General features: G+C 53.9%; 189 protein-coding genes (1 of these 189 running past the window's edge). 95 read left to right on the top strand and 94 right to left on the bottom strand.

Features of this window, described 5'->3' with window-relative positions:
- The 5 genes from AC6I7T_RS28285 to AC6I7T_RS28305 all read left to right on the top strand — a co-directional run.
- Positions 1–474, top strand: partial view of a lysozyme family protein gene (locus AC6I7T_RS28285; protein ID WP_497791174.1) — the 3' portion only. The gene continues 18 nt to the left of window position 1, outside the view; 474 of the gene's 492 nt are visible here — the last part of the coding sequence; its start codon lies off the left edge, out of view; the stop codon is at positions 472–474.
- Positions 475–759: 285 nt separating this feature from the next.
- Positions 760–3117: a tetratricopeptide repeat protein gene (locus AC6I7T_RS28290; RefSeq protein ID WP_497791175.1), complete on the top strand. Its 2358-nt coding sequence runs from the start codon at positions 760–762 to the stop codon at positions 3115–3117.
- Complete coding sequence (locus tag AC6I7T_RS28295; protein WP_497791176.1) at positions 3114–5240, top strand: tetratricopeptide repeat protein; 2127 nt, start codon at positions 3114–3116, stop codon at positions 5238–5240. The genes AC6I7T_RS28290 and AC6I7T_RS28295 overlap by 4 nt, the downstream gene beginning before the upstream one ends.
- A complete protein-coding gene (locus AC6I7T_RS28300; protein ID WP_497791177.1) occupies positions 5237–7366 on the top strand; it encodes a tetratricopeptide repeat protein in 2130 nt (709 codons plus the stop codon). The genes AC6I7T_RS28295 and AC6I7T_RS28300 overlap by 4 nt, the downstream gene beginning before the upstream one ends.
- The gene (locus AC6I7T_RS28305; RefSeq protein ID WP_497791178.1) at positions 7363–9528 is read left to right on the top strand and encodes a tetratricopeptide repeat protein; all 2166 of its coding nucleotides are present in this window, start codon (positions 7363–7365) and stop codon (positions 9526–9528) included. Before AC6I7T_RS28300 ends, AC6I7T_RS28305 begins: the two co-directional genes overlap by 4 nt.
- Before the next feature lie 190 nt (positions 9529–9718).
- Here the strand turns inward: AC6I7T_RS28305 and AC6I7T_RS28310 are convergent, their stop codons facing one another.
- Positions 9719–10036 carry a hypothetical protein gene (locus AC6I7T_RS28310; RefSeq protein ID WP_497791179.1) on the bottom strand — a complete coding sequence of 106 codons (318 nt, stop codon included), beginning with the start codon at positions 10034–10036 and terminating at the stop codon, positions 9719–9721.
- Between the two features lie 215 nt (positions 10037–10251).
- On the bottom strand, positions 10252–10539 hold the full coding sequence (locus tag AC6I7T_RS28315; protein ID WP_497791180.1) for a helix-turn-helix domain-containing protein: 288 nt from the start codon (positions 10537–10539) through the stop codon (positions 10252–10254).
- 174 nt (positions 10540–10713) lie between these two features.
- On the opposite strand from AC6I7T_RS28315, the gene AC6I7T_RS28320 reads away from it, so the two are divergent.
- From AC6I7T_RS28320 to AC6I7T_RS28350, 7 genes are all read left to right on the top strand, one after another.
- On the top strand, positions 10714–10950 hold the full coding sequence (locus tag AC6I7T_RS28320; RefSeq protein ID WP_497791182.1) for a hypothetical protein: 237 nt from the start codon (positions 10714–10716) through the stop codon (positions 10948–10950).
- Positions 10943–11233, top strand: a complete 291-nt coding sequence (locus tag AC6I7T_RS28325; RefSeq protein ID WP_497791183.1) for a hypothetical protein — start codon at positions 10943–10945, stop codon at positions 11231–11233. Before AC6I7T_RS28320 ends, AC6I7T_RS28325 begins: the two co-directional genes overlap by 8 nt.
- Positions 11230–11436 (top strand): hypothetical protein, encoded by a 207-nt coding sequence (locus AC6I7T_RS28330; RefSeq protein WP_497791184.1) that lies wholly within the window; start codon positions 11230–11232, stop codon positions 11434–11436. Before AC6I7T_RS28325 ends, AC6I7T_RS28330 begins: the two co-directional genes overlap by 4 nt.
- A complete protein-coding gene (locus AC6I7T_RS28335) occupies positions 11433–12095 on the top strand; it encodes a hypothetical protein (RefSeq protein WP_497791185.1) in 663 nt (220 codons plus the stop codon). The genes AC6I7T_RS28330 and AC6I7T_RS28335 overlap by 4 nt, the downstream gene beginning before the upstream one ends.
- A complete protein-coding gene (locus AC6I7T_RS28340) occupies positions 12082–13047 on the top strand; it encodes a KTSC domain-containing protein (protein ID WP_497791186.1) in 966 nt (321 codons plus the stop codon). The genes AC6I7T_RS28335 and AC6I7T_RS28340 overlap by 14 nt, the downstream gene beginning before the upstream one ends.
- Positions 13048–13237: 190 nt before the next feature.
- Complete coding sequence (locus tag AC6I7T_RS28345; protein WP_497791187.1) at positions 13238–13597, top strand: PadR family transcriptional regulator; 360 nt, start codon at positions 13238–13240, stop codon at positions 13595–13597.
- Between the two features lie 12 nt (positions 13598–13609).
- A complete protein-coding gene (locus AC6I7T_RS28350; RefSeq protein ID WP_497791188.1) occupies positions 13610–16276 on the top strand; it encodes an ABC transporter permease in 2667 nt (888 codons plus the stop codon).
- Between the two features lie 911 nt (positions 16277–17187).
- Here the strand turns inward: AC6I7T_RS28350 and dtd are convergent.
- Complete coding sequence (dtd, locus tag AC6I7T_RS28355; protein WP_497791189.1) at positions 17188–17634, bottom strand: D-aminoacyl-tRNA deacylase; 447 nt, start codon at positions 17632–17634, stop codon at positions 17188–17190.
- 160 nt (positions 17635–17794) lie between these two features.
- Entirely contained in the window at positions 17795–18967 is a 1173-nt protein-coding gene (locus AC6I7T_RS28360) for an AAA family ATPase (RefSeq protein ID WP_497791190.1), read from the bottom strand.
- A gap of 152 nt (positions 18968–19119) precedes the next feature.
- On the opposite strand from AC6I7T_RS28360, the gene AC6I7T_RS28365 reads away from it, so the two are divergent.
- The 4 genes from AC6I7T_RS28365 to AC6I7T_RS28380 all read left to right on the top strand — a co-directional run bounded on the left by AC6I7T_RS28365 (position 19120) and on the right by AC6I7T_RS28380 (position 24108).
- Positions 19120–19449 carry a PadR family transcriptional regulator gene (locus AC6I7T_RS28365; RefSeq protein ID WP_497791191.1) on the top strand — a complete coding sequence of 110 codons (330 nt, stop codon included), beginning with the start codon at positions 19120–19122 and terminating at the stop codon, positions 19447–19449.
- Position 19450: 1 nt separating this feature from the next.
- Positions 19451–22120 carry an ADOP family duplicated permease gene (locus AC6I7T_RS28370; RefSeq protein ID WP_497791192.1) on the top strand — a complete coding sequence of 890 codons (2670 nt, stop codon included), beginning with the start codon at positions 19451–19453 and terminating at the stop codon, positions 22118–22120.
- A gap of 479 nt (positions 22121–22599) precedes the next feature.
- Positions 22600–23310, top strand: coding sequence for a hypothetical protein (locus AC6I7T_RS28375; protein ID WP_497791193.1), 711 nt, complete (start codon positions 22600–22602; stop codon positions 23308–23310).
- Positions 23311–23784: 474 nt separating this feature from the next.
- Positions 23785–24108: a hypothetical protein gene (locus AC6I7T_RS28380; protein WP_497791194.1), complete on the top strand. Its 324-nt coding sequence runs from the start codon at positions 23785–23787 to the stop codon at positions 24106–24108.
- A 46-nt stretch (positions 24109–24154) separates the two neighbouring features.
- Here the strand turns inward: AC6I7T_RS28380 and AC6I7T_RS28385 are convergent, their stop codons facing one another.
- The 11 genes from AC6I7T_RS28385 to AC6I7T_RS28435 all read right to left on the bottom strand — a co-directional run bounded on the left by AC6I7T_RS28385 (position 24155) and on the right by AC6I7T_RS28435 (position 38281).
- Positions 24155–25291: an alpha/beta fold hydrolase gene (locus AC6I7T_RS28385; RefSeq protein WP_497794652.1), complete on the bottom strand. Its 1137-nt coding sequence runs from the start codon at positions 25289–25291 to the stop codon at positions 24155–24157.
- 193 nt (positions 25292–25484) lie between these two features.
- A complete protein-coding gene (locus AC6I7T_RS28390; RefSeq protein ID WP_497791195.1) occupies positions 25485–26093 on the bottom strand; it encodes a hypothetical protein in 609 nt (202 codons plus the stop codon).
- 139 nt (positions 26094–26232) lie between these two features.
- Entirely contained in the window at positions 26233–26415 is a 183-nt protein-coding gene (locus AC6I7T_RS28395) for a hypothetical protein (protein ID WP_497791196.1), read from the bottom strand.
- A gap of 157 nt (positions 26416–26572) precedes the next feature.
- Positions 26573–27616 carry an SDR family oxidoreductase gene (locus AC6I7T_RS28400; protein ID WP_497791197.1) on the bottom strand — a complete coding sequence of 348 codons (1044 nt, stop codon included), beginning with the start codon at positions 27614–27616 and terminating at the stop codon, positions 26573–26575.
- Positions 27617–27762: 146 nt separating this feature from the next.
- On the bottom strand, positions 27763–28539 hold the full coding sequence (locus AC6I7T_RS28405) for a hypothetical protein (protein ID WP_497791198.1): 777 nt from the start codon (positions 28537–28539) through the stop codon (positions 27763–27765).
- Between the two features lie 102 nt (positions 28540–28641).
- Positions 28642–31035 carry an ABC transporter permease gene (locus AC6I7T_RS28410; protein WP_497791199.1) on the bottom strand — a complete coding sequence of 798 codons (2394 nt, stop codon included), beginning with the start codon at positions 31033–31035 and terminating at the stop codon, positions 28642–28644.
- Entirely contained in the window at positions 30930–31268 is a 339-nt protein-coding gene (locus AC6I7T_RS28415) for a permease prefix domain 1-containing protein (RefSeq protein ID WP_497791200.1), read from the bottom strand. Before AC6I7T_RS28415 ends, AC6I7T_RS28410 begins: the two co-directional genes overlap by 106 nt.
- A gap of 244 nt (positions 31269–31512) precedes the next feature.
- Positions 31513–32514, bottom strand: a complete 1002-nt coding sequence (locus AC6I7T_RS28420) for an amidohydrolase family protein (protein ID WP_497791201.1) — start codon at positions 32512–32514, stop codon at positions 31513–31515.
- A gap of 745 nt (positions 32515–33259) precedes the next feature.
- Positions 33260–35392, bottom strand: a complete 2133-nt coding sequence (locus AC6I7T_RS28425; RefSeq protein ID WP_497791202.1) for a TlpA family protein disulfide reductase — start codon at positions 35390–35392, stop codon at positions 33260–33262.
- Positions 35393–35486: 94 nt separating this feature from the next.
- A complete protein-coding gene (locus AC6I7T_RS28430; protein ID WP_497791203.1) occupies positions 35487–36863 on the bottom strand; it encodes a PP2C family protein-serine/threonine phosphatase in 1377 nt (458 codons plus the stop codon).
- 188 nt (positions 36864–37051) lie between these two features.
- On the bottom strand, positions 37052–38281 hold the full coding sequence (locus AC6I7T_RS28435; protein ID WP_497791205.1) for a serine hydrolase domain-containing protein: 1230 nt from the start codon (positions 38279–38281) through the stop codon (positions 37052–37054).
- Positions 38282–38337: 56 nt separating this feature from the next.
- On the opposite strand from AC6I7T_RS28435, the gene AC6I7T_RS28440 reads away from it, so the two are divergent.
- On the top strand, positions 38338–38964 hold the full coding sequence (locus AC6I7T_RS28440; RefSeq protein ID WP_497791206.1) for a TetR/AcrR family transcriptional regulator: 627 nt from the start codon (positions 38338–38340) through the stop codon (positions 38962–38964).
- A 34-nt stretch (positions 38965–38998) separates the two neighbouring features.
- On the opposite strand, the gene AC6I7T_RS28445 is transcribed toward AC6I7T_RS28440, so the two are convergent.
- Together AC6I7T_RS28445 and AC6I7T_RS28450 are read right to left on the bottom strand one after the other, a co-directional pair.
- Entirely contained in the window at positions 38999–39568 is a 570-nt protein-coding gene (locus tag AC6I7T_RS28445) for a hypothetical protein (protein WP_497791207.1), read from the bottom strand.
- A gap of 381 nt (positions 39569–39949) precedes the next feature.
- Positions 39950–40480 carry a hypothetical protein gene (locus AC6I7T_RS28450; protein ID WP_497791208.1) on the bottom strand — a complete coding sequence of 177 codons (531 nt, stop codon included), beginning with the start codon at positions 40478–40480 and terminating at the stop codon, positions 39950–39952.
- A 783-nt stretch (positions 40481–41263) separates the two neighbouring features.
- On the opposite strand from AC6I7T_RS28450, the gene AC6I7T_RS28455 reads away from it, so the two are divergent.
- Together AC6I7T_RS28455 and AC6I7T_RS28460 are read left to right on the top strand one after the other, a co-directional pair.
- Positions 41264–42877 (top strand): FAD-dependent monooxygenase, encoded by a 1614-nt coding sequence (locus AC6I7T_RS28455; protein WP_497791209.1) that lies wholly within the window; start codon positions 41264–41266, stop codon positions 42875–42877.
- Between the two features lie 130 nt (positions 42878–43007).
- Entirely contained in the window at positions 43008–43697 is a 690-nt protein-coding gene (locus AC6I7T_RS28460) for a hypothetical protein (RefSeq protein WP_497791210.1), read from the top strand.
- 333 nt (positions 43698–44030) lie between these two features.
- On the opposite strand, the gene AC6I7T_RS28465 is transcribed toward AC6I7T_RS28460, so the two are convergent.
- The 5 genes from AC6I7T_RS28465 to AC6I7T_RS28485 form a co-directional block, all read right to left on the bottom strand.
- Positions 44031–44831: a trypsin-like serine peptidase gene (locus AC6I7T_RS28465; RefSeq protein WP_497791211.1), complete on the bottom strand. Its 801-nt coding sequence runs from the start codon at positions 44829–44831 to the stop codon at positions 44031–44033.
- Between the two features lie 343 nt (positions 44832–45174).
- Positions 45175–46440 carry a DUF1028 domain-containing protein gene (locus AC6I7T_RS28470; protein ID WP_497791212.1) on the bottom strand — a complete coding sequence of 422 codons (1266 nt, stop codon included), beginning with the start codon at positions 46438–46440 and terminating at the stop codon, positions 45175–45177.
- Positions 46441–46819: 379 nt separating this feature from the next.
- The gene (locus AC6I7T_RS28475; RefSeq protein WP_497791214.1) at positions 46820–47500 is read right to left on the bottom strand and encodes a hypothetical protein; all 681 of its coding nucleotides are present in this window, start codon (positions 47498–47500) and stop codon (positions 46820–46822) included.
- A complete protein-coding gene (locus AC6I7T_RS28480) occupies positions 47501–48394 on the bottom strand; it encodes an ABC transporter ATP-binding protein (protein WP_497791215.1) in 894 nt (297 codons plus the stop codon). It abuts the gene before it with no gap.
- Complete coding sequence (locus AC6I7T_RS28485) at positions 48391–48795, bottom strand: GntR family transcriptional regulator (protein ID WP_497791216.1); 405 nt, start codon at positions 48793–48795, stop codon at positions 48391–48393. The genes AC6I7T_RS28480 and AC6I7T_RS28485 overlap by 4 nt, the downstream gene beginning before the upstream one ends.
- Positions 48796–49242: 447 nt before the next feature.
- On the opposite strand from AC6I7T_RS28485, the gene AC6I7T_RS28490 reads away from it, so the two are divergent.
- On the top strand, positions 49243–50925 hold the full coding sequence (locus tag AC6I7T_RS28490) for a methyl-accepting chemotaxis protein (protein ID WP_497791217.1): 1683 nt from the start codon (positions 49243–49245) through the stop codon (positions 50923–50925).
- A 141-nt stretch (positions 50926–51066) separates the two neighbouring features.
- Here the strand turns inward: AC6I7T_RS28490 and AC6I7T_RS28495 are convergent, their stop codons facing one another.
- Both AC6I7T_RS28495 and AC6I7T_RS28500 read right to left on the bottom strand, forming a co-directional pair.
- Positions 51067–52776 carry a hypothetical protein gene (locus tag AC6I7T_RS28495; protein ID WP_497791218.1) on the bottom strand — a complete coding sequence of 570 codons (1710 nt, stop codon included), beginning with the start codon at positions 52774–52776 and terminating at the stop codon, positions 51067–51069.
- A 1027-nt stretch (positions 52777–53803) separates the two neighbouring features.
- On the bottom strand, positions 53804–55150 hold the full coding sequence (locus AC6I7T_RS28500) for an alpha/beta fold hydrolase (protein ID WP_497791219.1): 1347 nt from the start codon (positions 55148–55150) through the stop codon (positions 53804–53806).
- Between the two features lie 489 nt (positions 55151–55639).
- Between AC6I7T_RS28500 and AC6I7T_RS28505 the strand changes: the two genes are divergently transcribed.
- Positions 55640–57172, top strand: coding sequence for an ankyrin repeat domain-containing protein (locus AC6I7T_RS28505; RefSeq protein ID WP_497791220.1), 1533 nt, complete (start codon positions 55640–55642; stop codon positions 57170–57172).
- 124 nt (positions 57173–57296) lie between these two features.
- Here AC6I7T_RS28505 and AC6I7T_RS28510 read toward each other — a convergent pair whose 3' ends face one another.
- Both AC6I7T_RS28510 and AC6I7T_RS28515 read right to left on the bottom strand, forming a co-directional pair.
- On the bottom strand, positions 57297–57614 hold the full coding sequence (locus tag AC6I7T_RS28510) for an FG-GAP repeat protein (RefSeq protein ID WP_497791221.1): 318 nt from the start codon (positions 57612–57614) through the stop codon (positions 57297–57299).
- 11 nt (positions 57615–57625) lie between these two features.
- Positions 57626–58021 (bottom strand): nuclear transport factor 2 family protein, encoded by a 396-nt coding sequence (locus AC6I7T_RS28515; protein ID WP_497791222.1) that lies wholly within the window; start codon positions 58019–58021, stop codon positions 57626–57628.
- Between the two features lie 425 nt (positions 58022–58446).
- On the opposite strand from AC6I7T_RS28515, the gene AC6I7T_RS28520 reads away from it, so the two are divergent.
- The 4 genes from AC6I7T_RS28520 (at position 58447) to AC6I7T_RS28535 (ending at position 64505) form a co-directional block, all read left to right on the top strand.
- Positions 58447–59385, top strand: a complete 939-nt coding sequence (locus tag AC6I7T_RS28520; protein WP_497791223.1) for an aldo/keto reductase — start codon at positions 58447–58449, stop codon at positions 59383–59385.
- 41 nt (positions 59386–59426) lie between these two features.
- A complete protein-coding gene (locus tag AC6I7T_RS28525) occupies positions 59427–61190 on the top strand; it encodes an MOSC domain-containing protein (protein ID WP_497791224.1) in 1764 nt (587 codons plus the stop codon).
- Between the two features lie 210 nt (positions 61191–61400).
- On the top strand, positions 61401–61766 hold the full coding sequence (locus AC6I7T_RS28530; protein WP_497791225.1) for a PadR family transcriptional regulator: 366 nt from the start codon (positions 61401–61403) through the stop codon (positions 61764–61766).
- A gap of 9 nt (positions 61767–61775) precedes the next feature.
- Positions 61776–64505, top strand: coding sequence for an ABC transporter permease (locus AC6I7T_RS28535; protein ID WP_497791226.1), 2730 nt, complete (start codon positions 61776–61778; stop codon positions 64503–64505).
- 108 nt (positions 64506–64613) lie between these two features.
- On the opposite strand, the gene AC6I7T_RS28540 is transcribed toward AC6I7T_RS28535, so the two are convergent.
- From AC6I7T_RS28540 to AC6I7T_RS28550, 3 genes are all read right to left on the bottom strand, one after another.
- Positions 64614–65264: a hypothetical protein gene (locus AC6I7T_RS28540; protein WP_497791227.1), complete on the bottom strand. Its 651-nt coding sequence runs from the start codon at positions 65262–65264 to the stop codon at positions 64614–64616.
- Positions 65265–65378: 114 nt separating this feature from the next.
- Positions 65379–65726 carry a hypothetical protein gene (locus AC6I7T_RS28545; protein WP_497791228.1) on the bottom strand — a complete coding sequence of 116 codons (348 nt, stop codon included), beginning with the start codon at positions 65724–65726 and terminating at the stop codon, positions 65379–65381.
- A 538-nt stretch (positions 65727–66264) separates the two neighbouring features.
- A complete protein-coding gene (locus tag AC6I7T_RS28550; protein ID WP_497791229.1) occupies positions 66265–66507 on the bottom strand; it encodes a DUF1016 N-terminal domain-containing protein in 243 nt (80 codons plus the stop codon).
- Between the two features lie 545 nt (positions 66508–67052).
- Here AC6I7T_RS28550 and AC6I7T_RS28555 point away from each other — a divergent pair.
- Both AC6I7T_RS28555 and AC6I7T_RS28560 read left to right on the top strand, forming a co-directional pair.
- Positions 67053–67355 carry a hypothetical protein gene (locus AC6I7T_RS28555; protein WP_497791230.1) on the top strand — a complete coding sequence of 101 codons (303 nt, stop codon included), beginning with the start codon at positions 67053–67055 and terminating at the stop codon, positions 67353–67355.
- 2 nt (positions 67356–67357) lie between these two features.
- Entirely contained in the window at positions 67358–68284 is a 927-nt protein-coding gene (locus AC6I7T_RS28560) for a TIGR03435 family protein (protein ID WP_497791231.1), read from the top strand.
- Positions 68285–68349: 65 nt separating this feature from the next.
- Here AC6I7T_RS28560 and AC6I7T_RS28565 read toward each other — a convergent pair whose 3' ends face one another.
- Positions 68350–68703 (bottom strand): hypothetical protein, encoded by a 354-nt coding sequence (locus tag AC6I7T_RS28565; protein ID WP_497791232.1) that lies wholly within the window; start codon positions 68701–68703, stop codon positions 68350–68352.
- A 40-nt stretch (positions 68704–68743) separates the two neighbouring features.
- Entirely contained in the window at positions 68744–69202 is a 459-nt protein-coding gene (locus AC6I7T_RS28570; protein WP_497794653.1) for a sacsin N-terminal ATP-binding-like domain-containing protein, read from the bottom strand.
- Between the two features lie 68 nt (positions 69203–69270).
- Between AC6I7T_RS28570 and AC6I7T_RS28575 the strand changes: the two genes are divergently transcribed.
- The 3 genes from AC6I7T_RS28575 (at position 69271) to AC6I7T_RS28585 (ending at position 74259) form a co-directional block, all read left to right on the top strand.
- Positions 69271–69450, top strand: a complete 180-nt coding sequence (locus tag AC6I7T_RS28575) for a hypothetical protein (RefSeq protein ID WP_497791233.1) — start codon at positions 69271–69273, stop codon at positions 69448–69450.
- Positions 69451–70141: 691 nt separating this feature from the next.
- A complete protein-coding gene (locus AC6I7T_RS28580) occupies positions 70142–70825 on the top strand; it encodes a cupin domain-containing protein (RefSeq protein WP_497791234.1) in 684 nt (227 codons plus the stop codon).
- Positions 70826–71109: 284 nt separating this feature from the next.
- Complete coding sequence (locus AC6I7T_RS28585; RefSeq protein ID WP_497791235.1) at positions 71110–74259, top strand: glycoside hydrolase family 3 C-terminal domain-containing protein; 3150 nt, start codon at positions 71110–71112, stop codon at positions 74257–74259.
- Between the two features lie 321 nt (positions 74260–74580).
- Here AC6I7T_RS28585 and AC6I7T_RS28590 read toward each other — a convergent pair whose 3' ends face one another.
- Positions 74581–75876, bottom strand: a complete 1296-nt coding sequence (locus AC6I7T_RS28590; RefSeq protein ID WP_497791236.1) for a S41 family peptidase — start codon at positions 75874–75876, stop codon at positions 74581–74583.
- A gap of 303 nt (positions 75877–76179) precedes the next feature.
- On the opposite strand from AC6I7T_RS28590, the gene AC6I7T_RS28595 reads away from it, so the two are divergent.
- On the top strand, positions 76180–77319 hold the full coding sequence (locus tag AC6I7T_RS28595) for an IS481 family transposase (protein WP_497791237.1): 1140 nt from the start codon (positions 76180–76182) through the stop codon (positions 77317–77319).
- Positions 77320–77658: 339 nt separating this feature from the next.
- On the opposite strand, the gene AC6I7T_RS28600 is transcribed toward AC6I7T_RS28595, so the two are convergent.
- The 4 genes from AC6I7T_RS28600 to AC6I7T_RS28615 all read right to left on the bottom strand — a co-directional run bounded on the left by AC6I7T_RS28600 (position 77659) and on the right by AC6I7T_RS28615 (position 83109).
- Positions 77659–78432, bottom strand: a complete 774-nt coding sequence (locus AC6I7T_RS28600) for a HEAT repeat domain-containing protein (protein ID WP_497791238.1) — start codon at positions 78430–78432, stop codon at positions 77659–77661.
- Between the two features lie 148 nt (positions 78433–78580).
- On the bottom strand, positions 78581–79009 hold the full coding sequence (locus AC6I7T_RS28605) for a hypothetical protein (RefSeq protein WP_497791239.1): 429 nt from the start codon (positions 79007–79009) through the stop codon (positions 78581–78583).
- A 554-nt stretch (positions 79010–79563) separates the two neighbouring features.
- On the bottom strand, positions 79564–81390 hold the full coding sequence (locus AC6I7T_RS28610; RefSeq protein ID WP_497791240.1) for a M61 family metallopeptidase: 1827 nt from the start codon (positions 81388–81390) through the stop codon (positions 79564–79566).
- Positions 81391–81735: 345 nt separating this feature from the next.
- Positions 81736–83109, bottom strand: a complete 1374-nt coding sequence (locus AC6I7T_RS28615) for a hypothetical protein (protein ID WP_497791242.1) — start codon at positions 83107–83109, stop codon at positions 81736–81738.
- 215 nt (positions 83110–83324) lie between these two features.
- Between AC6I7T_RS28615 and greB the strand changes: the two genes are divergently transcribed.
- Complete coding sequence (greB, locus tag AC6I7T_RS28620; protein WP_497791243.1) at positions 83325–83927, top strand: transcription elongation factor GreB; 603 nt, start codon at positions 83325–83327, stop codon at positions 83925–83927.
- A 588-nt stretch (positions 83928–84515) separates the two neighbouring features.
- Here the strand turns inward: greB and AC6I7T_RS28625 are convergent.
- The 5 genes from AC6I7T_RS28625 to AC6I7T_RS28645 all read right to left on the bottom strand — a co-directional run bounded on the left by AC6I7T_RS28625 (position 84516) and on the right by AC6I7T_RS28645 (position 87838).
- Positions 84516–84917, bottom strand: coding sequence for a hypothetical protein (locus AC6I7T_RS28625; RefSeq protein ID WP_497791245.1), 402 nt, complete (start codon positions 84915–84917; stop codon positions 84516–84518).
- A gap of 101 nt (positions 84918–85018) precedes the next feature.
- A complete protein-coding gene (locus tag AC6I7T_RS28630) occupies positions 85019–85435 on the bottom strand; it encodes a nuclear transport factor 2 family protein (protein WP_497791246.1) in 417 nt (138 codons plus the stop codon).
- A 186-nt stretch (positions 85436–85621) separates the two neighbouring features.
- A complete protein-coding gene (locus tag AC6I7T_RS28635) occupies positions 85622–86242 on the bottom strand; it encodes an NADPH-dependent F420 reductase (RefSeq protein WP_497791247.1) in 621 nt (206 codons plus the stop codon).
- 70 nt (positions 86243–86312) lie between these two features.
- A complete protein-coding gene (locus AC6I7T_RS28640) occupies positions 86313–87047 on the bottom strand; it encodes an SDR family NAD(P)-dependent oxidoreductase (RefSeq protein ID WP_497791248.1) in 735 nt (244 codons plus the stop codon).
- 59 nt (positions 87048–87106) lie between these two features.
- Complete coding sequence (locus tag AC6I7T_RS28645; RefSeq protein WP_497791249.1) at positions 87107–87838, bottom strand: SDR family NAD(P)-dependent oxidoreductase; 732 nt, start codon at positions 87836–87838, stop codon at positions 87107–87109.
- Between the two features lie 326 nt (positions 87839–88164).
- Between AC6I7T_RS28645 and AC6I7T_RS28650 the strand changes: the two genes are divergently transcribed.
- Both AC6I7T_RS28650 and AC6I7T_RS28655 read left to right on the top strand, forming a co-directional pair.
- A complete protein-coding gene (locus tag AC6I7T_RS28650; RefSeq protein ID WP_497791250.1) occupies positions 88165–89145 on the top strand; it encodes an AraC family transcriptional regulator in 981 nt (326 codons plus the stop codon).
- A 325-nt stretch (positions 89146–89470) separates the two neighbouring features.
- Positions 89471–90118 carry a dihydrofolate reductase family protein gene (locus tag AC6I7T_RS28655; protein ID WP_497791252.1) on the top strand — a complete coding sequence of 216 codons (648 nt, stop codon included), beginning with the start codon at positions 89471–89473 and terminating at the stop codon, positions 90116–90118.
- Between the two features lie 259 nt (positions 90119–90377).
- Here the strand turns inward: AC6I7T_RS28655 and AC6I7T_RS28660 are convergent, their stop codons facing one another.
- Positions 90378–94133, bottom strand: coding sequence for a hypothetical protein (locus AC6I7T_RS28660; protein ID WP_497791253.1), 3756 nt, complete (start codon positions 94131–94133; stop codon positions 90378–90380).
- A gap of 197 nt (positions 94134–94330) precedes the next feature.
- On the opposite strand from AC6I7T_RS28660, the gene AC6I7T_RS28665 reads away from it, so the two are divergent.
- From AC6I7T_RS28665 to AC6I7T_RS28675, 3 genes are all read left to right on the top strand, one after another.
- Positions 94331–94864, top strand: a complete 534-nt coding sequence (locus AC6I7T_RS28665; protein WP_497791254.1) for a GNAT family N-acetyltransferase — start codon at positions 94331–94333, stop codon at positions 94862–94864.
- Positions 94865–95343: 479 nt separating this feature from the next.
- Positions 95344–96531 (top strand): MFS transporter, encoded by a 1188-nt coding sequence (locus AC6I7T_RS28670; protein WP_497791255.1) that lies wholly within the window; start codon positions 95344–95346, stop codon positions 96529–96531.
- Between the two features lie 76 nt (positions 96532–96607).
- Positions 96608–97519 carry an alpha/beta fold hydrolase gene (locus AC6I7T_RS28675; RefSeq protein WP_497791256.1) on the top strand — a complete coding sequence of 304 codons (912 nt, stop codon included), beginning with the start codon at positions 96608–96610 and terminating at the stop codon, positions 97517–97519.
- Between the two features lie 257 nt (positions 97520–97776).
- Here AC6I7T_RS28675 and AC6I7T_RS28680 read toward each other — a convergent pair whose 3' ends face one another.
- The 5 genes from AC6I7T_RS28680 to AC6I7T_RS28700 all read right to left on the bottom strand — a co-directional run bounded on the left by AC6I7T_RS28680 (position 97777) and on the right by AC6I7T_RS28700 (position 101310).
- Positions 97777–98556 carry a hypothetical protein gene (locus AC6I7T_RS28680; RefSeq protein ID WP_497791257.1) on the bottom strand — a complete coding sequence of 260 codons (780 nt, stop codon included), beginning with the start codon at positions 98554–98556 and terminating at the stop codon, positions 97777–97779.
- Positions 98557–98628: 72 nt separating this feature from the next.
- Positions 98629–99030, bottom strand: coding sequence for a nuclear transport factor 2 family protein (locus AC6I7T_RS28685; RefSeq protein ID WP_497791258.1), 402 nt, complete (start codon positions 99028–99030; stop codon positions 98629–98631).
- Positions 99031–99160: 130 nt separating this feature from the next.
- Positions 99161–99907: an alpha/beta fold hydrolase gene (locus tag AC6I7T_RS28690; protein WP_497791259.1), complete on the bottom strand. Its 747-nt coding sequence runs from the start codon at positions 99905–99907 to the stop codon at positions 99161–99163.
- Between the two features lie 47 nt (positions 99908–99954).
- Positions 99955–101088, bottom strand: coding sequence for an alkene reductase (locus tag AC6I7T_RS28695; RefSeq protein WP_497791260.1), 1134 nt, complete (start codon positions 101086–101088; stop codon positions 99955–99957).
- A 45-nt stretch (positions 101089–101133) separates the two neighbouring features.
- Positions 101134–101310, bottom strand: coding sequence for a hypothetical protein (locus AC6I7T_RS28700; RefSeq protein ID WP_497791261.1), 177 nt, complete (start codon positions 101308–101310; stop codon positions 101134–101136).
- 671 nt (positions 101311–101981) lie between these two features.
- Between AC6I7T_RS28700 and bla the strand changes: the two genes are divergently transcribed.
- The 3 genes from bla to AC6I7T_RS28715 all read left to right on the top strand — a co-directional run bounded on the left by bla (position 101982) and on the right by AC6I7T_RS28715 (position 105226).
- On the top strand, positions 101982–103040 hold the full coding sequence (gene bla / locus AC6I7T_RS28705; RefSeq protein WP_497791262.1) for a class A beta-lactamase: 1059 nt from the start codon (positions 101982–101984) through the stop codon (positions 103038–103040).
- Positions 102961–103239 carry a hypothetical protein gene (locus AC6I7T_RS28710; RefSeq protein ID WP_497791263.1) on the top strand — a complete coding sequence of 93 codons (279 nt, stop codon included), beginning with the start codon at positions 102961–102963 and terminating at the stop codon, positions 103237–103239. The genes bla and AC6I7T_RS28710 overlap by 80 nt, the downstream gene beginning before the upstream one ends.
- A 310-nt stretch (positions 103240–103549) precedes the next feature.
- On the top strand, positions 103550–105226 hold the full coding sequence (locus tag AC6I7T_RS28715) for a S41 family peptidase (protein ID WP_497791264.1): 1677 nt from the start codon (positions 103550–103552) through the stop codon (positions 105224–105226).
- A 334-nt stretch (positions 105227–105560) separates the two neighbouring features.
- On the opposite strand, the gene AC6I7T_RS28720 is transcribed toward AC6I7T_RS28715, so the two are convergent.
- On the bottom strand, positions 105561–106955 hold the full coding sequence (locus AC6I7T_RS28720; RefSeq protein WP_497791265.1) for a pyridoxal phosphate-dependent decarboxylase family protein: 1395 nt from the start codon (positions 106953–106955) through the stop codon (positions 105561–105563).
- A gap of 420 nt (positions 106956–107375) precedes the next feature.
- Here AC6I7T_RS28720 and AC6I7T_RS28725 point away from each other — a divergent pair, with 420 nt between their 5' ends.
- The gene (locus tag AC6I7T_RS28725; RefSeq protein WP_497791266.1) at positions 107376–108326 is read left to right on the top strand and encodes a ThuA domain-containing protein; all 951 of its coding nucleotides are present in this window, start codon (positions 107376–107378) and stop codon (positions 108324–108326) included.
- Positions 108327–108428: 102 nt separating this feature from the next.
- Here the strand turns inward: AC6I7T_RS28725 and AC6I7T_RS28730 are convergent, their stop codons facing one another.
- Positions 108429–110375 (bottom strand): winged helix-turn-helix domain-containing protein, encoded by a 1947-nt coding sequence (locus tag AC6I7T_RS28730; protein WP_497791267.1) that lies wholly within the window; start codon positions 110373–110375, stop codon positions 108429–108431.
- A gap of 278 nt (positions 110376–110653) precedes the next feature.
- Between AC6I7T_RS28730 and AC6I7T_RS28735 the strand changes: the two genes are divergently transcribed.
- From AC6I7T_RS28735 to AC6I7T_RS28745, 3 genes are all read left to right on the top strand, one after another.
- Positions 110654–113329 (top strand): LGFP repeat-containing protein, encoded by a 2676-nt coding sequence (locus tag AC6I7T_RS28735; protein WP_497791268.1) that lies wholly within the window; start codon positions 110654–110656, stop codon positions 113327–113329.
- Positions 113330–113836: 507 nt separating this feature from the next.
- Entirely contained in the window at positions 113837–114145 is a 309-nt protein-coding gene (locus AC6I7T_RS28740) for a hypothetical protein (RefSeq protein ID WP_497791269.1), read from the top strand.
- Between the two features lie 485 nt (positions 114146–114630).
- Positions 114631–116325 carry a serine hydrolase gene (locus AC6I7T_RS28745; protein ID WP_497791270.1) on the top strand — a complete coding sequence of 565 codons (1695 nt, stop codon included), beginning with the start codon at positions 114631–114633 and terminating at the stop codon, positions 116323–116325.
- Positions 116326–116590: 265 nt separating this feature from the next.
- Here the strand turns inward: AC6I7T_RS28745 and AC6I7T_RS28750 are convergent, their stop codons facing one another.
- From AC6I7T_RS28750 to AC6I7T_RS28765, 4 genes are all read right to left on the bottom strand, one after another.
- The gene (locus tag AC6I7T_RS28750) at positions 116591–117007 is read right to left on the bottom strand and encodes a response regulator transcription factor (RefSeq protein ID WP_497791272.1); all 417 of its coding nucleotides are present in this window, start codon (positions 117005–117007) and stop codon (positions 116591–116593) included.
- Positions 117008–117040: 33 nt separating this feature from the next.
- A complete protein-coding gene (locus AC6I7T_RS28755) occupies positions 117041–117655 on the bottom strand; it encodes a class I SAM-dependent methyltransferase (RefSeq protein WP_497791274.1) in 615 nt (204 codons plus the stop codon).
- A 642-nt stretch (positions 117656–118297) separates the two neighbouring features.
- Positions 118298–119182, bottom strand: coding sequence for an NmrA family NAD(P)-binding protein (locus AC6I7T_RS28760; RefSeq protein ID WP_497791275.1), 885 nt, complete (start codon positions 119180–119182; stop codon positions 118298–118300).
- Positions 119183–119258: 76 nt separating this feature from the next.
- Positions 119259–120230 carry a zinc-binding dehydrogenase gene (locus AC6I7T_RS28765; protein ID WP_497791276.1) on the bottom strand — a complete coding sequence of 324 codons (972 nt, stop codon included), beginning with the start codon at positions 120228–120230 and terminating at the stop codon, positions 119259–119261.
- Between the two features lie 144 nt (positions 120231–120374).
- Between AC6I7T_RS28765 and AC6I7T_RS28770 the strand changes: the two genes are divergently transcribed.
- A complete protein-coding gene (locus tag AC6I7T_RS28770) occupies positions 120375–121079 on the top strand; it encodes an AraC family transcriptional regulator (protein WP_497791277.1) in 705 nt (234 codons plus the stop codon).
- A 159-nt stretch (positions 121080–121238) separates the two neighbouring features.
- Here the strand turns inward: AC6I7T_RS28770 and AC6I7T_RS28775 are convergent, their stop codons facing one another.
- A complete protein-coding gene (locus AC6I7T_RS28775; RefSeq protein WP_497791278.1) occupies positions 121239–122897 on the bottom strand; it encodes a HAMP domain-containing methyl-accepting chemotaxis protein in 1659 nt (552 codons plus the stop codon).
- 787 nt (positions 122898–123684) lie between these two features.
- On the opposite strand from AC6I7T_RS28775, the gene AC6I7T_RS28780 reads away from it, so the two are divergent.
- Positions 123685–124701 carry an alpha/beta fold hydrolase gene (locus AC6I7T_RS28780; RefSeq protein ID WP_497791279.1) on the top strand — a complete coding sequence of 339 codons (1017 nt, stop codon included), beginning with the start codon at positions 123685–123687 and terminating at the stop codon, positions 124699–124701.
- A 272-nt stretch (positions 124702–124973) separates the two neighbouring features.
- Complete coding sequence (locus AC6I7T_RS28785) at positions 124974–125546, top strand: hypothetical protein (protein WP_497791280.1); 573 nt, start codon at positions 124974–124976, stop codon at positions 125544–125546.
- Positions 125547–125838: 292 nt separating this feature from the next.
- Here AC6I7T_RS28785 and AC6I7T_RS28790 read toward each other — a convergent pair whose 3' ends face one another.
- A complete protein-coding gene (locus tag AC6I7T_RS28790; RefSeq protein ID WP_497791281.1) occupies positions 125839–127101 on the bottom strand; it encodes a hypothetical protein in 1263 nt (420 codons plus the stop codon).
- A gap of 89 nt (positions 127102–127190) precedes the next feature.
- A complete protein-coding gene (locus AC6I7T_RS28795) occupies positions 127191–129290 on the bottom strand; it encodes a tetratricopeptide repeat protein (protein ID WP_497791282.1) in 2100 nt (699 codons plus the stop codon).
- A 245-nt stretch (positions 129291–129535) separates the two neighbouring features.
- On the opposite strand from AC6I7T_RS28795, the gene AC6I7T_RS28800 reads away from it, so the two are divergent.
- The 5 genes from AC6I7T_RS28800 (at position 129536) to AC6I7T_RS28820 (ending at position 134987) form a co-directional block, all read left to right on the top strand.
- Positions 129536–130222: a hypothetical protein gene (locus AC6I7T_RS28800; RefSeq protein ID WP_497791283.1), complete on the top strand. Its 687-nt coding sequence runs from the start codon at positions 129536–129538 to the stop codon at positions 130220–130222.
- Between the two features lie 78 nt (positions 130223–130300).
- Complete coding sequence (locus tag AC6I7T_RS28805) at positions 130301–131485, top strand: PQQ-binding-like beta-propeller repeat protein (RefSeq protein ID WP_497791284.1); 1185 nt, start codon at positions 130301–130303, stop codon at positions 131483–131485.
- Between the two features lie 111 nt (positions 131486–131596).
- Positions 131597–132178 carry a sigma-70 family RNA polymerase sigma factor gene (locus AC6I7T_RS28810; protein ID WP_497791285.1) on the top strand — a complete coding sequence of 194 codons (582 nt, stop codon included), beginning with the start codon at positions 131597–131599 and terminating at the stop codon, positions 132176–132178.
- Entirely contained in the window at positions 132133–134826 is a 2694-nt protein-coding gene (locus AC6I7T_RS28815) for a serine/threonine-protein kinase (protein WP_497791286.1), read from the top strand. The genes AC6I7T_RS28810 and AC6I7T_RS28815 overlap by 46 nt, the downstream gene beginning before the upstream one ends.
- A complete protein-coding gene (locus tag AC6I7T_RS28820; protein ID WP_497791287.1) occupies positions 134823–134987 on the top strand; it encodes a hypothetical protein in 165 nt (54 codons plus the stop codon). Before AC6I7T_RS28815 ends, AC6I7T_RS28820 begins: the two co-directional genes overlap by 4 nt.
- Before the next feature lie 193 nt (positions 134988–135180).
- Here the strand turns inward: AC6I7T_RS28820 and AC6I7T_RS28825 are convergent, their stop codons facing one another.
- Positions 135181–135567 carry a hypothetical protein gene (locus AC6I7T_RS28825; protein WP_497791288.1) on the bottom strand — a complete coding sequence of 129 codons (387 nt, stop codon included), beginning with the start codon at positions 135565–135567 and terminating at the stop codon, positions 135181–135183.
- A gap of 194 nt (positions 135568–135761) precedes the next feature.
- Here AC6I7T_RS28825 and AC6I7T_RS28830 point away from each other — a divergent pair, with 194 nt between their 5' ends.
- Together AC6I7T_RS28830 and AC6I7T_RS28835 are read left to right on the top strand one after the other, a co-directional pair.
- Complete coding sequence (locus AC6I7T_RS28830) at positions 135762–136190, top strand: hypothetical protein (protein WP_497791289.1); 429 nt, start codon at positions 135762–135764, stop codon at positions 136188–136190.
- A 141-nt stretch (positions 136191–136331) separates the two neighbouring features.
- Positions 136332–136895, top strand: coding sequence for a GNAT family N-acetyltransferase (locus AC6I7T_RS28835; RefSeq protein WP_497791290.1), 564 nt, complete (start codon positions 136332–136334; stop codon positions 136893–136895).
- A gap of 190 nt (positions 136896–137085) precedes the next feature.
- Here the strand turns inward: AC6I7T_RS28835 and AC6I7T_RS28840 are convergent, their stop codons facing one another.
- From AC6I7T_RS28840 to AC6I7T_RS28855, 4 genes are all read right to left on the bottom strand, one after another.
- The gene (locus AC6I7T_RS28840; protein WP_497791291.1) at positions 137086–137349 is read right to left on the bottom strand and encodes a dihydrofolate reductase family protein; all 264 of its coding nucleotides are present in this window, start codon (positions 137347–137349) and stop codon (positions 137086–137088) included.
- A complete protein-coding gene (locus AC6I7T_RS28845) occupies positions 137346–137732 on the bottom strand; it encodes a dihydrofolate reductase family protein (RefSeq protein ID WP_497791292.1) in 387 nt (128 codons plus the stop codon). The genes AC6I7T_RS28840 and AC6I7T_RS28845 overlap by 4 nt, the downstream gene beginning before the upstream one ends.
- A 57-nt stretch (positions 137733–137789) precedes the next feature.
- Positions 137790–138191: a YciI family protein gene (locus AC6I7T_RS28850; protein ID WP_497791293.1), complete on the bottom strand. Its 402-nt coding sequence runs from the start codon at positions 138189–138191 to the stop codon at positions 137790–137792.
- Positions 138192–138716: 525 nt separating this feature from the next.
- Positions 138717–139280 carry a TetR/AcrR family transcriptional regulator gene (locus tag AC6I7T_RS28855; protein WP_497790283.1) on the bottom strand — a complete coding sequence of 188 codons (564 nt, stop codon included), beginning with the start codon at positions 139278–139280 and terminating at the stop codon, positions 138717–138719.
- A gap of 108 nt (positions 139281–139388) precedes the next feature.
- Between AC6I7T_RS28855 and AC6I7T_RS28860 the strand changes: the two genes are divergently transcribed.
- Complete coding sequence (locus AC6I7T_RS28860) at positions 139389–140798, top strand: amidase (RefSeq protein ID WP_497791294.1); 1410 nt, start codon at positions 139389–139391, stop codon at positions 140796–140798.
- A 445-nt stretch (positions 140799–141243) separates the two neighbouring features.
- Here the strand turns inward: AC6I7T_RS28860 and AC6I7T_RS28865 are convergent, their stop codons facing one another.
- The 3 genes from AC6I7T_RS28865 to AC6I7T_RS28875 all read right to left on the bottom strand — a co-directional run bounded on the left by AC6I7T_RS28865 (position 141244) and on the right by AC6I7T_RS28875 (position 143985).
- A complete protein-coding gene (locus AC6I7T_RS28865) occupies positions 141244–142356 on the bottom strand; it encodes a hypothetical protein (RefSeq protein ID WP_497791295.1) in 1113 nt (370 codons plus the stop codon).
- A gap of 125 nt (positions 142357–142481) precedes the next feature.
- Positions 142482–142622, bottom strand: coding sequence for a hypothetical protein (locus tag AC6I7T_RS28870; RefSeq protein ID WP_497791296.1), 141 nt, complete (start codon positions 142620–142622; stop codon positions 142482–142484).
- Positions 142623–142800: 178 nt separating this feature from the next.
- Positions 142801–143985, bottom strand: a complete 1185-nt coding sequence (locus AC6I7T_RS28875) for a hypothetical protein (protein ID WP_497791297.1) — start codon at positions 143983–143985, stop codon at positions 142801–142803.
- Between the two features lie 794 nt (positions 143986–144779).
- Here AC6I7T_RS28875 and AC6I7T_RS28880 point away from each other — a divergent pair.
- Positions 144780–145091, top strand: coding sequence for a hypothetical protein (locus AC6I7T_RS28880; protein WP_497791298.1), 312 nt, complete (start codon positions 144780–144782; stop codon positions 145089–145091).
- Between the two features lie 647 nt (positions 145092–145738).
- On the opposite strand, the gene AC6I7T_RS28885 is transcribed toward AC6I7T_RS28880, so the two are convergent.
- From AC6I7T_RS28885 to AC6I7T_RS28910, 6 genes are all read right to left on the bottom strand, one after another.
- Positions 145739–147376 (bottom strand): ABC-F family ATP-binding cassette domain-containing protein, encoded by a 1638-nt coding sequence (locus AC6I7T_RS28885; protein WP_497791299.1) that lies wholly within the window; start codon positions 147374–147376, stop codon positions 145739–145741.
- A gap of 181 nt (positions 147377–147557) precedes the next feature.
- Positions 147558–150230, bottom strand: coding sequence for an ABC transporter permease (locus AC6I7T_RS28890; RefSeq protein ID WP_497791300.1), 2673 nt, complete (start codon positions 150228–150230; stop codon positions 147558–147560).
- Positions 150231–150240: 10 nt separating this feature from the next.
- The gene (locus AC6I7T_RS28895) at positions 150241–150573 is read right to left on the bottom strand and encodes a PadR family transcriptional regulator (protein WP_497791301.1); all 333 of its coding nucleotides are present in this window, start codon (positions 150571–150573) and stop codon (positions 150241–150243) included.
- Between the two features lie 507 nt (positions 150574–151080).
- Positions 151081–153564, bottom strand: coding sequence for an ABC transporter permease (locus AC6I7T_RS28900; RefSeq protein WP_497791302.1), 2484 nt, complete (start codon positions 153562–153564; stop codon positions 151081–151083).
- 190 nt (positions 153565–153754) lie between these two features.
- The gene (locus AC6I7T_RS28905; RefSeq protein ID WP_497791303.1) at positions 153755–154279 is read right to left on the bottom strand and encodes a DinB family protein; all 525 of its coding nucleotides are present in this window, start codon (positions 154277–154279) and stop codon (positions 153755–153757) included.
- 170 nt (positions 154280–154449) lie between these two features.
- Positions 154450–154893, bottom strand: coding sequence for a hypothetical protein (locus tag AC6I7T_RS28910; RefSeq protein ID WP_497791304.1), 444 nt, complete (start codon positions 154891–154893; stop codon positions 154450–154452).
- A gap of 466 nt (positions 154894–155359) precedes the next feature.
- On the opposite strand from AC6I7T_RS28910, the gene AC6I7T_RS28915 reads away from it, so the two are divergent.
- From AC6I7T_RS28915 to AC6I7T_RS28935, 5 genes are all read left to right on the top strand, one after another.
- Positions 155360–156376: a sensor histidine kinase gene (locus AC6I7T_RS28915; RefSeq protein ID WP_497791305.1), complete on the top strand. Its 1017-nt coding sequence runs from the start codon at positions 155360–155362 to the stop codon at positions 156374–156376.
- Complete coding sequence (locus tag AC6I7T_RS28920; RefSeq protein ID WP_497791306.1) at positions 156348–157106, top strand: LytR/AlgR family response regulator transcription factor; 759 nt, start codon at positions 156348–156350, stop codon at positions 157104–157106. The genes AC6I7T_RS28915 and AC6I7T_RS28920 overlap by 29 nt, the downstream gene beginning before the upstream one ends.
- Positions 157107–157278: 172 nt before the next feature.
- Positions 157279–157518, top strand: coding sequence for a hypothetical protein (locus AC6I7T_RS28925; protein WP_497791308.1), 240 nt, complete (start codon positions 157279–157281; stop codon positions 157516–157518).
- A 315-nt stretch (positions 157519–157833) separates the two neighbouring features.
- Entirely contained in the window at positions 157834–158178 is a 345-nt protein-coding gene (locus AC6I7T_RS28930; protein ID WP_497794654.1) for an ArsR/SmtB family transcription factor, read from the top strand.
- Positions 158162–158668 carry an SRPBCC family protein gene (locus AC6I7T_RS28935; protein WP_497791309.1) on the top strand — a complete coding sequence of 169 codons (507 nt, stop codon included), beginning with the start codon at positions 158162–158164 and terminating at the stop codon, positions 158666–158668. Before AC6I7T_RS28930 ends, AC6I7T_RS28935 begins: the two co-directional genes overlap by 17 nt.
- A 312-nt stretch (positions 158669–158980) precedes the next feature.
- Here the strand turns inward: AC6I7T_RS28935 and AC6I7T_RS28940 are convergent, their stop codons facing one another.
- Together AC6I7T_RS28940 and AC6I7T_RS28945 are read right to left on the bottom strand one after the other, a co-directional pair.
- Positions 158981–159244, bottom strand: coding sequence for a hypothetical protein (locus tag AC6I7T_RS28940; RefSeq protein WP_497791310.1), 264 nt, complete (start codon positions 159242–159244; stop codon positions 158981–158983).
- Positions 159245–159471: 227 nt separating this feature from the next.
- The gene (locus AC6I7T_RS28945; RefSeq protein WP_497791311.1) at positions 159472–160767 is read right to left on the bottom strand and encodes an epoxide hydrolase family protein; all 1296 of its coding nucleotides are present in this window, start codon (positions 160765–160767) and stop codon (positions 159472–159474) included.
- A gap of 214 nt (positions 160768–160981) precedes the next feature.
- Here AC6I7T_RS28945 and AC6I7T_RS28950 point away from each other — a divergent pair, with 214 nt between their 5' ends.
- Together AC6I7T_RS28950 and AC6I7T_RS28955 are read left to right on the top strand one after the other, a co-directional pair.
- Complete coding sequence (locus AC6I7T_RS28950; RefSeq protein WP_497791312.1) at positions 160982–162394, top strand: alpha/beta fold hydrolase; 1413 nt, start codon at positions 160982–160984, stop codon at positions 162392–162394.
- Between the two features lie 224 nt (positions 162395–162618).
- On the top strand, positions 162619–162765 hold the full coding sequence (locus AC6I7T_RS28955) for a hypothetical protein (protein WP_497791313.1): 147 nt from the start codon (positions 162619–162621) through the stop codon (positions 162763–162765).
- Positions 162766–163288: 523 nt separating this feature from the next.
- Here the strand turns inward: AC6I7T_RS28955 and AC6I7T_RS28960 are convergent.
- Both AC6I7T_RS28960 and AC6I7T_RS28965 read right to left on the bottom strand, forming a co-directional pair.
- A complete protein-coding gene (locus AC6I7T_RS28960; protein ID WP_497791314.1) occupies positions 163289–164137 on the bottom strand; it encodes a hypothetical protein in 849 nt (282 codons plus the stop codon).
- 104 nt (positions 164138–164241) lie between these two features.
- Complete coding sequence (locus AC6I7T_RS28965) at positions 164242–164862, bottom strand: class I SAM-dependent methyltransferase (RefSeq protein ID WP_497791315.1); 621 nt, start codon at positions 164860–164862, stop codon at positions 164242–164244.
- A gap of 252 nt (positions 164863–165114) precedes the next feature.
- On the opposite strand from AC6I7T_RS28965, the gene AC6I7T_RS28970 reads away from it, so the two are divergent.
- The 3 genes from AC6I7T_RS28970 (at position 165115) to AC6I7T_RS28980 (ending at position 168189) form a co-directional block, all read left to right on the top strand.
- Entirely contained in the window at positions 165115–165786 is a 672-nt protein-coding gene (locus AC6I7T_RS28970; RefSeq protein WP_497791316.1) for a TetR/AcrR family transcriptional regulator, read from the top strand.
- Positions 165787–166146: 360 nt separating this feature from the next.
- Positions 166147–167181 (top strand): IS110 family RNA-guided transposase, encoded by a 1035-nt coding sequence (locus tag AC6I7T_RS28975; protein WP_497791317.1) that lies wholly within the window; start codon positions 166147–166149, stop codon positions 167179–167181.
- A 333-nt stretch (positions 167182–167514) separates the two neighbouring features.
- On the top strand, positions 167515–168189 hold the full coding sequence (locus AC6I7T_RS28980; RefSeq protein WP_497791318.1) for an alpha/beta hydrolase: 675 nt from the start codon (positions 167515–167517) through the stop codon (positions 168187–168189).
- A gap of 174 nt (positions 168190–168363) precedes the next feature.
- Here the strand turns inward: AC6I7T_RS28980 and AC6I7T_RS28985 are convergent, their stop codons facing one another.
- On the bottom strand, positions 168364–169059 hold the full coding sequence (locus tag AC6I7T_RS28985) for a hypothetical protein (RefSeq protein ID WP_497791319.1): 696 nt from the start codon (positions 169057–169059) through the stop codon (positions 168364–168366).
- 391 nt (positions 169060–169450) lie between these two features.
- Between AC6I7T_RS28985 and AC6I7T_RS28990 the strand changes: the two genes are divergently transcribed.
- The 6 genes from AC6I7T_RS28990 (at position 169451) to AC6I7T_RS29015 (ending at position 178032) form a co-directional block, all read left to right on the top strand.
- On the top strand, positions 169451–169627 hold the full coding sequence (locus AC6I7T_RS28990) for a hypothetical protein (RefSeq protein ID WP_497791320.1): 177 nt from the start codon (positions 169451–169453) through the stop codon (positions 169625–169627).
- A complete protein-coding gene (locus AC6I7T_RS28995) occupies positions 169624–172275 on the top strand; it encodes an ABC transporter permease (RefSeq protein ID WP_497791321.1) in 2652 nt (883 codons plus the stop codon). The genes AC6I7T_RS28990 and AC6I7T_RS28995 overlap by 4 nt, the downstream gene beginning before the upstream one ends.
- Before the next feature lie 561 nt (positions 172276–172836).
- Positions 172837–173547 carry a DUF4386 domain-containing protein gene (locus AC6I7T_RS29000; RefSeq protein WP_497791322.1) on the top strand — a complete coding sequence of 237 codons (711 nt, stop codon included), beginning with the start codon at positions 172837–172839 and terminating at the stop codon, positions 173545–173547.
- 124 nt (positions 173548–173671) lie between these two features.
- The gene (locus AC6I7T_RS29005) at positions 173672–174691 is read left to right on the top strand and encodes a hypothetical protein (protein ID WP_497791323.1); all 1020 of its coding nucleotides are present in this window, start codon (positions 173672–173674) and stop codon (positions 174689–174691) included.
- 271 nt (positions 174692–174962) lie between these two features.
- The gene (locus AC6I7T_RS29010) at positions 174963–176909 is read left to right on the top strand and encodes a right-handed parallel beta-helix repeat-containing protein (protein ID WP_497791324.1); all 1947 of its coding nucleotides are present in this window, start codon (positions 174963–174965) and stop codon (positions 176907–176909) included.
- Positions 176910–176958: 49 nt separating this feature from the next.
- On the top strand, positions 176959–178032 hold the full coding sequence (locus tag AC6I7T_RS29015) for an alpha/beta hydrolase (RefSeq protein ID WP_497791325.1): 1074 nt from the start codon (positions 176959–176961) through the stop codon (positions 178030–178032).
- Positions 178033–178238: 206 nt separating this feature from the next.
- Here the strand turns inward: AC6I7T_RS29015 and AC6I7T_RS29020 are convergent, their stop codons facing one another.
- Positions 178239–179135, bottom strand: coding sequence for a PhzF family phenazine biosynthesis protein (locus tag AC6I7T_RS29020; RefSeq protein WP_497791326.1), 897 nt, complete (start codon positions 179133–179135; stop codon positions 178239–178241).
- A 367-nt stretch (positions 179136–179502) separates the two neighbouring features.
- Positions 179503–180300, bottom strand: a complete 798-nt coding sequence (locus AC6I7T_RS29025) for a Crp/Fnr family transcriptional regulator (protein WP_497791327.1) — start codon at positions 180298–180300, stop codon at positions 179503–179505.
- 129 nt (positions 180301–180429) lie between these two features.
- On the opposite strand from AC6I7T_RS29025, the gene AC6I7T_RS29030 reads away from it, so the two are divergent.
- Together AC6I7T_RS29030 and AC6I7T_RS29035 are read left to right on the top strand one after the other, a co-directional pair.
- Positions 180430–180999, top strand: coding sequence for a TetR/AcrR family transcriptional regulator (locus AC6I7T_RS29030; RefSeq protein ID WP_497791328.1), 570 nt, complete (start codon positions 180430–180432; stop codon positions 180997–180999).
- A 69-nt stretch (positions 181000–181068) separates the two neighbouring features.
- Positions 181069–181653 carry a hypothetical protein gene (locus AC6I7T_RS29035; RefSeq protein ID WP_497791329.1) on the top strand — a complete coding sequence of 195 codons (585 nt, stop codon included), beginning with the start codon at positions 181069–181071 and terminating at the stop codon, positions 181651–181653.
- Positions 181654–182231: 578 nt separating this feature from the next.
- Here the strand turns inward: AC6I7T_RS29035 and AC6I7T_RS29040 are convergent.
- Complete coding sequence (locus AC6I7T_RS29040; protein WP_497791330.1) at positions 182232–183338, bottom strand: sensor histidine kinase; 1107 nt, start codon at positions 183336–183338, stop codon at positions 182232–182234.
- 113 nt (positions 183339–183451) lie between these two features.
- Complete coding sequence (locus tag AC6I7T_RS29045; protein ID WP_497791331.1) at positions 183452–184969, bottom strand: ATPase domain-containing protein; 1518 nt, start codon at positions 184967–184969, stop codon at positions 183452–183454.
- 262 nt (positions 184970–185231) lie between these two features.
- Between AC6I7T_RS29045 and AC6I7T_RS29050 the strand changes: the two genes are divergently transcribed.
- A complete protein-coding gene (locus AC6I7T_RS29050) occupies positions 185232–185414 on the top strand; it encodes a hypothetical protein (RefSeq protein ID WP_497791333.1) in 183 nt (60 codons plus the stop codon).
- 515 nt (positions 185415–185929) lie between these two features.
- Here the strand turns inward: AC6I7T_RS29050 and AC6I7T_RS29055 are convergent.
- Both AC6I7T_RS29055 and AC6I7T_RS29060 read right to left on the bottom strand, forming a co-directional pair.
- Positions 185930–187225 carry a glycoside hydrolase family 28 protein gene (locus tag AC6I7T_RS29055; RefSeq protein ID WP_497791334.1) on the bottom strand — a complete coding sequence of 432 codons (1296 nt, stop codon included), beginning with the start codon at positions 187223–187225 and terminating at the stop codon, positions 185930–185932.
- A gap of 534 nt (positions 187226–187759) precedes the next feature.
- Complete coding sequence (locus tag AC6I7T_RS29060) at positions 187760–188206, bottom strand: MarR family winged helix-turn-helix transcriptional regulator (RefSeq protein WP_497791335.1); 447 nt, start codon at positions 188204–188206, stop codon at positions 187760–187762.
- Between the two features lie 289 nt (positions 188207–188495).
- Between AC6I7T_RS29060 and AC6I7T_RS29065 the strand changes: the two genes are divergently transcribed.
- The 4 genes from AC6I7T_RS29065 to AC6I7T_RS29080 all read left to right on the top strand — a co-directional run bounded on the left by AC6I7T_RS29065 (position 188496) and on the right by AC6I7T_RS29080 (position 194982).
- Positions 188496–189725 (top strand): efflux RND transporter periplasmic adaptor subunit, encoded by a 1230-nt coding sequence (locus AC6I7T_RS29065; RefSeq protein WP_497791336.1) that lies wholly within the window; start codon positions 188496–188498, stop codon positions 189723–189725.
- Positions 189718–192882 (top strand): efflux RND transporter permease subunit, encoded by a 3165-nt coding sequence (locus AC6I7T_RS29070; protein ID WP_497791337.1) that lies wholly within the window; start codon positions 189718–189720, stop codon positions 192880–192882. The genes AC6I7T_RS29065 and AC6I7T_RS29070 overlap by 8 nt, the downstream gene beginning before the upstream one ends.
- Complete coding sequence (locus AC6I7T_RS29075) at positions 192879–194318, top strand: efflux transporter outer membrane subunit (protein WP_497791338.1); 1440 nt, start codon at positions 192879–192881, stop codon at positions 194316–194318. The genes AC6I7T_RS29070 and AC6I7T_RS29075 overlap by 4 nt, the downstream gene beginning before the upstream one ends.
- 211 nt (positions 194319–194529) lie before the next feature.
- The gene (locus AC6I7T_RS29080) at positions 194530–194982 is read left to right on the top strand and encodes a hypothetical protein (RefSeq protein WP_497791339.1); all 453 of its coding nucleotides are present in this window, start codon (positions 194530–194532) and stop codon (positions 194980–194982) included.
- 416 nt (positions 194983–195398) lie between these two features.
- On the opposite strand, the gene AC6I7T_RS29085 is transcribed toward AC6I7T_RS29080, so the two are convergent.
- Together AC6I7T_RS29085 and AC6I7T_RS29090 are read right to left on the bottom strand one after the other, a co-directional pair.
- Complete coding sequence (locus AC6I7T_RS29085) at positions 195399–196316, bottom strand: NADP-dependent oxidoreductase (protein ID WP_497791340.1); 918 nt, start codon at positions 196314–196316, stop codon at positions 195399–195401.
- An 80-nt stretch (positions 196317–196396) separates the two neighbouring features.
- Positions 196397–196723, bottom strand: coding sequence for a winged helix-turn-helix transcriptional regulator (locus AC6I7T_RS29090; protein WP_497791341.1), 327 nt, complete (start codon positions 196721–196723; stop codon positions 196397–196399).
- Positions 196724–196819: 96 nt separating this feature from the next.
- On the opposite strand from AC6I7T_RS29090, the gene AC6I7T_RS29095 reads away from it, so the two are divergent.
- Together AC6I7T_RS29095 and AC6I7T_RS29100 are read left to right on the top strand one after the other, a co-directional pair.
- The gene (locus AC6I7T_RS29095; protein WP_497791342.1) at positions 196820–197014 is read left to right on the top strand and encodes a hypothetical protein; all 195 of its coding nucleotides are present in this window, start codon (positions 196820–196822) and stop codon (positions 197012–197014) included.
- Positions 197011–197814 carry an SDR family oxidoreductase gene (locus AC6I7T_RS29100; protein WP_497791343.1) on the top strand — a complete coding sequence of 268 codons (804 nt, stop codon included), beginning with the start codon at positions 197011–197013 and terminating at the stop codon, positions 197812–197814. The genes AC6I7T_RS29095 and AC6I7T_RS29100 overlap by 4 nt, the downstream gene beginning before the upstream one ends.
- A gap of 63 nt (positions 197815–197877) precedes the next feature.
- Here AC6I7T_RS29100 and AC6I7T_RS29105 read toward each other — a convergent pair whose 3' ends face one another.
- Positions 197878–198552, bottom strand: coding sequence for a Rossmann-fold NAD(P)-binding domain-containing protein (locus tag AC6I7T_RS29105; protein WP_497791344.1), 675 nt, complete (start codon positions 198550–198552; stop codon positions 197878–197880).
- A gap of 207 nt (positions 198553–198759) precedes the next feature.
- On the opposite strand from AC6I7T_RS29105, the gene AC6I7T_RS29110 reads away from it, so the two are divergent.
- Together AC6I7T_RS29110 and AC6I7T_RS29115 are read left to right on the top strand one after the other, a co-directional pair.
- Positions 198760–199119 carry a PadR family transcriptional regulator gene (locus AC6I7T_RS29110; protein ID WP_497791345.1) on the top strand — a complete coding sequence of 120 codons (360 nt, stop codon included), beginning with the start codon at positions 198760–198762 and terminating at the stop codon, positions 199117–199119.
- Position 199120: 1 nt separating this feature from the next.
- Positions 199121–201772 carry an ABC transporter permease gene (locus tag AC6I7T_RS29115; protein ID WP_497791346.1) on the top strand — a complete coding sequence of 884 codons (2652 nt, stop codon included), beginning with the start codon at positions 199121–199123 and terminating at the stop codon, positions 201770–201772.
- Between the two features lie 160 nt (positions 201773–201932).
- On the opposite strand, the gene AC6I7T_RS29120 is transcribed toward AC6I7T_RS29115, so the two are convergent.
- From AC6I7T_RS29120 to AC6I7T_RS29135, 4 genes are all read right to left on the bottom strand, one after another.
- The gene (locus AC6I7T_RS29120) at positions 201933–203195 is read right to left on the bottom strand and encodes a hypothetical protein (RefSeq protein WP_497791347.1); all 1263 of its coding nucleotides are present in this window, start codon (positions 203193–203195) and stop codon (positions 201933–201935) included.
- A gap of 191 nt (positions 203196–203386) precedes the next feature.
- On the bottom strand, positions 203387–204196 hold the full coding sequence (locus AC6I7T_RS29125; protein ID WP_497791348.1) for a hypothetical protein: 810 nt from the start codon (positions 204194–204196) through the stop codon (positions 203387–203389).
- Between the two features lie 389 nt (positions 204197–204585).
- Positions 204586–205374 (bottom strand): hypothetical protein, encoded by a 789-nt coding sequence (locus AC6I7T_RS29130; RefSeq protein WP_497791349.1) that lies wholly within the window; start codon positions 205372–205374, stop codon positions 204586–204588.
- Complete coding sequence (locus tag AC6I7T_RS29135) at positions 205317–205715, bottom strand: PadR family transcriptional regulator (protein WP_497791350.1); 399 nt, start codon at positions 205713–205715, stop codon at positions 205317–205319. Before AC6I7T_RS29135 ends, AC6I7T_RS29130 begins: the two co-directional genes overlap by 58 nt.
- Before the next feature lie 174 nt (positions 205716–205889).
- On the opposite strand from AC6I7T_RS29135, the gene AC6I7T_RS29140 reads away from it, so the two are divergent.
- A complete protein-coding gene (locus AC6I7T_RS29140; protein WP_497791351.1) occupies positions 205890–206792 on the top strand; it encodes an RluA family pseudouridine synthase in 903 nt (300 codons plus the stop codon).
- Positions 206793–206810: 18 nt separating this feature from the next.
- On the opposite strand, the gene AC6I7T_RS29145 is transcribed toward AC6I7T_RS29140, so the two are convergent.
- A complete protein-coding gene (locus AC6I7T_RS29145; protein WP_497791352.1) occupies positions 206811–207683 on the bottom strand; it encodes a TetR/AcrR family transcriptional regulator in 873 nt (290 codons plus the stop codon).
- Between AC6I7T_RS29145 and AC6I7T_RS29150 the strand changes: the two genes are divergently transcribed.
- Together AC6I7T_RS29150 and AC6I7T_RS29155 are read left to right on the top strand one after the other, a co-directional pair.
- A complete protein-coding gene (locus AC6I7T_RS29150; protein ID WP_497791353.1) occupies positions 207640–208542 on the top strand; it encodes a hypothetical protein in 903 nt (300 codons plus the stop codon). The two genes, AC6I7T_RS29145 and AC6I7T_RS29150, sit on opposite strands and share 44 nt — an antisense overlap.
- A 411-nt stretch (positions 208543–208953) precedes the next feature.
- Positions 208954–209238 (top strand): hypothetical protein, encoded by a 285-nt coding sequence (locus AC6I7T_RS29155; RefSeq protein WP_497791354.1) that lies wholly within the window; start codon positions 208954–208956, stop codon positions 209236–209238.
- Positions 209239–209294: 56 nt separating this feature from the next.
- On the opposite strand, the gene AC6I7T_RS29160 is transcribed toward AC6I7T_RS29155, so the two are convergent.
- The gene (locus tag AC6I7T_RS29160; protein ID WP_497791355.1) at positions 209295–210566 is read right to left on the bottom strand and encodes a hypothetical protein; all 1272 of its coding nucleotides are present in this window, start codon (positions 210564–210566) and stop codon (positions 209295–209297) included.
- 247 nt (positions 210567–210813) lie between these two features.
- Here AC6I7T_RS29160 and AC6I7T_RS29165 point away from each other — a divergent pair, with 247 nt between their 5' ends.
- The 4 genes from AC6I7T_RS29165 to AC6I7T_RS29180 all read left to right on the top strand — a co-directional run bounded on the left by AC6I7T_RS29165 (position 210814) and on the right by AC6I7T_RS29180 (position 216684).
- Positions 210814–212823, top strand: a complete 2010-nt coding sequence (locus AC6I7T_RS29165) for a PP2C family protein-serine/threonine phosphatase (RefSeq protein ID WP_497791356.1) — start codon at positions 210814–210816, stop codon at positions 212821–212823.
- 204 nt (positions 212824–213027) lie between these two features.
- Entirely contained in the window at positions 213028–213864 is an 837-nt protein-coding gene (locus AC6I7T_RS29170; RefSeq protein ID WP_497791357.1) for a TIGR03435 family protein, read from the top strand.
- 488 nt (positions 213865–214352) lie between these two features.
- Complete coding sequence (locus AC6I7T_RS29175; RefSeq protein WP_497791358.1) at positions 214353–215612, top strand: hypothetical protein; 1260 nt, start codon at positions 214353–214355, stop codon at positions 215610–215612.
- A gap of 7 nt (positions 215613–215619) precedes the next feature.
- The gene (locus AC6I7T_RS29180) at positions 215620–216684 is read left to right on the top strand and encodes an alginate lyase family protein (protein ID WP_497791360.1); all 1065 of its coding nucleotides are present in this window, start codon (positions 215620–215622) and stop codon (positions 216682–216684) included.
- Positions 216685–217192: 508 nt separating this feature from the next.
- Here the strand turns inward: AC6I7T_RS29180 and AC6I7T_RS29185 are convergent.
- A complete protein-coding gene (locus AC6I7T_RS29185) occupies positions 217193–217948 on the bottom strand; it encodes an SDR family NAD(P)-dependent oxidoreductase (RefSeq protein WP_497791361.1) in 756 nt (251 codons plus the stop codon).
- A gap of 420 nt (positions 217949–218368) precedes the next feature.
- Between AC6I7T_RS29185 and AC6I7T_RS29190 the strand changes: the two genes are divergently transcribed.
- The 5 genes from AC6I7T_RS29190 (at position 218369) to AC6I7T_RS29210 (ending at position 227090) form a co-directional block, all read left to right on the top strand.
- Positions 218369–218749 carry a PadR family transcriptional regulator gene (locus AC6I7T_RS29190; RefSeq protein WP_497791363.1) on the top strand — a complete coding sequence of 127 codons (381 nt, stop codon included), beginning with the start codon at positions 218369–218371 and terminating at the stop codon, positions 218747–218749.
- Between the two features lie 2 nt (positions 218750–218751).
- Positions 218752–221370, top strand: a complete 2619-nt coding sequence (locus AC6I7T_RS29195) for an ABC transporter permease (protein WP_497791364.1) — start codon at positions 218752–218754, stop codon at positions 221368–221370.
- Between the two features lie 475 nt (positions 221371–221845).
- Positions 221846–222265, top strand: coding sequence for a BlaI/MecI/CopY family transcriptional regulator (locus tag AC6I7T_RS29200; protein ID WP_497791365.1), 420 nt, complete (start codon positions 221846–221848; stop codon positions 222263–222265).
- Entirely contained in the window at positions 222262–224424 is a 2163-nt protein-coding gene (locus tag AC6I7T_RS29205; protein ID WP_497791366.1) for a DUF4097 family beta strand repeat-containing protein, read from the top strand. Before AC6I7T_RS29200 ends, AC6I7T_RS29205 begins: the two co-directional genes overlap by 4 nt.
- Positions 224425–224522: 98 nt before the next feature.
- Positions 224523–227090, top strand: a complete 2568-nt coding sequence (locus AC6I7T_RS29210; RefSeq protein WP_497791367.1) for an ABC transporter permease — start codon at positions 224523–224525, stop codon at positions 227088–227090.
- 447 nt (positions 227091–227537) lie between these two features.
- Here the strand turns inward: AC6I7T_RS29210 and AC6I7T_RS29215 are convergent, their stop codons facing one another.
- The 3 genes from AC6I7T_RS29215 to AC6I7T_RS29225 all read right to left on the bottom strand — a co-directional run bounded on the left by AC6I7T_RS29215 (position 227538) and on the right by AC6I7T_RS29225 (position 230541).
- Positions 227538–228449, bottom strand: a complete 912-nt coding sequence (locus AC6I7T_RS29215; protein WP_497791368.1) for an NADP-dependent oxidoreductase — start codon at positions 228447–228449, stop codon at positions 227538–227540.
- Between the two features lie 28 nt (positions 228450–228477).
- Positions 228478–229350, bottom strand: a complete 873-nt coding sequence (locus tag AC6I7T_RS29220; protein WP_497791369.1) for an SDR family oxidoreductase — start codon at positions 229348–229350, stop codon at positions 228478–228480.
- A gap of 270 nt (positions 229351–229620) precedes the next feature.
- On the bottom strand, positions 229621–230541 hold the full coding sequence (locus tag AC6I7T_RS29225) for a LysR family transcriptional regulator (RefSeq protein WP_497791371.1): 921 nt from the start codon (positions 230539–230541) through the stop codon (positions 229621–229623).
- Between the last annotated feature and the right edge of the window lie 145 nt (positions 230542–230686).

Genomic DNA, 230686 nt, shown 5'->3' on the forward strand with positions numbered 1-230686 from the left:
GAAGATTTGAAGAGTTCTATACGTCGGAATGAGGGGGATCGTCTGGACGTCTATGCTGATAGTCTCGGAATCTGGACTACAGGTAACGGCTTCAATATGCAGAGGGCCGATGCCAAGACAGTCTGCGCTTCCTGTGGCATTCAGTACGACAGAGCAATGGCTTTGAAGGGAACCGGAAAGCCAGCTATCACAGAAGATCAGCGTAATTTGTTGCTTGAGCACTGCATTGCGGAAGTCATCCCTCAAGTTCGGAGAATTTTTGCCGGATTCGATGAGCTTTCAGGTGACAGGCAACTCGCATTGCTCGATATAGCTTGGGCTGGGGTTGGAACGCTGGCAAACTTCCATCGGATGTTGGAAGCGATTACTCGCCAAGATTGGGATACTGCTGCAGCCGAACTCCTGAACTCCAAGCTTGCTAAACAGTGGGGCAAGAGGGCATTACGCGATGCCGCGTTGTTGCGGGGGAAGTAAACATATTGTGCGGCCGCGCCCTATTAGGAATTTCTTATTTTTCTGGATCCATTCAGGAGGTGAACCTGCAGTGCGCTCATTCTGAATAAATATTGACCGCGATTTTTAGGTCCTGAAGGTGGCTTTTTGTCAGGGATGCCAGAAGACCGATGCAATTGCAAGAAGAATTGTTGATTTGACTTCAAAGGCTTTTATCTTTCAATCAGATGCTGGGAGCAGAATGACGTTGAATAAGTTTGCAACAGAGCAGGATTGCAAAGCCCGCTCAGGGGAAACGAGTTCTCTATGAGCAATAGGAATCATCAGACTTTGGTCCAGCTTCTGAATCAAGCTCTACAGCATCATCAGGCCGGACGATTGGGAGAGGCCGCAGCCGGATACCAGCAGATTCTGAATCAGAATCCAAAGCACAGTGATGCTTTGCATCTGATGGGAGTTGTGGCGCAGCAGATGGACAAACTCGATATGGCTATCGAGTTGATGAAGGCTGCCATTGCTGTCAACCCGTCTGTGGCTCATTATCACCATAATCTGGGAAATACTTATCTGAAGAACAAGCAAGCGGCAGAGGCTGTGCAATGTTATCGTCAAGCGATTCTGCTGAAGTCTGACTACTTTGAGGCGCATTTTGGGATGGGGAATGCACTCGCCGAGTTGAATCAATTTGAAGTGGCTGCTCAGGCTTATCAAACGTCGGTAAAGCTGCAACCGCGATTCGCAGAAGGTTATTACAATCTTGGACGGATGTTGAGCCAATTGAAGAAACTGGATGCGGCTATTGCTTGCTATCGTGCTGCTGTTGAGCTCGATAATAAACATCCAGAGTATTTCTTTAACTTGGGCTCTCTTTTGCTCAAGACTGAGAACTATGCTGAGGCAATTGACTGTTTCCAATCTGTGCTCGCTATGCAGGCTAATGATACTGAGGCTCTCTGTAACCTCGGAGCAGCTTATTACATCCTGAAAGACTACGTAGAGGGTGAAAAGGCTCTTCGTCGTGCGGTTGCCATCAAGCCCGATTATGCGATGGCGCATCTTCAGCTTGGTGCGCTTCTCTCTATCACGGAGAAGTCGGAAGAAGCTCAAACTTCCTATGAGACGGCGATACAACTGGACCCTTCTCTGGCTGAGGCATTCTGGGGATTGGGGAATCTATACCTTCAGAAGCAGAATCACGGAGAGGCAGAGAAGAACTTTCGCGAAGCTCTCAAACGAAAGTCTGAAGAAGTCGGCTATCATCGAAGCTTGGCTCAATCATTACTTGAGCAGAATAAGAGTGATGAGGCAATCGAATCATGCGAAAGTGCACTTGCGATAGATCCTAGATATCTCAATGCCTATTACACCTTGGGGCAAGCCCGAATTAAGGCGGAAGATTATTCTGGAGCGGAGATTACCTTTCACAAAGCTCTGGAAATCGATCCTGGATCGAGAGAGGCTTGGTTCAATCTGGGGGGCCTATACCAATCGCAGTTCAGATTTCCCGAGGCTATTGATTCCTATCGGAAAGCACTTGACCCGGATAACTCTTCGGCGGAAAGTGTTTTTACTCTGCCCATCTATTTGCCGACGATCTACAACTTAGGAATCTGCCTGCTTGGCAATGACCAAGTAGACAAAGCCATTCACTGTTATCAAGAAGCTCTAGATCACCATCCTGACGACGTCATGCTCCATAACAATCTAGCCGTTGTTCTGCTTAAGGCAGGCAGACTGGTCGAGGGTTGGGACGAGATGGAGTGGCGCTGGAAAAATCCAAAGTTTCCGACAAAACTGCGGGACTTCGGTTGTCCGATGTGGCATGGGGAGCCTCTAGACGGGAAAAAGATATTTCTCCACATGGAGCAGGGGTACGGCGACATTCTGCAGATGGTTCGCTATATCCCTCTTGTGGCAGAACGTGGCGGGAGAATTATTCTTGAGTCTCCACCCTCGTTAAGGAACCTGCTTTGTTGGATTCCAGAGATCGAGCGAATCATCATTACAAAAGGGAATTTGCCGGAGTTCGACTATCACTGCCCGCTGATGAGTCTGCCGAGAGCTTTTAAAACCTCTCTCGATACAATTCCAGCCGAAGTGCCCTACCTCAGCATTCCAAAGGACGAGGTAGATGCTCGAAAGCAGAAGTGGCCCGGAGAAGGGCTCCGAGTGGGACTTGTATGGAGTGGGAACCCGGAACACTATGCAGATGCATATCGCTCCATGCATCTGCGGCAGATGATTCCGTTGGGCCAAGTGCCCGGGGTGACGCTTTATTCTTTGCAGGTAGGTTCTGCTGTAGAGCAGATCGAGGAGGTCGCATCCTCTTTTCAGATCCTCGATGTTTGTTCCGGATATACAGACTTTGCCGATACTGCTGCGTTCATCTCTGGACTCGATCTCGTGATTACTGTAGATACCTCGGTGGCGCATTTATCCGGTGCTCTTGGTATCCCTGTCTGGATACTGCTTGCTTATGAACATGTCGATTGGCGTTGGCTTCTAGACAGGGAAGATAGTCCATGGTATCCGAGTGCACGGCTCTTCCGTCAGGAGAGGCCGAATGACTGGACTGGACTGATTACGAGAGTTCAATCTGAACTGAACAAACTTGCAATGGCATTTGGCGAGATCCGGAATTCTGCAATGGTGGCTTCTGCATGAGTACGAGTCCACTGAGTACGGCCGAGCTCCTGAACAAAGCTTTACAGCATCATCAAGCTGGGAGGTTAGGAGAGGCGGCGGCGGGATATCAACAAATTCTCACCCGGGATCCGCAGCATGGCGATGCGCTGCATCTATTGGGCGTAGTAGCGCAGCAAATGGACAAGCTCGATATGGCGATCGAGCTGATGAAGGCTGCCGTTGCGGTTAGCCCTTCTGTGGCTCACTATCACCACAACCTGGGAAATACCTATCTGAAAAACAAGCAGGCTGCTGAAGCAGCGAACTGCTACCGGCAGGCGCTTCTACTGAGGCCCGATTATTTTGAAGCGCACTTTGGCATGGGGAATGCATTAGCTGAATTAGGTGAATTCCAGATTGCTGCCGAGGCTTATCAAGCATCGGTAAAGATGCAGCCTCGGTTCGCAGAAGGCTATTACAATCTGGGCCGAATGCTGAGCAAGCTGGAAAAGTTCGATGCGGCTGTTGCCTGTTATCGTGCGGCGATTCAACTCGACGGCAATCAGCCTGCATATTTCTTTAACCTGGGCAATGCACTCAGAAGAAAAGAAGATTTCCTCGCCTCAATAGAGGCCTATCAAAGTTCACTTCTGCTTGAAGCCTTCGATCCCGAATGCAATAACAATCTTGGCCAGTCTCTCGATGTTGTAGGAAAAAAACGGGAAGCCGAGGAGGCATACCGGCGTGCGCTTACTCAAAAGCAGGATTATCTCGAGTGCTGGAAAAACTTAGGAAAATTACTTTCCGGAGAGAAGCGCTTTTCTGAGGCGGCAGAATGCTATCAACATGTTATCTCCCTTCAGCCTGACGATGCCGTCGCATATTTCTATCTGGGGATTGCTCAGCTGGAATTAAAGCATTCTTCTGATGCTGAGCAGTCATTCCGTTCGGCACTTGCTCTGGACGCAGATTTGCCTGAAGCTTATTTCAATTTAGGAAACATTCTTAGGGAAAGTTTTCGGCTTCCGGAGGCAATTCAATGCTACCGGAAGGCACAAGTAACGGAAAACGCTACATATCGTTCGCAGGCGACGATGAATCTTGCGCTCTCTCTTAATGAGAGCGGTTTGATTGACGAATCTCTCCAGACGTATCAAGAATCCTTCAAGGTCGATCCAGAGAATGCAATCATGCATTGCAACCATGCCTACACGCTTCTTATGGCTGGCAAATGGGAAGCTGGATGGTTGGAGCATGAATGGCGCTGGAAGCTAGAGGGCAATGCAAAACCTCGCAGTTTTGACCGACCTCTTTGGAGAGGCGAAGATCTCCGTGGCCAGAGAATTCTTATTCATGCAGAACAGGGCTTCGGCGATTCCATCCAATTCCTTCGTTATGTGCCTCTGATTGTGGAGCGCGGTGGGCGAGTGATTTTGAATGTTCAGCCCAATCTGCGCCGCCTGTTCGAAGGATATCCTGGCGTAGACCAAATTACCTCGCTAGGGGAATCGCTTCCGGAGTTTGATTACCATTGCCCATTTATGAGTTTGCCTCTGGCTTTTCATACTACCGTTGAAACAGTGCCATCGGCTCCCTCGTATTTATCTGTCCCTGCCAGCCAAGTGGCTGCAGCAAAGGACAGCTGGCCAGGTGCGGGGCTACGTGTTGGATTGGTATGGAGTGGACATCCTAAGCATGTCATGGATGCTCAGCGCTCGATGCATTTGCGGGAGCTTGTTCCTCTCTCTGATGTGTCGGGGGCTGCCTTTTATTCTCTTCAGGTAGGGAAGGCCGTTGATCAGATCAAAGAGGTGGAAGAATCTTTCTCTGTAGCCGTTGTCTGTTCCGGGTATTCCGATTTTGCCGATACGGCGGCATTTGTATCGGGTTTGGATCTGGTGATCGCAGTAGATACTGCAGTTGCACATCTGGCAGGTGCATTGGGAGTCCCCGTTTGGATTCTGATTGCACACAATAGAACCGATTGGCGCTGGCTGCGGGATCGATCCGATACACCTTGGTATCCTAGCGCACGCATCTTTCGGCAACCTCGGCCTGGCGACTGGTCCGGCCTTATATCGCTTGTTAAGTCTGAACTCCAGCGACTTGTATTGGAACCTAGTGCACTAGAAACAGGAAACATGGTGGTGACCGCACAGTGACTCAAGGAAATGCCAGGAAACAACAGCAGCTATTGAACGAATCCTTACAGCATCATCAGGCTGGGAGGTTAGGAGAAGCTGCAGCTGGATATCAAAGGATTTTGCAGGAAAATCCTCGACACTGTGATGCTCTCCATCTTCTGGGTGTTGTAGCTCAACAATTGGATAAGCTCGATATGGCAATCGAGCTTATGAAGGCTGCTGTTTCTATTAATCCGGGCATAGCTCACTATCACCATAATCTGGGGAATACTTACTCTAAAAACCATCAGATGATGGAGGCGGTGAACTGCTATCGCCAGGCGATTCTGCTTAAGCCCGATTACTTTGAAGCGCATCTTGGTATGGGGAATGCTCTTGCGGCACTAGACCAGGCGGAAGCGGCTGCGCAAGCCTATCAGCTGGCTATCAATTTGCAGCCACGGTTTGCGGAAGCGCATTATAATCTCGGTCGCATGTTATGCATGCTCCATAAGTTTGACGATGCGGTTGCTTCTTATCGTAAAGCCATTCAGCTTGATGCCCGTCATCCGGAGTACTTCTTCGATCTTGGGAATCTTCTGGTTGAACAGAAGGATTATTCCGGTGCGATGCATGCTTATCGAAGCTCGCTGGAGCTTAGTCCTAAAGATGCTGAGTGTAGTTACAGATTAGGACTGTTATTGTCTGTTTCTGGTAAGCACGAAGGAGCAGAGGCGTCATATCGATATGCTCTTGCCCAAAAGCCCGACTATTGTGACTGTTGGAGAACCTTGGGCACACTGTTCTCTGAGCAGAAGCGTTTTACGGAGGCTTTGGCGTGCTATCGTCGCACTGTTGAGCTGAATGCTCAGGATGCAACCGTTCATTTCCTCCTGGGGAAGGTTCAGCTACAACTGAATCAGCGTGCCGAGGCAGAACAGTCATTTCGACGATCGCTCGAGCTTAAGCCAGATGTTCCCGAAGTAAATCTGAGTCTGGGAAACCTCCTTCAGGACGATTTCAGACTTCGTGAAGCGATTAGCTGCTATCGTGAGGCACAGCTTTCTAAAGATCCGGGCATCCTTGGGCAGGCGTTAGGAAATCTCGCTCTCTGTTTCAATGAGATTGGAAAGCTTAGCGAATCGCTTGAGGCTTACCAAGAGTTATTCAAACTTTATCCCGACAATGCCATTACGCGCTGTAATCACTCCTACACTCTTCTTATGGCCGGCAAATGGAAAGAAGGATGGTTGGAACATGAGTGGCGCTGGAAGCTAGAGGGCAATGCAAAGCCACGCAGCTTTGATTGTCCACTATGGCGAGGAGAGCCACTCGAAGGCAAGAAGATTCTTCTTTACGCCGAGCAGGGATTGGGCGATACGATTCAATTTGTCCGATATGTTTCAATGGTTGCCCAACGCGGTGGACGTGTGATTCTCGATGTGCAGCCGCGGTTACATAGATTGTTCCAGAATTTTCCTGGTGTGGAGCAGATCGTTTCGACGGGTGACCCGCTGCCATCGTTCGACTATCATTGCCCCCTGATGAGCCTTCCCTGGGTTTTTGAGACAACAATAGATACAATTCCTGCGGCTGCGCAGTATCTTTCTCTGCCTCTGGAGGAAGTAGAGGCGGCAAGGGCAGCGCTTCCGGCCTCCGGTTTGCGTATCGGTGTTGTGTGGAGTGGTAGTCCTACTCATGTCATGAACTCATACCGCTCCATTCCTCTGAAAGAGCTAATTCCTTTAAGCGATGTATCGGGAACAACTTTCTATTCTTTGCAAATGGGACCGTCACTTGACCAGATTGGCGAGGTTGCATCATCCTTTCCTTTGATCGACGCTTGCTCGCAGCATAAAGATCTCACCGATACAGCAGCATTTGTAGCTGGATTGGATCTGGTAATTTCGATAGATACGTCTATCGCGCATCTGGCGGGCGCGTTGGGGATTCCCGTTTGGATTCTGCTTGCACACAACAGAATCGATTGGCGCTGGTTACGGGATCGGTCCGATACTCCCTGGTATCCCAGTGCACGCCTTTTCCGTCAACCTCAGCCTGGGGATTGGCCCGGCCTTGTGGCCATGATTAAGACGGAGCTGGAAAAATTGGTTGTGGAATATTCTATGAAAGACAAAAAGAATATGGCGGTGACAGCTCTGTGAGCAGTAAAGAGGATACAAGGCTACAGCGGTTGTTAAATCAATCTTTGCAGCATCATCAGGCGGGTCGGCTAGATGAAGCTGCCGCAGGCTATCAGGAGATTCTGCAACAGAATCCACGGCATAGTGATGCACTTCATCTGCTTGGTGTAGTTGCCCAACAGATGGAGAAGCTCGATATGGCTATTGAGCTTATGAAAGCTGCAGTTGCTGCCAATCCTTCCGTGCCGCACTATCACCACAATCTTGGAAATACCTACTTGAAGAACAGGCAAGGGATGGAGGCCGCGAATTGCTATCGCCAAGCCGTTCTTCTGAAGTCCGATTACTTTGAAGCACATTTCGGAATGGGAAATGCTCTTGCAGAGTTGAACCAGCCCGAGATAGCCGCGCAGGCCTACGGGATGGCGCTAAAGCTGCAACCAGGCTTTGCAGAAGCGCATTACAACCTGGGGCGAATGCTTAGCAAGCTCGAGCAGACAGATGCGGCGATTACTTGCTACCGTAATGCCATTCAACTGGACAAGAACAGGCCAGAGTATTACTTCAATCTTGGAAATGCCTGCCAGAAAAAGCAGGACTACCCTGGTGCTATTGAGGCGTTCAAAAGTTGCCTGGCAATACACCCTGAAGATGCAGAATGTCTATTCTGTCTGGGATCCTCTCTGGCTGCCAACAAGCAGGCTGTAGAAGCGGCAGATGCCTATCGCGGAGCCTTGTCTCTTAAGCCGAATTATCCTGAATGTCATAACTACCTGGGTGAGCTTCTTGCTGAAGAGGGAAAGTATGAAGAAGCCTCCTGTTGTTATGAAAGAGCTATCGCCGATAAGCCAGGATATGAACTTGCTCACTTTAATCTTGGGCTTGCTCGTTTAAAGCTTAAGGATTTATCCGCTGCCGAAGTCTCTTTTCGTGCAGCTGTAGATCTCGATCCTGGCTTGGTTGAAGCTCACTACAATCTGGGCAACGTTCTGCGTGAAAACTTCAGACAATCTGATGCAATTGTTTGCTACAAGCGAGTTATCGAATTGACGGCAGATTTCAGTACAGCGAATGAACCGGATAGATCGACGCTGAAGACTGCCAGATTCAGAGCTTTGTGTAATCTTGCCTTGGCCTTGAATGAATTGGGAGAAGCCGATAAGGCAATCGAGACATATCGCGAGTCTCTCAAGCTTGAACCTGAAGATGCGCGAACTCATTGCAATCTAGCCTATGCATTGTTGGCCGATGGACGCCTTCACGAGGGCTTCTTAGAGCAGGAATGGCGCTGGAAGCTTCCGATTAACAGGCCTCGCAGCTTCGATTGTCCACTTTGGAAAGGCGAGCCGCTTGATGGCCGGACAATCTTGATTCACGCCGAGCAAGGGCTGGGAGATACGATTCAATTCGTTCGCTATCTGCCATTGGTTGCTGCACGGGGTGGCCGCGTTGTTCTCGATGTTCAGCGCAGCCTTGCCAAGGTACTCAAGGACCTTCCAGGTGTTGATCTAGTGATTCCTAGCGGAGATCCTTTGCCGGAATTTTCCTGTCACTGCCCCCTGATGAGCTTGCCTATGATCTTTGGAACGCCGATGGAGACGATCTTCTCTGTGCCTTCGTACCTGTCCGTTCCGTCTGCCGTGATAGAAGAGGCAAAAGAGAAGTGGCAAAACGAGGGATTGAGGGTCGGTTTAGCATGGAGCGGAAATCCGGGCAATCCTACCGATATCTATCGATCGGCACGTCTGAAGCATCTTATGCCACTCGGAACCATCCCTGGAGTTTCCTACTATTCTCTACAGGTGGGAGAAAGCGTTAAGGAAATTGCCGGAGTTTCTCCCGATTTTCAAGTCGTTGACGTCTGCTCGAAATACACTGACTTTTATGATACGGCGGCATTCATTGCCGGGTTGGACCTTGTTATTACAGTCGATACCGCGGTTGCGCACCTAGCGGGAGCTCTGGGGATTCCTGTCTGGATCATGATTGCCAATTGCCGGAGTGACTGGCGCTGGTTCCGCAACCGGGAGGATACTCCCTGGTATCCCAGTGCACGTATCTTCCGTCAGCCACAGGCAGGAGATTGGCCGGGACTTGTCGAACTTATGAAGTCGGAGCTTGCCAAACTTGCCGCAGATCGTTGCCGACAGGAAGATTTGAAAGCTGTTTGCGCAGATCAATAAAGCTGATAGCAGGCCGTAGTGTGACCTCGTCTAAAGAACAGCTTGTCTGGCGTTCATTGATAGAGTGTGGCCATTCTTTCCATCTATTTTGCCGTCGATAGGCAAAATAGGAGACTGATTTGTTTCTGCTAGAATGGCCGCACTGATGTGGGTTCCTGGTCGCCGGAGTTACACGCAAACGGGTAACTTGCTACTTCTTGGCTGGGGATTTTTCCGGTACGGCAAAGGACTTTCCATCCTGGGAAAGAGCTGCATCCGGTCCGAGCTGATGGGCTTTCCTTGCGGCCTCCACGGTATCGTTCAATTCTTTTTGCAGGGCTGGATATTGATCCTGCAGCTTCTGTAGCTGCGACTGTGCCAGCTGAAATTGAAGTTGCAGATTCTGTATCTTCAAGTTGGCCGATTCAATCTTCGCGGCTTCTGCATCCGATAGAGCCACAGTATTAGGCTGTTGTGCGAAAGCCATGCTGGCTCCCAGAAACGCGATTGCGACGAGTAGTTGCTTCATAGCAGTTTCCTTTCGTTCCATTCGAATGAAATGCCTTTTCTCCGGTGAGGAATCATCAGATCCCACGATTCACGGTCATCCAGGGTTCGACGGTTTTCGAAACCTGGATAGACTGAAGTGGAGTTTTCTTGCAGGTTCCCAAGCTGTTGCGGAGAGCATAGATCGAATCGGAAAGGTCTGGTTGTGCCGTCCTCGTCGCCGTCTTTGCTGCTCCGTTACTCCCCCTTCTTACGCGCCTTCTCCGGCGCTGTCTGCTTGATCCGATAGACAATCTCCAGTCCCAGCTTGGCCAGCAGTGTTTTGCTCGGCTGCTGTTTGCCGTTCAGGATTGCGTAGATTGTCTGGTGCGGAACTCCCAGCCTTTCGGCAAAAGATTTGGGCGTGTCTCCGCTCATCTGGATCTTGAGCCTTACCCAGAGACTCACTTGACCCGGTTCGACGATTCCACTCACATCATTGCTCATGCCTGCGAACGTAAGCGAAATTCTTTCCCGAGTCAACATTTCTTCTTGAGTATGCAATAAAAACGTTGACACGTGCAGTAAAAATACTGCATAGTGCGAATAGAAGTAATCAGACCGGCAGGGAAATGCATCGATCGAGAGCGTGCGCGTTTCAGCCTGAAACAACTGCGGGTTTAGGGCCTTGTTACTTCAAAGATGGAAGGTGGGGGAACGATGAGCAGCCGATATCAGGTCGTTGAAAAAAGTTCGAAACAGGATGGGCAGGGAAATCTGCAATGCGAGTTGTGGTTGAGAGACGGCACCGGAGGCTACAGCCTTTTGCGACTGGAGCGGGAATCCTTCGAAGCGTTTCGTCTCGGTGATCAGGTTGAGCTTGCTCTACAGGTTGTTTGCTCCTCTCAGAGCAGCGTGATGGAAGCTGAGATACAACGCGGAGGCGAGCATGCTTGATTTGGAAAAGTGGACACGGGACAGGCACAGGACCGGGACCTTAGCTGATGTGGCACGACGGATGTATCAAGCCAATCTCACTTTACTGGATGCTTCTACCCGTCTGCGGAACTGCTTTGCACTGGAAGCCTTGATGGCAAATGAAGGTATTCAGACGAAAGCGTCAGAGAGTCTCGGATGCCATCGGAATCAACTGCGCCAGATGGTGAAGAGTCTCGGTGTGAGTACGCAGCAAATCCGCTTGATAGCGAAGGCGCTGAAGATTTTGAGGGAGAAGGCATGAAGAGCTCGATTCAGATTGTTCCTCTTCGGAAGGCGCAGCTCTGTCTGAATCCGGAATGTGAGGCAATTTCGAATATTGAATATGTCGATGCCTGTCCGGCATGTGGATGCCGCGGGCTGGTGGGAATTGAGCGTTTCGTCAATGCTTATCCCATTCCGAATTGGCCATGGTTGAAGGCGGAGAAGGAGGCCGTAAGCCAATGAGCTTCAACGAAGAAATGGATGCATTTAGCTATGAAGAGGACACGCACACCTATCGCAATGGGCAGGGCATTGTGCGTCCTTCGGTTACTCAAATTCTGAAGGATGCCGGCGTGTTTGATTACAGCCATATTGATCCGCAGATCCTTGAGCGCAAACGCAGAATCGGCAGCAATATTCATCGTTGGACTGCCAAATACGATCGTGAAGGTTTACTGGACCAATCCAAACTGGCAGAGGATGAGATTCGATATTTTCAGGGGTGGCTGCGATTTCGCAAGGAATCCAAATTCCTACTTGACGATATCGCACAGCCAACGCTGAGTAACATCATGGGAATCGAACTGGGCGGACGCCCTGACCGGACCGGTTATCTCGGATCAATGCAGTATGTCCTCGATATCAAGACGTGCACGGCGCGTCACCCCGGCTGGGCGTTGCAACTCGCTCTCTACGAGATGCTGCTTACACGGATTCCTCGCTGCGGGAGGATGGGGCGAATGGCCGTGCAACTCTTTCCCGATGGTAAGTACGAAATCTTCTGCATGGAAACACCAAGCGACGCGGGAGCCGCTATTTCGGCTCTGATGCTGTCAGCCTGGAAACAGAACAACGGTATTAAGAGCGTTGGCGCAAGCGAGGGAAGATATGCAGCAAATTGAACTGGAAGTAGTCGAGAGTTCGCGCATAGCAGCTATGGGGTACAGCGAAGCGGATGGAGTTCTGGCGATACGCTTTCCTCCAACGAGGAAGGCTCCTGCAGGTAAGATCTATCACTATCAATCGGTAAGTCGCGAGAAGTGGAACGAGTTCAGGAGCGCCGAGTCGTTGGGAATCTATTTTGCGAAGCATATTCTGAACAATCCACAACATCCTTTTCACTGTGTCGACGATGGATCGGCAGAGATCCCTGTCCAGGAGAAAGCTGCTCTCCCTGCGGATGCAACAACATTAAGAACAAGAGCAATCGAAATCTCTCAGCAGGTAAAGGCTTTGGTGATCCACTCTGCGCCTGAGTTTGCAGAAGCAGGGAATAGGCTCAAACGGATTGTTCTCGAGAAGAAGCAGGCGCAGCAGCGCGTGAATCAAATCAAGGTTCCTGCCTATCAGGCTTATAAGGCAGCCTTGCAGCTTGAGAAAGATGTTATGAATCCCTATGCCGAAGCTGAGCAATGGATCAAGAATGGCATGGCTCATTACCTGACAGAAGAAGAGTGTGCGCGGCGTAAGCGGGAGGCGGTTCTTACTCTTGAAGCACGTCAGCTTGCGGAAGAAGAAGCGCATCAGCAGGCCATAGAACTGGCCGAATTGGATGCTTTAGCACTTGAGTCGGCAGGAGAAAAAGAGCTTGCAGCTCAAGTGCGGCAAAATCCTGCTTCTGTTGCTCCGGCGCGCGTCCTTTCTGTCGTACTGCAGAAGGATGTCCCAAAAGTAGAAGGCGTTAGTAGCCGGAAGAATTGGAGCTTTCGGATTGTAGACGAGTCGTTGTTGCCGAGAGAGTATCTGATGCCGAATGAGTCGGCGATTCGTCAGGTGGTTCGGGCGCTCAAGGATAAAGCTAACATCCCGGGAGTTGAGGTCTACAGCGAGGATTCGGTTGCTGTGAGGGCATAACGGGAATTGGGAGGTGCTATATTTGCCATAATCAGATTTCCATTCTTCCGGCCCGTTTCGGCTGGAAGAATGGAGAGAAGTCGCGCACTCCTCCAATTGCCAACAATGTAGTACTCCATATGTGCATTGAGATAAATATTGACGATTCCGTTAAGGCATGTTTACTCTAGGTATTGAGGAAACAGGTCTCATGCAAACCAGCGACAGTTCTTCCCGCGATCTCTTCCCCGGCGCGCTTGAGCTGATGATCCTTGAGTCACTACGTCGCCAACCGGCTCATGGTTACGCCTTGGTTCAGCATATCCAGCAGCGTTCGAATCAATTGCTCCAGATCGAAGAAGGATCGCTTTATCCCGCGCTTCAACGTCTGCTCAAGGAAAAACTGGTGAAGGCAGAATGGACGATCTCTCCAACGACCAATCGCCGGGTGCGGGTATATGAGATCACACGCGGAGGCCTGCGTCACCTTGAACGGGAGATCTCTCGTTTTGATCGCATGCTGCAAGGCATTGCGCTAGTACTTGGCCCAACGAGAATTGCAACGGAGTAGGAGGTCTTCCCCATGAACTGGTTCCGGCAAGTTTTTCGCAGGCGTAGTATCTACGACGATTTGGCCGAAGAGATGAGCGAGCACCTTGAAGAGCGGATCGAGCAGATCATGCGTGTCGAAGGTATTTCTCGTAGCGATGCTACGCTGGCCGCACGCAAGGCCTTTGGCAATCGATCCCTGATAGAGCAACGTAGCCGGGAAGTCTGGCAATGGCCTTCGGTGGAATCGGTCTGGTCCGATCTTCGTTTCGCTCTACGCCAGATACGGAGAGCTCCATTCTTCGCCTTCACGGTTGTTCTTTTGCTTGGCCTGGGCATCGGTTCCGTCACTGCGGTCTTTTCTCTTATCGATGCGGTTTTGCTCCGGCCTGTGCCCTATCCCAATCCTGCCTCTCTTGTGCTTCCTTGGAACACTCCGCCTGCCGGTGTTGGCATCGGATACGCGGAGAGTCCCTGGAACCCGATCCAATTTCATGCGATGGAGCAGGATATAAAGACCTATCGCTTTATAGGCGCTTTCCAGGGAAGTAACTTCAATCTTACTGGCTTCGGCGATCCTGTAATGCTGGAAGGTGCGCGTGTATCGTGGGGATTCTTTCCTGCCTTCGATGTGCGGCCTGCTCTGGGACGCTTCTTCACACACGAGGAAGACTCTCCTGGTCACGAACGTGAAGTAATTCTGAGCGATACGCTCTGGCGTAGCCGGTTTCATGCCGATCCATCGATTCTCAATAACATTATTCACATGGACGGAGCTCCGTTTACTGTCGTCGGCATCATGCCACCCGGCTTTGGCTTTCCTCGATCCAATGAGATGCCTGGCGGCTTCACCTTTCCGGCAGAGACACAGCTCTGGGTACCGCTGGCATTGCCCGCTGTTACGCCGATGTTCACTCCTTCCGAACTTGCCGTAATCGGACGTCTGCAACCGGGCCTGTCTATTGCTCAGGCACAGGCCGCGATGAATCTTTTTGCTCAACGCATGGATCGTCAGATGCCGGCAGCGAAGGGATGGTCCGAATCCCGTGTTGTGTCGCTGCAAACGCAGGTTGCCGGTGATTCTCGCAAGCCTCTGGTCATGATGCTGAGTGCTGTTGTTCTCGTCCTCTGCATTGTCTGCTTTAATGTGGCAGGTCTTTTATTGACGCGTGCTTTCGGTCGTCAACGTGAGTTTACAATTCGAGCCGCACTCGGAGCGGGTCGCACACGTGTTCTACGACAGCTTCTTACCGAAAGTTTGCTGCTCGCATTCGCCGGGTGTGCTGCGGCAATTGGAGTGGCTATAACCGGTGTTCAATTAGTCAAAATCTTCGGCCCCAAGAGTCTTCCTCGACTGCACGAAGCCGGAGCCGATCTGCGCGTATTTGGTTTTGCGCTGGCGGTCACAGTTATAACCGGAATCTTTTTCGGATTGGCTCCTGCAATTGGAGCGGCGCGCACCAACTTGGTGGAGTCGCTTAAAGACGGAGGGCAGAAGGCGGGAACGGCTACAAATCATCAGAGGCTTCGTAGCGCACTTGTTGTTGGACAGATTTCGCTGGCTCTTATACTGGTGATTGCTTCGGGGCTTCTCGTTCGCACGTTTTATCGATTGATGGCATCGGATTCTGGATTCCGCCCGGAGCACGTGCTGACCTTCGAACTATCGCTACCGAGCACTCAGTATCCCGATCGCGAAGCTATTGCTCGTTTCTACCAGCAGGCATTGCCACGCCTGCGCGCAATTGCCGGAGTTGAGTCGGCCGGAATTACGGAAGCGATTCCAATGGGCGGAGCTACGGAATCCGGGGTTATGCGTATTGTTGGCCGTCCGCTTCGCAGAGAGGATCGCCCTCCCATCGTCAACTACACCGTTATCTCCCCCGGCTTATTCTCTGCACTGGGTACGCCTATTCTTAGAGGCCGCGATTTACTCGATTCGGACATACTTTCCGCACAACCTGTGACGGTTATCAATCGAGCTCTGGCGCGTCAGTACTGGCCTAAGGAAGATCCCATCGGCAAGCAGGTTCTTGTGCCTTCGCAACGTGTTCCGGCCACGATTGTCGGCATCGTTTCCGATTTCAAGCATTCGTCGTTACGCGAAGTTCCCGGGCCGGAGATGTTCGAGCCTTACACCCAAAATGTTTGGCCCTCGTTGGCCTTGATGCAGGTTGTCCTTCGTACCAAAGCCGATCCTGAGACCGTGATTGAAGCAGCGCGTCAGGCCATCCATCAGATCAATCCTGAACTTCCGCTGGTGAAGGTCTCGACGCTGGCTGAGCTTACAAGCAATGCCTTGGCGGGTGAACGTTTTTCTATGGTGCTGGTGGGCTTCTTTGGACTCCTGGCTATGTTTCTGGCTGCGGTCGGAATTTACGGCGTCATTTCATATTCTGTGGCTCAGCGTAACCGCGAGATAGGTATCCGGGTTGCACTTGGGGCTCAACGTGTACATGTCTTTGGCATGATTATTCGCCAAGGACTCAAGCTCTCGGGACTCGGCATCCTTATCGGGATGGTGGTGTCACTTGGATCGGGAAGGGTCCTAACTAGCTTTCTCTACGGGGTAAGCGCTACCGATCCGCTTACTTTTATCTCTGTCTCCATCTTCCTTGCACTTATTGCCGTCGGAGCCAGTTTCTTTCCTGCTCGCCGCGCCACTACTGTCAATCCTCTAGAGGCTCTTCGTATCGACTAAGGTGCTTTTGCTATCGTCGGCACCAAATTCCTGACTCGGGATTATTCATGAATAGAAGGGATGGATAGCCTTCGGTACAGAAAACCACGGGACTCCATATTCTAGAGCAAAACCAGCGTTACTATGTCCTATCCAAATTCCGCGATGTGCAGGTTTTCTCGACGGAAAACCTGCGTAGGGAGTTGTGGCTCGGGATACACCTACGCTGGTTTTGCTCTAGCTGCTGGATTCGGCCTCTCTGTTGTGCTGGCGGCGTCGGCTACAGCGCGACGACGTGCATTTCTGCGTTCAAGGCTGGTTATGCTGGAGATTCCTTAATATTGAATGATTATTTAGGCATGAATGGAAGACAGGGAATAGGCCCAAGGGGCCGCCACAAAACGTGAGCCCAGTCCGTTAGGGCTGGGTTGATAGAAGAAAACATATCTGAGCGCCAGCGGCGCGGTACCTGATCTCGATTAGTGAGTGTCGCGCCTCCGGCGCTCGGAAATCTATTTGTATCTTTACCCAGCCCTTACGGACTGGGCTAATGTTTAATCATCGGCCTTCCAGGCCGATCCTAGAGTTTCTACATTTCTTGCGAAAGCGATCAACAAAAATAGCAAATAAAGCTGTATTTCGGCCGTCGAGCCATTAGTCAGGCTTTGTGTCTGGGCATGACTTTAGTCGTGCCGATAACAGAGTCCTTAAGTTGTTTTGGGCTTTAGCCCCTGTGCTTTTTTTCTTCGCCAAATACGTATAGCAATAGGGGTATTTCTCCGCTGAATCAACCAGTCCTGCTTTTAATGGGTTTAGATCAATATATTCTCGAACTCGCTGCTAGCTTTCCTCTTCTTTAATTCTTTCCTCAGAAAAGCCAAGTTGCCATATTTCTCCGCTATATCTCATGGCTGAAACCTTGATAACAGGCTCTAGAACATCTTTGAGCTATCCAGCAGTATGGTCACCGGGCCTTGGTTTACGAGTGACACTGACATCATTGCTTGGAACTGGCCGGTTTCGCAGTGTACCTGCTGCTGAATCCGGGCGACAAGATACTCGTAAAGTTCCCGGGCTTGCTCGGGGCGGGCGGCGTGGTCGAAGGATGGTCGCTTACCGCGACGAGCATCGCCATAGAGTGTGAATTGTGAAACAGCGAGCACCGCGCCACCGATATCCGCTACGCTCCGGTTCATCTTGCCGTCGCTGTCCTCGAAGATGCGCAACCCTACGATCTTGTCTGCGAGGTAGTCGGCATCCTTCTCGGAGTCGGTTGCGGAAACGCCAATCAGCACCAGCAGCCCTTGGCCGATCTCGCCAACGACTTTCTCTTCTACCGTTACGGAAGCTCTCGATACTCGTTGTAGTACGGCACGCATCCCTTTCAGAGTAACATTCCGGACCTGATTAACCAGCGATCCGTAGACCTCAAGGCGAGATGGATCAGCCCTCGGCAGCTGGACCTCTGCGGACTGGTCCGCTCATGGACATCGAAGATCCGAAGCTTGTAGTCTCAACCATCGGGAGGCTCTGTTTGCTTTACCGTGTGGGCCAGACCCATTTAGGTGTATTGAACAGCGTTGCACCCTGAAGCGTAGTTTCTCCGAAATCTTTTTGAAGGTGAAGGTGGGTGCAAATAGATGCAGCGACCAATATCTCGATTAGGGGTTGAGCATGCGAGACCACTATGATTTGTGTGGACGCCGCTGCGGCTAGAATCAGTCGTGCAAGCGCAGGCAGCAGATCCGGGTGCAAGCTGGTCTCTGGTTCATTCAGCACCATGAGTTCCGGCGGGCGCGGGGTAAGAAGTGCGGCACTCCAAAGCAGATAACGCAAGGTTCCATCTGATAACTCGGCTGCAGAGAGTGGGCGCAACAGACCATGTTGCTGAAGTTGCAGTTCGAAGCGCCCATCGTGGTCCTCCACATAGAGTGTGCTGCCAGGAAAAGCGTCCTGCACCGCCGTAGCGAGTGCTCCATCTGAGCGAATCTCCGTGATGGTTTGCAGCGCGGCTGCAAGATTGCTCCCATCGTGATGAAGGACAGGAGTGAAAGTGCCAATCTGAGCGCTTCGCGCAGGGGACTCGGAATCGGTACGGAACTGATCGTAAAATCGCCATCCACGGACAGCCTCCCGGACGGCAATCATCTCGGGAGCCCTTTGTGGGTCCGCGACACTGGCTAGCATGCTGTCCGTATCAGCGAGATGCTGTGTCAGCATGACAGGCTCTTCATCCCGTGTGGTCGAGAGCCATACAAAGTTATTCCTCCTATCGACCAGGGCCGATGCCTTGCGGTAAACAGGACCGTGCCAAATGCATTCGCGCTTTACACGCGGGTCTAGTGAGAACATTGTTGGCGGCGGTGGCGGTAGTGGGTAGCCCAGATCGATGCTATATCCATAATTGTCAGCGCCGAAGCCGAGTTTGAGGCTGGCAACATTTCTCTTTGCCAGGCCCTCGACCGCATATGTCCCTTGGCGCACACCTCGCGCAATGGTCTCAGGCCCTGCCCAGAAGGTGGAAGTTAAACCGCCTTCCCTTGCAAGAGAAGCCACAACCGCATTCTGGGCAACCTCAGCCAACAGGCGCAGTGACCGGTACACGCTGGATTTTCCGCTTCCGTTCGCACCGGTAATGACGCTCAATTGACCGAGTGGAAGTACCAGCTCCCGAAGTGAACGATATCCTTGGACGGCGACAGTGCGAATCACGAGATACAGAGTAACTTATGCGGCGTGAGGATTTGTACTGAAAAGGGGCGTGTTAGATCTGCGGGAGTGCCTCAGCAATATCCGATTCCTGGCGCAGAGCGAAATATCTCATTGACAGTCATACTCAGATGTCTATATAAAGACATCTGAATATGGCTAGGACCGACGCTCTACAAGGTTCACTCGATTTGCTTGTTCTCAAGATACTGTCGCGGCGCCCACGGCTTCACGGGTATGCCATCATGGCTGCCATTGCCGATACCTCCGGCGAAGTGCTGCGCGCAGAGGAGGGCTCGCTCTATCCAGCGCTGCATCGTATGGAGGAAGCGGGCTGGATTCGTGCCGAGTGGATCAAGAAGGATACCGGTCGCCGTGCTCGTATCTACGAACTGACCGCCGCAGGCAAAAAGCAACTCGGCGTGGAAGAGTCGCGCTGGCAGTCAGTTAGCGTGGCAATCAATCGAGTTCTCCGGGAGGCATGACATGTCCCTATGGTCGCGCATCTTGAATGCCGTGCAAGGCGAACGCTTGAACCGCGAGATCGATGAAGAGTTGCAGGCACACATTGAAGAAGCCATCGCCTCAGGACGCGATCCCAAGGAAGTGCGCCGTGCCTTCGGCTCCATGCTGCATACCCGCGAGGCGAGTCACAGCATTCGTGTTGCCGGATGGCTTGAGTCGCTGCTCTCCGATGTGAATTTCGGCTGGCGACAGCTCTGCCGCAACAAGGTGGCGTCCATTGCTGCTGTGCTTTCCCTCGCTCTCGGCATCGGCTCCTGTGTCGCCGCCTTCCGTCTTATTGATGCGCTGTTCTGGCGTCCGCTGCCCATCTCCGATTCCAGCAAGCTCTATGTCCTCTCCCGCAAGATGATCGGCTTATACGGCAAGCCTATCGAGGACGGCCACTGGGCCACCCCGGAGTTCAACCTCATGCAAGATGCCGTTAAGGATCAGGCCGACCTTATCGCCATCAGCGACGCCGACCGCACGGACATCACCTGGGCTACTCACGGCTCCAGCGACGATGACATTGAGAAAGCCCACGTCGCTTATGTGTCAGGCAATATGTTCCCGCTCTTCGGCCTTGAGCCCGCGCTCGGACGACTGCTCACCCCCGCCGATGACCGTAGCTCTAACGCCAGTCCGTATGCCGTCCTCTCCTGGGATTATTGGAATCATCGCTTCGGCCGTGATCCCCAGGTACTCGGACACTTGCTCCGCATTGGCAACGAGACCTATGAAATCATCGGCGTCGGTCCTCACGATTTCACCGGAACCGAAAAGGGAACTGTTACTGATATCTTTCTGCCTCTTAACAGCAACAGCTTAGCAACCCAGGAAAGATTCGACTGGCATCGAACCTTCCTGATGTTGAAGCCCGGCGTCAATCCTGCTACCGCCCTCGATCCTCTCCAACAGCATCTCTCTGCCGTCAACCGAGCCTTCGGGAACGCCTGTTCCACATGCTTCCGCGGCGCGACCAAGGAATCCATCGACCGCTATCTCAATCAGACACTTGTCTTCAAGCCCGGCGGCGCCGGTATCTCCGACCTTCAGAAAGAGTATCGTCGTTTCCTCAGCGCTCTCGGCCTCATGGTCGCGCTCGTCATGCTCATAGCCTGCGTCAACGTTGCTAACATGATGACCGCCCAGGCCGCCGCACGCGCTCAGGAGATGGCTCTCCGCATCTCAATCGGTGCCGGACGCCGACGCCTCGTCCAGCTCATTCTTTGCCAAAGCGCGCTGCTTGCTCTTCTGGCTTCCGCCCTTGGCGCATTCTTTGCGGCGTGGTCAGCGCCCTTTGTGCTCAGCCTCGTGAATCCGTCCGACAACCCCGCGCGCCTCGCTCTTCCTGCCGACTGGCGGGTGCTCCTCTTCGGCTTCGGGCTCATTCTCCTGGTTGTTCTGTTGCTTGGCTTGCTTCCTGCTTTGCGTGCCTCTGCCGTCCGCCCGGTTGCTGCCCTCAAAGGTGGGGAAGATCCGCACTCTCCACGCCGTCTCATGCGCGGAGCCATAGCTCTTCAGGTCGCCTTCTGTTTCCTCGTCCTCTTTCTGTCCTCGCTCTTCGTCACATCCTTTCAGCGTCTGCAGAACCGCCCGCTTGGATTCTCAACCGACCGTCTGCTTCTACTTGAAAGCGTAGCGGGCAAAGGACAGCTGCCTGTTGTCTGGAATCAAACTGCCGAGGCGCTCCGTGCTCTCCCCGGCGTCAACTCGGTCGCCATTTCGGGCTGGCCTCTTCTTGGACGCATCAAGATCAACAGTGACATCTCCATCAACAACGCGCCTCCCAGCCCTACTCCTGCCTTCTTCCTGAACGTTTCTCCAGGTTGGTTCTCGACGATGAAGATCCCTCTGATTTCCGGTCGCGACTTGCGCCCTGCAGATACCTCGCCGGGAGCTGCCATCGTCAACGAAACTTTCGCCAAGACCTTCTTTCCCGGCCAGGACCCCATCGGCCGCACCTTTGAACGCGGAGTCAATCAAGCTCCAAACAAGATTGTCGGCGTTACTCCCGACGTTCCGGACCATGACCTGCGCGAGCCCAATCGCGCCGTCTTCTACGTTCCCTTCGACGAGATCGACGAGCAATCCGCTCCAAAGGCTGTTAGCTTCGCCACCTTCATTATTCATACCGACGACGAGAACCCGCTCGCCCTCGCCAACTCGCTCCGGCAGTTCATTGTGCAACGTCACAACGGCCTTCGCGTTTCGAACATCACCACGCAGTCCGATCTGGTCCGGGACCAGACCATTCGCGAACGCCTGATCGCTATGCTCGCCGCCTTCTTTGCCGTTGTTGCGCTGTTCCTCGCCGGAGTCGGCCTCTACGCTGTCCTCAACTACTCTGTTCTACAGCGGCGCCGCGAGATAGGTCTCCGCATGGCGATTGGCTCGACTCGTGTCGGCATCGTGCGCATTGTGACTCTCGATGTCCTGCTGATGATCGCGCTCGGAGGCTGTGCGGGTGTTGGACTAGGATTCGGCGCAGCGCGTTATGTTCAGTCGCTGTTCTACCAGGTCAAAGCAACCGACGCAGATATGATCGCTCTGCCGACGTTTGCCATTCTGCTCGCCGCGCTTGTTACCACTCTCCCTGCCGTACTTCGCGCACTGCGCACAGATCCGACCGAGATTTTGCGCGCGGAATGAGCGGGTTGTCTCCTGCTTATTATGGAATTGCAGGGAGTGACTGATTATGGTCGTGCACCGGGAGTGCGGTCGCGATCAGCTCATTCTCTCAAGTCGAATTGGCCCGAGAAACGAGCTGCACTAACTCCAGCTCTCTTTGTGCCTACACATCTTTCGCTTCACTAAAGCGGAATTAGGGTAGATGTATCCGCAAGCCACAGAGGATCGCGCAGCTTTTCCGTCGAGAAAAGTTGCTCTTAGCTCTTGCAGGATCGGACACAGTAACCCTGATTCCGATCTCGAACGGCTTATTCCAGAGAAGAGGTTCCTTTAGTCATCTTGTCTAAAGAAAAAATAGATGTAGATTAAGAGCAAATTACCGTTACGATGATGGAGTTCGTTTCATGAAGTTATTTGCCATCTTTCTGTTGTGTCTAACAATCACCTGTCAGGCGTTCGCAAAAGACCACAGCAGTGAATATCAAGAAGGAACGGTTTCTATGTCCGCCCGGTCGGGGCACGAGATCTATACCTTCACATACAGCGATGGCAAGGTCGGGGATGTTGCCACCCGGGAAAAGTTCAGTGCTGATGCGTTGAAAATGATGAATCTGGTGGATGGCGCTCCTCCAGTCAAGGTAATGTACCGAGTCGGGCACAAGCTTGGTGTTGGCGAGTATGTGGCTATATTGGCACCCGGCGGATCCAAGAAAGAGGGTATTTACTTCCTGATGGGTCACAAAGAAGTTACCCCGGAAGTGGTGAAGCGGGCGGCAGATGGGGCTCTCGACCTTCGTTCTATGATGAGAGATCCGGACTCGTTTGTTCTTAACTCGGTGTATCTGCGGGAATCGACCAACAAATATAGCCAGAAACACAATGATGACCCTGCTGAGTTTTGCTATTTCTATAAGGCGCGTAATGGCTGGGGCGTTTACGGTAACCCCGGTGAAGCTCTGCTAAACGCAAAGGGACAGATTGAAATTCTGGTGCATAGTGGATTGGACAATGATACCGGTGTCTATGAAAGTATGATGACCTGTACTCCCGGACGCAGGATTGCAGACATAACGACGGAAGTAAAAGCATTACTCAATCCACCCACCCCGCCGCCACCAACATTGACCCCTGAGCAGGAAGCAGAACAAGCGCAACAGCGAGCAGATTGTCTCAAACTGGCACTGAAGAACCCTAGCATAACGTGCAAGTAGGGGATTGCGCGATCGTAACAGGAAAAAGAGGTAAATGGATGTTTGCTCCTATAATATATCTGTTTGGAATACATACTTGCGAGCTGATTGTGTCTTGGTGACCGATCAGCCCCCAAAAAATCAAGACTGATATCGGGAACAGGCTACACACTCTCGATATATTCTGGTGTCGAGATTTGTGAAGCAAAGAATGCCGTAGCCTTGCTACTTCGTGGCCCGAAGTAGTTGAGCAGGTGTGGATGAAATAGGAATGAAATGACAGGAGTCTCTAAAAGATTAATATCTCAGGACGGTTTTGATCGCTGGAAACTCGGCTGGGAGCGAACCTGGGCATATCGTCTGTTTAAGGGATACCACACCCAGATGAATTCCCTTTACTGGGCGCATGCTCTGGCATTAAGGTTTGTTTTTGCGGCGACACGTAGAAGAAAATGTGAGGATCCCGCGACCTCACTGTAGTCGCCCATCCCTTCTGTGTTCGAGGAGTCCCCGACAGGCGATCTGACTCTCGCCCAACAGTTCATTCAGTCTGATGGTCTTCAACTGAAGGCAGACCATTCGTCATCGCTAGATGCAGATTTGAAGGCGGAATTGATCAAGGGCGACAAAGAGATAATAGATTTAGATAAAGAACTGCGACTAATTGAGATGCAACAAGTCAGGATCGTGAAGCATAACGCTGCACACCCGAAGGAATTAATTGCAGATTTGACGACATTAATGACCTTGATGCTTGAACACAGAAAGAACTTTGTTGGAATCACTAATGATTTTAGGGAGAAGGCTTCCCGATTTTAGTACAGCGGGAGAATAGGAATCTGCCAGAACATATTCCACGCGTCTACTATGGCAAAACATCGATAAACGAACGCAATTCTCTCAGAGTGTCTGCTTGTTTTGCGATGAAAAGATAGTGATATGCGTGTGGCCAGAGAAGAACACGGGCCGACGGCACAGCTTTTTGAATTGCCGCTGCTCGTGTCTGGCAATCTTCAGAATTGTACGAGTCGAATTTCTCGCGAAGAGCAGGTTCTTTATCAATAGTGGGACCATAATCGACAGGGCAAGCGAAAATTGCGAGTACCGGCACGTGGATGTTCGTGAATTTTTCCCATTTGGAATCTGTCGCGCTGATGGAGGGATGCGGATGGGGTTTACCAACACTGCCATCCAGATTAGCCTCAAAGCTCTGCCGTAACTCTGCTTCAGGCGGATTTCCTCCTACCATATTCTGTGCGTACCAAGCTCCAAGCGCTGCAAAACTGGCCATATCGGCGGCAGATGGCCCCCCTTGATTCGGTGGCACCTGCGCTATCAGGTCCATGTGTTCCTTTTGTTTCCGCAAATCTCTTTCGAGTAAAGGAAGATCTGTTTTCAGCAATTCATCGATAAGCTTCCTATCGCCTTGTGAGGCGCTGAATTGTTCGAGCTTATGCTGTAGTTCCGGCAGATCAAAGGTCAGCTCTCCCACCGAAGGAGCGTAGAATGCGTAACTATACGCAGCATCAAAATAAACGGCTCCGGCAATCCTCGCAGGAAATTTCGTAGCGATCCAACTTACTTCTTGTCCCGCAAAGGAGTGGCCTATGAGCACTGGGTTGATAATCCTTAGCGCATCGATAACCGCAAGAATATCCTGCCCCTGGCGAGCTACCGAATAGCCGGTGGTAGGGGAGCTCGAAGCGCCAAAGCCCCTTCGAGTGATCCCATAAACGTGGTAATCACGGGCTAACTTAGGCGCGAAGTCGTCATAAATGTGTGCAGTGTTTCCTGAGCCAGCAAGTAAGATAACTGGCCGACCGCTTCCGCCCCAATCGAGTACTTGCAGCTGAACATCTTGATCTACCGTCACCATCTCCATGCGATGCGGTGATGGATCGAAAAATCCCTGAGATCCTTTATTGGGGAAAGACATCGACGTTTGTGCAAAAGCACAAATGGTGTGGCAATAGGCAAGGCAAACAATCCCTACCCCTATCATTAGGCGCACGCTATATCTCCTTTAGCAGCCTCGCCGGACAGTTTTCTCGAAGAGAAACTTCTCGGGTTGTTATTTTTTCAACGAGTGCATTTGCCACCCTACTCGTATTAGAACAAAATAGGACCGTCTCCATGCCACCAAAGATCATTTTCTGAGATTCCGTAAATGTGTTTACCCATCTGAAGTGCGATTACTAGGAAATCCACCCTCCACATCTCTTTACCACCTTCCAGCTTTGGCCGTCCTTCCTAATGAGTAGAGTATCTCCGTTGCCGCAAAGACGCCCACATACGAAGCTGTAGCTTACCGCCGCCTGCCGGTGGTCCTTGTCGAAAACGATCTCAGACAGGGTGAAGAGGCCATGATCAAATGCGCTTCTGATCGATTGATCCAGTTGCTCATTTGTAATCTTCTGCCGGCCATCGATGGCTTTCTTGAGGAGGTTTTGTGGATCATTCTCCTCAATTGTCCGGTGTTGGAGTTCAGGATCAACCAAGAGGATCTTTGTATTGGCTGCGAGTGATGGACTCATTCTGTGAATAACCGGTTGTGATTGCTTCTCAACTCTCGCGACCAGCCCTCTTGAGCACGAAGTGTCAGTCCGCCCAAGCGGCTCCGTAATGTTCGATAAATTTAAAACGCTGGTTGATCCTTTTAGATAAGTCGCCAACACAACACGGTAGATCGAGATCTGTTCGTTCGTAAGTGGATCATCACTGACTCTTGGTTTTGGTGCATTCTCCTGCGCAGCAGCTCCGCATGAAATCACGAGCAAAAGAGCAATTATGAATCTCTGGAACATGTCATTCCCTTCAGAGGACGTTAATTACTGAGACACCGTGTCCTGAGCGTATGTTCCCGGATCCGTATGCGGGTTTACTGTTGGGCCTCTCGGTTTCTATGTGTCCAATCGTACCGGAGCATGCAGCATCAACTTAAACTTAATCTCCATTAGCAACAGGTCCCACGCCGGGACCTAAGCCTTCGAGTCCGAGCGCTGGAGGCGCGATACTCACCACTCTAGCTCTGTAATCGGCGTCGAGAGGTTCGAGTCCAGGTACCGCGCCGCTGGCGCTCGGATATGTGGTTGCCGTTACCCCAGCCCTGACGGACTGGGCTGACATTTGGTACCGGCCCCTTGGGCCTATTCCGCAGGCTGACATATCAGAGCTGATCCCATCTTTGACGAGCAACTTAACGATTGGGCGTAAATCGTCGGGGGCATCACGGTTTCTACGTGCTCATCCTTGGAGCAATCGTACCGGAGCGTACCGCATCGACTTAATCGTCATTAGCAACGGGTCCCACGGCGGGGCTTAAGTCTGTCAGTCCGAGCGCTGTTGCAAGTTGCGCTGCAAGTTCGCGGCGTGAGGGGTCTTTATGGATCTGGCAGTATCGGGCCCAGGCGAGGAAACGCTCTTCGGCCTTTAGCGGAGGGTTCGCTACGGCCTCTTTCATTCTGGTGTCGAACAGTAGCGGAAAATTGGGGACACTGCCGTCAACATCTGTAAAGCCATATTCGCGGGCCAGATCGGAGGCGAAGTGGATCATTCCTGCCTTTGCCCGAGCTTTTGGATCTGCTGCGAGCGCAACAACTGCGCGTCCTACGAGGAGCGGAGTCTCCGATTCTGCGAAGTAGGGATCTTTCGCGATCGCATCCCGCCAGTTATCCTCGGTGACTCCAAAATGCTCAAGTACTGCTTCCGAGCGCAGGAATCCGGGAGAGAGCGATAACGCAGTGATTCCGGTGCGGACTAACTCCATGGCCATTGCATAGGCGAAACGCGCGAGGGACGCCTTTACGAGGTCGTAAAGAACTTGTCCTCGATATCCCGCGAAGTGTCCGTCAATCACTTCGACAATCAGACCCCGGTTGGCCTCGATCATCAGCGGAACCGCATGCCGCGATGTAATCAAGTGGCTGATCAGTGTCTGGTCGAGATATGCCCGCACATTCGTAAGATCGAGCTCCCAAAAGCGTTGCGACCAGTCAACCATCGAGTCGGCGCCCCAGATGCTGTTAACCAGCACGTCAAGCCGCCCGGCCTCGTTGCGAATTCGAGTGGCGAGCTTCCCGACTTCGTCTTCATGCGTGTGATCTACCTGGACTGCAACTGCCCGTCCTCCGGCTTCCGTGATCAGTGCGGCGGTCTCATCGATGGTTTCCGGACGCGCCATCCCTTTTGCATTCCCAGCCGCACTGCGGCCCGTGCAGTAGACCAGCGCTCCAGCTGCGGCCAAAGCTCGTGCGATACCGCGTCCGGCGCCTCGCGTTGCGCCTGCCACCAATGCAACCTGACCCTGAAGAGGCAAATCATTTGTCATGTGTGTCTCCCTCGAATTTCGTGTGCACAAAGCTTGTCAACGCCTGTTTACGGACTCCTTCGCGGCGTGCTCCAAACTGCCGCAAAAGAGATTCATTGGGAGTATCTCCTCTATAGGAAGCCAAGTAAAGCAATGCCCACGGAATACTATTCCCGATGCGTGCGCTGTGTGGTCCGCAGCCAGGTGCAGACGGCGGCGACTGGTGCCAGCACATAGATACAAACGATGGAAATTCCGTGCGAGATACTGCCATAGTGATTAAGTCCGGCACTACCGTAGAAGACAAAAATCATGAAACAGGCAAGGGAAATCAGGAGAGCCTGGTTGACTCTGTTATGCGGGGAGAAATAACGGATGGCCTGGGGAACTACCTTTATTACAAAGTGAGCTGCGGCGAAGCAGAAAGGGATGCCCAGAACGATAATGAGCCACCAAGGTGAGATCTTGAGCCCATGTTCTACTGTCGCCATGTCGGCGTGAGTAGCGAACGTTCTCGTTGGGACATAAGATAGGAGGTTTCCGACGTTCATAATGCAGAGCAGGAAGAAGAACAGCGCGAGTATGGTTCGCCGTGCTGTCTTGGCTCTCTCGTAACCGTAGAGTGAGATAAGGTAGGAGACGCCATTTCCAAACAGAACACCGGCGACTGCTATCAGTGAAGCGACAGCTCCCCGGCCAGCGGCAAAGATCGGATCGTAGTCCACATTCTCGTCAATGTCGGCCTGAGTGAGGATGTTGCTCCAGTCCAGAGGGCCGTAGTTCAGCGCGAAGGGGTTGGTTTTATAGCCGAAAGCCCATGCGGTGAAGGAATGCGCGTACTCGTGGACAAAGTAGCCCAGCGCGTGTGCCAGCCATAGCAGGAAAAGAAATAAGCCATAGGAAGCAAGATTTCGGAACAACAATCGAGGTCCGGAAGTCGGCATGCCTCATTATGCCGTATAGATCTGGCGACGTTGGATAGATTTTCGCGGTTTACCATTCCTAGAACATTGCCCGCTTTTGTTTACAGCTAAGCGAGAGACGCTCTATTCGGTTCGAAGCGCATTCATCGGGTTTAGTCGCGAAGCCCTCCATGCTGGAGCGATGCAGGCAAAGATTGCAACGGTAAGCAGAGTGACGGCCACAAAACCAAATACCGCAGGGTCGAGCGGTTTGACTCCGTGAAGGAATGAGCCGATTACCCGCGTTACGGAGGCACTTGCAATCATGCCAAGCAGGAGCCCGAAGACGGCAGGCCGCAAACCATCCAATAACATCAGCCACAGAACTTGCTCCCGTTGTGCGCCGAGGGCGATGCGGATTCCAAGTTCGGTTGTTCGCTGGGTCATGAGGTACGACAAAACGCCATACAATCCGACCGACGCCAGCAGCAGCGACAAGACGGCAAAGGCCAGGACCAGTGTTGCCATCAGGCGCAGGTCTCCCAAAAATTCTCCCACTACCTGATTCATGGTCAGCACATGCGAAACCGGCAGTTCGGGATCGAGTGCAGCTATTTGCTTTTGAATGGGAAGAGCAAACTGCAGCGGATCGCCGCTGGTGCGCACAACCAGTGTTCCACCCGACGTGCCGTCCAGTTGCTGAAAATACATGGTCGGAGCGGGTGGTGCGTTTACCTGATGCAGTGTATCGGCTACAACCCCGATAATCTCGTACTCTGCCTGGCTCCATAACTCGACTTTCAGGTGTTTGCCTAGCGGGTCTTCATGCGGAAATTCCTTTTCTGCAAAGGCGTGATTAATCATCACCTTGTTTCCACGGTGCTCTGTATCGGAATCGTCTCTGGTGAAAAAGCGTCCGCTCAACAGTGGAATCTGTAGCGTGCGAAAGTATCCCGGATCTGCCCTGCGCACGAGCGCGAAGCTCAGATCCTCACCTGCTCTGCGCGGATGTTCGGTGATGGCATAGATATCGCCTTCCACTTCGCCTGTGCCCGGTACGGTCTGGCCGAGTCCCACTGCTTGTACGCCGGGCAGGAGGGCCAACCGGTCGAGCAGATTCTCGTGGAATGCGACTGTTTTCGATGGCGTATCGTATTTCTGTTTGGACAAGCCGTAGGACATGGTAATCACGTTGTCCGTCGCGCAACGTAGATTTGTCGAGCGCAGTTGCAGGAAGTTCTTCAGCAATAGTCCGGAAGCCACCAGCAGCACTACAGTTGCCGCAACCTCAACCGTTAAGAGTCCTTTCCGCAGCGCACTACTTGAAAGACTTCCACCCACGGTCCGCGACGAAGCTTGTAAGGCTGCAAGCACGGGCTTGCCCGTCGAGGAGATTGCAGGTAAAAGCCCCGCTAACAAGGCGGTCAAGAAGGCGAGTCCACAGGCAAAAAACAAAACGAGGCCGTCGATATGAATGTTGCTGGCGCGGGGCAGATCTTTCCACGTGCTGATTATCCACTGGGTAGCAGCGATTGATAATGCTACCCCGACCATCCCTCCGGTCAGGCAGATCAGTATGCTTTCCATTAGCTGCCCACGGATTAATGTCAAACGCTGCGCTCCCAGCGCTCCGCGAATTGCAACTTCCTTCTGTCGTGCTGCTCCGCGTGCAACCAGCAGATTCGCAACATTCAAGCAGCCAATTAGCAACATGCAAGCTACCGCGCTGACGAGCAGGAGTAGCGGCTTCTTTACGTCGCTAGCCAGATCGTCAGTCAGCGTGCGCGATATGGCTCCTTCACTCACCGCCCGGTTCGGGAACTCAGCATGGAGTCGCGACTGCACGGCACTGACTTGAGCGACCGCATCCGTCAGGCTTACTCCCGGCCTTAGTCGCGCGATAACTCTAGACTGGTGATACGCATGATTGTGGAGATACGCTGGCGGTGTGACCGATTGATAGGGTACCCACAACTCCACGCGGACATCCGGATAGGCATACGATCGAGGCAGCACACCGATGACCGTATAAGATTTTGCGTCCAAATGGATCTGGCGGCCGAGAATCGACGGATTGCCTCCGAAGCGGCGTTGAAATAAGTTCCAGGTCAGCAGAACCACATCGGAGCCGGGGCGGTCTTCCGCGTCTGTGAACGTGCGGCCCAGCGCGGGTTGCACTCCCAGGAGAGGAAAGAAGTTCGATGTGCTGGCGCCTGCCCCTACTGACTCAGGCATTTCGGCATTTTCTCCGCTCAGGTTAAAGTTCCATGGAGTCCATGCGGCCATGTCGGCAAAGCCGTGTGTCTCTGCTCGCCAGTCAAGGTAGTCTCCCGGCGCAACCACCGCATATTGAATAGGGAACTGGTTCAGCCGATATCGCTCGTAGACCATCACCAGGTGGTCCGGGTCGCGGAAGGGAAGCTGCTTCATCATTACCGATCGGACAATGGTGAACAGCGAAGTCGAAGCGCCGATACAGAGCGCCATAACGCCGACGGCCATCCAGGAAAAGCTTGGTGTGCGCAGCAGAGTCCGCATGGCATAGCGCAAATCGCGTGCAAGCTTGTCGAGGAAGGAGATGCTGTTCTGGCTCCATAGCTGCTCGCGTATGGTGTTGGAACTGCCAAGCTTGAGGTGCGACGCCTCGCTTCTTCCTCGGATGCACCGCGTGCTATGTTCTCGGCAATCTCCTCAGCCATGTAGTTATCGAGCTCTTCCATCAATTCGGCATCCGCGCGTTTGCGGCGGATAAAACGGCGCCAACTCATCATTCTCCTCCGCTTGCTGCAAATCCTTCGCCGATCACAAGACCGATTACTGGCGTCCTCTGCCTATAGTTGCCTTTCCCTCTTGCCAGTGGCTTGCCCGATCTTATCTCTCCCCACTAGAAGTTCTATGGGGAAAGAGCATACACCACTCGATCATCTATGGGAAGGGCCTCGAAGCAGAAAACAAGATCGAGACGAGTTTGTTCGGTGAGGTTTGGACACCGATATTCCTTCTTGCCGGGGAGATTCAGAAGCTTACTGTCTGCCGTGCAGCCGATCGCGTCAGCCGTTCCCAATTGCCATGAGCGAACAATTCCTTCTCTTCCGGCGAGAGGGAAGCCTTGTCTAGAAAGAGACGTCCTTCGCGGCCCGGACGGTACTGGTACGGGTAATCGGTGGAGAAGAGAATCCGCTCTGCTCCCACAATCTCAAGCGTGCGTTGCAGATAAGACTGGCTCCACATTCCACTCGAAGTTACGTAGAGATTGTGTCGAAAGTAATCGGTCACGGGCCTTTGCAGCTTTGCGATACGCGCTAGTGAGGCCATCCGCTCTATGTAAAAGAGAACGACTTCGCCCCAGTGCCCCAGAATGATCTGGAGGTCGGGGAGTTCGTCGAAGACTCCGGCTATCATCATTCGCAGGAACTGGATACCGGCCTCGTAGTGCCAGCCTAAACCGAAGGTTGCAAAGGCCGTGTCGATGGGGTCTCCAAAGCCGGAGTAATAGACCTCTCTTACGGGACGTTGCGGAATCTGAGGATGGATAAAGATAGGAACGCCCAGCATCGCCGCTGTCTTCAGGACAGGCCTGAGGTCGGGGTGGTCCATGTTCTTGTCGCGTGTGCGGCCACAAAGCATGGTTCCTGCGAATCCAAGATGTTGCACACAGCGCTCGAGTTCAAGCGCGGCTTCTTCCGGCGCAGCGGTCGGTAGGGTGGCGAAGCCCTGGAAGCGTGCCGGGTGCTTCACGATTGTGGCGGCAAGAAGATCGTTGGTGTGACGCGCCACGATCACGCTCTCTTGTGGCTCCAGATTGTGTAGAGCAGGTGTCGTTACAGAGAGGACCTGTACATCCACTCCGCTTTCGTCCATCAGCGCGAGCCGCCCTTCACCCAAGTTGTCGAGCCTCTCTTCGATCTCACCCATATCGAATGCGGCAGTACCTTCCTGTCCAATTGCGGAGGAAGCCCACGCGGCCCGGATTTCAGCGGTCAGGAAGTGCTCTTCAATTCCAATCAACTTCGCCATTCAGTTCCTCTCTCTATCTTTTCTTGTCTGCGAGCATGTCATAGCAAAAGGGGGGGTAACACGATGATTAATAAGATGGATCTCCGGTCGCTTCGGATGCTGAAGATTCTGCTGGAGCGAGGAATATAACCAGGACAGGTGAAGTTTTCGTACCGCCCCATACGGGGCGGCGGGATTTTAGGGGAGCTAACCCAGCGCTCTCGTCCGCGAAGCGGACTTCGCACTGGGCTATTTCCGATTCGCCCCGCCGGGGCGAAGTGCTGAGTTAGCTTGTAGAAGCCCTGTCCGTTTTTTCACAATTTAACTTGTGGGTAGTTGATAACGCTTCACCCCGGGGGAATTGGTTGTTCATCCTGTCGCATGCCTTTGCGGTACGGGCCTCTCTGGAAGCATGAGTATCACGAGACTTAGCGCTCGCTTATTAACTTCCTAACTCCGCATACAGCTACTATTAACTCGAACTACAGGGCTGCGCGCATTGTTCATGAGTGCAAAGCATCCCATCAGGATGCTACGACAGTAGCCCCGGGTGAAGCGTTAGCGAAACCCGGGGTAACGTTCCATAGAATATTACCCGCCCCGGGAGGTGGCGGGACGAAATGTTGGTTATCCAGCGATGAAAGCTTCGTACGGCTCTATACCAGGCGGAGAGATTTTTTGGGGGGAGCTAACCCAGCGCTCCGTCCGCAAAGCGTACCTCGCGCTGGGCTATTTTCGATTCGCCCGCTGGGGCGAGATGCTGATATTAACTTCCGGACTGTACTGTCTGGAGTTTTTCTAACATGCCTTGCGACCAGTTATCTGCGGAATCGTAGCCGATCTGCGTCCATTGCCACGAGCCCTTCGGATTAACCACCCAATTTTGCGGAATCGCGTAGCCGTCCAGCAGATTCACCGTAAAGGAAAATGCCGGAAGAACAGGGAAGGTATAGCCCTTCTTCTTCATGTATGGCGCTACCAAGCCAACCTCTTCGTCGATGTTGAAGGTCAGAATCTGTATATCTGAGCGTCCCTTCATCTTTTCGTACAGCTTTTCCAGTTCCGGCAACTCTTCGTTACACGGACCGCACCAGGTTGCCCAAAGGTTGATCAGCACCACCTTGCCCTTTAGATTCGTCAGGGACCAGGTCTTGCCGGAAAGATCTGTTAGTTGGAAGTCCGGTAGCGTCTTGGTCGGTTTTTCCCATCGCGCATCCGTAGCGCTTGCCAGCGAAGCCGTTGGGGCCTTGCTCCACACTGCGAAGGCAGTCTCTGTTCCACCCCGTTCGGTCCACAATGCCCGCGACTCATCCATCAGATCGTCTACCAATCTTCCTTGCTGCCAGGAGGGAGCCTTTGCCCTGGTGTGCAGCGCTTGCTGGTAATACGTCAGTGCATCTTCCTTGTTGTTCTCCAGTATGGCAAGACGTGCTCGATCGAGCCAGTAACCTGACAGGTCTTTTTTCTCTTCAGGTGGATTGCCTTCAAGCGATGCCTTGAACGGAAGCACCGCCTTCGATTGCTTTGCCAGTACTGCTGCATGGATCAACTTACTTTGGAGCGAACGGTCCATCCTCCTGTTACTCTTTTCTTTCTCTTTCTGCTCTTCGTCTGTCAGATCGTCTCGTTTCGGTGCCTGCGCTTCTTCCTTTGCCTGTATTGCGAGAATCTGTTGCAGCAGATCGATGACACGGCCGGGTTGCCACTTATGGGCTAACAGAAATTCCGCAGCTTGATACTTCGACCAGATCCAGCCAGGCTCATCCTGCCTTTCGCCTTTAGCCAGAAACGCATCTGCTATCGCAATGCCGTCCTTCTCCGTCAGCGAGTCGTCATTGAACTCCATCGAGATTATCTGAAAGCGTGCTAAAGAAGCGTCATCCGGATAATCGCGAATCCACTCTTCCGCTACCTGCCGCCGCGCTTGGCGATACGCTGTCCACGCGGCGGTGTCCTTCTGGTCGGCTGGTTCCTTGTGCGCCTCATTCCATCGCGTTTGTAGAATGTCTTCTGCCTCCTCCGACTGGGGATACTGCTTCAGCAGACGATCCTCCAAGGCACGTAGAGTTTCCGGCGATGCGCCGCTCTGCTTGTAGCCTTCGATCAGGAAGCTCATCCAGTCGGCATCCGGATGAGTCTCTATCTTCTCCAGCCGCTTTACATCTGCGGCCACCTGTTGCCGGACTGCTTCGTGTTCCTGCGGCGGACGGACGCGGAACTCAAGGCTCCATAGAAATCTGAAATTTTTGAGAGCTTCCGGATCTGTCTCCTTCTCAAGCTTCGGACGCAGGGCTGCTGCGACCTTTGCTTGCAGCTCCATATCCTTTACCAGCATCCACCGCGCAGAATTGTTGGTCGATGTGGGGCAGCTGGTCCAGTATGCCGTCAGATGCTCCCTGAATTTTGCCTTGTCCGCGAATTTCCCTCTGCTGTAGATCTCCGCCAGACTTATGTCCGGCCACACAAACTGCTGAGCCTGTGTTTTCGCTGCGTTCAGCAGACGAATGCTTTCCGGCGTATCCGTCCCATCCAATGCAGAGGCAGCAAGGTACAGTACCAGCGGATCGTTGGGATGCTCTTTCGCCTGCTGGCGGTAATTGGCCTGAAAAGCCTTCCAGCTTCCCGGATGCAGAGCCTCTTCTTCCCGGCGCGCAATCGAGATCAATCGCTGTTTCGGCGTAGCTGCTCGTGGATACTTAGTTGCCAGTTCCGTAAGAACAGTGCGGCGCAGTGCTTCCTGCTCCAGGAAACTCAGCTTGCTAAATGCCGGAGTCTCCAGTTTGTCGTGCAGCGTCTTCTGAATTTCGGCAGGCTCGTCGCAACCAGTCAATGTATTGGAGGTTTGTGCCCCGAGTGGTGCTGCCAGCAGTACTAACGTTGTCATGAAAAACCATCGCATCTGTCTCTCCTTAGTGCCTGCGGAACTGTGGAGTCGATTATTCGACTATCATGCACCCTATGTCAATTGAGATCATTACTTCCGCTTTATCGAGTTAGTGAAAATCACACACCAGGACCGTCAAATCGTCTTTCTGGACTGAGGACCAGGAACTGATTGCGCCGAGTATCTGGCTGGCAACCTGATCGGGAGGCATCTCTCTGGTCTTCACGATCAGCGATTCAAGGCGCTCAAATCCGAATTCTGCACCGCTGGCATTCTCTGCTTCAATGAGCCCATCGGTGTAGAGTAAGAGGCGGTCTCCGGGCGCGAGAGTGTGAAGTCTGTTGGAGTAGGTCGCGAAGGAAAAGGCGGCGAGCATCAGTCCATTTTCTTCAATCCGTGTAACTCTTCCTTCACGCAGAAGGAGCATCGGAGGATGGGCTGCGGCACTGTAGGAAAGCGTGCCTGCATCGGCATTGAGATAGAGGTAGGCGGCAGTAACAAATTGGTTTTGTGTCTGGCCGCAGAGAACCGTATTCATTCCGGCAAGAAAAGCAGCAGGATCGCAGGCGTGAATCCCTTGGGAAACCGCCGCCAGTTTTACCATTGATGCGATGAGTGCAGCGGGAATTCCGTGTCCTGCCACATCGGCAATTAGCAGACCGGCTTCGTTGTCGCTGCTGATTGGAAAATCGTAAAAATCTCCGGCTACAGAATTCATCGGAACGTATCCGGCTGCCACACTAAAATGAGCGGAACTCGGATAGGCGGAGGGTAGAATCGCCGTCTGGATTTGACGTGCGATGTCAAGTTCCTTTCGGACGGCCGCGAACTGTTCATCCCGGTCCAGAGAACGGCGGGCTGCGACATAGCCCAGGGCCATGAGGAACACGGAAAATCCAATCGGTTCCACACGTGGATATAGGCCCAGAAAGTCACCGAAGTTATCGAATACGGCCAATGCGATAAAGCCGGTCATGGCCCATCGCGTGATTACAAAATCCCGATTCCCATCGCGTCTCTGAAATAGGTGAACCAGCAGCAGGGAGAGGGAGCCGATTACTACGGCACTATTGAGATGATCGATCCATATCTCCGGCCCTCTAACGATCGTGATAACAAAGAGAGCAATGAAGAAGCCGGAAAGAACGCTTGCTATCCGGCGTCCGAAGCGGCCTAGAAACCCGGCACTATCGAAGAAGAAAAGCCCGGGAACAGGGACCAGGTAGTTGATCGCTATCTGGAGGGATGAATGACCTGAAAGCACGAGATGAACCGTACCGAGTTGAAGCCACAGGCGCACTCCGTAAAGCGCGGAAATGCCGGCTAGCCAGAGGAGCATCGCATTCGTCCGGCGGCTCAGGAAGGCGAACGCTGCCGAAATCAGTCCTGCCGTGACAAAGGCACTCCCCAGAAAAAGAAATGGAGCATCGTGGGTGAAGGCTTGCACGACCTGGAACTCGCTGAACTGAGCGACGCCACTTTCCATCGAGAGCTGTTCCTTTCGAAGAAATCAGGTGAAGTGATCCAATCTATCATCATGGGGAATAAGGCGTCCTGCTGCAACTGGGCGGTACGGAGCTGATCTATGTTTCGAAAGGTCTAGATGGTGCGGGATTCCTGTGCAAGCTTAAACACTAAGTCACGATATTGATGCTTTGGCTCCCCAGTTGGATCTTACATTTCACGCACAGCCAAAGTTCCAAGGGCCTGGAAATCGGAGATTGCGCCCCAGACTGCAAGGCCGATACCGGCTGCCATCTGATGTAATTCAGCCATGTTGTGTGCGAGGAATATCATCACCGATCCGTTGTTTGGATCGGCCTGCCACCATCCCCCGTATGCGCCCGGCCAACCTACTGTGCCGACGCCACCTCCGCAGCGCAGGGGATCTGCTTTCTCCGGTTCTGTCACGACCGCGACACCGAAGCCATATCCGTGGCCTTCCGCAAAGAGCGCTTGTCCGAACATCCTTGCCGATGCCCTCTGGCTGGCAGTCAATTGGTTCGAAGTCATCATTGACAGTGTCTGCGGTTTCAACAGTTGCACGCCGTCCACTGTTCCTTTGCCCACGAACATGCGCGCGAAGATCAGGTAGTCATCCAGCGTAGACCAGAGGCCCTGTCCTCCGGAGACGTAAGTCATGCCCTCCGGGCGCTCCTGTAAGGCCTGACCACCGGGTATCGTTTGCAATGCGGCCAGGCTTCCATCGTCGCTAAAGCCGCAAAGTCCTGCGCGACGGTTACGCTTCCCGGCAGGAACAAAGAATCCTGTGTCTTTCATTCCTAGTGGTGCGAAGATTCGTTGTTGAAGGAGATCACCAAGCGGCGTGTCCTCGGTCCGCGCTATGAGGAAGCCCAGCAGGTCGGTCGAATGACTATAGTGGAATCCATTTCCGGGCTGGTCGATCAGCGGTAGCTGGGCAAGCCTCCGAATCCATTCGTCGGGAGTGAGTTCATTGTCGATATTTCCGCCGAGCGCTTCCGCATATGCTTTTCCGATTGGACCGCGGTGGAATTCGGAGTAAGTAAATCCGGCACGATGGGTTAACAGATCATCGAATGTAATAGGTCGCTCTGCGACGCACCAATCCTCAAGCTGGCCACCGGGGTCACGAAGAACTCGCATGTGTTCGAACTCCGGAGCGAATTTTGTGATGGGATCTTCAAGACGAAACCGGCCCTCATCAAACAACATAAGAGCCAGAGTGGAGGTGATCGGTTTTGTCATCGAGGCAATGCGGAAAATCGTGTCGCGCTCAACAGGGAGGCGGCTCTCCATGTCGCGGACTCCTGCACAAGTAACCCGGACTGAGTCTCCACTGCAAATCAGCGTCGCTGCTCCGGCAAGCTTTCCCTCATCCACAACCCGCACAAGCATAGCGTCGATCGTGTCCTTTACCTTCATGGCTCCGGACTATAACATAACGAAATTATAAAATAGAATACATATAAAATAAAAATATGACCGACAAGCTAACTCCTTTGTCTTCTTCCCGTCGCAAGCCCAAAGGTGACAAGAGGGAACGGACGCGCGCAAAGCTTCTTGAAGCCGCGCGCCAACTCGTACATGAAAAAGGCTACGATCACACAACTCTTGAAGCGGTGGCTAAACGCGCCGGAATGACGACTGGAGCTATCTATGGGAACTTCAAGAATAGGGAAGAGCTCTTCGTTGCTTTGGGTCAGACGTATTGGCCTCCAATAAAGCCTGCGGTCAAACCGGGAGCAAGCTTTCATGAGATCATGCGCGCGATGGCCAAGGCCACGCTTGCAGCGATACCTAACCGGAAAGCAGCGGCGGTCGGTAGACTTACTGGGCTTGCCTATACGCTGCGCCACGAGGACCTCCTGGTGCAGGTTCACGCCGTGACTGCTCAAAGTTATGAAATGGGGGCGGAATGGCTGCGTAACACCGTAGCAAAAGACGAATTGCCGATGCCTGCCGAACAGATGGTCCGAGTGATACATGCGCTCATTGAAGGACTCGTTATGCAAACACTTCTCACACCGGATTTATTTTCGAAGAGCCTCTATTATGCGGCTTTCGATGCATTGGCATCGGCGCCAAACCGGGCGAAAGGCAAATAGTCAAGTAAGGTGTTCGCAAAGAAGGTCGAAGGAGCTATTGATTCTCCATCAATTTACTCAACGTGGCCAACGTTTCGTCATCAATGCCGTATTCATATTCGGCGTGGCCTATCTTCTTAACTCCCGCATAGGCGAGTTCCGCAATCAAGAAACCTGTTGCTAAAGAAGCGAGCATGTAGCCCAGTGAGGCGACTGCCCCTGGCTTGCTCAATGGAGAATCGACGGGCTTGCGTGCGCTGAGCATCGACTCTTTGCATAGCTGGGTTTCATCGAGATAGCGATAGCAGATCGCTTTTACAATAAGTACGAAGCGCCGCTTTACATTCGCATCGCTTTCTCTCGCAACGCGAATCATATTCGTGGCATGTTGATTGCCTGTCAATATGAAATGCTCGTATGCGTGTTCTGCGGAAGTGAGATGACCGATGCAAGCCCATACCTGCGCCCTCTTGTCTTGGGTGCGGGGGATGGCTTCGAAAGCGCTTTTCGCTGCTGACATTTCGATGTCGCCCAGGGAAAGAGAGAAATCGCCGTGATCCAACACTTCCAGGATATGGCTGATGTGCTTAGCGGTTTTGAATATTTCAATGAGCGGAACGGGCATGAGTGCCTCCGGCGCTTCTGTGACGGAAGCGCTCCAACACAGAGATGTGGTGGAAACAATCATGCAACAAAAAAGATTTGGCAAAAAGTGAAATGTATATAAAGTGCGAGTCGCGTGGGGTGCCGCAGGCACGCCACTCCACACGTTAGCCAGGTACATAGAAGAAGAGTTGCCTTTGCGCCGCCGTTCTTCTTTCTTATGAACTGCTTTGGAGATGGCTTGTCGGGGATGCCCTTCCTGAAGTCAGAGGCATCCCGCGACATGAATTCATTCGGTCATCACAGTTCTATAAATATCGAATTGTCTGTATGAACGCGATGGACCTGTTCGTAAGTACCGGGCAAGAGAGAACTCGCTACAAGATACTGCTTCTGCCGTGCGCTACTGAACCCGTTTGAAGTCTATGTGGGCGTGGACGGGTTTGCTTCCTGCGGGTAGAAACGTCCAGTCCTCGGTGTGGTGATCGGCATCGATGATGGTGAAAACTCCACGGGTTACATGACCAATTGCATCGCTGCCTGTAAAGTCCGCAAGATCGAATTCGAGAGTGTTGCTGTCCGCCGGAGGTCCCGCCACCATATGGGGACGGTTGCCGAAGTCACAGTAATGCATCAGGACTATGCGGTCGTCCTGGAGATAGAGAACGGTGATCTCCAGACCGCCAGTATTCAGTTCGTGAATCAATGCATTTCCACGCGAAGCAACTCGAATGGAGAGAGGCATCGGTTTATCGGTAGACCAGACAGGATTGTCTGTCGTGATGGAACCTTGCCATGTCCCCGCCAGAGTTTTCATCCGATCGAAGGCTTTCTGAGCATCGGAAGCGGTAGCGGAGCTGCTGGAAGATTGCCCGTGGGTGATAACACACATCGTCAGTATAACTACGATGACTGCGAAGCGCACCCCTTTCATGATTTCCTCCTGCGAACCATTACGCTGATTGCGCGAGGAATGTTCCACTATATCGTGAAGATATCGAATGAAAGGCTGATCCTGAATGAGCTGCTTATTTGAGACCTAAGATGTGTGACTTTTGTAAGCTGATCTAACTTAGCGGTGGAATGCTTCGGAGAAACTCTAGAGAGAATCCCGGAGGGATGCTACGACAGTAGCCCCGGGTGAAGCGTAGCGAAACCCGGGGTAACGTACCACCGAATATTGCCCGCCCCGGAAGGCGGCGGGACGAAATGTTGGCTATTCCACCGAAGTAAGATTCGTTCCGCACCCTCCGGGGCGGGGATTCGAGGGTAAGCTAACCCAGCGCTCCCGTTCGCAAAGCGAACTTCGCGCTGGGCTATTTTTGAATCGCCCCGCTGGGGCGAAGAGCTGAGTTGGATCCTGGAGTATTTCATGCAAAGATGTAGACCAAGACGCAGCTCTCCGCCGAAGGCCGGGTCTCCAGCAAACCTGTCTCGGTTTGCTGATGTAGGGAGAAAACTGCTCCTCTCTATCCTTAGCGGGTCTATACCTATGCGAGAAATGCCCTATAAGTCCTATCCCTGCTTTCACAACTCAATTTGTGGGTAATTGATAGTCCGGAGGGCAGGGGCGAAGCCTGATCAAGAAAAACGGGAAGGAGGATATTCCCCCTTCCCACTTCAGAATATAGCGTGCCGGGGAGCTTGCGGCAAGACCCCAATCATGCTGCATCATCGTCGCCTGAAACAAAGAACCTGCTGAAACGGGAGGCACGATATGCGTATGTTGTTGTCGATGCATGGGTCGCATGGAGATATTGGCGCCAATGCCGGGATTTGTGGTGCAAGCAAAGATACTCGACGCGGAAGTGCGGGGCCGGGTGTTGCCGGTCGCGATGTGCATAGTGCCATCCGGAGTGTGGCGACAGCAGAGCATGAGGTGGTGATTGCCGGAGGTGGTCCTACAGGGCTGGTGCTGGCGGGCGAGTTAGCGTTGGCTGGAGTCGATGTTGCCATTGTCGAGCGGCGCGAAAGCCAGGACCTCGACGGGTTGCGCGCTGGAGGGCTGCACATACGCACACTCGAGCTCTTCGATCAGCGGGGAATTGCCGACCGCTTCGTTTCTCAAGGTCAGATCGTTCACCGCGCACCCTTTGCGCGTATCGCTCTCGATATCGGCGATCTTCCAACACGGCATCCATATTTTCTTGCGCTCTGGCAGATTCGTATTGAGCAGATCCTTGCCGACTGGGTTGGCGAATTGGCTGTACCTACATACAGGGGAAGTGCGGTGACGGATTTCGCGCAGCACGACACCTCTGTCGATGTCGAACTGTCCGATGGACGATCTCTGCGAGCGAAGTATCTCGTGGGATGCGACGGAGGCCGCAGTCTGATCCGCAAGAAAGCAGGCATCGAATTTCCAGGGTGGAACCCTTCAACCAGCTACTTGATTGCCGAGATTGAGACGGACGAAGAGCCAGAGTGGGGCATACGCCGTAGTGCAAAGGGCATCAATGCCTTCGCCAAAATCGAGGATGGCAAGCGTGCGCGAGTGGTGTTGAATGAGCAACAGGTCAAACGGGGCGGGGAACCGGTCTTGAGCGACATCCGCGAAGCACTTATCGCTGTCTACGGAACGGATTATGGTCTTCGCAGCGCCAGTTATATCTCGAGATTTACAGATATGACCCGGCAGGCAGCATGTTATTGGGATAGACGCGTGCTGCTGGCGGGCGACGCGGCACACGTGCATTCTCCGGTAGGCGGACAGGGACTGAACCTCGGTGTTCAGGATGCGATGAACCTGGGGTGGAAGTTATCACAGGTGATTCATGGAATATCACCGGAGAGCTTGTTGGATACATATCATGCCGAGCGTCATCCGATTGGTGCTCGCATATTGCGCAATACCATGGCAATCACCGCAATCGATCGCAGTGACGATCGCATCGAAGCTTTGCGCGATCTGATGTCCGAGATGCTGCAGAAGGACGAGACTCGTAAACAATACGCCTCGATGATGGCTGGCCTGGACATTCACTACGACTTAGGAGAAGGTCATCCGCTGCTAGGCCGTCGCATGCCCGATCTCGATCTGGTTACTGTCAATGGTCCACTGCGGACTTACACGTTACTGCACGATGCCCGTCCAGTACTCATCAACTTCGGTGAGCCAGGCAGTATCGACATTGCGCCATGGGCAAGCCGGGTCAAGCTGATTGAGGCCAAGCACGAAGGTGCCTGGGAGCTTCCATCCTTAGGCGTTGTCCCAGTTCCCGATGCCGTGTTGATCCGACCTGACGGATACGTGGCCTGGGTAGGGATGCAAGCTCAGCAAGGGCTTGCCGATGCTCTGACGACTTGGTTTGGACCACCTGCTGCGAAGTAGTGCATCGGGGGGCATAAGTGATTTGGCCATTTTGGCGTAAACTGAGGGTTATACTTGAGATCTAACTCTCGCCTTGTTTAGAATTACTGAAAGCTTGCCAACATAGAGCCCCTCTGTCATAGTGCTTTGTATGTCGATTGACGATAATCCCATCGAGGTTCTGAGAAAGCAGTTTGAGCTGGAAGACATTTCTAAATCACCTGTTACGGAACAGGTCGTTAAGATCACAGCAGAACTAGCCCGGCTTTGTCCTTTTACCTCGGCACTGCAATCGATCATTGAGAAGGTTGGCGAAAGGATCAGAACTGACAGTGTTGAACGCATTGCTATCATGCTCACCACAAAGGACAGAGATGAACGAGAGGCTAGGCTGCTAGTCGAGGGTGCAAGGAAAGCATCTGTCACTCGATCAATAACTAGAGTTGAGAGGCTTGGAATTATCCTTGCCCAGACGATCAGAGCCTCAGCACCGCCAGACGAGGATGAGATTGAAGAAATGATGAGAATCGCGACTGAGCTCACAGAGAAAGATATAACCTACCTGCAAGACTTGGTGAAGCTCCAAGCCCAATACCTTCAGGGGCGATCACATGTTGAAAGATATACAGCCTACCAGTCTTGGACGAGCGGTCCTTGGGGGGACAGAGTAGATCCAACAATTGACAGCGTTTTCCATAAACTCGAGAGCTATGGTCTTGTATCTGCGATTGCTCCGAACAACACGTTCAATATCATGGCTGATATTCAGACGAGGTTTGTTCTTCTACCCAAGGGAAGCAGATTGGCTGAGCTGATAGCAACTGATCGCAGCAGCACATAGTACTCTGGCATCTCTGGCAACGGCTGCAGATGCGTACGTGCTACTATTCGATGATGCTCTCAGTTGAAGCCAACGACTAAAACCCTGTGTCTCCCTGGTCCCCAATTGCGAGGGGGCCAGGCCCACTCCAGTAAAACCGGAAGTCATCCGGTAAGCAGGTCGAAATCGGGCGGACGTAGAGGACACGCTCAAATTTAAAGCGGTGGGTTGAATGGGCCACCTCGCCAGAATCTGTGCGATCTTTAGCGAGTAGAGTTTATAGCGTATGTCTATAGGAGATCATCTTCGGCGAACTGTGCGTCGGCGTCCGCACTGCATGTGGAACAAACCACGTTAAATGCGTTTCGCCTCAATGAATGCAGGCAGTTTCAATGCGATAAGAGTTCCAAGCTTTCGAACCTTATTGTGAACAATGCCAATCATAATTGGGTCTGGAGTCCAGACCAATGCATTTGGAGTTTCACCAAGCACCCATACTCCGCAGCCACTAAATCCATCTGGCCTATATTCCTTTGCGTCTTCGTTGTAGGTGAATGCGAAGTCTTTTTTTCGTGAAAACCTCGATTCGATTCTCGACCAAATCTTAGTATTGAGTTCGGTTGAGTAGTTGCTTATATGTTCAGCGATGCCCATGAACATAAGTTTCCGGTTTCCCTCCGCAGTCACCTGTCGCGAGTTGTCAACTGGAAACCCAACCATGAGAAGGGTTAATTCATCCAGTTCCTGCTCGTTCCACTTCATGAATGGCACTGATCTGCGCATGTCGTAGAACTCGGGACCGTCAGGCAGTGTGTAGTTCGGATCAAGACGCAGCGCAGCAACATCGCGGACATCATCTAACTGCGCGTCAACAATCGGCAACTTTTCTCCTATAGTGAATCCTCCGACTTCTTCATTCGTCGTATCCTTCGCGGCTTTGTCGCGCATCGCTGTAGGTGGACGAAGCCAAAAGCGAAGCTCCTCAGGCTTTGATGTGCCGAGGACATGTTTGGCTGTGAGAATAAATTTCTGACCGTCGAGCAACACGAGGGTGCCGGTTCCGACTCCAGTATTCTGGTCAGAGGCAATGCCGACCGTATACGAGGCAATGCGTTCGGTATTCGCTTTCCGATGTTGCTGATTGAGTGGGTCCATTAGAAGCGATTTGATAATAGATCATATATGGGCACTCAAGCAAAAGCTAGCGGCAGAGGGGGTCGACGCGTGCGTCTTTGGATCTGGGAAGAAGGCGCTATTGGAGGCGAGCAGGTTCGCCTCATGATCGGTCATATGGTGAAGCGATTTTTTCGCATTGAGCCTGAATACTAGATATCCGGTCATTGGTCTGTGGAATGTTGACTTCAGCCCAACTCGCACTTTCAGAATTGCGACGATAGAAACGCGGTTTGGCGATTAATCGCTACCGAGACACTTGGAGCCGGCGATCAATTTGCCGATATCTTTGGATAAGGTTGGGCACGACTGCTTATTTCCCAGCCTAAAAGTCACCCTGTAAAAGTCTGGTGCAGCGCAATCGGAGTCGTGAATTCTTGGGCTCACCTTCTAGACTTGTCCGGCACACATTTTTTACTTCTGCAGATTGGCCGAGAGCGGCATAAGCAGTTGCCTTCAATAGGAGAAGATCGCGGATCTCTTTGTCTCCTGACATTCCATCGAGGAGTGCTAACGCTATATCGGGCTTGCCGACTTCAAGAAGTCTCCTTGCAATCTGCATTTTGGTGTCTGTTGTTGCTGTCTTCGATGCCGCAGATTGTTGAGAATCTGTGAGTACGGCCATTTGTTGTTGAGCCGTTACCCAACGATGAAAAAGAGGATCGGCCCCAAGCTCCTCGTATTTCCCGTCACCAATCTCTGTATCGATCCACGCAGGGCTCATCGTAAACAGGACGCTGAGGTACTGCAGGGCAAGTTCCTGCTCCTCTATACTTTCCGCCACACGTGCGGCTTGCAACCAAATGCGGGGCCACATAGGCGCACGCGAAACGCCCGAGATCAGAAACGCTTTCGCTTGCTCAAACTGGCCTTTGCCTGCGGCGATTCTGGCCTGAACAATCTCCTGACGTGCCATTTGAATCTTCAGAAGAACCTGAAGATCGGCAACGGGATTTGCGGAATGATCGACACGCAGGTCAATATCGATGGGAAAACCCGCTGGAGTGCTCACCAGCAGTGCGGCAGACTCGCGTCCCGTGCTCTGGCCTCCCGCGTGGTCTCCTGCAACGAGCGCGGCCATCAGCCGCTCGGCAAGGGAACCTTCTGTATCGACAAATGCATGCTCCATCGCTTCCAAGACTTGAGCCCCTGCCAAGCCGTTTCCCTGAATGCTGTATCCCCTGCCGGTGCGCGATCCGGCCCACTTAGCGTTGGCTGCCTGATCTCCTGTATGGACGAATGCCCGTCCATCCATACTCACGATGCCTATCTGCCGAGCCTCGGGACCTTCGCCGTCAAAGTTGCCGTCCTCCGAAAGAAGCAGATTTGCCGTCTCCTCCGGACTTTTTCCGGCGGCAAGTAATGCAAGCCCGCGTGGACCATACATTGGATTCGTTTCGAACTGCGATGCGATCGCTCCGACGCCTGTTTTTGCGAAAGGAACACTTGCCCCCACAGCCAGATTGTTCGTCTGGACAGCCACGCCGCAGGTACGCGTGGCGGGATCGCACGCGGCAATCGAATACGTAGCTCGCGCCTTGGCAGAAACAAACAAAAGTGCGGCGATGATGAAAAGGAATCGAACGCGCATACTTTCAGACAGTCTACCTAGCATTTGCTCTCTTGAGAACCCGATGCACAGTCCAACCCTGAACGCACAACTAACGTGGTGGTGTGATGAAACGGTCAGTACCGAGGAGTTGTCATGTGCTTACGGTTGCGTCTACGCCACGTTACGGCTGAGTCTCGATTGACGATAACAGATCTTACTACGTTTCCAGCGCGCGCAACGTTGGAAACGCGAGTTGACGATTGGGCGTCAATTTAGAGCAAAATCAGCGTAGGCGTATCCCGAAACACAACTCCCTACGCGGGTTTTCCGTCAAGAAGACCTGCACATCGCTGAATTTGGATAGGACACAGTAACGCTGGTTTTGCTCTAAATAAGACAATTGGTTTCGCGTTTCAACTCAATATGCCTTTCGCTGAACGACTATCGTTGAGAGCCACAGTAGAACAAGAGTCATCACAACCGAGGTGAGGAGGGAAGGCCATGGCAGATGATCTGTGACGGGAACGGATATTAAGCTCATCCCTCTAAGAGGACTGAGTTGTGCGACGGCACTGCTGCGCAATTGAACAAGCCACAGAGCGAGCAATGCCAACGAGACACCTGTAAACTGCCACATCTCATCCAGGATACAAGCGGCAAAGACCGAAAGCGCGTAGACGGCCATGGTGCATAGGACTGTACGAATCCCAAAGCGGAAAGCGTCGAATGCGCTTGTTGCTTCGGGCCTGAAACCCAACGTTATCCACTCGTTGAGAAGCACGAGGACGCAGGCTTCCAGTGCTCCGAGACCGGCTCGTACAAAGAGCAATTGCTTTCTCGATACCGGCAGCGAGAGGGTAAAAAGCATCGAAGGATGAAAGCCCGGAGTACCGCTATAGAGTGTCTGGGTGTTGATGCCTGAGCCGGCCAGGTAGGCTGCTACGAAGCATCCCATGAGCACAGACTGGAGTTGGAAACCCACCCACGCCGCTTTGGGCGGAGCGTTGAAGAGCTTCAACAGAATCGGAATCCCTGCGGTGCAGAGAAGACAAAATGCGAAGCGCCAACGAGTTTCAAGCCAAGCCTTGTACCAGAGCATCTACTCACCTCTCACTTGATCCAAAAAAAGTTCTTTGAGCGCCACGGGTCTGACCTCCAGGGATTGCGGACCAAGTTCGCGCACCCGATTGACAACCGCGTCGACATCTTCATGAACAAGCAGAGAGGCCGTTCGGCCCTTGCGGCGTAGATGATCGACATGGGGCAAAGAGTTCAGCGCCTGCGGAGGGTCCCCCTGAAACACGAGTAATATCCGTCTGTACTGTTCCCTCAGATCGTCGAGCAAACCGTCAATGATCTTTTGACCTCCGTCAATCATGCAGACGTGATCGCAGATCTGTTCAACCTCCGCCAGTTGATGCGAAGAGAAGAAAACCGTGACGCCATCGCTCGCCACGAGATCGGCAATTGCTTGCAGAATTTCTTCCGTCATAAGCGGATCGAGGCCGCTGGTGGGCTCATCCATAATCAGCAGGTCTGCTCCTCGGGCCATTGCGAGGAGCAGCATTAGTTGCGTTCTCATCCCCTTCGAAAGTTTCGGCACCGGTTGATCGAGTGGGAGCTTGAAGCAGCTGAGATATTTCTCCTCCAGATCATGACGCCAACTCGGGAAAAAGCGTCGTGTGAAACGAATTATCTGTTCGACAGTCATGAAGGGATAGAGTTCCTTATCCTCACTGACGAAAGCCATGCGCTGCCTGGCTGCGAGAGCGGCTCGTTCCGTGCAGATCGGCTCACCAAAGATTTGAATTTCTCCATGGTCTGGACGGAGAATGCCCATCAGCAGCTTCAATGTCGTCGTTTTTCCAGCCCCGTTTCGCCCGAGAAATCCGGATATAGAACCACGAGGTACGTTGAGGCAGAGATTCCGCAGTGCTGCCTTACCTTTGTAGCTCTTCGAGAGGTCGATCGTCGAAATCACGGTGTCGTTCATTCTTTTCTCCGTCCGAGGTCTTCTTCAGCGCCGAGTGCAGCGACTTCGTCCTCGAAGACGCGTCTCAGTTCCGGCACAGAGAGGCCAAGTTTTGTGCTCTTTTCGATTGCTTTGCGAAATATCTCTCCAGATTGCCGAATGGCGTTGTGCTTTGCTGGCTTTACTGTTTCCTCGACGTAGGCTCCAGAGCCATGCCGAATAGAAATGACTCCGTCGCGTTCCAATTCTCTGTATGCCCTGGCAACCGTGTTGGGGTTCATTGCCAATTCTTCGGCGACGCTTCGAATTGTCGGCAGTTGTTCTCCCGGGCGCACAGCACCGATATCGATGGCGTGCTTGATCTGCTCCATCAGCTGCAGGTAGATGGGGACGCCGGATGACGGGCTGATGTAAAGGTCCATTTAAGTGTCTACAGAACTAATACAGTAGACTCTGTATGTAGTCAAATCATTTAAATGGTAAAGACTAAGAAGTCCTTGGGTATTGGAAGAGCAGTGCCCGGAGCAGTTCGCCACCGTTGAAGGCGCTACCGGATTCCTACTTGGCGCTCCGCTAGCGCGACTGGATTAGCGTACGTACTTACGATTGAATCTGTACTCACCGCAACGGTAGGGAATCATTCGTAACACAATGAGCACATTACTAAAAAGGGATGGTCTACCACGGAAGTTGCACCGTTTTTTCCCTGAATTGGTCTTACCATTGTATATTCTAATCATAAGCATTCCAAGCAGAGACGAACCTTCCCAAAGAGGGATTGAAAGCATGAATGGACTATTCCGAGCAACGAACGAATCTTTGTCCGCAAGCAGATAGGTCTAGCTTTACGAGTGCACTGGAGCTGATGGATGGAGACACTCGTATCTGTGGCAAATAGGCCAACCAACCTAAGTAAGTCTACTGCGTTTACCACGAATAAAGAAACTATCGTCCCTGAGAATGTCTTTATCTATTCCCGCACTGACCTGAAGGGTCTGATTGTTGAAGCGAACGATGCTTTTGCGGAAATCAGCGGATACAGCGCTGATGAAATGTTAGGGAAACCGCATAGTCTCGTCCGGCATCCAGACATGCCCCGAGAAGCCTTTGCGGATATGTGGAAGGCACTCAAGGCTGGGCGTCCCTGGCAAGGTGTCGTGAAAAACCGGCGCGCAGACGGCGGATTCTATTGGGTACTTGCCAATGCTTCCCCTATCCGGGAAAACGGAGTTGTTGTCGGCTACCAATCAATTCGTCATCGTCCCACCCGCGAGCAAATTGCCGCTGCAGATGCGGCTTACCACCATATTCGCTCGGGTGATCACCGTATTAAAATCGAGGAAGGAAGGGTAGTTCCAGTAATTCCCGGCTGGCGACAGCGGCTCTCAAGCTTCGATTTGCAGTTGTCAATCGCAGCTAGTACACCGATGCTTGTTGTCCTTTTCGGAATCTTTCAGATGCTTTGGGGGGCTACTCATCCGATATTTCATATCTTGCTAGCCAGTGCGCTCGTCTTGAGCAGTTGTATATCCTTTTACATGCTCTTGTGTTTTATTCCGCGTCTTTCCGGTGACCTGAGGAATCTAGAAACTTTTTTCAATGATGTGTTGTCGAGCGGTAATCTTGAGCGCCGGATTACGATGGAACGGCGAGACCGGATCGGAGTGATTGGATTCCAATCGGGTTTGCTCCTCCGGTGGGTACAAGCTTCACTCCAATCGATTGGAGATGCAGTATTGCATGTTCAACAGGCTACCGAAAAGGTTCAGGATGGAATACTCACAATCGATGAGGCTGCACGCTCCCAGAATGTTGCCACTTCCTCGGTAGCTGCCGGCGTCGAAGAAATGTCGATGTCGATCCGGGAGGTCTCCGATAATCTGCAGGCAACCGAATCTTCGGTAAGCGAGACTGGAGAGAAGGCTCTAACGGGTGTAGAGATTTCGGAACATGCTAGTAATCAAATTCAAGACCTAGCTTCGACGATCAAAAATGCGGCGAAAGGTGTCGAAGCTCTAAGCATGAGCTCTGCCGAGGTTGGTGCGATTGCCAATGTGATTCGGGAGATTGCAGATCAGACAAATCTGTTAGCTTTGAATGCCTCGATTGAAGCAGCACGTGCAGGTGATGCCGGACGTGGCTTTGGGGTTGTGGCAACCGAGGTTAGAAATCTTGCTGATCGTACCATGAAGGCAACCGAAAAGATTGAGTCGCTGATCGGTACCATCCGGCGTGACAGCGATCATGCCATTACCGGTATGCGTGCCGGGGCCGAACAGGTGGAGAAGAGTGTGATCCTCGTTCGTCAGGCTCAGGAGACGCTACACAGCATCAATCAGCTTATGGGCGAAGCGGTTCACAAGATATCTGAGATATCTGTATCGGCTACCCAGCAAAGTAGTGCAATGAGTGATATTGGTTCCAATGCTGCCCATGTTGCCAAGATGACAGAACAAAATGCTCAGATTATCAGTCATACGTCTGAACTGATGGGCTTTCTAAGTTTAATGGTCGGACGCGTGAAGAAGTCTGTCACACAGTACAAGGTATAGCGTTCCTATAAGCACAGGAAACGAAGGAAACCGGGAAGCTCCTGGGCTATGAGATGCTGGAGTGTCAGTCCCGACAACTTACCAGACGAATACACAGTCATTTTTAAAATAATTTCCTGTCTTATTTAAGCCGATAATAGGTTAAACGGTAAGAAAGCGCTGATAGACAATACAGGCGATCTCACATATCGTCGCAGCAGCTGTCAGCAAGTCGGCGTTCCAATCTCCTTCGTCTAGGCAAAGCAACTGCACATGGGTAGGTCTGTAGCCCGGCTCAGGATCAATCGGAAGGTTCTGAAGCCAGGTTTCCCAAAGGGATCGTACATCGTCAGCAGTACGAGCCTCACTCTCCATCTCGAAGTAACGAGCTGCATCGGCATTGAGGTCTCTTAAGACTTCTCTAAAAGGCGGCATTCCTGCCGCGTCCGTAATAGGGTCAATATCTTCCGAAGAGAACTTATGCGCTAAGAGCGAAAAGAAACTAACTAAATCAGCCATTACGCGGTTGCGTTGTGCAATTGGCATAATTGCGAACAAGTCTTTCACTCGATTCTTATTGTTATAGTGGCCGTCGAGCATGATCAACTCAAGTCGCAACGATTCATGATCGCGCTCCTCTCTTTTCAGGGCATCTAGAGAAAGAGGTGTGTATGGTAGCACCTTCAGGCGTCCGATCTGATATTGCGGAAGATAAACGGCAGAGAGTTGCGGGTCTGAGCGCTGCGCTCCACTACTTACCTGTATTTCGGCAGCACTATGTCCTTCTCCCCATGCTCGGAAGTATGGATCAAGCCGTTCAAACGGCTCATCAAAGTTTTGTTCCGTAATCGGAGCAATCTTCAATCTTGTACCGCAATATTCATCTTGTGCATAATACTGAGCAAAAAAATAGGTAAAGATCTCGCTGTCGAATGAACTGAACTGTTGCGCTATAGCCCTTAGTATCTCCAGATGGGGTTTCAGTGCGGATTCAATTGCAGAAAGAGTCCCAGGAAACTGTCCCATAACCCGAATATGCTGAGGGATTTGTCCATCTGCTCTGAATGCGGCTGTATCGAGAGATTTATCTATGAGGCGTTTGTAGTTAGGATCGATGCGTTCCAATGCTGCCTCTCCCCAAAGGCAAGACGCCAGTTCCCTGTATCGGTTGCTAATTAATTGCAGCTTTTTCCCATTTATTTTTTTTGCTCTAGCATACGGCAGAATCTCGTGGACATCGACAAGCATCCCTAGCGCTTCATAGAGTCGTTGGCGTTTATCTAGGCAAACACGGAGTCCAGTGTCGATATCATCGCTTTTTAAGGACATAAATTGTTTAATGGATCGGTTAGAGCTCATCCACGAGATGTCGGCAAGCATTACTCGCATGGGTAGACCCGTGACCCACGATCCACGGTATGCGCGACCAATATCTGCGAGCAGAGCTATTGAGTCTCCAATCGGGCTAAGACCATGGCATAATAAAACTTCCTTGATTGAATTGAAGATTTCCCTGGAGGTAAGATTTGCGAAACGGCAATCCTTTCCCAATTCATCATATTGGCGCAACAATCCTGAAACTGTGCTCAAAGTAAACGGGTTGTCACGCTTGTTTGGAGGAAGAGCTCGCGTATCACCGCAGATATATGCAATCTTCCCCATGAGTCTCTCAGGAAATGCCACAAAGAGCGCCTCGGGTATCCCCTTCGGATTATCCTTTACTCGAACACAGGCGTCTAAAAGACGATCATGGAAAGGTTGATGGAGTGCAGCATAGGCGCGAGGGTTATTGCGATCGCTTGGTTTTAAGGATGCTTGCGTTTGATCCGCCAGTACCCGGGCCACACTGGATAATTTGAAAAGATCAATCATTGGGGTCGTAGATTCAGTACGTCTTAATTTCGGAGTAGGATGCCAGCCACTTTAGGATCGAGTTTGAGAACCTACGGATTATGCCGTTCCTGTGGTTGACTGTCAAGAAATCTCAAGGCGGATACTACTTTTCTTTCGGGTAAGAACAAGAAGATTGGGGACCCTTTCAACTTTATCAGTATAGATACGATAGTTCGGAATATTTGAACCAAAATAATGCAATAAACTATATGGTGAAGTTTAGCCTGCATTATTCATGAATTTCGGAGCTGGATTCTCGGAAACCCGCTTCCTATGCACACTTGAGCCCTGTTTTTGCATCCGGTCGCGACTGACAGACTGTTTGGCGGTCAAAATCCTGGAATCGAAAGAAGTGCATCATTGCTGCTTTTCAGAGACCGACAGCTATTCATGAATAATGCGGGTTAGGGAGCACTCAAACTCTTTAGACATCGTATGAATTTCAGAACCCGCATAGTGAGTAGTTGCAGAGCTATAACTAACGATAGGTATCAGTAAGCGACCCACTTGTCGACTTTCTAGGTGGCAAATTATCACTGGTTTACAAATCTATTTTTACAATATCAATTTGTCTGTTGAGCAGCGCAAAATCGCAATCCTCATTCCAATCAGTTCTGTGCTCTTTCGTAAATTTAGGATGATTGATTAGTTTAGGGCACTATTCGTCCGCATAGCCCAGGTGCAATCTTGAATTGCGTCAAGTGAGCAATAATGGAGAAATGGGCTGATGCATTATGCTACTACGATACTCTGGGAACTATCGGCTCTCGCCCCAATGACGTTTGCTAAGTTAGCTTAGCTAATCTTATTCTTATGAGGGCGCAGACAATCAGAACCTCGAATCGACACCAATAAGAGGAAGCACGCTTTCCTGCCGATAGGCCCGGAGCTGTTGATGCTTTAGGAGGGATTAACCTGCTGCTTCAAGAGTCGGCAGGGTTATCGCCTGTGCAAGTACTGCGTCGGTGCTAAGCGGAATACCTATGGTCCGGGCAAGCATAGTTTTTCAGTGTTGCGGTAATTGGTCGAGGAAGTTGCTCATAGCTTGGATGACTTCGGCTTCATTGGAGCGAAAGACGTAGTGATTAGCATTGGGCAGACGGACTACTTTGGCTGAGGGCACTCCTGCTGCGAAGGTATTGGATATGTTGGTGCTTCTCTCGAGTTCGAATGCTAACGCTGCGGCGTGGTGGGCGGCGTCCGTGGGGAGGATGGCGCTTGAATCATGCGGTACGGCGAAGATGGCAAGACAGGGTGCTTTGATCTCTGTGTATTTGTGCTCCCCGCTAAAGATGGCGGAGAAGGCGCTTGCGGCGCGCGGTTGCGGGGATGGCGGCGACGGGGGATTTGCCGTGGGCTGCGAGATGGCGCGCAGCAGCTTTAGTTGATTCTGAAGATCCTTTTCCAGTTGGGGCAGGCTGGCGAGCAGCGCTTCGGTTGCTTGCAGTTGGCCGGTTGGATCGCCTCCGCTGGGGAGGAGTTGCTCAAGCTTGTCGCGTGTGTCGAGCATATCGAGTTGCAGGTCGCCGCGAGCATGGTCATAGAAGGCGTAGGCCCCGGCGGAGTCTAGATAGATAAGTCCGCTAACCTTCTCGGGATGACGGCTGCCGATAGAACTCAGCTCTTCTCCCGCGATGGAATGCCCGGCGAGAACGGGCTTCTGTAGGTTGAGCGCGGCGAGGACAGCAAGAACATCGTCGCCGAGACGGTCGGAGGAGTAGTTGTCGCCACTGGGCGTGGGATAACTGGACTCGCCAAAGCCGCGACGGGTGATTCCGTAGACGTGGTACTTGCCGACGAATTTTGTCGCGAAGGAGTCGAAGACGTGCGCCGTGTTACCCAGACCGGCGAGGAAGACGAGAGGGCGTCCGGTGCCGCCCCAGTCGAGTACCTCAAGCTTGACGCCGGGCTCGACAGTGATGAACTGCACGGTATGGGACGAAGGATCGGAGGGCAAGGGCCATGCGGTCGTCTTGGTGGACTTCTGGAAAGTTAAAGGAATCGGCGGGCCTTGTGTCAATGTGCCAGTAATGGAGTTGCCGTCAGGACTGAGCTTACCTTCGAAGGAAAGCTGTATCATGCCGATCACAAATTTTACGGTGGAGTCTTGCAGGGTAATGGAGTCCGCCCAATCCGCCTCAGGGCTCTGATCGATGCTGTAGATCTTTGCCTTTAACGCTCTGCTGTCATCGTGTATGACCTGCATAATCAGGCGAAACGCTTTGCCCTGTGGGGAGGTGATTGTGCCCTGCCAACTGCCGGTAATGTCCTGCGCATAGAGGCTGCCTGCAAAGAAGATTGCGAGCACATATATCCATAACGTCTTCCGATTCAGCTCTAGTCGCAGCTTCATGAATAGCTCCTTGAATGCCTTGAAGGCGGGCGTTAATTCAAAATCTCAGCCGTTGGTATAGTAGAATGCTACATAGGGAGTTTGGCAAGAGAAAAGATAGCAGCCGATACCTCGGTTGTTGGCCTATTCAAACATGCCATTGGCTTGAGTGGGGAAAATCCCATGAAGGAAGCTTGTCTTAGGTCCAATGCTGTTGGAGTTAGCACACACACTCTCTGGATAATGAGATAAACATACCGCAAGTTATAGAGAAGCAGGATAATGATTCCTCCATCGCCGATTATCGCGGTTCTCCGCTTCTTGCCTTCATCTTCCAGCTCTCACTCCCTGGACCGCCCAAGACCATCCTGCTAATATGAGACAGCACACAGAGGGGTGCACCCCGTCCGCGGAAAGGGATTATCCCGCCTTCTTGTTTTGGGCTCATTACAATCCACTCTCTTCTCGCCTGATGAAGCGGATCACGGGCTGACAAAGAAGGAGTGAGTCATGTCATTACGCGAACTTCCTGCGCGCCCCAACCTCGAACATCTTAAGAACCAAGCTCGCAAGCTGCTTCGGCAGGTTCTTAAGTCCGATGCTCCTGCATTATCCCGTTTCGCCGCGGTTGGCGTGACATTGCAACAACCGAAACTTGCCGACGCACTCCATGTAATAGCTCGGGAGCATGGATTTGAGACGTGGCCAGCCCTCAAGTTGGACCTGGAAGCTAACTCAGGAAATTCGCTTGAAGCACTGACTGCAGCTCTCAAATCAAACGATTCTTCGCTGGTTCGAAATGTTCTGCTTCGTCACCCTTCCCTGAAGTCGCAAATCAACGAGCCTCTTCCCGGATATGATTTCGACGCGCCCGCGATCATTGCAGCTGTCCACCACAACAATCGCGAGATCATCGACATCCTCCTCGACGCTGGCGCGAACATCAATGAACGCTCGCGCTGGTGGGCGGGCGGTTTCGGTGTGCTCGATTCCGCTGATTCGGAGCTGGCAAGCTATCTGATCTCTTGCGGAGCCATCGTCGATATTCACGCGGCTGCTCGGCTCGGCATGGTTGACCGGGTTCGTGAGTTGCTGACAGATATGCCTCAACTTGTTCATGCGGGTGACGGCCAACTGCCGCTCCACTTTGCGGCCTCCATTGAGATTGCCGCTCTACTACTCGACCATGGCGCAGAGATTGACGCTCGCGACATCGATCACGAATCGACTGCAACGCAGTATATGGTGTGCCAGCGGCAGCACCTGGAATGGCGGGAACCCTACAGACACGATATCGCAAGCTATCTGATCTCTCGCGGCGCAAAGGCCGATATCCTCGCTGCCTGTGCAATTGGAGATCTCAGTCTTGTTGAGAGCACCCTCAACGACGATCCGGAAACGATCCGCACCACCGTCACCGAAAGATACTTTCCTAAACAAAACCCTAAAAGCGGCGGCAGCATTTACATCTACGGCTTTGGGTGGACCAAAACGCCACATATGGTTGCTATGGACTTCGGCCACAAGGCAGTGTTCGAGCTTCTCATGCAACGGTCTCCAGTCTGGCTCCGTCTTCTTCAGGCTGCGGAGTTCGGTGACGAGGCCATGTTCCAACAAATACTTCAGAAGCATCCGAATCTCTTCGCGCGCCTGACAGCCAACGCATCTCGTCGCCTCATTGGCACCGCCATCCGCAATAATGATCGTGCGGTGAAGTTACTCGTTGAGGCGGGCTGGCCGGTTAACGCAGCAATGGACAACAACCAGACAGCGTTGCACTATGCTGCATGGCACGGCAATCTCGCCATGGTGCGCACACTTCTGGATCACAACGCTTTACTGGATGTTTCCGAAAATGAGCATGGAGGTACTCCGCTTGCCTGGGCTCTACACGGTTCCTTACATAGTTGGCACCGTGACCGGGGAGACTACCCAGGTGTTACTCATGCGCTGCTTGCGGCAGGAGCAACTATCCCTCAGCCAGAGCGGCCTCTGGAAGCTACCGATGAGGTTCTGGAGATCCTCCGGAGTCATGTGGCATAACGTCCAGCTTTGACAAAAACTGGTCAGGGTTCTCTATTGACGTTCCGTGCAGTATGAACAGCGCGGAACGTTAATGGCTGCCGACAGGCGCTTTATCGCTCATCGAGGAGGGAGGAACAGCCTATCAGCAGGTCTGGTTGGCTTGAGTGGGCCACCAGTCAAAGCTGCTATGGCCATCGTTCAACAGTACGCGATTGAAGAGAGGCCAATGCCGCCCTTTACCAAGAACGATGTCAGGTAGTCCGTCATCGTTGAGGTCTCCCACGCTCACGCCTGCTGAGGTTTCGGCTTTCTCTTCAAGTAACAAAACGTAATCGAATGAACGCAGGACCGGCGTTGATGCGGGTTGCGCCAGGGAGAAGAACGCAGCTGCAAACAACGTCCACCCTAGCAAGCCTATCCTCTTAGCTTTGAAACGTAGGTGGAGAATAGGCTTGGACACGATAGTCTCCATCAGGACCGATGTGCGAATGCGGCTGACGGACCAATAGTTGGATCGTCCTCTCCCCCAAGGTCCATGGCTGCGATGAGACCTCTGTTTACGGTGAATACGTGAAAAACTTCTCCGTCTGCAAGAACATCCCCTTGAAGACTCTTGACGAGTTGGTGCACCCTGACGGCGACTTTACCTCCATCTCCCTCGGTCATTGCGAGCGGTTCGACATGGGGATCGAACTCGCCCCACTGTCGAGTCCAATAGGCGCGGATCTCTTCCTTCCCGACAACTTTGCCACCCTCCGAAGCTTTAGGCCAACTCACGTCTTGCGTCATAAGTGCTAATGCGCCATCGATGTCCCGCTTATTGAATGCAGAGTACGCCTGCTCAATCAGGGCCTTAGTGCCTGCCATACAACCTCCTCTTACACTGTTAGCTCTACACTTTATTTTCGTTATCCCGCCAGTGCACCTCATCGCTGACGAGCTTAGCCAAGACAGTGTGATGCGACAAATACTCAGCCTGCTCTCTCCGTTGGATGCGGTGCAGAACACCTCTGCCCAAAAAGGATGTGTTTCCAGATACTCGATGGATGAACTTTCCGAGTGGAGTATCGGTCTGCCAGCTCATTCTTTATTCAGAGAAAGATACAGTCGATACCTTCGTCCACTAGACACAGTCCAGTTCTTTCCTGCTTAATTAGCCTGGCAACGCTGCAGCTACAGAACCGGGGCCGGTTAATCCTGAAGGGCAAGGTAGCACTTAGCAAGCAAAGCCTATCGTTTAAGTCTTTGAGTCCGGGGTAATGTAGGATGCAAGCAATGCAGAGGTGGTCTCCATGATTGAATCTTCCGATCTTCGGCTGAAGAGAATGCCGCTCAACAACGGAAGCGGGAATATGCCTGCACTCGGTTTTGGCACCCTGATTCCCGATCCGGCTGTGACGATAACTGCAACGAGGGACGCACTGGAAGCTGGATTTCGTCACTTCGATTGCGCGGAGCGATACCGGAACGAACGCGAGGTAGGCGAGGCGTTGCAAACAGGACTTGCCTCTGGAGGAATTGCGCGGGAAGAGATCTTTGTGACAACGAAGTTGTGGAACACGAATCATCATCCCGAGCGCGTCAAACCGGCTTTCGAAGCGAGTCTGGAGAGACTCAGGCTCAACTATTTGGATCTCTATCTCATCCATACCCCGTTTGCATTTCAGTCAGGAGAGGAACAGGATCCTCGGGATCAAGACGGCAATGTCATCTACGACGAGGGTGTAACTTTGCTCGATACCTGGAGAGCGATGGAAGATCTTGTCGACCAAGGCATATGCCGGGCCATCGGACTTTCAGACATAACCTTGGATCAGCTCTTGTTAATCTATGAATCCGCGAGAATCAAGCCTGCGGCGGTCCAAGTCGAAGCGCATCCATATCTGCCGGAGACGGAGCTTTTGGAGTTCTGCAAAAAGACAGGTATTGTGCTTTTGGCTTTCGCGCCTTTAGGTCACGGAATGAAGCCAGGGCTACTCGAAGATCCAGTGATTTCGGCAATTGCCGCGCGAGTTGGGAAGACGACGGCTCAGGTTTTGCTGGCATGGGCGGTGCAGCGCGGCACGGCCGTGCTCACAACGCCTAAGACAGCGGCTCGCGCGCGAGAGAATTTCGACATTTCCTCTCTTCCTGACGATGCGTTTGAGGAGATCAATCGCATTCAAACGAGACAAAGACTCAATTCTGTGGTGCAGACAGGTGTCCCGGGTTTCATCCCACAAGTTCGATGATGTTGTAGAGATTGTTGTCTTTACCCGCAAATGGAGGGCGCATGGCAAAGCTGGTTTCAGTCAATGTCGGACTTCCGCGCGAAGTCGAATGGCAAGGAAGGCTGGTCCGCACGGCAATTTGGAAGCGCTCCGTGCCGCAACGCATTTTTGTCCGGCGATTGAATCTGGATGGCGACGGACAGGGAGATCTCGAAGGACATGGCGGCGAAAACCGCGCCGTGATGGTCTATCAGCTTGACGCCTACCGGTATTGGGAGAAGGTTCTCAACCGAAACGATTTTGAGTACGGACAGTTTGGAGAGAATTTTACCGTCGAAGGACTTCTGGATGATGAGGTCTGTATCGGTGATCGATACAGGATCGGCACAGCGGTCTTTGAAGTGTCACAGCCTCGCGTCACCTGCTACCGGCTGGGGATTCGGATGAACAATCCGCAGATGCCAGCCCTGCTCGTCTCGCACCGGAAGCCCGGATTCTATTTTCGCGTCATTGAAGAAGGCGAGGTCGGTGCGGGGGATGAGATTCAGAAGATCGTGGAGGGGCAGGGAAGAGTTACAGTCGCAGAGGCTGACTCCTTGCTCTATCTTTCGAATCACAATCCTGAGCGCATTGCGATTGCCTTAGCTATTCCTGCACTAAGTCGTGGCTGGAAGAGTTCTTTTGAAGAGCTGTTGAAAGCAGAGGAAAAGGGTGTCCACAATGGAAATGCGGGGCTCACCTCATCCATTCCAGCTGAGCCTTTGTGGAACGGCTTCCGGCCGCTGCGTGTGCGGGCAATTCATCGGGAGACAAGTGAAGTAACTTCAATCTTGCTGGAGTCTCCGGATGGCTCGTCTCTTCCAGCTGCGCTTCCTGGTCAGCATCTTGTGTTGCGGCTTCATCCTGAGGGAGATTCGCGGCCGGTTATACGCAGCTACTCGATTTCAGGCGCGTCAGATTCCGGGGCATATCGCATCAGCGTAAAAAGAGATGCCGGTCCAGGCAGCAGGTATGTTGTAGACGCGACGCAATCAGGCGATACGATCGAAGTTAGTGCGCCACGCGGCGACTTTGTGTTGCGCTCAGGGGTTCGTCCTGTTGTGCTCTTAAGTGCCGGGATTGGTGTTACTCCTGTTCTATGTATGCTGCATGCTCTCGCCTCTGAGGATGCCGCGTCTTCGCGGAAAGTGTGGTGGATTCATTCCGCGCGTAACTTGAGGGAGCACGTCTTCATTCAAGAAGCGCGGGAGTTATTAGGTACCCTTGCCGGAAGCCGCTCAGTCATTGCCTATAGTAAGCCGGACGCGACAGATCGACTTGGGAAAGACTTCGATATTCAGGGGCGTTTGAATTTTGCGAACTTACAAGGGCTTGGTATTCCGCTGGAAGCTGACTTCTATCTATGCGGCCCCACTGGATTTCTCAAGGACGTGAATGGATATCTGCTTTCTCTAGGTGTTTCGCGAGAGACGATACATCAGGAAGTATTCGGCGCAATGAGTTCAATCGAACCTGGTGTGGTGAAGGCAGGGAGGGGAACTCCGCATCTCCCACTTCAATCTTCCGGAGACGGGCCGATTGTATCTTTCACTCGTAGTGGTTTGTCTGTGCCATGGGACAAGAAGTACAAGAGCTTGCTGGAGTTTGCCGAGGCCTGCGACATTCCGGTGAGATGGTCTTGCCGGACGGGCGTTTGCCACATGTGTGAGTGCGGACTCCTGAGTGGCCAGCTGAATTATTCTCCCGAGCCACTGGACCAGCCTGCTACGGGCAATGCTTTGATCTGCTGTTCGACTCCCGAATCGCAGGTCGATCTAGACCTGTGATCCCTAGACCAAGATATGCACCCGGTATGCTTCTTCGTATAAGGCAAGCTGATCTTACAGAGGTTTCGAGGTTTATTGAAGGTGGAGTAAGAGCGATAGACACCATCCTTTCGCGGTAATCAGTATCCCATCACAAAAGCCTTGACAAGCTGTGCATACAAGTGGAGACTGGCATAGCTAAACTATGCCAGTGGCGGAGGTCCATGGCTTATGACTGCCCTCATACGGCGCGATTCTAGTTCCCGAGGTGAACGGGACGAGATTCCGCCAGGCACTCTCTACTTACTAATCCTGAAGACGCTCGCGGTGCGTGGCCGCCTGCACGGATACGAGATCGCGGAATACATTCAGAACTCCTCCTCTGAGGTGCTTCAAGTCGAGGAGGGCTCGTTGTACCCGGCGCTGCAGCGGATGCTGATCAAGGGCTGGGTGACAGCGGAGTGGGGCGTGACGGCGGGGAACCGGCGCGCGCGCTACTACACGCTCACGCCCGACGGAAAGAAACAACTTCGCATTGAGCTGTCGCAATTTGAGCGAGTGATGGGGGCTATTTCCCGAGTGCTTGAGACGGTGTGAGGAGGAGCGATGAGCTTTGCCGGCGAGTGGAAAAGACGGCTGCACATGTTTCTTCATCGCGACGAGTTTCGGCGCGAGCTTGATGAAGAATTGCGTCTTCATCTGGAACTGCGACGGGAGCAACAGGTTGAGCGCTGGGGCGTGCCCGAGAAAGCAACGCGGGAGGCGTATCGGCGGTTCGGCAATATCACGCGTATTCATGAGAGGTGCCATATGGCGTGGGGATGGAACTGGCTGGAGACGTTTCTGCAGGATGCAGGCTACGGGATGCGTTCCATGCTGCGCACGCCTGCGATTACGGTGGTGGCGCTTATCTCCCTGGCGCTGGGGATTGGGGCCAACACTGCCATTTTCAGCTTCATCGATGCAGTGATGTTGCGATCGCTTCCGGTGCGCGATCCGCAGCAACTTTTCAAACTTGGCGACAAAGATCCAAGCGGCATTACCGACAGCTTCGCGACCACACAACTTTATTCGTACCCGTTCTACCGGCAGCTTCAACGGAAGAACGCAGTATTCTCCGACACTGCCGCTTACTACAGCATGACCAACCACCCGCATGGATTTGTGGATGGCCGGCAAGATCCGGAGCCGATCGACGTGCAGACGGTTTCGGGCACGTACTTCCAGACGCTTGGAGTCGAGGCGCAACTCGGCCGTGTACTCAATGAGAGCGATGATTCCAGCGAAGGCGATCATCCTGTCGTGGTCATCAGCAACGCTTTTTGGAAGAGGCGTTTTGGGTCCGATCCGGCGATTTTGGGGCACAAGCTGAAACTCGGCAACACGGTCTTCGAGATCGTGGGAGTTACGCCGCCGGAGTTTTTCGGCACAATGGTGGGCGACTCTCCGGACGCATTCGCGCCGCTCTCCATGACCGCACTGATTCCTCCGGGGTGGGGAGGGTATAAAGATAATTTCAAGGAGTCGCTCTATATCATTGGCCGCCTCAAGCCTGGCGTCACCGTTCAGCAGGCTACGGCCAACGTAAACGTGCTATTCCGGCAGATCCTGTTGAGTTTTCCGGACGCCAAACTCAATCAGGAAAATCTCTCGCGATTGAACAAGAGTCACGTGACGCTGAAATCCATGGAGCGGGGTCTCTCTTATCTGCGGCGCGACTACTCCGAACCGCTTAGAGTTTTGATGGTGATTGTGGCGTTGGTGCTTTTGATTGCGTGCGCCAATATCGCCAACCTGCTGCTGGCACGCTCTACGGCGCGAGCGCGCGAACTGGCGGTGCGGCAAGCGCTGGGTGCGGCGCGGACGCGCATCATGCGGCAGTTACTCACGGAAAGTCTATTGCTAGCCTTTGCAGGCGGAGCGCTGGGAATCGCGTTTGCGGCCGTTGCAAATCATGTTTTACTGGCGATGCTTCCGCACGGGCAGCAGGCAATTCCTCTGGATGTTTCGCTCAACCTGCGGCTGCTGGGGTTCACCTTCGTGGTAACGGTGTGCACGGCGGTGCTATTCGGAACTCTGCCGAGTCTGCGTGCCACGCGCCTGGAGTTGACAGGCGCGCTGAAGAGCGGATCAGGCGCCGCTCCGGCGGTATCGCATTCACCACTCGCAAAAATTCTTGTCGCTTCGCAAGTTGCGCTCTCGCTGGTGCTGCTGGTGGGAGCAGGACTCTTTCTGCGTACCCTCATTAACCTGAGTCGTGCAGGAATGGGCTTCAACAAGGACAACGTGCTGCGGATGGATATCGATTCCACCTCGACCGGATACAAGGACGACGATCCGCGGCTCAATGTCGTATTCAAGCAGATTGAAGCCCGCGTAAACACCTTACCCGGAGTCGAAGCGGCCAGCTTTTCCGCTTTCACATTTCACGAAGGAAGCTGGAACTCGATGATCTTCGTTCCGGGGATGCCTATCGACCGCCAGGTGAATGTCCCGCACAACATCGTCGGCGACGCATATTTCAAGACCATGCAGATCCCGCTCATCGCTGGCCGCGCATTTGGCCCGCAGGACACCGCGAGTTCGCAGCGCGTCGCCATTATCAGCGAGAGCATCGCGAAGAAGTTTTTCCCCGGCCTCTCGCCAATCGGGCGCACTTACAATATTGGTTCTCCCGATCCAGGTGAGCATCCGTCGCAAGTGCTGGTGGTCGGCATCGCCCGCGACGTAAAGTTCGAGGACATCCATGAGTCCGCCTCTTATGTCGATTACCTACCCTATTCGCAACGTGAATGGGGCTTCGGCGACTTCGAGGTGCGGTACAACGGCGATTACGGAGCGATTTCCAGGGAAGTGCAGCAGGCAATTCACAGCATCGATCGCAATCTGCCCATCACCAACGTGATGACCATGGACGAACTGGTGGCGCGTTCGTATGCCAACCAGTCCATCATTGCGAAGTTGTCGGCTTTCTTTGGACTAGTGGCCGTGTTCTTGTCGTGCATCGGCTTGTACGGGTTGATGTCGTACGTAGTAGGGAGACGCACCGGTGAGATTGGAATCCGCATGGCTCTAGGCGCAGGCCGGTCACAGGTGGGCTGGCAGATGATGCGCGAAATGGCGCTGCTGTTGACGGTGGGAATCGTGGTGGGCTTGCCGCTTACAGTGATGGGCAGCCGGCTAGTCGGCAATATGCTTTACGGCTTGAGTGCGGTCGATCCATTGAGCGTAGGAGCGGCGTTGCTGCTTCTGGTATGCGCTGGTCTGTTGGCCGGATACCTGCCTGCGCGGAAAGCATCACGCATTGATCCGCTGACGGCACTACGATGCGAATAAAGCGGAGGGAGATCTGCGTCGGTGAGGGCATTGGCGATGGTGTGCTCACCGAGTTCCTCGTTGGCGTCCTGACGATGTGCGACGCATACACATTACTTTGCCGGAGCGTTACTTCATCATGCCCTTGTCCTTCATCAGTTGCTCGTAGTATTCGTTGTAAATCTCCTTCGCTTCCATCGCGGGCTGGAGCGCTTGCCAGGACTCTATGATCCGTTCATTGATGCGTGCGGCGTTGTCCTTGAACTTGTATGCGGCCTGAACCTCTGTGCAAATAGCCAGTAGCAGAATGGCCGCCCTCATTAGGTGCAGGGACATGGTGCGGTTGTATGCGTCATCAATAAACGGACGTTCCTCATGCGGATGGCCATCGCGATACAGAAACATCCCTATCTCATGAAGTCCTTCCGGTCCACCATGCGCCACAGCGGAATACTGCTTCCATGGACCGAAAGTGAACGTTGCCAGGAACTTCTTATGGTCGTCGAGCGGCAGCGTGTTGAGATACTTGCCCAACGTTGGCCAGTCCGGGAATTGCTTCTTGTCCATAACCTCAGCTTCAGTGAAGCCTGTGGCACGAAGGATGAGGTCCAGTTTGGCGCGGCTATCTACGATCCACGTGTCCCACTCTGGCCTTCCCCTATACCTCGCTTCCTCCGCTGCTACATACTGGAAACTTTTGCGAATGCCACTGGCACGAAATTGCCGTCCGCGTGTATAGGGGTCTTGGAGTAGGAGCGTGATGTTATAAAGGTTATCCATCAAGTTCCGAATAAGCGGGCAGAGTCAATCAGAGAAAAACCGTTCTCTAAATATTTCATGGGCGGTTGCGCGTGGTTAAGCTACCTGCCGATGCAGAGCAATCAAGGCTTCTGCTCAATTCGAAGCCGCCTCGATTCCTCCTTCGGACCTCTCGGTTGTGGGCGAAGCAGGGTCAATATTGAAATAAACGCTCGTCGCGACATGCTGCCCAAGCTGTAGAGGGTACGTCCTTACAATTCTATGGTTCGCGGCATCATAGGTCATGCCATCCACGAGGCAGGCTTCAGCGAGGTGCGGATCGTAATTGTGCACCCGGGCAAAATTTTTCTTTGTCCAGATGAGAATCGCCTTTTGCAGTGCCCGGCTATCGTTGTAGTTGTCTCCTTGTCTCAGTTCCAACCCCATGACATTTAGACAGAAACAAAGGGTCCCTGCCCCTTTGTAATTTAGGAAACGGTTCATTTCCAAGATATCGTTGTACAGGAGCCGGCAGATCTTATACTTCACGAAATTACCTGCTTGCCCATTCAAATGACCGAAATTGAATAGGTCGGTCCAGAGACTACTGTGTTGAATACTCCAGCATAGATCTACTGGAGATTTCACAGAGGAGGCGTGAAGAATCACTTCGTAGATCAAGTTTGCAACGTGGTCGTAGATACTGGCGGGTGGCCCTGGTCGACTAAGGTTCCTTAGTCAGTCCGTTGAATTGATTGAGCGCTCTCGCATCCAGCATCGGCTGGATGTCCGCAAGCAGAATCATGATGAGTAGTGCAAGTCCGTATTGATGGGTGGTGGGAAGCTGTAGCTTCCCCCGGAAACTGATTCAAGAGAATGTACCAGAAGCTTTCACTTACCTCGACGATCTTGGCCAAATATCGGTGCTTCAACACCGCACAGGACATTTTTACTCTTGACAAAGCTGTTGACCTTATTGAGGGCCACCCGCCGCGCATATACCACAAATTCGACGCATCAAACCCTTTGCCAAATTCGCTGGCTAAGGTTTCTGTGAGCGGAGAACAAGCCCTCTGCCATATTCCGCGCGATCCGCACCTCCTTGCTCAAACTCAACAATATGGCGTCCGATCTCCCAATACGTCTGTACCTGAACTGCATCTATGGCTCGCACTGCCTGCTGGCGACTCTGGCGAATCAGGACGCGAACATTGTTAAGAAGATCTCGCAACCCGGCGCCAGTAGTTGATTGAATCATTCCACGCTGTTGTTTCGCTTTTGTCATAATCTCATTTCCCCGATGATCGAGCGCACATCCGTGTGGCCATGTGTTCTCGCAGAGTAACCATCGATTGGAATTTATTCGTAGGCCAGTATAAATCGTCCCGGACCATCAACAGTGGATTACAAACCTTGCAGGACGCAGAAGAGAACGATTTTAATCTATCTTGCGGCGAGTCCTGCTACCAATGTCCGTAGGAATTTGAAAGGCGGTGGGAGCAGGTACTCTCGGACACGGTACTGATGCAGGCGATCGCTTCGTAATTAACATGTGCCATGTTGGTATCCTGCTGCAAAAAAAACTTCAGAGCATTAAGCTCTGCTACCTACCTCAACCGGAAATTCTCAAAAGCGGCAATCATAACAGGCTCTCGCAGAATAGAACCGGGTCTTGAATTCTCAGGTTGACAAGACAACTAGACTTTCCCTAAACAAAGCGAGATTTGATATTTATTCACTGAGGATAGAATTTAATAGACTTGTGAATGTAAAACTGCTAATTTCCATTTTGGTAATGGTAGTAACACCTTTTACTAACTGGAGATAACATTGAAAGTCAAGATGGTATTTCTGTCTACTGTAGCGCTGTTCTGTGTTGCACAAGTCCGTGCACAAACTGTCTGTACGGTACACACATACACGGTAGGAAATCAGGGATGTGTTTATTATTCATGCAGTAACGGAGATAGTGGTGGCGATTGCCAGCCTATGCTAAATGCGATCAACTTGAGCATTCAACAAGTCTCAGAGAAAACACTCAACGAAATCGCACAGCTTAAGCCGCTGGAGAGCAATAACAATAAGCTGGATACTCTTCATCACCCAGATAGCAAGAAGGAAACTAAAGGGTAGCTATGCCAACCAGATTTGCTTTGAGGGTGGTAATTGCCACCCTCTTTCTAGTAATATTCTTCCCGTCTTGTCGCGCACTAGACGACAAACAACAATCAGGCAGGCGCCCCCTAGAGTTTGAGATAGCATCGGTACGTCCAGTAAAGAATACGACTATCAGCTCCTGGAGATTGGGCTATGACGGCGATACCTTCAAGGCGAAGAACGAAACCATCGAGCAGCTTGTCGAATACGCTTACAAAAAACAGAGCAGCGAAATCATATGGAGGAATGTAAGTGCCCCGAAAGAGTTGTTCACGATTATAGCCAAAATCAGTACAGAGCTAGCTGAGCAGCTTAAGCAGATGTCGGACGAAGAGCTCGGAGACGCACGTCGAAAGATTGTTCAGAATTTGCTGGAAACCAGGTTTAAGCTGATTGCACATGAAGAGTTAAGGGAGCGGCCTGCCTACATCCTTACCGCTGGCAAAGCAAGCTCAAAATTAACTCGAGTCACAGCAGAAGATCCCGTTATCGACAAAGAAAACCTGTGGAAGAACAAGCCGCTATCCTCTCTGCGTTCGTATGGAGATATTCAAGACTGGCATGCTGAAGCCTTCCCATTTCTATTTCTTCCGCGATACCTCAGCCAAGAGCTTCGAATCCCCGTCATTGACAAGAGCAACATCTCGGGTAAAGTCAGCTTTCATCTGCGGTGGACATCGGAAACGCATGGACTGGCAGATACCATGATGCCAGCTGATATGAGACGAGCGGCTAATGAACAAAATAAGACAAGCGGCGAGGATCTACCGAGCGACCTTACCGAATACCCAGCACCTTCACTACCAGTTGCCCTCAAAGAGCAGTTGGGCTTGATTTTGACCCGACAGCGAATTAATCTTCCGGTGCTGGTGATAGATCACGTGGAGTCTCCAACTGACAACTAAACAGATATTTATTAAAGACCAAAAGCTGATAAGCAATCCAAGTTCCTCACATCCGCGGGAGTTCTTCAGTCCGCAAGCACTATCTTTAGTTCTCTCCACTTTCGCGTGGCACTTTGCTTGACCGGCACGGGGATGGTGGTCAGGCCGCTGCTCAACACGGCAATGGATGACGTCTCGTCATCGTCGAACCCGATGGGGTCCGCCACTGTCATGGTGAGGATTTGCACCTCGCCGTCGACCCTCTCGTCTTCGCTATCTTCCAGGCTCAACAACCGGTTCGGGTACTCGACGCTCTCAAGCTCCCGCACGAAAGCGAGCGTATAAGGAAGGCAGATATCTAGATCCGCAAGGCCGGCGCATGCTACGTCCTTGCCGGTCTTGTCGGTGAGCTGGTAGCGGAACGACGTATTTGAAGGCACCCGGCTTGTATCCGCTAAACGCTGGTTGTTCGTCCAGGTCCTACAGCGAATCCTTCGCGGCTTGCACGGCAGCGATGATGTCTTCTAGCTCCGCGCCGCTGCGGTCGAGAGATAGCTTGAATTTCCGCACAGCGAAGTCTTTGCCCTCGGTGACACCCTTGACGACGACCAGTTCGGACAGGAGGTGGGTGGTGAGGAATCCCGTCCCCAACCTACCGGTCGTCGTTGGACGTCCGGTGCTGTCATTCGTCCGGTCCTTCGAGGAGATCTGCTCGATCATGGAACGGATATTTTCGGCCGAGAAGGCGGCCCCGTTGTGCTCGAAGGTGATGTGCGCGTCCGCGTCATCCAGGCCCGCTTCGATGCGAACTCGTACCTTGCCGTCGATGTTCACGTCCTTGGCGTTCTGGATCAGTTCCCAGACCCACCGCTTGGATGTCGTGGGTGATGCGCCGGCGCGCAGCTTCGTCAGCTCATTGTGGATCTTCGTCGCGATAATCCGAGATTCGAGGTTAAAACATTATGAAGAAAAGAAAAAAGAAAACTCGCCTTCACGAAGAAAGAATATTGAGAAAGAAGACTGCGCGGCAACACGGTGAATACTATCTGAACAAAGCACAACAGGCTTTCTCTCTTGGCAAGATCACCGAAGCCAGAGCCATCTGTCTCGAAGGCATTCGGCTGACCGAAGGGCCTTTCTATCTTGCCATCCGTAACTCCGAGTCGTTCCAGGTTAATCGGGTATGAGAGATCTTGTCGGGCTCGTCTGCTGCCTCGATGTTCCGATTGAAGATGTCACTGCGCAAGAATATGGCGGTATTGTATTTTGTGGAATTTTTGTTGTGTTCGCCGTAGCGTAGCTCTTCCCCAACGCCGATAGTCTTACGTCAATTCTCTGCTCCCCACTTCTCCATAGAGACTCCCGCACTTTTTCGGAATGCGCGTGACAAGCACCATCCACATATCAGAATATTCTATTTCTGACGCAACGGCTTCAGAATGCGTTTGGGGTCAGAAACCGGCTTGGAGGATTCGAACCAAACTTCTGGATGCTTGGACTCAGATAATAGATAGCTAAAGAGTAGCCGTCTTTCCCAGTACTGATCCAGGAGAAACAAGACAGGCCTAGTTGCTTCGATAGAATTGCGATCATGTTGAGCATGATCGCCAAAAGTAATTGCGGGGATTGTGCTCTGAGAAGTGACATCGCACAACCAGCAGAGGAGCAGGGCATAAGTCTTGAGAAACCGGCTTCGTGGACTCGAACCGAACTTATGGCCCATCGGAGATCTGACTATAGATCATTAAAGACTAGCCGATTTTCTGAGCTGATCCACACGTGCCTTGCTGTCGTGCACTGCCATCGGCAAATTCTGCTTGGTTCCGCAGTATGTCTGTGGCATCCTGCCAGTGTGATTTGACCGAGAGGGTAAACACATTGACACACAAAACTTACGGGATGCAGTTCCTCTATAAGGCTCTTGTCGTCTTGTTTCTTTGCGTCTCCATAGGGAGGGCGGCCTGGGCTCAACAGCCACGAGAGCTTGTAAGTTGCAAGCCTTTGAGCCAAAAGACGGGAGAAACGGGTTGCTGGATTCTTGCAAGCCACTCCCTGGGCGCTCCTGATGATCCCGTTTACTGGACGATCGATGTGTTTCCCACCAAAGTCGCTGCGGAGCAATTCAAAGGAGATCATGGCACCGTCGTGGAAGCGCTAGGCAGCGTGTGGCTTCTGACGATTGGGAAGAAGCCGGAACGTAATTCTCAGGGAAGACGCGTGACGCAAATAGGACCTTTACCCGTTAAGAAGGGACGAAGCTATACCGCGCGATATATGGAAGCCACCCTGCAACCCGGGATGGTCAGCGAAACGCATCTCCATTCAGGAGTTGAGGTCTTTTACACTGACAGCGGAGAGACATGTCTGGAGACTCCGCAAGGGGTGCAATTAGGAAAGCGAGGGACGGACATCGTCATTCCCGAAGGCGTACCCATGGAATTGACGGCAGTTGGTCCGGAGGCCCGCCGCAGCCTGATTCTTATTCTTCACGACGCCTCCAAGCCACCAACTACATTGGTGGACAGCTGGAAGTCGAAACATCTCTGCGAGTCTGTGAAGTAAGAGAAGGAAACCTCAAAAGGTATAGAAGACGAATCCGCCGAGCGAACCCACCAAGACCACCAGAGGAGGCGCTTATTCACACAGATCCCCAGTGGTTGGACTAGACCGAAATCTTTGACATTTACGAACCAAATCGTATAGCTTACGGGGATGCCGACAACGTTGTCAATTATCTGATTGGGGACCCTCATTTGCCTACAAACCTAGAAAGCGCATCAACAAATGCCAGCTTCAGATTAGCGTCATGCCTCGCACTCCTTCTACTCATTTCCCCCGGGAACCGGTTGGTCGCGCAAAGCTCACCCGACACCGATTCGGCTGTTCCTTATTCTTTGCCTGTGGTTCTTCCTGCGACCAAAACATCTCCACCCGATGATCCGTCGGCGCCCTACACCCCGACCGTCATCAGCTTGATTAAGCAACTGGAGCCTCACAACCCACCTACGCGTGCGGAACTCGCCGTTGCAGCAGCACTACTGACGACGCATGGTGGAACTTATGCTCATCCGGAGGGCTCCAACCCAACTTGCCACAATTTGGCAAATGTAAACGTGAAGCTGGCAACTACACCGCGCATCGCGCCACTGTGCTTTTCCGATGGGTTGGGAATCAATGTTGATTCAGGGCCCAATATCGGGCGCACAACCGGCCTCCCCTCGATGCTCACACTGGCTTCCTCGTTCGACAGAGACCTTGCCAATGCCATGGGCCAGGTGGAAGGCCGCGAGGGACGCAATCTAATGGTGACCGGTCTGCTGGGGCCACAGGCTGATACCGATGTTTTTGTCAATTGGCAGCGTGGACACCACACATCAGGTGAGGACCCTTTCCTCAATGGCATTCTGTCCGCCGCTCAGATCAACGGCATTCAAGGCCAAGGACTCATGTCTCAGGTCAAGCACTATGCTGTCTACTACGGCGCGGGGGGCAGTTACACCGACGTTCAGGATCAGGCTTTTCATGAAATGCTCCTGACGCCTTACGAACTCGCCCTCAAGGACGGCGGCGCTTCGTCCATCATGTGCTCCTATCAGAAGTTCAGGGATGCATCGCCGTATTTGAACAAGAGTGTGAACGCACTGGCGCAGCCAAATCCGTTCCCAGGTGCGTCGGTTGAGACATGGCGGCTCAATGAAATTCACTATGCCTGCGAAAATCCCCTACTGCTGCAATACACATTGCGCAGCCTGTGGGGTTCGAAGGCATTCGTTGCCTCTGATTACGGTGGCGTTTACAGCTCCAACGGCTTTCTTCAGGGAGATGATCGCGAAGATCCGACAGAAACCTACTTTGGCAGTATCAACCCCGAAGGTAGTGATGGAGACAGCGATCTGGGCCTCGATCCCTCCAGTGCCACATGTGCCGACGCGGATGGTAAGAAGATCTCGTGCAGTGACGCCTCTGCGATCCATGTATCTGGAATTCCGGGTCCAGGCTGTCCGGCAACCGGTTGCGGTTTGGTGGATGCAGTGGTTAACGGTAGCATTCCGTTGGCGGTGTTCAATCAGGCGATTGCGCGCGTACTGTACCAGGAAGAGCGCTTTGGCCTGCTAGGGTGCGATAATGCCACCACCGATTGTAAGAACCCAGGCGGCTTGGGTGCAGATCGAAGCGGACTTGCGCCGCTTCCGGAAGGCGCAAAGACAGGCACGGTTGAATTCGGAACAAAGAACGGCGATGCAGCCATCGCAGAGAGAGTATCGGAAGAAGGTGCTGTACTACTCAAGAATGACCACCAAACCTTGCCCATCAAAACCGAGGATTTGAAGTTGGGCATCGCCATCAGCGGCCCCGGTGCCGAGTATCTGGTGGCAAACCCCAACGGTGAGGGCGCTTTAGGCTTCGCGGATCGCAATGCCGTAAATCCACTCCAGCAATTGCGCGCACTGAGCGGTAAGCCATCTGCATTCTCCTATACGCCTGCAAACTCGCCAACAGGGCAGGCGATTCCGTGCGACGTTCTGCACAGTGATTCTTCGATTGATCTTCCGCCGTCCAACGCCCCCGGCACAACGTGTGACGCACACAGCGGGCTGCAACGCTTCGCTGGAAGCTCTATAGATAGCCTTGCTAAGGACCAAGTCGATAAGAAGCTGGACTACAGCACCGTATCACCCATTGGGCAACTGGCTGGCGGCAAGATATACAAATGGGACGGATGGATCTATGTTCCTATCAAGGATTCTTACGTCTTCCGCATTCAGCACAGCACCTCCATTCCAGACGCGAACGTCAACTTGAAACTGGACAACAGCTTGAAGTCCCTCGTGGATTCAGGGTCGTTTTATCAGGGCTCATGGTACGGTAACCAGTCGGTTGTTGTTTCTCCCACCAATGCCGGATACATTGAAGGCGGTCTTCGGAATCGGCAGTGCGCACTGCCTCTGAAGAAGGGTGCCAGAACGCCCACAGGGATTGTGACATGCCCCCAATTTCCATCTGTCGGCTGGCACCGGGTCACTCTCACCGTTGATGCTGCCAGCCTTTCAGCGGAATCGAAGATAAGCGTACGTTTTGCGGTCTCCAGAGTGAACGGCGATATCGCTGATGCAGCTGCCGACGCTGAAGGCAAGGCGCTCGCTCTTGTGTTCGTCAACGACCAGGGGCGCAACATAGTTCCGAACGCCGCGTCGATTTCGTCCCTCACCTCCGAGCAACAGCAGTTGATCAAGGCCGTCGCAGCCAAAAATTCCAACACAGTTGTCGTGCTAAACACCGGCACACCGTTCATCGTCAAAGAGTGGATCGACGATCCAAACGTAAAGGCTGTGCTGAATATGTGGCAGACTGGCCAGGAAGGTGGTACTGCTACAGCTCGACTTCTGCTTGGTCAGGCAAATCCCAGTGGACACCTCACTATCACATGGCCGAAAGACAACGACGATACGATCTCGGGCTATAACCAGCTCAGCGGCCTCTATCCCGGCGATACGGCTGGACCTCATCCAGAGCGAGTCGGCAGTAATGACAGTCCCTCAGTTGAATCGCAGGGAATCTTCTCTGGATATCGTTATTACGACAAACTCAATATTCCCGTACAATTTCCATTCGGATATGGACTGTCGTATACCTCATTCAGGTTCTCTGACCTTAAACTCTCTGCAAAGTCGGATGGTGCCGTAGATGTGACCTTCACCGTTCAGAATACCGGCCACGCAGTTGGTGCTGTTGTCGCGCAGGTCTATGTCGGTCCAGGTCCCGCGGTTGAAGGGGTTCAACAGGCCATGCGTTCGCTACGTGGATTCAATCGAGTTTCGCTCGCACCCGGGCAAAAAGAGCGCCTAACCATCACTCTTGATCGCCGCTCATTTCAGTATTGGAGTGAGCGCAACCAGCAATGGGTCACAGCCTATGGAGATCGTATGATCTTCGTAGGCGAGGCGGATGCAGTTTCGCTGCTTCCACTATCAGCCAAACTTCGGATAGCAAAATAACATCGACAGAATGCATACGAAACAGAATCGGGCAGGTGTCCCTGGTCGACTAAGGTGCCTTAGTCAGTCCGTTGAATTGATTGAGCGCTCTCGCATCCAGCATCGGCTGGATGTCCGCGAGCAAAATCATGATGAGTAGTGCAAGTCCGTATTGATGGGTGGGGGGAAGCTGTAGCTTCCCCCGGAAACTGATTCAAGAGAATGTACCAGAAGCTTTCACTTACCTCGACGATCTTGGCCAAATATCGGTGCTTCAGCACCGCACAGGACACTTTTACTCTTGACAAAGCTGTTGACCTTATTGAGTGCCACCCGCCGATCTTAGGGTCGGACCTCATCTGCCGCAAACGCTGCAGTCAAAGCCGGGTCTCGGCCTGCAAGAATGTCAGAGATCGTAAGAGCCGCTAGTATATCCGGATAGACGGCGTCCTTTGTCATTGCTTTAGGAGCGTGGAAGTATTTCAACGTGTAAATCACAACCAGCTTTGTGTTCGGGAGCTCTAATCTTTCGACCTCTCCATAAGATCCCGGTTTGCCTCCTGTTGGTTCGCCAATCAATGTTGCACCTGTACTCATTTTCAATTCGATCGCGTTCAACATAGCCGAAGAAAAGGTTTGTGGACCGATGAGCACGTAGATGTGGCCTTTCCATTGCGAACGTGTCTTCAGCGCTGCGACAAGGGGTTGAAGGAGCGAGGAATTGCCACCCTCGTTCTCTCGTAGATCGATCACGATTCGTTTGAGATTGTGTTTATCAAAGTCCGCTAGCGTTGACTGAACGAAATCAGCAAATGGAATTGCCGGATCGTTCGCGCATCGTCTGTACCCGATATACCCGGTTTGGGAATTCTCGAGGTATTGCTGAAAGTAGTTCTTGTCCCACTGCATTCGTCTCAGTGGCCTCGGAATTTTGAGGGCGGTATAGAGACTCATGGAGAAATCGGGATGCTGTACAAATGGCAAGCGAACTGTAATTGACTCCTCATTGGGACGAGATAGCGTGAGCGGGATGAGCCCGTCAGCATCGATTGCCCCGAGTTTTTTTAGAATCGGGTATAGAGTGATCATGTCTGCGGCAATTGTCCGCAGCCACCCTGCATTTTCGTAGGACACATACGGGGCGATTGCGGCTTGCAGCCTATTGGGAGTGAGGGTGCCAATCGCAGTTACTCGTGTTCCGAACAGTTCCTTATAGTCTTTGGTCGCATTCGTCACCAGCAGCCCGTCGGAATACCATTCGAAAGCGACGGGTAATTGCTGTTTGAATCCCCAGGCGTGTGGAAGGATCACCTTGTTGTGCGCTACATGTGCACCCGCAACGATATGCGCAAGCTCCAGCGCAATCTGATCGTCAGACCATGTTCCGATATGAGTTTCGAGTTCCGATATATCCCGATCGAACTTGCGGCGGGGATATAGCTTCCTGAAATCTTTTTGGCCTTTAGAGATGATGCCTCGTGCGGGGTCATGGACGGAGCCCTTCGCCGACAATGTCTGGGTCAGGATTGCGATATCCTGCTGCCACATGTTCTCTGATCGCTGTAAGTTCGTGGCATCCTGAGACCACATTAACTGCGGGGCCGCCAACATGATGAGGATAATTAGCTTGAATTGCATTTGCGGATCACTTTTAATCGATCATTATATACATCGCAATCCTTTGAAGAGAGGGCCATGTTAACATCCCGAGGATTGGCCGTAGAGAAAGCTTTCGTGATTACGCGACCGATTAGGGGGCGAGTTGGAATTGAATCAGAATGGACTACAAGAAAAGGGTTGCTGGGAAACTCTGCCCTGAAGCAGAATTGACCCACTCAAGCCAAATGAAGGTGTACAGTTCCATGACATCCTTTACAAAATGTCTCCGGACATCCTTTACACTCCAGCGCAAGAGTCAGATTAGCTGGAGTGTAAGGAAAGATGGGTTGGAAGACGATGGATGTACGACAACAACGGGTAGAGTTTGTTGTAGCAGCGACCCGAGCAGAGAAGCCATTTAGCCAGCTATGTGAAGAATTTGGAGTGTCTCGTCCGACAGGTTACTTGTGGCTAGAACGCTATCGGGCAACAGGGCTGGAAGGGATAGCGGAACAGACACGCAGACCACATACGTGTCCAGTCAAGACACTGGAACATGTCGAACAGCAGGTGATCAAGTTGCGGCGAAAGTATCCAGATTGGGGCGCCCGTAAGTTGGGCGTCCTGCTAAGGCAATCGGGAACGGAGCTGCCACCCAGTACGATCCATCGGATCTTACGACGAAATGACCTGGTAAAAGATCGACCTCAAGCTAGTAGAGAGTGTAGACGATTTGAGCGGAGCCAGCCCAATGAGCTGTGGCAGATGGATTTTAAAGGCCCAAGGGGATGGAATCAGGAGGTAGGTCCATTATCGATCCTGGACGATCATAGTCGCTACCTGATTGGCTTACAGGCCCTGGGAAGCACACAAGGCGAGCTAGTGCGAGAGCAGTTAGAAAACGCCTTTCAAAACTGCGGCCTTCCAGAAGCAATGTTAATGGACCATGGCATTCCTTGGTGGGGACCAAGATCCCCGCTAGGGTTGACGAAGATCTCTGTTTGGCTAATGCAACAAGGGATTCGCTTGTATTGGAGCGGAGTTCGGCATCCACAAACGCAGGGCAAAGTAGAACGTTTTCACAATACGCTGCTGCGCTCCATTGAAAAGAGACGTGTGTGGGAACAAAGGACGCAGGAGTGGCTGGATAACTACCGCTGGGAATATAACAATCTCCGACCACATGAAGCCTTGGGAATGAAGACTCCAGCAAAAGTATGGAAACCGAGTCCACGAAATTATCGGCCAAACCCGCCAAGCTGGGAATATCCGGAAGGGGCTATCTTACGCAAGGTAGACTCGGACGGCAAAATCCAGGTGGCGGGAAAGCAATGGCACTTTAGCCGTGCTCTAAGTTGTCAATGGGTCCAAATCGTACCGCTGGAACATCGCGTTTTGGTCTACTACTGCACCTCCCTTATCCGCGAACTCGACCTATCAAGCCATCGATCAACGATCGTTGATCGATGGCTTGATGATTAGTTTTGTAACTGAAAACTGTAAAGGATGTCTGGAGACAAACTGTAAAGTATGTCTTGGAACTTGACACCAAATGAAGGCTTGAATGGGCCACCCCGTCTGCACAAGCTGCGGATAACATTTATATGTTTATTGGACTGGACCCATGGACAATGATAGACCTCGGTCGAAGAGTGGCCCATGGACGTCGGACTCGATGGTCCTCTTCCTGTTAATAAACTACCTATTTATGTCGTGTGCAGAATTATGTGAGGAGCGGCCTGACGCATGCATGGGCAGCGTCCGTTCTCACCAGCAGAAGGACATAATTCGGGCGACCATTCGCTCGTGCAAAGAACCGATTCAGAGGTTGAATTTGTCTCGTAAGGCTACAGCATAGTTCTCAGCTTGCCAGCCTTCCACTGCTTTTTCGAGTCCTAACATTTCAGATGCGGCATCAACAATGATTTCCGCCACGGTGGGCTGTTGGAGTGAAGACATAAGAGCTGGAAGGGCGCGGAGGTCTTTCAGGCGGGCAAGGCCAAAGATTGCTTCTTGGCGTACATCCTCGAAGGAGTCACCGAGCCTGTCGGCCAGTGCATCCCGAATTTCCGCAGAATCCATCTTGCCTAGAGCACCGAGACCAAATGTCGACCAATCTCTCACGTCATCATCGACATCGCGGGTCAGGTTTATAAGTGTGTCCACAGCGACCGGATGATCACTAAAGTTGCCTAGCGCGCAGGCTAAGGCGAACCGAATCTCTGGGTTCGGGTGGCTGCAGAACTCAACGACGAGAGGGACTGCTTGCGGGTTTCTGATATGCCCCAGTGCGTGGATTGCAGAGCTGAGGGGCTGCGCCTCTGTTTCTTTTCGAATCAGATCTGAAAGGACAACAAAGGATTCTTCGGGATAGTTATTCGTGGGATGATCGGCCGTCTTGCCCAACTGGGCCAGAACGTCTGCACCTCGCGCGCGCCTCTGTGTATCCTGCGAGACACACCATTCCACTGATCTTTCGAAGACCTCTCTGCTCCCAATACTCTGTAGATCGTGAACTGCCTGCCATGGGGCGTCCGCATCGTAATCTTCCAAGAGAGTTCTGGAAAACAGCTCGTCGACCGTCGCTGATGCCATCTCAAATCCTCAACTTTTGGCAGGTTAATTCTACTGTATTGTACGATTCGCGGCGAAAGCCAGTCTGCATCTCATGGGAGTCCCTGTTTGAGTTGGATAACATGGCGAATCGCTTAATCCTAGCTGACAGCCGTAGAGTTAGTTGTTGCTATTGGTCATCCCGCGACTCGGCCAGAACCTCGGAGAAAACATCATGGAGCATCTCGCCATCCTCTGGATTCACCACGGTTCGGTTTTCCTCCGCATCGATCGCGATAAGCTCAAATGTACCCTCGTATGGGCCGCCTACTCCATCTAACACCGCGAGAAACGTATGGACGGAGAGCTCGGCGCATTCTTGCAAGAGTTCTTTCAGAATCTCCCGTCCGTTATCGTCGAGATCACGGAACCAGTTTGCCTTACGTTGCTCGTCCAGCGCTTGAGCATTGATAAACGTCTGTATGCTCCTGGTGACTTCGGATGCCGAGGTGTCAATTGGGCTGGCTGATTTCGGGGCCTGCAGTGTCTCCAGAATACGCTTGGTCGGATAGTCAATAGCCTCGCGTTTTATCATTGCAAGAAAATTATGCGCGTCCACGGTTGGTCTCCTTCGCAGAAATACCGAATACCTCATTTAACTAGAGATTCCGCTGTATACATATAGCGAAATCTGAGCATCTAGATACCAAGTAGTGGACCGGATAGGACACCGTCCAGAAGCGGATTATGGACACACAATGAGTTATTGGCGAAGATAGGTCAATGGATATCATTGGACCGTTGGCCTATCCATAGGAGAATAATGGCTACCTCTCAGGCCATGCGTTTTCATGGCAAGCATCGAATGATATGTACTGTGAAGACTGCGGAAATCTACCAGACATAAGGTCACGAACATTGGAATGTATTGACGAAATTGCATGATGAGCACACAAGCGCTCCTTCAACGAGTTGCCCAATCGTGAGCTCGATAGCAAGCAGCCTTACCACCATTGGTTCCACATCTGTACGCGCATCGCGCACAATCGCGTGCCGCTGACGATGGAGAATGAGCCCACCGTTCTGGGCTTGGGCTCCGTTCGACGAGTAAGGTGAAGCATTCAGCTATTAACTTCAGTACGAGGTACTCATGAGTGTGTTGGCGAATATAGGTCAATTGACCTTGACCAAATGGGGGAAGCGTAATCCGCCGCTGTACTTTAGGCTGATTTCTTCGATCTCCTGACCTTCGGTTTTCGCGGTTAGCCGAATCTCGGCAGGGGAAGGGGACTGCAGGCGTTTGCGTAACGCATCGAGGCTGAATGGTTCGCCGTTGATTTTGACGATTTTCATGCCTGGAGTCAGGCCAGCCTCAAACGCGATGCCGTGCCAAGCCACGCTCTGCACCACACCATTGGAGCGGATACGCGCGCCGATGGAATACGACAGGTCGAGCACGTTGTCTTCGCGCTCCTGCTGGGCGAAGGTCTCACTTTCCGTGGCGTTGAAGAGCAGCGAATAGCCTGCGGCCTTGAGATCGTTGCGAAGATACGTCTCGTCGTGTGCGTTTAATCTCGCCATGAGATAGTCCTGCCACGAGAACGGTGCGATGGCGTTCAACACCGCAACAAGATCGGAGAACTTGTAAGGCGAGACGACGGAGTGAGTGTGTCCGACGGACAGGAAGGCTTGCGCAAAATCATTCAGACCACTTCTTCCGTCCGAGGAACTGCGAATTTGCGCTTCGATGCCCAGCCAAAGGAGAGGACCCTCTTGATAGTAGTCCTCGCGCCTTTCCCAATCGCGCCACGCAATATGATGACCTGCGAGGTAGATAGGGTCGAAGTCGCTGTCAGCGAGCGATTTCCATTGGCGTCCGGGGCGGAGTAGCTGTTCCGCGGCATCGATGGCGAGGGCATCACGGTAGTCTTCATCGGAGATGAGGCCGCTGTCCCGGGCGATTCGCAGTCCATAGAGTTCGGTTAATCCTTCGTACACCCACAGCATGCTGTTTTGCATGGGAGTGTTGAAGTCCGGCACGACCATGCCTGCTGGCCGATGATAGAGTCCATTCCACGCGTGGATGTATTCGTGGGGAAATAGCGACGCCATCTGCTTGTATTGATCGGGCTTCAGGAAGAAGTCGGCTGGCAAGGCAATCTCACTGGAGGTCTGATGCTCGGTTCCGCCGTCGTTGGGGAGCCGGTCGCTAAGAGAGACCAGAAAGTCATAGTGCGAAAAAGGCGCGTCGCTGAAGATGCTGTTTGTTTGTGCCACCACTTCGCGCAGCTTCTCTAACAGCTCAGGAGAGATGGCCAGCTCACTCGAGTCATCGGCGACAGCGTGGAGCCAGACCGGCTTGGCCTGGTCGACGGAGAGAGGCCAGTTCTTGAGGAAGCGACCAGCATAGACCGGCGCATCCGCCAACTCGCTCATTGTGCATTGCTGGAAGTTGAAAGTCGAGCCGCTCTGCCGATCTACGCGGAGACTGGAAGCGGCCTGAAAGCCGACAGGGAGCGTTAATCGAGCAACGACCGGGATATCGTTCACCTTTGCACCTTGTGGGTAGAGCAGCAGGTGTTGCCACTGCACCTGCACAATATTGCGGGTCATCACACCTTCGGACAGCGGAGACAGATAGTCGAAGCGCGCTTCGAGCATAGATCCCGCCGCCGGAAGAGACACGTGAAACCTGCTGACATCGAGCGGATCACGATGCCATTCGAGAAGCTTGCCATTCAGCCGGAACTCCAGGCCCGCGAGATTCGCAACGGAAATGGTTGGTGCATGGCTGGCAATCTCCCACATTGGATAAGACAGAGTGATTGAGGTTTCGCCATGCAATGGAATGAGCTCGGTGACGGAGAAAACTTTGTGGACGGTGTCAGTAGCGTCCACTTGAATTTGAATATGGACAGCGTTGCTGGGTGTGGCTGCGCGCATCACGCCGGGTAGCAGAACGCAGCATAGCGCGGCGAGGGAGAGGAAAGGGGATGTCATTCCAGTCAGCGAAAGACTCCTTGAGAGACTCTTCCGGAGCTCATTGCCAATTTCACTCTCGCACCATGCGCGAAATTGAATTGGAGCCCAGGGTTGGATACTAGCATAGCGGTTTTACGAAGAAGCTATGATGGTCTCACTTACGATTGCGCTGCGCTATTTGTTCCCGGCTCCGTAATATTCAGACCAAACTGCTCGTCGAGAAATCGAGCTAGTCTCGACGGGAACATTGGCGGGTGCTCCAGGTGCGGCCAATATCTGCGTATTAGAGCATTTCTCGCTTACACCTGAGCGAGAAATGCCCACAGCTAGGGCGCAAACTGATTTGATTCGGCAGCAGCGAAGCTAGTTCGTCCTAAGAGGTTCAGCGGGAAGTCCCACCTGTTTTCGCAGACGTGCCATCTCCCAACAAAACCAGGTGTCCTGCTCTCCATTCCCCGGATCCTTAAACTTCCAGACCGCATCTTCCAGCGCCGGCATGTCTGCGTCCGACAATCGCTGGGAAAGGTGGACATGGGAGCTCTCTAACCACGCGCCCTCCATATAGAGGGGAGCTGTTTTATTCACCATTGCCAGCAGTTGAAGGATCTGCATCACACGAGACCATTGTCCGTGCACCCGGGCGAAATCGAGTTCCCAGGCCTGTCCTTTGCCGATAATCTCGTTTGAAAATGTTCCGTCGGCATAGCCGTCGGTGGGCATCCATATCTGCCCGTGCGTTTGCTTCAGGTTCGCTTGTTGCAGTGCCACGATTGTATTGTCCAGAATCTGTTGATCGGGAGTCCAGCCAGCGGCGAGAGGTGAAAGAACGACCCAGCCCATTCCCAGGTAAGGCACACCGGCCGCGGAATTCGGCAACCGCATCTCGAGAAACGTCTGCTTGCCGTTTCGATCCACCGTAAGATTGTGCAGCATCCCATTGCGCAGGACGTCGAGTCTCTTTTCCCAGAGCATTGCGGTATCTGTTTCACCTCTCCGCTTGGCGATGGTGGCCATATCCTGCAATGCCGCACCGATAAAGCTCTGTGTCAGCAAGTCCCATGTATCCCAAAAACGTCCTTCCCGAGAGTGTTCAAAGGCTACGTTGTGGACAAGGCCATTTTGAGAAGGGAAGGGGCCGTATTGCAGATAGGGCCGATCCGTCGCAGAAGACATGAGTGCACGGACCTGTTCCCAGGTTCGATCTTCAAATGTTGTTCGGCCTCGCGCTAGTGCGAGCCTTGCCCAGCCAAGGATGAGGTGCGCCTGAGCGTCGATCTGTGCTTCATCGTCTTGTATGGAGAGATCCGTGCCCTTTTTCCCGATGACTCGTGGCACTCGCAAATAATGTGTCTGCTGCAACGCTGTCAATACGCAACGGAGGCTTTGTTCCGCAGCATCGTATTGTTTGGTTTCGATCATTAACAGGGCATAAGCGCCTACCGTCCGGGGAAACATACCTTCATATGCACCGGTCAAGGATTCCGGCAGGAACCCATCCGGTTGCCGCCGCTGCTGCAGGTTCCAGTAGGTGCGAGCATAAAGATCAGCGAGTTCCGGCGATGACAATGCCTCGCGCACCTGCTCTATCGATACCCCTTTATCTTCGGATACGCTTTTTCCGCGCGCATCCGTGGATTGAGCGCATACACAGATCGGCGTACTCAAACAAACGATCCACAACAGTGACTTTGCCGCAGCCCAAAAAGTAAGGCTGTATGGTGGTTTTAGGGATGGCATGTAACCTTTCAAAGCACAGATCCTCAAAACGATCTTAACTCTCCCAAAAAGGGAGACGGCTTGATATGTCGAACATCAAGGGGCCTATGTGCTGTAATCTGAAGGCATGCATGACCGCCTATTCTCTGCCGGTGAAGGAGCTGATCCAACCTATGTGTATGAATGGGCAAATCAGCTGACCGAAGCACTCACTAATTCACTCTGGAGAGAATAGGATGCAAAAAGGGTTTACCAGAAGACCGAAAGCAGTAGTAGAAGAGCCCGCGACCCACGGCAAAAACTACATCACTCCCAGTGGGCTTGAGCGCCTTCAACAGGAGCGCCATTTTTTGCTCACCAAGGAGCGCCCTGCCGTGGTGGAGGTGGTGGCCTGGGCTGCCGGCAATGGCGATCGCAGTGAGAATGCCGACTATCAGTACGGAAAGCGACGGCTGCGACAGATCGATGGGCGGATTCGCTTCCTTACGAAACGAATCGAAGCTGCGGAAGTGGTAGATCCCGAAGCTCCGAGAACGGGCCTGCGGCTGACAAAGGCATTCTTTGGCGCGACCGTTCGCTATGCCAATGCCACGGGGGAGGAGCGAGAGGTAAGCATCGTCGGCACCGACGAAGTCGATCTCGAACGCAACCATATCAGTTGGGTCTCGCCTCTGGGACGCGCATTGATGAAAACTGCTGAGGGTGATGAAATTGTTCTCCATGCGCCGCGCGGCCCGGAACACCTGACAGTGTTGGAAGTGCGGTACGAACGCATTACGGTAGAACCGTTCCGCGAGCCAGCTGAGAACGAAGACTCTACAAAGGAACTCGATCTCTAACACTCAATTGGTGGAAGCACAGGAGTCCGGCTCGGCGGTAAAGAAGCAACAACTCAAGCCTGCTTCGACAGCTCAATTAGGATCACGTCAATAGAGCCTCGGAAATACCGGTAGCACCATCTGAGCGGTTGAATCCCATATCGGACGGGCAAGACATTATCCAGAAAATCGGTTTGGAGGGCTCGAAAGAGTCCCTCGAACGGCGTGGATGTCATGAAGGGCCGCGTCTTTCCATACAATTACCGCAAACGAGGGAATATCGAGAATCTCTACTGTCGGTAGAGCGTCGATGTCCACGATTTGCCGAATCCCTACGCCACTTTATTCAGCGATTTCAAGGTGTGCTGGATGCCTTTGACAAGTTGAAAAGATCTTGCATGAACAATAGTCTGCCGGCTACGCGAAGGGTAGGGCTGAGTCGTTTAAAGCATTTCCCGAAATGCTGTGACCTTTCCAAGTAAGGTTGAGAGCGGCTTTCTTTCCACCCCAGCAAACCAAAGACAGGTTTGCTAGGGACCCCGGTCTTTAACGGAAAGCCGCGCCAACTTCTGATTGCTTCGGTCTACATCTTTTCGGGAAATGCTGTGGTCATCCCTCTGGCTGCGACGCCGGTTTAGGGGTAAGGATGCTGTTGAAGTTTGCACGATATTGGAGGAAGACCAACACCCAAAGGACACAGGCCAACAATCCCGGTCCGATACCAGAGCCTGATTCGAACATCAAGTGAAACGCCAGAATGTTATAGAGTTCAGCCGCGAGCAGAATCAACGCAAGCGGAACAAAGTAGCCGGAGAGCAGCAGCAGGCCCCCAACCACTTGGACTGCGAAGAAGAAGGCAGCAAAGTGTGAGGCGCTGACTGCTACCAGGAACTGGAGGGCCAGCGGCTCCGACGGTGGCGGCTGGTGGATGAATTGGAGAAAGCCGTTTAGGCCAAATACCGTGAAGAGAAGACCGAGCAAGTAGCGTGCAGTAATTGAAACAATTTTCATAGGGCAACTCCTCCGAGAGAATTAAACGAGGCCATCTTTGTCTGTGCATTGTAGATGCCGCCGGTAGCAATGATGAAGTGTGGGGTCGCGATGTCGACGGGTCAGGCCCTGGGGCTCACGGCCTCCTGGGAGGCCAGCGCTAGGGCTTGGGTGTCAATATACTCTCGGATCTTTGTCACCTTGCCATTTCGAACGGTGATGGCGAAGACCCAGTTGTCCTTGAAGGTCCTATTCGTGGCTTTGATTTTCCCCGTAGCGAAGCCGACGACCATAACCCGGTCGCCCTGCGCTATGAACTCGGGGGGCTCTGGGTACGCAGTTTCCACCGTTTCGTTAGCCTTCTGAAGTAAATTCTCCAATCCCGCGTGCCCGCGGTGCGTGCCGGCCAGCGGCCAGTCCTCGCCCGGAACGATCCACTCGATATCTTCGGCAGCTAACACCAGCAGGCCTTGCTTATCGCGACTGCCGAGTGCCGCAAGAAAGTTCTTCACAATCTGGACATTCATTTCGATGCTCATCGAAATCTCTCCGTTTCCCTTACCTCAAGTGTGTCCGATCTAAAGCATTTCCCGAAATACTGTGAACTTTCCAAGTCAGGGGAAGAGCGGCTTTCGGAAAGCCGCGCCAACCTCTATTGCTTCGATTCACATCTTTTCGGGAAATGATCTAATCGGACGTTTGGGGACCATCCGTCTTGAGACAAATCACGCGGTGGACGATTGATTACTGTCCTTCTTGAACAAGTCCTGGAAGATGAGCTGACCCCAACTGCGGCCGCGTGCGTGCACCAGCGCGCCACCCTCGTTGAACTTTCCCAGCTTGACGGGTGCGAATCCGAGTTTTTGGGCCAAATCCGCTACGGGAGCGATAGCGTCCTCGTCATCGCTCGACAGAAAGACAACCCGGTGGCCGCCGTCGACGATTGGGTCGGTAGCCAGTGTGGCCGCAACCAGGTGGTTAAAACCTTTCACCAACTTAGCGCCGGTGAACGACTTCGCAACGAATGCGGAGGAGGGAAGGCCATCCAGCTCCTCAGGTGGGACTGGAAAAGAGTTCATCGCGTCGATGACCGTCTTGCCTTTCCAACTCGGCAAGGCCTCCGCAATCTCGCGATGTTCCCCGAACGGAACCGCCAAGATGATTGTGTCAGCCTCGAGTGCATCCCGCAGCGACTTGGCGACCACCGTGGGCCCAATCGCCCGAGCTTGCGGTGCCAAGTCCTCGGGGGCCCGGCGACTCGCAACGGTCACGTCGATGTTCTTACGGGCAAAGGCGTGGGCGAGGGCCTGGCCTATCTTTCCGAATCCTATAATTGCATAGCTCATATGTTCTCCTTTGGGTTACCGAACCTACGGCGCTCCGAATCATCGAAGGGAGCGCCGTACAGCGAGTGCGTCAGATTTGCGCCAGACCGCCGTCGACGGCGAGTTCGCTGGCGGTCATGAAGCTGCTGTCATCGGACGCGAGAAAGGCAGCAGCAGCCCCGATCTCCGCCGGATCGGCCATGCGCTGGAGCGGAGTCATCGAGGCGTAGACCTTCTGACCCTCCTCGCCTAGCGCGGCCTTCGCGAGTTCGGTCGCCGTCGCCCCAGGCGACAACACGTTGACCCGGATGCCGGTGCCCTTCAGGTCCTCCGCCCAGGTCCGCGCGAGGTTGCGCACTGCCGCTTTGCTCGCGCTGTAGACACTCATTGCAGGGGCGCCCGTGGTGCCGGCGCTCGAGCCGGTCAGAATGATCGAGCCGCCCTTGCCCATCAGGGGCAACGCCTTTTGGATTGTGAAGATCGTACCCTTCACATTGGTGTCGAAGGCCTCGTCAATGTGCTCGGCGGTGATCTTGCCGAGCGGAAGTGGGCTTCCCGCCCCGGCGTTGGCGAAGACGATGTCGAGGGTTCCGTGCTCGGCCTTCACCGCCGCGTAGAGTCGGTCGAGGTCGGCCAGATCGGAGATCGAGCCCTTTACTGCGCGGGCGTTGGGTCCGAGGTCGGCAACAGCGGCGTCGAGTTCTGCCTGACGTCGGCCGAAGATGAAGACGAAGGCGCCCTCCTCGATGAAGCGCTTTGCTGCGGCGCGGCCGATGCCGGTAGCGCCACCTGTGATGACCGCAACTTTTCCTTCAAGCTTTCCCATAATTACTCCCTTTGGTAGATCCGTAGCGTTCAGTTCCGTGGAATAGAGTTCAGGCGATTTCAGATGGCCGAGAAGCCGCCGTCGACAGCCAAATCCACTCCATTCACGTAGCTTGCTTCGGCCGAAGCAAGAAACAGCGCTGCCGCCGCAATTTCCTCAGGACGACCCATCTTTCCCCGCGGGATCAGGGATTCGAACATCTCCCTTGTCTCCTTGTCGAGTCGCTGGGAATCTGCTGTGTCGACCTGTCCCGGGCTCAGCACGTTCACCCGGATCTTCCTGTCCTTCAGTTCGTTGAGCCACGTGCGTGCGAATGAACGCAATGCCGCCTTGCTCGCCGCATACACGCCGAAACCAGGAAAACCTTTTACCGAAGCAACGGACCCGATCATGATGATCGATCCGCCGTCGTTGAGCAGCGGCAACGCCTTCTGAACCGTAAACAGCGTTCCGCGCACAATCAGGTCGAAGCCCGCATCGAAGTGCTTCTCAGTAATCTCACCCAGTTTGGCGACTTCGCCCTTGCCTGCGCTCGCAAACAGAACGTCGATCTTGCCTTTTTCCCGCTTGACTATGTCGAACAGACGGTCGAGGTCATCGAGATTGGATGCGTCTCCGCACACGCCGGTCACGTTCCGGCCAATCAGTTTAACGGCTTCATCGAGCGTCTCCTGCCTTCGGCCCGTGATGAAAACGTAGGCGCCTTCTTCAACGAATCGCTTGGCACTCTCCAGCGCCAAGCCGCTCGAACCACCCGTGATGACTGCAACCTTACCTTCAAGCTTTCCCATAATTGCCCCCTTCGGAATGTGTTTAGCATTCGGTACACTTAGATAGATTCTTTGGCGGTGGACGGGAACTGTTCGGGAGTCCAAGATTTTTGTCTATTCGTCCAGAAAGATGGCTGATATGAGCTGTTTTGCACACTTTTGATGGAGCCGGGTTGCGGGGCTCGGGGAAGAGGAGTGTAGGAACTGTGACGCTGGAAGGAAAGAGAATGTCCGTCACGATTGAGGTCTCTTCGACCTGATGCTGCACTTGTCCGACAAGCAAAGCTGTGCAGTTTCCGTAGAGGCTTACAGAACACTATGGTTTTCGAGAGCAGATGGAGGCTCAGTTGGACCCGATAACAGATATCTTCAGAACGTTGCACGTAACCGCTTTCGGTCAGCACAGGCTCGAAGCCACAGCGCCGTGGGGCTTGAGACAGGAGAAGCAGACCGAAGAAAAGGTCACGCCTTCCGGTCAAAAAAATCCACCCGCAGATTTGGCGCACTTCGTCATGCTTTCGCGCGGCAATTGCTGGCTAAGTGTGGAAGGGATTCCGGAGCCGATTCCCCTCACCGGTGGTGATTGTATTTTGCTTGCCCGGGGGACTTCGATTATTTTGCGCGACAGCCCGCGAACACGTCCAATGTCAACCTTCCGCGAAGTCGGCGCTAGAGCCATTGGGAATGTCGTCCATCATGGAGGGGGTGGCGCGCCGACGACAATCGTCTGCGGGTCCATGAGCTTTGATCGCGCCAGCCTGAGGCCGATCACTCAGTTATTGCCGAGCTTCATTTTGATTAAGGCCGAGCAGGCACGCTCCCTTGCGCTTCACGACACAATGCGAGCGCTGGTGTCAGAAATGGCAGAACAGGTGCCGGGATCTGAAATCGTCTCGAATCGGCTAGCCGAGGTCCTGTTTATACAAATACTCCGGGCGCATATCGCGTCGGGACCAGGACCTAACAAAGGATGGCTTCGTGCGATCTTCGATCCTCAAATAGGTACTGCTCTAAGTGCAATTCACGACAGTGTGAATACACCCTGGACGGTCGAATCCCTGGCCGCAGCGGCGGGCATGTCTCGCTCCGCATTCGCAGCACGTTTTAAGGATTTGCTTGGACAAACGCCACTGGAATATGTCACCGAGTGGAGGATGCAGAAGGCGATGCAGTTACTACAACAGCGTGACAAGAAGCATTTTGATGTCGCTCGGTTGGTCGGTTACGAGTCCGACGCTGCGTTCAGTAAGGCGTTCAAGCGAGTTGTCGGGGCCAACCCTGGTGAGTATCTCAAGCGTGGTTTTGAAGGTCAGGGTCATGCCGAATGACGGAGGATTTTTGAAACAGAGGATTCTCCTTGAGCCTACTATTGCGTCTGTTGCATCGTGCGAAGGGCGAAGTGGGTTGTGTCGCGTTCGCCCAAGTCAGTTGGCCCCAACGTCACGCTTATCGCGGATGACTTCGAGACAATACCGGCAGAGCCTGATCTGACGCGGGTGAGAAGGGCGTTGTATTATTCCTCAGCCGGATTTCTTATGTCTTTGCTCCACTCGGCAGAGCGCGATTGCTTTCAGCATCGGAATCACGCTGCACGATAGCCGCAACTCCGGCAAGAGGCGAACCCCCAGTACGGAAATCGGGAGAATGGGATAAATGCAAAAGGTCAGGGTGGCAGGATTTGGTGTGTCGTTGGATGGCTTCAGCGCGGGGATTGAGCAAAGCCTGGGCGATCCCCTCGGCAAACGGGGACCAGAGATCTTCCAGTGGTTTTTTCACACTCATACATTCTCTTCAATGCACGGGAACGGCGGCGGATCGGTTGGGGATATCGACGATGAATTCGCTCAGCGGGCGATGGACAACTTTGGTGCTTTTATTCTCGGCCGCAACATGTTCGGTCCGGTGCGTGGTCCGTGGCCGGACGATTCCTGGAAGGGTTGGTGGGGCGAAAACCCGCCCTATCACGCGCCAACCTTCGTCTTAACGCACTACGAACGCGAGCCTCTCGAAATGGAGGGCGGGACGACCTTCTATTTCGTCACGGGAGGAATCAATGAGGCACTGGAACGCGCGAAGGAAGCTGCAGGAACGAAAGACGTCAAGATCGGGGGCGGGGTATCGACGGTGCGTCAGTATCTGCAGGCTGGATTGATCGACTCGCTTCACATTGCGTCTGTGCCTGTTCTTCTCGGCCAGGGCGAGGCGCTTTTTCATGGTCTTGATCTGCGCGCACTCGGGTTTTCCGTGACCGGCCACAAGGCTTCGGAATACGCGATTCATATTACGCTTGAGAAAGTCTGAGGTGGCCGTTACAGCCTCATCACAGAGGAACAACGCGCTACGAGGCTGGCTCCAGATGATTTTTGCGAAGTCGGCCAGCATGCAGGATCTGGCCGCTTGAATCTCAACTGTTGAATTCAGGGCAGATCACTTATACAGAATAGTCTTCGCAGCGAATGCACGAATTGGTCCCGGCAAACGTCGATGGCGACGGCGATATTGATTTGCTGACCGGGCGCGAAATTTCATGACGCTGGCCAACATCCCATTACATGTTCATCTAGGAGTCAAGGCGCTGATCGAGTTCAGCACGAATATCAGCTTCCGCAGCCCGCAGTTCCCAATCTTTAGCAATTTGGCGGAGCAATCGGCTGGTCCTGGGCCATTGTGCTACCACCTGAGCCCATTCTCGATAGTGAGCCGCGAGAGTCCTCTCTTCTTTTCCGCCTTCGTAGGGAGCTTTCAGAAATACACCCCGCATATTGAACCTTGCGATTGCAATACCTCTTTCGATCTCGTTGGACGCATTCTCTTCGATGACATTCCTCACCGGACGAGTGGGCCAAGCGCCATCCTCTGCGTCGGCTGGCGCATGAGCAAGCATTTGACCGATCTGCCGGTCGGCAATCGTCACACGGTCTACATCCTTTGATAGGGCTCTGACCTCATCAATCCAGCGTTTGAGTGCTTCATGGTCAGGTCCTCTTTCCGTGAACCCCGGAAGAGACTTCATGGACTGGAGTATTTGGTAGCCGAATCGCGCCTTGGCGCGTCGTTCTTCAGAGATCTCTCTGTGCTCTTTTGGGGACGAGGGGGAAAAGACGTCACAGATCACCTCGACGAAGAATTTGGGTGAGCTCTTGAGCAATTGAATCAGTGCAACAGGTTCCCCCTGATGCTCAAGAACCGGGAGGTATTGATATTCGAGCGTCGCGAGTTCCTCGACGGTCACATCGGCACGCTTTTGAAGAGCTTCGAATACGTGTGTCACGGAATAGAGCGTGTGTTGCGAATTCCACCCAGATGCGTTTAACTCGCCGACAAGCCCGCGCAGGACTCGGATGCACGTTTCGGTCGGAACTCGTTTCTCTTGGTAAGCGATCAAGTCGACGCTCGCGCTAAATCTGCCGACGGAGTTGTACTTGTCGATTGCAGACAGCAAGTCCTCGTCGGAAGATTGGTTCAAAGCATATTTCCTTCTCCAGTACTCCTGCTCAACTGAGGGGGCTAGCCCCTGAACGAAGCTCCACGTGTCTCTGTTGTCTTGCCATCTCAAAAACAGGATCGCGCCGCGTCGTGCATCCGAATGGGCCGCCACATCGGCGATCCAGGGATCCCATGTTGCGCCGAAGCGAAAATGTGCGGCACCTGAAACCGCAACAAAAAAGTCTTCGCTAATCTCCGATTGCGGTGTGAACTCTGAGCGGAACACTTCTTCGAGCGGAGCTTGAGATTCAACGGCCTCTGCAAGTGCGTAGCCAACGAGATGGGGCTCCTTAGCCGCCTTTGCCAGGGCAATCACGGCTGGGATTCCCCGATCGTTCAGGATGTTGCGCACGACCTCTCTTCTGGACCTATTTGACTCTTCAACGTAGTCACTACCGTCCCTCATTTCGATCTTTGAAACGAGGTCATTGAACTGCCATAAGTCTCGGTGTACAGGATCCTCTGGAGCTATGTCCTCACATAAAGCTTCGAGCGGACGTAGATGCTCGTCGCGCAACGCCCAATTCGTCTTTTGAAATTCTCTGTGGCGCTGTGTAAACAATCTCAGCTTTGTCCAGAGCTCGTATCTCTCCTCATCGTTCACCTTTGCGGCGACGGATCTTATGGAGTTGATTGCGCGCTCCCGAGATTCCGATTCCAATCCGGCGAACCCATCGATAAGGGCCATGAGCCGGCCCGCGTGGCCATCTGCGAGTTCGGTGGCAAGCGAAGAGTATGCCTTAAAGGCTGCTGCCATCTCCTCGGGCGTAGTCGGAGCTTGGGCGGCATCACCGAAATCGCGCAGCCTCGGTTTTGCCGTATCGTGTGTCGAGTCGTGTGACGCTGGCAGGAGCGCCAGAGCGAGTTTGAATCCGACTTCGGGGCGCGCGAGGCAAATCCGACGAATGACTATAGTCCGCTCGGCCAATGGCGCGTATGTCTGCGGTCGCCAAGCCAGAAAGATTCTTCGCAAGCTATCCAGGGGACGATTTGTAGTAGCGCCGCCTGGGTCCACTTCGGCAAGCCTCAGGAGGATCGAAGCGGCTCTATAGAGATAATTGGAGTTCCACGCCAGCGTCTCTACGGCCCACAGAATATAAGTGTGCGGACTCGTCTGACCGAAGAGCGGGGAACCCTTTTTACCTCGAAAGATTATTGGCGCCCACCTTTCACTGTCGCCCTCGAGCACCTGCTCGAGGGCGGATGCCAAAGGGAATGGCGCTGCCTCCATCAAAGTTGGGAATTCCGACTTGAGGCTCGCGAGGACCCTTATATCTACAGCTAGGTCGCGAAGCCGGCCCACCACATTGTCGATGTATTGTTCTGGCGTCAGCCCGATTGTTCTGAATCGGGCAGCCTGATGCAATCCCGATATCAGAAGCAGCGTCCTGCTCAGTCCCCGTCGAAGCCATTCCGAGTGGCGAAAGTCAGAACCCCTTGTTGGGATGGTGGGTTGATCCTCGTCTGGCACGTCCAGTGTCTGGTCGATTTCGGAGAAGACGGCGACGCAGGCGTTGCGCAGCCTTTCTTGATGCGCATTCCCGACCAATGCACCCAACAATGTAAACGCGTCCTTCTGTGACCTGATCGTCCAGATCGAGCCATCAAGATCTATGGGTGCATCGGTTAGAGATGCTAGCCTCCGTGCTTCTAGATCGACCTCGTCATAGGACTTATCGCAGAGTGCTGCAATTACGGTCCGGTCTTGCTCGTTTGAGGCGTCCCAGCTCCCGGCGAGTGCTAGGGGCACGACGGCTGCGTCATTGCTCCAATTCGGGCGAGTGACGATGCCTCGAGCATTGAGTCTTGAAAACACCGTCACGCTTCGACAACAAATGCCAGCGAGCCGAAATGCCTCGTGCTCTTCGACACCCATGGCGCGTAGGCCCGCCGCGAAGTCTTGTGTACTCATCTGGTCAAGCTGTTCGATCGGCGATGTAGCTATGTCACTGGAGCCAAGAACAAAGATTACCTGATTCGTTCGTTCGAGAGCAGCACCTAGTCGATCGTTTTCTGGAAAAAGGATCAGAATGAATCCGCCGGTAGATGGCAGCTGTCTGGCAGCCTCGATGGATTCGATCAATAGCGCTTTCGAGAGGAGAAAACCAGAGAGCTCGGCATCAGCTTTCCGCATTGCTGCGGCGACGAAGAGCGCTGCCTCTATCGCAGAATCCGCCTGCCATTTACTGAGCCCCCGGAGTCCGGCGCTCAAGCTGTCGCATAGACGCTTTGCTCTTTCCTGCCGTCCCATCAGGAATAGATCCTCTGTGAGCGGAGGCGTCGTATTCAGACTGTGCTCATCCCAAAAATCTTGGATCGTTCGGACTCCAACTGGGGGTAGAATTGGGATCAGCTTTGCAAAACGGATTGCCACGGCGGGTTGGTCCGCAAGCCAGTTCTCAAGCGTGTTGGCATCGTAAGCTTTCACGCTCAACCATCCGTCGCGGGAATACTGTTTCTCCCAGGACTCACGTCCGGTGTCCCATATGCGGGGTGTCACAAAGATGAAATTAGTCCTGTTTCGTTCTTCGGGGCTTAGCTCTTTCTTTCGTTTGTCGTAATCGCCGTCTGCTTTCGTCTTATAGTCCGCTCCAGCTCCGAATTCCCAAATCGTGCGCCCTTCCGGCACAAAGGCAACGCCCTGCGTTAGCTCGGTGACGCCATCCCATCCATGAGTTTGTGAAGCGTTTCCGACAGGAAAGCGGCAGTAGCTTAATCCCGGGCAAGAGGCTCTCACGAGAGACCTAACTAATTCCGCTATCTCCGCTCTCGCATCCAGCGGCGTTGTTTCCGCCCACCCTTGCAGATGATGCGCTGTCACAAGTCGCATTTTGAGCTCCGCTTTGACATCTGAAATGAATTCAGCGCCATCATACTCCGCGCAGTAGATCCATACCGATAAACGCCAATGGCGACGGTAGTCATCCGTTGTGCGCCGGACGTGACATTATAGTCGCCATGCGACTTCACCATGAGTAATTAGTAGACTTAGTAGCGAAGTACGATGTGCAGGAGCTTCCATTTCGCATGGTTCCCCCGTCCTCTGCCCGTTTGACATTTCGAAGCTGGACTGAAGAAGATACTGCGCTTGCTGAAGCGTTGTGGTGTGATCCGGAGGTGACTCGCTACTTCGGCGGACCCATGAGCCGGGAACAGGCACACATACGACTTCAGACCGAGTGTGAGCGTGAGCGTCGGCTGAGTCTACAGTATTGGCCAATATTCCTGCGTGAGACAGGCGAATTCGCAGGGTGTGCCGGTCTGCGGCCATGGTCGAAGGATCCACAGACAATCGAGGCTGGCGTGAATCTTATGCGAGCCGCCTGGGGACTGCGCCTGGGCGAGGAGGCTTTGCTCTCTGTACTCGCGCATGGATTCGAGACGCTGGACCTGCCGGTGATCGTTGCCGGACATGGTGTCGAGCACGACAACTCACGAAAACTGCTGGAGCGGGTGGGATTCAGTTACACACACAACATTCTCTGGGGCCCGAAAGAGATCGAGGTGTGCATGTGGGCGATCACTGCCCAGAGCTGGCACGATAAGCAGCGGTCCTCTTAAACGCCGATGGCTCCAGGAACATCCTCGAACCCCAGCACAAAGGAAGGGCCGGGGATGCCAGTAGCGATCCCAACTTCACGGTCCATAATCCGGCCTTGAGTACGAACTATTTGCTGAAGCAGACCTATAGATCTCTGTGATCCACTTCGTATCCTTCAATCTCTCTTCTTCGGATGGACCGGGATGCCGATCCTCAAGCACGCATTACGAAAAATAATCGGCTTCTCGGATGAACTCGTCTGGGAAGGGAATCTTAATCATCCAGAGTTTCGTCTCCGATTTGTCCGGTCAAAAGGCGTGGCGGATTGTGTGACGTTGGAGGTTCCTCGTAAAATACTGCTATCGGCGGAATGAGGTGGCTAGGGTTCCGATCCTTCGGATCGGTCCAAGCGCCACAAAGGACCGGGCGGTTCGCACCCAAGGGCCAAAATCCCAGAGGGCAAAGTCGAAACAGACTTTGTGTGTCTTGGGAGCCTTTGATGGTGAATATATGGAACCTTCTATCCAAGCGGAATGTTAGCCGCAAGAGCCGTAACCTTTTTGGCGCTTGCCTTTCGCACGTTCTGCATGACGGCTACACGGATCAACTCTATGCCCTTCTACCCGCGTGGCAGGCACAGTTCGGCCTGTCTTACATGGGACTCGCCATTGTCCGGGCGCTCTACTACGGGACGATGGGCGGACTTCAGGTTCCAGCCGATCGCTTTGCCAGCCGTCTGAAGCCGCGCTCGGCATTGGCCCTTTCAACGTTCATCGCCGCAGCTGGGTTTATCGCAATGGCGCTGCCTGTCGGGTTCGCGGGCCTGTGCGTTGGACTCGTTCTTGCCGGGGTCGGATCGAGCGTGCAACATCCGCGCGCCTCGGAGCTTGTGACCCATAGTTATGGTCCACAAGCGCGTGGGGCACTGGGTATCTACAATTTCGCCGGTGATCTTGGGAAGTCTGCCCTCCCGGCTGTCGTTGCACTTCTACTGCCGGTGTTAGCTTGGCGAAGTGTCGTCGGGCTGATGGGGCTCCTCGGGATTCTTGTTGTATTCGGTCTCCTTGCGCTTCTACCGAATGAGCCCGAATACCCTTCAATGCATCAACATTCCGAGCATCAGCGGAAGAGCGGCGGCGGTTTCGGTGTGCTGCTCTCGATAGGCGTTCTCGATACAGCAACACGAATGGGCTACCTTTTGTTCCTTCCTTTTCTCATTCACAAGCGTGGAGGATCGTCGGCGACAGTTGGCCTCGGCTTGGCTCTGGTGTTCATTGGCGGAGCATTGGGGAAGGCGAGTTGTGGATGGCTTGGTCAGCGCATCGGCGTCGTCTGGAGTGTAGTTATAACCGAAATCGCGACAGCCGCGCTGATCGGAGCGACGTGCTTTACTCCGATTGCCACGATGCTCGCGCTCCTCGCGCTCCTCGGAATGGTGTTGAACGGTACATCGTCGGTTCTTTATGGCACCGTTCCTGAACTCGCGCCTCAAGGGAATACAGGCCGAGCCTTCGCCTGGTTCTATACAGGAGTGATCGGCTCCGGCGCACTCGCACCTATCGCTTACGGAATAATCGCAGACCATTCCAGCCAGATGATCGGCATCCTTTCGGCGGCATGTACGGCGCTGGTCATCGTGCCGCTGGTTCTAAGCCTTCGTGCGGTTTTCTCGCACCTTGAGCAGTGAAAATGTTCATGCAGGCATCTCTTACGCCAGACTTACTGGAGGCGCTCATAGCGCCTTCAAGGAAATGAGCTCTTCTATGCAAATACGCCAACTCAAGGCCATGACGGCCACGCTTGAAATCGCTTATGAAGAAAGCGGTACGGCATCTGGTTTTCCAGTTGTCCTGCTGCATGGTTTTCCGTACGACGTGCGGCAGTATGACGAGGTCCGCAATGAACTGGTGAAGTCAGGTCGTCGGGTGTTGGTGCCGTATCTGCGTGGCTTCGGTCCCACGCGGTATCGCGATCAAAATGTTCTTCGTTCCGGCCAGCAAGCTGCCCTCGGTAGAGACGTAATTGATTTCCTCGATGCCCTGAGCGTGCCTCAGGCCGTTCTTGTGGGTTACGACTGGGGAGGTCGCGCAGCGTGCATTGCTGCCGCACTTTGGCCGGAAAGGGTCCGAGGCCTGATCTCGTCACAGGGTTACGCCATTCAGGACATCGCGAAGAATGCCTCGCGGCCTGCTCCTCCGGATGTAGCGTACAGGCGTTGGTACACGATCTACTTCAACACCGAGCTCGGACGGAGGGGATTCGAGCAAAATCGCAATGCCTTCTGCAAACTGCTCTGGGAGCTCTGGTCGCCCACCTGGCGCTTCACAGACGAAGAGTATCAGCTTACCGCGCGGTCATTCGAGAATCCGGACTTCATCGCTACCGTCATACACGAGTATCGCCACCGTTATGCGAACTCGCCGGGCGATCCCGCATTTGCCGAATTGGAAGCTCGCCTGGCCAGTCAGCCCACGATCTCAGTGCCGACCGTGGTCCTCTCCGGCGGTAAGGATGGGGTTGAGCCACCGCCGTCGATTGACGATCAGCGCGACAAGTTCATCGGGCCGTACGAACGACGCATCCTTCCTCAGGTCGGGCACTGCGTTCCCGCTGAGGCTCCGCAGGAAATCGCCGCAGCCGTGGAAAGGCTCTTGAGCATCCCTGAGCAAAATTGATAACAGCGCTTACCATTCATTGACAGTCGGATATACCCATTTTCAGGATTACTCTCTCTGTCGAACTCCTCCCGGTCTCAGTGATGAGCGCAAGTTTCTTCGGTTATGCCTCGTAAGAGGCGCCATGATGATTCGATTCGGAATCTCGATGACTCCCAGGTGTAGAGCGGTGAAGAGGGACTGCGTGGACATCCTGAGCCTTTCGTATTGATCTGGATCTACGAACAGGGATCGTCGACCGACTTGGACAGCTTCCTTTACGCTTTCGCAGAGCCGACAAGAGCTGGTTGATCCAGGCTTGTCTCCAGTTGGCCGGATTGCGAAAGGAGCGTGATCTCCCCCATATCGATTTTGACGAGCAAAGGCTCCTTCACAAGTTGGTAATCCCCCTCATACGCATATACTCTGCGCTTGGAAGGTACCATGATTCCGTCTACATTTCGGTATTCCAAGGCGTAATTGAGTCCTGTGGCGCCACCGAGGATATCGACGGTGTAGTCGTGGCGACGAAGCAGTCCATCAGGGCCAAAGCAGGAGATCTGTTCCTTTGTATGGCTCTTTACGCTGTCGGGAAAGGTTACTTTGAGTCGCCGCCAGGTCTCGCCGTCGACCTGAATTGATGAGATCTCCTCGGTGACGAAACCCTCATGGGTGTAGAGGAACGGTGTGTTTAGGTAAGTCCACAAGGCCTCGCCGACAAAGTAGGCCACATGAATCTCATCCCAGGGCGTCTCCCGCTGCTGTCCCGCGAATGATTCTTCAGGGTTATCGCGGGCTTCGATCACCGTACCGTCTTCCGATTCGATCACGACCCGATTCGGCTCGAAGCGTGCTCGCTTATTCTGTCCAGGAAAGTCCACCGTCAGGCGCTCTCGTTTTGTCTCGGCTGTCAGCACGACATTCGCGAGGCTGTTTCCTTGGCTCTTCACATACCAGATTGCGCCAGTAATCGATGCGGCCACTTTGATCGCCTTCACCTCGTTCCAACGTTCCATCCCACCGTGCGCTTTCACTGCCTGTTCCAATAGATTGCTCATCTGTGCTCCCTTTTCGTGAGGGGTTGATGGTGAAAGAGAAGTGAACCCTGAGTGCGCATGGCTAACGCGTGCTCAAACGCTCTGCTGCGGATTCGTGAACTGTGCGTTTCCGCTTGTCGTTAGGCTGGGTGTGACTTCGTCCTGGATGACGTCCCAGTGTTCAACGAGAAGACCGTCCTTGAGACGAAAAATGTCGATGATGATTTGTGGGATTGGCATGTACCCCGAATATCGTCCATGAATAACTACGTACTCTCCCTCGGCGATGATGATTCCGGGTTCATACGTTGAACCTGGCGGCAGCTGCGCAACGAGGCCGCGTAGGCCCTCGCGAAAGGGCGGAATGAACGTGTTGTGCTGGATGTAGTCTTCGGCCCAATATTTGTCGAGGGCGCCTAGATCATGATCGACAAAGGCGCCTGTCAAGGCTGCGAGCACGATGGATTTGTTCTTCTCTGCGGTCTCGTTACACAATGGATGCTTCCTTTCGGTGCCGAGTGAGGTTTTGAATCCGGGGGGTGAGGAGCAAGGATCGCCTGCCCTTCGTTTGCTGCCAGCCAGTGCCCTCAACCCCCACTAACATTGGAGAGACGCTCAAGACCGTTTACGAAGCTGTCCCTGTTAGCGCCATCTGGTTGTCGATGGGCTGAGTCGCCTGGTTCGTGATGGCTTCAGCGGCGAGTGCGATGATGTCGGCTACTTCCCGCGGATGTGACATGAACGGCGCGTGGCTTGACGGTACGGACCGCACAGTCGCATTCATTCGTTTGGCGAGGAACTCCTGCGCCGGCGGGGGAATCATCTGATCGTCACTGCACACGAGGTACCAGGAAGGGATCGTCTTCCAGGCAGCGCTGCCCTCAGCTTCCGAAAAACTGGCGAAGCTCAGAGGCCTCTGTACCGCAGCCATCACCGAAGCTTCATCGCTAGTGGCATCGGCAGCAAACGATTTGTGGAACTTCTCGCGATTGATCCAGAGAAACCCATTGTTATCGGGTTCGATTGCACCTGAACCAGGAGATGGGGCTCCCTGCTTCGATAACGAAGCGAGGCTTTCTCCTTCATCCAGACCGAAGGCCGTAATGTAAACAAGTGCCTTTACCTGAGAAGTTTCTGTTGCGGCGCCCGTGATGACCGCACCTCCATACGAATGGCCGACCAGAACTGTGGGCTCAGCGCTTGCGTTCAACAGCCGCCGTGTGACCCCGATATCGTCAGAAAGTGAGGTGAGAGGAATTTGTGCGGCAGTTACTTTATATCCCTTTGCCTGCAACAGCAAGATGACCTTGCTCCAGCATGAACCGTCTGCCCATGCGCCGTGCACCAGCATGATGTTTGCGTTGTTGCTCATTTGTGACCTCCAGTTTGTTGAATTGCGTTTTCTGTTGCGGTATTCCTCTAAGCGCAGATCGCGCCCGCGAGTGCCGGATAGTCTGTGTAACCAGGAGCATCGAATGTGTAGAACGTTCCGCGATCGTACTTGGCTAGGGGAAGATGCTCCTTGATACGGCAGGGAAGATCGGGATTGGATACAAAGTACCGGCCAAATGCAACCGCATCCAGTGTTCCGGCGGCGACAGCGCTTTCGGCCGTGTCGGGTTCAAAGCCGCCTGCGGCAATGAGTTTGCCTTTGAAGATAGGCCTCAACCATTCTGCCGCTACAGGTCCCTGCTTTGTGTGGACGAGTTCGCTGCCGGCGATGCGCGGTTCGATGAGATGCAAATAAGCCAGTCTGAATTGGTTCAAATGCCCAACTACCCAGGAGAAGAGCGCTTTGGGATCGCTGTCGCGTACGCCATTCCATGTTCCGTTTGGCCCTATCCGCACAGCCACACGTTCTGGACCCCACACGGAAACGAGCGTGGTGACAATCTCCGACAGGAATCGCGTGCGATTCTCAATGGAACCGCCATATTCGTCCGTGCGGTGATTGCTTCCGTTCTGAAGGAACTGGTCAACCAGGTATCCATTCGCAGCATGCAATTCGACACCCTCAAAGCCCGCGTCCATTGCTCTTTCTGCTGCCCTTCCGTAATCCTGAACGACGCATCCAATCTCCGCGGACGAAAGCGCCCTGTGAGGAGAAGGCTGGACCCAACCACCCGGGATCGAGACAAGGTGATTTGGGTTCTGCCAGTAATCGGGATCAACCGAGGGAGAGACCGGCGCTGCTCCGCCTGTCATGGCAGTGTGAGACGAACGTCCGCTGTGCCAAAGTTGGGCGAATATATGTCCACCTTTGGCTCGCACCCCGGAGACTATCGATTTCCAGCCTTGCACCTGCTCATCCGAGTAGAGTCCAGGCGCGCCCAGCCATCCCCTGCTGGTTAAAGATATGTTGGTGGCTTCCGTGATAATCAAGCCGCCGGGTGAGGCTCTCTGCTCGTAATACTCCCTCATGAGTGCACCAGGAACAGAATCAGGCTGAATGGAACGGGACCGGGTCAACGGAGCCATTACCACGCGGTGCTTCAGATGAATAGTACCGAGTTGCAGTGGAACGAATAATGCCCCTTCAGGATTGTCCGTCATGTTGAACTCTCCGTCTTTAGCGGTGATGAGCCTTTACTTGATGAACTATGAAGCAAGAACAGCGACCACTCTGTGATCGCTGTGAGGGAGCGCAACGGTGCGGGCATGTGCCTGCCACCCGAAACGTGATGATGTACACATCAGTCTGATAGGATCGCCGTTCAGCACCATAGTCTCAATGCCGCTGATCCCGGAACTACCAGCTAAGATCCGTCGTAACATGGGATGTCTCCTTGATATTGTGGAAATGTGGCCCGACGAGCTTAGATGAAGCCTGATCACGAGACTGCAATGCAGAAAACGCGCAGCTAGGCCCTCTCATGCAGTTACTGCCTGCAGGGCTGCGAGCATTGAATCAGGCACCGATCTCAACGTCCGCACACATGCAGCCGTCCGTCCCAGCTGTTAGCGAATCCAGATGGTTATGCGACTAGCTCGTTTAATCTAGCGAAAGTTTTTCCTAGAGTCTGTATAAAAGGGATCAGTGCTCGCTGGTTGGTGTGGCTAGGGTGGAGAGTGGGGGATGTGGCCCCGACGGCTCTCATCTGGTGCCAAACAGACATACTGGTTATAGGACGCGAACCACCTAGCTGTTAAAGTCGGCTATTCGGACAGGTGGCCTTGGCTCAACTGTTGCCGAATCACTCATCCAGCATTGGTCAGGTTTAAATTCGCCCGATTACTCCTCGAAAAATGTCCTTTGCGGCACCTAAATGCATCTAGCTCTCGGCTGGCCACCAGCAGGACAGCTGACGAGCGAATTGGCGATATGCACCCTGCGAGCATAGTTGCTTCGGAGCGCTGTCGAGGCCCCTTGGTGGAAGCGGATTCGATCAGTATGGGGAATCAAGTTTGTCATTGACCCTGTCCGGTTCATATCGTACGGATGAGGAGTGCGTTTCAGCCTTCTATTATTTGCGCTCTTCCTTGCCCCTGCTGTCGCGCAACAGCCTCTCCAGCAGCAGATTCGGAGTATTGCGGCAGATGCGCATGGCAAGGTGTCGGTAGCCTGCTCGCTGCCCGGTACTGCCCTGAATTGCGACCTCGATCCGGCTGCGCACGCTCCCATGCAGTCTGTTTTCAAGATGCCGCTGGTATTGACAATCCTGCATCAGGTGGAGCAGGGAAGGTTCACGCTGGACCAGGAGATTCCTTTCCGAACGTCGGACCTGATTCTGCCTAAACCACATAGCCCGCTTCAAGACAAGTATCCACATGCAGGCGTTGACGTGCCTTTGCGGGAGCTCATGAAGATGGTGGTTACGTTCAGCGATAATACGGCCGCCGACATGCTGCTTCGACTTGCCGGTGGTCCCAAGATCGTCGATGCTTACGTTGCATCCTTGGGAGTCACGGGATTTCATCTGCAAGACGACGAACGCGCCCTGCATCGCAAACACGACCTACAATATCGAAACTGGTTCGAGCCGCAAGGGGCTGTTCAGCTTCTTCGTCTGCTCAGCGACCATTCGCCTTTAACAGCGGAGCACACCGCGTTGCTGCTGGAATGGATGAGCTCGCCTTCGGGCCGTCTCGAAGCCAATCTGCCAAACAGGACCGAAGTCTTTCACAAGAGTGGAAGCTCGGACGTGGACAATGGTATTGCCGGTGCCACCAACGATATCGGGCTCATTACCTTACCCGATCGGCGCCGACTTGCAATCGCCGTATTTGTAACCAACGCGATGGCAGATGATGCCGCTCGACTCCAGGTCATTGCACGAATAGGGAGAGCCGTATACGACTATGTCACGCAAAACGGCTCTGCTCTTTCCGATAGCAAAGCTCGACACAAACAAGAGGCGTGGCCTGTCTTGTGTTACTCCGAAGCGCATTTTGCAGAAGGAAACAGCCCGGCGAATTCAAGACGCGATGCTGGAGACCGTAAAGCGAGGCACGGCTGTTCGAATTGCCGACAGTTTGGCGAATACAGCATGGGCCATCGGCGGTAAGACTGGAACAGGTGGCCGTCACGGCTACCCTCTTGATAAGCAAGACGGATGCTTTGCAGGGCTGATCTTTGACCCCAGCGAAAAAGCTCGATTTGCCGTTGTCACATTCGTAAGATCCGGAGGTATCGGCGGCGGTAACGCGGCGGAGATCTCTGCCGCAATTGCCCGGTTCCTCGCAGACGCGATTGCGAGTCATTAATTCGGCTCCTCACGACCAACTCGAGATTGTGCGCCACCTGAATGCAGGTTTAAGTCGTATTTCCGGCCAGATCTTGCCAGAGGGATGAATCGGCATCAGCCGACAGATCCCTGTGCCCTAGCGGCGTTATCGGCACCGATCTGGGTTTGCTAAGTGCATTGGCGAGGATGCTATCTTCGATAACTCCGATCTGGATCACTGGACGCTGGCTAACTTCACGCTATTAACCAAGCCTGTGCGCGCTTCGCGGAAACTGACCGAGGGTTCCCAATCTTACCTCTATAATGCCTAGTGGTCTTCGGGAGGACGCGTGTTCGCTTTTCGTATCATTCGTGGTTGTGTAATTGTGTCAGTTGGATTTCTTTGCCTGGCAATGGCTCTAGCGCAGGACTTGAATTCTGAGGTGAAGCTCCGTGAGCAGTTTTTCAAGGCTCAGAAGCTTTATGAGCAGAAGCACTTCGCCGAAGCAGCAGATATTTTGGAACCCTCCTATGCTGCCGGACCGAATGGGATAGGTAAGGATTGGTACGTGGCAATGTACGATCTGGCGTGTGAGGAAGCGCTGGCAGGACGTAATGAGAAGGCAATCGAGGTGCTAATTGCCTCGCAGGCCGATGGAGGCACCGTTACCGCCGAGCACCTCGCTTCCGATGCAGATCTCACCTCGCTGCACGGCGACAGGCGTTTTGCACAACTCATCGAAGAAGCAAAGAGCCAAGAGCGGCTTTGGAGACGCGAGCCAGGGCAGGATATCCCGTATGCTCCCAATCTGAGCGAAGACGCGAAAGTAGTTGGACTGTCGACCATTTGGGCTGAAGCACGTTTCAACTTCGCGTTTTTCGACCGGCAGCCGACGCTGGACTGGAATCAGCTTTATCTAGACTACCTTCCAAAGGTGCGAGCGACGAGTTCCACCGAAGAGTACTACCGCGTGCTGATGCGGTTTGTGGCGACATTGAAGGATGGCCATACGAATGTGTTTCCGCCGGATTCGTTCGCAGATATCTTCTATGGCAGTCCAGGCCTCAGCACGAAATTGGTTCAGGACTCCGTGGTAGTGACCGCGATAGACGATCCGGCACTGCTAACGCAAGGCTGGCGGATCGGTGACGTGCTGCGCAAGATCGGCAATGAGGATGTGCGGGAATATGCGGAGCGGGAAGTTGCTCCATTCCAGAGTGCGTCTACGCCGCAGGATTTGTCTCTTCGGACCTACAGTTATGCATTGCTGAGTGGAAAGGCGGGAACTGACCTGACAGTTACAGTGGATGACGCGGAAGGTCACCAGACTGTTCGTACTTTGAAGCGGATGTCCGTCTCCGAGCGCACGAAGATGCGGCATGTTGAAGATGCGGCGTTTGCTTTGCGGCCAGACGGGATCGCGGTTCTCACCGTGAACGAGTTCGTGGATACAAAGGGGACAAAGCTGTTGCTCGAGAAGTTGCCTCTGGTGGCATCCGCAAAGGGGCTCATTATCGATCTACGCGCCAATGGGGGAGGCAGCACGCCGGTTGATCTGCTTCAGATTCTCGCGCAAAGGCCGATTCCTGGAGCATTGCAGAGCACCCGTTCGTATCGGGCCGTGGACAGGGCCTGGGGCGTGCTGCCCGGTTGGGCGGAGTTACCCGCAGAGCAAATTCCCGCTGATGAAGTCCATCATGTGGATGTGCCGGTTGCCGTGTTAACCAGTGCAATGACCTTCTCCGCTGCGGAGGACTTCGTGGCGGCATTTGATGCCATGCACCGTGGCATCACCGTAGGTGAAACCACCGGAGGGAGCACCGGGCAACCGCTCTTTTTTCACCTGCCCGGAGGTGGCGGTGCAAGGGTTTGTACAAAGAACGACCGGGCCGGAGATGGAACGGTGTTCGAGGGCGTAGGGCTGGTACCGGGCATAAGAGTTTCGCCGACACTTGCCAGCGTCCGCTCTGGGGCCGATGTTGTTTTGGATCGCGCTGTGGCTGCGCTGCTCGGTCACAGTAAATGAGAAAAGCGACAACAAGGCCAATGCACTCATCGAGCACTCGCTCAAGCGGAATGGGCGGGATTAGTACCAGGAAACGTCGAGGGCAACGGCGATATTGATTCGCTGACCGGGCGCGAAATTCCATGACGTTGGCTGATATTTCGGGAGTAATCGGCCTCGGTGGTATGAGTGGGTTGGCGATTCTGCGCTTGCTGATAACCGAAATGACGGAGCTTTGGACTAGATTCTCTGATGTGAAGCGCGTTTCTTGGCATTAATCGGGGCACAGCACTATCCGGTACTTGCCGAACTCGCGGGTTCGGCAAGTTGGCCCAATTGCATTTCGTCAGTAGGCCTATGAATACACTTGCTTGTTACCGGTTATTTCGCTCGCCACTCGCACTATCGCTTCCAAGCTCTGGTCGATGTCCTCTTCCGTCGTCAGCCACGAGGAAATGCTGATGCGCATTGCTGCGCGACCCTGCCAGGTCGTGCCTCCGCACCAGCAGGTGCCGTCCTGTTGGATACCCGCAATCACGTCTTTGGTCACCGCGTCGTCACCGAACGACACGAGCACCTGATTGAGCACGACATCATTGAGGATGGCATATCCAGCCCTTTTCAGACCATCGGCCAACCGCGCTGCGCAACGGCAATCGCGCTCAATCATCTCGGCGAGGCCGGAGCGCCCCAGCGATTTCAGTGCCGCCCATACTTCGACGCCCCGTGCTCGGCGCGAAGATTCAGGCGTCCAGTGCATGGGCTCGCGATCAACGCCAACCGGGAAGTACGGTGCCTGAACGTTGGTTGCGGCATAAGCCGAGACCGCATCGCGTATAAGCGCTAGCCCAGAATCGTATGGCACATTGAGCCATTTATGCGCATCCGTCGCCCACGAATCGGCGCTCGAGTACCCTGCCAGGAGGTGCGCACGCTTGGGCGCGCACGCTGCCCAAAGTCCAAATGCGCCGTCCACGTGTACCCAACTCCCGGTTTCTTTCGCGGTGTCGATGATTTCCTGTGCGGGATCGAAGGCGCCGGTGTTCACATTTCCGGCCTGAATGCACACAATCGCCGGCTCGCTCAGCTTCGGAAACGCATCCGCCCGGAAACGCCCTTGTCCATCGGTTGGGACGGTGATCACGCGCTTCCTCCCGAGACCCAGCAGCGAGAGCGCCTTGAACACAGTGGAGTGGGCCTCGGCCCCTACAACCACTTGAATCGGAGGTGCCCCAAACAGGCCGTCGCCATCGATGTCCCATCCTTTGCGCGCAAGCAACGCATGCCGCGCCGCCGCCAAGCACGTGAAGTTGGCCATGGTCGCACCGGTCACAAATGCGCCCGCAGTCCCCTGCGGGAAGCCGAAAAGATCGATGATCCACTGCAATGCGATGTCTTCGAGAGCTGCCCCTACCGGGGACATCACTCGGAGACCGACATTCTGGTCCCACGCCCCGGTGAGCACGTTGGCTGCGAGAGCCGCCGGTAACGAGCCGCCTATCACGAATCCAAAGTAGCGGCTGCCCGCAGTCGCCACTGTCGCCGGAGATCCAACTTCATCCAGTTGGTTGAGCACCTCTGCTGGGTCGGTCGGGTCCGCTGGCATGGGTTCCGCGAACCGTGAAAGTGCCGCTATGGCTTCGACCGTCGGCACCACTCGCCGCTCCCTCACCGCGTTGAGATAGGCGGCTGCCCGCCGGGCAGCTTCTTCGACAAGGGCGCTTCGCCCGTCCTTGTGATCATCTGTCATTGATTTCAACCTCTGCTGGAACTTTACCCTGCCACAAGGAGTAAAGCTTGTTACTTCCATTTTGCGCAAGCGGGAGTGAGAACTTCAACTCACTCATTGAGAATCGTTTCTGTAACAAAAGCAGGATCGATATCGGGAAACGCCGATTGAACCAGAAATCATTCAGCGTCAACTGCACTATCAATCTGGGCGCTGGCCGATTTCTGGGACCTATTTAACTTCGGCCGGGCTTGGATTTGCGTCGGATTGCCCAAGGAAACCAGCGCTGTGACTCGTCCTTTCCCAGGTGTGAGAACCCAGACCTTGGGGTATCCATTCTTGGTGCTTGATCGAGATGATGGCCACGCGTTGCGCGTCGCCCCTTAGCATGGATCGATTGGTCCCGGGTATGCCGCTACCCCTAACGCTTATCATGCTTGCATGAAGATCTGCGCTGTCCTTTGCCAACTCGGAATATTGTTCGCCAGTGTCATGGTCATCCCTGCCTCCGCCTCAGAACACAAGATTCGCGTTCTTATTGTTGACGGATTCAGCAACCACGATTGGAAGCAGACTACAGTTCTGTTGCGCGGCGTCTTGAAAGCAGCCGGCGGCTTCGAAGTTTCGGTCAGCACTGCGCCGATTGATTCCAAGAGCGCGGCGTGGGCAGCGTGGCGACCACGGTTTGCCGACTATGACGTTGTAATCCAGACCTGCAACGAGGGAGCAATGAATGGGCTTCTGACAGGGGTGAAGCCAAAGCCGGATTGGCCAGATGCTGTGAAGATGGACTTCGCGGACTTCGTCCGCAACGGCGGTGGCGTGTATATCTTCCATGCGGCCGAAAATGCCTTTGTAGGTTGGAAGGAATATGAAGACATGGTTGGCCTTAGTTGGCGCCATGCGAATTATGGTTCATCGGTTCGTGTGGGCAAAAACGGGGAGTTGGTGCGGATTGCACCCGGCGAGGGCGGAGACACGAGTCATGGCCTGCGTGCCGACAGGCTGATAACGCGAATGGGCGATGACCCAATCCACGCTGGAATGCCGAAAGCGTGGCTTACTCCGGATTCAGAAGTCTACGTTTATGCGCGCGGTCCGGCGGAGCGGGTAAAGGTGCTCGCCTATGCCGAGGACACTGTGCCGAGATTGGGCATGTTGTGGCCTGTGGAATGGACAACCACTTACGGCAAAGGTCGTGTTTATGTTTCGGTTTACGGCCATGTCTGGCCGGGGGATGTGCAACCGGCGGGAATGCGCTGCGCCGCTGTGCAGACCATTATTCCGCGCGCGTTGCAATGGCTGGCTGGGCGGCAAGTGACCTTTCCGGTGCCCAAGGATTTTCCTGGGATAGCCGCCGTTTCGGTTCGGAAAGAAATCGAGATTGAGTAGATTTCTCAGTGTCACACCGCAATCTGTGCGCGAAAACGCCGATGGCTCCGGGAACATCTTCGAACGCCAGTCCCAAGGGAAGGCAGGGCGATGGAAGCTCTCCTATTGTGCCAATCCGACACGGCGGATTAAGTCCTGAAATCGTGGGTCGCTGCGCAGAACATCGTAGCGGGGTTCGACCTTAAGAGCTGTCATTGCATTGGAGTGTTGCACATATGCTTTTTCCAACCAGGACAAGGCGTGATCGTTATCGCCTATGCCGAGATACGCCCAGGAAATAATAGTCGGATCTATAGGTCGATGCCGATTCATTTTTTCCAATTCCGCCAGTGCGTGACGTGCCTGCACTAACTGGCCGATGCGTCCATAAAGGTAGGCGAGCATGGACCAATAGTAGGGAGAGTCGCTGAGGGACGCGGGCCATGTCCGCATCTCGGTGAGAGCATTCGCAAACATTCCCTTTTGTTCATAGGGCCCGACCATGAGTCCTGCATAGAAGTTCTCGTCCACCTCGCGCACCGCGCGAAACTTCGCCAGGGCGAGGTCATACTGCCGAGAATAGTAAAGGATTTGGCCATTGTCGACCGCGATCACTAATGAAAGGGGATCAAGCTGTCGCGCCCGCTCGCTCTCGCCGAGAGCCTCATCGAATCGGCCCAACCAGGCCAGATATTCCGCATACCAATGGTGGGCAATAGCGTTGTTAGGGTTCAGCTCGATGGCCCTGCGGTATTCCTTTTGCGCGGTTTGCCAATCCCAATCGTAATTTTCAACGATCAAAGCCAGAGAAGTATGGGCTTCCGAGAGGTTTTCATCGAGTTCGAGTGCCTTGAGCGCGGCGGCACGAGCCTTGGGCATCAGCTCGGTCGGCGGAGCCCCGCTATAACTCGTCAGTAAGGTATAGGAGTCTGCCAGGCCGGCATAGGCGCGAGCGTTGTTGGGATCTTTTTCTATGGACTTCTGAAAATACTCGATGGCGCGATGAAACCCCTCAATCGTTCTTTGGTTCCAGAAGTATCTCCCTCTGAGATAGAGGTCGTAAGCCTCAGATGTTTGAGGAGATAAAGACGACGCCTTGTTGGACGGAGTAATCTTCTTGCGGTCTCCGAGGGTAAGCTGAATTTCGTCAGAGATCTCCTGCGCGATCTCGCCTTGAAGGACCAGCAGGTTACTAAGGTCGCGATCGTACTTGCGTGTCCAAAGCTCGGTCTGATCTTTGATCTGAACGAGTTGCGCGGTAATTCGCACCTTGTCAGCGTCGTGCCGGACACTGCCCTCAAGCACATATTGGACTCCCAACTCACGCCCGATCTGCTTCAAAGGCGGCTGGCTGTTTTTGTAATGCATGACCGAGGTACGCCCGATTACGCCCAGATGTTGCGGATTGAGATTCCCTACCTGCGAGATCATCTCTTCGGTCATACCATCGCTTAAATAGTCTTGCGCCGGGTCGCCGGTAAGATTTTGAAAGGGAAGTACTGCCAGCATCACACGTTCTCGCGGCTTCAGTTGTGGAGTTCTTATCGCTGACCAACGCAGGGTTCCGGCTGTGACCGCCAGCATCAGAATCGCAAGGGCAGCAGCGAAGTACAGCCATCGTCTTTTGTTCACGAAACGAGCTGAACTTCTACCTATCTGTTGGCTTGGATACCCAGTTTCGGATGCCTCTGCTGCTATCGACAACGGAGGATTGACAACCGACAACTGTCCCTTTCCGTTTCCCGAAACAGCCTTTACATCGGCGGCAAATCGATAGCCCTTTCCCTGGATGGTCAAAATGTAACGTTGGTCTGCCGTTTCTCTCAATGCTTTGCGCAGCACGAACACGATCTGGGTCAGGTTCGACTCTTCCACAAAACTGTCAGCCCAGACAGCCTTTAGCAACTCTTCCTTGGTCATGAGCGAACCTTCGCTCTGTACCAGTACCAATAGCATTTCAAAGGCTTTCGGAGTCAGGGGGACAGGCTCGCCATGCGACCGCAAAATTCGCTTTTTGGCGTCCAGGCGAAAGTCGCCGAACTCATATACGCCATTGGAAAAATCCGTCACAAGCCACCTCTAAGAAGTTCTAAGAAAGTTTGAGGACGGCTTTGAAGACATTTCGGGAGCATCCGAAGTAGCCTGACGATCCCAGAATGAAATGGGAGAACGGGATCGGGGGTCAGTCTACCACCTCTCTTTCGGCTTTACATCTCTCTCGTCCTCTGGTCTCCCCTCCTATATGGAGGAGAGCGACAAAGTAGTACGTCAACCACCTCGCGAAAACAGCAACGGCCCTCTGGAATACTCCCCGCAAAAGCTTTACGGAGGGGCGCAAGGAGATCTTCATGTCAGCTATCGATGACAAATATCAGCAGCTTAAGGCAAGCGGCTTCGACCTGGGCACCCCACTCACGGCGGAGGCTGATGCCGCTGCCGGCGGTCGTGTTCGTACCTATCAGCAGGGGAACATTTACTGGGATCGTGCGACGGGAGCACACGAGGTGCACGGAGGCATCCTGCAACTTTACCTGGCAAATGGTGGCCCGGGAGATTTTCCGGGGACGCACGCGCGCGGTATCGGCTACCCGGTGTCCGATGAGACAGACTCTCCGCAGGGACCTCGCTTCAACCAGTTCGAGACAGGTGCGATTTATTGGACGCCTGGAACGCATGGTTGCGTACTCCATGGCAACCTGTGGGAGATGTACAAACAGACTGGCATGGGCATGCCCCTGACCGGCAATACACCCGTAGCCGGTGGCATGGCTGCTTACTTCGAGCGAGGCATCCTGTTTTCTGCGGAAGGTGCCGCGCCGGGCGTGAACAAGATTCTGGTCGGCATCTTAACTCCCCCTCTTCTGGGCCGTCCGAAGCTGGTGAACCCGGACGTCGCGGAAGAGCGTCAGTTTCAGACGATGGTGCAGTGGCAGAACCTGGAGAGCGCGCAGTATCGGGCACTGACCGCATGGCAGCCGAACCTGTTCTCCGAGTTGTGGACCGAACGCCTTGCTCTCTCTCCGGTGGGCGCGGCGTCGAATCCGATCCTGCTCAAGGTCTCGCAGGTGGTGGTGGGAGACCACACCGACTTCTACCTGAATCTCAACGCGATCCTGGAGCCGATCTCCGATCTTGCGGACCGCACGCTTTACGATCTGCAACTGAAGCTTCCTGTGGGAATCAACTACGCGCTCTCTCCGCACTGCATGTATGTCAAGCGAGGCTGGGACCACTTTGGCCTGCTGCATATTACAGACCTGCATGTGAACAACCGCAACGATCAGTTTCGAGCGAAGCTTCGTGCGTTGGGACTGAATACTGCGGCGGATCAGTACAGCAACTTCCAGGACTGTTTCCGCGACTTCGTCCGATATGCAAACAAGCTGCACAGCCTGGGGCTGGCGGATGCAGTGGCAGCGACGGGCGATCTTATCGATTATGTATATGAAGACGGAGATACCAGCTTTGAAAACAACTTCACACGGCTGCGGCGGCTGATTCTCGGCCAGCCCTTTGCGGCCGGATCTGCGACCGGGGAAGAATTGAAGATCCCCATCTTCGCAACCTTCGGAAACCATGACTACCGGCTTTATCCGTACGACTTGATCCTGAATGTCGATATTCCTGGGCATCAGGTTCCGCTGGATGAATTCGATTCGCACAACATTATCGAGTCTGACGCTATTGCATTGACGGGTGGAAAGATACCGACCTACGGAGCGACAGATGGGGATAAAGTGTTGCGGATGCTGAAGTACGATGTGAACGAGCAGACCAATGCTTATGGCTACTTCGAGAAGTATTTCAGCAAGCAACGCAGCTATACGGTGAACCTGGGCAGGCATCGGCTGGTAATGCTCGACACGAAGTACGATGTCGCCATTCCGGACCGGGCCAATCTAGCCTTTCTGATCAATGCTCTGATCTATGGTCTCTCAGATGACCAGAAGACTCTCTTTGAAGGCGGCGCACCGCAACAGACGGGCTTCTCCGAAAAAGAGTTATCGATGTTGCGTAACGCTATCCAGGAGGCTGGTGCAGACGGACTGGTAATGGTCGGCATGCATGCTCCGGCGATGTCGCCCGTGGGAGGAGAGTATCCGTACTACTTCCGGGAGACGCTGCACGCGGCGGCTGATCCAGCTTTGACGCAGGAGTATATCGCCCGCTGTCAACTTACGGGGCAAAGCTGGACGCTCTCCGGGACGCCTTACTTCAAGGTCGGCGACGTCACCGATGGTCTTGACAATGGGATACTGAAAGCCGGGCATGACGAATTTATGCAGTTGTGCTGCGGAGTCAATCAGTCGCGGCCGGTCGATTTGATTCTTCACGGTCACATTCATGATCGCGTGGAGTACCGCGTGGGGTGGAATACAGACGCGAGCCGCTTCGAGTATTACCTCGACTTCTACACAGAAAACCCGAGTGCCTACTATCAGACCAAACTCGGTCATGATATCCGCGGTCTGCGAACCATTCCCAAAGGAGCGCCACTGGCAATTCAGATCGATGCGAAGGCCAGTGCAAATGCGGTGCCCGTGCCCGTTACTCTGCACGCCCAGGGAGCCCCCGACCTTATTTATGGAAAGCTCACGCTGCCTCCCTATGCCGCACCGCTCAACGATGCGTCCAACGCGAAACAGTGGTGGATTGACCATCGGCCGCTGTTTGTTCAGACTTCGGCGCTCGGTCCGGGAGATCCGAGGCAACGCTTCGGGAACTTTTATCTAATCTCTCCGCCCAAGTACAGCTATCGTCCGACCTTCGAGACCGACCGGCAGCCGAGGGCGGCTGACAGCGGTTCGTCACGGCCGCTAGTCACGCCACAGCCCCCCAGGCTGCCGAACCAACTCTTTCAAGGCTTCCGCCTGGTGCAGGTCGATGGAGGCGTCATCTCGAAGATCCGCTACATCACGCTGCGGGACCTCCGGGCAGCGAACTTCGTCGAGCCCTGGGAGCCAGGACGTCGTCACTTCCCAGTGCCTCCTGTTGGTCCGCTGCAGCGTGTCCTGAGCGCGTAGGACACGCTCTCTTTCGAAATTGCCACTCCCGGGGTTCGCACCTCGGGAGATGGCTTTAATTTTGGAGTTCTGATTGTCAAAGAGATGGGAATGCAGACTCGAATCCGAAATTGAACTGATCAGACTCAAGCCAAAAGAAGACTTGAGTCTGGAGTTTGTATATTTTTTGCAGAGGGGTCAAATAAAGAACAGCAAATATACAGAAGCATTTTTGATCGTTGCAGCCATTGGTCAGGCTCTGTGTCAGTCCCGCACCGGAGCAGCCGACCCGTGATAAATGAAACGGGGGTCGGATTTTGATGATTCTTATGAGGTGTTGCGAATGTGTTTTGCAGCATTGCATCGGCGCTTAACAGTAAGGGAACAATACCTCCCGGAGGGAGCGAACGAAAATAGCCCCGTGTGGAGCGTAGCGGAACGCGGGGTTCGCAATCCCATTCAATAGATCCGCCCCGGCAGGGGCGGAACGAATCCTAATCTCCTCACCTAAGATTTGTGGAGGATTTCGTGCCGCCACCATACGGGGCGGCGAGACGTGAGGGGCTAACCCAGCGCTCCCGTCCGCAAAGCGGACTCCGCGCTGGGCTACTGTCGATTCGCCCCGCTGGGGCGAAGTGCTGGAGCTTCTATCTTTCCATGCTAGTAAATGCAGACAATTTTGAATATAACCAGAAGCTCAAAGACGAATTGGCCCTTGCCCTGTGTCAGTCCTGCACCAGGGAATTGACGACCTCTGTGCCTCTGCGCAATTCCACTCTATACGCTGCTGGCTCTCGTTTCATCCATCGTGGGTCGGCTGCTCCGGTGCGGGACTGACACAAGGCTAAAACCAATTCGCCTTTGCGATTCTGCTTGTGTACGCGTACGCGGATTTTCGGCTATCTTCGGCTCAGAAAATGTAGAAACTCAGACTCAAGCTAAAAGAAGGTGTCAAGTGCCAAGACATACTTTACAGTTTTCAGTTACAAAACTAATCTTCAAACCATTGATCAACGATCGTCGATCAATGGCTTGAGTGGGCACCCGCCACCTGCCCTTCATGCGCACCTACTCCCGAGCTTGCAAATTCCTGCGGCCCGACCAGCCACCCTTGAACGCCAGATCGATCCTCCCTTCCTGTTCATATGCGAACACGACTGTCCGTAGATGAACAGGCGTAGACCACGCTACAACGCTGAATCAGCCCGAAGCAAGGGGTAGTTGCAAATGGCCTCAGACATGCACGGAAGCTGAAACTGTATCAGCAGTTGGTTGAAGGAATAATAGTGCTGCTGTTGAAAATCAAGTCGCGGAGAACTGTAATGGTTAGATCTCGCTTGCTTATTTTGGGCGCATTGCTCTTTGTATCGTCAGTTCTGCTTGGCGAGGAGAAGGGAACGAAGGCGGACAATTCCGCATCACGCATTGTCGCTTCCGTAGATGCGCTCTTCAGCAGGTGGAACGTATTACACAGTCCGGGTTGCTCCGTCTCCGTAGAACGCTCACAGAAAATACTCCTCAGCAAGTCATATGGCGAATCGATACTGGAAGCCGGTACTGCTAATAGCGCCACAACAGTATTTCACGTGGCTTCCGTATCCAAGCAGTTCACTGCTTTCGCAATCCACCTTTTACAGGCAGAAGGCAAGCTTTCTCTCGATGATGACATCCGCAAATATGTTCCGGAACTCCATATATCTTCTTCGTCGATCACCCTGCGTCAACTCTTACACCACATGAGCGGAGTTCGCGATCAATGGACGCTGCTGGAGCTGAGCGGCCGTCGGATGGAGGACACCATCACGCAGAAGGACGTGCTCCGTGTCATCTTCGGTCAACAGGAATTGAACTTCGCGCCTGGCAGTCGCTTTTCTTATTCAAATTCAAACTACTCGTTGCTTGCCCTCGTTGTAGAAAGAGTTTCTGCGCAATCATTCCCCGAGTTTATGCGGCATAGGATTTTCGAACCACTCGGCATGTCCCACACCCATGTGCAAGATAGCTTCCGCCAACTATCATTCAGTCACTCATTTCCTTATGCTCCAGCACGGCAGGGCTACGAGCGTAGATTTCTTCCTTATTCCAGCTACGGTGCAACAGACGTTCAGACAACTGCCGAGGATTTGGCACTCTGGGCGATGAATCTCGATCAGCCAAAAGTGGGAAGTCCGGGTATGATTGCGAACCTGTTAGCCACCGGGAACGACAACACCGGACGTCCTGTTAAGTATGCGTCTGGACTCGAAGTGGGCGAATATCGTGGCACGATGTTAGTCGAGCACAGCGGATCTGATCCGGGCTATGTCGCCGATTTTCTCTTTCTGCCCGCTCATCACTTTGCTGTTGCAGTTTTGTGTAATACAGAAGGCCCGAATCCTGTTGAATTGGCGCACAAGATTGCTGATCTCTACGTGGGCGACCAACTGGGCAATGAAGACAGGCCCCAACGGCGCCCCGTCGTGCTGGGAGAGGCTCAATTGAGGCGATTCGAAGGTCTCTATAAAGAAGAACCTGGCATTCTTTTCGCGATCACGATGCGCGACGGAAAACTGTTTATGCAAGGCCGCGACGAAATGGTGCCGTTCAGTGAGCATGACTTCTTTCTCAGGACCGCACCTGTGACCTTCAGTTTTTCTGAAGACGCATCCACTTTGATTGTGCATGAACCGGATCATGATCGAAGTGCGACCCGTGTCGAGAGAGTTGCTGCTCAGGAGTTGACCCCAGCCCGGATGACCGAGTATGTAGGCGACTACTATAGCCCAGAGCTTCGGATGATTCTCACTCTCAGACAACACGGCAAAGAGTTGTGGGTCGAGGGACCGGGATATGAGGCTCGCGTTCTGCAACAACCTGAGCTTCTGCGCGAACCCGATGCATTTTATACCGAATCCATGGTCGGCTCTCTGCAGTTCAGGCGAGACGGCGAGGGTAGGATATCGGACCTTCTAATCTCCAATGGAAGAGTGATCAATCTTCGTTTTCGCAAGATAACGAACGGCTTGCCCGCTTTGTGAACTTCAGGGCCACTCCCCGTATAGCTCGTTGATGGGGCCAAACCTGTTAACGGGACTTATCTCCGACTCTAGCTCGCAACGCACATTTAGTGGATGACGTAACGCTGGTGGATTGATACACGTTGTTCGGAGAGAGGCTATGAGCAGGCACGATGGCTGAGTATGCGATTGGGGAAAGGACCTTCCCGGGGATGAGGGATGATTACGCCATGACAGTCAGAGGTGAAAACATGGACTGTCGTTATTGAATCTGCATAAACTGCCGTCAAGAGATTTGTGAGCAGACTCGAATCCGAAATTGAACAGATCCCACCATCAGGTGGTTGGGACGGCGCAACACAGCGCGCAAGCGAGCCAACAATTCTTCCATTGCGAACGGCTTGGCAAGATAGTCATCCGCTCCGGCATCCAGGCCGATGATTTTGTCCGTTAGCTCGCCCTTTGCTGTCAGGACGATCACTGGCATTCTCCGGCCTCGATCGCGAAGTGTTGAAATCAATGCCAGGCCATCCCCGTCCGGAAGTTGACGATCCAGCAAAATCGCATCGTGCACGTTTGTCGAGATCGCTTCTCTGGCAGCACGAATGGTTGGGACGTGATCGACGACGATATCGTACTTCTTCAGCGCAGCGCTTAACGCTGATGCCATCTCAGGCTCGTCTTCGACCAACAGAATACGCATGACCAACCTCGCTATCCACGCTGTTCTGGTTCATTATTGCCCACGTACGAGCCGGAACGGCGTACGCCTGGTAATACGATAGACCGTCGCGGGAGGAAGGTTGAGGGCAGCCCACCCGAGACGGGTTTCTCGCATCCCAAGCCGATCGAGTACCGATTTCGGCACAGGACAGCGCGATCCATAAGTGAATTGGTAAAACGCACCTCCGGGCCCCAGGTGGCTGAACGCTCCCCTGAGAATGGCGACCACCTTCCGCGTCGACATGTTGAGCAATGGAAGTCCGCTGATCACTGCGCCCGCAACAGTGTTCTTAAACGGAACCTGTGTACGCAGGCGCGCCGCATCCATGCAAAGTACCCTGGCCTTCGGAAAGCGATCGCGAAGAAGCTCAGCAAATACCGGCATGTATTCGACAAGCGTAAGGTCCTCTTCTCTCACACCTCGCGCCAGGATCGCACGGGTGAAAACACCGGTTCCGGGGCCGAGTTCGATGATTGGACCCGATTTCCCGCTGATCTCGCGTGTAATCATCTCCGCCAGAGCTGTGCTGGAAGGCGCGACGGCGCCGACATGGCCCGGATTGGAGATCCAGGACATCAAGAAAGAAAATGCATCAAAGACGCCTACGTGTTTTTCCGTGCTCGACAATTAGATTCCCCCCGGGGACGATATGGGCCGATGTGGGAACTTCTTCGCACTCTGAAGTTTGAGGGCGAAGCGTCTCGGTACTGATAAGATGTTGCACCGGCACCATTGCGTGAACATTGCGTGATCGATAATAAACGATATGCCAAATTTCGATCGGGGAACCTTCGTTTGCGTGTCTGGCCTTTCGGGTACCACCGAGAGATCGACAAACTGATACATCATCGGTTCTGTATTTCCTGCGACCGTATCGGATAATCGCCTTCGGCCACTATCTGCTGAGCTGCCGCCTGCTCATGATCGCAGGCTGGTCTGTTTGATGACTGGACTGTGATCATCAGAGTGGTCCCCAGCAAGCGAAGGTCTTATCCATTATCCGCGCTAGGTGGACAGGTACCTGTTTTGGAACGTTATCCTATTCCCACCATGGAGGAGACGAGAGCCGGGGGGTATGGTTGGCGCTATCAGGGCTTACCGTAAATCCATGAATGTTCGAGCAAAGAGGCAGCCGAAGCGGCCGCTTACAGGCTTCTCCCGATTCTGCTAACCGCATAACTTGCTTGGCTCAAGAAAGGCCCGTGCGTCGGTACGCGCGTGAACTCAGATATCAGGTTGACTTCATCTCACTGGAGTTGCTGTATGGCTCTAGCACTCAACAGCGGGCCTCAGAACAGCCTCGCTCCACTGCCGGAAGGTGGTCGGTGTGTCGGCCGCGACTGCTCGGGATGCGGTGCTGTCCATGCCTTCGTTCTTGGCCGTCATCATGTCCGCGAGGCTTTGAGCGAACGCCTCGGAAATGCCGCGGCTGACCATTCTGCTCTTGTAGACCTCCATGGGCATCCGCTCATAGCGAACGGGATATCCCAGAACATCGGAGAGAATTTCAGCCATCTCATTCGGAGAGATTTCTTCCGGACCGAGCACCGGAACCTCCGCTTGACCTGTCCAGGTGGCATCCATGAGGAACCTTGCCGCCACCGCGGCGATATCCGAAGTAGCAACGATCGGAGCTTTGAGGGCAGGGAAGATGGGAAGAGAGAAAACCCCCTTCTCCTTGATTGCCGGTGCCTGGCGTAACAGGTTGTCCATGAAGGACGGCATCCTAAGTACGCGCAGTGAAACGCCGGTATCCGCGAGCACATCATCTGCCTTGAGATTAGCGGTTATCAGCCCAGCGTTCTTGTTCCAGTCGCGCCCGATCCCCGAGACAGACACAACTCGCTTGATGGCACATCTCCGGATGGCTGCTGCCGCAGGTCGCGTGAAGTCTGCATACGCCTCGTCGATACTATCCAGTTTCATGAAAGGTTCTGGAGGAATCAGCCAGAAGAGCGTGTCCGCACCGATGAGCGCCTTCTCAATGGTGGCAACGTCTCCATGCGAGCCCTGGATGACCTCGATACGCTGTCGGATTTCCTGCGGGATGCGCGAGGGATCGCGGGCGACTACGCGTACAGGTTCGCTGCCCTGAACGAGATGTTTCAGAACTTGATGTCCAATGTCTCCTGTAGGGGTAGTAAGGACGATCATGACGAAATTTCCTCTCGTGAGTGGTTATCCGGTTTTCGACTGTTAACGCCGATTACTAAGTGCGTCGCCATGTGCGTTACTTCAACCTGAAAACCAGCCGGGGTTTACCGGCAGCGTCCCAATGTTCTGTGACCGTGGAGAGGGGGACGACTTTTGTAGGGAGGTAGAGCCCGCCATGCGCGGCCAAATCGAAGGTCTGACGAATGCTTTCAAGGAGCCGGGGCAATGGAACGGACTTGAGTCCACTGCCCATGATCTGGATAGCCGAGGAGCGTAACGCGGCACCGGGCAGCTCCACTGGCTCGCGGCTGGCTTCCCCTACCTGGACGAAGCGAACAGGGTGTGCGTCTTCAACCGCTTTGGCGACTGCGACGATGATGGTACGCGCGCTGGTTCCCCAGAGGTAATCGACGACGACATCCAGCCCATCGGCAAATGCACGCGTAAGGGCTTGTTCAAAGTTTTCAACGCCGTGCTGGTTTTCGGGACGGAGATCAAAGGGGATGACAACATCAGCGCCGAGAGGACGCAGGGCTTCGAGTTCCTGCGAGTTCCGGCCTGTGACAATGATCTTTCTGGCTCCAAGGTGTTTTGCGACCTGAACGGCAACCATCCCCGCAGCGCCAGTCGCACCATTGATAAGGGCAATCTCGCCCGCACGAAAGTGAGCGCGTTCGACCAGCGCTGCGAAGCAGGACATGCCAGGGTTTGCCAAAGCGGCAGCAGCCACATCATCGAGGTTGTCAGGCAAGTTGATGGTGCGGCGAAGGTCTGCAAGGGTCTGTTCCGCCATTGCGCCAAAGGGTGCTTCAGGCATGGCAAAGTACACGCGGCGCCCATCGGCGAGGGTACCCACTCCATCCACGCCGGGCACAAAGGGATAGTGGTTGTCCGCGCTGTAGTGCGAGCCTGCGGCGCGACCTTTCGTCAGGTTGGTCAAGGCTGCCGCAGTGACGGTGATGATTTCGAATCCCTCACGCCGCAGCGGATTTTGGAATTCGCCAAAGATGGGCTTTGTACCAGCGGAGGTTACGATGGCTGCTTTCACAGAATTTCTCCTCTGTAAGTAGTCTAGAAAGACTGTCTATGCGATGCTTGACCGTGTATGCCAAAGAATGACCCTAGACTGCCAAATGTTCTGGAAAGGTTAGGCGTCGTTGCGTGGGAACTGCCCAGAGCTGCAATCCGCCACATGCCTGCACACAGCCATGCCGAGGCACAACTGTGCGGCCTTGATCGAGGACTCGCGATCTTGGAAACGGAAGCGGGTGCGTGGATGTGTCCGCCAGGACGTTGCATATGGATTCCCGGCAACACGGTGCATTCCTTACGCTCATGCGGGAAGATCAGTGGTTGGATGGTGCGTCTCAATACAGGGGAAAGAGCGGGTCTTCCTGACGAACCTTGCATCCTTGCGCTGTCTCCGCTGCTGAAAGAAGTTGTAGTGCGGATGATGACCTGGGTAGAGAGCCCGGAGGTGAACGCCTCCAAACAACACTTAGTTGATGTGCTGCACGACGAGATTTGTTCCGCCTCACAGGTGCAGTTGCACCTGCCGGTTCCACGTGACCCGGCGCTGAAACGCCTGGCGACGCGGATGGCGGAGGACCCTTCCGGGGCAGCCAAGGATCTAGCTGCTTTGGGGCGCGAAATTGGATTGTCGGAGCGCTCGCTGTTCCGAAACTTTCAGAAGGAGACCGGGCTTAGCCCAGGGCAATGGCGCCGGCAGATGCAGGTGCTTCGCTCTCTCGAATTGTTGGCGGAAGGACGGTCGGTGACGGAGACTTCTTTGGAGGTCGGCTATGAGAGTGTTGCCGCGTTTATCAGGGCTTTCCGCCAGATACTCGGAATGACACCAACGGAGTACGCCCATGAGTCGGCCTCGGCCCAACGATAGCCGTTGGGCTTTCAACTGTCGAATTCAGGCCAAACCTCTCGTTGACATCGGTTTCGCGTCAATCAGTCAATAGATCCCCGCAAACGCCGATAGCATCCGGACAAGCATCGTCGGCTAGCATTCCCACTCAGCAACATTCCTGCCGTCGTATATACGCTCTCAGCGAACGCGTACCATGCTTCCTCCGTCAATCTGGAATTGACGAATAAGTACGTCGAGATCATTAGCCAGCTTACTCAGATCCTTGCATGCGTCGGCCGCTTCGTCAGCCGCCGTGGTGTTTTCTTCTGCGAGCTGCGAAATACGGCTTGCCGAATCGGAAATCTCATTTGAGGCTGCGGTCTGTTCTGTGGCAGCGGTTGCAATGAGGCTGACCATGTGTTCGGTATCCTTCACCTTTTTTATGATGGACTCAAGTGAACGCTGAGCATTGGCAGTTTCGACCATACCAGATTGAACTTGCTGGCGGCTTTCACCCATGACTTCGACCGTGAGCCTCGTCTCTTGCTGAATGCTGTGGATGGTTCCTGTGATCTCCTCTGTTGCTGACTTCGTGCGTTCCGCGAGTCGGCGAACTTCGCCGGCAACGACAGCGAATCCACGACCGTGTTCTCCTGCGCGCGCAGCTTCGATAGCCGCATTCAGAGCCAGAAGATTGGTCTGTTCACTGATCTCCTGGATGACATTAACAACTTTACCGATGTCTTGAGAGCGTTGGGCCAGGGTGTTCATTCGTTCAGCAACCGATGCCGACGTGAGTCCAATGCGTTCCATGGTCGCATTGGCCTTCTTCATCACTTCTCCGCCTTCGCCCGCGGTCTCAGCAGATTCGCGACTGGCTTTAGCGGCTCCTTCGGCGTTATGACTGATCTCGCCAATGGTAGCAGTCATTTCATGGGCAGCCGCAGCAATCTGGTTGGTACTTGAAGACTGCGTCTTCGCATTGCCACTAGACTGGGTGGAGCGAACGCTCAGTTCTTCTGTGGCGGCAGATAAAGTTTCAGCGCCCTGGGCAATCGCGCGCAACACCTCGCGGGTAGCTGCGACGCTCTGGTTAAGTGCTTCGGACAGGCGACCGACCTCGTCTGCGCTATGCACGTCCACCGTGACGGTGAGGTCCTTCCTCGCTACTTGTTCGAGGGCTGCAGTTGCTGCAATAAGCGATGGAGAAATGAAACGATTGAGAACCACACCGATGAGGATGCAGAGTCCTATAGCAAGGAACACCGCAATCCATACAATCGCTCCAGAGGTCTTTCCCAAGCGCATCAGAGCGGCACCAGATTCAGTACCCATCCTATTGTTAAGTGCCAAACTCTGTTCAATACCCGAGCTGTAGGAATCAAAGATCGCGACCAACTGATCGCTGGTAAAGCGGCGGCGCGCCTCCTCCATGTTGCCGGCGTCGATGAGCCGGTTTATTTCATCACTTTTTTCCAGGTACTGAGCGACCTTGTCACGGAACGCAACAAAGAGTTCGCGCTCCCCCGGATAGGAGATAAGAGGTTCGTAACGTGCAACGGCGGCTCTGTAGGCATCGACGCTTTTCTGGCGGCGGACGCGGAACTTCTGAACGCACTCCGCGGATTCGCAGAGCCCGGTGTTGGCGTCCGAGCGACGAAGAGAGGCAGCGTTGTAACGAATTTCTGCCAGGACCTTGACCGACGGCATGGAGTTGTTGACGATATCATCGATACCAGCGTTAATCCTGTAGAAACTGACAAGCGCGACAATACCAAGAAGTGCTGTAAGCACAGATACCAATCCAAAACCTAAAAGCAGCTTGCGCGATATGGGAAGGTCACGAAAAGCAGACATGCAGCCCCTTTCCTTTCAAAGGGAAATCTCATTTAGCAGTAAGAATGAGCTCTCAAGGACTTATCGGCTACGCCACACGACCCCCGCATGACACACTTGTGTTACGAGGGCAACCCAAAGGTAATCAATGATGCCCCCACATGAAATCAATGTAGATAACACATGATTCAAGCTTTGCATGGCGTCTCGGCCAAACGGTGAACCAATCTGCAGCGCTTCAACCCGTACACCTATGCATTAAATAATCCGCTAAGCTCTGTAGATTCGAGTGGCGTGTCGCCGTGTCTAGTAAACCTTTGTGGCAACTGTGCCGGTGGCGGCTTCGCCCGGTCTGGGGAATGGGAGTGCAGCAACGACCCATGTAGCCTTCGTTTCATCGCTCGCCACAGTGCGCGAGAAGTCCGTCCTCTTCGTCTCTTGTCGATATGCACGCCTCACCGGTGCCAGACTTAACGGAAAACCTGCGCAAGGATTTGTGGCTCGGGATACATCTATGCTGGGTTTGCTCTAGGTGTGAAGTTTCAGGAGGTTATTCAGAAACAGCGTAAGTTCCTCGGGCCGGACTTATGGACAGGCAACTGCTGTTAAATCCGAAATGCATGTTCTAGTCGTATTCCCGGTCAGATCTTGACAGAGGGATTCATCAACACCAGCTGACAGATTCCTGAACCCTCGCCGACTTTCCGTTCCTATATCTATCGAAGCCCCGCTTAGTCGCTCAGTTTGCGGCCGACTGAACTCGACCGATGTCGTATCCTCCACGAGGTGATCGGGTGTAGCATTTGGGATGCCTTCCTCCACGCTAGCCTCGCGTACTTTCAGCACGCCTCGTCACACTACGCATTACATTGAGTGCGGGCCGGTCGACGGACCTTTGATGTTCTTTCTTCACGGCTGGCCGGAGCTCAGCTTAATGTGGCGCGCCCAGTTGGACGCGTTCGCTGCCGACGGTTGGCGTTGCGTCGCGCCAGATCTGCGCGGCTATGGCGGCTCTTCCGCCCCTGCTGCGCACGACGCCTATACCAACGAGCAAGTAGTGGGAGACGTGGCAGAGCTCCATGACCATCTTGGCGGCAAGGCCGCGATCTGGGTCGGCCACGACTGGGGCAGTGTCATCGCTGGCTCGTTGATCGCACATGAACCCAATCGCGGCCGTGGCGTCGTGCTGATTTCGGTGCCGTATTTTCCCGACGCGAACGCCCTGCCCACGCTCGTTCCGCTAGTCGACCGAACCATTTATCCGGCTGACAAGTATCCGGACGGTCAATGGGATTATTACCGCTACTACACGACACACTTCGAGTCCGCTGTGGCGGACCTCGACGCGGACAAGGCAGCATCGCTGGCGTCGATCTTCCGGTCAGGAGATCCCTCCACCATCGGCAAGCCTTCGCCGAATGCGACCGTCACGCGCAATGGAGGACGCTTCGGCGACGCGCACTGCGCCCCGCCGACTCAACCTGACCCGGCTCTCTGGCCGCCAGCAGACTTTGACGCGTTGGTGCAGGCGTTTACAACTCATGGCTTCCGTCCTCCTTGCGCGTGGTACTTGAACGACGACGCCAATATCGCTTATGCACGTGAGGCGTTCGATGGCGGTCGTATTTCGCACCCTGTCCTGTTTGTTAACGGCGACCTTGATGCGATTAATACAATCGACGGAAACCATTATGGTGATCAAATGCGCGCGACCTGCCCAGACCTCACCGTAACGAATCTGCGCGGCGCGCATTGGCTGCCGCTGGAATGCAAGGCAGAACTCATTGAGGCCATCCGCAACTGGCTGCAGGGCAAAACGTTCTGATGGCTGCATTGGCGAATTAAAGTCTTACACGCGGAGCGGTTGGCACGCCTGTATAGGCTGCGGGGCATGGTGGTACAGGCTTGCCATGGGCCGAACACCTGCTCATCTCGATGAGCCTGCGATGAACAGGGCAGAGCTCTGAGTGGATGAGAGTGGACTGTGGTGCTAATGAGTGGGTCGCCTGCATGGCGTATTATCCTTAGCACAAGGATGAAAAGCGCGTGGGCCAGTAGGTGAACGGGGTTGCCGCACAAAGAAGGGGATCTTGCGACATGCCACTATATTTTTTGACCTTCCTCGGAATGCTAGCCGCCTCCATGTTGCTGTACCTAGTTGCTGTGGGATTTGTGGCCGCCAGGCGGCGTCCGATGCCCATTTGGATCGGCGGCCCTGCCGCGAGCCGGCTGCAAAGTGCCAACGTGGCGTTGATGTGGTGGAATGTCGGCGTCTGCTGGTTACTGTACTTCAACGTCTACCGCATCCATGTGGACATGAGTGCGCTTGGTGATGCCGCCCTGCAAGCATTTAGCCGCGGCTATACGACCCGATTGCCCATCGTAGTCTTGCCCTACGGTCTAATGTGCTTATTGGCGGTGCTGGGACTGTGGAGCAAGCCAGGTCGCATCTCGCGCCGCGCCCTTTGGGGAATCGCAACACTGCTCGTACTCAACATCCTCAGTACACCGTTCGCGGCAGGGGCCCAAGGAAATATGCAAGACCATGGATTCACACCGCAGGCGTACCAACAACTTCAATTGGCGCATCTCTTCCGTAGTGTGCTGATCACCCTTGCCGCTGTCTGGGCCATTGTCGAGGGATGGGGTCTGCCAGAAGTTGACGCTTAGATTGACCAGGGCAAGCCACGTTTCCAGGCCTGCAGCCGCTGGAAGCGCAAGGACTCGATGTAGGGCCAATGCTGCGCTGAGGGGTGCAGCTTTCTTCGTCTATCGAAACGATCCACTGAAGTCCCTACGGTTCTATTGCGAACGTGGATCGATCTTTGCAACGACCGCTTTGCCTGCGACATGAGTTTTGATCGCTTCCTCTTCTACTCAAACGACCCTATAGAGACTGCCCCCAAACTCCAGGAATAATCAACCGTCGTTGAGTTAGTTAGGGCAGTCCAGATAGGCCATTTTATTTGACCAGGATATCCGCCAGTTTCTGCCAGTTCATTTCCTGCCACATTTTTGCGTGAACAGGGCAGCCGCCGCCCTCAATATCGATTGCGGTGGGAACCACCTTGGGGCGGTCAAGATCGACGCAGCGCGTAATGCTGGTTATGGTCAACAGTTGCGGCGCAGTGCGCGGCAAGGTGCGGTCGTAGTAATCAGGATTGGTCTGCACAAGTGGAAGGCATGCGGGGTTGCGCGTTATCTTGCGGATTTCGCCCCGCATGGCATAAGGGAGTCTCACGTCGACAGGCTCAAAACATGCGGGAGATGCCGCTTCTTCCGGGGATAGCGAGGCGAGTCTCTTTTGAGCGTTGGCATACTCGTCCATTGCATTGAAATACCACTCACTGTCCTTGTTGCCGCGGACGGGAGGAGCAGCTGCGGCTTCGTGCTCGACTCGTTCCCGCAGTACAGGAGCCATCCACTGCCGCTTGTGTTCCTCGTAATCCTTTGCATCCGTGGCCCGCAGATATCCCCACTGTTTCTCGAATTTAGCGAGTTCCTTCTGCTCGTATTCATCGGCCTCATTGGCTTTGAAATCCTGATTGCGCTGCTTTCTGTCGACTAATTCGCGGTCGGCGGCATCCCGATTCCTGGTGTAGACCGTCATGGCGGCTTTCAGGGCATGCTCCACAGAGACCGGCACAAACAGTTCGCGGCCGGGCCGGGTGATAAAAAGCGTGTCTCCGTATACCGGAAATCCGCCCAGCGAGTGCACTGGCACAGGTAGTGTGTAGATAGGGTGGGGGGTGCCCTTGGGGCCAGCCTCTTCGAAGACTTTGGTGCTTACCCGTTCGATCTCCGATAGATTATTGAGGCTGTACCCAGCGCCGGATGTTTCTCCGTGCATATCCAACGTCCAGACGCCCTGTTTGCGGATCTCGAAGAATGCCAGGGGATAGATGTGGAGTCCCTGTAGAATCGGCTGAGTTCGCCCGTGACTGACCCACATGGGCGCAGGCGTGATATAGAAACCGACCGGATTGGTTCCGGTAGGCGTTGCCATCAGCACCGCTTGAATCGCTTTTAGATTGGAATTGATCTGTTGCAGTTCGACCGCAGTTGCACCGGCACCGTGGTCTTGCTCCGCCATATATCTCTGGGGCTGCCAAAAACCCGGCTTGTCGGGCAGATAGCGCGTATCGACGCCCTGTCCTAGCGCCAACAGGCTTCCAATTCCCAGGGATACTCCCAAAACAGCAAATCCAAATTCTCTCGCTTTCACTTGGCCTCCTCACGGTTTCGTTAATCAGCTAAGTCTCTGGAGGCCGGACGGCGACGACCGGTATCCAGGCAAACATGCGCAGAGCTCTCTTAGAATTTGGTCACGGTCATCCCTCCCAGCTTCACCGATCCGCTTTCGGAGGACCCGGCGCTCCAACTCGTGCTGGTGTCGACCGTGACCGAGGCCGGGCCCACACCTACTGAGCCGGAGAGGCCTGCGCCCACGTTTGTCACCTGATGGTCGTCGAACTCAATGAACGATGTTGCCTCAGCCGACGCGGAAGCTTTGACCGGCCCTACCTTGGTGTCAGCACCAATCTTGACGCCTTGTTCCACTCGGCCCGCAATGAACTGGTTCGTGTCCAGGTTCTCGGACCAGTTCGCTTTTGCGCTCAGGGTAACGTCCGCGACCTTTGCGGATAAGTTGATCTTGGTTGTCATCTTGTTGCAGTGGACATCGAAGCTGCCGATCTTCGGTACCGAGAATGTAATGATGTGCTCGCAGTGCACATCGTAGAAATCTTGTAACTTCGTCGATTGCTTTTTCGCTTTCGCCTTTGCGCAGCGCGAACCCCGATAGGGCGCACCGTGCACAGAGCTCAGCCACGCGAGGAACATCTGCTCCTGATGGAGCTTGAGAGCCTGGAACGACAGGTCGTCACTCTCGAATTGCGCGTAGTATACGAATTCGTTGTAGGCCCGGATGATGCGCGGCCGGCTGGTCTGGTAGATGGTTTCGAGCAGCGGGTTCACCTCCGCCGATTCCTGGTTCTCCAGCGCGTCCACCTCTGAGCAATACTGCTCTTCCACGCCCGCAGCCTCTCCTTCACCGAACAGATCTTTGTATTTTTCTTCGAGCGTCCGGTGCTTTGCTGCATACGTATCCCGCGTCTGCGCCAATTGCTTCTGCATCGGCGCTGTCTCGGACTGGATTTTGCTGTCGAGCTGGCTGAGATCGTCGAGCGCTGCGTGATACCGAGGCTGCGCCACAGGCATCATAGGAGAGTTAGCCAGGTCTCCCAATCCCGTTGTCTTCAACATCTGGTTCGCCGCGTTCATCATGTCGGCCATACTGGCGTTGGGAGCAATTGCTTTGGCGCCTGCCGCCTGGCTGCGCGTTACGATCTGCTGCTGCACCTTGTTGTACGCAGCCCCGATGCTCTCATTGCGGGCGCTGACTTCGTCGTGGAACGCTGCCCATCGCGCGGCGCAGTCCTTCGCGTCGTCCACGCCCTTGCAGAAGGCGGGCACGGTGATCTGCTCCAGTCCCATGGGGTCCTGCGCTTTGTGCACGTGCCACGGAATCCGGTTCTGGTCCACCTTCTTGCCAAGCTTTGCCAGCCTGTCGGCCTTGGCCTGGGAGTAGCTCGTCTCAATTGAGTGCTCCAGCGCATCCGTCTCAGCCGCCCGATCGCCGTTCGCCTCGTCGATATCCGCCAACGTATCGTTGGCCTGGGTACAACCAGGGAAGATTCTCACCGCCGCATCAAGGTGCTTCTTCGCCTCCGTGATCTCACCCAGGCCGAACCACGCCTGCCCAAGGTTGCTCTGCACGGTGCTGTCGTTCGGATACTGCTGAGCCAGCCGTTCGAGCATCGGGATCGCCTGCGGCTCGGCGCCGAGCATCGTCAGGAACGCCGCATAGTTGTTCAGCGTATTCGCCTGTTCCGGATGATCTGACGCCGCCTGCCCCATCAACAGTACTGCGAGGTCCGGTTTTCCCATCATCCAAAGGCCGCTTGCACCCGCTTCAAGCGCTCCCGGACCCTCAGCCTTGAGTTGCCCGATCAGGTCTGTCACTGCCGCGCGCTTGTCGGCCGGCAGCATCGCCATAACCGCGGCATGCACTCGCGGAACATAGGCCCCCAACTGTTCGGCTGTGGGCGCTACTCGACTCACCGTCGCCAGCCGCGCCGCGTCGCGTTTAGGCAGGCCCACGCGCGCTACGCCGCCAGACTGCGCGGGCGTCGTGCCTGCATTCTTCGTCGCCGCCTTCATTGCGTCCCGCACCTGCGGATTGTCCATCATCTGCTTAAACCGCGGATCGTTCTGCATCTGCTGCAACTGCTTGTAGGCGTCCGCGCCCCCGTCGCCCGACTGGGCCTGCGACGCAGGTACCAGGAATGCTGCCAGAACAAGCAAAGTAATCGTGCGGCTTGCGGTTGCGGTTCTGAAGGAAGCGCTTGACATAAAAGGTTTCTCCTAGGAGCGTGAGTTCAGCTCTATATCGAGAACCGTAAGCGCGCCGCCAACGGGATCACTCAGCATTGAGATTTGTCTATGAAAAGATTTTTGGGGAATTCGCAATCGGCGTGATCCCGTTTGGCCGCAGATCCCGGTTAACCCAGTGAAGGCCATATAGAAGCCCGCGGTTGCCTCTCAGCGAGTCAGGCAGCTTACGGACGAGAGCTGCGAAGCGAAAGGATCAACCTACGATGAAGCCTGTCACGATACCGCTCGGCATTGTCTCGATTCTCGCCGCCGGACTGTTAGTTTCTCCCTTCGCCTGGTCGCAGACAGGCGAAGGTATCGTCGGGTTCTGGACGCAGGTATCCGGAACTGTGACGCATGAGTACGCTTTCACCCGGGATGGCCGCTATGAATCCAAGCTCTACGGTTCAATGGTCTATCAGATTAGCTATGGGACTTACGCGATCTCCGGAGACCGACTAACTCTTGTGGCACCTCAGACTTCGCCCGAAACCTATCGCTGGAATATCGTGGGCGGCTTGCGTCCTACGTTGAAGCTCACAGATGCGTTCGGATCCGTCAGTCCGTTCTATTGGGAGAAGTTCGACCAACGCTATGCAAGCGGCGTTCTTATCCCGTACAGTCAGGCTTCGCTCGTGGGCTTGTGGGTCGTCAACCATGGGAGAGCTCATTGGGAGTACGCATTCACCGCCGATGGGAAGTTCCAGTCCAAACGCCTTGGTGACTCGATGAACGAGATTATCCGCGGCACTTACGTGAACAAGGACAACGCTCTCATCCTCGCTCCTGCAGGCAAGCCCATGCAGGCCTTTGCCTGGCGTCTCGAACGCGAAAACGGCGCTCGAACACTCGTCCTCATGGATCTCTATGGTGCGATCGAGGTCTACTACGAGGCGAGTGCGGGATCCTGATTGCGGCTGCACCTGCGATCATTCCACCTTGCGCTTCCTCGCTACTCAAACGGTGACGATATATACAAAGGAAACTCCATGCGCCTGTTCGTTAGCTATCTCCTTCTCCTCGCCCTCACCTCCATCTCCAGCACAGCCTTCGCGGGCACGCCTACCGACGAATTGGTTCCCGGCACGTTGGTGTGGAACGCGAAGGTGGGCCCCCGTGACTTCGGCAACCTTGTCGCGGCCTCCGGTGTCCTCATCGCAGGGAACATCACCGGCGATGGCGGTCTCTTCGCCTTCAACGCCGAAACTGGGAAGCTCCTCTGGTCACATCGCGGCGAACAGCAGCGCGGCGCAAACCTCATTGAGGGCCAGCGGGTCTTTTCCATTTCAGAGAAACTTGGCGAGCGCCGCCTGGCTGCCTACGACCTCAAGACCGGACGCCAGCTCTGGTCAACGAGCGTCGACCGCAAATCCGGCGAGACCGATCCGATCCTCTATTCCGGACGAATCTACGTCAACAGCGCGCAAAGCCATCTGGACGCCTACGACACAGCCACCGGTGCGCGCCTCTACAGCTACGACTACGGCTCTGCAGATCCAGTGTGCGCGACCGGAATCGCGTTCGCCGGCAATCGCATTTTCTTTGGAGGAGGGCAGCGCGACGGCGCACATTCAACCGGCAATTCTCTCCACGGGGTGGACGCCACAACGGGTAAGGAACTTTGGTCGTATCAATCGCACTTTGTTTCCACCTCTACCGCTGACTGCTACTCCACCCCGGCCGTTTCTGGCGACACTGTCGTCGTGACTTCCGCCAGCAAGATCCTTGCTCTCAGCGCCTCCACCGGGAAACTGCTCTGGTCCGGAAAGTCCGAGGGCGTTTCCGGCGGCTACCCCAAGCCCTATCCGCTGAGCGCTCCCGTCATCGGCCAAGGCATTGTCTTTGCCGCGCGCAGCCAGGCCATCGAGTCCTGGTCGCTGGCCGACGGCAGGCCCCTGCCTTCCTTTCCAGCCGCCCTCGGCAACGAAGCTCAAGTCCACCTCTACGTTGACGGCAACATCCTCTTCTTTCTCGGCGACCTCGCCTCCGACGCGGGCACGTCCGGCCGCTACCCGCTCCACGCCATCGACATCACTACGCGCAAGGTTCTGTGGACCCACCGCGTGAACCGCGACGTACGCTACGCCGAATCCTGGCCCACTCAGCAGATCTTCATCACGCCCGACGCAATCTACTACGACAACTTCAGCCTCGTCGCCAAGGTCGCGCGATGACCGTCCATCGATTCGTCACAACATGGCAGATCGCCCGTATCCGGACGCATCTATTTCCTTGCCACGACTCTCCGTGCCTGGGTTATAGTCAAGGCGGGGTGGCAAGCGACGATGGATGCGACAGCCAATCCAGACGTGACCCTGCTGCTGCGCGAATGGAGCGCAGGAGATGTATCCGCCCTGAATCGACTACTGCCAATCGTCCACGCCGAGCTTAAGTCCATTGCACAGCGCAACTTCCGCAGGAGTTCCGGCAACGAAACGCTCACCCCCACCGCGCTCGTCAGCGAGGCTTACCTCCGGCTCTGCCGGCTCAACTCCGTCGACTGGCAAGACCGCGTTCACTTCTTTGCCGTTTCTGCGCAGATGATGCGGCGTATTCTTGTCGACCACGCACGCGCGCGATTTGCTGAAAAGCGCGGAGGCGGCTTTCTTGTTACTCTATGCGACGACATCGGTTTCCCCGCTGTCAGGGCTCCCGACATCCTGGACCTCGACCGCGCCCTCTCCGAATTGGAGACACTGGACGCTCGCCAGGCGCGCGTCGTCGAACTTCGATTCTTCACCGGTTTATCTGTAGAAGAGACTGCGGCCGCACTGGACGTCTCCTGTCCTACGGTCAAGCGCGATTGGGCGGTAGCGAAAGCATGGATGAGACGTCGCCTTCACGGCAAGCAGACACAACGCGCATAACACCGACTCAGTGGCCGGCAGTCACTGAACTTTTTGATCGTTGCTCTCAAGTCTCCGAGAGCGACCGCGAAGAACTTCTTGCGACCGCGGATCCGCGCATCGCTGCCGAGGTCTGTTCGCTGCTGCAGAACAGGGGTTCCGAAGACTCCGCCAACCTTAGTCCAGTGAATGAACTCCTTGACCCTCCAGATAGCCTGCCACGCCAGATTGGGCCGTATCGCATCGAGCGCCTGTTAGGGCAAGGAGGGATGGGAGCCGTCTTCCTCGCGCGCCGCACCGGAGATTTCGAGCAAGAGGTTGCTGTAAAGCTCATACGCCGCGACTTCGGCATTGGGGCCCGCGCGCTCGAGCTGCGCTTTCGCCGGGAGCGACAAATTCTGGCCTCTCTGCAACACCCAAACATTGCCCACCTAATCGACGGCGGCACCAGCGATGGACAATCCTACCTGGTCGTCGAGTATGTGCCCGGCGTCCGCCTCGATGACTTCTCCAGCCAGCACCGGCTCTCGATTCGCCAGCGTATTGAACTCATGCTCAAGGTTTGCGCGGCTGTTCAGTATGCGCACCAGAACCTCATCGTTCATCGCGATCTGAAGCCTGCAAACATTCTCGTCCTTGAAGACGGGACGCCCAAGCTGCTTGACTTCGGAATCGCGAAGCTTCTCGACGCCAGCGAGTCTCCATCGGACCCGACGCGCACCGCAGCACACGTCTTTACGCCAAGCTATGCAAGCCCCGAGCAGCTTCGCGGTGAGTTGGCCAACACAGTCAGTGACGTGTACTCGCTTGGCGTGATGCTCTACGAGTTGCTTGCAGCGCAGCGGCCCTTTGCCACTGGCTCGGATTCCGACCTGGCCATGCTGAGGGGAATTAACCGCGATTCACCCACGCTCCCCAGCGTCGCCATCAAACGCCTTGCCGCCGAACAGCGCGAGTCTGAGGCTGCCGAGAGAGCTACCACATTTGCAGGCTGGGGAAGGGCTCTTCGCGGCGATCTTGATCTGATCCTCTCCCGCGCGATCGAGGCCGACAGCGCGCGGCGCTACCAGTCTGTCGAACAGTTCGCACTCGACCTTATGCGCTATCTGCAGAACCAGCCGGTTGCCGCTCGCAAGGATTCGCTCGTCTATCGGACGCGGAAGTTTTGCAGCCGCCACAAAGCCGGCGTTTCTGCCGGTGGCTTCGTCGCTCTCGTGCTTCTCGTGGCTGGTTTGGCCCTCTGGCGCGAGTACAGCATCGCTGTCCGCGAACGCGTACGCGCCGAGCGCAGATTCGACGATCTACGCGGCCTCGCTCGCTTCGACATCAACGAGGTACAGGATGCGCTGGACCACGTGGAGGGAGGAACGCAGGTCCGGGCCCTCATCCTGAACCGTGCGCTCCAATACATTGACAGCCTCGCCGCCGAGAAAGACAACGACGTCGACCTGCAGCGTGACCTTGCCCGCGCCTACATGGCGCTCGGTCAGCGTCTCGGAAATCCGGGCTCGAACAACCTCGGCGATACCGCCGGCGCTATCGCCGCCTACAAGCGGAGCGAACGGATCTCGGAAGGCATCGTAGCATTGCCGCAGGCGAGCGAAAAGGATCGCGCCGCCCTCATTTACGTCCACTACCACATGGCCATGCTGCATGGCGCTGAGGGACATATCCGCGAGGCAAGCCAGTCCTTCGCGCAAGCGGCCCGGGAAAGCGACGCAACGCTTGCCGCTCAACCGAAAGATCGCCTCCTTGCCTATCACTTCGTCAACATCATGCACAGGGCGCTTTCTACCGTGTTAGCGGATGGCCATGGGCCCACTCTTGCTGATCCTAAAGAGGCGCTCCGCCACATTGACATTGCGATCGCTGCGCAGCAAGAAGCACTGAAGTTGCGGCCCAACAACTGGCTCGACGTGGAGATGCTACTTAGCTCGCGCGCCATAAAGGCGGTGGCGCTTGCCGCCAACGGGAGAGATAGCGAAGCCCTTGCCCTGGGACGCGAGAATATGGAGTTTCTTCGGACATCGAAGGTAAGGCCTCCATCCAATACGAACATGTCCATTCTCTTCATGACCTACACATACACCAGGCAATTGGCGGCATCCTCCCCGAGGGAGGCCGTTCCGCTTGCCGATTCGGTACTCGCCGAAGTCGATAGAGCCGTTGCCGCCGACCCAACCGATCAGGCCATCGTTATCTGGCATGCGGCCGCCGCGGCAACCTTGGGCGACGTCTATCGACGTGCAGGTCAACGGGACAAGGGGATGCGGCTGACGAAGGCCGGTATTGCTGAGCTCGAAAACCTGCTCGCGAAGAAACCGCCAGCGCCGGGCGATATCTACTATCCTCTCGCCGAGGGCCACCACGCATTGGCCGAAGACTCACTTCAGCAGGGCAACCTCCACGGAGCGCTCACCGAATACGACGCCGTAGAGCGCGTCTTTGCCGAGGAGGCCGCAGTCATTCCCGACGATCTCGATGTGTATCGGCTCCGAGGAGAAAACCAAATGCGCGCTGCCGCCGTGGAGCAACGGCTGGGCAGTGCCAAGAATGCGGACGCAAGGCGCCGGCTGGCACTGCAGAACACAGACCGCGTCCTCAGCGTCCATCCCGACAACCCTCTCGCTGCACGGCAACGGCTCGCAGCCGAAGCGGCACTTCGATGACCGTCTCCTGCCCTCAAGAGGGGGTTCTTGGTGGCTTGAAAAGCACTGTTGAAATCCACCTTCTGGGACAGGCTTCGGGACAAACCACCGAACGTTATCTTGGGCACAAACAGAAGCTGCGCCACGCAGCCTATGACGCTATGGGCTTGGAGGCCATCTAGCAGGAGTCCACGAACTGGACTTCTGGCTAGCATGGTGCTCCGTAGTTCAGTGTCGTTTCGGAATCTATCGAGTCTTCGGGAGAAGATGGTGTGCGACATCGAGTGTCCGACGCAAAAATACTGATTGGGTCCAGCATCAATACAGGTCCGCAGCAAAGACAGGATGAACCCTTTTCCAAGAAGCCCTCACGGCTCAATCCAGCTTTTTCCCGGTGTAGAGCGTGATGCACCACGCGACGACGGCCCAGACACCCGGCAGCGCCGTCAGAATCAGCGAGAAGATCAGTCCGACCTTGTAAAGAATAGTTCGAGGATGACCATGATAAAAGATCGTGTCCACGGCCCAACCAAGCGAATAACACAGATTAGCACCTATGGCATAGATGACCGGCCCGATGATCATCATGATTGGCTCCTCGAAGTCCTCGCCGGGCTTTACCGCGAGTGGACCGACGAAGAGAACCAGAACCCAGGCAACGACGCCCACAGAGCCAACCGATACGTTATATCGGAAGCGACGTGATTCCCACCATTTCACAATGTCCTTACGCGTATCAGGGATAGAAGCTTGGTGTGCCATAGATTCTTTCGTGTTTCTCTGGTTTCATCAAACTACCATGCTGGGTACGCAAGATGAAAGGCTTTCCTGCTGGTGTGTTGGCATTACACCCATACCTTCGAATCTTGAAGATGCCGAACGAAATCTGTTGGCGGCTTTAACAAATCTCAATTAACGTGACGCTTTCACTGAAGGGATTAGGATGGTGTTTCAGCATGGCTGATGAGTCCGGGGATTTGCGTACAACTGCGCTTGAGCGGAAAATAAGGACCGCGAGGGGTGACAGTGAAACACTTTTACTGACGCCGATGGGCGAGGATCTCTTCCGCGTGGAAGAAAGTTCATTCATTACCGACGCAGTCTATCGAGATGTTATACGGGCAACCGAAACTGAAGATGGAGCACTACTGTTCGTTGAGATCGCGGAACGCTCGCCCCTTGTTACTAACTGCTACATCCTTAGCCAAAACCTCGCTGAATCCGATGCCCTTCAGTCAATTTTAAAGCAGATAATGGAACAGGGCGGCAACTGGGAACATATGTTTGGAGGCGTGCTCATCGTGCACGTGTCTTCAATAACGGCCAAGGAAGTCGAAGAGAAAATCCATCGCATGGGGGCCAATAACAAGCCCAATGCTCAATGAAGGCAATTCACTGAATTGTTTGGCTAAGTCGTCAGTGGCCAAATTTGTCAGAAATTGGCTTAGATTCTGCGAAGGGGACTTATGGCCAATCAACTGCTGTTAAGTCACAGGCGTAATGAGTAGACTCAATAGCGTAGTACGATGTGCAGGAGCTTCCTTTGCTCATGGTTCCCCCATCCTCTGTCCTCTGCTCGTTTGACATTTCGAAGCTGGACTGACGAAGATACCGCGCTTGCTGAAGCGTTGTGGTGTGATCCGGAGGTGACTCGCTACTTCGGCGGGCTCATGAGCAGGGAACAGGCGCGCACGCGTCTTCAGGCCGAGTGTGAGCGTGGACGTCGCCTGAGTCTACAGTATTGGCCAATATTCCTGCGTGAGATAGGCGAATTCGCAGGCTGTGCTGGTCTGCGGCCGTGGTCGAAGGATCCACAGACAATCGAAGTCGGCGTGAATCTTATGCGAGCCGCCTGGGGGCTGCGCCTGGGCGAGGAGGCTTTGCTCGCGGTACTCGCGCATGGGTTCAAGACGCTAGACTTGCCCGTAATCGTCGCTGGACATGGGGTCGAGCACGACAACTCACGAAAACTGCTGGAACGGGTGGGGTTCAGCTACACACACAACATTCTCTGGGGCCCGCAAGAGATCGAGGTGTGCATGTGGGCGATCACTGCCCAGAGCTGGCGAGATAAGCATCGGTCCTCATAAACGCCGTTCTTACTCAGTTGTAGAGAGTTCCGGGTTGCCGGAAGCTAATTAGATGGATTGGCCATTTCTCGCTAACTTGCCGGCTTGAGAAAACCGAAAGCCTCGTTGACTCTCGGCCTCTAATGTTTATGGCGCATCCTCATCGCGCTTTGCTCCCACGCGATGAAGCCTTTGCTGGAAGCTCTGTTCTCTACGCTTTCTCGAGCACAAGATGAGTCGCGTATTCCGAAGCCTTGCGTTCGGTTATGGAAAACCCTAATCCATGAAGGTCCAGACCATCGAACAGCGGTTCTCCTTGACCGAGAAGAACGGGTACCGACGCGATGTGGAGAGAGTCGATTAGGCCAGCTCTTAGATATTGCCGCACTGTGGCCACGCCGCCCCCGATCTTGACGTCTCTGCTTCCGGCAGCTTTCTTTGCGAGGGCCAGCGCCTCCTCGAATCCACTCGTCACAAAGTGGAAGATTGTCCCCCTTCCATCACCAGAGGTTTACGCTCGTAATGCGTGAGAACGAAGGTAGGTGCGTGGTACGGCGGATTGTCACCCCACCAGCCCTTCCAGGAGTCGTCTTGCCACGGACCGCGCACCGGACCGAACATGTTGCGACCCAGGATGAACGCGCCGAAGTTCTCCATTGCCCGCTCAGCGAACACATCGTCCACACCACCTGTCGTTCCACCATCCCGCCCGACCATGTCGCAAAAGGTCTTCGTATGAAAGAACCACTGAAACATCTCCGGACCCCGCTTACCTAGCGGATTTTCAAGGCTCTGTTCGACCCCAGCAGCAAAACCGTCCAGAGAAACACTAAATCCCGCGACTCGAACCTTCGACATCGTAATCCTTTCCCCCCATCTAAGTTGTGCATCATTACTCTGCTCTCGGCCGGTACTTCAGCGTGCGGTGAGCTTGTGCCGTCTTTGCTCGCTAGCCTGAATGATTTCATTCATATCGAAGGTTGGACGTATCTCAAAGGAAGAACCATACTTCATGGACGGGTGCTGGGACATGAGCTGAATCGCATGATTCATGTCGCGCGCTTCAAGGACGAGAATGCCGCCGAGTTGTTCCTTGGTTTCCGCATAGGGACCGTCAGTGATCACGACCTTGCCGTTCTTCCGATGCACGTACGAAGTGGTTTCAGGAGGCTGAAGAGCTTCTCCACCAACCCAATGCCCGTTGACGCGCAGATGGTCGTCGTACTCAAAGCATTCGTCGAACATTGCGTTTCTCTCGTCCTCGGTCATGGCCGCGTGTTTGGCGGGATCGTAGTATCCCAAACAGATGTATTTCATAGGTTTCTCCTTATGTTTGGTTGCCAGCAGTGCAACCCGCGCGCTGGATGATTCACCCTATAGTCGTTCGGGCGAAGGGAAAATCGACAGCAGAGCTTTATTTTCTTCTTAGAAAAATTTGCTGTTATCTTCTTAAGATTCCGCTGTTTCTTTAAATTCCAATTCTTGAATCAGCCCTGAAAGGAAACGACGCTTCGGCTCCTGATGCGCCGGGCCAAGCTCATTCTCATGCGAAGCACAGACGAGTTGTCGCCCAATCTGACATCTGCCCGTTAGGAGCAAAAACGGCTTCGTGGACTCGAAGGGGACTTCTGGACAATCAATTGGAGATGTTCCGTCGCTCACTCCCAGACGGGAATGTTCGCAATCGGCTCTTGCGGCTCTCTAAACGACTCATCAAGATCCTCACCGAGATAAGAAAACTCCACACCACCTGAATGAAAATGGGAACCGATTGGCCGGTTATGGCGATTTAGCATCGATCCGGCCCCGTCTCTTCAGAGAAACGCGTTTATAGGGACGGATTCAGGCCGGCAGCAATCCGGCTGTACGATAGCTGTCGATCAGACTGTCATAGAGTGCGATATCTGCTCTGCTTCTAGCCATAAGCTGTGCTCCAGCGATTGCGGAGTAGATAGCACGGGCTCTCTTCTCAGCCTCTTTGGGGCTCGCTATCCTCGCAGCGATCAACACCTTCTTCAGCCACGCGACATTGACATCTGTGAAGGCTTGAACTTCCTTTCTCACCTCGTCAGGCACATCATCGAACTGCGCCGACATAAAGCTGCATAGGCAGATACGGTTATCGTTCGCCAGCGCCCAGCGAAACGTTTCCGGATAACGGCGCAGCGCGTCGAGCGGCTTTGCTGAATCCTTTAGCAGAGACTCCAGATAGACCGCAGCGTCTTCCCAGTAGCGCTTTGCTACTGCCGTCGCCAGTTCGGCCTTGCTCGGGAAGTAGTAGTAGATGCTCGCCGCCTTGATACCAACCTGCTGGGCAAGATCACGAAAGTTCAGTCCGGCATACCCGTGGGCTTGAGCCACGAGCTTCGCCGCCGCAAGAATCTCTTCACGGGCATTTTCACTCACCGCGCACCTCCACAACTTTCGTAAAAATACTCAACTTCTTGAATCTACCATGTGGCAGGTAGAATCTCAATAATCAAACCTGTCAAGTGGCAGGTAGGGAGGCAAAAGATGAATACTGAACTGGTTTATTCCGACGCAACAAGGCTGGCCGAGCTGATCCGCACACGCGAAGTCTCACCGGTCGAAGTGGTTAAGGCACACCTCGACCGCATCGAGGCAATCAACCCGAAGGTGAACGCGATCGTGACGATTGCCGAAGATGCATGGAACACCGCCAAGCGGGCGGAAGCGGCAGTCCAGCGCGGGGAAGAACTTGGGCCTCTGCATGGTGTGCCGTTCACGGTAAAGGATTCGATCGATACCGCCGGCGTGCTGACCCAGCGAGGAACACCCATCTTCAAGGGCCGAACTCCCGATACGGATGCAACCAGCGTCGCCCGGCTGAAGAAAGCAGGAGGCATCCTCCTCGCGAAGACCAATCTTCCCGAGTTCTCTTACGGAATCGAAAGCAACAACCTGCTGACTGGAAGAACGAACAATCCCTGGAACCTGGATCTCACTCCGGGCGGTTCAAGCGGGGGTGAATCGGCAGCAATCGCAGCGGGTATGTCTCCGCTTGGACTTGGCACGGATCTTGCAATTTCCGTGCGAGGTCCCGCAGCACATACTGGTATCGTCTCGCTGAAAGCGACACACGGACGTGTCCCCATGACAGACATCTGGCCGCGTGAGCCACGGCGGTTCTGGCATGTGGGACCGATGGCGCGGAGCATCCGTGATCTATCGTTGGCCTTCTCGCAGCTCGCCGGAGCAGACGGGCAGGACGGCTACTCCAGCAGCTCCATTCCATTCGATAACGGCATCGGCAACTCCAACAAGCGTTTCCTCCGCGTCGGCTGGCTGGTGGAACCAGGATTCGGGCCGATAGATCCCGAGGTCGCTGCAACAGTGCAGGCTGCCGCAGAAGCCCTCAAAGATTTCGGGCACACCGTCGAGCCTGTGCGTATCCCTGCGCTGGAACGCGATTATGCCCTCGACGTATTCACTCGTCTGCACATACTTGAGATGAAGCCAGGATTTGTAAAAACGACGGCAGGCCGCCGTGAAGACGAGATCGGGGATATGGCCCGGCTCATGCTCTCCTTGCCCGATACGCCAGCACAGGACTACATCCATGCCGCGCAGGCTGCGGAGCGTCTGAAGGATGGCTACGCACAGTACTTCCAGCAATACGATGCATTGCTGACACCTGTTCTACCAACTCCCTCGTTCAAACACGGTCAGCAGGAGCTACGGATCAACGGTAAAACGGTGAACATCCTGGGCATCATGTCCGCGACCACACCGTTGAATGTCACCGGCCTTCCCGGGATTTCGATGCGTTTCGGTACCAGTCATGACGGCATGCCGATTGGTGTGCAGATCGTGGGGAACTGGCAGGCAGAGTCTACGATCCTTCACATAGCCTCTCTCCTTGAGCAGGTAAGCCCAACACGAGACCTGCACCCGAATCTGTAAAGAACACCTTCAAAACTGGACACTGTGGCAGGCGTGCGGTGATCGCGAGCAGACGAGCACCGCACGCAACGCCCCTCGCTAAGCGAGGATCAGTACCGCGATGTCAGCATATCGTCAGTAATCTGCCCAGCCGCTCTCAATTGGCGACTACAGGGCAAACCACTCATCGACAACTGGCTTGGAAGGCAACATAGGAAATTCTCTAGAAACCGGATTCGTGGACTCGAACCGGACTCATGGCCCCTTGGGCCTAGACAATAGATACCTAAAGAGTAGCCGACATATGGGGACTTATTTCGGGAGCAACTGTGACGAGGCTGTTCTACCGAAGTTTCGGCCCACGCAGATTGTCGTTCTGTGCAAAGCCTTTTTCTAGTTCGCGGCGAACTTCGGGGGTGTTCTCTTGCACGCCGCAGCGTTCTATGGATAGGCTCTCCTCTTTCCCCTAATATTCACCGGACGTCAGTAGGATGTAGCGATTTCCCGGCTTTAAATGCTCTGGCGGCTGCGGAGAATTGTAGTGGATACCTGGAAAAGTTTCGGCCTCGATCACCGTACCGGGAGTCAAGCTAGAGGCTCCCTTGAGTTTTTCTACGATCCTGACATTGGCCGTTTCGGATACGGCATCAGACCCCGAGTTTTCCATTTGATAAGCTGCCTTTTCCTGCGCCGCTGTCGGAATCGCATCGATCACGTATGCGGATACTGCATCTCTCCCCAGTGCCCAGATGGGGATATCACATGGAGTAGACGGTGACTGCGAAGTGCCAGGGACTCGATAATCCGACCCCGACTCGCCATAGAGGTTCCATTCACGGGCTGCCGGCAGCAAGTTTCCTGGTAGTCTGCAGGCGATGAACCGGGTGAGACAGGAAAGGTCGAACGAGGTCAGACGTTGAATCTCGGGCTGGGATGTATGAGTTGAGTAGGTCACTGTGACCATAAGGCAGCCTGTGCATCCGCCAGGTCGCCCAGCTCTGTAGTAGGGATGTTGGGCAAGCTGATCTCGACCCCCAAACACTGGGCCGCCGCCCTCAGTCCGTCGAAGCGCCTGTTGACTCCTAGCCTCGACCCTCAATAGATAACCGAATTCTTCCTTTTCCAGCAACTTCGGCGGAATAGCAATATCGACGGAAGTGCTCGTCCGCCAGATTGTGCCGTTTTGCACGATAAAAGCGAGGCGGACACAGGTATATCGGCCGCCGAGCCAGCGATAGATGGGGTATGTTTTCTGCCAAAGCCACCCATACGTATCGCCGCTCAGGAAATGTCCAGTACGACTGCTGAGATCCTCCAGGTTGATCTCGTACCGGCAATCCTTTGCATTGCAACTTCCGTCGTAGTGTCCCCAAGCTCCCCACCGATACATGAGTGCCTGAGCGTCGGCCCAGGTGCTCTGATAGAGCCGAATCTGATGCATATCGGCCATCAACCGCTTGGCGCGATACCGCAGCAGGTTCTGCTGAACCTGGACTGCCAGGAATGCGAGTAGCAGAAGAGCCAGAGCGATAACACACGCCACCCGAAGCGTACGTTTAAGCCATGTCACGGTGTTCATTATTTGCTTAGACACCGAAAACAGAGAACTTGCTCCACCACCATTACTTAAGACACAAATGAATACGCGTAATTCCCAAAGAGAGAGGCAATCGGGCGCGGGCCGAACCGCTCATCGACAGCAGTTTATGCGGAAACGTTGGGAGGACCTGCGCGATCTTCAACAACGGTTGAATCCGTTTTGCGCTCGTCGACTGCCGGCGATTCTGCCTCTGGAAGCTTCGGCACGATCTTGCGGCTGGGTGGCCGTTTGTTCTTTTTGCGCACATGAGCGGCCTCCACGCCGCTGTTATGCACAATAGAAGCGTCACAGAAAATCTGGCCTTGAAAAGCGAGTAGGTGATTACAGGCTCATTGACGGCCTCTCTTTACCGGGCAGTCCAGATGGGCGACAAGTCGACCGCAAGCTGCTCCCGGCAGTTGGACCCGAGAATCACGACTTTATCTATTCCACCCGGACGTGAGTAAAGTAAGGCTGGCCATTGCGAAGGTAATATTCAAACCAAAGCTTCGTGCCAACGCCGAAGGTGATTTCGAAAGCACCCTTCTTTCCGCTGTTCAGGACATGACACTCTTCAACGGAATCTGTTTCGATTTCTGTGTGCCTCAAATAAGAGATGACGGATGGAGAAGCGAGTCCAGCAGCACCGGAAGAATTGGCTGCCACGGCTGCCAAGAGTCGATCGGCCCATTGGACTTGGGGTTGCAGAAACCGATGGCCGAGATCCTGCACGCTCTCGGGAGTGATCCGAAGAACCCACATCCCGCGTGGCTCAGCGCAACAGCCCAGAACGCCGAAAGACTCGGTACGCTCTTTCGTGGGCACGGTGAGCAGATTACCGACGAGCTGGATATCGCGATCCTCGTCTATATAGAGGTCATAAGAGCGAATGATGAGATTCTTAGCTTCGGTCCCGTTCCACTGCCAGATGCTCAATTGCTTTAAGAGAGTGTTGCCGTTAGTTGCTTGGTAAGCGTCGATTGCGAATCGCGGCTCACCATTGCCCGAGATGGGCAACGGCATAACTGTCTGAGCAACAAGAGGTCCACAATAGTAAAAGCACGAATCGAGAAACGCCCAGAGCCCGATTTCATCCCTTTTACGGAAATGACGAGCGGCCAAAGGCTTGATGCTCCATTTCGACAGGAAATGACCATCCTTGCCGCGGTCGACCAGGAAGAAAGTCGAGACGGCGTTAGCGGACTGGTTCTCTACATAATCTGCTGTGACGATATATACGTCAGTCGCAATTCGCGTCGCCGAGCCCGTTAGTGCGTAGACGTCAGACAGCTTTGGATCGGGGTCATTTGGCGGAGGTGTGAAGTCTACGAAGAGCTGATCGAGATCCTTTGGCGAAGGATTTGGATGCAGATCGAACCATGCTCCTGCCCATTTCTCGGCAAGCTGCCACCCCTGGGCTAGCAACGGGCGCATCTGTGCATTGCCCAATGGTCTCAGCCTGCCGCCACTGCCTAGAGTATTTATATTGCTTAACACTGCCTGATGCGCACTGATCCATTCCTTCATTTCAGGCGTAACGGATGGAGAAGAGGATTGAGCGGCAGCACAGAACGTGATCTCGTAGATCACAAGGACCATCAACGCCAGAATTCGAGTCAACCTGAACATTTCGCGCCTTTGCGGAATAGTGAGAGCAATTATCCCACACAGGTGGCGAACCGGCCGCAGCTTTGGCAGAATCTATACCCCCGGGAAACAGTCGTTCTATATTCCGGGCGCATCACCTACCTCCGACTCGTCAGTTACCGCTTGGTCATCATCGACGACTCGCTTGGTGTCGGCGGAAACCGAGCGCCAGGCTGACCTGCACCAGCAACCCGTAATGATGAGTTCCTCGATTGACGCGTACAGGGCCAAATCACTCATTGACAATTGGCTTGGGAGAGAAACATAGGAAACGCCCCCGGAAACCGGCATCCCGGATGGGACTTCTGGATAATTCAGCAGCATCTGTGACTGCGATAGCCACAGGACAAACTTTGTTTCCGAACTGCGTGATCAAGTTGTATCAAATCACTTTGCGTCAAAGCGACAATTGGAGTATGCGGGGAACATTCCTATCCGCAGAGGTGTCTAAAACAATGAATCCACAGGCGACAGACTTCACAATTTGGGCTTGGAGAGGGCATGTGCAAAGAGTTTGGATACTAGTTACAACAATTGCGCTCAGTATATCCGTATGCAACGCTCAGTTCTTTCCCAAATCCTCCCTTGACCTCAGGGGCGATAACTTTAAGGAGCAATGGTATTCTTCCCATCTTCTTGCTCTGCAGGAGCCCTCGCTACTCAAGTTGACAGACAATCACCTTTCGCATTCATACCGATTCCTCTGGCTTCGCACCTTCGACCACCCTATTGCGATTCGGATTGACATACAACCTGATAAAACCGGTGTGCTAACAGTGAAGAAAACAAGTGGTGCTGGCGGTTATGCTCCTGGGAAACTCATTATGAACTCAAACTATATCTTGGACAGCGATGAAACCAGAAAGTTCCTTTCTCTCGTAGATGAGGCTGGTTTCTGGATAGCTCCCAACCCTGTGGCCGATCAGACAGGCACCGACGGATCGCAGTGGATCATTGAGGGGGCAAAGAACGGAACCTATCACGTAGTTGATCGGTGGATGCCCAAGAGTGGAGTAGCCCATGATCTTGGAATGTTTCTTGTGTTCAACTTAGCCAAGATGAATCTGCCACAAAAAGAAATCTATTGAAATGTTCTTCTATATTCTGCCGAAAGTCCAGCAGCTGGATACTATCGCTTGGCGACTTTGATCGTGATCTTTGAGACCTTCGATCGGCGATTAGGAGAAACATGTGAAGTCGTGAGGTGAGGATCAGTGCTGAAAACGCTCATGGTATCGTCTGAGAGTTTGACTTCCGGCTGGTGGACGGGCCGGGAATTGTCCTGAAACCGGCTTCGAGTCCCCGAAGCGGACTTTTGGACAATCAATGAGTGATTTTGAGATTATGCGATCGTTGACGAACATGAGCAAAAAAGCTGAACTGAAGCCCACTTCCCAGTACCTATCTCGCGACTGCTTTCGAGCCTACTCAGTTAGGATCCTGAACTGTCGTCAATGATTGAAGAGAACGGTGTGGAGCACTTGGCACTGGCAGACACTCCAACGCCAATCAACACATTCTCTAAAGCATTTTCCGAAATACTGTAAACTTTCCAACTTAAGTGAAGAGCGGCTTTCTTTAGCGGAAAGCCGCGCCAACTTCTATTGCTTCGGTCCACACCTTTTCGGAAAATGCTCTAATGCTTGACTGCGCCCATTTCCGTCAAGGCGCTGGATCAGATCACCTTGGGAGTGAAGCCGTCGCCCCATGGTCGTTGCACAAATTCCTGCAAGGCCTACGAATAGATTCCAGGCGCCTCATGTCCAAGCATCTGCACGTACTCATCGTACGACCCGGGATAGATGGTTGGAGTGCGGTCGGAGCCGCTTTCACCGCCAAGTTCCAACACACGTGAGCCGAGACCGCGAAGGAACATGCGGTCATGCGATACGAAGATCATGGTGCCTTCAAAATCTTTCAGAGCTTCCACTAGCATTTGCTTGGTCGCAAGATCCAGGTGATTCGTCGGTTCGTCGAGCACAAGGAAGTTCGGCGGGTTGTAGAGCATACGCGCTATTGCCAGTCGCGACTTTTCACCACCGGAGAGTGCACGAATCTTCTTGTCCACGTCGTCGCCGGAGAATTGGAATGCGCCGGCCAGGTTTCGCAATGCCCCGAGACCGTCTTGGGGGAAATCCTGTTGCAACTGATCGATCACGGTGAGATCGGGATTGAGCACGTCCAGCGACTGTTGCGCAAAGTAGCCCATAAAAAGGCTGGCGCCGAGCCGCACGCTACCGGCATCCGGAGCACTGGCGCCGGCGATCATCTTGAGCAGTGTGCTCTTGCCCGCACCGTTTTTTCCCATCACGGCCCAGCGTTCTCCACGACGGATGGTGAGGTTGAAGCCCTCATAGATCACACGGGGGCCATAGCTCTTATGCAGATTTTCGATGACAACCACCTGTTCACCAGATCGCGGGGGAGTGCGGAAGTCAAACTTCACCACTTGGCGTTTCTTCGGCAGTTCAATCTTTTCGATCTTGTCCAAAGCCTTTATGCGGCTCTGCACCTGGGCCGCTTTGGCGGCATGCGCCTTGAAACGTTCAATGAAGCGCTGCTCTTTGGCAAGCATAGCCTGCTGCCGGGCAAATGCTGCCTGCTGGTTGCTCTCTCGCACGGCCCTTTCCCGCTCGTAGAAATCATAGTTACCCGAGTAGGTGGTGATTTCGCCTTCATCAATCTCCGCGATCTTTGAGACCAGACGATTCATGAACTCGCGGTCGTGCGAAGTCATGAACAGCGCGCCCCGATACGACTTGAGGAACTGTTCGAGCCAGATGATGGATTCGAGGTCGAGGTGGTTCGTCGGTTCGTCCATCAGCAATACATCCGGCATTCCGAGCAGGACCCGAGCCAGCGCAACCCGCATTTTCCAACCGCCCGAGAGAGCGCCCACGTCGCCATCAATCTGATCATCTTTGAATCCCAGGCCGTGGAGCACTTCACGGGCTTGCGATTCGAGTGCGTAGCCGCCAAGCTGCTCGTACTCCTCCTGAACGTGACCGAAGCGATCAAGAATGCGGTCCATTTCATCGCCCTTGTCGGGGTCGCACATATCGAGTTGCAAGGCTGCGAGTTCGTGGTGCAGCTCGCCGACGCGTCCGCTGCCAGCAATCGCTTCATCTACAACTGGACGACCCTGCATTTCCGCAACGTCCTGGCGAAAGTAGCCTATCTTAAGCTTCTTGGGGACGGACACCACGCCCTCGTCGGGAGTTTCCTCGCCAATTACCATCCGGAAGAGCGTTGTCTTGCCCGCTCCGTTCGGACCTACCAATCCGACTTTTTCGCCGGGATTCAACTGAAAGGAAGCGTCCACGAAGAGCAACTGCTTGCCGTATTGTTTATTAATGCTTGAGAAAGAGATCATTTTGAAAGAGCAACTCGCGGGCAGGCAGCCTTTTCCAGTATAGCTTGGCCAGAAAATTGCCGGCCAACTTCACGGCACAAATCCATTCGATGCGAGAGTCGGCGATAGTGGCTCAATTGAAGGAATCGCAATTGCGAACTGAAATTTTAGCCTACGAGTCTAAAACTCGGCCACAGGAAGATCACTCGTATCGCAAAGCATCCATCGGGTTGACGCTAGAAGCTCGCCGGGCGGGAAAATAGCTGGCGAGAAATGCAACAGCGATCAACAGCACTGGAACGGTTACGAATATAGGAATGTCAAATGGTGTGATCTGGTACAAAAGAGAGGCGATGAGATGCGTAAGGGCAAGTGCTCCGACTATTCCGACGCAGACTCCGATGCAAACGAACTTTGCGGCCCTCCCCAAAACCACTCGAAGGACTGCTCCGCGCGTCGCTCCAACCGCCATACGAATACCAAATTCGCGTGTGCGTTGTGTAACCGAGTAGCTCAACATGCCATAGAGTCCGATCGATGCGACGAAGAGTGCAAGGAAAGCGAACGAGAGTAGGAATGCGGTTCTGAAGCGCGATTCGCCTTCCGAACCGTAAACGAGTTCTTTCATGGTTTCGATCTGATCCATGGGGACGTCCGGATCCACACCCGAGACTGCTCTGCGCAATTCACCAGCCAAGCTCTTTGGCTCGACTGACGTGCGCAAAACAATTATTGGGCGCATCTCGACATTGGGTGCTTGCCCGTAGGGAAGGTACATCTCGGGTTCTGGGCTATTAGCTAGACCGTCATGATGCACGTCGCCCACGACTCCAACAATTGTTCGCCACTGATCATCGCCAAACTGGACGTGTTGGCCGACGGGATTCTGGCCACCCCACCAGATTCGCGCCATGGTTGCGTTGATGATAATCACCAGAGGGCTATCATCCCTATCTGCCTTTGAAAAGTCTCGCCCATGGAGCACAGGTATCCCCATAGTTTCAAAATAGCCAGCGGTCACAGGACGATAGTTCGTCACGTCGACACCAGGCGGCCCCGGCGCGCGACCCTCAATAGTGAATCCCCAGGAATTATCAACCCCGGACATTGGCAGGTACGAAGTGAAGGCCGCGGATTGGACTCCTGGAATCGCGTGCACAGTTTCTATCAATTCGTTCTCGAACTGCGAAATCCTTGGATGCTTGCCTGTTCCAAACGCAAAACCGTTCGCATACTGAGGAGGCAGTGATAGGCGTGCCGTGAGGATGTGTTCTGTTCGAAAACCGGGAGCGACCTCCATCAATTTCCAGAGACTCTTGGTCATCAGGCCAGCTGCGGTGAGAAGGATGACAGCGATCGCCAGTTGAGCAACCATGAGTGAATTCTGCATGCGAGAGCGGTTCATGGCTACTGCGCGTCCTCCCTGTTTTAGAGAGTCGTTTGCGCTGACTCGTCGCGCTTGGTAAAGAGGGACCAAGCCAAACAGGGTCCCCGTGAGTATGGAAATCGAGCTGGTGAAGGCCAGCACTCTCCAGTCAATCGAAATATCTGAGGCTCGTGGTAAATCTGCCGGTAGATGACGAACAAGCGCCGGCACACTGAACAGCACAAGCGCGAATCCTAAGATTCCGCCGGCCAGAGACAATAACATGCTCTCCGTCAAGAGTTGCCGGGCAATTCTTATGCCGCCTGCTCCGAGCGCAATACGGATCGCAATCTCCTTCCGTCGCGCCACTGCCCGTGTCAGCATGAGATTCGCTATATTGGCACAGGCGAGCAGCAGAACCAACCCGACAGCAGCCAGAAGAGTGAACAACGCTACTCGAACGCTGTCGACGACGTGAGACTCGAGGGGAGTCGCGGCGACACCCCTGTCTTTATCGTAATCCGGATAAAGCCGTGCGAGATTTGCTGCGACGATGCTCATGTCTGATTGAGCCTGCTGAAACGAACTACCCGGCCTGAGACGAGCGAAGACGCAAAGTGGGTGCGTGCCGCGCTGCCATGCCTCCGGGGGCGATGCAAGAGCCAGCGGTGTCCAAACATCGATCCGGTTCCGCGACTGGAAATCCGCGGCTTTGCTGACCAGATAGAACTCACGCGGAAGCACGCCAACGATCGTGTAAGCAGCGTCGTTCAGCCGGATTGAGCGCCCCACCACTTCGGCTCGGCCCCCAAAGAGCCGCATCCATGTCGCGTAGCTCAAAATGACAACGTGACTGGAGCCAGGGTGGTCCTCTTCAGGGAGAAAATCCCTACCGAGGGTCATCCGAACCCCTAGGAGAGAAAAAAACTCCTGGCTTACTTCTGCGCCTGCTAAACGCTGAGCCTCCCCTGAACCATTAAGAATGAAATCAGGGTACGTATCAATCGCAGCCATCTTTTCGAAGGAATGACTCTCCCGATGCCAGTCGTAGAAGTTCGCCGGCGCCACAGTTCCGGGCTTGTCGCTCTGAACGGAGGTTTCCCAGAGCATGACAAGGCGATCTGAGTCAGGATATGGAAGAGGCTTGAGAATGACCCCATTCACGAGAGTGAAAATGGCACTGTTTGCTCCAATACCAAGTGCCAGTGTAAGAACGATGATGGCTGAAAACCCGAAACTTCCGGCGAGGCTCCGGAGAGCATAGCGAACATCTTGGATGACCCCCTCCACAAAGGCTCCTGTTCTGGCGTCGAGAACGCCCTGCTTCACCTGCTCCAATCCGCCAATTTCTAGCCGTGCTTCCTGGACAGCGGAATCAGGAGAAATCCCGCGCCGGACCTTCTCCGTCACAATCGACTCCATATACGATTGCAATTCCTCGTCCAGTTCCTCATTAAGCACTTGCCGATGACGCAAGTTGCGCCAGAACGCGCGGCAGAACTGAATCACAATGCGCCTCCTACGTCGCGCGGAGCGCACTTGCCATTGCGAGCGAGATGCGCTCCCATTTATCCGACTCCGTTTGCAATTGCCTCTTACCGGTCTTGGTGAGGCGATAGAACTTGGCCCGTCGATTGGTTTCGGCTTCGCCCCAGAATGAAGTCAGCCACCCTGCCTCTTCCATTCGATGCAAAGCAGGAAAGAGAGAGCCCGCTTTGACCTCAAACGTACCGTTCGTGATCTGCATAATGCGACGCGAAATCCCCATTCCGTGCAACTCTTCAAGCGTCAGCGATTTGAGGATCAGCAGATCGAGCGTTCCCTGCAGCAGGTCAGTTTGTGCCGGAGGCATGAAGTCTCCTATAGAGTATCTACAAGAGATAAGCATTTCTCTTATAGATTGTCAACAAGAGTCGAAGCGGCGAATCCGTTCTGGTTTCAGAGAGAATGCCAAGGGATCCTGATAGCTGTCTCAGTGTTGCCACAACGTAAACCGCTCATCTAATTCTGTTTGCGCGAGCAACTGGACAAGTAATTGAGAAGCGGGACAATATTCTGCGATCCACGTTGACGAGAAGCGCCAAATCGGACATCTGCCCGTTAGGAATAAACCGGCTTCGTGGACGCGAAGCTGCCAAAGCTTCTACGCTTCGGGTACATCTGTGCGGGAAATGCTTTAGTACTACAGTCGTAACTGTAATCGAAGATATCGGCACCACTGACAATGGAGAGCGAGGATACCACGACAGCCGGACTGGAGCGCTACCTAATTACAACGGTGGTACTTACCCGAAGTCTTTCCAAAGCGCTTTCCAAGCTCAAGATAAGAGATACGTATGGTCCAAATCCCTAACTGTTCTCAACTTTCACGCAAGGCGACTATGGGGTTCACTTTCATCGCGCGGCGTGCTGGCAGGTAGCTGGCTAGAACGATAATGGCAAACAAAAGTAGAGGTACGATCAAAAACACAGCCGGATCATGGGGGCGCACCCCGTAGAGCAAACTTGCCATCATGGACGCAGTGAATGCAGAAATGACCAATCCGGCAACGATGCCCACGCCGGCAAGTGCGACCCCCTTGCGTAAGAACATTCTCAGAACGTCGCCCCGCCGCGCGCCCAGGGCCATGCGGATACCGATCTCGCGCGATCTTTGGCCGACCATATAAGCCAACAATCCGTAAATTCCGATGGAGGCCAGAAGCGCCGCCAGTCCAGCGAATCCGCCCACCACATCGGCAGAAAGACGGCGTGAAGCCAGTGACCGATCAAGGACGTCGTTCATAGAAGAAACATTAAATACCGGCAAGCCAGGATCAATGCTCTGGATTTCATGCCGAATCTGTGATTCGAGCAGGGTCGCGGGCAGAGACGTTCGCAACATCACGCTCACTTGCTTGCTGGGGTCTTGATAGGTCGAAACGAAGATGTGGGGAACGCCATCGATGTCGAGACCGTCATTCTTAATATCTTTAATAACACCCACGACGGTCGTCCATGGTTTCGTCGGGTCTTTCCCGAACCGTACTTGGCGGCCCAGCGGATCACGATCGGGCCAATATTTGCGAGCGGTGCTTTCATCAATGATGGCCACCGGCTGTTTGCCGTATTCATCGCCCTCGGTGAATGAGCGACCGCGTAGGAGCGTCGCCTGCAACACCTTAAAATAATCGGGGCTTATCCGAATTCTCTCAGCGCGCAGATCCTGCGAGGACTCGACCGGTCTATCTTTAATCGCGAAGCCTTCAACCGCTAAGCCACCGACCGCGTTGGGATTGCTATTGGTGGTCGGTATAGCTGAGGTGATTGCGGCGAGATTCACTCCAGGAATTGCCTTCATACGCCGCAGCAATTCACGATCAAAGGTGACCTTGCCGGGAATACCGAGATACGGATCCATCTTCGGATCGTTAGGAACTCCGAGCCACGTGTTTGCCGTGACAACTTGAGTTGGACTAAAGCCTGGATTTTCCTGCAACAGATCCCGCAGCGTACGCAGCAGCAAGCCGGCTCCCACCATCAGTATGACGGCAAATACCAGTTCAGAGACGATGAGAACATCGCGCAATCGGCCGGTCTTGATGCTGTAGCCGGACCCCCGACCACCTTCACGAATGGCCGAGGAGAGAGCAGCTTTTGCCGAATGAAGCGCCGGAGCAAGTCCAAACACTAAGCCGGTAAGAATGGAAATCAGCAGAGCGAAGGCCAGCACCGCCCAGTCGATTCGTACTTCGCTGAGCCGAGGAATGTTGGATGGCACAAAGCGCAGGATGGAACGCAAAGTAACCACCGCGGTTGCGATTCCCGCGCCGCCGCCGAGAAGCGACAGCAGCAGGGACTCGGTCAGCATCTGGCGCACTATGCGGCCGCGACTCGCCCCCAGCGCTGACCGCACCGCCATCTCCTGCTGTCGTCCCGATGCACGCGCCAAGAGGAGATTGGCAATGTTCAACGATACGATGAAGGCGATCAGGATGACCGCGCCAAGTAATACCAGCAGCATGGGCCGGACCTTTCCCACCAACGTTTCCTGCAATGGTTGAATCTCAATTGTCCATTGCGCCTGCGGCGGGTAATCGGTGGGAAAGTCATGGCGTAATTGGGCAGCCATGGCAGTGAGCCGCGCCTGAGCTTGCACCAGTGTCAGGCCAGGCTTAAGTCGTCCGATTCCAGATACTAAAACCCGGGTACCACGCATTGGCTGGGGAAAGGGATCTGCGCTGAATCCGCCGGCGCCAAACACTTCCACTTCGCCGGAAGATGTCGGTCCAGGATGGCGAAATCCGCGTGGCAAAACCCCGATAATTGTAATGGGGTCACCGTCGATCCGGATGGTACTGCCGAGAACATTCGGATCGGCGCTATAGTCACGGCGCCATAGGCCGTCGCTGATTACAGCTACGGGAGCGAAACCAGGCGCGAAGTCTTGCGGACCAAACAGACGTCCAATTTGCGGGATCACACCTAGCATGGAAAAGTAGCTGAAACCGCCATTGACCCCCTCGACACGCTCGGGCTCTCCGGCTCCAGTCAAATTCTCACTACCCTCAAAGATCGGGGTTACATCTTCAAATACACCCGCTCGCGTCTGCAGGTCATCCAGTTCAGGCTTGGAAAACTTAACGTCCCGCAAGCCTACGCCGGGCTCGTTAAAGAAGATTCGCACCAAGCGATCGGGATCGCGGTAAGGCAGAGAACGTAGCAACACGGCATTCACGATGCTGAAAATGGCCGTGTTGGCTCCTACGCCCAGAGCCAGAGTCAGGACAGCCACGATCGTGAAGGTGGGCCTCTTGATGAGCATGCGCAAACCATAGCGAACATCCTGAACTAAAGTCCCCATGAAGACGCTCCTCTCGGTCAAAATCACAGAATCTTATTTAGTTATCAGTTTGCAATCGGCGGTCTCTCCTTCTTCCATCGTCGTCCCGCAGCTCATGCAAGATCGATTTCTTCGATTGAGGAGGGCTGATGTAGTGCTCGGGTTACATCAGCCTGAATGCTCATGAGCTTGCGGAAAGGCGATAGGTCTCCTACTTCGACCACGGCGGAATGACGCCGTTCATGCGCGCGTAGGCAATCGACTGTCCGAGGTGCTCGTGCTGGTCTGCGAAGAGATGCTGGATTGCGCTTTCCTTTGTCATATCCCGGCCAAACAGCTTGACCGGCGCCTTCAGATCGGCATCCGAGAGTCCGGCGATTGTCTGTTGCAGGTTGGCGTAGGAGGTCTTTAACGCCTCTTGCAGTTTCTCGGGGTCAGTAATCGGCGCCGGCCGCATGCCGCCCGTTGCACCGGTCAGCGTTCCGGCGAGTATGCCATTCTCCATGACAATAAGGTTGAATACTTCTCCCACGGAACGCACGCCCTGACCCGGCCTCCAATCATATTTCCCTGCCATCACTCGCGCCATTCCTGTGAATTTGTCGGAAAGAGTCCCAGCCTCTTTGGACAGAGTTGCCTGAACCGTCTGTGCAGGCTGAGCTTGCGACGTTGTAGCAGCCACGGCTACGATGATGGCGATCGCAGTCATCGTACTTACAATTCGAAACGTTCTCATAGTGAATCCTCCCTTGGTTTGTTTCAAGCAAATGGTTTTGCAAAGAGTTCTGCGCCGATGCTGCGCGCCAGCGGCGAATTGAGTTGCGCTTTCGGATTGAAATGTCGAGCAGTCTCGCAAATCGCACGCGCAGCCAGCCCGTGCAGTCAAGCTCCTCTCAGGCTTGCCTCTTACGGCAGATATTTCTTGGGTAACGGCGCAGTGACCGACTCGGCCTGCGTCATGATGCCCGTAACTCGCCAGCCGCCGGCTCCTTTGATCGCTTGAATGCAGTTGATGCCGCGCGCGACTTGCTCTCCGTCGCTGTGCAGCGCGTAACTGCTCCATAACTGGGCGATGTTGCCGTAACGCTCAAGTTGAAATTTGAGCTGCCTTTCTTCGAGCATGGCGAGGCCACTGGTTTTAACGCGTGCGATCCAATCGTCCAAGGTCCGGATGGTGTAAGCTGGTGTCCCGTCCACGCCGATTGAAACGAACATCAGGCGCGCTTCGGGTATAAACAGGGCCTTCATGCCGGCTCGATTCTTGTCTGCGGGCCCGGTAATTGCCGCATCGATGGCGGCAGGAATGCCCATGGGCTCCAAAGGCAGCGCACAGCCGGCATCCGACGCCAACGGAAACCTCCGAGCAACCGCAAGCGCGTGCCCTCCGTACTGAGTCAGAATTCTCTTCATGTAGAACTCCTCTGCGTCACTTAGAACGACTCGTGCTCAGGAACATATGCCGTGTAAAGCCAGTGTTTGCAGGAAAAGTGACATGCGGTATCCGAAACGAGATAAGCGGTCTGAGTTGGCCATCAAGTACTGTCGTTACGGATTCGTTCCCAGAGAATATCGGAATTCAAAGTGTGGCAGCGGCATCCAGCACAAACGTCTGGGCAGTTGGCGGCTGAAATCACTTTGCCGAGAGAACTTGATGTCTTCTTCGAAGGTTCAGCTATAATCCGTGCCGGAGGGGGCGACAAAACCATTGCTCGAGGCCAAACCAGATAGGGGACGGACAAGATGGATTTTGATCCTGTGTGCGTGGACAGTTGTAGGACTGTTGTTTGCCGTACGCAGGATCGTACTGGTGAAGGTAATGGGTACGCACGTCAGCTGGGTGCCCGACAGCGCGCTCGAACTTGTCTACTGGTGCGTGTGGGCAGCATACACACCGCTTGTGATTGGTCTGGCCAAACGGTTCCCGTTGACAGGGCCGAGAATTGTACCCCATATAGTGATCCACACAATCACGTCGCTCGTGATGGCTCCCCTGGCATCTGTCACCGAATACTTTCTGAGCCGTGGACTTCTGTGGTCAGTTTTTCACATAAGTAATCCCCGTGCGCTGCACCTTCTTCCTACGTTTGCAATCAGTGTTCTATCTATGAGCTTTACTGGCATACTTACGTACTGGTTAGTGGTGGGGCTGTATCAGTCGATCCACTTTTACCAGGCTGCTATGGAGCGCCAGACTAGAGCGGCGCAACTGGAAACGCAGCTCTCCCATGCCGAACTTGAGAACCTTAAGAGCCAGTTACATCCGCACTTTTTGTTCAACAGTCTTCACACCATTGGCATCCTGATGCAGGAAGACGTCGATGCTGCGAGCCGTCTCCTGGTCCGCCTCGGCGACTTGCTGCGCATGGCCCTCGAACGGCGGGAGAACGAAATCACCTTGCAGAGCGAGCTCGAGTTCGTCGGCAAGTATCTGGAGATAGAACAGACACGCTTTCATGATCGGTTGAAAGTTCACATGGACGTGCCAGCTGACCTTCTCGGAGTCTATGTACCGAGCCTGGCTCTTCAGCCACTGGTTGAGAATGCCATCAAGCACGGCATCAGCGTCGATTCCGCTGCAGGCCGGTTAGAGATCGCTGCGCAACTCCACAACGGCAGAGTTTGGCTCTGCGTCCGCGATGATGGCCCGGGCCCGGCACCAGGATCGCGCCTGCGATTCGGCGTCGGACTCACCAATGTCCAATCACGCTTGAAACAGCTCTACGGAGACGAGTCGTCGCTGGAACTTACCAGGGGCGACGGTCGAGGCTGTGAAGCCATCATCACCATTCCACTGAGGAGTTCCCATGAAGACGCGAGTCCTCATCGTCGATGACGAACCAATCGCCCGGCGCGGTATCCGTCGCTATCTGGCCGAACACGACGGCATTGAAGTTGTAGGCGAGGCGGCGAACGGAATAAGCGCGGTGGAGCAGATCAATGAACTTCATCCCGACATCGTTTTTCTCGATGTGCAGATGCCTGATCTGGACGGTTTTGGAGTCATCGAAAATGTGGAGCCAGCTACCGGCCCTGCTCCCGTATATATCTTTGTCACGGCTTATGATGCGCACGCCATTCGTGCATTCGAAGTGCACGCAGTTGACTATCTCCTGAAACCGTATGATAAGGAGCGATTTGCCAAGGCCTTGGTTCACGCACGCCTGGTCCTCGAACAGCGCAGGGAAGCAAATCGAAGTCTCGAACCACTGCTCCAATCCCTCCGTAGTCTCCGCCCATTGGAACGCTTTGTGGTGAATGATAAGAAACGGATTTTCTTCGTTCCCGTTTCCAACGTTTTGTGGATCGAAGCAACGGGAAACTATGTCTGCATACACACCGCCAGCGGCAGTCACCTGTTGCGGAAAACCCTGGCACAACTGGAAGAGAAGCTGGCGCCACAACACTTCATCCGCGTGCGGAAATCGGCAATCGTGAACGGTGCCTGTATTAGCGAAATTCGTCCGATGTTCGATGGGGTTTACGACATTGTATTGGCAGAAGGAACGGTGGTCACGTCGAGCCGCAGATACGCTCACAAGTTACGGGCGCTGCTGGAATCTTAATCTTGAGTTGTAGCAAAGCCAGAATCCTACGAGTGGGGAGCTACTACTGCTTAGCAGGTCAACGAAATGACTTGGCGATTTTGCAGAAGTTGGAAGTCGAGGAGCTCCAATCGATATGCCTCCGTGTCTTGGTCTACATCTTTGTGGAAGATGCTTTAGCAGTAGAAGCGCGATGAGTTTCACGCCAATCGCTTGGATGTACTCCTTTCCAAACGCGAAAAGCGCGACCAAAGGAATTGGGGTCTTCAAAGCCAAGCAAGTACGCAGCCTCATTCAACTCCAACGCGGCATCCGAGGCGCGGAAGATGATCGCATTAGCGCCTTCTCCTATATGGCGGTGACGCCGATTCAGAAAGGAAAAACTGTTTGGTTGAGGCCTGTTAGTAATGAAGAATATAACAGCGTAAAGTAAAGGCCTCCCAGACATAGAAGATCGACGACACTGGTACGCCGAGAAGAGGCAATCCGTATTCCTCCGGTCCTGATGCAGGCGTCTCAACTGTGACGGCGGGCGCCGTTGCGCAGGTTGTGGCGCTCTGCAATCGTCTGTGTTAATAAGTACTTGCTCGTCAAAAGCCGGCCTTCAAACCATGCGTCCAACTGCGATACGCGGCTCATAGGGAAATATCAAATTGGCGCATGCGTCAGGACTCAGAGATCAGAGAGCAGCAATCAGGATCTGAAAATCTACACTTGACATCGAGAGAAAATACACTACCATTTGGTTGTGGATAGATTGGGTACAACATTTGCGGCTTTGTCTGATCCAACCCGGCGGGCAATGATCGAACGGCTCTCACATGGGCCTGCCACCGTTCATGGATTGACTGAACCGTTTGCACTCTCGCAGCAGATGATTTCAAAGCACATTGCCTGCTTGGTACGAGCACGGATTGTAATCAAGACGAAGCGTGGACGAGAGAGTATATGCACGCTTAGGCCAGAGACGATAAAGACAGTCAGTGACTGGGCCAGCTATTACCGTCGATTCTGGGAAGAGAGTTTCGACAAGCTGGATGTGGTGGTGAATCAAATGAAAAAGAGGGAGGTCAGAAGTGACAAGGACGGTTAACGAGACAGACCGGATGGTTGTAACGAGAATATTTGATGCCCCACGCGAATTGGTTTGGAAGGCGTGGACAGACCCGAAATATGTGATGCAGTGGTGGGGGCCGAAGGGATTTACGGCACCTGTGTGCAAGATGGATTTTCGTGTGGGTGGAAAATTTCTATGCTGCATGCGAACGCCGGATGGCCAGGAGTTCTGGAACGCTGGTGAATACCACGAGATTGTTCCGTACGAGAAAATCGTTTCCTCCATGTATTTCTCTGATTCGGAGGGCAACAAAGTTGAGCCCGAGCAGTATGGAATCGAACATGAGGCCGTAGAGGGTGCGCACGACATAATTCTTTTTGAGGATATTGGTAACGGCCAGACGAAACTCACTTTCATTGGAAATGAGCCCATGGAAAGCGCAAAGAATAGCGGGCAAATCGAGGGCTGGAACCAGATTCTCGATAAGCTTGCCACAGTCGTTGCGGGGCTGACGAAGTCGGAATAGAAAGTTGGGTATTGACGACTGTCATGGGGAGAAACGGCCAAGGGTGGCGGGAGGCAACTTCATCCGGGCTTCTCGTCACCACACCCAATTGCCGCTGTCCGAATACGTGATTCTTGGCTCGACTGCTGCTAACATGCCAGATCACTCGTCGAGTCTGCCAGCAATAGATGGCTCCTGTGAAGCGAAGCGACGAAACTTCTGCAAACCCCGCGAGATGCCGACTTAAGGTTAGTAATTCTCTCTCTCGACGAGTGCATTAGCGATTTTGTATAAATCGAGATATTTTCCCGGCTACATAGGCGTTTCTCATTATTAATCTATGGAGCGTGATCCTCCGCAAGTCTGTTGAGACCGAACTTCAAGATGATTCACCGTCAAACTTCCGACTGAGAGCTTCTCGATGTGTGCCTCCAAAATCCTCAAGCGTTTTACCGTCATGACGCCCACCGCGAGCGCGCCGATAGCCAATGCGCCAAAAGCAACCGCACCGACTGCAAGTGCGCCGGTTGCAACTGCACCAACGGCTGTGCTGCCCACTTTTACTTTGGTAATCGAGTTCTTTGCTTGCATCATCATGCCTCTTTCATACGATAGTTCTAATTGAGCGTCTTAGTGGTTGCAACTGCAAGATGCAGAACCACGTTCCGGGGGAACGAACCTTGCGCCCCAGGACGGAGGCTATCCAAGTAGGCTACACAACTGCGCTCCAGATACAGAACTAAGACATATCGTTACTTATACTTACCCTGGGGAGTTGCTCCCCAAGGTAAGTCGGCACGATTGTTGTGATTGCATCGTCCCTGTCATCGCAGAGATTTGAAGGCGGCACGAAGCTCAGTCGTGAACAACTCGGGCTGTTCCCACGCTGCGAAGTGGCCGCCCTTTTCTGCTTCGTGGAAATAGTAAAGAGACGGATAAGCCTGTCGTGACCACGTCTCGGGGGCACGATAGATCTCGTGGGGGAAAACCGTGATGGCCACCGGCACCTTGATCTGAGTGGTCCTTTGCGCAACGGAGCTGAAGTTATTGTTGTTGTTCTCCCAGTAGAAACGCGAGGAAGATGCACCCGTGTTGGTGAACCAGTACAGGGAGATATCATCGAGGATGGCATCGCGTCCAATGACTTTCTCTGGATGGCCGTTGCTGTCAGACCACGCGGCGATCTTCTCGTAGGTATAGGCAGCAAGTGCGCTCGGGGAGTCGGAGAGGGCGTAGCCGATGGTCTGTGGACGTGTCACCATCATGGCGCCGTATGCTGCGTTTCTTCCAAAGAAGGAGCTGAGGGCGTTATATGCGCGCATCTCTGATGGCGCCAGTCCATCTGGTGCCGGGTCTCCGCTGTGAATGCCTTTCACAAGGTCCGCAGGGATGGTTGCAGGCATGGTCAGATGAATACCGAGTAGTCCCTGTGGTGCCTGACGCGCCAGCGCATCCGAAATTACCGATCCATGATCACCACCCTCGGAGACGTAGCGCGTGTAGCCAAGACGCTTCATCAGCACGTCCCAAGCCCGCGCTACCCTGTCAGGCCCCCAGCCAAGTTCCGTTGGTATGCCTGAAAACCCATAGCCCGGGATCGCAGGAATGACGACATCGAATGCATCTTCTACGTGTCCTCCGTATGCGACTGGGTCGGTCAACGGTCCGATGACCTTCATAAACTCCAGGGGAGATCCGGGCCAACCATGCGTGAGAATCAGAGGCAAGGCATTAGGCACTTTCGAATGCACGTGGATGAACTGGATATCAACGCCATCAATCGTTGTTACAAATTCGGGCAAGGCATTCAATTGGGCTTCTACTTTGCGCCAGTTGTATGAATGGCCCCAGTACTGCAGAAGCTCCTGCATCTCTGCGCGTCGAACCCCCTGAGATTCATCGTTCACCGTTTCCTTATCAGGGAGTCGTGTCTCCGCCAGCCGTTTCCTCAGGTCATGGATCTGTACGTTAGAGATGTGGACATGGAATGGACGTATTGCGTCTGCCGCCAAGGGACTTGTAGCAGTCGTCGCATGACGTGTTGCGTCTTGCGCAAAGGACGACGTTGCGCAGAGAAAGACCATTGCAGCAAGAAGTGTCATATTTCGTGTTCTATTCATAGGTGGCTCCTTGTTTGTTCGCAACCAGTGAAGCAACACGGAAGCCAAACTAAGCCGCACATTTTAAGAGGGTTGACCGCGAGTCCTGCGCCGTAAATTCAGCAAATGCCGATGTTTCGGCACTGCGTGTCCAAACATTGCGGGTGGGATAGTGTTGTTGGTTGAGCTGTCAATTAATCTGAAATGGTCCTTCAGGAAGGTATGCGAGAACATAATGATCAAAACTCTTTTGCTTGGTTTGCTTCTTGTGGCGGCGGTTGCCTCTGGCGCACAGCAGGTCAGTGTTCCTCGTATTGAACCGAGTGACTGTATCTATAAGGCGGACAGCCTCCACAAGACCTGGTGCGGATTTCTGATCGTACCGGAAAATCGCAATCGCCCACAGGGCCGGACCATCAAGCTGCCGTTTATCTATGTGGAGAGCAATAATCCGAATAAGAGCCCTGACCCCGTCCTGTACACTGGCGGCGGTCCGGGTGTCAGTTCGTTGCATCCAGTCACTTCGATTGCCCGTAGGTCTCTGTTACGTAATCGGGACTATATCGCATTCGAGCAGCGTGGAACCTATTTCGCACAGCCGAATCTAGAATGTGGAGGAGAAGGGAACGGGGTTCAAAACGCTTATCTCGAACACCGCTCTGTAGACGATGCGGTCCTTTCATCGGTCAGACAATGCCGTGAAAAGCTGATCAGAGAAGGTGTTGATCTCTCCGCCTACAACACGGATCAAAGTGCAGCAGATATCGAAGACCTTCGCCGCCTGCTGCACATCGACTCGCTGAATCTTATGGGTATCTCTTATAGCGGCGGTCTGATGATGGCTGTCCTGCAAAAGTATCCCGAGCACATTCGTTCGCTGATTCTGGACTCGCCCCTTCCTGAGTTTGTAAACATCGATGAAGAGGAACTGGCTAACTTCAATGAAGCGTTGACCTCCGTGCTGGGCAGCAGCGGCGACAGCACCCTCCTTGATCGATTTCACAGCTACTTCAGCAGTCTTGGCGACAAGGTGTTTACGATCAACTATAAGTTGAAAGATAGTAGGATCGTATCCCTATACTACAGTCGCAGAGAGCTGTTGAGCATTATCCACAGCAGGGTGGAGGACTACGACGGGATAAAGAAGTTGCCTCAGATCATCAACGATATGATCGAGGGGCGGCAGGAGCCGTATGTGAAGGAGTTTTTCGACGACGTGTTCGCGGGAAGTGGCTCGATATCGGGTATGCGACTGTCAGTTTATTGCTCAGACAAGATGGCCTTTGAAGATCAGGCCACTATCAAGCAGCAGGAAACCGTTCTCCCTTGGCTGGCTGGTTTTCACGTCAATGATGTTTACGGCGCGATGTGTGACGTCTGGCAAGTGAAGCCGATAAATGCAGCCACTAAAAAGCCGTACTACAGCAACGTTCCTGTACTGCTTGGGGCAGGTGCGCTGGATGACGCATGCAGGCCCTTGTACAACGACCTGATCCATCATTATTTCCCGAACAGCCAGCGACTGCTCTTTACCAAACGTGTCCACGGCCCGTTGCTGAACTCTCTGGAGGGGGATCTATACATCGGGCAGTTCCTGGACAAGCCTCGCGGGCGTCTCCAGGGGCAACAGGATATCGAGGCGTACTGATAGGGGCTGTGGTCGTGCTTGGACATTGTCTAGAACTCCTCTGATCAGACTTGGGCAATGAGGTGCTATTGATTCCCCAATGAGTATTCAAATCTTATCTGAATAAGCGTTGTCCAATAGATTCATGAATCCTAGCTTACTTTGAGGGACGAACTCCAAGAAACGACAAGTCAACAGGAAAGTAGAGTAGTGCTGAGCTGAGCGCCATGAATCCTTGAATAGGCATGATCGTGAAAGTCGCGACGGCAACAGCGACGATAGGAGTTGCTGTTTATGTAGCACGAATCAGCAGGCAGCAGTGGATAACGAACAAGGAAAAGCTGCGTCTCGACCTCTACAACCGGCGTTTCGAAATATACATGCGATTTTAGATTTTTATCAGGCGCTGCTGAGCTGGGAAGCGAGTCCCGAGCAGAAACAACTGCAATTTCCTTTCATCAAATCCCACAGAGAAGCGCGATTTCTGTTTCCTCAAGATTCTGGGTATTTGAGTACATCAACGAATTTCGTCTGCATGCGTTTAGGATCGTAAACCTTGATCACGCGAACCCCCTGGCGACTGTAGCTCCAGAAGAGTTATAAAGCTTGCGGAGGAAAGACAGCATAGCGCAGGATAGATTCTTAATTCGATGGAAGGGCTAGAAAAGAAACTTGAGCCATTTTTGAACTTTCACGATATGTAGAGCATTTCTGGCATCCGGGCGGGTAGCCCGCGCACGATTACACACGGATGCAAACAACCTTGTCTATTTCTGCACGGCCCTGGTTAAATGCTTCTCATGAAACGGTGGCATCGACCTGAGGTGTTCCACCATTTTCAAAAGTGCCGCCTCTCCCTCGGCATTGAGTAAAGTAAGAAAGTTTGCTGCGACGTTAGTCATATAAATATCGCGATCAGTCGCAACGGGTTGCGACGCGGTTGCTTGCAGAAAATCCTTTAGGGCAGGTCCGCGCAAACCCGCCGACCGTGTCGACGAGGTGTAGATCGGCATCGAGGCGCTCATTGAAAACTTCTATTTTTGCAGCGGCATCAGGCCCAATCACTTCACCGTCCTCAAACACGACAGAATCGACTGATATTTGCACTCTTTTCCCTGAGTCAATGTTCTTGTGCTTGTAGCTAGCGGCTTCCATTGAGAGTGATAGTGGAATCCTCTGCCCTTGTTTCGGCAGTTGGTTAGATCTATGAAGGATTGTCAATTTTCGTACTGGAGTTATTAAGATCTGATCGCCAGTGTGTAACATCCTGTCGTCGCTTGTGCGTATCGGCGCGGTATGTGTAACGATGTAGCGCTTGGCCTGCCCTGACGCAGCAATCTCATCTGGAAATGTGTAGAGAACTGTAATACTCCAAATATTCTTGCCTGTCCCGTTTTCGAGAAGCACACTGTGAGGCAGAACCGATTTCAGTTCGTCGCCAGAAAACTGATTCACGATGGGGGATACTTTTGGGGCAAACAGTGACGATTCTACCGAATAGGCATGAAGGTTGTACGTCTCCAAAGTATTGATCGTTGTCATAGTCGGGACCGTGATGCCTGCATACGCGGATGATAGCGCGATTAGATAAACAGCGCCAAAAGGGGATTCCGATAGCGTAGCCCGTTTGAAAGAGAGGCGCCAACTCATCCAACGCGACGGCGAGCTGGCCCATTCAAGCTTCCTTCGGTGTAAGGTGCCAAAAGAAGGCTTAAATGGCCCACCCTCGGACGATAGATTCGGCCCCTGGAATATGCATTGCATCCTTCTGCTCTTGGCGGAAGTACTCCATGGTTCATTTCTTGGAAAGTTAGTCGTGACTTGTCCGCTGGTTACAAGGCTGGCAGACAAGCCTGCTACTATCTTGGCTAGAGTTTGCGGATGATGGCAAACCACATTTTTGGACCGTCTTCGGGGAAGGCCCCGGGATGCTCAGTCATGAATGCAGGATTGATTTCGCCATGGACCGTCTCGATCGATTCAATCTGCCAATCCTTCGCGAAGTCAGTGTATAGATCCTCTTTCGAAACACCGCCTTGGGACGACGGTTCGTCATCGGTGAAACTGAGGAGAAAGAGCCGCCCTCCCGATTGGAGAACGTGAGCTAATCCACGGATGTAAGCCTGACGGTTTTCGACCTCGTAGATGTGATACAAGCCGCTGTCAATAACGCCGGCGAAACTCTTATCCCATACGGGTAAGGTCATAGCGTCTTTGACCTCGAAGTCGATTTGTAGGCCACGCTGCGCAGCCTTGTTCCGCGCCTTACGTATCGCCTCTGCAACAAAATCGATACCGGTCACTTCAAGGCCTCGGGCGGCCAGGAATATGGATGTATTGCCTGTTCCACAGCCGCAATCCAGAACAGGTCCCTTGATCTGGTCTGCGACAGCGATGAATGGCGCTTGCGGCTTTCCAATATCCCACGGCGGATTGCCGGTGTAGATTTCGGTGAAGCCTTCACGAAAATTAGAGGGTAGAGCCGTCATATTTAAATCTCCTTCTGGCGGTAGTTACACTTACCGCTGTTGCAATAGTTGTTGATAGCGTGGTTCGCCGAGATATATCGCATCGGTTTCCAGAAATCAGACTGCGAGCACGCTGCCGACAGTGATCAGCTGCGCCTGAATCGCCATGGAATACTCTCTAGTCTTGAATAGCACTTCGGAGGAAGCAGGTCTTGACTGAAATTCATCGTAGCACACTAACGAACACTGTTCGTTAGTGTTAATATGAGAATCATGAATACGACTCAGATCGTCAGTCGGCGCAGGGGAACGGGGAAGCCCCTGTTGACACGCGAGGCGATCATTCTGGCGGCTCTGGAACTCATCCGGAAAGAGGGCCTGGAGGATCTCAGCCTGCGCAAGGTTGCTGCGGCGCTTGATACCGGCCCGGCATCGCTCTATGTGCATATCCGCGATTTAGGCGAATTGCTTTCGCTTGCTCTGGATCGGGCTCTCTCTGGTGTGCGAATACCACGGAATGTTGATCCATGGGATAAAGCGCTGGAGCAAATCGTTCTTTCCTACCTGCGTGTGCTGTTTCGCCATGCTGGAGTAGCGCGTCTTGCTATTACGACAATTCCAACTGGTCCCAACAGCTTCAGAATTCTAGACGCCATTCTTCGGCTTTTAGAACAGGCTGGCTGCACGGAACGGGATGCAGCCTGGGGTGCTGACCTCATTTTGCATTTTGCTGCCTCGACTGCAGCGGAACAGAAAGCACGGGGCGATGATCTGCTCAAGGAAGTTTCGAAGACTTTGGATTCGCTAGACGGCGACGCTTACCCGCGCGTTTTTGCCTTGCGGAAGGCTCTTCTTTCCGGGGGAATAGACCGTTTCGTGTGGGGATTGCGCGCTATCATCGATGGCATTTGCCAGAGATCGAAACACTCCAGAGATAGGCCGTAACAAAGGGGAGATCCGCATCGCGGATACTTGGGCGGGTGGCACATTCAAGCCTTCTTTAGGCTTGAGTGGGGCAGTTTGTCAGCGTAACCTAGCCTATACCTTAGGGACTAAGGCGGTTTCATAAATCAGGACAAAGCCACTGGATTACCTGACCGATTATGAGGGACGAGTTGAAATTTGAAGCGGAATGAACTGCGAGAAAAAGAGAAGAGACAGCTGTGAAACTCTGCTCTGAAGTAGAACCCACTCAAGCCAAATGAAGGCTTGAATTGATTTTATAAGGTCGGAGGCTTCCGCAAGAGTTACAGTGTCTACTAACGTCGAAGTGAGTAGAAAACTGCTGGATCAGGAGAAGCCTCCATGCATATTGTAGGATGTGATTTCCACCCCAGCGCACAACAAATCGCATTTATAGACACCGAAACAGGAGAGATCGTACAGAGACACCTTACCCACAACAACGGAGAAGCAGAACGATTCTATCGCGAACTGCCTAAGCCCAGTCGGATCGGAATCGAGACGACAGGCAACAGTCAGTGGTTCGTGGACCTGTTGTTGGAGGTAGGCCATGAGGTGTGGATCGGAGACGCAGCACGGATTCGAGCCAGCTATGTTCGTAAGCAAAAGAACGATAAGCGAGATGCAGCTCACTTATTGAAGTTGCTACTAGAGAATCGATTTCCACGCTTATGGACTCCAGACAAGGAGATGCGGAACCTGCGCCAGTTGCTGATGCATCGACACAAGCTGGTTGAGATTCGCACCCGGGTCAAAAACGGATTACACCACTTGGCGATGAATCGTGGCCTGCAGATGAGTCGCCGACTGTGGACCGAAGCAGGGCAAAAAAAGTTCGATGCCTTAGCCCTAGACGGATGGGCATCAGTTCGTCGAAAGGATTTGGAGACTTTGTTAGGCACCCTTAATGGCCAGATCGACAAGCTGGATCAGGCGGTAGAGTTGGCGGCCAAACAAGATCAGCAAGCACAGCTTCTAATGACTCAACCTGGAGTCGGTCCCATTACAGCGATGGCCTTTGTTCTCACCATCGGCGATGTGAGCCGCTTCCCAAATGGTAGGAAAGTAGCCAGCTATCTGGGACTCATTCCTTCCGAAAACAGTTCTAACGAAAAGCGCTATACAGGCGCGATTACTAAGCAGGGCAATTGTTTCCTGCGTATGTTATTAGTCGAAGCCGCACAGTCGGTAGTTCGTTATGATCCCGGCTTGCGGAAAAAATATCAGCATCGCTGTCATCACAAGGCAAAAGGGGTGGCCAAGGTGGCTGCGGCGCATAAGTTAGCAACACGACTCTACTGGATGATGCGCACCAATACTCCCTATCCAGAGATCGTCCACATCGAGAGCAGCTCGCGGGTGGCCCTGGTCGACTAAGGTTCCTTAGTCAGTCCGTTGAATTGATTGAGCGCTCTCGCATCCAGCATCGGCTGGATGTCCGCAAGCAGAATCATGATGAGTAGTGCAAGTCCGTATTGATGGGTGGTGGGAAGCTGTAGCTTCCCCCGGAAACTGATTCAAGAGAATGTACCAGAAGCTTTCACTTACCTCGACGATCTTGGCCAAATATCGGTGCTTCAACACCGCACAGGACATTTTTACCCTTGACAAAGCTGTTGACCTTATTGAGGGCCACCCCGCCTGATTTCTACTCCAAATAAACTGAACGTCCTTTACGTGACGGGCTGAACCTAACTCTATAATTCCTGCATGTCGATCCTTCGCCTGGTTGTTCTTGCTCTCTTCTTTAGCACTATGGCTGCGGCACAACAGCATGTCACCTTTGCCACGCAGGACGGTGGACATATTTGTGCAGATTTATACGGCCAAGGCACAAGAGGGGTTGTACTCGCTCACGGTGGTAGATTCAACAAGGAAAGCTGGAGGGTCCAGGCGAACGCGCTGATGTCGGAGGGATTTCGAGTTCTGGCAATCGACTTTCGCGGATTTGGTTGCTCAACAGGTCCCGGCCAAGCCGATCCTTATCAGGCGCCCTTTGAAAACGATGTGCTGGGAGCGGTTCGCTACCTGAAAATACATGGTGCCCGAACCGTCTCAGTTGTGGGAGGTAGCTTTGGCGGCGCAGCTGCTGGCGATGCCTCGATTAAATCTGTACCAGGAGAGATTGACCGCATCGTATTTCTTGGTGCAGCCCCGAATCTCTCAGCAGAGAAGCTAAAATCGCGATCCCTATTTATCGTTGCACGTGAAGACAGTAACGATGCGGGTCCGCGACTCCCCGGCATTCGTGCTCAATATGAACAAGCTCCTCAACCAAAAGAACTGATCGTTCTGGAAGGCTCCGCGCATGCTCAGTTTCTTTTCCAGTCAGACCAGAATGATCGAGTTATGCACGAAATTTTACGATTCCTCTCGGCGCCATAGTTTAAACCTCTAGAATGCAAGCTCGCGTGATGCTGGTACTGACGATCAGGGAACACGTTATTCGCTGATTGCTTAAAAAGTATTGTTGCTGTTTCAGAGATCGAGTGAGCTCGTGTCACTAGAAGGCAAACGTTGCCAGCGGCGACCAAATCCACCACACCTTGTTTGTCTGACTTATTTGCCGGTCTTCACCCTACAGCCGCTTAGTCTGTAGCGCCACACCTCATAGTGGCTTTCTCTGATTACGACAATATGTTTGGGCAACTCTACACCATCTACGGTCTGGTAAGTATAGGTATAGATCAGGCGGTGACCAGGATCCCATTTGCCGTCTTCACTCATGGTCAATGAGGACAAGAGAAACCCGTGCGGGCCAGGCGCGAATGATGTCTCATAGTGGTCGAACGGATCTGCTTTCAAACTTGTGCGCTCGAGGCGCATATCAGGAGTAAGAGCCATCTCGACCTCCACGGCCTCCTTCTTGAAGGCAAGTTTGTATCCGGACGAAGAGCGCTCGAAAGAGATCGGCGTTTCGGTGCCTGGAAGGATTGTGTTCGTACTAGCAGGCAACCAGACGTAGAGGCCCTTCTGCACCGCGTTCTTCAGTAGGCCCTCCGCCATGCCGCCGTGAGGAAGCTTGTTAATTGCGTTCTCGGTGAGATCGGCGGAAACGGTAACATTCTCTCGTGTCACCACGACGCGGTTCCGAATCGGCTGAAAGATCTTTTCGAGTTCCTCGTCTGTCCCTTCATCTCCTACTCTCGCCGTCTCCTTGAAGTGCTCCTTCCAGCTGAAATCAACAGCGCACTCGAAGGACTGCAAGTTCCTGTTAAACGGGGCATCGTATTTCCCGCGCACTTGACTGAACATTGACAGGTCTGTCTTTGTCGCTTGAGAGTGGCAAAACGTAGCGCAAAAGCAGAAAACGATCAAACCACAATGAATCCGTGTCACACTATCTCCCCGAAATGGAATGAGCACTGAGCAGAGAATGAGCGTGGCCAGCATATATCATGGCGAACAAAGCAGCCAACTCCATTTTGTGTATGTCTTCGATGTTTTCCTTAAACCAGCTTTGAGCCTTCGAAGCTGACTCCTGGTCAGTTGAATGGGCCAGCCAAGATTACGGCATTGATCTGTATCGATGATCGACGCAGCGATAATGTCAAAGTTTGGACGCATGAGAATTGCCGCCTTTCGTTCTTCCCTTGACAGTCGACAGAAAAATGCGTAACCCTATTGTCGAATGTCGAGGGAAGAGATGCCGCAATCAACCGACCTTCTGCATGGAACGCTGGAACTGCTCGTCCTTCGGGCGCTCGCGCTTGAGCCAGTGCATACTGACGGGAAACGATTAGAAACGTTATTAGTCGCCTGGACCCGCTCGTCATCGGCAATCGCGTCTGTACTTGGCAGTGTTGCGGAGGTCTCTGCGTGATTTCTGAATTGTTGACGCGCATCCGCTTTTTGATTTTTCGCAAAAAGCGCAGCGAACTCGAGGATGAAATTGCATTTCATCTTGAACAGGCAATCGCATCCAAAATCGCGGCTGGAATGGATCGGGTAGAAGCGAGGCGCCAGGCGCTGATTGAGTTTGGCGGGACGGAGCTTACGCGGGACCAATGCGAGCGGCAGCGTCCCGGCTGGTGGCTCGGCACGGTATTACAGGATGTTCGTTACGCGCTGCGCGGGTTTCGCCGCAATCCACTTTTTACCATTGGTGTTCTGGTCACGCTCACACTCGGTATCGGCGCTACCACCGCCGTTTTTAGCGTGGTCGACCCAATCTTGTTTCGTCCGTTGCCCTATGCAGATGCCGCGCGAATAGTTTCGCTGGGATTTGTGCACTCGCTAGAGCGGCAGGAATTCATGATGGGCCGTTTCTATGTGGAATGGCAGAAGGATCAGACTCCTTTTTCGACTCTCTCCGCGCAGAACACGGGAGTCCACAATTGCGACCTGGTCGAAGATAATCCGACACAGCTGGGCTGTATATCGTTTCAGGCAAACTTCCTTCCTTTGTTTGGAATATCTCCGGTGCTAGGCCGCAATTTTCTGCCGGAAGAGGATCGTCCCCACGGACCCCATGTGGTGATGATTTCTTATGGGCTGTGGACGAGACACTACAACGGCGATCCCCGCATCCTGGGCCGCCTCATCAATGTGGATGGTGATTGGGTGCGCATTGTGGGCGTGCTGCCCAAAGACTTTCAGTTTCCTACGCTGGAAGAGGCAGATATCATCTCTCCTCTTGTTCTCGACCCAGCGGTCCAGCAGACGGTGAATGGCGGCTTCGGATATCCTGAGCGGGTATTTGCACGCCTCAAGCCCGGTGTCACCGTGGCCCAGGCGTACTCGCAGATGCAACCTTTGTTTAATGCCGATCTTAAGTTGTTCCCCCCGTCTGCAAAGGGTGAAACTCACCTTAGCATCAGGACGCTTCGTGACAAAGAAACGCAGGAAGTACGGCCTGTGGCCTGGGTGCTCTTCGGCTTTGTTCTTGCCGTCTTGCTGATTGCGTGCGCCAATGTGACCGGCTTGATGATAGCTCGCGGAGCCGGACGACGACGGGAACTTGCAGTGCGCTCGGCCATTGGTGCCAGTCGTGGCCGCCTCATTCGTCAGGCACTGACGGAAGCCCTATTGCTGTCGTTTGCGGGAGGCTTGACCGGACTTGCTATGGCACAAGCGCTGGTGATGCTGTTTGTCCATCTTGCTCCTACGGGAATTCCGTTTATCGGCACGGCCCATCTCGATCTGCGTATTGCGGTCTTTGCGGCTCTGCTTTCCTGTCTCTGCGGAGTGGTCTTCGGGCTCGCTGCGGCTCTGGAAAAGCCCGGATTGGTCGCGCTGAACGCAAAGACATCCATGTCGCGTAGTCGTGCTTTTCTGCGGCGCAGTCTTGTTACGGCGCAGATCGCGGTCAGCATCATCCTGTTGTCAGGCGCGGTACTGTTGCTGCGCAGTTTCGCGAAGATCGAACAGCAGAATCTAGGGATGCAAACCGATGGCGTGCTGACTATGAAGGCGACGCTTCCCCGGTGGCGCTACAACACCGATCAAAAGGTGATGGACTTCTATCTTCGTCTTGAATCTTCATTGAGGCGGCTGCCCGGCACGTTTGCGGTGGGAATGGCTACTTCGATTCCACCGGATGCGGGTGGGGCACAAAGCTTTCGGTACTCCGATCTTCAAGTAGAAGGGAAGCCGCCGGTGCCTGCCGGGACGGGAGGAAACGTTACGGGCCGATCCGTGACGCCCGACTATTTTCGTGCACTCAATATTCCCATTCTCCGCGGACGAAATTTCTCGGAACAGGATCGCACATCTGGTGAGGGCGAAGTGATCCTAAGCAGATTACTTGCTGCGCGCCTCTTCCCGGGTGAGGATCCTATTGGAAAGCGGTTAGCGGTGGTAGATAAACGCTCCAGTAGTCTGGGAACTATCATCGTCGGCGTGGCAGACAACGTGAAGAACAACGGGCTCACCGAACAGAGTGATCCTGAGATGTACACTCTTCGCCGGAGCGTTCCTGGTGACTGGGGCGGAAATAGACTGATTGTCGTCATCCATTCGGCGATGCCTGCCTCTGCGATTGGACCATGGGTTCGCTCGGAGGTTCTTTCGATTGATCGCACAGTTCCCGTTGCGATAGAACCTCTGAATCTAGCCATCTTCCGAATGGCGGACCGCCCGAGGTTTGCAACAACGCTGCTTGGATTCTTCGCAGTGACAGGCTTGGTGTTGGCAGTCGTTGGGCTTTATGGTCTGGTCGCTTTTATGACGATGCAACGGACGCAGGAGATTGGTTTGCGCATGGCTCTCGGTGCCACGCGGGCCAACATTCTGCGCCTGATCGCAAAGGATGGATTTCGCATGATGTCGATTGGCTTGGTGCTTGGACTCGGTATAGCACTGGCAGTGTCGCGCGTATTGAAGGCCCTGTTGTTTCAGGTCAGCGTATACGATCCATTGACATACATCTTTGTCCCGGTACTTTTGTCGCTGGTGGCTCTCGCTGCAATCCTTATCCCCGCTCGCGCCGGAGTGCAGGTCGATCCGGCGGTCACGCTTCGTGCCGAATGAGGGACACGCCGGTGCAATAACTCGAATGTCGCGCAAGGTGACTTTGACATCGATGAGATTGCTCAGACCATCGTCAAGCCACCTCATCGAACCATCGTCGGAGAGCGGCAGCAGTGAGGTTTCGGTTGCGGTCACAGGATCATACAAACTCAACCTCAGAGGACGTGTTGCAGCAAAATGAGCGGTGTTGCCCTCGATGAGGAGGCGGCGATAAGACGTCTGCATTGGCCAGCCGTAGAGAATGTGCTCCAGTTTGAGAGTATGCGACAAGACAAACTGACATGACGCATCAGGGGTGATGTGGGTCTCGAGAAAGAAGTTCTCTCCAATAGACCTGCACTCGCTGTTGCCAATCCGGTGCCCAGTGGTAATTTGTCAACAGCGCTTATTAAGCGGTGAGGAGTTCTGTCTAGATAACCTGCGCGAAGCGCGATTTGGGGGTTGCTTAGCCATTCTTCCGATAGGATCACAGAATTTGGAACTCGCACGCGCCCGAATTCGTATAGAAATACACGTGTTTCGCTTCATCGATATTCGTCCGAATGCCCTTCAGGAGGCTCGATGCGAGAAGCAGGATTAGCAACTTCGATCAACAGAATGGAGCCACGACATGCCGCCCTCGTAACTGGTCTGGCATACTTGCTGAATCCAGTGACTTTCGCCGAGACCTATGCTATGCCCCGTCTCATAGCGTCTGATCCTGCGCAGACGGTCGTCAACCTGGCCGCACACCAAACTCTTTTCTCCGCAGCAGTGTTGTCCTATTTCTTAAGTGCGGTCGGAGACATCGTGATGGCCTGGTCTTTGTATGTGCTACTGAGACCGGTCAGTCGAGCTCTGGCTCTGCTCGGGTCATTGCTACAACTCACGTACGCGGCAGTTTGGCTGGCCGCAATCTCAAACCTGGGCGCTCTTTATCGACTCATCGCAATTGCCGACTATTCCCGGTACACCAACGCCACGGCACTACCATTGCAGGCAGAACAGATGCTTAGTACCTTTCGAGCCGGTTGGGGACTCGGATTGATCCTCTTCGGATTGCATCTTGTTGTGACTGGCTGGCTGATCGCCCGTTCGACGTATTTGCCACACTGGCTCGGCTGGCTGCTCTTTGTTGATGGATGGGCCTGGGTTGCAGATAATCTCGGTGTTTATCTATATCCCAGGACATCCTTAAGCTTCTTGAGCGTCTTCTTTGCGGCGGAATTGATCTTCATGGTCTGGCTGCTTGGCTGGGGCTGGCGTGTGCGAGATCCCAATCTCATACGTTGATCGTGAAGACCGGGAGTCGCAACACAGTCCCGGTGCTTTGTCGATCTAAATGGTTAAAATCTATAAACTTAGGCAGCGCAGCACCTTCTGGACCGTTGTCGGCGCGGAATGATGCGCCAAGGATTTGCCAGCATTTCACTTGGCGCGCTTAGCCGTGGATCGTAAGCTGGTTATAGTTAACCCAACTCCGATGGTGCAGACAACGAACCAACCCGCTCATGATCGTCGCTGGTCCATGGCCAGCCTGTGGCCGCGGTTCGATACTGCTTATGATTGGTTATTCTCTGAAAGCAATATAACCAGGCTCAAGAAGTTGGCCGTGAGTTTCAGCATCGCGGGCTTTGCGATTCATCTGGTCTTGATCTTTCTGGCGCGGTCGCTAGCGCATCCACCCTTGCTAATTGCCAACAATGGCCAGAACTATCTCAGTGCCATCTCGACACCTTTCACCTTCATTCTGTTTTATGAAGTGCTGACGTTGATTGGAGCGTTGGCTGCTTCAACGACCCAGTCTATTGCGGGCCAGTTTGAAATTGTTTCGTTAGTCTTTATTCGCGACGTTTTCCGGGACATTGCGAAAGCTAACGACTTGATCATGGAACACCGTTTGACCATGGAGGCACTCCCCTTATTTTTGGATATGTGGTCGGGGTTCCTGATGTTTTTTCTGGTTGCGGTGTTTCGACATGTGGCCCTGCGGCAGGTGCGCTCTTCAGAGACTCACAGCCTCTCTAAAGAACTTGCGCAATTTGTCTCGCAGAAGAGAGCGATTTCTATCGGGCTTACCATTCTGCTGATCATTATGGCCGCGTACAATCTGGCACTGGTGGTTGCCTCGATCTGGAACTGTTTTTGGACGGGTAACCAGTTCGTTGAGCCTGCAACGACGTTCTATAACGATTTTTTCACCGTGATGGTTTTCACCGATGTTCTGATCCTGATCCTTTCCATCGTGGCCTCCGGATATTACGAAATGGTATTCCGCAACGCCGCTTTTGTAGTGGCGATCATACTTGTCCGGTTTGCGTTGACCGAGGGCTATCCCTATGGTGCAGGTCTGGCCCTTTTGGCTATGGTCTTCGGCATTCTCACTTTGCTGGTGTACAAATACCACGCACGGATCGCAAGATCCACTACGCCCTGAACTCCTTCGAGTTGTTTTCTATCCAGCACCCAGAGTGGACTGCCACGAAGGTGCACAAGTACACAATTCCTTCGTGAGAGCCGACCGGAGTACGAGCGCGTAGCGCAAGACCTTGGCTACTCCTGCAGCAAAGAATGGAACAGCTGAATATTTAGCTCGTGTATTAGTTTTCCTCGACATGGCATAGAAAAGCGATTTACTATTTCCTCGCTTTGGAAAGGCGTTCCGCTTTGGTGTTGCGCGCTCATAAACGCAGCGGGACCGGGGAGCCATGAAACACACGTCTATCCTCGTTCTATTTCTGATGATGGTTTCTGCCATGGCCTTTGGCGATAGCTCAACCATGCCCGACGGCACGCAATTTCCCGTATGGGAAAAGCCTTTGCACTTCACAAAGACGTACTACGTGGATGGGCAAGCAAAGAACGCCGATGACCAGGGCCCAGGTTCGAAGGAGCGGCCATTTCGGACCATCAATCGTGCTGCACAAGTACTGCAGCCGGGCGAGCGGGTGGTGATCGGGGAAGGCGTTTATCGCGAAGAAGTACGTCCGACTCGCGGCGGGACCGGCCCCGATGCAATGATCAGCTACGAAGCGGCTCCCGGTGCAAAGGTGGTCGTGAAGGGCTCGGCAGTGGTAAAGGACTGGCATCGTAGTGAAGGCTGGAACTTTGGCTTTGATTTACAAACGCACACACCCGTGCAAGCCTGGGCGCTGAAGCTCGATCGAAATCTGTTTCCCGACGGCTACAACCCCTTCGCGGTAGATAACGTCATCGGCAACCGCTATTGGATTAACTACGCTAAGGACAATATGGCGAATTATTTCCGGCGACGCGGATTAGTGTTCGTTGACGGAAAGCCACTGGAGCCGGTCGAGTCGCCGAACGAGTTGGCGGGGCCTTCACCACGCTCGCTCAATTTCTTCAGCGACATCCATTGGGCACCGCTCTTCAAGGAATTTCAGCCGTATGCAGGGAAGGTGTGGATTGAGCCGAACGGCATGATGCTGCACATCCGACTTGCTGGCGACGATGACCCGGCGAAACACACCATTGAGATCACCACGCGAGAACAAGTATTCTCTCCGGCGGATCGATACCAATCGTATATCCGAGTTAAGGGCATCACCTTTATGCATGCGGGCAACGGATTTCCTGTGCCGCAGCGGGGCTTGGTGAGTACCAATCGTGGCAATCACTTCATCTTTGAGGATGACACGTTCGAGTGGGCCAACAGCGTAGGACTCGACATCGGCAATGAGGACTGGGGCGCGTCGCGGCCACCGCAACCTGTCGGTTATGACATCATTCGCGGCAACACTTTCCGTTACTGCGGTATCGAGGGACTCGGTGGCACCGGAGGTCCTCAATCTACGCTGGTCGAGAAGAACCTGTTTGAGTGGATCGGCTGGCAAGATGCGGCCATGATGTCCGAGTCGGGTGGCACCAAGATGCACGTCGCGCATAATCTCCTCTTCCGCAACAATGTGGTGCGACACATCCGGCACGCGAACGGCATCTGGCTCGATATCGGCAACGCGAATGTCCGCATCACCGGTAATCTCTTCGCTGATATCCCTGGGAACGTGAACCCGCACGCGGTGCACATCGAAGGAAGCGACGCGCTCAATCAGATCGACGACAACATCTTTTACCACTTGACTGGCGGCATCCTGATTCGCGATACCAACAATGTAATCGTTGCCTACAACCTGTTTCTGGATTGCGAAGAAGTATGCGTGGACACAATCTCAGGAATCAATGGACCGCGCCCCATCGCAGGCCACACGAATGACGTGCACAACCTGATGGTGCATGACAACGTGTTCTGGAAGATGGGACGGTCAGCCATTGAGTTTACCAATGCTCGCAACGACGCCGACGGCAACGTCTATAGCAATCCCTCTGGCGGTCCTTTCGCCGCTCAACCCTTTCTGCGCGTGAAGTTCCCCGAGCCTCCGGAGTGGCACAACCTGCAATCCTGGCGTGAGGAACACGCGTGGGACAAGAACGGAACCATGGCCGACATTGCGGCCGAACTCGACGCGGAGGCGCTCACGCTTACGTTGACCGTGAAGGGCGACGTAAAACCTGGCGCCGCATACAAGGGAATCGATTCGGATTTTTGGGGTCACACGGTTTCGGGTGAACGAATGCCCGGTCCTTTTACAGATCTGACTACGGCGGTGGGGTTGCGGAAGATTGATCCGCGGTAAACCTCCACACCAGCTGTGCAACCATTGTGCATGAAAGAGAACGGAATCCATGAGCCCTATGTTTACCTTGCATACCCGCATCCTGATGGCCTCGATGTTTGGCTGCCTGCTTTTGCCGCCACTGCTGTCGAGCCAGACTCCTTCGCCGTCTCAAGCGCCGAAGGGAACTGCGCTTTCGTTCACGCCTCCTGATACTACTTCCGCGCTTGCGCATAAGGCGGGAGATCGCGGCGCTATGTTGTCGCACCTGGGAGACTACCCGGACACAGGCGGCAGTGGATCTTACTCGGCTACCTACGCCATGGCTCCCAACGGTATGGAAGACGTGGTGTATGCGCCCAAGGATCTGTCAGCAGTGAAGGGAAAACTGGGCGTGTATATCTGGGGTAATGGTGCTTGTGGCTACGATGGAGCAGGTGCGCGCTTTCATCTCATAGAAATCGCCAGCCATGGCTATGTAGCGATTGCTCCCGGCGAGATCCAGAGCGGGCCGAAAGCGTTGAAACCATCCTCCAACGGCACGCAGCAACCAGGAGCAGACAGAAGAGCCACGCCGGAAAAGATGCTCGCCGCGCTGGATTGGATCCTGGCTGAAAATCAACGGGAAGGCAGTCCTTACTACGGAAAAATCAACCCGGAGTGGGTGGCTTTTTCCGGTCATAGCTGCGGCGGTCTGATCGCGATGAAAGCGGCATTGGACCCGCGAGCCAAAGCCCTGGTGATGGAGAACAGTGGACTCTTTCGCCAACCGTTTGGCGGCAGCGATGCGAACGACAAAATGGCACCCATCGTTAAACTGCTTAGCCAGATGAAGAAAGAAGACCTGACCCAATTGCACACTCCGGTGCTCTACATCCTGGGCGGTCCTCAAGATATGGCCGAGCCGAATGGCCTTGACGATTTCCAGCACATTCAGAAGGTTCCGGTCTTTGTTGCCGATCATCCCGGAGCAGGCCATGGCGGCCTCTTCCTCGAACCCAACGGAGAGGCGACGAAAGTGGAACTCGATTGGCTCGACTGGCAATTGCACAAGGACCAAGTGGCGGCCCGCACATTCGTTGGTTCCGATTGCATTCTCTGCCGCGACTTCCGCTGGACGGTCTACAAGAAAGGTATCGACTAGAGCAAAACCAGCGTTACTATGTCTTATCCAAATTCGGCGATGTGCAGGTTTTCTCGACGGAAAACCTGCGTGGGGAGTTGTGGTTCGGGATACACCTACGCTGGTTTTGCTCTAGGGCGCATGGTAGCGGCTTCGTGACCCTCAACGGGAAGAGGCCGCCTTGACACCGGTGGAAGATCGAAGGACGATCTTCCCGGTTGTGTCGATCATCCGATCCAGTACCTTCCGTCGATCCGGAGGATTGCTCCACCACCAAAGATGACCCGTAGGCCACACTCTGCATTGGGCACAGAGGCGAGGCGCACAATATTCGGATTCTGGATGCTCGCATTCTGTTCCAGGCGAATGGGCTCTCCAGCCCAGTGTCCTGTGCGGAGTAGGTGATAGCCTATGGCAGCGTTTCCAGAGCCCGTAGCTGGGTCCTCCAAGTACCCGAATGGAGGCGCGAAGACTCGGGTGCGCAAGTAATTGGTGGAATCGGCCACCTCGCGACTGTAAATCGCGATTACGTCCAGCTTATGGAGTTGGCAGAAGACGAGTAGCGCGTTGTAATCGGGACGCGCACCAACGACGTCGTTCAAAGACTTCAACAGCACGCACAGTGTCTGGTTGCCGGCGTTTACGATGCCCATTTCGATGGAGGGATCCACCGAGCTATCGGAGAGGTTCAGGGCTTTGCAGACTTCAGGGAGTGGGATTCTGCATTCCGTGTAGATTGGAACCGGCGCATGAATGTAGACAGCGTCCTCAGTCGAAATGCGGTTTTCCACCAGTAGGATGCCCTTGTTGGTATGGAGTAAGAAACGGGGTAACTCCGAGATGGCCGGATTGTTTATCACGCAGTCGTAGGCGGCGGCTATGGTGGCGTGTCCGCAAAACTGCACCTCCTTCTCAGAAGAGAAATAGCGCACTTTGAAGGCATCCGGGGCGATACACGCTAAGAAACAAGTTTCGCAGACAAAGCCCTTCAGCTCCCAGGCGATTCTCTGCATTTCCGACTCGGAAATCTCACCAAAGTTCTCGAGGGTGACAATTGCTGCAGGGTTTCCTCCGGATTCAGGGGTGGCAAAAGCGTCGATTTTCTTGAATGAATAACTCTTCATCGGTTCATCCCCATCGTGGTCCGATCCGAAGCAAGTTGTTGCTCAGGACATGCGAAGAGAGCATTCAGGGGTTTGGCGCTGATGTCATACAGGTTGTTTAACTCTAGCTTCAAGGCTTGGGACACAGTCGACTCCTTCGGAAGGTGCAAACGGCTGGAGCGCCATTTGTCGAATGGCTATTGCAGCCGCTCAGCCTCGATTATGAGGAGGAAATCACAGAAATGCTGTTATGCAGATAACAGTCGCACCGATATTAGAGCAAAACCATCGTTACTGTGGCCTACCCGAATACGGTGATGTGCAGGTTCCCTTAATGAAAACCTGCGCAAGGATTTACGCCTTGGTATACATCTACGCTTGTTTTGCTTTAATCGCCGATCATGCGCTCGATAGACTCAAAACTCTTTACGCAGAGATATTCCCGACTGTATCCGAGCACTCCCGTCTTCCGGAGACGGTTCAGAATGGTGCTGACTACCGGGCGACTTGCGCCGACAAGGTCGGCAAGCTCTTGCTGGGTAATACGAAGATGCTGCCCAAAACCGTGTTCGCAATGCTGTTCAAATCCGCCAGATAATTCGCGCAGCGTTTCCGCCAAGCGAGCCTCCGTCTGCTTAAAAGCGAGACACAGTAGGCGGCGCTCCGCCTGCTGCTGTCGTTTAGCGAGAATCTTTATCACGCGCAAGCAGAGATCTGGCCGACCCATGAGTAGGCTATGAAACTCCTTGGCAGGTGTTTGCCACAAAATGGTTGGCTCCGTTGACACAGCTGTTTCCTGTGCCATGAGCGCATCCACGCCGCCGAGCCCAGGTCCTAACAACTCGCCAATGGAGAACAACCCCATGGTGAATTCGTTTCCTGCGGCATCGCTTCGGGCAAGCTTTACTTGTCCACAGAGAACAAGGAACAGATCTGAACAGAGACTGCCCTGAGAGTAGATCCTTTCCTTCGGAGCATAAGTCTTCCATTTGGCGGAGACACAATGACTTTTCAGGTCTTCCAGCAGAGAAAGGCCCTCGAACAGGGAACAGCGTGCTAGTCCGCTCCACATGTTCCTTTCATTGTTTCCGGACCGCTGAGGGACAGCAGGCGTATCCATCGTTTTGCCGTCCGAGGCATCTCGCTTGGTATCGTTCATCTCTTCCATGGTGGTTGCCTTCAGCATATTTCACATGCCGCTACGGAGTCACCTGCAACGGGGAAGTGGTTTCTCGGAAACGTTTGGCTGAAATCTCGATAAAAGATTTTGCACCTAAACCGACTAGTTGGTAGTCTATCTAACATGCAAGGCGAAATGGCAGAACGCATTCTGAAGACAGCGGAAGCCCTGATGATCGAGAGAGGATATTCGGCCTTTAGCTATGCCGACATCTCAGAAGCGGTGGGGATCAAGAAACCTAGCATCCATCATCACTTCCCGACAAAGGCAGGCTTGGCCGTCGCTGTTCTCAGAGCGCATCGCGAGAAGACAATTGAAGGAACCGAGCAACTCGACAGTCAGATAGCAGATCCCTGGAAACGCCTTCGCGCCTATGTTCAGTACTGGGAGGGGTGCATCCGAGGACGCATGGTCCCTTTCTGTGTTGCTGCACTCATGGGGGCGGAGCTTCCGTCACTGCCAGAGGAAGTGCGAGTCGAAGTGCGCCTGCATTTTAGCGCGTTGGGCGAATGGCTTGAACGAACCCTGAAAGCTGGTGTGAAGGCCGGTGTCATTAAGCTGCGAGATTCAGCTGCAACGGAGGCTCAAACGCTGATGGCCGTTGTGCACGGAGCTATGCTCTCTGCGCGCGCCACGGGCGAGAGCGATGTCTTTAAGCTTGTTACGGAGGCGGCGCTCAAGCGTATCGCAGCAGCAAAGCACTAACTGCGGAGGGCCACACGTGGCTCTCTTTTACCTAATCAACCTACCAACTAGAAGATAGAGAGAATCCTCATGCAAACCAACTTCCCCGAGTCGGCCCGCTCCTTGCGGACCCTTTATTTCGTCCGAACGGTGTTTCAGCTGATATGGGCTGGCGCCGTGCTTTCGACGGCACTTACGCAGCCACGTGTCGCCTCCATCTTGCTCATCGTGTATCCACTGTGGGATGTCGCTTGCACGCTGTACGATCTTAGCGCTTCTCGACTTACCGGGAGCGCACGTACTTCGCAGACCATCAATGCGCTGCTGGGCGCTGCTACTGCTCTTGGAATTGCCTTGACAGTCTTTAGTAAGCCGGCGTATTCCATTGCGATCTTCGGTGCATGGGCACTCGGAGCCGGACTGCTTCAGCTTGTTGCCGGGCTCATTCGCCGCAAGCAACTTGGCGGGCAATGGGCAATGATTCTGAGCGGCGCGCAATCGGCCGCAGCAGGCGTTGCATTTGTGCTCGGAGGACTAAGTGGAAAGTTACACAGCAAGGACATGGGAGGTTATGCCATCTTCGGTGCGATCTACTTCCTGATTGGCGGAATTCTGCTTAGTCGAAAGCTGTCACAGATTTCACCAGCCCAGGGAGGCGGGGCTATGGCACTTTGAGTTCTATCTGGAAATCGGCAATTTGGAAGTAGGGCGGGGAAGGGTAAGACTCATCATGCTTCTAAGTTGCCGATTACATATTCGGGCGATCCGCGAATGGTGGTTTATCTCCCGCAGGCCCAGACCGGATTCGGCACTATGTATGTTGTTGCAAACATTCTCGGTAACAAGAGTAGGAGTTAAGAGCAATGGCTTGGAGTTAACTTGCTTTATGGATCAAGAGGAGTGGTCAAAAAGAATTTCTATGTGACAAGACATAGCATGGGACAAGTAGTTCGAAGCACTAATCATAAATTGGAGCTCCAAGCCCGGTGCTTAAACACCAAAGCCGTAGCTGTCCGATTCTCTTAGGTTACCGAGAATGTCTAAATCCCTTCCGGGAAAATCTTGCGGCTGGACTGAAGTCCAGCCCTGACACAAAGCCTGACCAATGGCTGCAACGATCAAAAATGCTTCTATATATTTGCTGTTCTTTATTTGCCCCCTCTGCAAAAAATGTACAAACTTCAGCGACTGGCCTGAAGGCCGCCTTGACACAAGACCACAAAACAAGCTGATACACTCATGCTGGAATTGCTCTAGGCCGCAAATCTCGTTTGATTGTTTGCTTCGGGGGATGCCGATTCTTTATTCGGAACTGGCCAGAGAATTGATACGACAGTTCCACGATTTCCATCGTTTGTTGAGCTTCGTATCCTGATACTGCCTTCATGCTTGGCCACGATGCCTTGCACCACCCACAGACCAAGGCCGTTGCCTTTTTCCGCTTTAGTTGTGAAGAAAGGCTCAAAGAGACGCGAGAGCTGATCCTTGGATATGCCCGAGCCTGTGTCTGCAATGGTGAGACGCGCGATTCCCATTTGACGCTGATCTTTCCAGTTTTTGGACAAGTGCAAGGACACCACGAGCCGACCGCCTCTGGGCGTGGCTTCTATCGCATTGAGCAGCAGATTATCGATTGCTTGCCGTATCTCATCCCCGAAGCCAAGGATGATGGTTTGCGGATGAATTCTGAAGCTGACCTGTAGCTCAGCCTTCTGAAATCTCTCCTCAAAAATGCGAAGTGACTCCTGCAGGATCTGCGCTAGATCAATCTCTTTGGGACCTCTGTCCACACGGTAGTAGGAGAGACTCTGTTTGACGATTCTGGAGACCCTAGCAAGCTCGCTCTCTGCGATATTCAGCAAATGGGTTGTTTGCGAAGGCAGACCGGAAAAATTCTGCAGGATATAGAGCGCGTTTGTGATTGCCTCCAAGGGATTATTGATTTCGTGAGCAAGCGAGGCAGCGAGTTGCCCTGCTGCCGCCAGCTTTTCCACTCTGCGAAGGCGCTCTTCTTGCGTGCGGATGGTGAGTTCGTTTTCCTTCAAAGCTGCGATCTGGTTTGCGCTTTCTACGAGAAGGTCGCGCACCTGATATTGGCGACGACGACTGCGGACTGCTACTTCAACTGCGCGTACCAGCGTGGCCGTGCCGATGGGCCGTTCGAGGACCGTCATTCCTCCAGCTGCGGCGGCAACAGTATCGAGCAGACGCGCCAGGCGTGATTCGCCGCCATGGGAGAGGAGGATAAGCGGCAGCTCTGACCAGGACGGTTGACTCTTCAGCGACTCGAGGAGTTCAGGAAGCAGCGCCAGTTCAAGCGCTTCCTCTGTGAGCAGCAGTACTCCAGCACCTTTCTTCATGCGAGCACTCAGGTCGGCGGAGTTTTCGCAAACCGCGATCGGTCAGCAACGTTGCCATTGCGGGCCCGTCCCTGCCGACCGGCGCGAGAATAAGGATACGTTCCTCGAATTGGTTACTCGACATCATTGCGCCGCAAGATCTGTTCTTCGCTGCCGCGGAAAACGGGTGTACCCGAGAGTATGCTCTGGAAGTCTTTCAGCGGTCCTCCAATATGAATGCCTGTTCCCGTCTCAAGTGCGAATTCTCGAATGGTCTCCTCGTGCTGACCACTACGCTTTTTGACTACAGAGATCGCCTTCTTCATGGCCCCTGCGGCCTCAAAGTAGCGCAAACTAACAACCGTGTCAGCCAGGTAGCTAAGGTCTACGGGAGCCTCAAATGCAGCCACCAGGCCATGCTGGGCGAGAGTGAAGATCGTTATAATGCCCTGCTGATTCAAGTAGGCGGAAAGCTCATGGAGTTGGTTGGCCAAGTATTGTTCACCCGGCATGGCGTTCAGGTAGCCGTTCAATGTGTCGATTGTTACCAGCTTTGCGCCCTTCTCCACTCCCTCTTTGATGCGGCCTGTAAATTCGCCCGGGGAGATTTCTGCCGGGTCTACCTGCTGGATCTGTACAAGGTTGGTTCTAAGGTGCTCTTCGATCCCCAATCCAAGTGCGTGGGCGCGCGCGAGCATTGTTTGGCGGGTTTCATCGAAGGTGAAAATGAGGCCCTGTTCTCCTCTCTTTGCCATACTCGTTGCGTACTGCAGCGCCAATGTGGACTTGCCGGTGCCAGCCGGGCCCACAATCAAGGTTGTCGTGCCACGGTCCAATCCGCCGCCCAGCAAATCGTCGAAAGGGGAACAGCCGCTAGGGACAGATTCGCGCTTAAAGGAGACATGGTGCTGGGCTGCTACGAGGCGTGGGAAGACCCGGATACCGCCTGTTTCGATGATGTAGTCGTGATATCCCTCGCTGAAGCGAACACCGCGCATCTTCATCACCCGCAATCGTCTTCTCGATTTGCCGTAGTCGGGAGACATTTGCTCCATCTCGATTACGCCGTGGGTGAGGCTTAGCACGTGCGGATCGCTGCCGATGCGGGTGCTGTCCATCTTGTCGTCGAGTAAAAGTACAGTACTGCCTTGTCTTGCCAGCTCCTGTTTGAGATTCAGCAACTGTCGGCGGTAACGAAGGGGGGTCTCCGCGAGAAGGCGAAATTCGGAGAGGGAATCGAAGACGACGCGCTTGGGCCGGTGTTTCCCAATTTCGTTCCGCAGCAGCTCCGAAACCTTGCCAAGCTCCATCTCTGAGGCATGAAAGACCGTAGTCTGCGCCTCTGGCTGCAACAACGATTCGATGGCTGAAAATTCGAGCAACGGGATACCTTCGAGAGACCAGCTGTGGGCGGAGGCGACCATCTCCAGCTCTTGTCTGACCTCTGAAAGCGTGATGTATAAAACTGTTTCCCCGCGTCGTAGTCCTTCAAACAGGAACTGAAGCGCCAAGGTCGTTTTTCCCGAGCCAGGGTCGCCCTGGACAAGATAAAGGCAATTGCACGGCAACCCACCCGCGATGATGACATCAAGCCCGTGGAGGCCGGTTGGACAAATCGCTTGCGGAGCCAAGTCTTTCTTGATAGCAGGCATAACTGTTCTTAGTATCTGATGCACTCAGCGCCAAAATCGGCCAGTCCTATTTCGTTTGTTTCCCATGTTTGCTGGCAGGGCAGAGGAATAGGTTGGCATCGATTTCGATCCGATAAAGATGCTTCTGCCAAACCTCCCCGTATGGACAGTTCATTGCCTTCAGACTTTGGTTTTGAATGGTTTTGAAGCTCCTGAGCCGGAACCGCCAATGCGGGTGTCTACGCCCTCCAGACCGAATAAAATTTCGAATTGGAGGCAGTGGATGCGGAATCTTGTTCTAATTTGCGCGCTTGTGCTACCCGTCGTTGCGCAGGCTGCGACAAATCCTTCGGACCAATCTCCGACGTCATCCCTGCGCCTGCCCGGTGAGTCTGCCGGGATTGATGAGGTTGTCCGCGCCCTGATCTCTGCATTCGATCAGGTGGATGTTATTGCGTTTAGGTGAAGCACATCAGGCAAAGCCGGATTCCGATTTGCGCCTCGCTTTAGTGCGTAGTCCAGAATTTGCGAAGAAAGTTCATTCCATAGTGGTGGAGTCTGCGAGCACTACGGAACAGTCCACACTTGACCGTTACATTCGAGGAGAAGCTGTATCTCCCTCCCAACTACAGCAAGTTTGGAAAACCACAACGCAAGGCTGCGAGGGGGCTTCGGCCTTCAGCTCGCATACGGTCGTTATATCTATAGCCCCAGCAGACTTAGTAAAGCGAGGAGACGAAGAGTCATAGCAGCAGCCTTTCGCACAACGTGGATCACGTCTTACGTCAGGTTGCGATCCATTACCGAATGCTACATAGGATGTCATTTCATAGATAGAGGTAGTGTGACGTCGTAACGAAAAGATTGGGATGGGTTCCACAACCTTCTGTAACCGACGCAATCGCTGAACGTGAGCCGAGTTGCACACGGCAGCTCGGCATCACGATTGTTTGTCACTCGCGCAACGCGCAGAGGAGGGAGCTAGGCGGAGTAGGGCTTCCCGTTGACGATGACGTTTTCGAGCTTGAGGTTAGTAACGCCGGTGGTATTCAGCTTGTCGTTCTTTTCGTTCTGAATGGTGACGTCAAAATCCTTTAGGACAATGTCGCTGATTTCGGTCTGGCCCGGGTTGGGTTTGATGGTCCCGAAGGAGTTGAACGTGCCCTTGATGCCGCTGATGGTCAGATTCTTGACGATGGATTTTGGCGGCTCCATCCCCTGGAGATCGAAATACTGCGACCAGGGAAACATATTGATGATGCCGCTCGATGGGCCTTCCGAGGTGATGTTGCGGAAGGTGATGTTCTCGTAATGCTGCGGGGTGTCCGGGCGCAGCTTGATGGTTGCGATGCGGACGCCGCCAATGATCTTGCAGTCCTCCGCAATGACGTCGCGGACGATAGTGGCCTCGCTACCGCAGGTTAGGACGCCACCGCCGCGCTTGAAGGTGCAGTTGCGGACGCGGATGTGCTCGACGGCCGGGCTGTCCTTGTCCTCCATGGCGTGCGGACCTTTGGAGCCTTTGCAGGCGATGCAGTCGTCGGTAACGGAGAAGAAGCAGCCATCGACGGTGACGTTGCGGGAGCTGTCGATGTCGATGCCGTCCGAGCTGGGGGCCTGCCTGTAGTCGTCTGGCACCTGGAAGCGGACGTTGTGCACGAGAACGCCGTCGTTGTTGTAGAGATGGCAGTTCCAGAACTGCGGATCTTTGAAGGTAATGCCTTCAATCTTGACGTCCTTCGATCCTTCGATGAGCGCGAGCCGGGCGCGGGGCATAGCGGTATTTGCAAAGCCCTTGTTCTTCGCACGATTTTTCCAGAAGAGTTCCCAGATGGGCATGCCAGCGCCGTCCAGGACTCCGTCGCCGGTGAGCTGGAATCCATCGCAGTTCTTCGCATTGATGAAGGCTGGTGTGAAGTTTTCCAGGAAGTGTCCTTCGATGCGGGTGCGTTGCGCGGGGAAGTTGGAAAGATCGGTGGAACACTTGAGAACGGCGCCTTCGGTGAGACGCAGGTTGACCTTCGGTTTAAAGAAGAGAGCGCCGGAGACGAAGACTCCCTTGGGAACGACAACTGTGCCCCCACCCTTGGCTGCAAGCTGATCAATGGCAGCCTGGATTGCCTTGGTGTTGACGGTAGAGTTGTCGGCGACCGCGCCACACTTGGTAATGAGGAGCTCGCGAGTGGACGCTGCGAAGACTTTCGCAGCAAGCGGCCACAGCGGAGCCGAGGCGATGAGGAGGTTGAAGCGGCGGCGGGAGTAGCGTTCGATAGACATCAGCAAATCCTTAGTACAGTGGTCAGGGCCGAGGAATTTTGGTCCTACCTCTTGATGATCCACTTTCGCGAGGTTAATTGTCTAATACGAATGCGAATTGGACGGGTTTTGCCTGCCTGATTCAGTGCTGCCAATGTCTAAAACGAGCTCTACGAATGTTTGTCGTCTTGCATACCGGGAGGTAGGGTGGGCCCTCAATAAGGTCTACAGCTGCGGTGCTGAAGCACTGATATCTGGCCCAATTCATCGAGGTAAGCGAAAACTTCTGGTACATTCTCTTGAATCAGTTTCCGGCGGAAGCTACAGCTTTCCGTCACCCATCAATACGGACTTGCACTACTCATCATGATTCTGATTGCAGACATCCAGCATAGGGCTCGTCGACCTCGACAACCTGCAAGAACCTCCGGGCCTCTACATAGCGTGCGTGTAATGTGCTTGCTAGAGTGTGCTGAGAGCTGCTCGTAGAGTCGGGTGGCCATTTAAGCCTATCTTTGGACTGAGTGGGAAAATCCCATCGTCACCTGGCGAGAATCATTCTGGCAACTTCGCCTGTCCCAGCTTTGTCATCAACTCCAACAGAATCTCCCGTTCTCCGAAGCTGAGTGGTTCGAGAATCCGTCGCGCGATCTCTAGTTGATGCTGCTCGAAGGCCTTGCGAAGATCTTTCGCCTTTTCGCTTTCCCGAACAACCACAAGCCGTCGATCCTGTTTGGATCGTGAACGCTCAATGAGGTCTTTCTTTTCCAATCTGTCGACCATTCTGGTGACGGTGCTGAGCGGTGCCTGAAGAGCACTTGCAAGATCCGTCATGGTTGTCTCGGCCTTATTCCCGAGGATGAAAAGCAGGGTGATCTCCCGTACGGAAAGGGAGAGCTCGGGGAATGGATGTTCGATCGGCTGTTGCAGGAGTCTGATTAAAACCGACTGTAGTTGAACTGCCTGTCGGGCGAAGCGCGCCTCGGCGCTCGTGTTTTGCAACGGCTCTGCAACCATAGATTGTATTATGCAAATATTGTAAATGGCTGTCAAATTTGAAACAAATTCAATGGGAAATTAAATTTCCTTCCTTTCTGTAATGATTGGGCGGCAGAGAGCGATTCCTCTTCTGGGCACTTTATCCGATATTGCCAGCGAAAATCTCCAGTAATAGATATGCCTATGTTTACGAAATTCCGACGGTTTTGGAGACGAAACAGGCTTGTGGGGGGAGGGAATATAGTTGTAGTATGCAAATATTGCATGTTGAGTGTAAATCGAGGTGTCGCCCATGTTTGCTGCTAATCGGCCCTTATTCCTGATTGCCGGTTGCCTCTGTCTTGTCTATTTGCTGGGAACCGGGTGCAAGTCGAACCGGGCTGGTGGGCCGATGGGTCCCATGGGTGGTTCCCCAGAAGTCTCTGTGATTACTCTTCAGACTCAACCTTTGGCGCTTACAACGGAGCTTCCTGGCCGAATCACGGCGTACTTAACGGCGGAGATTCGGCCCCAGGTCAATGGCATCATCAAAAGCCGCCATTTCAAGGAAGGTTCCTTGGTCCGAGCCGGACAGGTGCTCTACACGATTGATTCGGCACAATACGAGGCCTCCCTGGCGCAGGCGAAGGCCACACTAGCTTCGGTTGAAGCTAGTATTCCGGCTCTCCAATCCAAGGTGGACCGTTATCGCGACTTGCTGACCATTCACGCGGTTGGTCAGCAGGATTACGACGATGCGCTTTCCTCCCTTAAGCAGGCCAAGGCTACGGTCGAATCCGACAAAGCGTCAGTTGAGACGGCTCGTATCAATCTCTCCTATACGCCCATCCGGACGCCGATTACGGGCCGCATTGGCAAGTCGGATGTGACCGTGGGAGGACTGGTCAGTTCGTATCAAAGCACCGTGCTCGCTACCGTACAACAGCTCGAGCCTGTGTATGTGGATGTGGTGCAGTCCAATGCCGAACTTTTGCGGCTGCGTCAAGGCTTGGAGTCGGGCAATATGCACTCCGATGTTTCGGCCCGTCACAAAGTCAAACTATATCTCGAAGACGGCTCTCTCTATCCTCAGAACGGTACGCTTGAATTCAAGGATGTGACGGTCGGCGTCGGCACCGGCTCGGTGACGGTGCGCATGACCTTCCCCAATCCAAACCAGATTCTTCTACCGGGAATGTATGTGCGAGCGGTGGTAGAGGAAGGCATAAAGCAGAATGCGATCCTGGTTCCGCAGCAAGCGGTAACTCGCGATTCCAAAGGTACTCCCTATGCGTGGGTAGTTAACCGGGAGGGCAAGGCAGAGCGCCGTAATCTGGAGCTTGATCGCACCGTCGGCAACCAATGGCTGGTGAGCAAAGGACTGAACCCATCCGATCAGGTCGTTGTTGAGGGGGGTGACCGGCTGCACCTGGGAATGTCCGTACACGCGGTGCCGTATCAGGAACCATCAGGACAGCCATCTCAGAATTCGAAAAAGCAAGTATCCCTGCTGACAAATCATAAGGCGGGCGCCCATGTCTAAGTTTTTTCTTGAGCGGCCCGTCTTTGCATGGGTTATCGCTATCGGCATCATGGTGCTCGGCTGCCTGTCAATTTATCTGCTGCCGATTGCCCAGTATCCACCGATTGCGCCTCCTTCGATTTCAATCTCCGCGCAATACGCCGGGGCTTCTGCCGACACCGTAGAAAACACAGTTACGCAGCTTATCGAGCAGAAGATGACCGGGTTCGACAGCTTGTTGTATATGTCGGCGACAAGCGATTCGTCCGGGCAGTCACGTATTGAGCTGACCTTCAGACCTGGGACCGATCCCGATCTGGCCTGGGCGCAGGTCCAGAACAAGCTCCAGCTTGCGACCGCAAGCCTGCCGTCCACTGTGCAGACGTACGGCATGACTGTCAGCAAATCGACGCGCAATTATCTGATTTTTGTAGCGCTGGTTTCTGAAGACGGCAGTATGGACGGCGCCGACCTGAGGGACTACGCGCAGTCGAATCTAGAAAAAGTGATTGCACGCGTTCAGGGAGTCGGCGAAGTCGAGACCTTCGGGTCCCAGTATGCAATGCGTGTCTGGCTCAATCCCGAGAAGCTGACCCAGTACAAGATGTCGATCTCCGACGTGACCACGGCACTTAAGAATTACAACGTGCAAGTCTCGGCTGGACAATTGGGTGGAGCTCCCGCAGTGCCGGGACAGCGTATGAACGCAGCCATCGTCGTGCAGAATCTGCTCAAAACTCCTGAGGAGTTCGCAGCCGTTCCAATTCGCACGAACAGCGACGGCTCGGTTGTCAGGGTGCGCGACGTTGCGCGAACCGAGATGGGCACCGAATCCTACGACGTTAATTCCAGCTATAACGGCAAACCCGCGGCCGTGCTAGCCATTCGGCAGGTCTCCGGCGCCAATGCTCTCAACACCGCCAACGCCATACGGGCCAAAGTAGCCGAGATGAGCCGCAACTTCCCGCATGGCATGAAGGTCGTCTATCCAGTCGATACCACGCCATTCACCAAGGTCGCGATTCACGAGGTGGTCAAGACGCTGTTCGAGGCGATCATACTGGTCTTCTTCATCATGTGGCTATTCATGGGCAATATCCGGGCCACATTGATCCCGACCATCGCCGTCCCTGTAGTCCTGCTGGGCACTTTCGCCGTCCTGAATGCTTTTGGCTATTCCATCAACATGCTGACCATGTTTGCCATGGTGCTGGCCATTGGTCTTCTCGTCGACGATGCCATCGTCGTGGTTGAGAACGTGGAACGCATGATGAGCGAAGAAGGTCTGTCGCCGCGCGAAGCCACCGCTCAATCGATGGATCAGATTACCAGCGCTCTAGTGGGCATCGCTCTGGTCCTGTCTGCGGTATTCGGTCCCATGGCATTCTTCTCCGGATCGACGGGCATCATCTACCGCCAGTTTTCTGTCACCATCATCGCCTCAATGCTGCTCTCGGTGATCGTGGCATTGATTCTGACGCCTGTTCTCTGTGCCACATTGCTAAAACCGATCGAGAAAGGCGCCCCCGTCCGCAGGCGCAGATTCTCGCCATTACGTGGCTTTCTGCAATGGTTCAACCGGGCATTCGACGTGATACGCGAACACTACGTAAAGATCGTTGAACATTCTTTCCATAAGAGAGCTCTCTATTTCGCGTTCTATGGATTGCTCGTTCTGCTGGTCCTGTTTCTCTATCGCCGGCTGCCAACGGGTTTTCTGCCTGAAGAAGATCAGGGATCGATTATTGCTTCCATTGTGCTTCCCACCGGGTCGACTCAAGAACAGACGCAGGCTGTAGCCGATCAGGTCGCGCAATATCTTCGGGACAACGAAAGCGAATGCATTGACGGTGCCATGGCCATGATCGGCGTCGGCATGGGGGGCCAGGCGCAGAATCAGGGAATGTTCTACGTGCGGCTCAAGGAGTGGGATCAGCGTAAACGTCCCGATCTGTCGGCACAAGCGCTTGCCGGACGAGTCATCAAGCACTTTGCAACTTTGCGAAACGCTCAGGTGTTGGCCTTTCCGCCGCCAGCGGTAATCGAGTTGGGTACGGCTACCGGATTTGACTCGGAGCTCGTCGATTCCGGCAGTTTGGGTCATGAAAGCCTCATGGCAGCCCGCGATAAGTTGCTTGCCCTGGCGGCCAAAGATCCACGCCTGGTACGTGTGCGGCATAACGGTCTGGACGATGTATCGCAGTTCCGTGTGGACGTGGACTGGAACAAGGCCGGAGCGCTGGGGCTGTCGATTTCCGATATTCCCGACGCGATTTCGACCGCATTCGGCAGCGCGTACGTCAACAACTTCGTAAGGGGCGGCCGTGTCAAGCGCGTCTACGCGCAGGATGATGCGCAATACAGAATGGTTCCCGAAGACCTGAACCGGATCTATGTGCGCAATAGCTCCGGCGAGATGGTTCCATTTTCCGCCTTCGCTTCGCCACGATGGTCCTATGGTTCGCCGCGTCTGGAACGCTTCAACGGCTTCCCCTCGCTGAACATTACCGGCGAGCCGGCTCCCGGCACAAGTTCCGGAGACGCGATGAAGGCTATGGAAGAACTTGTAACTAAGCTTCCCAAGGGGCTCCATCTGGAGTGGAATGCGCTTTCTTATCAAGAACGTCTTGCTACCAATCAGGGACCGATGTTGTATGCATTCGCGATCTTAGTCATCTTCCTGTGCGTGGCGGCTCTCTATGAAAGCTGGACGATTCCTATCGTGAACCTGCTGATGTTGCCACTGGGTGTCTTCGGAGCGCTGATGGCGACAACGTTGCGCGGTATGTCGAACGATGTGTATTTCCAGATTGGCTTTCTAACTACGCTCGGACTTTCCACCAAGAACGCGATTCTGATTATTCAGTTCATCAAGGAGCAACTCCGTAAGGGACAAGGATTGGTCGAGGCGACACTGGAAGGGATCCGCATTCGCTTTCGCCCTGTCATCATGACTTCGCTGGCCTTCTTCTTCGGCACTCTGCCCCTTGCTCTTGCATCCGGGGCTGGCGCCGGAGCCATGAAGGGCATCGGGACGGCAGTGACCGGTGGCATGTTGTCGGCAACCTTCATTGACCTGATTTTCATTCCGTTGTTCTTTGTGGTGATCTCACAACGCTTCAGCAAGAAGCGTACCCCACCGGCAGATGCAACGACCGAAACTGGGGAGGCTCAATGAATCTGCAATCCACTTCCATTTGCCTTCTATCCTTAGCGCTCTGTGCGGGCCTGAGCGGATGCGTGCCGCATAAGCAGACTTACCGGCAACCGCCGATGCCGACTGCGCCCGCCTGGCATACGGACCTGACGGAGAGCGAAGATCAGGCCAAATCCGGTGCTCCGCGTGCCAGTCAACTCGCCTGGCAGCAGTTCTATACGAACGACAAGCTTCGCCAGGTCATAGCTCTGTCACTCAAGAACAATCGCGATCTGCGTGTGGCAATTCTCAATGTTGAAAAGGCACAGGCTCAATACCGTCTGCAGCGCTCCAATCAGTTTCCGGAGCTAGATGCCACCGCCAGCACCAGCACGACTCATACTCCAGGAGAAGTGCAGAGCAGCATGATCGGCGGGAATATCCCAAGCACAACCTACACAACCTACTCTGTCGGAGGAGCGGTTTCTTCCTGGGAACTCGATTTCTTCGGGCGGCTTCGCAAACTGACCCAGCAGCAGCAGGAACTGTATCTGGCAAGCGAACAGGGACGCATCAGCACGCAGATTTCGCTGGTTGCTTCCGTCGCCAGCCAGTACCTGACGGTAGGCTCCGACCGTGAAAACCTGCGTCTCGCTCAGGCCACCTATGACTCGCAAAAGGCTACCTACGATCTGATTCTTCAGAGCCGGGATCACGGTATCAAATCGGATCTGGATTTGAACCAATCGCTCAGCCAGGTACAGACGGCTCAGCTCGATATCGTCAAATATCGGCGCCAGTTAAACGCGGACGAAAACGAGCTTGAGGTACTTGTTGGCACACGGGTTCCATCAGACCTTTTGCCGGATGGGTTGGTTCCGGCTGAAGGATTTCAGGATATTTCCGCAGGACTTCCTTCGGAGGTGCTGCTGCGTCGCCCTGACATTCTTGAAGCCGAACACAATCTGAAATCTGCCTATGCGAACATCGCCGCTGCCAGGGCTGCGTATTTCCCAAAGATCACCCTGACGACCGACGGCGGAACAGAGACTGCCGCGCTGTCGGCTCTCTTCACTGGGGGAACCGCGGCTTGGGCCTTCACTCCGAAGTTGACGCTTCCGATCTTCGATGCCGGTGCACGCAAGGCTACCTATCGAACTGCAGAAATCGAGCGGGATACTTATGTGGCCGACTACGAAAAGGCAATTCAGACAGCCTTCCAGGAGATCAGTACCGCTTTGAACGCGCGCACACGCTATTCGGAAGAGGAACAGGCTCAGCAAGCGGAGGTTAACACGCTTACGCAGACGTACCAACTTACATTGGCGCGGTACGAAAAGGGAATCGACACTTATCTGAACGTGCTGGATGCGCAGCGTTCGCTATACAGCGGACAGCAGTCGCTGATTGGTATTCGCCAGTCACGACTCAGTAATTTGGTGACGCTGTACAAGGTACTGGGAGGCGGGTATCAGTAGCGGCAAACTGACACGGTTTTCTCTTTACGGGATAGCGTTGAATATAGTGCAGCTTCTCGACAACGAACCCACTCAAGTTCAACCACTGGGCCTGAGTGGGCCACTCCGCCAGGACATAACTTCCGAATGCCGACAACTAGGGAACAGACTGCTCATGCAAGCGCCGTGAGCCTCTACGCTAGAATTGGAAGGCTCCTGAAAGGATCTTAAAATGAAACGCTCAGCATTGCCGTTGGTCTTCATGACCCTACTTGGCTTTGCCTTTCCAGCTCATAGCGGTACTCGAGAAGAAGTGAAGATTGATAACCGTGTCGAAGTCCTCATTGAGAGAATGCTCAAGACCGACACGGAACAGAAAGCATTCTCAGACCTGGAGGTGCTTGGATGCGCAGCGGTCCCATCAATCATCCGACGAATGGACGATAGGCGGCACCTCGCTGATCCCCGCATTTCCCTTCGCAACAAATCACCTCAAGCATTTGAAGGTATTCGCCACTATGGACCAACACAAGTTGTCGATGCCCTCGCGGCAATCCTGAATCAATTGACAGGACAGAGCTTTGGGTCCATATACAACGGTGCAACAGACGAGGAAAGGTCTAAAGCGATACAAGGCTGGCGCAAGTTTTTGGCATCTACGCCTGCATCCAGATTGTGCGATTGAACATCTTGGCAGCTCCGGGCGAGTGACCGGCGAGGGGCGGACTGGCAAAGATCTGCCAAAGATCCTGAAGCTGACCACTTGCCTACAATGCTCGCCTGCACGCGCCATCATTCAGTCAGTACCAATATGCCGAGCCTTCGATTACAGATTGTGCACTATGTAGAACATTTCAGCCCAATATAGTTATTGCTTCGGTTCGGGATTCCTTGCTCTAAAACTATTTTGTAACTCGATTTCAAACCTTTGCTCTCATCCAATTCCTTCTGATCATTTTCCTCAAGGAAGATAGAAGCAATGCACTGAATCACGAGGGGTATATATTGCATGGCTCAGCGAGTGTTGGACCTTATCGCTGCCCAATACATCGAATGATCAAGTGCGTTGGATGATTTCATCTTATCGATCCGCGCTATAGCCTAACGCGTTCGTATTACGATCTTGCCGGGGCGGCCCGTGATCGGGCTGTTATAAGCACGGTCTGCATCTTCCATTGGCAGCTCGGCTTTAACAAAACTTCTCAACTCGCCAGTATCGAAAAGTCTTCCCAATTCCGCTAGCTGCGCACCATTCTGCTCGACGATGAAGAAAGCACTCTTCACTCGTGGATCGGTGCTGGACTCTGAATCCGCCGCAATCGTGCCCAATCTGCCGCCGGGCTTGAGAAGACCCCACGATCTGTCTCGGGTTTCTCCACCTACGGTATCGAAGATGACATCCACCATACCGGCTTCTTCGAAACGGCGTTCGTGGTAATCGATGACCTCATCGGCTCCAAGCATCTTTACAAACTCGACGTTTGTCTTGGACGAGGTGGCGATCACATAGGCTCCCTGGGATTTTGCAAGTTGGACCGCGTAAAGTCCTACTGACCCAGCTCCTCCGTGTATGAGGACGCGTTCGCCTTTCTGCAACTTTGCCTGCAGATGCAGTCCCTGCCATGCTGTCAACAAGCTGATCGGTACTGAGGCCGCTTCAACAGGAGAAAGGGAAGAGGGCCCTAGTGAAAGGTTGGACGGTTTTGTTATGCAGAACTCAGCTGTCGCACCTTCAGCGAACCAGTCGTTGAAGCCGAAAACCGCATCTTCAAGGCTGAAGCCAGTTACTCCTGCACCTAACCCCGCAACTATGCCCGAGAATTCATGTCCGGGGATCGCATTGGATCGCGCTGTACCGTCTGCATGGTGGGTGGTGGTGTACCAGAGCTTTTCTGTCGGGGTAGCTCCAACGGCGTCTACCTGAATCAGGAGTTCCCCTGGTTGCGGCTCGGGAACCGGACGGGTTGCTGGCTGCAGGGTCAAGCCAGTAGTAAATTCCATCGTTCTCATCTCTGTCATGTCTATCCTCCATGAAACTCGGTGACTGCTATTCGGAATCGGAGAAGGGAGATGCAGTAATCAGGTCCATTTCACGCAAGTTAGCCAGGTCTTTTATCCGCCCACTTCAAAATCGCATCGAGAGCGGGACAGAGGGACTGTCCCCACGCTGTGAGCTTGTACTCAACTTTTGGCGGTACCTGGGGATAAGCAGTTCGCACGACAATCCCGTCCGCCTCCATGCTCCGGAGTTGCTGCCCGAGCATCTTCTGCGTGATCGCAGGAATTGCTTTCTCCAGGTCGGAGAAGCGCAAGACCTTTCCGCCAAACAAATGAAACAGGATTACGAGCTTCCATCTTCCTTCGAGAAGTCGAAGTGCTGCTTCGACGTCGGCTGCGGCAGAAGTGGGAGTGTAGCGTTTTACCATGATGATCTTCCTAACATACTTTTTAGTACGTACTTCCTATTTAGTCAGTATGATGCGACACTCCTGAGTGTGCAGATGCACGTAGAGGCAATTTCGATGACTCGCGATAATATTCCCCTGCCTGTTAGAGCCTATCTGGCCGGCGAAGAGACGAAGGATGCTCAGACCGAGGGAGAGAAGACAATCGTGCTTGCCCGGCTCATGGGAGATTTTCCCGGAAGCCCGATTGATCTGAACCACATCTTCACAATTTCAGACAACGAGATTATCTCGCTGGAGATTCGCTCATGACGATGGATTATTGTTTCCCTGTTTTGAAAGACGAGTTCAAAGGCAAGCGAGTTTTGGTAACGGGCGGCACGAAGGGCATGGGAGAAATGATGGTGCGTCGCTTTGCGTTGGGCGGTGCCACGGTCGCGACCACCGCTCGTACGCCATTGCACGCCGATCAGAAACCTGCGCTCTTTGTGCAGGCGGATCTTGGATCGGAGGAAGGTGTGCGGGAGGTCGCCAGCCGCATTCTTCAGGAATGGGGAGGCGTGGATATTCTGGTGAACAATGTAGGCGGATCGGAAGCTCCGAATGGAGGATTCCAGGCACTTTCCGATGAGGATTGGCAGCGAGCTCTAGGCGTGAACTTGCTTGCGGCGGTTCGATTGGATCGTGCGTTGGTTTCGGGAATGATCGAACGTCAGTTAGGCGTCGTTATTCACATCTCCTCTATTCAGCATCGTCTGCCACTTCATGACTCAACCCTGGCGTACGCTGCGGCAAAGGGAGCGCTACGAACTTACAGCAAAGGCCTCGCCAACGAAGTCGGTCCCAAAGGAATCAGGGTCAACATGGTTTCTCCTGGGTTTATCGAGACGTCGGGCGCGCACGGGATGATTCTTCAGTTTGCAAGAAGCAACGGCAGCAGCGAGGACGAAGCCCGGCAGCAAATCATGAATATGATCGGAGGCATTCCCTTGGGTCGTCCGGGGCGCCCCGAAGAAGTTGCCGAGTTGGTGAGCTTTCTCGCCTCGGATCGTGCGGCGTCGATTCACGGCGCAGATTATGTAATCGATGGTGGAACCATGCCGACGGTATAACGGTGTCAACCACTTAACCCTTGCGAATCGGACACAGTAACCCTGATTCCGCTCTAAGGGGCGCTATTTGAACTGCGCCGCGAGTTTTTTCATTGCTGAATTTTCGCGGATAACTTCACCAGCCTCTCGACTGTGCAGAGCTATCTCTGCGGCGATTGAGCGACCCAGAATTTTTTGATCGATATTGCCAAAGGAGCCAGGCACGAGGCTTCCCAACCAACCGACCCAGACCGGGGTATGAGCGTTGCCGACAATGATGCCGGGGCGAAAGATGGCGAGGCGTGTAAATCCGATGCTGCGCACGGTGTCTTCCTTCATGCCCATTACACGCACATAGCGAAACCTGCTGTGGGCTGTGCTTCCAACCGCAGAGAGCAGGCAAAACTGGGTGATACCGCCGTCATGGCAGCCGCGTGCAAAGGCACCTACGATGCCGACCTCAAGTCGTTGCAATTCTTCTTCGCTCCAGCGCATCGATCCAGAACCGACACCCACGCAACTCACGGCGCTGGCGGGGCCCTGGTTTAGGATTTCGCGAGCAAGGGCGGCAGTGTGCTCGGTGAAGTCAGCAGCGCCGGTGTCGAGAACGACGTTGCGTACTCGCGATCGTGGCGCAATGGGCTTTCTGGTGACCATCACCACTTCCCGGCATTCCGGAGTCGCTAGCAGTTCCGCGACAGCTGCACCGCCGACTTGTCCGGTACCACCAAGGATAATTACTGCGAAATTCTGCTTCACAAATAGGACCTCTGTTTAGGTAAGAATACGACAGCCCCATTCTTGGCGGGCCGATGGCCCATTCAAGCCTCCTTCTAGCTTGGGTGATGCAGTTTATCCGCGTAAGGTGGATTGGCTGTTCGAATTTTGCAGCCCACTCCAACTATCCCTTGACACTCGATAGTCGAATGCCTACCATCGGAACTCATTGAGGGTAGAACATCTTCCATGACGAAGCAAGAGATAAAGCAACGGGCGAATCTACTGCAGGGCACGCTGGACATGCTCATTTTGCGGACGCTTCTGTATGGTCCTGCGCATGGGCATGAAATTGGGAAGCACATTCAGCGGACCACGAACGATTTTCTCCAGATGCAGCATGGATCGCTATATCCCGCGTTGCACCGTTTGGAGAAGCGAGGATGGGTCATTTCCAAGTGGGAAACGGCGCCGGACCGCAACCGGGAATTCAAGTATTACCGCCTGACGGAGAAGGGTAAGAAACAACTCGTGGTCGAAGAATCGCAATGGAAGCAGATGGCCGAAGCGGTTGCACGAGTGATGTGGCCGACTACGAAGGAGAGCTAAGATGCGATTCTGGCAGATAGGGAAGCGGAATGCCGATCTTGAGCGTGAACTGCGTTCCGACCTCGAACTGGAAGAAGAAGAGCAGCGCGAGAACGGGCTGTCGCCGGATGAGGCTCGTCACGCGGCACGACGAGCTTTCGGCAACATGACTTTGATTCGCGAACAGACTCATGAGGTGTGGGGCTGGGCGATCTTCGAGCATCTATGGCAGGACCTTCGCTATGCCGTACGCCAGTTGCGGAGGTCGGCAGGATTCAGCGCCATTGCCGTCATGACCCTTGCTCTGGGAATCGGCGCAACGACTGCGATTTTCACTCTGGTCTATGACGTGATGTTACGTCCGCTGCCCTTTGCCGAGGCGGACAGGCTTGTGACTGTTGAAGAAATTGCAGCGGAATGGAGCAATATCTATCCCACGCTGCCCGTAAGTGCGAATCATTTCACCTTCTGGAAACAGAACAGTCGCAGTTTCGATTCCATGGCCGTGATGCAGCAAGGTTCGGCTCCGCTTGGTGCCGAAGGGCGTCCGTCGCGTGTGGGTGTTCTTGCGGCAACGCCAGGAATCTTCTCCGTGTTGCGCGTGCAACCGCAATTGGGCCGGGCTTTCACGGAGGAAGAGGCCCAGCCTGGAAACGAGCACGTTGCGATTCTGCTGTACGATCTGTGGCACGAACAATTTGGCAGTGATCCCGGAATTGTTGGCAAGACCATTCGGCTGAGCGGCTTTCCCTACAAGGTAATCGGCGTGATGCCGCAGTCCTTCCACATGCCTGCTGTGCAAACGGTCGCTACAGTCTCACAATTGAACCACGTTTTGCCGATCGGAGTGCTGGAGCCATTGGCTTTCTCAAAGGAGCGGCTCGCCGAACAAATGGGCGATCTGAACTACTTCGGATTGGCCCGGCTAAAGAGAGGCGTATCCGTTGCCGCTGCTACGGCAGATCTCGATGCCCTGCAACACACGATAAGTGTGAATCTCTCCGCAGATGAAAAGGCAACACTGTCAGTCTTTCTCACACCCTTCCAAGAGAAACTGGTGGGCAACAATCGAAGACCGCTCCTGATCCTATTGGCGGCTGTTGCCGGTTTATTGATTGTCGGTTGTGTGAATGTCACCAACCTACTGCTGGCGCGTGCGGTTGGCCAGAAGCAACAAATGGCGCTGGCGGCAGCACTGGGTGCAAGCCGCGCGGAGCTGGTGCGGATGGCACTTCGGGAAACTGCGGTCCTGGCGGTTGCAGGATGCGCTTTGGGGATTCTGCTGGCTTCGGCGATCGTTCCGGCTATGCAGCGATATCTTCCTCCTGCGCTCGATTTTCGCGGTTCTCTGCATCTCGATTGGGCTGGAGCAGGATGCGCTGTGCTCCTAGCAATTGTCGCGACGATGGTTGCCGGAGCAGCCCCGGCCTTTATGATCTCGGGTACTGCTCCGCACGAAGTGCTTCATACGGAGTCACGGCTCGCCAGCGAATCGCGTGGAACCTGGCGCGTCCGTCGCATTCTGGTGGGAGTTGAAGTGGCCGTCAGCGTTGCGCTTATACTCACCACCGGATTGTTAGTCGCCAGTCTGGTAAAGCTCATGAGTGTGGATCGCGGATTCACCACCGAACACACGATAACCGCTACTCTTGATTTGCCGAGAGAGTCCTATCCCGATGACCAACATCGCGCGGCTTTTTACAGAGAGGTTTTGGAACGCATCGATCTGCTGCCTGGAGTGGAGCATGCATCCTTTACCAGCAGTCTGCCATTGACGGATGACGGCTGGGTCGATATGGCCCGCGTTGCCGGCGATGCGCGGCCTTCCACGCAACTGCCCCTGGAGAACTTCCGCGCTGTGAGCCCGGACTATTTCTCTACTCTCCAGCTGCAACTCCTTTCGGGGCAGTTTTTCAGTGGGAGCGATTGGGGTAAGAATCTGGCTCTGGTTTCGGAAAAGACCGCGAAGACTTTGTGGCCCGGACGGAACCCGATTGGACAGGAGTTCAACCGCGCAGAGCAAAGCGTGAAGGCTCCCTTCAAGGTTGTCGGCGTTGTTGCAAATGCAAGGACGGTTTCGTTGGCAAAGCCGGACCCCATGATGATTTACGTTCCGTATTGGTATAGCTGCGAAGCCATGGGTGGTCTGATGGTGCGGACCCATCAGCTTCCCTCGGAAATGGAAGAATCAATTCGACAAACCATTTGGAGTGTCGATCAAAGTGTTCCTGTTCCAACAATGCGTAGCTTGGGGAGTGTGGTTGCGGACTCGGTGGCGAACCAGCGTTTTGAGATGGATCTTTTGCTCCTGTTTGCGATCAGCGCGCTATTTCTGGCTGGACTTGGAATCTATGGCGTAACCACCTATTCCGTTGTGCAACGACGTCGCGAGATCGGCTTACGCATCGCACTGGGGGCGCAGCGCGGGAGTGTCTATCGACTGGTGCTCCACGATGGGCTGCTTCCTGTTGTGGCGGGTGCAGGGATCGGCGTAGTGGTGTCCTTTGCCTCGGCGCACCTGGTGCGCGGTCTCCTCTTCCAAGTGAGTCCCTATGATCCGGTGCTGGCTGGAGGGGCTGTCTGCGTGCTACTTGCAATCGGCATCATTGGTTGTCTGCTGCCCGCCCGTCGCGCGGCTTCTGTCGATCCCATGAAGGCCTTGCGTACGGGGTAAGGCCTGTGCGCTGTCCGAAGCCCTATGTGAGCGCGAGAAATGGGCCAGAGCAAGCAGCCAGTATGGGGCTTGCCATGCGGTAGAGGCGCTTTTCGGTTGATCGATAAGGAAGAGTGCTTCGTGATCATGAATTCACGCCGCCGTTGCAAGCTGATTCCACTTACCGCGCGGTAACAGTCAGATTCGCATGATAAGCAGTAAACTTCCCGTTCTGCTTGTACCGTCCAAAATGGCATCCCCGAAATTGCTGATACAGCATTGGTACCGGGATCTTCTTGTCAGAGGCACCCAATGTCATGAGCCCACCATCCTCATGTACCTGAAAGGTGATGGTAATCTGTTTGCCCGCTGATGCAGAATCGGCTATTTCATGTGGTAACGAGCAGTCTGTTATCTGCTTTCTCGTTGCACTATCATCGAGTTCGGGAATTGGATTACTAATTTTAGATTCAAAATGTAGCACTAGCGGCATCTCCATCTGTTGTGCCACCCCATCTACAATTAACGGTTGGAACTTATAGCGCAGAGCCTGCTCCATTCCAAACTGCTCCAGCGCTCTGTTGTCTGAAAAGTGTTTCCTCGTTTCTCTCACTTGGCCTGTGCGGTCGGTACGTGCATAAACGAGCATGTATCCATCCGTCTTACCTTCACGTACATCAGGCCAATGAATCTCAGGTGTCTTCTCAATGAGACTTTCTCCCTTTAATGTCGATACAAATGTTGTTAGAATCTGGTCTCTCTTTGGAGTCGTTTCTTGAACGGAGAACAAAGAATCATTAACGTCTTCCAGCTTCTCCAGTAAAGTCATTTGAGCAGAAATTGTTTGAAAGTCTTTTGTCCTTGTTTTGTAAGTACGTGCAATCTTCTTGTCTTCAAAATCCTGCACGTTTTTAAAATCTATAAAGTATGGGAAGGTCATAGCAGAATCAAGACTTGAAGCCTGGTCCTTCGTACAAATTACCTCGAAGGTCAGCTCATCAGTAATTCCACCTGGCTTGTCTTCATGCTTAAGGCAATCGGCAGACACTTGCGGACCAGCTTTGCGAAACTCTCTGGCCATCGGCACCGGATCTATCATGGCCAAGACGAAATTCTCTAACCATCGTGGATAGTAATCGCCGTCATTCTTCTCATAGAGACGATTCCCATTCACTATCTTTGTCTGATTAAAGTTATGCGAACTTATCACTTGCCGATACTTTGTCGCATTGACCCACCAAATTTCTAGGCGCCCCGAATAGTCCTCTCCAACATTGCCAATCTGTAGGACCGCATGAAATGGTTTACCTTCAAAGGTCAATGAAGAAATCTTCAATACTTTATGAAGTGCGATGCTTTCTTCAGACTCCTGTGCAAGACACATCGATGGAAGACATACGAAAGCCAGAACCAATCTGCAAATTAATCTTAAAGTCATGCTCAAATCCTTCTACTGTGATAGTCGAAGACCCCTTATTGTACAGATACGCTTGGTTTCACTCGAAAAGAGGACTCTGGGAACTGGGGTGGTACTCAATCCCTCCGTTGCCACTTAGGTCCAAATACAGGATTTGAATAGGCCACCCCTCCCTAACGCCCAGGCTTTTATTTTTAGGGGGTGCTGAAAAGCCACCGTCAATGTTGCGGTTGGACACTGAGGCTGTTGAGTATCGCTTGAGCGTGTCTTCTCTGCTGCTCCCCAGCGGAGGAAGATGCTGCTAGATTCTGCATGACGGTGATGACCTTGCTCTTATCCGTGCCGGTCACCGCTACCGCATTGATGGCTTCGTGCTGCACCTTTGTATCCGCGTCATACATGTACTTTTGGGAGGCTTGGAATAAGATATCCGAAGGTACCTTGGTCCCGCTGATGGCGTAGAGGATGTTCAGCCGATGCTTTGCATCAGGAGCTTCTTCCAACGCTTTTTGCACCAACATTTGATTCTCCCGAGGGGCGCCTTTTTCTTTGAGAAGTCCTGCTGCTCCCAACTCAGCCGTGCGAAAGTTAGCTGATTCCAAAGACCTGACGAATAGGTTGTGTGCCTGCGGAGGCGGACCCGCCGGATTCATGGCAAGTGCAAATAATGAGTCATTCCTGACATAATCCGTGGCATCCATAGCGGTGACAAGCAATTGCGGGAAGCAAGAAACAACAACGCCGTTATGCTCCGGAGCTGCGAGCACAATTGCCTGAAGAATGGCAGCAGACTGTTGGCGAACCTCTGGATCGGGATCAGTTAAGGCGGTACACAATGTCGTTGCATCTTTTTCGATTGTAGGCATCGCATGCTCTGCAACGATGTTCATGCTCTCTCTGGCTTTATTCGCGACGTTTGGATCGCTGTTGTGCATGTCTGCAAAGGCCCTGGCGAGAGGCGTTTGGGCAAGACCATAGCAGCTCAGCCCGAATATGAGCGGAAGTGTGATTAAGAATATCTTTTTCATGGTCGTCTCCGCTGGCTGGTTGGTGGCCCATTCAAGCCCTCCGTTGGCTGGAGTGGGGCAGTTTGTCAGCGCAATTTAGTCTATGCCTTGGGGCCTGAAGCGATTTCACTTATCGGGGACAAAGCCACTGTGTCACTTTCTGCTGCTATCATCGCTGCGCTTCCTTTCTGACGGAAGGAAATAATCAAATCTTTGAGACTGCGTCGTAACGCATTTGGCGTAAGTATCGTTTCTATCTCTCCGACTATGTGATTATGCTTGAACGTGTTCATTTACTGCTGCCAAGGGGGAGGAGAAAAAGGGAAAGAGCTGTTGGGAGACATTCTCTGAAGTAGAACTGCCCCACTCAAGCCAAAAGAAGGCTTGAATGGGCCACCCCGCCAACTAATTCACTGTTTTGTCATACCGGTATAGACGATCAGCCCTGCTAATAAGAGACAGATAATACGGCCATAGGGAACGCCGGGGCGTTTCGCAATCCAAATGGTCAGAACGATCAAAATAGCAAGAACCACAATCTCAGCAAATCGGACAACCTTTTCGTCGTTTCTGAGGTCGCCTGCCTCCTGTCTTAGCCAGTAGGCAGGGGCGCCAACCGTATAACCCTGACTAGCAATTGGGGGAAATGATATCCGAACTGCAGAGGATATCATCAAACTCAGTACACATCCGCATAGCGTTATCAGTGTCGGAATTGCTATTCCCCGAGCGGCATACAGCAGCAATGACTGCCACGCAATAGTCAATCCCACGCCGAAAATTGGTCCGCGAACCAAGCTCAATGCTGACCGCTGCCCCGATTTCGAATAGGCGTCTTCCAATATCAAGCTCAGGACTATGGTTGCAACTGGAATACCGAGCCGTAAGAATGCCAACGGCTCATTTAGAAATGCTCGAACTTCAATCCAAGACGCCGCCAAAAAAGAGACATATATGCCTACTGCTTGTATCAAAAGTATAGGCGGATCGACTGTTCGAAGTATTCTACTGGCGATCACGAAAGGAACATTGCGGATAATCTCCAACGCATATTGGCCTGTGGAGTTGTACCGTTCCCGAAAATCGCCGACCACTTCCTCGCGGCATGCAGGTGGGAGTAAGATAGCCGCAATTGCTTCGGCTATTTTAGAAGGTCCGCATCCTGGTGACACACTTCCCTGGTCTCGTTCCCCATCCATTTGGCACCTCTCGTGTCTACAGTTTCGGAGGCAACGTTCCATGGCAACTTGGCGGAAAATGCAGCATCTCGCATTGCTCGCTCACCACAAGCATCGATACGGTAACAGCGTTTGGCCCTATTCCCACGCTCCGGCGTAGGTTCTGATAACCAAGACGATATAAATCCTTTGTCTTCTAGTCTGTCGAGTGTAAAGTATACAGCGCCAAGCGAAATAATCTTTGGACTAATCATGTCTTGCAAATAAGAGTGGATCGTTACTCCATAAGCATCTCTGCTTACCGCTAAAACAGCCTTAAGGACCGCCTGTTCGAATTGGCTGAGAGCTCTGGTTAACGCCATGACGTACTATCTTAAACCGAATTCAGGATGGGAATTCCAATAAATACAGGGCCGGTAATGATCAGATTCTTTCGTCCCGTGCCGCGGGACCTTTGCAGAACTTGAGATAGATAGGTATCCAGACGAGGGCCGGCGGTTCGTGTCTCAGCTGCCATAGGCTTACACTTAAGCCATATGCTCAACCACGGCTATGCCTACACCTCGATCATCAGTAGCGAGCACCGTGGGCAAACACTGCTCTCTCACTTGGCAAGCCTTTACCCCCATGCAACAGCTCAAGTCTGGCAACAGGAACTGAACAAGGGCGAAGTTACCCTCAACGGCGTCATCGCCAATGGCAGTGAATTGCTTATTCCGGGCCAAACACTTGTCTGGAACCGCCCCCCATGGATTGAGCCAGATGTCCCGCAGCACTTTGAGGTCCTGTATGATGACCCGCATCTGCTAGCTGTCAACAAACCAAGCGGAGTGCCCACCCTTCCCGGTGGCGGTTTCATGGAGAACACCCTTCTACACTTGGTGCAAAAGCAATTTCCCAATGCAAATCCTGTCCACAGGTTGGGTCGATGCACAAGCGGCATCGTCCTCTTCGCGAAAACATCGCAGGCTGCGTCTGGGCTATCTGCAAACTGGAACACACCCAAAATTCAAAAAATCTACCGGGCGTTGGCTCAAAATGTTGCAGAGCACGACTTCTACGAGATCCTTACACCCATCGGTCTTGTACCGCATCCGCGCATCCATTTCGTTTGGGCTGCCAGCCCAAAGGGAAAGCCATCAAAGTCGGTTGCAAAGGTGATCTCACGCACCACAAGCACTACAGTATTCGAGGTAAGCCTATATTCAGGCCGTCCTCATCAAATCAGAATCCATCTGGCATCTATCGGACATCCCCTGGTTGGCGATCCTTTGTACGGAACAACCGGCCAGCCTCTTGAAAATCTTCCAGGTCTCCCCGGCGATGGAGGATATTTCCTACATGCTCAATTTCTGAAGTTCCAGCACCCCATCACCGGAGAACAAATCAATCTTGAGGCAGCTTTGCCCTCCGGATTCGCACTCATCCTTGAAAAGTAACTTGAGTACGCTATCGGATTATGTGTGGATCAGTGCATCGAAGATTTCTTCTGCCAGTTTTCGCAGATGGTTGGGATGGAGGAGCGAGGGCCGAAAGAGACGCTCCAGCACTAAGCCGCTAAGGGTGCTTCCCAGGACCGCAAGCCTCCGTTCAATTTCGATCTGCGCCGTCTTGGTCAGATTCTTCCCAAACAGTAGCTCGATGGAAATTCCATCGGCCCCGGTGAACAGCGCATTGTAGAGCTCCAGCCATCTCTCGCGGATCGCCGGTCGTCGAACCGCATAGAGCTTAAACTCCAAGGTGATCGTATCCGCCTTTGGAGAAGAGATCTGCTCTGCAAGCCAGCATTTGAAAATATTGCGCCGCTTGAGCGGGTCAGACTCTTCCCGAATCTTTTTACATTCTTCCTTGAATACCTTGGAGACACGATGCTCCATTAAGGCCAGGAAGAGATCTTCCTTGCTTGCGTAATGGGCATAAATTCCACCGCGTGAGCAGCCCGCTCGAGCTGCGACTTCATCCAATTGCGTGTTTTCGAAGCCCAATTCAGCAAATACCGATTGCGCGGCATCCAGAATCTTTGCCTTGGTAGCCTCGGTGCGGGCCTGTGGCCTGCGTGTTGTGCGTGACCTGTGCATGTTTAAAGACATTTTAAGAGACAAATTTCGAAAATTCAGGATATTATAAAAACCGACGCATCGGTTTTTTTTAATGATAAAACATAATCGTCCTCTCCTCTTCCTGCACAGCACCCGCGCCGTTCTCGTGGCATGGCTGCTGTTGTCTGCAGTCAACTTCAGGACGCAGGCCTTGCAAGTACCTGCTTCGACCGACACTTCATCCCAATTGGCGAAATCCGCACCCGTCCGCATCGAAGATGTTGTCGACATCGTTGGCCTCGAGAATAAGCCTGGGGCTGAAGGCGTCCTGGCTTTTAACGAGAAGGCCATGACCTTCGATGCTGGTGGCCATTCGACTGCTATTCCACTCAGCTCCATCCTCGCGTTCTCGGTTGTCGATGGCGATAAGCCTCTTATCCGGGGGACCAAAGGTAAAATTGCAGAGGCCGCCCCCTACGGTATCGGATTTGCAGTGTCGATGACCAGACCGGCAGCCGAGATGTTGACCTTCTTCTACAAGGACTCTTACAGAGCTATTCACGCCTGCATTCTAGTGCTGCCGAAAGGTACCGGAGAAAGTGTGATTTCTGCGCTTGCCGCAAAACTCTCTCCGACCGAGTATCCGAAGACAGGCAATCTGATGTCTTCAGTTTCGGAAGCACAACCAGGGCCAGGAGCCCAGATGGCGCCAGTTTCCGGGCAGAGCAAGCCGTCTATAGAAGTCACTCTGCCGGCTGAAAGTGTCGACGGTATTCCACCTGCTTTTCCTGCGGCTGTGTACGAGGACCTGATCGGACAGCTTACGAAAACTGGACTCTTCGCGCACGTATGGCGGGCAGGCGATGTCCGTAGAACTTCCGAGGCGTTGGTTCTGCATGTCGATCTCGAAGATTGGAAGAAAGGCAGTGCGCGCGGACGAGGTCTTGGGCCTTTCACCGGAGCGACGGTCCTCCAGAGCAGTGTCACGCTGGAGGATAGGTCCGGTCGAATACTCTTTCAGGAGACAGTAAAAGGGAAGAAGCGTACGAAGGGAGAAAGCCTGGACGTGACAAATGGACTCGCCAAGCGTGTCAGAAAAGAGCTGGAGAAGACTCCCGCTGTGGTATCGAACAAGCAAGCGGGCAAGTAACCACTATGTTACTGAAGAAGATCTCCAAAGAAGTACCTCTTCGAGCAGGAAGTCAGGACCAGAAGAGAGCTGCCTCCGTCTCTGCTTGCATTATTCCTACCGTTCGTACACAGTAGCCGCGGGTGAAGCGTAGCGAAACCCGGGGAGAGCAAACCAACAAGACCTCCGTGCCGGAGGTGCGGAACGAATCTCATTTGCAAGATGAGCAAGATTTCGTTCCGCCCCATCCGGGGGCGGCAGAGTATTTTATTTATCCGTTACCCCGGGTTTCGCTACGCTTCACCCGCGGCTATTTCCTTGGCATCCCTCCAGGATGCCCTATGTGTGAAGGCTGATGCTCGGCTGCCAAAAGAATAGAGACAAGGAGAAGGAATTCCTGACCCTCTTATTTGAAAAGAACGGAAGCGAATTATGTATATGTCAAAAACTGGACGTTGTTGCTGCTCCGATGGCTCACTCAAGCTCCAGCACCAATCCGAAGTAGTTGAGGGTATCCCGAGTATAGAGCGGGCATTAGCTGCCTTTCACTTCACGGTTGCCAGGGCATATGGAGGGGAAGAGGCCGACAAGGCTGCCGAGGATTGGATCGAAGAATTTCAGAATTCCGAAGCAGACGTGAACACAGATTGGCGCTCTGTTACCGCAACGGCTGCTCAGCGCCTCGCTTACCGCGTTGCTGCTTCTGTACAGCTTTGAAACTTATTCGATTCGATATGTTCACTTATATCTAGACGACGAACTATCGCAAGCCTCTATTTCTGCTGTCTCCTTAGGAATTCTTGCTCTGAAATTGGCGTGTAGGTGGGGTTCTTGCTCTTCTGTTTTTCAAGGGCGTATGTTTGGCCCGTGGTCAGGACCTTGCCTTCTGCCGGGATACTTTTACTCGTCGTGCCAATCGTTAGGATTTTGAAATCCTTATCGGTTTCCCCTGGAAGAGCCTGCGTAAACTGCTCTTGGAAGGATGGCGATGTGTCTGACTTTACACCTGTGTTGCAAGGCGTCAGATAGATGGTGGCTCGGCTTTTCAGGGCAGGTCCAATTGCTGCCATCACTTTCGGAATGCTGTATTCCTTTTGATCGTCGCTACGGATCGCGCTGGCGCCGGGCGCACAGTGCCCCACAATCGCAATCAGGGGGCGATCTCCGAAGAGAGCACCGCCACTATTGGTGTCCTTCATCATGAGCTGTTGCCATTCATCGGTCAGGTTGTCCATCTCATCGTACGGGCACACATCGAAGAAGGTGCCCGTCGGATGATGTTGCTCCCAGGTGGACTTGATTGAATTGAAAACGGTATCACGTAGAGTGTCCCCTTTATATTGCCGGTCCTGCCGCCCCGCGGCATTGAATACCAAACAGAGGCAAGAGGTGAAATTACTCATCTCGAAGGGGTTTGGAAGACTATAGATGAGTGTCGCGGCTTTTGTAAGTGCGCTTAGGCCAAAGGTGACCAGACCTTTTTTGACAGCTTCCATCCTCTGGACGGTATTGGGCGATGAAGGAACAATGCCGGGTCCAGCGGTCTTGTACGGCGCTGGTCCTCGTCTCTGGTTCGGGTTCAGTCCGGGACCAATCTGAGGAGTGATCGCCGCCCGTTTGGCCTGAAGGTGTGAGGCAATCGCAGGCCGGTACACGGGCGGAGCCGCCGATGCGGGCTTGAACGATTGAGGGGCTTTGTGTGCCGCAACATTCTGGTTCCGTTGAAGTGGTCCCGCGACACTTGGCCTATATACAGGAGGCGCTGCAAGTACAGGCCCTGTCGGACGGTAAACAGGAGGGCCCGCAGCTACCTGTTTACGCTGGACGAAAGCGGGTGGAGCGCCAGTCGGCACAGCTGCGGCATTCTTTGCTATGCGGGTAGACGGCAAAGGACTACGAAGATTCCGTTGGGGCACTTGTCGGTCGCAGGGCGGCGCGAGCGAAACTTGCGGCGAAACAACGGGATGTCTAGGCGTTATTGCAGGACTTGCGCTTCGTATTGCGCCCAAGGGTGGAGTGACAGATCGCCCGGCATCGTGAGGCATACCGTTGCTCCTCCTTCTTCGTCCAAGTTTTCCCGAGCATAGGCGAGCGTGCCCAAGGTGTGTTGCATAAGAATAGCGCAAGAATGCAACACTCGAATAAACGGCACCTTCCAGCAAGCATCTTTACTGTCGGGCCGGTGGTACATCCAAGCCTTCTTTGGGCATCAATATCTTCAGTATCTTCAGTGACGTTGGATCTTTACAGAACTTGAGATAATGCGTATCTCCGATGCCGGGAGGGGGAAAGATGAGACGCTCGCTGTTCTCTATGGTGCTGGTGTCGCTCGCCTCGTTTTCGTTTTTACTCTGCGCGGCCTCTGGTCTGCACGGTCAGACCTTCAATCTGCAAACAGGACGCGAGGCCGTCGCCACCCTCGACGGCCTCTGGCGCTTTCATACCGGAGATAATCCCGCATGGGCCGACCCGAATTTCGACGATTCGCAATGGCCTCTGCTCCGTTCCGATGAGGTGTGGAGCCGACAGGGTTATAAGAACTATGGCGGATTCGCATGGTATCGTTTCACCGTCACGGTGCCCCAGGATACTAAGAACTGGTCCATCTACTTAGGACCGATGGAAACGGGTTATCAGCTCTTCGTCGATGGACGTCTCGTTGGTTCCTTCGGGCCGATCCTCAATTCTTTAAACTATGCCGCTTCACGCCGCGTCTTCACCTTGTCGTCCGCCACCTTCGGCCCGCGTACGTTTCATATTGCCATCCGCACCTGGCACTCTCCCGTCTGGGCGGATTATGCAGAGGGAGGATTTGTCGGCAGTAGTTATTTCGGAGACGCTCGCCTCATTGCTCAACGTGTGTCGACTGATAGAGCGCTTCTGTGGAACGGGCTCGTCGATGAATACACTTATGCCGTCGTGGGCACGCTCGTCGGGCTCGTTGTGCTCGTCTTATTTTTTGTCCGCCGCGAAGAGCGTGAATATCTATGGTTCGCGCTGCTTCTACTAGCGAACGCGATAGATGTTGGACTAGACATCTGCCGGCAACTTGCACTAATCCCTTTGCCGGTCTTCGATTTTATTGATGGCTTAGTGCAATCGGCTGCTCTCCTTGCAGCTCTGGCCTTTTTCTCCGTCGTGCTGCGCGCCCCGCGTTCGAGAATCTGGTGGTCTGTCGCCGCACTGTTGGTCCTCAATCCCCCAGGGGTCTTTCTTTACGTCTTCAATGTCAGCTCCGTGGGAATCGCCGGTCTGCTTGTCACCCTGGCTGTGCTCCCCGCCATCGTGTGGATTCTCGTAACCCTGCTTAAGCGTGCACTCCAACGAGATCGCGACGCGCTCATCCTGCTTGTCCCCACCGTTCTATGGCAAGGGTTTCCTCTGATCGACAGCCTTCTCCTCATCACGTGGCAATTGGGATGGCAGCGATGGGCGGCACACTGGGTTTTCCCCTTGCTAACCAAACCGTTCGTGCTGATGCCCCGTCCGGCCGTCGGTACAATCTTCATCTTTGCCCTACTTCTATTTCTGATTCGCCGCTTCTCGCTCGCACGTCAGGAGGAAGCGCGCCTCTTAAGTGAACTCGAATCTGCCCACAGCATTCAACGCACGCTCGTGCCGCCTATTTCAGCCTCATTCAGCGGCTATGATCTGAATGGTCTCTCGCTACCTAGCAAAGAAGTGGGAGGTGATTTGGTAGACGTAGTCTTGCTCCCCAATCGATCCATCCTTGCCTATGTGGCTGACGTTTCCGGTCACGGACTTCAGGCCGGTATCCTCATGGGCATGGTCAAGACCGCCGTCCGAACCATCCTGCTGGAATCCTGCGATGATCCCGCCGTCCTCCTGGCCAGTCTCTGCGACCGCCTCAACCGCGCATTGCCCACAGTCAAGGAATCGCACATGTACGCGACCCTCTCGGCTATCTGCCTTGCCCCCGATAGACGTATCCAATACACCCTCGCCGGACACCCGTCGATCCTCTACTACCAGGCATCCAGCCAGACCGTGCAAGAGCTCACGTGCAATCAACTCCCCGTCGGCTTGCTTCCGGTGGACGCATATATCTCCCACTCCCTGCAGATTGAAAAGGGCGATCTCCTTGCCATAGCCACTGACGGCATCCTCGAAGCTGCCAATACCCAGCAGGAAGAGTTCGGAAGTGATCGTATCGCCGCGCTCCTTAAGCAAACGCCCGGGCAGGAACTCGCAAGCATACGCGACAGCATCGTTTCCGCTGCACAATCCTTCGGAAAGCAAGCCGACGATCAGACGGTCCTGCTTATTCGCCGTGTTGAATGAGTTTGAAAGATGCCCGTGATAAACGATGTGTCAGGCTTCCAGCCTGTTGTAAAGCTCAAAACGATGTGTTGCTCCAGTTTCAATCAAGAATAAGTATCCGAGTTATTGAGGTTCGTCTTCTCAAATATTGAAAGTTGATCATTAGCTCTTGAGAGATGGACGTGTTGTTCAAAAGGCTAATGTTATGAATTATGATTTCCGTTTATGTTTCTGAGCTGGAGAGTAAGCATCGTGGCAAGGAAAGTATTTTATTCGTTTGTAGCGGCAGCGGTGGTCCTGTTGTTTTCTAGTGCATCGTTCGGTTTGCAAATTGGGCATGACGGGGCCGGAGAAAATGATAGGAGCACGATTTATTCAGACTCCTTCGATGTAGTCTCTATCCACCTTCATGATCGATCCGATAGGGCATTTTCTGTGTCTCCAAAGGCACCCAAATTCGTTGTGACTAACGCTTCGCTGGAATTCTTGATACAGTTCGCTTATCACCTCCACCCTTTTCAAATCGAACACCTGCCTGCTTGGACAAGAGACGTTGGATATGACATTAATGCGAAGATGGACCAAAACTCGAAAGAGGATGCCCTTTCGCAAGAAGACAGCGCGGTGGCGGACAGAGTTCTTCGGAAACGGCTCCGATCCCTTTTAGCCTCCAGATTCGGGTTGAGCGTTCACTCTATTCAGAAAGATGTTCCTTCTTACCAGCTCGAGGTTACAAAAGACGGTCCAAAGATCGAACGTGGAACGGAGAACAAAGGATTCCGCACGAGAGTGGGAGAACTGTCCTGCTCTTATGCGAGCATGGATGATCTGGCGTCCATGTTGTCTGATGTTTTAGGAAGTAATGTGTACAACCAAACCGGATTAACCGGATCGTTTAAGTTTACCTTGAAATGGTCGCCAGAAAGATACACAAAGCAAGACTCGGATAACCCAGAACTGTTTACAGCATTGAAAGAACAGTTAGGCCTGAAACTGACAAGTAAACGACATCTTGGAGAAGTTCTCGTTGTTGACAGTGTCGTCCGCCCATCCGATAACTGATAGTTGATTTTCCGATGGGGTAAGGGTGGGTTAATGAGTTGACCCGGGACACAATATTCACGTGGCGGTGAATCAATCCGACAGAACTTTATTGGGACACCTGGGTTTATTCGGGTGTCATTGTTTTGATTTCGTCGCCCGATGTCCGCCTATCAGCGAGGTCGTGATCCGAAATCCTGTATTCGCAAGTTCGTGCCTTTGTTGTGGAGTAGAGAGTACACAAACGGATTTAAGAATGTTTGCAAGAAAGAGAGACGAAGTCCCGCATGTACCGTAAGAATTGTTCAAGCTCAGTGTTCGGCGCTGGAATAATTTGCTTCACGCTATTGTGCATGAGCTCTTTTGCCGAGGAGCCTCTCCCAAAGGCCACAGCCTCTCCTCATGTAGTCTCGCCTCATTTCTTCGGCGTCAACATTGAGAACAGCTATTCGAGCCCCGTCCCTTTGTGGACCGATCCGAAGCTGCAGAGGGCCATCCGGGAGACCGGTATGGAGACGGTCCGCTTTCCTGGTGGGGACGTCAGCAATTACTGGGACTGGAAGAGCGGGAGCGTCTATCCTCTCGGCAAAGCCAACAAGACAGAGGACACGCTGAGCTCTCTGGCCAGTCTAGCTCATGCTACCGGCACCTATCCTATCTATTGCCTGAACGTGATGACGCTGAACAATGCCGTGTTGCAGCGTGCGAACCTATCTCAGGCGATAGCGAACCAACTCCAGATGCTGAAGGCTGCGAAAGGGATGAATCTACCCGTGCAGGACCTGGAGCTTGGCAACGAGTTCTATTGGAGCTCGCCTGACCACAACAAGGCATTTCCCACGGCAGCGGACTATGCGTCGGCGATGAATGAATGGACCGCGAGCCTTAAGCAAGCCTATCCCGATGCGCAGATCGCTTCGGCCGGTTCGATTCCTTCGTCTGGAGATGCTCGCACGAAAAACTGGAACGGCGCGTTGATCGGCAAAATCTACCATGTCAATGCCGTGACTTTGCATCGCTATGACAGCATCGTCGATGGAAGCATCTGGGATGGAACTCCAGCCGATGCCGTGCTTGGCAATGTCTTCAGCGATTGGGCCAAGATCGTTTCCGGCGAGGTGAACCCTATCGAGAAGGACAAGCTGCGGGTTTGGGTGACCGAGTATGGAGGGCTGAAAGACTGTACTTCAAATGCACACTTTACAGGCACCTGGTTGGAGGCAGTCTATCAGGCGCAGATGGTTGTTCAGTTCCTTTCGAATGTTTCGGTCGAACAGATTGAGCTTTACAACGTTACAGGAAGCACCAGCTCGCTGATGTTCCAAAATACCTCGTCCTATTGGAACAGCTGCACGAACAAGAACATGACGTTCCATGCAACGTCCGGTGACCTTACCGCTACGGGACAGGCCTATGCTCTCTTCGGCAGAGCCTTGAAGCAGGCGAAGTATGTCTATCCAGTGACGTTTCCGGAGTTGCCGATGGTTCATCCAAAGTCAGGAATGGCGTACCCTTCGGTGACGGGTGTTGCGTTTACAGGAGAGGCAGACCAGTGGGTGCTCCTGAATCTCACCGGCAAGTCGCTGACGCTCCACTATCCTGGGATAGGGCAGGGAACGATGGAGAGTCTCAGTGCCCCTTCGCTGACGACGATGGTCACCTCCGAGCATGTATTGCAGCATGTGACGCATGCGTTCGATGGTCGCAGCTTCTCGCTGCCGCCATTTTCCGTGAACAGGATTGTGGTCAAGGCCACTGCACATCGCTGATTGCAGCATGCCGATAGTTCGAGTCCCAGGAGAATCGAAAGCTCATGAATACCTCTCCCTGTTTTTAGCTCTGACCTTTTCTCTTTCTGCCAAGGCGCAAGCTGTGGTTTCATGCCCAAGTTATCCCCCGGTGCGAAATGTCAGTGGGCCGGAATTCTATTCGGATGCGAAAGGGTCAACGGTCGATCCTGCGAAAGAGGCAGAACTTGCGAAAGCTCGGAAGCCCATCAATGACTTTCTTTCCTATGAGACACAATCGCTCGATGGCGCACCGGCCTGGAGCAAAATTACGGACCTGTCTCCGGAGTGTGCCAATCTTCTGCTGGAGAGTTGGGCCGCTGCCGGAGCCATGGCTACGACGGTAGACGCGCAAGGAAAGTACAGTCGTGAGGGCGGCGTCGATAAAGGCGAATTTACACGCGGCATGGTGATGCTTACGATCAAAGTGAAGGCTCGCGGCATGCCACTGGGGCCAGACGTTCTGCCCTGGCTCGGCCATCTGGTTGGCGACAAGATGAAGGGAGATCGCGACCATCTCGCACAAGGGAACCGAGAGGGCAATCTCTATTACGAAGATGGCGCTACCGCGGCAGGCTATGCGTTATTGACACAAGACAGGAACGCATACGATTTTCAGAGCGAAGTCTGGCGATATTTTCTGGCCTCCGTGCACAGCGATGGCTATCTGGACTCGGAACTCTCGCGGGGTTCCCGGGCTCTCATCTATCACAATCGAGCGTTATCCATGCTGCTGGCCTTGCGTGAGATTCGCAGAGCACTGCACATTCCCGAGACAGCAGCGGACCGCACAAAGCTGAAATTGCTGTCCGATCTTGTCGGACATACCATCTGCCATCCCGAAGAGATGGCGGCGCGGGCCGGAGTAGCCAGCGAAGAACCGATGGGCGATTGGGGATATCGCGTGCAGCAAGTGTATGGTGCAGACCTGATGAACAGGGACTGGCAGACCTGCGGCATGAAGACAAATAACCTGACCGATCTGAACGGCGGCGGCGATCTTAACAAGATGCATGAAGCACTGATGGCGCTGGCACAGGCCCAAGGAAGGTGACGAAAGCTCATGAATAAGACGGCTTACTTCTTTTTCAGCCCTTCCTTGGGCATCGAGATCCAGTTCGCTCTGAACATCCATCCCGATACAGCCATCTTTGAGACGTGATCCGGATGAAGAAGACCGTCGCTTAGATCAGATGAAGCTGTGGCACTAAAATCCCACCTTCGCTTTGAGCGGCTCACTCTATATAAAGGCCTCCGCTCTGCCGGGGATATTTACCTGCTGGATCATTCCTGTTCGAGGACTAGAGGCCGGTTTTCTGGACAGTCTGCCGGTCGTCTACAGCCCAAAAGCCAGGCACGTTTGGATAGTGTCAAGCGCATTTCTGGAGAACACACTGCTCGTTCGACAGAGAGATTAATCCTGAAAATGGGTATATTTGACTGTCGATGAGTGGTAAGGCCTGTTGGCTACAACCCAGAAAACCGCGAGAGCTGATCCGCGGACATTTGCCGACATATCGTTACTGATCCGATGTCAATGAGTACATGGGCGAATCTCTCAGTTACGTCAGGCTCAGACCTCCGTCCGAGACCACAATCTCACCCGTTAGGTAGTCGGAGGCTATCAGCATCATGACGATTTGGGCTATATCCACCGGAGTGGCTGGTCGTCGCATTGGTGACAGATCGCGCCAAAGCTGCTGGGCAGCGCTCCAATCCGCTGTTAGAGGGGTGTCCACGAGGCCAGGGGCGACGGCATTTACCCGAATGTCCGGAGCGAGCGATAAGGCGAGCAGCCGGGTAACGTGGTTGAGTGCCGCTTTGGACGCGGCATAAGGGATGGATGCGCCCTTGGGCTGGACGCCAGCGTGTGAGCTGACATTGACGACACATCCTGAGCGACCTCGACTGGCCGCAGCTCTCAGAGCGGTCTCGGCTTCAGCCACAAGGCGAAAAGGGGCCACCACGTTGACTTCGTGTAATTCGTGCCAGATGGCGGGCGAAGCCGCCAGAAGATCGGTATGCGGAATAACGCGGCTCATCCCGGCGTTGTTGACAAGGACATCGAGGCGCTCCCAGCGAGACACAGCCTCCCTCACGAGCCTGATTCTATCGGCATCGTCGGCCAAATCAGCTTGAATGTAAATAGCATTTCCAAGTTCAGCGGCCAGTGCGTGCCCCTTTTCCACTGAGATACGTGAGTGCAGGACCACGGCATATCCCTCGTTGGATAACCGGCGGGCAATCGCAGCACCAATGCCAGAAGTTGAGCCGGTTACAAGCGCAACGGGCGAGGAACTATTCGCAGTCTGGTTCAAAAATACTCCTCATTTGCTGCCATCCTTAACTTCGATCCAAGCGCCCGGCGTTCCACAATTGGCTCCCGATGTTCGTCGTTGGTTCGTGACGTCCCCAATACCACTCATTAACCTTTAAGGTATTCCGCATCGGGTCCTCCAAAAACATTATCTTCTGAATCTCTATGGCGAGGCACGTTCGGAAGAAAGATTAGTCCCGAGAACGCCGAGGTCGTCAGAAGTGGCTCCCGTCGCAATCGGCGTTTTTCATTACCAATCCACTAGAAAGTCTGAAACTGATGCTGAATGAGCGGACCGCCCTGTTGCCGATGATTGAACCCGGTTGGCACTGCATTGTCGTAATAGCAATTTCGATTCATTTCGTCAGTGCATGACTTTCCCTGTTAACATCCGACCCAAGTAGATGGATACTTCAGTCGGATGCCTACCCAAAAGAATTCCGCGGACCGAATTGCCTTGCTGCAGGGAACACTGGATCTCTTGATTCTGAAAATTCTGGCGCTGGGCTCGACACATGGCCAGGGTATCGCCCGGTTGATTCAACGTCAGTCAGAGGAAGTGTTTCTTGTTGACCATGGCTCGCTCTATCTTGCGCTGCAGAGGCTTGAAGACAAGAAATGGATCAGCGCCAAGTGGGGAGTGAGCGAAAACAACCGCAAGGCGCGTTTCTACACGTTAACCGCAAAAGGCCGGAACCAGCTGGTTGAAAAGACGGATGAGTGGGAACGGCTTACGCGAGCGATTGGACTGATTCTTGGCGGTGCGAAATCCCCAGGAGGGTTCAACGGCGAGGAGGCCTGAGCATGTTCGGGAGCAGACGCAAAGCGGAAGATTTTGCGGAGGAGATCAGGACACACATTCAACTAGAAGCTGACGAGCTAAAAAGCACTGGATGCAACGAAAGCGAAGCGCAGCGAAGAGCCAGGGTCCAGTTCGGTAGCACGCAAACCGCTCGCGAACGCTTCTACCTTAAGAATCGTGTGCAATGGATGGATAATTTCGTCCGTGATGTGAAGTTTGCCTTCCGCCAGTTTGCGAAGAATCCAGGTTTCACAGCAGTCGTTGTGCTCACCATGGCACTGGGCATCGGAGCAAACGCTGCCATCTTCAGCATTCTCGATTCAGTGTTGCTCAAACCATTGCCATACAGCCATCCTGAAAGCCTCATCAAAGTCTGGACGCGATTCACCGGAATCGGCCAGCCCAACGATCAGAATTGGGTGTCGGTTCCGGAATTCCGCGATTTGGAACAGTTGAATCACAGCTTCAGCGATCTTGCAGCCATCTCGGGCGGGTCCTTCAATTTGGGCGTAAAGGGTAGCCCAATGCGAGTGGTTGGAGCATCGATTTCTCCGAACCTGTTCGCTTTACTCGGCGCACAGCCCATGTTAGGCAGGCCGTTTCTCGCTGAGGAGGCACAGCTGGGACGCGATCACGAGGTCATTCTCAGCTATGGCCTCTGGCAACGGATCTTTCAAGGAAATCCGAATGTGATTGGCGGCAACCTGTCCATTGATGGTGTGCCCATGACGGTTGTTGGCGTGATGCCCGAGGGATTCTCATATCCGGCCGAATCCGAAATCTGGGGTCCATTGGCTTTCTCCCCAGGCGACCTGAGTGAGAATAGTCGAGGTAACCATGGCCTTGAAGTTCTCGGGCGCATCAACCCCGGGCTTTCGCTGGCCCAGGTCCAGTCGGATATGGACCGCGTATCCAGAACCATGATGGACCAGCACGTCACCTACCCATACAACATATTCAATTTTGGAATCATCCTGCATCCCTTGCTCGAAGAGACTGTAGGCGACGTGAAGCCGTCTCTGCTTCTGCTCATGGCGGCCGTCGCTTTGGTGCTCGTGATTGCCTGCACGAACATCGCCAATTTACTTTTGACCCGCTCCACCGAACGCCAGCGGGAGATAGAAACGCGCCTTGCACTTGGTGCAAGCGGAGGCCAGCTGGCAAGGCAATTGTTGACGGAAAGTGTGGTTCTGGCCATCGCGGGCGGACTTATCGGACTCGCAATTACGCCCCTTGCCCTTCGCGGACTGATTGCCCTTGCATCCAAGAGCTTGCCGCGAACTGTGCACACGGAAATCGATATGCGAGTGCTCGCAGTTACCGCAATCATTTCGCTAGCCACAGGAATCCTATTTGGTTTGGCACCCGCTCTGCAGGCGGGATACAAGCGGAACTTCAATTGTCTGAAGAGCGTGAGGAACTCCGAAGGTAAACGCCCGAAGCGGCTGCGTGGCGCGCTGGTCATAGGCGAGACGGCGCTGTCGGTTCTGCTGATTGCGGGTGCGGGACTGCTGTTGAGGAGTTTCTCCGCGATTCTAAAGGTCGATCCAGGTTTCCGGCCGGAGAGTGTTCTCACATTCCGTGTTGCCTTACCCGATTCGCTTTACAGCAAGCCTGAGCATGTCCGCGGCTTTTATTCGGAGTTGTTGAGCCGCGTGCAAAGGCTGCCGGGCGTTCAGGTGGTAGGCGCTGTCTCCGGTTTGCCGTTAAGTGGTCAGGGCGGTTCGGGAACAGTCTCCATCGACACCGAGTCCGTGCCCCCGGCGAACAGGACTCCGGAAGCGGATCGGCGCACCGTGACCCCGGACTATTTCAAAGCAATGGGCATTTCTCTCGTTGCCGGGCGCTTCTTTGAAGAGCGCGACACCGATGGTGCGTCACCCGTGGTTATCGTCGACGAGAGCCTTGCGCACACCTACTGGCCCGATCAGGACCCCATCGGCAGGCGGCTCCGCATGGGTGGTACCGGCTCGACTGCGCCCTGGACCACAGTAGTGGGCGTTGTCCGCCACGTTCGGAACCGGACTCTCGAAGCTCGCTCGCGTGTAGAGGTTTATTGGCCTGCAAGCCAGCGCCCATCGAGCAACATGTCTCTCGCAGTACGCACTACCGGCGATCCGATGGACCTGGCGCCCACCATCCAGAGTGTCGTGACGTCAATCGATCCGGACCTGCCCGCTTACCGCGTCCGCACAATGACGGATGTGATGGGCGATTCTCTTCAGCGCCGCCGCCTTGCGCTGATCCTGCTCGCGGGTTTTGCGGGGCTGGCTCTGCTGTTGGCTACGATCGGAATCTACGGCGTGACGGCTCATGGCGTCACACAGCGTCAATTGGAAATTGGCGTGCGCATGGCCCTCGGAGCCAATCGCGGCCAGGTTCTGCGGATGGTGATCGGGGACGGGATGATGACGATTGCGGCTGGTATCGGTTTAGGCCTGGTTCTATCGCTCCTTCTCACTCGATTGATGAACGGCCTGCTTTTCGCCGTTCATGCATCGGACCCTCTGGCGCTATGCGGCGCTGTGCTGCTTCTCCTCATCGCCGCGTTGTCAGCCATTTTGATTCCCGCCCGAAGAGCAACGAACGTGAACCCGACGGTTGCTCTGCATTGCGAGTGAAAGATGATGACCACCTTTTAGGTTTGCGACAACTCCGGGGTGGTAGTGGACATTTCCCCTGCTGGCTTGTTCGTGTCTCCCTCTTCATCGCCAATACGCACACTGAGCCCGATTAGTACCGATATGTCCGCATCGCGCAAGCTTTCGGAAAGCGATGTCTGGGAGCCCGCCGCTCCACGTGCGCTTCATCGTGATGCACCCACAAGGACAAGATTTGTATCGATAAGTCGGCTAGCCTTCAGTCATCCGTTGTCATGCCAATTGGACTCTTAGCGCCCCAACAGATACAAAGAGTGTAAAGAGCGAGCACCTTAGCGCAAAGGTTGTGGATTGTCCTGAAGTCCAGTTCGGAGAAACCAGACCGACCTAAGGACCCAATGTCGCTATTGACCTTATTCCTTCTTTCCGTAACGTAAAAAACCGCAAAAAAATGATTGCGCATCTCCTCCTTGTATATGTTACAGTCTGTAACGTTATGAAGAGTAACACTACGCCGTCTCACGATCCTGCCGAACTGGGAGAACTGGAACGCGAGGTCTTGCTCATTGTCTGGCGCCATGGCTTTGTCACTGCCGACCAGGTAAGAGAAGATCTCGACCGCCCGCTAAAAGACTCCACTGTCCGCACTGTCCTTCGCCGGCTGGAGGAAAAGAGTTATCTTGCGCACAGTGTTGAGGATCGCACCTTTATCTACCGTCCTGTCGAGTCGCGCCAGCGTGTCGCCGGCCGGGCAGTAAAACGTATCGTGGACTGGTTTTGCGAGGGCTCTGTCGAGACGCTGCTTGTCGGCATGGTCGACTCCAAGGTGCTCGACCGCACTGAGCTTCAACGCCTGGCAGACCGCATCGCTGCTGCACAAAAGGCCGCTCCACCAGCTAAAAAGGAGACTCAATGACTCTCGTCTTCATCGAGGCAGCCGCGCGTTCCCTCCTCCTCGGCTTGGCAGTCGTTGTGGGCCTGCGCATCTTCCGGGTCCGCAACGTGCCGGCGCAGAAGGCTACCTGGAGTCTAGTGCTGGTCTCCGCACTTGCCATGCCGCTGCTGTTGCCTGTGATGACGCGGTGGCATCTGCTCCCCACAGGAGTCAACGTTGTTCTTCCTGCTGATCCGATAGCGCTCCTTGAAGATCTGCAGACCAACATTCTGACCAAGAGCAGCGCAGGCAAAAAACTTCCAGATCCAGCCGCGTCCACGTCTCAAAGCAATCCTCCGCGAAGCCAAGAACTTTTCATCCTCAAGCAGGAACCCGCTCCGAATACGGAGCAAACGCTATCCCTCGCTGCGCGTACGCATCGCGCGGCCGAGCCGGGACAGGATGCACCCTTCGCGCCTAACAGCTCTGCCCCTTCTTCTGCTCAATTGGTCGTAAACAACGTAAGTCCGGTTGGGGGATCGCGATTCCCGGCATCCATCCGGCACAACCTGATCGATTCGCCTATTTTCTTGGCCCTCATGCTCTATTACGGGATTACTGCACTCCTTATTGCCCGTCTTGCCCTGGGTCTATTCACGACGATTCGCCTGTGGCGTACCGCCAAACCGGTTCCAACCTACCTATTGCCACACGATGCGGCTTCCCTTCCGATCCGCGCCAGCAGCAAAGTCGCTTCGCCGCTCACCATTGGTTCGTCCATCCTGCTGCCGGCAGATTACACAAACTGGGATAGAGAGAAGTTGCGAATCGTTCTTGCCCACGAGCGGTCACACATCCGCCAGGGCGATTTCTATCTGCAGATACTCTCTGGTCTCTATGCCGCACTCGTCTGGTTCAGTCCGCTCGGCTGGTGGCTCAAGCATGAGCTCACGGAGTTGGCTGAAGCCATCAGCGACCGCGCCGCAATGCAAGAAGCCACGAGTCGCACATCCTATGCCCAAATCTTGCTTGAATTCGCGGCTACGCCGCGCCGAATTTCTATAGGAGTCGCTATGGCACGTCCTGGCAGTTTATCCCGACGCATCGAACGCTTACTGAATGACAATTCTTTCCGCCAGTGCTTTGCCGGTGGACGCCGCGCCCTCATCGCTGTTGCGCTGGTGCCCATGGCATTGTTCGCCTCCACCACTCTCGTACGTGTACAGGCCGCAACGGGCACGCAATCGGCTTCACCGCTCCCGATCGCTGCACCCGCCGCTCACGCGACTACACTTGGCAATAAGGCGCTCCCGCAGTTGCCGGGAACTCTTGAGCTGAAAGCTCCCGTCTCGACCCCGGCTCCTGAAATGGTCGCGGCGGCTTCACCTGCGCCTGCGGTTCGCAGGGTCGCAGAAGGAGCACAGGAAAATGGATCGCTGTCCTTCGATCGCACGCTTTCTGTAAGCGGCGCAGCTCAACTCTCTGTCTCTACAGGTTCGGGCAATATCCATATCACGCGCAGCTCCGGCAATCAGATTCACATTTATGGCAAGATCAGCGTGAGCGAGAATGGCAATCCAGAACAGGCCCGCCAGATCGCCACCAATCCGCCCATCGAACAAAACGGAGATGTGGTTCGCGTCGGCCAACACCAGGAGCAGTGGAAGGGCATCAGCATCGACTACAAGATTGAAGCACCCGAAGGCACAACCCTTACCGCCAACTCCGGCTCGGGCGATATCGTCGATGAGGGCGTGGGCCGGAACGCAAAGCTTCAGACAGGCTCCGGCGATATCCGCGCCAACGGCCTGGAGGGAGCGTTGACGGTAAAGTCCGGCTCAGGCGATATCGTTGCGACGCAGACGGGCCAGGGTGACGTTGTCGTGGAAACAGGCTCCGGCGATATCGAGATCAAAGGCATTCACGGTGGTTTGCACGGACGAACAGGCTCCGGCGATATTAAGGCAAGCGGTACACCCTCCGCTTCCTGGGCTCTGCAATCAGGAACGGGCGACATCTCACTCTGGACTAACAATGCGCCATTCACTCTCGATGCGTCCACGGGCTCAGGCTCTGTGACCACCGAACATCAGATGGTAGTGCAGGGCTCGTTCGATCGCCATCATATCCGAGGCACCGTGAATGGAGGCGGTTCCACGATTCAAGTGCAAACCGGCTCCGGCGAAATTCAAATCCATTGATTTCCATGATTTCCAGCAATGCGCCGTAGCTCTATCGCTGCGGCGCTTCCCTCTCGGCATCAAGCATTTTCGGGAATCTGCAAAAGGAGACGAAGCAAATGCTGGCGGACCTGCGCGATGCGATACGGCAACTGTGGAAAGCACCTGGGTTTACGGTAACAGTAGTTGTCACCTTAGCTTTAGGAATCGGCGCCACGACGGCTATCTTCACGCTCGTACACCAGGTCATGCTCAAATCTCTGCCGGTGGAGAAGCCGGATGAGCTATGGCGTATCGGAGACAAAATCCGCTGCTGTAACTGGGGCGGATACACTCAGGGCAAAGACGGCGACTTTTCCCTCTTCTCCTGGGAGGCCTACAAACACTTCCGCGAGCATACTCCGGAGTTCTCCGACCTTGCAGCATTGCAAGCCGGGAATTCTTCCCTCGGCGTGCGGCGTGCCGGAGCGCAGGCACAAGTAGATACCTACAACGGGCAGCACGTCTCCGGAAATTTCTTCCGCACCCTTGGCATACAGCCGTGGATCGGCCGTCTGATGAACGACGCCGACGACCGGGAAGGCGCCCCCTTGGTTGCGGTCATGAGTTATCGCACCTGGCAAACGAAATATGGATCGGACCCTTCTGTAGTTGGCGGAACTTTTCAGATCAACGGACACGCATTCACCGTTATTGGAGTAACGCCGCCGGGATTTTATGGGGCCAAGCTGGCTGGCTGGGGCATGCCGGATTTCTGGATTTCTATTACTTCCGAACAAGCTCTCGATGGAGAGATATCGCGTCCGAAACGGCCGAATGGCAATTATCTGGACTTGCTCGGCAGAGTTCGTCCGGGCGTGAATCCGCAATCGCTCGAAGCCAAACTGCGCGTGGAGTTCCACGCATGGCTGGCCAGCCATGTCTCAGACATGGAACCGAACGAAAAGCAGCTCTGGCAACAGCAGACGGTTCATCTCGTTCCCGGTGGAGCAGGCGTAGCCGTAATGCGCGACGAATACCAGGATGGGCTCAAGCTCCTGCTGATCGCAGCGGCATGTGTTCTGCTCGTGGCCTCTGGCAACCTGGCAAATCTAATGCTCGCACGCGGCCTAAAAGAGCGCGCGCAAACTTCGATCCGTGTCGCACTAGGAGCTTCGCGAATTCTGCTGGTACGTAAAGCTCTGATAGAAAGCGTGCTGCTCGCTGTAATCGGTGGTGCTCTGGGAATCGCGGTAGCTTATGCCGGAACACGTTTGATCCTATACCTCGCCTTCCAGATTGGAGGCTCCCACAATTTTGTTCCGGTCAGTCCCATGCCATCCTGGCCGGTTCTGCTCTTTACGCTGGGCATCTCCGTCCTCACGGGAATCCTTTTCGGAACGGCTCCAGCTTGGATAACTTCACACACCGATCCGGTGGAAGTCCTGCGTGGAGCGAACCGTTCCGTAGGGGGAGGCAGCTCCTGGACACAGAAGTCCCTGGTGATCGCGCAAGTGGGAATGTCGCTGGTGCTACTCTCCGCTGCCGCATTGTTGGCAGAGAGTTTGCGAAATCTGGAGCATCAGGATTTCGGCTTCGAGACGAAGGGGCGTTACGTCGCGTGGATTGATCCCGAGCTAAGCACCTATAAGCCTGAGCAGATGGAGCAGCTTTACCGCAAAATCGACGATAGTCTGAGGCAGATTCCCGGAGTCCGCATGGTGGCTCCCGTGCTTTATGCGCCGATGAGCGGTGATAGCTGGAACGAAGGAATTCGCATCCAGGGCAGACCGGAACCCGCACCCATGGAAGACACTGGCGCAGGCTGGGCGCGCGTAATGCCAGGCTTCTTCGAGACCATTGGCGCCAGGATTGTACAGGGCCGAGCCTTCACCGAAGACGACAGATCAAGCACGCCGAATGTCGCAGTAGTCAATGAAGCATTCGCGAAGCGATTCTTCAAAGAGCAGAATCCGATCGGCCGGCATTTCGGTATCGATCGGATCAAGTATGCCTCCACCTATGAAATCGTTGGCGTGGTCAGGAACATACGTTATATGACCTATGGCTACAAGGAGCCTGTCCGTCCAATGTTCTGGGTATCGGAGACGCAGACGGTATCTACCTATGACGACCCGGTCTTTTCTAAGGGCGAGAGATATTCGCACTTTCTCGATAACATTGTCCTCTGGGCTCCCGGCGATCCGCCCGGTATGGAACAAACGGTACGCAAAGCACTAGCCAGCGTCGATCCCACTCTTGTGCTGAATGGTGTCGATTCCTACAGTAGAGTCGTCAGCGGGGATTTCCAGCAACAAAACATGCTTACAACGTTGACGACTCTCTTTGGAGGTCTCGGCCTCACACTGGCAGTCATCGGACTATACGGTGTCATGGCTTACACCGTCGAGCAGCGCACGAACGAGATAGGGCTGAGGATGGCTCTTGGTGCAGATCGCGAGGATGTGGTCAAGATGGTACTTCGCGGAGCATTCTGGCAAGTCGGTATTGGCCTAGGCATCGGAATTCCGTTGGCAGTCCTGGCAGGAAAGCTGATGAAGGACCAGCTATTTGGCGTAAAGCCATGGGATCCGGCTATGCTGGCAATTGCCACGGTATTGCTTGCACTAGCAGCGCTGGTGGCGACGTTAATCCCGGCACGTTACGCCGCCGGAGTTGAGCCGATGGTTGCGTTGCGCAACGAGTAATGGGAGATCACAACAAGAAAAATTCGGCCGAGGCATAGTTCCGGGCAATCTGGTAGCCGACATCACCATTGACCGACAGGGCACAGTGGATTATCGAGGGAGCAGAACGGAACCTATTATGACCTTAATGTGCACATTGAAAATTGCTGCCGCTTTCACCATGGGCTTATGTCTGGCGATCATGGCCGTCTTATGGTCCACCCTCCCCACCAACAAGTTTGCTTGATTGGCCATAAGTCCTGTTCTGGGAGATCTCTTCAGATAAATGACGACAAACGGGCTACTCTGATGAAATCTCCAGTTGCAAGAGACCTGTAGAGTTAAGCCGATTGAGTTCAGTGGGCAGAGCGAAGTGTTCACAATCACTGCCTGAGATGTGTCTGAGGAACGAGGCTTTACAAACAGAGCCAGAGACTGCTCAGCCCCCGGCCTGATCTTCCTAAGCTGTCATGACCGGATTGAGAAGACAATCTTTCCGATGCCGTCGAGTTTATGCTCCTCCCACAGTGTTTCCGGGGACCAGAGGGTCTGCACGGCTGCGATCTGCGGTTTGATTTTGCCGCTGGTGATGAGCTCGGCGAACGTGTTCAGCCCTTCTGTGGTGACATTCGTTTCAACGAAGGCGGCTTCGATTCCGAGACGCTTAGCCTCCTCCGCAATCGGCGGGCGATTGGCGGTCACAGCAACGCCATCCTTCTTCACAAGGGCGTAGGAGGGCACTACGGTGTCTTGTCCAATCAAGTTGAGGACGGCATCAACCTGCGGGACATCCTCCAACCTCTGCTGCGTAAGATCAATGACACACTCTGCACCCAACTGCTGAAGAGCAGCGGCTTTGCTCTGCCTGGCTGTCGCGATGACATGGACACCGGCATTCTTCGCAAGCTGTATTGCCAGCGATCCAACCCCGCCGGAAGCGCCGAGAATGAGCAGCGTCTGTCCCTGCTTGATCTTTGAGAGTTCCAGCATCTGTGTGGCCGTCTGGCCGACGAGCGCAACAGCGGCTCCTACTTCCGCAGAGATGGCCGTAGGCCTGTGTGCTAGATTTGTAGCGTTGATGAGCATAAACTCCGCGTAGGCGCCTGCTTCTCTCGTGTAGCCAAAGACTTCATCGCCAACTTTAAAGTCCGTGACGCTCTCACCAACTGCAGCTACTCGACCGGCAACATCACCACCCGGCGTCCACGGAAACTGCAACGGAAAAACCTGTCGCAGAAAACCTTGCCCACGTCCCGGATCGACGCCGTTCATGCTGGTGAAGTAGTTCTCGACGAGCACCTCTCCCGGACCTGGGGTTGGAACCGGTACTTCGTCGATGTGAAGAGGTACTCCATAGCCATTGATGCGAAGTGCTTTCATCGTCTTTCTCCTTTTGAGACTTTGATGTCTAGCGCTGCTCGCTTTTCGACCATTCGGCAGTGGCTTCCTGCACAAAGGCCTCGTATGTCCGTGGTGCGTGGCCAAGAAGTCTTGTCACGCGGCTTACGTCGGCTTCTGTCGATGCGAATCCTCGTTCTACATAGCCCTCCAGCATGGTTCGCATGTCATAAGCCATCCATCCCGGGAGTTGTGTGCTCATCTGTTTTTCCCAGGCATCGAAATCGTGGCCCGTGTAGAAGATTTCCTTACCGAGCGCCTTGCTCCACAGTGCAGCGTTTCCAGGGCCGGTGATCTGTGAGGAACTCACGAGATCATAGGTCTGTCCTTCGTGACCCGCCTCGGTAAGCGTGATTGCCGCTGCCTCGGCCAAATCTCGCGAGTCGATTGCAGAAATGCCTGCCGTGCCGATTGGCATCGGATAAATCCCCATCTGCTGTAACAACGGCTTGAGCGATAGATCGTTCTGGAAGAAATATCCCGGGCGAAGGATCGTATAGGGTACGCCGAACTCTCGCAGCGCGTTTTCGACCGCAACCTTGGAGGCGAAGTGGGGGACATCCCTGAATCTGTCAGCCTTATAGACTGACACATAAGTCACATGCTGAATGCCTGCTCGCTTCGCGATTCCATAGGCGATCAGTGCCTGTGTGAGTTCGTCGGCGACAACGGCGTTTAAGAGGAAAAGCTTATCGACGCCTTTTACGGCTGCGCGGATGGACTCGGGATCGGTAAGATCACCGGCAACCACTTCGACGCCGTCAGGAAAGTTAGCTGACTCCGGCTTGCGCGCTAGAGCCCTGACTTCAACTCCACGCTTGTGAAGGTTTCTTACAACCTCTCCGCCTACATTGCCGGTTGCACCTGTAACAAGAATCTTCATTTGAATCTCTCCTCCGTACCGCCCTAACGCGGTCGGTACGATAGAAGAGACGCGGAGATGGGAAGGTACGAATCAACCTTTCATGGAAAGCATCATTCCATTATTGGAATGATGCTTGGGAACTTCTACCTTTGTCATTGGGGACATGGCAAAGAAGAACAAGCTGCGAAGGGGGTGGCGGTCAGAAACCGCCACCTCGCTCCGCTCATTCCTTCTTGCAATTGTAGAAACTCGAGGCATCATTTCATTTCTACAGAGGTCGCTTGTCCGCTACTTACGGATGTCGTTCACAGCGCTCAATGCAGCTTCGAAGTTTTCCTTTATGAAGGAGACGAGCTTGCGGATGCCTTCAGACTGTAGTTCGGAAGGTCTAACGGCAAAGAGGTGTGCGGGCATCGCTTCCCATTCGCTCAATACTCGAACCAGGCCATCGCCAAATCCAGGATGAAGTGCGAGGAAGTCGGGAAGCAAAGCGATGCCCATGCCCTCCTTCGAGAACCTCGCAAGCATCCCAACCGAGTTCGACGTGGCGGGGCCGCTCACCTTTACCGTCCTGTGATCGCGCCCCCGGTGTAATTCCCATTGGCTGAGCGGCTCGCCATGCACGAAGCGAAGGCATAAATGATCGGCGAGTTGTTGTGGCTCTTGAATCTTCCTGTGCTTCGCCAGATACTCCTTCGAGGCGAAGAGACGACGCGCGAAGGTACCGATCCGCCGAGACCAGAACGAGGAATCAGGCAAACGCAGTTGATGTCCTACCCAGATTGCCAGGTCCTGACTCTCCGTAAGAAGGTTCGGATGACCGCTAATAGAGAGGACCTCAATAGAAAATCCAGGATTCGCGAGCATATAGCGTGCGAATAGAGGAAGGAAGATGGTCTGCGCCAGATCAAAGGGTACGCCCACACGGATGTGTCCTGACGATTGAGAGGCAATCCCGGCAACATCTTCCTGGATGCGCTTGGCTTGCGCGACAAGGGTTCTAGATTGCTCATAGCAGGCTTTGCCTGCGTCGGTTAGGGTGAATATTCGGGAAGAGCGATGAATAAGGGGGAAACCCAGTTCTCGCTCCAACGCACTGATGCGTCGCGAGAGTGTCGATGCGGGCATTCCAAGTGCTGCTGCAGCCCGGCCAAAGTTGCGTGTGTTGGCGACTTCAACGAACAACGCCAAATCAGCAAGAAAACGCATGAAAGTCTCCCTGTCGCATTATCACTTTTGATGTGGGGGAACGAGCGGATTTTTGCATAGCCGTTCCGTCAAACCGAAGTCCCATTAAGCGCTTTTGCTTGCTAGGGGGGAAGAATGATCATACTTAACCAATCTGACCACTCCA

Source organism: Humiphilus diazotrophicus, from assembly GCF_059726315.1.

What these genes read in the sequence shown, in the direction of transcription:
- AC6I7T_RS28900 (WP_497791302.1), bottom strand. Translation starts at nt 153,564, where the DNA reads ATGGGGACTTTAGTTCAGGATGTTCGCTATGGTTTGCGCATGCTCATC.
- AC6I7T_RS29155 (WP_497791354.1), top strand. Translation starts at nt 208,954, where the DNA reads ATGTATATGTCAAAAACTGGACGTTGTTGCTGCTCCGATGGCTCACTC.
- AC6I7T_RS28915 (WP_497791305.1), top strand. Translation starts at nt 155,360, where the DNA reads ATGGGTACGCACGTCAGCTGGGTGCCCGACAGCGCGCTCGAACTTGTC.
- AC6I7T_RS28415 (WP_497791200.1), bottom strand. Translation starts at nt 31,268, where the DNA reads ATGATGAGTTGGCGCCGTTTTATCCGCCGCAAACGCGCGGATGCCGAA.
- AC6I7T_RS28345 (WP_497791187.1), top strand. Translation starts at nt 13,238, where the DNA reads ATGCAAACCAGCGACAGTTCTTCCCGCGATCTCTTCCCCGGCGCGCTT.
- AC6I7T_RS28420 (WP_497791201.1), bottom strand. Translation starts at nt 32,514, where the DNA reads ATGGCGAAGTTGATTGGAATTGAAGAGCACTTCCTGACCGCTGAAATC.
- AC6I7T_RS28815 (WP_497791286.1), top strand. Translation starts at nt 132,133, where the DNA reads ATGGATGAGACGTCGCCTTCACGGCAAGCAGACACAACGCGCATAACA.
- AC6I7T_RS28875 (WP_497791297.1), bottom strand. Translation starts at nt 143,985, where the DNA reads ATGTTCAGGTTGACTCGAATTCTGGCGTTGATGGTCCTTGTGATCTAC.
- AC6I7T_RS28980 (WP_497791318.1), top strand. Translation starts at nt 167,515, where the DNA reads ATGTCGATCCTTCGCCTGGTTGTTCTTGCTCTCTTCTTTAGCACTATG.
- AC6I7T_RS29130 (WP_497791349.1), bottom strand. Translation starts at nt 205,374, where the DNA reads ATGGATGGGGAACGAGACCAGGGAAGTGTGTCACCAGGATGCGGACCT.
- AC6I7T_RS28920 (WP_497791306.1), top strand. Translation starts at nt 156,348, where the DNA reads ATGAAGACGCGAGTCCTCATCGTCGATGACGAACCAATCGCCCGGCGC.
- AC6I7T_RS29210 (WP_497791367.1), top strand. Translation starts at nt 224,523, where the DNA reads ATGCTGGCGGACCTGCGCGATGCGATACGGCAACTGTGGAAAGCACCT.
- AC6I7T_RS28770 (WP_497791277.1), top strand. Translation starts at nt 120,375, where the DNA reads ATGCCTGCACACAGCCATGCCGAGGCACAACTGTGCGGCCTTGATCGA.
- AC6I7T_RS28610 (WP_497791240.1), bottom strand. Translation starts at nt 81,390, where the DNA reads ATGACATCCCCTTTCCTCTCCCTCGCCGCGCTATGCTGCGTTCTGCTA.
- AC6I7T_RS29045 (WP_497791331.1), bottom strand. Translation starts at nt 184,969, where the DNA reads ATGCCTGCTATCAAGAAAGACTTGGCTCCGCAAGCGATTTGTCCAACC.
- AC6I7T_RS28425 (WP_497791202.1), bottom strand. Translation starts at nt 35,392, where the DNA reads ATGCGATGGTTTTTCATGACAACGTTAGTACTGCTGGCAGCACCACTC.
- AC6I7T_RS28850 (WP_497791293.1), bottom strand. Translation starts at nt 138,191, where the DNA reads ATGAAATACATCTGTTTGGGATACTACGATCCCGCCAAACACGCGGCC.
- AC6I7T_RS28670 (WP_497791255.1), top strand. Translation starts at nt 95,344, where the DNA reads ATGGTGAATATATGGAACCTTCTATCCAAGCGGAATGTTAGCCGCAAG.
- AC6I7T_RS29220 (WP_497791369.1), bottom strand. Translation starts at nt 229,350, where the DNA reads ATGAAGATTCTTGTTACAGGTGCAACCGGCAATGTAGGCGGAGAGGTT.
- AC6I7T_RS29205 (WP_497791366.1), top strand. Translation starts at nt 222,262, where the DNA reads ATGACTCTCGTCTTCATCGAGGCAGCCGCGCGTTCCCTCCTCCTCGGC.
- AC6I7T_RS29170 (WP_497791357.1), top strand. Translation starts at nt 213,028, where the DNA reads ATGTTTCTGAGCTGGAGAGTAAGCATCGTGGCAAGGAAAGTATTTTAT.
- AC6I7T_RS28390 (WP_497791195.1), bottom strand. Translation starts at nt 26,093, where the DNA reads ATGTTCCAGAGATTCATAATTGCTCTTTTGCTCGTGATTTCATGCGGA.
- AC6I7T_RS29030 (WP_497791328.1), top strand. Translation starts at nt 180,430, where the DNA reads ATGGCAGAACGCATTCTGAAGACAGCGGAAGCCCTGATGATCGAGAGA.
- AC6I7T_RS29100 (WP_497791343.1), top strand. Translation starts at nt 197,011, where the DNA reads ATGACGATGGATTATTGTTTCCCTGTTTTGAAAGACGAGTTCAAAGGC.
- AC6I7T_RS28545 (WP_497791228.1), bottom strand. Translation starts at nt 65,726, where the DNA reads ATGAACCGTTTCCTAAATTACAAAGGGGCAGGGACCCTTTGTTTCTGT.
- AC6I7T_RS29165 (WP_497791356.1), top strand. Translation starts at nt 210,814, where the DNA reads ATGAGACGCTCGCTGTTCTCTATGGTGCTGGTGTCGCTCGCCTCGTTT.
- AC6I7T_RS28975 (WP_497791317.1), top strand. Translation starts at nt 166,147, where the DNA reads ATGCATATTGTAGGATGTGATTTCCACCCCAGCGCACAACAAATCGCA.
- AC6I7T_RS29020 (WP_497791326.1), bottom strand. Translation starts at nt 179,135, where the DNA reads ATGAAGAGTTATTCATTCAAGAAAATCGACGCTTTTGCCACCCCTGAA.
- AC6I7T_RS28460 (WP_497791210.1), top strand. Translation starts at nt 43,008, where the DNA reads ATGTCGATTGACGATAATCCCATCGAGGTTCTGAGAAAGCAGTTTGAG.
- AC6I7T_RS28700 (WP_497791261.1), bottom strand. Translation starts at nt 101,310, where the DNA reads ATGTTACGACGGATCTTAGCTGGTAGTTCCGGGATCAGCGGCATTGAG.
- AC6I7T_RS28810 (WP_497791285.1), top strand. Translation starts at nt 131,597, where the DNA reads ATGGATGCGACAGCCAATCCAGACGTGACCCTGCTGCTGCGCGAATGG.
- AC6I7T_RS28835 (WP_497791290.1), top strand. Translation starts at nt 136,332, where the DNA reads ATGTGCAGGAGCTTCCTTTGCTCATGGTTCCCCCATCCTCTGTCCTCT.
- AC6I7T_RS29145 (WP_497791352.1), bottom strand. Translation starts at nt 207,683, where the DNA reads ATGTCGACAACATCTTCGATGCGGACGGGTGCGGATTTCGCCAATTGG.
- AC6I7T_RS28865 (WP_497791295.1), bottom strand. Translation starts at nt 142,356, where the DNA reads ATGAACACCGTGACATGGCTTAAACGTACGCTTCGGGTGGCGTGTGTT.
- AC6I7T_RS29095 (WP_497791342.1), top strand. Translation starts at nt 196,820, where the DNA reads ATGACTCGCGATAATATTCCCCTGCCTGTTAGAGCCTATCTGGCCGGC.
- AC6I7T_RS29075 (WP_497791338.1), top strand. Translation starts at nt 192,879, where the DNA reads ATGAATCTGCAATCCACTTCCATTTGCCTTCTATCCTTAGCGCTCTGT.
- AC6I7T_RS28645 (WP_497791249.1), bottom strand. Translation starts at nt 87,838, where the DNA reads ATGGGAAAGCTTGAAGGTAAGGTTGCAGTCATCACGGGTGGTTCGAGC.
- AC6I7T_RS28450 (WP_497791208.1), bottom strand. Translation starts at nt 40,480, where the DNA reads ATGAAAGGGGTGCGCTTCGCAGTCATCGTAGTTATACTGACGATGTGT.
- AC6I7T_RS28600 (WP_497791238.1), bottom strand. Translation starts at nt 78,432, where the DNA reads ATGGCATCAGCGACGGTCGACGAGCTGTTTTCCAGAACTCTCTTGGAA.
- AC6I7T_RS29135 (WP_497791350.1), bottom strand. Translation starts at nt 205,715, where the DNA reads ATGGCGTTAACCAGAGCTCTCAGCCAATTCGAACAGGCGGTCCTTAAG.
- AC6I7T_RS28690 (WP_497791259.1), bottom strand. Translation starts at nt 99,907, where the DNA reads ATGAGCAACAACGCAAACATCATGCTGGTGCACGGCGCATGGGCAGAC.
- AC6I7T_RS28695 (WP_497791260.1), bottom strand. Translation starts at nt 101,088, where the DNA reads ATGACGGACAATCCTGAAGGGGCATTATTCGTTCCACTGCAACTCGGT.
- AC6I7T_RS28395 (WP_497791196.1), bottom strand. Translation starts at nt 26,415, where the DNA reads ATGTCAGCCCAGTCCGTCAGGGCTGGGGTAACGGCAACCACATATCCG.
- AC6I7T_RS28335 (WP_497791185.1), top strand. Translation starts at nt 11,433, where the DNA reads ATGAGCTTCAACGAAGAAATGGATGCATTTAGCTATGAAGAGGACACG.
- AC6I7T_RS29225 (WP_497791371.1), bottom strand. Translation starts at nt 230,541, where the DNA reads ATGCGTTTTCTTGCTGATTTGGCGTTGTTCGTTGAAGTCGCCAACACA.
- AC6I7T_RS28860 (WP_497791294.1), top strand. Translation starts at nt 139,389, where the DNA reads ATGAATACTGAACTGGTTTATTCCGACGCAACAAGGCTGGCCGAGCTG.
- AC6I7T_RS28950 (WP_497791312.1), top strand. Translation starts at nt 160,982, where the DNA reads ATGATCAAAACTCTTTTGCTTGGTTTGCTTCTTGTGGCGGCGGTTGCC.
- AC6I7T_RS28400 (WP_497791197.1), bottom strand. Translation starts at nt 27,616, where the DNA reads ATGACAAATGATTTGCCTCTTCAGGGTCAGGTTGCATTGGTGGCAGGC.
- AC6I7T_RS29065 (WP_497791336.1), top strand. Translation starts at nt 188,496, where the DNA reads ATGTTTGCTGCTAATCGGCCCTTATTCCTGATTGCCGGTTGCCTCTGT.
- AC6I7T_RS28940 (WP_497791310.1), bottom strand. Translation starts at nt 159,244, where the DNA reads ATGATGATGCAAGCAAAGAACTCGATTACCAAAGTAAAAGTGGGCAGC.
- AC6I7T_RS28845 (WP_497791292.1), bottom strand. Translation starts at nt 137,732, where the DNA reads ATGTCGAAGGTTCGAGTCGCGGGATTTAGTGTTTCTCTGGACGGTTTT.
- AC6I7T_RS29195 (WP_497791364.1), top strand. Translation starts at nt 218,752, where the DNA reads ATGTTCGGGAGCAGACGCAAAGCGGAAGATTTTGCGGAGGAGATCAGG.
- AC6I7T_RS28340 (WP_497791186.1), top strand. Translation starts at nt 12,082, where the DNA reads ATGCAGCAAATTGAACTGGAAGTAGTCGAGAGTTCGCGCATAGCAGCT.
- AC6I7T_RS28315 (WP_497791180.1), bottom strand. Translation starts at nt 10,539, where the DNA reads ATGTTGACTCGGGAAAGAATTTCGCTTACGTTCGCAGGCATGAGCAAT.
- AC6I7T_RS28405 (WP_497791198.1), bottom strand. Translation starts at nt 28,539, where the DNA reads ATGCCGACTTCCGGACCTCGATTGTTGTTCCGAAATCTTGCTTCCTAT.
- AC6I7T_RS28320 (WP_497791182.1), top strand. Translation starts at nt 10,714, where the DNA reads ATGAGCAGCCGATATCAGGTCGTTGAAAAAAGTTCGAAACAGGATGGG.
- AC6I7T_RS28905 (WP_497791303.1), bottom strand. Translation starts at nt 154,279, where the DNA reads ATGAGAACGTTTCGAATTGTAAGTACGATGACTGCGATCGCCATCATC.
- AC6I7T_RS28440 (WP_497791206.1), top strand. Translation starts at nt 38,338, where the DNA reads ATGACCGACAAGCTAACTCCTTTGTCTTCTTCCCGTCGCAAGCCCAAA.
- AC6I7T_RS28925 (WP_497791308.1), top strand. Translation starts at nt 157,279, where the DNA reads ATGAGTTTCACGCCAATCGCTTGGATGTACTCCTTTCCAAACGCGAAA.
- AC6I7T_RS28820 (WP_497791287.1), top strand. Translation starts at nt 134,823, where the DNA reads ATGACCGTCTCCTGCCCTCAAGAGGGGGTTCTTGGTGGCTTGAAAAGC.
- AC6I7T_RS28385 (WP_497794652.1), bottom strand. Translation starts at nt 25,291, where the DNA reads ATGATAGGGGTAGGGATTGTTTGCCTTGCCTATTGCCACACCATTTGT.
- AC6I7T_RS29160 (WP_497791355.1), bottom strand. Translation starts at nt 210,566, where the DNA reads ATGCCTCACGATGCCGGGCGATCTGTCACTCCACCCTTGGGCGCAATA.
- AC6I7T_RS28560 (WP_497791231.1), top strand. Translation starts at nt 67,358, where the DNA reads ATGCCAACCAGATTTGCTTTGAGGGTGGTAATTGCCACCCTCTTTCTA.
- AC6I7T_RS29070 (WP_497791337.1), top strand. Translation starts at nt 189,718, where the DNA reads ATGTCTAAGTTTTTTCTTGAGCGGCCCGTCTTTGCATGGGTTATCGCT.
- AC6I7T_RS28945 (WP_497791311.1), bottom strand. Translation starts at nt 160,767, where the DNA reads ATGAATAGAACACGAAATATGACACTTCTTGCTGCAATGGTCTTTCTC.
- AC6I7T_RS29200 (WP_497791365.1), top strand. Translation starts at nt 221,846, where the DNA reads ATGAAGAGTAACACTACGCCGTCTCACGATCCTGCCGAACTGGGAGAA.
- AC6I7T_RS29000 (WP_497791322.1), top strand. Translation starts at nt 172,837, where the DNA reads ATGCGAGAAGCAGGATTAGCAACTTCGATCAACAGAATGGAGCCACGA.
- AC6I7T_RS28485 (WP_497791216.1), bottom strand. Translation starts at nt 48,795, where the DNA reads ATGGACCTTTACATCAGCCCGTCATCCGGCGTCCCCATCTACCTGCAG.
- AC6I7T_RS28665 (WP_497791254.1), top strand. Translation starts at nt 94,331, where the DNA reads ATGGTTCCCCCGTCCTCTGCCCGTTTGACATTTCGAAGCTGGACTGAA.
- AC6I7T_RS28470 (WP_497791212.1), bottom strand. Translation starts at nt 46,440, where the DNA reads ATGCGCGTTCGATTCCTTTTCATCATCGCCGCACTTTTGTTTGTTTCT.
- AC6I7T_RS28445 (WP_497791207.1), bottom strand. Translation starts at nt 39,568, where the DNA reads ATGCCCGTTCCGCTCATTGAAATATTCAAAACCGCTAAGCACATCAGC.
- AC6I7T_RS28990 (WP_497791320.1), top strand. Translation starts at nt 169,451, where the DNA reads ATGCCGCAATCAACCGACCTTCTGCATGGAACGCTGGAACTGCTCGTC.
- AC6I7T_RS28785 (WP_497791280.1), top strand. Translation starts at nt 124,974, where the DNA reads ATGCCACTATATTTTTTGACCTTCCTCGGAATGCTAGCCGCCTCCATG.
- AC6I7T_RS29010 (WP_497791324.1), top strand. Translation starts at nt 174,963, where the DNA reads ATGAAACACACGTCTATCCTCGTTCTATTTCTGATGATGGTTTCTGCC.
- AC6I7T_RS28630 (WP_497791246.1), bottom strand. Translation starts at nt 85,435, where the DNA reads ATGAGCATCGAAATGAATGTCCAGATTGTGAAGAACTTTCTTGCGGCA.
- AC6I7T_RS29080 (WP_497791339.1), top strand. Translation starts at nt 194,530, where the DNA reads ATGAAACGCTCAGCATTGCCGTTGGTCTTCATGACCCTACTTGGCTTT.
- AC6I7T_RS28615 (WP_497791242.1), bottom strand. Translation starts at nt 83,109, where the DNA reads ATGCCATCCCTAAAACCACCATACAGCCTTACTTTTTGGGCTGCGGCA.
- AC6I7T_RS28365 (WP_497791191.1), top strand. Translation starts at nt 19,120, where the DNA reads ATGGCTAGGACCGACGCTCTACAAGGTTCACTCGATTTGCTTGTTCTC.
- AC6I7T_RS29190 (WP_497791363.1), top strand. Translation starts at nt 218,369, where the DNA reads ATGCCTACCCAAAAGAATTCCGCGGACCGAATTGCCTTGCTGCAGGGA.
- AC6I7T_RS29035 (WP_497791329.1), top strand. Translation starts at nt 181,069, where the DNA reads ATGCAAACCAACTTCCCCGAGTCGGCCCGCTCCTTGCGGACCCTTTAT.
- AC6I7T_RS28475 (WP_497791214.1), bottom strand. Translation starts at nt 47,500, where the DNA reads ATGCTCTGGTACAAGGCTTGGCTTGAAACTCGTTGGCGCTTCGCATTT.
- AC6I7T_RS28535 (WP_497791226.1), top strand. Translation starts at nt 61,776, where the DNA reads ATGAGCTTTGCCGGCGAGTGGAAAAGACGGCTGCACATGTTTCTTCAT.
- AC6I7T_RS28720 (WP_497791265.1), bottom strand. Translation starts at nt 106,955, where the DNA reads ATGACAGATGATCACAAGGACGGGCGAAGCGCCCTTGTCGAAGAAGCT.
- AC6I7T_RS28965 (WP_497791315.1), bottom strand. Translation starts at nt 164,862, where the DNA reads ATGACGGCTCTACCCTCTAATTTTCGTGAAGGCTTCACCGAAATCTAC.
- AC6I7T_RS29175 (WP_497791358.1), top strand. Translation starts at nt 214,353, where the DNA reads ATGGAGACGGTCCGCTTTCCTGGTGGGGACGTCAGCAATTACTGGGAC.
- AC6I7T_RS28745 (WP_497791270.1), top strand. Translation starts at nt 114,631, where the DNA reads ATGGTTAGATCTCGCTTGCTTATTTTGGGCGCATTGCTCTTTGTATCG.
- AC6I7T_RS28590 (WP_497791236.1), bottom strand. Translation starts at nt 75,876, where the DNA reads ATGCAATTCAAGCTAATTATCCTCATCATGTTGGCGGCCCCGCAGTTA.
- AC6I7T_RS29055 (WP_497791334.1), bottom strand. Translation starts at nt 187,225, where the DNA reads ATGTCTATCGAACGCTACTCCCGCCGCCGCTTCAACCTCCTCATCGCC.
- AC6I7T_RS28515 (WP_497791222.1), bottom strand. Translation starts at nt 58,021, where the DNA reads ATGGCAGGCACTAAGGCCCTGATTGAGCAGGCGTACTCTGCATTCAAT.
- AC6I7T_RS28635 (WP_497791247.1), bottom strand. Translation starts at nt 86,242, where the DNA reads ATGAGCTATGCAATTATAGGATTCGGAAAGATAGGCCAGGCCCTCGCC.
- AC6I7T_RS28640 (WP_497791248.1), bottom strand. Translation starts at nt 87,047, where the DNA reads ATGGGAAAGCTTGAAGGAAAAGTTGCGGTCATCACAGGTGGCGCTACC.
- AC6I7T_RS28330 (WP_497791184.1), top strand. Translation starts at nt 11,230, where the DNA reads ATGAAGAGCTCGATTCAGATTGTTCCTCTTCGGAAGGCGCAGCTCTGT.
- AC6I7T_RS29125 (WP_497791348.1), bottom strand. Translation starts at nt 204,196, where the DNA reads ATGAAAAAGATATTCTTAATCACACTTCCGCTCATATTCGGGCTGAGC.
- AC6I7T_RS28825 (WP_497791288.1), bottom strand. Translation starts at nt 135,567, where the DNA reads ATGGCACACCAAGCTTCTATCCCTGATACGCGTAAGGACATTGTGAAA.
- AC6I7T_RS28550 (WP_497791229.1), bottom strand. Translation starts at nt 66,507, where the DNA reads ATGACAAAAGCGAAACAACAGCGTGGAATGATTCAATCAACTACTGGC.
- AC6I7T_RS28295 (WP_497791176.1), top strand. Translation starts at nt 3,114, where the DNA reads ATGAGTACGAGTCCACTGAGTACGGCCGAGCTCCTGAACAAAGCTTTA.
- AC6I7T_RS28350 (WP_497791188.1), top strand. Translation starts at nt 13,610, where the DNA reads ATGAACTGGTTCCGGCAAGTTTTTCGCAGGCGTAGTATCTACGACGAT.
- AC6I7T_RS28310 (WP_497791179.1), bottom strand. Translation starts at nt 10,036, where the DNA reads ATGAAGCAACTACTCGTCGCAATCGCGTTTCTGGGAGCCAGCATGGCT.
- AC6I7T_RS28795 (WP_497791282.1), bottom strand. Translation starts at nt 129,290, where the DNA reads ATGTCAAGCGCTTCCTTCAGAACCGCAACCGCAAGCCGCACGATTACT.
- AC6I7T_RS28370 (WP_497791192.1), top strand. Translation starts at nt 19,451, where the DNA reads ATGTCCCTATGGTCGCGCATCTTGAATGCCGTGCAAGGCGAACGCTTG.
- AC6I7T_RS28775 (WP_497791278.1), bottom strand. Translation starts at nt 122,897, where the DNA reads ATGTCTGCTTTTCGTGACCTTCCCATATCGCGCAAGCTGCTTTTAGGT.
- AC6I7T_RS28710 (WP_497791263.1), top strand. Translation starts at nt 102,961, where the DNA reads ATGCTGGAGACCGTAAAGCGAGGCACGGCTGTTCGAATTGCCGACAGT.
- AC6I7T_RS28895 (WP_497791301.1), bottom strand. Translation starts at nt 150,573, where the DNA reads ATGCCTCCGGCACAAACTGACCTGCTGCAGGGAACGCTCGATCTGCTG.
- AC6I7T_RS28525 (WP_497791224.1), top strand. Translation starts at nt 59,427, where the DNA reads ATGGCAAAGCTGGTTTCAGTCAATGTCGGACTTCCGCGCGAAGTCGAA.
- AC6I7T_RS28375 (WP_497791193.1), top strand. Translation starts at nt 22,600, where the DNA reads ATGTCCGCCCGGTCGGGGCACGAGATCTATACCTTCACATACAGCGAT.
- AC6I7T_RS28625 (WP_497791245.1), bottom strand. Translation starts at nt 84,917, where the DNA reads ATGAAAATTGTTTCAATTACTGCACGCTACTTGCTCGGTCTTCTCTTC.
- greB (WP_497791243.1), top strand. Translation starts at nt 83,325, where the DNA reads ATGCAAAAAGGGTTTACCAGAAGACCGAAAGCAGTAGTAGAAGAGCCC.
- AC6I7T_RS29025 (WP_497791327.1), bottom strand. Translation starts at nt 180,300, where the DNA reads ATGCTGAAGGCAACCACCATGGAAGAGATGAACGATACCAAGCGAGAT.
- dtd (WP_497791189.1), bottom strand. Translation starts at nt 17,634, where the DNA reads ATGCGTGCCGTACTACAACGAGTATCGAGAGCTTCCGTAACGGTAGAA.
- AC6I7T_RS28655 (WP_497791252.1), top strand. Translation starts at nt 89,471, where the DNA reads ATGCAAAAGGTCAGGGTGGCAGGATTTGGTGTGTCGTTGGATGGCTTC.
- AC6I7T_RS28885 (WP_497791299.1), bottom strand. Translation starts at nt 147,376, where the DNA reads ATGATCTCTTTCTCAAGCATTAATAAACAATACGGCAAGCAGTTGCTC.
- AC6I7T_RS29050 (WP_497791333.1), top strand. Translation starts at nt 185,232, where the DNA reads ATGCGGAATCTTGTTCTAATTTGCGCGCTTGTGCTACCCGTCGTTGCG.
- AC6I7T_RS28750 (WP_497791272.1), bottom strand. Translation starts at nt 117,007, where the DNA reads ATGCGTATTCTGTTGGTCGAAGACGAGCCTGAGATGGCATCAGCGTTA.
- AC6I7T_RS29180 (WP_497791360.1), top strand. Translation starts at nt 215,620, where the DNA reads ATGCCGATAGTTCGAGTCCCAGGAGAATCGAAAGCTCATGAATACCTC.
- AC6I7T_RS28505 (WP_497791220.1), top strand. Translation starts at nt 55,640, where the DNA reads ATGTCATTACGCGAACTTCCTGCGCGCCCCAACCTCGAACATCTTAAG.
- AC6I7T_RS28455 (WP_497791209.1), top strand. Translation starts at nt 41,264, where the DNA reads ATGCGTATGTTGTTGTCGATGCATGGGTCGCATGGAGATATTGGCGCC.
- AC6I7T_RS28430 (WP_497791203.1), bottom strand. Translation starts at nt 36,863, where the DNA reads ATGGAAAGTGGCGTCGCTCAGTTCAGCGAGTTCCAGGTCGTGCAAGCC.
- AC6I7T_RS28805 (WP_497791284.1), top strand. Translation starts at nt 130,301, where the DNA reads ATGCGCCTGTTCGTTAGCTATCTCCTTCTCCTCGCCCTCACCTCCATC.
- AC6I7T_RS28410 (WP_497791199.1), bottom strand. Translation starts at nt 31,035, where the DNA reads ATGCGGACTCTGCTGCGCACACCAAGCTTTTCCTGGATGGCCGTCGGC.
- AC6I7T_RS28490 (WP_497791217.1), top strand. Translation starts at nt 49,243, where the DNA reads ATGGAGACACTCGTATCTGTGGCAAATAGGCCAACCAACCTAAGTAAG.
- AC6I7T_RS28830 (WP_497791289.1), top strand. Translation starts at nt 135,762, where the DNA reads ATGGCTGATGAGTCCGGGGATTTGCGTACAACTGCGCTTGAGCGGAAA.
- AC6I7T_RS28960 (WP_497791314.1), bottom strand. Translation starts at nt 164,137, where the DNA reads ATGCAATGCATATTCCAGGGGCCGAATCTATCGTCCGAGGGTGGGCCA.
- AC6I7T_RS28520 (WP_497791223.1), top strand. Translation starts at nt 58,447, where the DNA reads ATGATTGAATCTTCCGATCTTCGGCTGAAGAGAATGCCGCTCAACAAC.
- AC6I7T_RS28780 (WP_497791279.1), top strand. Translation starts at nt 123,685, where the DNA reads ATGCCTTCCTCCACGCTAGCCTCGCGTACTTTCAGCACGCCTCGTCAC.
- AC6I7T_RS28760 (WP_497791275.1), bottom strand. Translation starts at nt 119,182, where the DNA reads ATGATCGTCCTTACTACCCCTACAGGAGACATTGGACATCAAGTTCTG.
- AC6I7T_RS29110 (WP_497791345.1), top strand. Translation starts at nt 198,760, where the DNA reads ATGACGAAGCAAGAGATAAAGCAACGGGCGAATCTACTGCAGGGCACG.
- AC6I7T_RS28735 (WP_497791268.1), top strand. Translation starts at nt 110,654, where the DNA reads ATGTCAGCTATCGATGACAAATATCAGCAGCTTAAGGCAAGCGGCTTC.
- AC6I7T_RS28465 (WP_497791211.1), bottom strand. Translation starts at nt 44,831, where the DNA reads ATGGACCCACTCAATCAGCAACATCGGAAAGCGAATACCGAACGCATT.
- AC6I7T_RS28660 (WP_497791253.1), bottom strand. Translation starts at nt 94,133, where the DNA reads ATGCGACTTGTGACAGCGCATCATCTGCAAGGGTGGGCGGAAACAACG.
- AC6I7T_RS28495 (WP_497791218.1), bottom strand. Translation starts at nt 52,776, where the DNA reads ATGATTGATCTTTTCAAATTATCCAGTGTGGCCCGGGTACTGGCGGAT.
- AC6I7T_RS28955 (WP_497791313.1), top strand. Translation starts at nt 162,619, where the DNA reads ATGATCGTGAAAGTCGCGACGGCAACAGCGACGATAGGAGTTGCTGTT.
- AC6I7T_RS29140 (WP_497791351.1), top strand. Translation starts at nt 205,890, where the DNA reads ATGCTCAACCACGGCTATGCCTACACCTCGATCATCAGTAGCGAGCAC.
- AC6I7T_RS28290 (WP_497791175.1), top strand. Translation starts at nt 760, where the DNA reads ATGAGCAATAGGAATCATCAGACTTTGGTCCAGCTTCTGAATCAAGCT.
- AC6I7T_RS28500 (WP_497791219.1), bottom strand. Translation starts at nt 55,150, where the DNA reads ATGAAGCTGCGACTAGAGCTGAATCGGAAGACGTTATGGATATATGTG.
- AC6I7T_RS28530 (WP_497791225.1), top strand. Translation starts at nt 61,401, where the DNA reads ATGACTGCCCTCATACGGCGCGATTCTAGTTCCCGAGGTGAACGGGAC.
- AC6I7T_RS28800 (WP_497791283.1), top strand. Translation starts at nt 129,536, where the DNA reads ATGAAGCCTGTCACGATACCGCTCGGCATTGTCTCGATTCTCGCCGCC.
- AC6I7T_RS28325 (WP_497791183.1), top strand. Translation starts at nt 10,943, where the DNA reads ATGCTTGATTTGGAAAAGTGGACACGGGACAGGCACAGGACCGGGACC.
- AC6I7T_RS29040 (WP_497791330.1), bottom strand. Translation starts at nt 183,338, where the DNA reads ATGAAGAAAGGTGCTGGAGTACTGCTGCTCACAGAGGAAGCGCTTGAA.
- AC6I7T_RS29085 (WP_497791340.1), bottom strand. Translation starts at nt 196,316, where the DNA reads ATGACAGAGATGAGAACGATGGAATTTACTACTGGCTTGACCCTGCAG.
- AC6I7T_RS28725 (WP_497791266.1), top strand. Translation starts at nt 107,376, where the DNA reads ATGAAGATCTGCGCTGTCCTTTGCCAACTCGGAATATTGTTCGCCAGT.
- AC6I7T_RS28540 (WP_497791227.1), bottom strand. Translation starts at nt 65,264, where the DNA reads ATGGATAACCTTTATAACATCACGCTCCTACTCCAAGACCCCTATACA.
- AC6I7T_RS29015 (WP_497791325.1), top strand. Translation starts at nt 176,959, where the DNA reads ATGAGCCCTATGTTTACCTTGCATACCCGCATCCTGATGGCCTCGATG.
- AC6I7T_RS29215 (WP_497791368.1), bottom strand. Translation starts at nt 228,449, where the DNA reads ATGAAAGCACTTCGCATCAATGGCTATGGAGTACCTCTTCACATCGAC.
- AC6I7T_RS29115 (WP_497791346.1), top strand. Translation starts at nt 199,121, where the DNA reads ATGCGATTCTGGCAGATAGGGAAGCGGAATGCCGATCTTGAGCGTGAA.
- AC6I7T_RS28985 (WP_497791319.1), bottom strand. Translation starts at nt 169,059, where the DNA reads ATGTTCAGTCAAGTGCGCGGGAAATACGATGCCCCGTTTAACAGGAAC.
- AC6I7T_RS29090 (WP_497791341.1), bottom strand. Translation starts at nt 196,723, where the DNA reads ATGGTAAAACGCTACACTCCCACTTCTGCCGCAGCCGACGTCGAAGCA.
- AC6I7T_RS28595 (WP_497791237.1), top strand. Translation starts at nt 76,180, where the DNA reads ATGGGTTGGAAGACGATGGATGTACGACAACAACGGGTAGAGTTTGTT.
- AC6I7T_RS28680 (WP_497791257.1), bottom strand. Translation starts at nt 98,556, where the DNA reads ATGAGCAATCTATTGGAACAGGCAGTGAAAGCGCACGGTGGGATGGAA.
- AC6I7T_RS28435 (WP_497791205.1), bottom strand. Translation starts at nt 38,281, where the DNA reads ATGAAGGTAAAGGACACGATCGACGCTATGCTTGTGCGGGTTGTGGAT.
- AC6I7T_RS28970 (WP_497791316.1), top strand. Translation starts at nt 165,115, where the DNA reads ATGAATACGACTCAGATCGTCAGTCGGCGCAGGGGAACGGGGAAGCCC.
- AC6I7T_RS28675 (WP_497791256.1), top strand. Translation starts at nt 96,608, where the DNA reads ATGCAAATACGCCAACTCAAGGCCATGACGGCCACGCTTGAAATCGCT.
- AC6I7T_RS28480 (WP_497791215.1), bottom strand. Translation starts at nt 48,394, where the DNA reads ATGAACGACACCGTGATTTCGACGATCGACCTCTCGAAGAGCTACAAA.